Source organism: Mesorhizobium sp. B2-4-13 (assembly GCF_006658535.1).
GTDB lineage: Bacteria > Pseudomonadota > Alphaproteobacteria > Rhizobiales > Rhizobiaceae > Mesorhizobium > Mesorhizobium australicum.
Map to the genome: position 1 here is coordinate 107,480 of NZ_VFVB01000008.1, position 209,200 is coordinate 316,679.

Annotated in this window: 206 protein-coding genes, 1 tRNA gene, 7 pseudogenes and 1 riboswitch; of the genes and pseudogenes, 128 read left to right on the top strand and 86 right to left on the bottom strand. The window is 64.4% G+C overall.

Annotated elements, in window-relative coordinates; genetic code table 11:
- Positions 1-153: 153 nt before the first annotated feature.
- The gene (locus FJ936_RS21660; protein WP_140617946.1) at positions 154-468 is read right to left on the bottom strand and encodes an EthD family reductase; all 315 of its coding nucleotides are present in this window, start codon (positions 466-468) and stop codon (positions 154-156) included.
- Positions 469-743: 275 nt separating this feature from the next.
- On the opposite strand from FJ936_RS21660, the gene FJ936_RS21665 reads away from it, so the two are divergent.
- Positions 744-2,366: an ABC-F family ATP-binding cassette domain-containing protein gene (locus FJ936_RS21665; protein WP_141906965.1), complete on the top strand. Its 1,623-nt coding sequence runs from the start codon at positions 744-746 to the stop codon at positions 2,364-2,366.
- A 68-nt stretch (positions 2,367-2,434) separates the two neighbouring features.
- Here FJ936_RS21665 and FJ936_RS21670 read toward each other — a convergent pair whose 3' ends face one another.
- Positions 2,435-2,875 (bottom strand): hypothetical protein, encoded by a 441-nt coding sequence (locus FJ936_RS21670; protein WP_140725142.1) that lies wholly within the window; start codon positions 2,873-2,875, stop codon positions 2,435-2,437.
- 223 nt (positions 2,876-3,098) lie between these two features.
- On the opposite strand from FJ936_RS21670, the gene FJ936_RS21675 reads away from it, so the two are divergent.
- Positions 3,099-3,464: a hypothetical protein gene (locus FJ936_RS21675; RefSeq protein WP_140876434.1), complete on the top strand. Its 366-nt coding sequence runs from the start codon at positions 3,099-3,101 to the stop codon at positions 3,462-3,464.
- Between the two features lie 56 nt (positions 3,465-3,520).
- Here FJ936_RS21675 and FJ936_RS21680 read toward each other — a convergent pair whose 3' ends face one another.
- Positions 3,521-4,117, bottom strand: a complete 597-nt coding sequence (locus FJ936_RS21680) for a hypothetical protein (RefSeq protein ID WP_041163402.1) — start codon at positions 4,115-4,117, stop codon at positions 3,521-3,523.
- Between the two features lie 285 nt (positions 4,118-4,402).
- The gene (locus tag FJ936_RS31165) at positions 4,403-4,531 is read right to left on the bottom strand and encodes a hypothetical protein (RefSeq protein ID WP_281405757.1); all 129 of its coding nucleotides are present in this window, start codon (positions 4,529-4,531) and stop codon (positions 4,403-4,405) included.
- A 303-nt stretch (positions 4,532-4,834) separates the two neighbouring features.
- Between FJ936_RS31165 and FJ936_RS21685 the strand changes: the two genes are divergently transcribed.
- From FJ936_RS21685 to FJ936_RS21695, 3 genes are all read left to right on the top strand, one after another.
- Positions 4,835-5,809: a GlxA family transcriptional regulator gene (locus FJ936_RS21685; RefSeq protein WP_141906966.1), complete on the top strand. Its 975-nt coding sequence runs from the start codon at positions 4,835-4,837 to the stop codon at positions 5,807-5,809.
- A gap of 131 nt (positions 5,810-5,940) precedes the next feature.
- Positions 5,941-7,341 (top strand): aspartate aminotransferase family protein, encoded by a 1,401-nt coding sequence (locus FJ936_RS21690; protein WP_246680509.1) that lies wholly within the window; start codon positions 5,941-5,943, stop codon positions 7,339-7,341.
- 6 nt (positions 7,342-7,347) lie between these two features.
- Positions 7,348-8,505, top strand: a complete 1,158-nt coding sequence (locus tag FJ936_RS21695; protein ID WP_140788466.1) for an FAD-dependent oxidoreductase — start codon at positions 7,348-7,350, stop codon at positions 8,503-8,505.
- A gap of 172 nt (positions 8,506-8,677) precedes the next feature.
- Here the strand turns inward: FJ936_RS21695 and FJ936_RS21700 are convergent, their stop codons facing one another.
- The 6 genes from FJ936_RS21700 to FJ936_RS21725 form a co-directional block, all read right to left on the bottom strand.
- Positions 8,678-9,841: an ABC transporter ATP-binding protein gene (locus FJ936_RS21700; RefSeq protein WP_140788468.1), complete on the bottom strand. Its 1,164-nt coding sequence runs from the start codon at positions 9,839-9,841 to the stop codon at positions 8,678-8,680.
- A complete protein-coding gene (locus FJ936_RS21705; protein ID WP_140617953.1) occupies positions 9,834-10,976 on the bottom strand; it encodes an ABC transporter substrate-binding protein in 1,143 nt (380 codons plus the stop codon). Before FJ936_RS21705 ends, FJ936_RS21700 begins: the two co-directional genes overlap by 8 nt.
- The gene (locus FJ936_RS21710) at positions 10,973-11,815 is read right to left on the bottom strand and encodes an ABC transporter permease (protein WP_140725153.1); all 843 of its coding nucleotides are present in this window, start codon (positions 11,813-11,815) and stop codon (positions 10,973-10,975) included. The genes FJ936_RS21705 and FJ936_RS21710 overlap by 4 nt, the downstream gene beginning before the upstream one ends.
- Before the next feature lie 13 nt (positions 11,816-11,828).
- Positions 11,829-12,707, bottom strand: a complete 879-nt coding sequence (locus FJ936_RS21715; RefSeq protein WP_140617955.1) for an ABC transporter permease — start codon at positions 12,705-12,707, stop codon at positions 11,829-11,831.
- Positions 12,708-12,912: 205 nt separating this feature from the next.
- Entirely contained in the window at positions 12,913-14,805 is a 1,893-nt protein-coding gene (htpG, locus tag FJ936_RS21720; RefSeq protein ID WP_140788470.1) for a molecular chaperone HtpG, read from the bottom strand.
- 230 nt (positions 14,806-15,035) lie between these two features.
- On the bottom strand, positions 15,036-15,920 hold the full coding sequence (locus FJ936_RS21725) for a hypothetical protein (RefSeq protein WP_140725162.1): 885 nt from the start codon (positions 15,918-15,920) through the stop codon (positions 15,036-15,038).
- Between the two features lie 163 nt (positions 15,921-16,083).
- Between FJ936_RS21725 and FJ936_RS21730 the strand changes: the two genes are divergently transcribed.
- On the top strand, positions 16,084-18,093 hold the full coding sequence (locus FJ936_RS21730) for an ABC transporter ATP-binding protein/permease (RefSeq protein ID WP_041163784.1): 2,010 nt from the start codon (positions 16,084-16,086) through the stop codon (positions 18,091-18,093).
- A 46-nt stretch (positions 18,094-18,139) separates the two neighbouring features.
- Here the strand turns inward: FJ936_RS21730 and FJ936_RS21735 are convergent, their stop codons facing one another.
- Together FJ936_RS21735 and FJ936_RS21740 are read right to left on the bottom strand one after the other, a co-directional pair.
- Positions 18,140-18,862 carry a haloacid dehalogenase type II gene (locus FJ936_RS21735; protein WP_015316887.1) on the bottom strand — a complete coding sequence of 241 codons (723 nt, stop codon included), beginning with the start codon at positions 18,860-18,862 and terminating at the stop codon, positions 18,140-18,142.
- Positions 18,863-18,975: 113 nt separating this feature from the next.
- Complete coding sequence (locus tag FJ936_RS21740) at positions 18,976-19,848, bottom strand: DMT family transporter (RefSeq protein WP_140788472.1); 873 nt, start codon at positions 19,846-19,848, stop codon at positions 18,976-18,978.
- Between the two features lie 203 nt (positions 19,849-20,051).
- Here FJ936_RS21740 and FJ936_RS21745 point away from each other — a divergent pair, with 203 nt between their 5' ends.
- Entirely contained in the window at positions 20,052-20,942 is an 891-nt protein-coding gene (locus tag FJ936_RS21745) for a LysR family transcriptional regulator (RefSeq protein ID WP_140663432.1), read from the top strand.
- Between the two features lie 65 nt (positions 20,943-21,007).
- Here the strand turns inward: FJ936_RS21745 and FJ936_RS21750 are convergent, their stop codons facing one another.
- From FJ936_RS21750 to FJ936_RS21760, 3 genes are all read right to left on the bottom strand, one after another.
- A complete protein-coding gene (locus tag FJ936_RS21750) occupies positions 21,008-21,358 on the bottom strand; it encodes a DUF2200 domain-containing protein (RefSeq protein ID WP_140788474.1) in 351 nt (116 codons plus the stop codon).
- A 104-nt stretch (positions 21,359-21,462) separates the two neighbouring features.
- Positions 21,463-23,121, bottom strand: coding sequence for an acyl-CoA synthetase (locus FJ936_RS21755; protein ID WP_140788476.1), 1,659 nt, complete (start codon positions 23,119-23,121; stop codon positions 21,463-21,465).
- Positions 23,122-23,276: 155 nt separating this feature from the next.
- The gene (locus FJ936_RS21760; protein WP_140788479.1) at positions 23,277-24,170 is read right to left on the bottom strand and encodes a LysR family transcriptional regulator; all 894 of its coding nucleotides are present in this window, start codon (positions 24,168-24,170) and stop codon (positions 23,277-23,279) included.
- A 103-nt stretch (positions 24,171-24,273) separates the two neighbouring features.
- On the opposite strand from FJ936_RS21760, the gene FJ936_RS21765 reads away from it, so the two are divergent.
- Positions 24,274-25,029: an SDR family oxidoreductase gene (locus FJ936_RS21765; protein WP_140788483.1), complete on the top strand. Its 756-nt coding sequence runs from the start codon at positions 24,274-24,276 to the stop codon at positions 25,027-25,029.
- Positions 25,030-25,116: 87 nt separating this feature from the next.
- Entirely contained in the window at positions 25,117-25,329 is a 213-nt protein-coding gene (locus FJ936_RS21770) for a 4-oxalocrotonate tautomerase family protein (protein ID WP_140716390.1), read from the top strand.
- 77 nt (positions 25,330-25,406) lie between these two features.
- Here the strand turns inward: FJ936_RS21770 and FJ936_RS21775 are convergent, their stop codons facing one another.
- Positions 25,407-25,865, bottom strand: a complete 459-nt coding sequence (locus tag FJ936_RS21775) for a DUF6428 family protein (RefSeq protein WP_140788486.1) — start codon at positions 25,863-25,865, stop codon at positions 25,407-25,409.
- A 113-nt stretch (positions 25,866-25,978) separates the two neighbouring features.
- Between FJ936_RS21775 and FJ936_RS21780 the strand changes: the two genes are divergently transcribed.
- From FJ936_RS21780 to arsK, 4 genes and pseudogenes are all read left to right on the top strand, one after another.
- On the top strand, positions 25,979-26,332 hold the full coding sequence (locus FJ936_RS21780) for a metalloregulator ArsR/SmtB family transcription factor (RefSeq protein WP_140663420.1): 354 nt from the start codon (positions 25,979-25,981) through the stop codon (positions 26,330-26,332).
- Complete coding sequence (locus FJ936_RS21785) at positions 26,329-27,066, top strand: MIP/aquaporin family protein (RefSeq protein ID WP_140788489.1); 738 nt, start codon at positions 26,329-26,331, stop codon at positions 27,064-27,066. Before FJ936_RS21780 ends, FJ936_RS21785 begins: the two co-directional genes overlap by 4 nt.
- The gene (gene arsC, locus FJ936_RS21790) at positions 27,063-27,476 is read left to right on the top strand and encodes an arsenate reductase (glutaredoxin) (protein WP_015316898.1); all 414 of its coding nucleotides are present in this window, start codon (positions 27,063-27,065) and stop codon (positions 27,474-27,476) included. Before FJ936_RS21785 ends, arsC begins: the two co-directional genes overlap by 4 nt.
- Positions 27,457-28,679, top strand: a pseudogene (gene arsK / locus FJ936_RS21795) (arsenite efflux MFS transporter ArsK). Before arsC ends, arsK begins: the two are co-directional and overlap by 20 nt.
- Positions 28,680-28,843: 164 nt before the next feature.
- Here arsK and FJ936_RS21800 read toward each other — a convergent pair.
- Complete coding sequence (locus FJ936_RS21800; RefSeq protein WP_140788491.1) at positions 28,844-29,659, bottom strand: oxidoreductase; 816 nt, start codon at positions 29,657-29,659, stop codon at positions 28,844-28,846.
- A gap of 185 nt (positions 29,660-29,844) precedes the next feature.
- Here FJ936_RS21800 and FJ936_RS21805 point away from each other — a divergent pair, with 185 nt between their 5' ends.
- Complete coding sequence (locus tag FJ936_RS21805; protein WP_140788494.1) at positions 29,845-30,297, top strand: helix-turn-helix domain-containing protein; 453 nt, start codon at positions 29,845-29,847, stop codon at positions 30,295-30,297.
- 69 nt (positions 30,298-30,366) lie between these two features.
- On the opposite strand, the gene FJ936_RS21810 is transcribed toward FJ936_RS21805, so the two are convergent.
- A complete protein-coding gene (locus FJ936_RS21810; protein ID WP_015316903.1) occupies positions 30,367-31,278 on the bottom strand; it encodes a transcriptional regulator GcvA in 912 nt (303 codons plus the stop codon).
- 216 nt (positions 31,279-31,494) lie between these two features.
- Here FJ936_RS21810 and FJ936_RS21815 point away from each other — a divergent pair, with 216 nt between their 5' ends.
- The 3 genes from FJ936_RS21815 (at position 31,495) to FJ936_RS21825 (ending at position 33,773) form a co-directional block, all read left to right on the top strand.
- A complete protein-coding gene (locus tag FJ936_RS21815; RefSeq protein ID WP_140788497.1) occupies positions 31,495-31,692 on the top strand; it encodes a DUF1127 domain-containing protein in 198 nt (65 codons plus the stop codon).
- On the top strand, positions 31,689-32,585 hold the full coding sequence (locus tag FJ936_RS21820; protein ID WP_140788499.1) for an NmrA family NAD(P)-binding protein: 897 nt from the start codon (positions 31,689-31,691) through the stop codon (positions 32,583-32,585). Before FJ936_RS21815 ends, FJ936_RS21820 begins: the two co-directional genes overlap by 4 nt.
- An 87-nt stretch (positions 32,586-32,672) precedes the next feature.
- A complete protein-coding gene (locus FJ936_RS21825; RefSeq protein ID WP_140788501.1) occupies positions 32,673-33,773 on the top strand; it encodes a KamA family radical SAM protein in 1,101 nt (366 codons plus the stop codon).
- 8 nt (positions 33,774-33,781) lie between these two features.
- Here the strand turns inward: FJ936_RS21825 and FJ936_RS21830 are convergent, their stop codons facing one another.
- The 3 genes from FJ936_RS21830 to FJ936_RS21840 are packed head-to-tail and all read right to left on the bottom strand — an operon-like array spanning position 33,782 to position 39,048.
- The gene (locus FJ936_RS21830) at positions 33,782-34,426 is read right to left on the bottom strand and encodes a 4'-phosphopantetheinyl transferase superfamily protein (protein ID WP_140663406.1); all 645 of its coding nucleotides are present in this window, start codon (positions 34,424-34,426) and stop codon (positions 33,782-33,784) included.
- The gene (locus FJ936_RS21835) at positions 34,423-34,899 is read right to left on the bottom strand and encodes a GNAT family N-acetyltransferase (protein ID WP_140788503.1); all 477 of its coding nucleotides are present in this window, start codon (positions 34,897-34,899) and stop codon (positions 34,423-34,425) included. Before FJ936_RS21835 ends, FJ936_RS21830 begins: the two co-directional genes overlap by 4 nt.
- A gap of 30 nt (positions 34,900-34,929) precedes the next feature.
- Positions 34,930-39,048 (bottom strand): Pls/PosA family non-ribosomal peptide synthetase, encoded by a 4,119-nt coding sequence (locus FJ936_RS21840; protein ID WP_181171130.1) that lies wholly within the window; start codon positions 39,046-39,048, stop codon positions 34,930-34,932.
- A 657-nt stretch (positions 39,049-39,705) separates the two neighbouring features.
- On the opposite strand from FJ936_RS21840, the gene FJ936_RS21845 reads away from it, so the two are divergent.
- From FJ936_RS21845 to minE, 13 genes are all read left to right on the top strand, one after another.
- On the top strand, positions 39,706-39,951 hold the full coding sequence (locus FJ936_RS21845; protein WP_140788507.1) for a DUF680 domain-containing protein: 246 nt from the start codon (positions 39,706-39,708) through the stop codon (positions 39,949-39,951).
- A 130-nt stretch (positions 39,952-40,081) separates the two neighbouring features.
- The gene (locus FJ936_RS21850) at positions 40,082-41,053 is read left to right on the top strand and encodes an MBL fold metallo-hydrolase (RefSeq protein ID WP_140788509.1); all 972 of its coding nucleotides are present in this window, start codon (positions 40,082-40,084) and stop codon (positions 41,051-41,053) included.
- Positions 41,054-41,084: 31 nt separating this feature from the next.
- On the top strand, positions 41,085-41,564 hold the full coding sequence (locus FJ936_RS21855; protein WP_140617977.1) for a tetratricopeptide repeat protein: 480 nt from the start codon (positions 41,085-41,087) through the stop codon (positions 41,562-41,564).
- Positions 41,565-41,857: 293 nt separating this feature from the next.
- A complete protein-coding gene (locus FJ936_RS21860; protein ID WP_140725199.1) occupies positions 41,858-42,364 on the top strand; it encodes a DoxX family protein in 507 nt (168 codons plus the stop codon).
- 120 nt (positions 42,365-42,484) lie between these two features.
- On the top strand, positions 42,485-43,084 hold the full coding sequence (locus FJ936_RS21865) for a BA14K family protein (protein ID WP_140788511.1): 600 nt from the start codon (positions 42,485-42,487) through the stop codon (positions 43,082-43,084).
- 120 nt (positions 43,085-43,204) lie between these two features.
- Positions 43,205-43,528: a DUF2934 domain-containing protein gene (locus FJ936_RS21870; RefSeq protein ID WP_015316915.1), complete on the top strand. Its 324-nt coding sequence runs from the start codon at positions 43,205-43,207 to the stop codon at positions 43,526-43,528.
- A gap of 194 nt (positions 43,529-43,722) precedes the next feature.
- Positions 43,723-44,010, top strand: coding sequence for a hypothetical protein (locus FJ936_RS21875; RefSeq protein ID WP_015316916.1), 288 nt, complete (start codon positions 43,723-43,725; stop codon positions 44,008-44,010).
- A gap of 56 nt (positions 44,011-44,066) precedes the next feature.
- Entirely contained in the window at positions 44,067-44,216 is a 150-nt protein-coding gene (locus FJ936_RS21880; protein ID WP_127204769.1) for a hypothetical protein, read from the top strand.
- A 181-nt stretch (positions 44,217-44,397) separates the two neighbouring features.
- Complete coding sequence (locus FJ936_RS21885) at positions 44,398-50,136, top strand: HAMP domain-containing protein (RefSeq protein ID WP_246680510.1); 5,739 nt, start codon at positions 44,398-44,400, stop codon at positions 50,134-50,136.
- A gap of 3 nt (positions 50,137-50,139) precedes the next feature.
- Positions 50,140-52,197: a response regulator gene (locus tag FJ936_RS21890; RefSeq protein ID WP_141906968.1), complete on the top strand. Its 2,058-nt coding sequence runs from the start codon at positions 50,140-50,142 to the stop codon at positions 52,195-52,197.
- 158 nt (positions 52,198-52,355) lie between these two features.
- The gene (gene minC / locus FJ936_RS21895; protein WP_141906969.1) at positions 52,356-53,207 is read left to right on the top strand and encodes a septum site-determining protein MinC; all 852 of its coding nucleotides are present in this window, start codon (positions 52,356-52,358) and stop codon (positions 53,205-53,207) included.
- Between the two features lie 170 nt (positions 53,208-53,377).
- Entirely contained in the window at positions 53,378-54,193 is an 816-nt protein-coding gene (gene minD, locus FJ936_RS21900) for a septum site-determining protein MinD (RefSeq protein WP_015316922.1), read from the top strand.
- Positions 54,190-54,462 (top strand): cell division topological specificity factor MinE, encoded by a 273-nt coding sequence (gene minE, locus FJ936_RS21905; protein ID WP_141906970.1) that lies wholly within the window; start codon positions 54,190-54,192, stop codon positions 54,460-54,462. The genes minD and minE overlap by 4 nt, the downstream gene beginning before the upstream one ends.
- Positions 54,463-54,546: 84 nt before the next feature.
- Here the strand turns inward: minE and FJ936_RS21910 are convergent, their stop codons facing one another.
- Complete coding sequence (locus FJ936_RS21910) at positions 54,547-55,194, bottom strand: sulfotransferase family protein (RefSeq protein WP_348643167.1); 648 nt, start codon at positions 55,192-55,194, stop codon at positions 54,547-54,549.
- Positions 55,195-55,420: 226 nt separating this feature from the next.
- Between FJ936_RS21910 and FJ936_RS21915 the strand changes: the two genes are divergently transcribed.
- Positions 55,421-56,881: a hypothetical protein gene (locus tag FJ936_RS21915; RefSeq protein WP_140792455.1), complete on the top strand. Its 1,461-nt coding sequence runs from the start codon at positions 55,421-55,423 to the stop codon at positions 56,879-56,881.
- 75 nt (positions 56,882-56,956) lie between these two features.
- Here the strand turns inward: FJ936_RS21915 and FJ936_RS21920 are convergent, their stop codons facing one another.
- Both FJ936_RS21920 and FJ936_RS21925 read right to left on the bottom strand, forming a co-directional pair.
- On the bottom strand, positions 56,957-58,198 hold the full coding sequence (locus tag FJ936_RS21920) for an ATP-binding protein (RefSeq protein ID WP_141906971.1): 1,242 nt from the start codon (positions 58,196-58,198) through the stop codon (positions 56,957-56,959).
- Entirely contained in the window at positions 58,195-58,923 is a 729-nt protein-coding gene (locus FJ936_RS21925) for a response regulator transcription factor (RefSeq protein ID WP_140617985.1), read from the bottom strand. Before FJ936_RS21925 ends, FJ936_RS21920 begins: the two co-directional genes overlap by 4 nt.
- A gap of 220 nt (positions 58,924-59,143) precedes the next feature.
- On the opposite strand from FJ936_RS21925, the gene FJ936_RS21930 reads away from it, so the two are divergent.
- The 11 genes and pseudogenes from FJ936_RS21930 to FJ936_RS21985 all read left to right on the top strand — a co-directional run bounded on the left by FJ936_RS21930 (position 59,144) and on the right by FJ936_RS21985 (position 75,570).
- Entirely contained in the window at positions 59,144-59,845 is a 702-nt protein-coding gene (locus tag FJ936_RS21930; protein ID WP_141906972.1) for a hypothetical protein, read from the top strand.
- A gap of 103 nt (positions 59,846-59,948) precedes the next feature.
- Positions 59,949-60,179 carry a hypothetical protein gene (locus FJ936_RS21935; protein WP_224527071.1) on the top strand — a complete coding sequence of 77 codons (231 nt, stop codon included), beginning with the start codon at positions 59,949-59,951 and terminating at the stop codon, positions 60,177-60,179.
- Positions 60,180-60,483: 304 nt separating this feature from the next.
- Positions 60,484-61,758 (top strand): efflux RND transporter periplasmic adaptor subunit, encoded by a 1,275-nt coding sequence (locus FJ936_RS21940; RefSeq protein WP_141907005.1) that lies wholly within the window; start codon positions 60,484-60,486, stop codon positions 61,756-61,758.
- 4 nt (positions 61,759-61,762) lie between these two features.
- The gene (locus FJ936_RS21945) at positions 61,763-64,918 is read left to right on the top strand and encodes an efflux RND transporter permease subunit (RefSeq protein WP_141906973.1); all 3,156 of its coding nucleotides are present in this window, start codon (positions 61,763-61,765) and stop codon (positions 64,916-64,918) included.
- Between the two features lie 11 nt (positions 64,919-64,929).
- Positions 64,930-65,601: pseudogene (locus FJ936_RS21950) on the top strand (TolC family protein); the annotation flags it as partial.
- A gap of 1,327 nt (positions 65,602-66,928) precedes the next feature.
- Positions 66,929-69,361, top strand: coding sequence for a hypothetical protein (locus tag FJ936_RS21960; RefSeq protein WP_181171447.1), 2,433 nt, complete (start codon positions 66,929-66,931; stop codon positions 69,359-69,361).
- A gap of 98 nt (positions 69,362-69,459) precedes the next feature.
- Positions 69,460-71,484 (top strand): type I secretion system permease/ATPase, encoded by a 2,025-nt coding sequence (locus tag FJ936_RS21965; RefSeq protein WP_141906974.1) that lies wholly within the window; start codon positions 69,460-69,462, stop codon positions 71,482-71,484.
- A 10-nt stretch (positions 71,485-71,494) separates the two neighbouring features.
- Positions 71,495-72,790: an HlyD family type I secretion periplasmic adaptor subunit gene (locus FJ936_RS21970; protein WP_140792427.1), complete on the top strand. Its 1,296-nt coding sequence runs from the start codon at positions 71,495-71,497 to the stop codon at positions 72,788-72,790.
- Positions 72,791-72,812: 22 nt separating this feature from the next.
- A complete protein-coding gene (locus tag FJ936_RS30570) occupies positions 72,813-73,100 on the top strand; it encodes a hypothetical protein (RefSeq protein ID WP_181171451.1) in 288 nt (95 codons plus the stop codon).
- A 92-nt stretch (positions 73,101-73,192) separates the two neighbouring features.
- Positions 73,193-74,275 (top strand): histidine kinase dimerization/phosphoacceptor domain -containing protein, encoded by a 1,083-nt coding sequence (locus FJ936_RS21975; protein ID WP_140792425.1) that lies wholly within the window; start codon positions 73,193-73,195, stop codon positions 74,273-74,275.
- Between the two features lie 413 nt (positions 74,276-74,688).
- On the top strand, positions 74,689-75,570 hold the full coding sequence (locus tag FJ936_RS21985) for a DMT family transporter (RefSeq protein ID WP_140792465.1): 882 nt from the start codon (positions 74,689-74,691) through the stop codon (positions 75,568-75,570).
- A 61-nt stretch (positions 75,571-75,631) separates the two neighbouring features.
- Here FJ936_RS21985 and FJ936_RS21990 read toward each other — a convergent pair whose 3' ends face one another.
- Entirely contained in the window at positions 75,632-79,441 is a 3,810-nt protein-coding gene (locus FJ936_RS21990) for an autotransporter domain-containing protein (protein ID WP_140792423.1), read from the bottom strand.
- 211 nt (positions 79,442-79,652) lie between these two features.
- Positions 79,653-80,609, bottom strand: coding sequence for an AraC family transcriptional regulator (locus FJ936_RS21995; RefSeq protein ID WP_140792421.1), 957 nt, complete (start codon positions 80,607-80,609; stop codon positions 79,653-79,655).
- Here FJ936_RS21995 and FJ936_RS22000 point away from each other — a divergent pair.
- Positions 80,585-81,958 carry a PAS domain-containing protein gene (locus tag FJ936_RS22000; protein ID WP_224596809.1) on the top strand — a complete coding sequence of 458 codons (1,374 nt, stop codon included), beginning with the start codon at positions 80,585-80,587 and terminating at the stop codon, positions 81,956-81,958. The genes FJ936_RS21995 and FJ936_RS22000 overlap by 25 nt on opposite strands.
- Before the next feature lie 35 nt (positions 81,959-81,993).
- On the opposite strand, the gene FJ936_RS22005 is transcribed toward FJ936_RS22000, so the two are convergent.
- Complete coding sequence (locus FJ936_RS22005; RefSeq protein WP_015316939.1) at positions 81,994-82,923, bottom strand: LysR family transcriptional regulator; 930 nt, start codon at positions 82,921-82,923, stop codon at positions 81,994-81,996.
- 92 nt (positions 82,924-83,015) lie between these two features.
- Here FJ936_RS22005 and FJ936_RS22010 point away from each other — a divergent pair, with 92 nt between their 5' ends.
- Positions 83,016-84,026 carry an NAD(P)-dependent alcohol dehydrogenase gene (locus tag FJ936_RS22010; protein ID WP_141906975.1) on the top strand — a complete coding sequence of 337 codons (1,011 nt, stop codon included), beginning with the start codon at positions 83,016-83,018 and terminating at the stop codon, positions 84,024-84,026.
- Positions 84,027-84,120: 94 nt separating this feature from the next.
- Here FJ936_RS22010 and FJ936_RS22015 read toward each other — a convergent pair whose 3' ends face one another.
- The 6 genes from FJ936_RS22015 to FJ936_RS22040 all read right to left on the bottom strand — a co-directional run bounded on the left by FJ936_RS22015 (position 84,121) and on the right by FJ936_RS22040 (position 91,958).
- Positions 84,121-86,436 carry a xanthine dehydrogenase family protein molybdopterin-binding subunit gene (locus FJ936_RS22015; protein WP_141906976.1) on the bottom strand — a complete coding sequence of 772 codons (2,316 nt, stop codon included), beginning with the start codon at positions 86,434-86,436 and terminating at the stop codon, positions 84,121-84,123.
- Positions 86,433-87,416, bottom strand: a complete 984-nt coding sequence (locus FJ936_RS22020) for a xanthine dehydrogenase family protein subunit M (RefSeq protein ID WP_140792417.1) — start codon at positions 87,414-87,416, stop codon at positions 86,433-86,435. Before FJ936_RS22020 ends, FJ936_RS22015 begins: the two co-directional genes overlap by 4 nt.
- Positions 87,413-87,895: a (2Fe-2S)-binding protein gene (locus FJ936_RS22025; protein ID WP_015316943.1), complete on the bottom strand. Its 483-nt coding sequence runs from the start codon at positions 87,893-87,895 to the stop codon at positions 87,413-87,415. The genes FJ936_RS22020 and FJ936_RS22025 overlap by 4 nt, the downstream gene beginning before the upstream one ends.
- A gap of 229 nt (positions 87,896-88,124) precedes the next feature.
- Complete coding sequence (locus FJ936_RS22030) at positions 88,125-90,383, bottom strand: xanthine dehydrogenase family protein molybdopterin-binding subunit (RefSeq protein ID WP_140792415.1); 2,259 nt, start codon at positions 90,381-90,383, stop codon at positions 88,125-88,127.
- Positions 90,373-91,431, bottom strand: coding sequence for a xanthine dehydrogenase family protein subunit M (locus FJ936_RS22035; RefSeq protein WP_140792413.1), 1,059 nt, complete (start codon positions 91,429-91,431; stop codon positions 90,373-90,375). Before FJ936_RS22035 ends, FJ936_RS22030 begins: the two co-directional genes overlap by 11 nt.
- Positions 91,428-91,958: a (2Fe-2S)-binding protein gene (locus tag FJ936_RS22040; RefSeq protein WP_140663361.1), complete on the bottom strand. Its 531-nt coding sequence runs from the start codon at positions 91,956-91,958 to the stop codon at positions 91,428-91,430. The genes FJ936_RS22035 and FJ936_RS22040 overlap by 4 nt, the downstream gene beginning before the upstream one ends.
- 252 nt (positions 91,959-92,210) lie before the next feature.
- Here FJ936_RS22040 and FJ936_RS22045 point away from each other — a divergent pair, with 252 nt between their 5' ends.
- The gene (locus tag FJ936_RS22045) at positions 92,211-92,828 is read left to right on the top strand and encodes a TetR/AcrR family transcriptional regulator (RefSeq protein ID WP_140791269.1); all 618 of its coding nucleotides are present in this window, start codon (positions 92,211-92,213) and stop codon (positions 92,826-92,828) included.
- Between the two features lie 132 nt (positions 92,829-92,960).
- On the opposite strand, the gene FJ936_RS22050 is transcribed toward FJ936_RS22045, so the two are convergent.
- Complete coding sequence (locus FJ936_RS22050; protein WP_140791272.1) at positions 92,961-93,914, bottom strand: LysR family transcriptional regulator; 954 nt, start codon at positions 93,912-93,914, stop codon at positions 92,961-92,963.
- A gap of 116 nt (positions 93,915-94,030) precedes the next feature.
- On the opposite strand from FJ936_RS22050, the gene FJ936_RS22055 reads away from it, so the two are divergent.
- Together FJ936_RS22055 and FJ936_RS22065 are read left to right on the top strand one after the other, a co-directional pair.
- Positions 94,031-95,404: an MFS transporter gene (locus FJ936_RS22055; protein WP_181171335.1), complete on the top strand. Its 1,374-nt coding sequence runs from the start codon at positions 94,031-94,033 to the stop codon at positions 95,402-95,404.
- Between the two features lie 495 nt (positions 95,405-95,899).
- Positions 95,900-96,898, top strand: a complete 999-nt coding sequence (locus tag FJ936_RS22065) for a bestrophin family ion channel (protein WP_140663355.1) — start codon at positions 95,900-95,902, stop codon at positions 96,896-96,898.
- 42 nt (positions 96,899-96,940) lie between these two features.
- Here the strand turns inward: FJ936_RS22065 and FJ936_RS22070 are convergent, their stop codons facing one another.
- Both FJ936_RS22070 and FJ936_RS22075 read right to left on the bottom strand, forming a co-directional pair.
- Positions 96,941-97,204: a hypothetical protein gene (locus FJ936_RS22070; protein ID WP_140663353.1), complete on the bottom strand. Its 264-nt coding sequence runs from the start codon at positions 97,202-97,204 to the stop codon at positions 96,941-96,943.
- 93 nt (positions 97,205-97,297) lie between these two features.
- The gene (locus FJ936_RS22075; protein WP_140791274.1) at positions 97,298-98,044 is read right to left on the bottom strand and encodes a thioredoxin family protein; all 747 of its coding nucleotides are present in this window, start codon (positions 98,042-98,044) and stop codon (positions 97,298-97,300) included.
- Between the two features lie 289 nt (positions 98,045-98,333).
- Here FJ936_RS22075 and FJ936_RS22080 point away from each other — a divergent pair, with 289 nt between their 5' ends.
- From FJ936_RS22080 to FJ936_RS22090, 3 genes are all read left to right on the top strand, one after another.
- Positions 98,334-99,554, top strand: coding sequence for a helix-turn-helix domain-containing protein (locus tag FJ936_RS22080; protein WP_140791276.1), 1,221 nt, complete (start codon positions 98,334-98,336; stop codon positions 99,552-99,554).
- A gap of 33 nt (positions 99,555-99,587) precedes the next feature.
- Complete coding sequence (locus tag FJ936_RS22085; RefSeq protein WP_140791278.1) at positions 99,588-100,220, top strand: PQQ-binding-like beta-propeller repeat protein; 633 nt, start codon at positions 99,588-99,590, stop codon at positions 100,218-100,220.
- Positions 100,221-100,308: 88 nt separating this feature from the next.
- Complete coding sequence (locus FJ936_RS22090) at positions 100,309-101,139, top strand: aldo/keto reductase (RefSeq protein ID WP_140791280.1); 831 nt, start codon at positions 100,309-100,311, stop codon at positions 101,137-101,139.
- Positions 101,140-101,160: 21 nt separating this feature from the next.
- Here the strand turns inward: FJ936_RS22090 and FJ936_RS22095 are convergent, their stop codons facing one another.
- Entirely contained in the window at positions 101,161-101,469 is a 309-nt protein-coding gene (locus tag FJ936_RS22095; protein ID WP_015316958.1) for a hypothetical protein, read from the bottom strand.
- 198 nt (positions 101,470-101,667) lie between these two features.
- On the opposite strand from FJ936_RS22095, the pseudogene FJ936_RS22100 reads away from it, so the two are divergent.
- The 3 genes and pseudogenes from FJ936_RS22100 to FJ936_RS22110 all read left to right on the top strand — a co-directional run bounded on the left by FJ936_RS22100 (position 101,668) and on the right by FJ936_RS22110 (position 104,419).
- Positions 101,668-102,374: pseudogene (locus FJ936_RS22100) on the top strand (glutathione S-transferase family protein).
- A gap of 337 nt (positions 102,375-102,711) precedes the next feature.
- The gene (locus FJ936_RS22105) at positions 102,712-104,214 is read left to right on the top strand and encodes an ATP-binding protein (RefSeq protein WP_140791283.1); all 1,503 of its coding nucleotides are present in this window, start codon (positions 102,712-102,714) and stop codon (positions 104,212-104,214) included.
- A 64-nt stretch (positions 104,215-104,278) separates the two neighbouring features.
- Positions 104,279-104,419, top strand: coding sequence for a hypothetical protein (locus FJ936_RS22110; protein ID WP_181171339.1), 141 nt, complete (start codon positions 104,279-104,281; stop codon positions 104,417-104,419).
- An 88-nt stretch (positions 104,420-104,507) separates the two neighbouring features.
- Here FJ936_RS22110 and FJ936_RS22115 read toward each other — a convergent pair whose 3' ends face one another.
- Complete coding sequence (locus FJ936_RS22115; RefSeq protein ID WP_015316961.1) at positions 104,508-104,786, bottom strand: usg protein; 279 nt, start codon at positions 104,784-104,786, stop codon at positions 104,508-104,510.
- Positions 104,787-105,176: 390 nt separating this feature from the next.
- Here FJ936_RS22115 and FJ936_RS22120 point away from each other — a divergent pair, with 390 nt between their 5' ends.
- The 7 genes from FJ936_RS22120 to FJ936_RS22155 all read left to right on the top strand — a co-directional run bounded on the left by FJ936_RS22120 (position 105,177) and on the right by FJ936_RS22155 (position 109,978).
- Positions 105,177-105,491, top strand: coding sequence for a co-chaperone GroES (locus FJ936_RS22120; RefSeq protein WP_140791287.1), 315 nt, complete (start codon positions 105,177-105,179; stop codon positions 105,489-105,491).
- Between the two features lie 59 nt (positions 105,492-105,550).
- Positions 105,551-107,182 (top strand): chaperonin GroEL, encoded by a 1,632-nt coding sequence (gene groL, locus FJ936_RS22125; RefSeq protein WP_140791289.1) that lies wholly within the window; start codon positions 105,551-105,553, stop codon positions 107,180-107,182.
- Positions 107,183-107,243: 61 nt separating this feature from the next.
- Entirely contained in the window at positions 107,244-107,468 is a 225-nt protein-coding gene (locus FJ936_RS22130; RefSeq protein ID WP_015316964.1) for a hypothetical protein, read from the top strand.
- 117 nt (positions 107,469-107,585) lie between these two features.
- Positions 107,586-107,894, top strand: coding sequence for a DUF982 domain-containing protein (locus tag FJ936_RS22135; RefSeq protein WP_140663343.1), 309 nt, complete (start codon positions 107,586-107,588; stop codon positions 107,892-107,894).
- A gap of 105 nt (positions 107,895-107,999) precedes the next feature.
- Positions 108,000-108,602: a cupin domain-containing protein gene (locus FJ936_RS22140; protein WP_140791296.1), complete on the top strand. Its 603-nt coding sequence runs from the start codon at positions 108,000-108,002 to the stop codon at positions 108,600-108,602.
- 773 nt (positions 108,603-109,375) lie between these two features.
- The gene (locus FJ936_RS22150) at positions 109,376-109,600 is read left to right on the top strand and encodes a hypothetical protein (RefSeq protein ID WP_023782864.1); all 225 of its coding nucleotides are present in this window, start codon (positions 109,376-109,378) and stop codon (positions 109,598-109,600) included.
- A gap of 69 nt (positions 109,601-109,669) precedes the next feature.
- Positions 109,670-109,978: a DUF1236 domain-containing protein gene (locus FJ936_RS22155; protein WP_015316968.1), complete on the top strand. Its 309-nt coding sequence runs from the start codon at positions 109,670-109,672 to the stop codon at positions 109,976-109,978.
- Between the two features lie 115 nt (positions 109,979-110,093).
- Here the strand turns inward: FJ936_RS22155 and FJ936_RS22160 are convergent, their stop codons facing one another.
- From FJ936_RS22160 to FJ936_RS22200, 9 genes are all read right to left on the bottom strand, one after another.
- Positions 110,094-111,068, bottom strand: a complete 975-nt coding sequence (locus FJ936_RS22160; RefSeq protein WP_140791298.1) for a nucleoside hydrolase — start codon at positions 111,066-111,068, stop codon at positions 110,094-110,096.
- A 60-nt stretch (positions 111,069-111,128) separates the two neighbouring features.
- Positions 111,129-112,127, bottom strand: coding sequence for an ABC transporter permease (locus tag FJ936_RS22165; RefSeq protein ID WP_140791300.1), 999 nt, complete (start codon positions 112,125-112,127; stop codon positions 111,129-111,131).
- A gap of 91 nt (positions 112,128-112,218) precedes the next feature.
- Entirely contained in the window at positions 112,219-113,193 is a 975-nt protein-coding gene (locus FJ936_RS22170; RefSeq protein WP_140716309.1) for an ABC transporter permease, read from the bottom strand.
- Complete coding sequence (locus FJ936_RS22175) at positions 113,190-114,737, bottom strand: sugar ABC transporter ATP-binding protein (protein WP_141906977.1); 1,548 nt, start codon at positions 114,735-114,737, stop codon at positions 113,190-113,192. The genes FJ936_RS22170 and FJ936_RS22175 overlap by 4 nt, the downstream gene beginning before the upstream one ends.
- Positions 114,738-114,945: 208 nt before the next feature.
- Positions 114,946-115,980, bottom strand: a complete 1,035-nt coding sequence (locus FJ936_RS22180; RefSeq protein WP_015316972.1) for an ABC transporter substrate-binding protein — start codon at positions 115,978-115,980, stop codon at positions 114,946-114,948.
- Positions 115,981-116,069: 89 nt separating this feature from the next.
- On the bottom strand, positions 116,070-116,984 hold the full coding sequence (locus FJ936_RS22185) for a sugar phosphate isomerase/epimerase (RefSeq protein WP_140725298.1): 915 nt from the start codon (positions 116,982-116,984) through the stop codon (positions 116,070-116,072).
- A 35-nt stretch (positions 116,985-117,019) separates the two neighbouring features.
- Positions 117,020-118,552 carry a mannitol dehydrogenase family protein gene (locus FJ936_RS22190; RefSeq protein WP_140791304.1) on the bottom strand — a complete coding sequence of 511 codons (1,533 nt, stop codon included), beginning with the start codon at positions 118,550-118,552 and terminating at the stop codon, positions 117,020-117,022.
- Positions 118,549-119,331, bottom strand: coding sequence for an SDR family oxidoreductase (locus FJ936_RS22195; RefSeq protein ID WP_140791306.1), 783 nt, complete (start codon positions 119,329-119,331; stop codon positions 118,549-118,551). Before FJ936_RS22195 ends, FJ936_RS22190 begins: the two co-directional genes overlap by 4 nt.
- 78 nt (positions 119,332-119,409) lie before the next feature.
- The gene (locus tag FJ936_RS22200; protein WP_140725306.1) at positions 119,410-120,303 is read right to left on the bottom strand and encodes a MurR/RpiR family transcriptional regulator; all 894 of its coding nucleotides are present in this window, start codon (positions 120,301-120,303) and stop codon (positions 119,410-119,412) included.
- 198 nt (positions 120,304-120,501) lie between these two features.
- Between FJ936_RS22200 and FJ936_RS22205 the strand changes: the two genes are divergently transcribed.
- A complete protein-coding gene (locus FJ936_RS22205) occupies positions 120,502-121,689 on the top strand; it encodes a Gfo/Idh/MocA family oxidoreductase (RefSeq protein ID WP_140725309.1) in 1,188 nt (395 codons plus the stop codon).
- A gap of 46 nt (positions 121,690-121,735) precedes the next feature.
- On the opposite strand, the gene FJ936_RS22210 is transcribed toward FJ936_RS22205, so the two are convergent.
- Positions 121,736-122,200: an NUDIX domain-containing protein gene (locus FJ936_RS22210; protein WP_141906978.1), complete on the bottom strand. Its 465-nt coding sequence runs from the start codon at positions 122,198-122,200 to the stop codon at positions 121,736-121,738.
- Between the two features lie 184 nt (positions 122,201-122,384).
- Here FJ936_RS22210 and FJ936_RS22215 point away from each other — a divergent pair, with 184 nt between their 5' ends.
- Positions 122,385-122,918, top strand: a complete 534-nt coding sequence (locus tag FJ936_RS22215; protein ID WP_140716295.1) for a sterol desaturase family protein — start codon at positions 122,385-122,387, stop codon at positions 122,916-122,918.
- Between the two features lie 80 nt (positions 122,919-122,998).
- Here the strand turns inward: FJ936_RS22215 and FJ936_RS22220 are convergent, their stop codons facing one another.
- The 3 genes from FJ936_RS22220 to FJ936_RS22230 all read right to left on the bottom strand — a co-directional run bounded on the left by FJ936_RS22220 (position 122,999) and on the right by FJ936_RS22230 (position 125,420).
- Positions 122,999-123,382, bottom strand: a complete 384-nt coding sequence (locus tag FJ936_RS22220; RefSeq protein WP_140791308.1) for a YkvA family protein — start codon at positions 123,380-123,382, stop codon at positions 122,999-123,001.
- Positions 123,383-123,595: 213 nt separating this feature from the next.
- Positions 123,596-124,843, bottom strand: a complete 1,248-nt coding sequence (gene dinB / locus FJ936_RS22225) for a DNA polymerase IV (protein ID WP_140791310.1) — start codon at positions 124,841-124,843, stop codon at positions 123,596-123,598.
- Between the two features lie 160 nt (positions 124,844-125,003).
- Positions 125,004-125,420: a helix-turn-helix domain-containing protein gene (locus FJ936_RS22230; RefSeq protein WP_140663321.1), complete on the bottom strand. Its 417-nt coding sequence runs from the start codon at positions 125,418-125,420 to the stop codon at positions 125,004-125,006.
- Between the two features lie 110 nt (positions 125,421-125,530).
- Here FJ936_RS22230 and FJ936_RS22235 point away from each other — a divergent pair, with 110 nt between their 5' ends.
- From FJ936_RS22235 to FJ936_RS22260, 6 genes are all read left to right on the top strand, one after another.
- Positions 125,531-126,409: an NmrA family NAD(P)-binding protein gene (locus FJ936_RS22235; RefSeq protein WP_140663319.1), complete on the top strand. Its 879-nt coding sequence runs from the start codon at positions 125,531-125,533 to the stop codon at positions 126,407-126,409.
- Between the two features lie 37 nt (positions 126,410-126,446).
- On the top strand, positions 126,447-127,034 hold the full coding sequence (locus FJ936_RS22240; protein WP_140663317.1) for a dihydrofolate reductase family protein: 588 nt from the start codon (positions 126,447-126,449) through the stop codon (positions 127,032-127,034).
- Between the two features lie 123 nt (positions 127,035-127,157).
- Positions 127,158-128,039 carry an SDR family oxidoreductase gene (locus FJ936_RS22245; protein ID WP_140663315.1) on the top strand — a complete coding sequence of 294 codons (882 nt, stop codon included), beginning with the start codon at positions 127,158-127,160 and terminating at the stop codon, positions 128,037-128,039.
- 104 nt (positions 128,040-128,143) lie between these two features.
- Positions 128,144-129,082 carry an alpha/beta hydrolase gene (locus tag FJ936_RS22250; RefSeq protein ID WP_140791314.1) on the top strand — a complete coding sequence of 313 codons (939 nt, stop codon included), beginning with the start codon at positions 128,144-128,146 and terminating at the stop codon, positions 129,080-129,082.
- 2 nt (positions 129,083-129,084) lie between these two features.
- The gene (locus tag FJ936_RS22255; RefSeq protein ID WP_141906979.1) at positions 129,085-129,615 is read left to right on the top strand and encodes a dihydrofolate reductase family protein; all 531 of its coding nucleotides are present in this window, start codon (positions 129,085-129,087) and stop codon (positions 129,613-129,615) included.
- On the top strand, positions 129,612-130,610 hold the full coding sequence (locus FJ936_RS22260; RefSeq protein ID WP_140791316.1) for a sigma-70 family RNA polymerase sigma factor: 999 nt from the start codon (positions 129,612-129,614) through the stop codon (positions 130,608-130,610). Before FJ936_RS22255 ends, FJ936_RS22260 begins: the two co-directional genes overlap by 4 nt.
- On the opposite strand, the gene FJ936_RS22265 is transcribed toward FJ936_RS22260, so the two are convergent.
- Together FJ936_RS22265 and FJ936_RS22270 are read right to left on the bottom strand one after the other, a co-directional pair.
- Positions 130,579-131,340, bottom strand: coding sequence for an alpha/beta hydrolase (locus FJ936_RS22265; protein WP_140791318.1), 762 nt, complete (start codon positions 131,338-131,340; stop codon positions 130,579-130,581). The two genes, FJ936_RS22260 and FJ936_RS22265, sit on opposite strands and share 32 nt — an antisense overlap.
- Before the next feature lie 116 nt (positions 131,341-131,456).
- Positions 131,457-132,371, bottom strand: a complete 915-nt coding sequence (locus FJ936_RS22270) for an alpha/beta hydrolase (RefSeq protein ID WP_141906980.1) — start codon at positions 132,369-132,371, stop codon at positions 131,457-131,459.
- 120 nt (positions 132,372-132,491) lie between these two features.
- Here FJ936_RS22270 and FJ936_RS22275 point away from each other — a divergent pair, with 120 nt between their 5' ends.
- Positions 132,492-133,424, top strand: coding sequence for a LysR family transcriptional regulator (locus FJ936_RS22275; RefSeq protein WP_140725347.1), 933 nt, complete (start codon positions 132,492-132,494; stop codon positions 133,422-133,424).
- On the opposite strand, the gene FJ936_RS22280 is transcribed toward FJ936_RS22275, so the two are convergent.
- From FJ936_RS22280 to FJ936_RS22300, 5 genes are all read right to left on the bottom strand, one after another.
- Complete coding sequence (locus FJ936_RS22280) at positions 133,402-134,145, bottom strand: 2OG-Fe(II) oxygenase (RefSeq protein WP_140791322.1); 744 nt, start codon at positions 134,143-134,145, stop codon at positions 133,402-133,404. The genes FJ936_RS22275 and FJ936_RS22280 overlap by 23 nt on opposite strands.
- Positions 134,142-134,690 carry a methylated-DNA--[protein]-cysteine S-methyltransferase gene (locus FJ936_RS22285; protein WP_140725349.1) on the bottom strand — a complete coding sequence of 183 codons (549 nt, stop codon included), beginning with the start codon at positions 134,688-134,690 and terminating at the stop codon, positions 134,142-134,144. The genes FJ936_RS22280 and FJ936_RS22285 overlap by 4 nt, the downstream gene beginning before the upstream one ends.
- 121 nt (positions 134,691-134,811) lie before the next feature.
- Positions 134,812-135,030: a hypothetical protein gene (locus tag FJ936_RS22290; protein ID WP_224526894.1), complete on the bottom strand. Its 219-nt coding sequence runs from the start codon at positions 135,028-135,030 to the stop codon at positions 134,812-134,814.
- A gap of 14 nt (positions 135,031-135,044) precedes the next feature.
- Positions 135,045-136,163 (bottom strand): bifunctional DNA-binding transcriptional regulator/O6-methylguanine-DNA methyltransferase Ada, encoded by a 1,119-nt coding sequence (ada, locus tag FJ936_RS22295; RefSeq protein WP_140791374.1) that lies wholly within the window; start codon positions 136,161-136,163, stop codon positions 135,045-135,047.
- A gap of 134 nt (positions 136,164-136,297) precedes the next feature.
- The gene (locus tag FJ936_RS22300) at positions 136,298-136,990 is read right to left on the bottom strand and encodes a helix-turn-helix domain-containing protein (protein ID WP_140791324.1); all 693 of its coding nucleotides are present in this window, start codon (positions 136,988-136,990) and stop codon (positions 136,298-136,300) included.
- Between the two features lie 176 nt (positions 136,991-137,166).
- Between FJ936_RS22300 and FJ936_RS22305 the strand changes: the two genes are divergently transcribed.
- Complete coding sequence (locus FJ936_RS22305; protein WP_015316997.1) at positions 137,167-137,493, top strand: DUF1330 domain-containing protein; 327 nt, start codon at positions 137,167-137,169, stop codon at positions 137,491-137,493.
- Positions 137,494-137,620: 127 nt separating this feature from the next.
- Complete coding sequence (locus FJ936_RS22310) at positions 137,621-138,151, top strand: hypothetical protein (protein WP_181171340.1); 531 nt, start codon at positions 137,621-137,623, stop codon at positions 138,149-138,151.
- Positions 138,152-138,212: 61 nt separating this feature from the next.
- Here the strand turns inward: FJ936_RS22310 and FJ936_RS22315 are convergent, their stop codons facing one another.
- On the bottom strand, positions 138,213-138,662 hold the full coding sequence (locus FJ936_RS22315; RefSeq protein WP_140618033.1) for an ester cyclase: 450 nt from the start codon (positions 138,660-138,662) through the stop codon (positions 138,213-138,215).
- A gap of 230 nt (positions 138,663-138,892) precedes the next feature.
- Between FJ936_RS22315 and FJ936_RS22320 the strand changes: the two genes are divergently transcribed.
- Positions 138,893-140,998 carry an EAL domain-containing protein gene (locus tag FJ936_RS22320; protein ID WP_140618034.1) on the top strand — a complete coding sequence of 702 codons (2,106 nt, stop codon included), beginning with the start codon at positions 138,893-138,895 and terminating at the stop codon, positions 140,996-140,998.
- A gap of 97 nt (positions 140,999-141,095) precedes the next feature.
- Here FJ936_RS22320 and FJ936_RS22325 read toward each other — a convergent pair whose 3' ends face one another.
- Positions 141,096-141,290 (bottom strand): hypothetical protein, encoded by a 195-nt coding sequence (locus FJ936_RS22325; RefSeq protein ID WP_023774040.1) that lies wholly within the window; start codon positions 141,288-141,290, stop codon positions 141,096-141,098.
- Positions 141,291-141,492: 202 nt separating this feature from the next.
- Here FJ936_RS22325 and FJ936_RS22330 point away from each other — a divergent pair, with 202 nt between their 5' ends.
- Together FJ936_RS22330 and FJ936_RS22335 are read left to right on the top strand one after the other, a co-directional pair.
- Positions 141,493-142,218 (top strand): 3-keto-5-aminohexanoate cleavage protein, encoded by a 726-nt coding sequence (locus FJ936_RS22330; RefSeq protein WP_141907006.1) that lies wholly within the window; start codon positions 141,493-141,495, stop codon positions 142,216-142,218.
- Positions 142,219-142,344: 126 nt separating this feature from the next.
- The gene (locus FJ936_RS22335; RefSeq protein ID WP_141906981.1) at positions 142,345-142,908 is read left to right on the top strand and encodes a cytochrome b; all 564 of its coding nucleotides are present in this window, start codon (positions 142,345-142,347) and stop codon (positions 142,906-142,908) included.
- Between the two features lie 6 nt (positions 142,909-142,914).
- Here FJ936_RS22335 and FJ936_RS22340 read toward each other — a convergent pair whose 3' ends face one another.
- The 3 genes from FJ936_RS22340 to FJ936_RS22350 form a co-directional block, all read right to left on the bottom strand.
- Positions 142,915-144,015 carry a serine hydrolase domain-containing protein gene (locus FJ936_RS22340; protein WP_140791334.1) on the bottom strand — a complete coding sequence of 367 codons (1,101 nt, stop codon included), beginning with the start codon at positions 144,013-144,015 and terminating at the stop codon, positions 142,915-142,917.
- Positions 144,016-144,102: 87 nt separating this feature from the next.
- Complete coding sequence (locus FJ936_RS22345; protein ID WP_140791336.1) at positions 144,103-145,716, bottom strand: ABC transporter substrate-binding protein; 1,614 nt, start codon at positions 145,714-145,716, stop codon at positions 144,103-144,105.
- Positions 145,717-145,760: 44 nt separating this feature from the next.
- Positions 145,761-146,894, bottom strand: coding sequence for an FAD-binding oxidoreductase (locus FJ936_RS22350; RefSeq protein ID WP_141906982.1), 1,134 nt, complete (start codon positions 146,892-146,894; stop codon positions 145,761-145,763).
- A 131-nt stretch (positions 146,895-147,025) separates the two neighbouring features.
- Here FJ936_RS22350 and FJ936_RS22355 point away from each other — a divergent pair, with 131 nt between their 5' ends.
- The 3 genes and pseudogenes from FJ936_RS22355 to FJ936_RS22365 all read left to right on the top strand — a co-directional run.
- Positions 147,026-147,643: an XRE family transcriptional regulator gene (locus FJ936_RS22355; RefSeq protein WP_141906983.1), complete on the top strand. Its 618-nt coding sequence runs from the start codon at positions 147,026-147,028 to the stop codon at positions 147,641-147,643.
- Between the two features lie 122 nt (positions 147,644-147,765).
- Positions 147,766-148,470: an SDR family oxidoreductase gene (locus FJ936_RS22360; RefSeq protein ID WP_141906984.1), complete on the top strand. Its 705-nt coding sequence runs from the start codon at positions 147,766-147,768 to the stop codon at positions 148,468-148,470.
- 184 nt (positions 148,471-148,654) lie between these two features.
- Positions 148,655-148,939, top strand: a pseudogene (locus tag FJ936_RS22365) (GIY-YIG nuclease family protein); the annotation flags it as partial.
- Between the two features lie 197 nt (positions 148,940-149,136).
- Here FJ936_RS22365 and FJ936_RS22370 read toward each other — a convergent pair.
- Positions 149,137-150,396: a cytochrome-c peroxidase gene (locus FJ936_RS22370; RefSeq protein ID WP_141906985.1), complete on the bottom strand. Its 1,260-nt coding sequence runs from the start codon at positions 150,394-150,396 to the stop codon at positions 149,137-149,139.
- Positions 150,397-150,590: 194 nt separating this feature from the next.
- On the opposite strand from FJ936_RS22370, the gene FJ936_RS22375 reads away from it, so the two are divergent.
- Complete coding sequence (locus tag FJ936_RS22375; RefSeq protein ID WP_141906986.1) at positions 150,591-152,126, top strand: acid phosphatase; 1,536 nt, start codon at positions 150,591-150,593, stop codon at positions 152,124-152,126.
- A gap of 47 nt (positions 152,127-152,173) precedes the next feature.
- Here FJ936_RS22375 and FJ936_RS22380 read toward each other — a convergent pair whose 3' ends face one another.
- Entirely contained in the window at positions 152,174-152,770 is a 597-nt protein-coding gene (locus tag FJ936_RS22380) for a DUF922 domain-containing protein (RefSeq protein ID WP_224622495.1), read from the bottom strand.
- Positions 152,771-152,876: 106 nt separating this feature from the next.
- Between FJ936_RS22380 and FJ936_RS22385 the strand changes: the two genes are divergently transcribed.
- The 3 genes from FJ936_RS22385 to FJ936_RS22395 all read left to right on the top strand — a co-directional run bounded on the left by FJ936_RS22385 (position 152,877) and on the right by FJ936_RS22395 (position 155,274).
- On the top strand, positions 152,877-153,371 hold the full coding sequence (locus FJ936_RS22385; protein ID WP_224719810.1) for a hypothetical protein: 495 nt from the start codon (positions 152,877-152,879) through the stop codon (positions 153,369-153,371).
- Between the two features lie 98 nt (positions 153,372-153,469).
- Positions 153,470-153,928: a GNAT family N-acetyltransferase gene (locus FJ936_RS22390; RefSeq protein ID WP_140618044.1), complete on the top strand. Its 459-nt coding sequence runs from the start codon at positions 153,470-153,472 to the stop codon at positions 153,926-153,928.
- 176 nt (positions 153,929-154,104) lie between these two features.
- Positions 154,105-155,274, top strand: a complete 1,170-nt coding sequence (locus FJ936_RS22395; protein WP_181171347.1) for a PLP-dependent aminotransferase family protein — start codon at positions 154,105-154,107, stop codon at positions 155,272-155,274.
- A 90-nt stretch (positions 155,275-155,364) separates the two neighbouring features.
- Here the strand turns inward: FJ936_RS22395 and FJ936_RS22400 are convergent, their stop codons facing one another.
- The gene (locus FJ936_RS22400; protein WP_224642169.1) at positions 155,365-155,619 is read right to left on the bottom strand and encodes a hypothetical protein; all 255 of its coding nucleotides are present in this window, start codon (positions 155,617-155,619) and stop codon (positions 155,365-155,367) included.
- 155 nt (positions 155,620-155,774) lie between these two features.
- Between FJ936_RS22400 and FJ936_RS22405 the strand changes: the two genes are divergently transcribed.
- The 4 genes from FJ936_RS22405 to FJ936_RS22420 all read left to right on the top strand — a co-directional run bounded on the left by FJ936_RS22405 (position 155,775) and on the right by FJ936_RS22420 (position 158,956).
- The gene (locus tag FJ936_RS22405; RefSeq protein ID WP_015317017.1) at positions 155,775-156,203 is read left to right on the top strand and encodes a VOC family protein; all 429 of its coding nucleotides are present in this window, start codon (positions 155,775-155,777) and stop codon (positions 156,201-156,203) included.
- A gap of 226 nt (positions 156,204-156,429) precedes the next feature.
- Entirely contained in the window at positions 156,430-157,389 is a 960-nt protein-coding gene (locus tag FJ936_RS22410) for an AraC family transcriptional regulator (protein WP_140791350.1), read from the top strand.
- A gap of 293 nt (positions 157,390-157,682) precedes the next feature.
- Positions 157,683-158,378, top strand: a complete 696-nt coding sequence (locus FJ936_RS22415; RefSeq protein WP_140791352.1) for an outer membrane protein — start codon at positions 157,683-157,685, stop codon at positions 158,376-158,378.
- A 59-nt stretch (positions 158,379-158,437) separates the two neighbouring features.
- Positions 158,438-158,956, top strand: coding sequence for a hypothetical protein (locus FJ936_RS22420; protein WP_140791354.1), 519 nt, complete (start codon positions 158,438-158,440; stop codon positions 158,954-158,956).
- On the opposite strand, the gene FJ936_RS30575 is transcribed toward FJ936_RS22420, so the two are convergent.
- The gene (locus FJ936_RS30575; protein WP_181171345.1) at positions 158,957-159,193 is read right to left on the bottom strand and encodes a hypothetical protein; all 237 of its coding nucleotides are present in this window, start codon (positions 159,191-159,193) and stop codon (positions 158,957-158,959) included.
- A gap of 275 nt (positions 159,194-159,468) precedes the next feature.
- On the opposite strand from FJ936_RS30575, the gene FJ936_RS22425 reads away from it, so the two are divergent.
- From FJ936_RS22425 to FJ936_RS22440, 4 genes are all read left to right on the top strand, one after another.
- Positions 159,469-159,927, top strand: a complete 459-nt coding sequence (locus FJ936_RS22425) for a hypothetical protein (RefSeq protein WP_224719955.1) — start codon at positions 159,469-159,471, stop codon at positions 159,925-159,927.
- Between the two features lie 89 nt (positions 159,928-160,016).
- Positions 160,017-160,625, top strand: a complete 609-nt coding sequence (locus FJ936_RS22430; RefSeq protein WP_140791356.1) for a C39 family peptidase — start codon at positions 160,017-160,019, stop codon at positions 160,623-160,625.
- A gap of 22 nt (positions 160,626-160,647) precedes the next feature.
- Positions 160,648-161,727, top strand: a complete 1,080-nt coding sequence (locus tag FJ936_RS22435) for a D-alanine--D-alanine ligase family protein (RefSeq protein ID WP_140665766.1) — start codon at positions 160,648-160,650, stop codon at positions 161,725-161,727.
- 122 nt (positions 161,728-161,849) lie between these two features.
- Positions 161,850-163,832: an AI-2E family transporter gene (locus FJ936_RS22440; protein ID WP_141906988.1), complete on the top strand. Its 1,983-nt coding sequence runs from the start codon at positions 161,850-161,852 to the stop codon at positions 163,830-163,832.
- A 320-nt stretch (positions 163,833-164,152) separates the two neighbouring features.
- On the opposite strand, the gene FJ936_RS22450 is transcribed toward FJ936_RS22440, so the two are convergent.
- Positions 164,153-164,461, bottom strand: coding sequence for a hypothetical protein (locus tag FJ936_RS22450; RefSeq protein ID WP_141906989.1), 309 nt, complete (start codon positions 164,459-164,461; stop codon positions 164,153-164,155).
- A 265-nt stretch (positions 164,462-164,726) separates the two neighbouring features.
- On the opposite strand from FJ936_RS22450, the gene FJ936_RS22455 reads away from it, so the two are divergent.
- Both FJ936_RS22455 and FJ936_RS22460 read left to right on the top strand, forming a co-directional pair.
- Complete coding sequence (locus FJ936_RS22455; RefSeq protein WP_015317026.1) at positions 164,727-164,969, top strand: hypothetical protein; 243 nt, start codon at positions 164,727-164,729, stop codon at positions 164,967-164,969.
- A gap of 75 nt (positions 164,970-165,044) precedes the next feature.
- Positions 165,045-166,139, top strand: coding sequence for a PAS domain S-box protein (locus FJ936_RS22460; protein ID WP_181763159.1), 1,095 nt, complete (start codon positions 165,045-165,047; stop codon positions 166,137-166,139).
- A gap of 27 nt (positions 166,140-166,166) precedes the next feature.
- Here FJ936_RS22460 and FJ936_RS22465 read toward each other — a convergent pair whose 3' ends face one another.
- The 7 genes from FJ936_RS22465 to FJ936_RS22495 form a co-directional block, all read right to left on the bottom strand.
- Complete coding sequence (locus tag FJ936_RS22465) at positions 166,167-166,433, bottom strand: DUF982 domain-containing protein (RefSeq protein WP_015317028.1); 267 nt, start codon at positions 166,431-166,433, stop codon at positions 166,167-166,169.
- 111 nt (positions 166,434-166,544) lie between these two features.
- Positions 166,545-166,751, bottom strand: coding sequence for a hypothetical protein (locus FJ936_RS22470; protein ID WP_015317029.1), 207 nt, complete (start codon positions 166,749-166,751; stop codon positions 166,545-166,547).
- Between the two features lie 142 nt (positions 166,752-166,893).
- A complete protein-coding gene (locus FJ936_RS22475) occupies positions 166,894-167,184 on the bottom strand; it encodes a hypothetical protein (RefSeq protein WP_140791362.1) in 291 nt (96 codons plus the stop codon).
- Between the two features lie 207 nt (positions 167,185-167,391).
- Complete coding sequence (locus FJ936_RS22480; protein WP_140716216.1) at positions 167,392-167,637, bottom strand: hypothetical protein; 246 nt, start codon at positions 167,635-167,637, stop codon at positions 167,392-167,394.
- A gap of 210 nt (positions 167,638-167,847) precedes the next feature.
- Positions 167,848-167,921: transfer RNA gene (locus FJ936_RS22485), tRNA-Gln, on the bottom strand.
- A gap of 35 nt (positions 167,922-167,956) precedes the next feature.
- On the bottom strand, positions 167,957-168,253 hold the full coding sequence (locus tag FJ936_RS22490; protein WP_140618060.1) for a hypothetical protein: 297 nt from the start codon (positions 168,251-168,253) through the stop codon (positions 167,957-167,959).
- Between the two features lie 384 nt (positions 168,254-168,637).
- A complete protein-coding gene (locus tag FJ936_RS22495) occupies positions 168,638-169,546 on the bottom strand; it encodes an alpha/beta hydrolase (protein ID WP_141906990.1) in 909 nt (302 codons plus the stop codon).
- A gap of 271 nt (positions 169,547-169,817) precedes the next feature.
- Here FJ936_RS22495 and FJ936_RS22500 point away from each other — a divergent pair, with 271 nt between their 5' ends.
- Both FJ936_RS22500 and FJ936_RS31170 read left to right on the top strand, forming a co-directional pair.
- Positions 169,818-170,114, top strand: a complete 297-nt coding sequence (locus FJ936_RS22500; protein ID WP_140791366.1) for a hypothetical protein — start codon at positions 169,818-169,820, stop codon at positions 170,112-170,114.
- Between the two features lie 91 nt (positions 170,115-170,205).
- Positions 170,206-170,340 (top strand): hypothetical protein, encoded by a 135-nt coding sequence (locus FJ936_RS31170; RefSeq protein WP_281405467.1) that lies wholly within the window; start codon positions 170,206-170,208, stop codon positions 170,338-170,340.
- Between the two features lie 67 nt (positions 170,341-170,407).
- On the opposite strand, the gene FJ936_RS22505 is transcribed toward FJ936_RS31170, so the two are convergent.
- The 4 genes from FJ936_RS22505 to FJ936_RS22520 all read right to left on the bottom strand — a co-directional run bounded on the left by FJ936_RS22505 (position 170,408) and on the right by FJ936_RS22520 (position 171,896).
- Positions 170,408-170,653 carry a DUF982 domain-containing protein gene (locus tag FJ936_RS22505; RefSeq protein WP_015317036.1) on the bottom strand — a complete coding sequence of 82 codons (246 nt, stop codon included), beginning with the start codon at positions 170,651-170,653 and terminating at the stop codon, positions 170,408-170,410.
- A 23-nt stretch (positions 170,654-170,676) separates the two neighbouring features.
- The gene (locus FJ936_RS22510) at positions 170,677-170,913 is read right to left on the bottom strand and encodes a DUF982 domain-containing protein (RefSeq protein ID WP_015317037.1); all 237 of its coding nucleotides are present in this window, start codon (positions 170,911-170,913) and stop codon (positions 170,677-170,679) included.
- 112 nt (positions 170,914-171,025) lie between these two features.
- A complete protein-coding gene (locus tag FJ936_RS22515; protein ID WP_140791368.1) occupies positions 171,026-171,469 on the bottom strand; it encodes a GFA family protein in 444 nt (147 codons plus the stop codon).
- Between the two features lie 247 nt (positions 171,470-171,716).
- The gene (locus FJ936_RS22520; RefSeq protein ID WP_015317039.1) at positions 171,717-171,896 is read right to left on the bottom strand and encodes a DUF3606 domain-containing protein; all 180 of its coding nucleotides are present in this window, start codon (positions 171,894-171,896) and stop codon (positions 171,717-171,719) included.
- Positions 171,897-172,502: 606 nt separating this feature from the next.
- Here FJ936_RS22520 and FJ936_RS22525 point away from each other — a divergent pair.
- Entirely contained in the window at positions 172,503-172,931 is a 429-nt protein-coding gene (locus FJ936_RS22525; RefSeq protein WP_140790412.1) for a DoxX family protein, read from the top strand.
- 48 nt (positions 172,932-172,979) lie between these two features.
- Here FJ936_RS22525 and FJ936_RS22530 read toward each other — a convergent pair whose 3' ends face one another.
- Entirely contained in the window at positions 172,980-173,285 is a 306-nt protein-coding gene (locus tag FJ936_RS22530; RefSeq protein ID WP_015317041.1) for a hypothetical protein, read from the bottom strand.
- Positions 173,286-173,383: 98 nt separating this feature from the next.
- On the bottom strand, positions 173,384-173,653 hold the full coding sequence (locus tag FJ936_RS22535; RefSeq protein WP_015317042.1) for a hypothetical protein: 270 nt from the start codon (positions 173,651-173,653) through the stop codon (positions 173,384-173,386).
- A 307-nt stretch (positions 173,654-173,960) separates the two neighbouring features.
- Between FJ936_RS22535 and FJ936_RS22540 the strand changes: the two genes are divergently transcribed.
- Both FJ936_RS22540 and FJ936_RS22545 read left to right on the top strand, forming a co-directional pair.
- Complete coding sequence (locus FJ936_RS22540) at positions 173,961-174,335, top strand: hypothetical protein (protein WP_140790410.1); 375 nt, start codon at positions 173,961-173,963, stop codon at positions 174,333-174,335.
- Entirely contained in the window at positions 174,328-174,654 is a 327-nt protein-coding gene (locus tag FJ936_RS22545) for a hypothetical protein (protein ID WP_246680512.1), read from the top strand. The genes FJ936_RS22540 and FJ936_RS22545 overlap by 8 nt, the downstream gene beginning before the upstream one ends.
- A 158-nt stretch (positions 174,655-174,812) precedes the next feature.
- On the opposite strand, the gene FJ936_RS22550 is transcribed toward FJ936_RS22545, so the two are convergent.
- Positions 174,813-175,520, bottom strand: a complete 708-nt coding sequence (locus tag FJ936_RS22550; RefSeq protein ID WP_015317045.1) for a hypothetical protein — start codon at positions 175,518-175,520, stop codon at positions 174,813-174,815.
- A gap of 199 nt (positions 175,521-175,719) precedes the next feature.
- On the opposite strand from FJ936_RS22550, the gene FJ936_RS22555 reads away from it, so the two are divergent.
- From FJ936_RS22555 to FJ936_RS22565, 4 genes are all read left to right on the top strand, one after another.
- A complete protein-coding gene (locus FJ936_RS22555; RefSeq protein WP_246680513.1) occupies positions 175,720-177,267 on the top strand; it encodes a glycosyltransferase family 39 protein in 1,548 nt (515 codons plus the stop codon).
- A gap of 173 nt (positions 177,268-177,440) precedes the next feature.
- The gene (msrA, locus tag FJ936_RS22560; protein ID WP_140665813.1) at positions 177,441-177,959 is read left to right on the top strand and encodes a peptide-methionine (S)-S-oxide reductase MsrA; all 519 of its coding nucleotides are present in this window, start codon (positions 177,441-177,443) and stop codon (positions 177,957-177,959) included.
- Positions 177,960-178,111: 152 nt separating this feature from the next.
- The gene (locus tag FJ936_RS30715) at positions 178,112-178,201 is read left to right on the top strand and encodes a putative RiPP precursor (RefSeq protein WP_210161496.1); all 90 of its coding nucleotides are present in this window, start codon (positions 178,112-178,114) and stop codon (positions 178,199-178,201) included.
- Between the two features lie 96 nt (positions 178,202-178,297).
- Entirely contained in the window at positions 178,298-179,350 is a 1,053-nt protein-coding gene (locus tag FJ936_RS22565) for a formyltransferase family protein (protein WP_140790405.1), read from the top strand.
- Positions 179,351-179,408: 58 nt separating this feature from the next.
- On the opposite strand, the gene FJ936_RS22570 is transcribed toward FJ936_RS22565, so the two are convergent.
- The gene (locus FJ936_RS22570; RefSeq protein WP_140790403.1) at positions 179,409-179,717 is read right to left on the bottom strand and encodes a hypothetical protein; all 309 of its coding nucleotides are present in this window, start codon (positions 179,715-179,717) and stop codon (positions 179,409-179,411) included.
- A gap of 274 nt (positions 179,718-179,991) precedes the next feature.
- Positions 179,992-180,105, top strand: a riboswitch (TPP riboswitch).
- Here FJ936_RS22570 and FJ936_RS22575 point away from each other — a divergent pair.
- From FJ936_RS22575 to FJ936_RS22625, 11 genes and pseudogenes are all read left to right on the top strand, one after another.
- Positions 180,096-180,704, top strand: a complete 609-nt coding sequence (locus FJ936_RS22575; protein WP_140725434.1) for a YkoF family thiamine/hydroxymethylpyrimidine-binding protein — start codon at positions 180,096-180,098, stop codon at positions 180,702-180,704. It overlaps the preceding riboswitch by 10 nt.
- Complete coding sequence (locus tag FJ936_RS22580) at positions 180,667-181,530, top strand: ABC transporter permease (RefSeq protein WP_181171275.1); 864 nt, start codon at positions 180,667-180,669, stop codon at positions 181,528-181,530. Before FJ936_RS22575 ends, FJ936_RS22580 begins: the two co-directional genes overlap by 38 nt.
- Positions 181,527-182,294 carry an ABC transporter ATP-binding protein gene (locus tag FJ936_RS22585; protein WP_141906992.1) on the top strand — a complete coding sequence of 256 codons (768 nt, stop codon included), beginning with the start codon at positions 181,527-181,529 and terminating at the stop codon, positions 182,292-182,294. Before FJ936_RS22580 ends, FJ936_RS22585 begins: the two co-directional genes overlap by 4 nt.
- Positions 182,287-183,304 (top strand): annotated as a pseudogene (locus FJ936_RS22590) (ABC transporter substrate-binding protein). Before FJ936_RS22585 ends, FJ936_RS22590 begins: the two are co-directional and overlap by 8 nt.
- A gap of 204 nt (positions 183,305-183,508) precedes the next feature.
- Entirely contained in the window at positions 183,509-184,195 is a 687-nt protein-coding gene (locus FJ936_RS22595; RefSeq protein WP_224531680.1) for an isoprenylcysteine carboxylmethyltransferase family protein, read from the top strand.
- Between the two features lie 405 nt (positions 184,196-184,600).
- Complete coding sequence (locus tag FJ936_RS22600; protein ID WP_015317055.1) at positions 184,601-185,245, top strand: hypothetical protein; 645 nt, start codon at positions 184,601-184,603, stop codon at positions 185,243-185,245.
- 230 nt (positions 185,246-185,475) lie between these two features.
- Positions 185,476-185,640, top strand: coding sequence for a DUF3309 family protein (locus tag FJ936_RS22605; RefSeq protein ID WP_023769518.1), 165 nt, complete (start codon positions 185,476-185,478; stop codon positions 185,638-185,640).
- A 237-nt stretch (positions 185,641-185,877) separates the two neighbouring features.
- A pseudogene (locus tag FJ936_RS31280) lies at positions 185,878-186,046 on the top strand (ABC transporter permease); the annotation flags it as partial.
- Between the two features lie 57 nt (positions 186,047-186,103).
- A pseudogene (locus tag FJ936_RS31285) lies at positions 186,104-186,220 on the top strand (spermidine/putrescine ABC transporter ATP-binding protein); the annotation flags it as partial.
- A gap of 77 nt (positions 186,221-186,297) precedes the next feature.
- Positions 186,298-187,548, top strand: coding sequence for an aconitase X (locus FJ936_RS22620; RefSeq protein WP_141906993.1), 1,251 nt, complete (start codon positions 186,298-186,300; stop codon positions 187,546-187,548).
- A complete protein-coding gene (locus FJ936_RS22625; RefSeq protein WP_140718374.1) occupies positions 187,545-187,991 on the top strand; it encodes a DUF126 domain-containing protein in 447 nt (148 codons plus the stop codon). Before FJ936_RS22620 ends, FJ936_RS22625 begins: the two co-directional genes overlap by 4 nt.
- A gap of 156 nt (positions 187,992-188,147) precedes the next feature.
- Here FJ936_RS22625 and FJ936_RS22630 read toward each other — a convergent pair whose 3' ends face one another.
- Positions 188,148-189,176, bottom strand: a complete 1,029-nt coding sequence (locus FJ936_RS22630) for a LacI family DNA-binding transcriptional regulator (protein ID WP_141906994.1) — start codon at positions 189,174-189,176, stop codon at positions 188,148-188,150.
- A gap of 355 nt (positions 189,177-189,531) precedes the next feature.
- Between FJ936_RS22630 and FJ936_RS22635 the strand changes: the two genes are divergently transcribed.
- The 15 genes from FJ936_RS22635 (at position 189,532) to FJ936_RS22705 (ending at position 204,064) form a co-directional block, all read left to right on the top strand.
- Positions 189,532-191,145 (top strand): extracellular solute-binding protein, encoded by a 1,614-nt coding sequence (locus tag FJ936_RS22635; RefSeq protein WP_140620628.1) that lies wholly within the window; start codon positions 189,532-189,534, stop codon positions 191,143-191,145.
- A gap of 82 nt (positions 191,146-191,227) precedes the next feature.
- Positions 191,228-192,088 (top strand): carbohydrate ABC transporter permease, encoded by an 861-nt coding sequence (locus FJ936_RS22640; protein ID WP_015317068.1) that lies wholly within the window; start codon positions 191,228-191,230, stop codon positions 192,086-192,088.
- Positions 192,085-193,044, top strand: a complete 960-nt coding sequence (locus FJ936_RS22645) for a sugar ABC transporter permease (RefSeq protein WP_141906995.1) — start codon at positions 192,085-192,087, stop codon at positions 193,042-193,044. Before FJ936_RS22640 ends, FJ936_RS22645 begins: the two co-directional genes overlap by 4 nt.
- Entirely contained in the window at positions 193,041-194,132 is a 1,092-nt protein-coding gene (locus tag FJ936_RS22650) for an ABC transporter ATP-binding protein (protein WP_141906996.1), read from the top strand. Before FJ936_RS22645 ends, FJ936_RS22650 begins: the two co-directional genes overlap by 4 nt.
- Before the next feature lie 3 nt (positions 194,133-194,135).
- A complete protein-coding gene (locus tag FJ936_RS22655) occupies positions 194,136-195,206 on the top strand; it encodes an ABC transporter ATP-binding protein (protein ID WP_141906997.1) in 1,071 nt (356 codons plus the stop codon).
- A 35-nt stretch (positions 195,207-195,241) separates the two neighbouring features.
- Positions 195,242-196,339: a Gfo/Idh/MocA family oxidoreductase gene (locus FJ936_RS22660; protein ID WP_140876233.1), complete on the top strand. Its 1,098-nt coding sequence runs from the start codon at positions 195,242-195,244 to the stop codon at positions 196,337-196,339.
- Positions 196,340-196,382: 43 nt separating this feature from the next.
- Entirely contained in the window at positions 196,383-197,297 is a 915-nt protein-coding gene (locus tag FJ936_RS22665; RefSeq protein ID WP_015317073.1) for a sugar phosphate isomerase/epimerase, read from the top strand.
- A 55-nt stretch (positions 197,298-197,352) separates the two neighbouring features.
- A complete protein-coding gene (locus FJ936_RS22670) occupies positions 197,353-198,297 on the top strand; it encodes a substrate-binding domain-containing protein (RefSeq protein ID WP_141906998.1) in 945 nt (314 codons plus the stop codon).
- 58 nt (positions 198,298-198,355) lie between these two features.
- Positions 198,356-199,360: an ABC transporter permease gene (locus FJ936_RS22675; RefSeq protein WP_224684238.1), complete on the top strand. Its 1,005-nt coding sequence runs from the start codon at positions 198,356-198,358 to the stop codon at positions 199,358-199,360.
- A gap of 2 nt (positions 199,361-199,362) precedes the next feature.
- Positions 199,363-200,145: an ATP-binding cassette domain-containing protein gene (locus tag FJ936_RS22680; RefSeq protein WP_140790374.1), complete on the top strand. Its 783-nt coding sequence runs from the start codon at positions 199,363-199,365 to the stop codon at positions 200,143-200,145.
- 10 nt (positions 200,146-200,155) lie between these two features.
- A complete protein-coding gene (locus FJ936_RS22685) occupies positions 200,156-201,337 on the top strand; it encodes an aldose 1-epimerase family protein (RefSeq protein WP_015317077.1) in 1,182 nt (393 codons plus the stop codon).
- A gap of 85 nt (positions 201,338-201,422) precedes the next feature.
- Complete coding sequence (locus tag FJ936_RS22690) at positions 201,423-202,505, top strand: fatty acid desaturase family protein (protein WP_141907008.1); 1,083 nt, start codon at positions 201,423-201,425, stop codon at positions 202,503-202,505.
- A gap of 28 nt (positions 202,506-202,533) precedes the next feature.
- On the top strand, positions 202,534-202,845 hold the full coding sequence (locus FJ936_RS22695; protein ID WP_140790372.1) for a MocE family 2Fe-2S type ferredoxin: 312 nt from the start codon (positions 202,534-202,536) through the stop codon (positions 202,843-202,845).
- Between the two features lie 61 nt (positions 202,846-202,906).
- Positions 202,907-203,707 carry a 3-methyl-2-oxobutanoate hydroxymethyltransferase gene (locus FJ936_RS22700; protein ID WP_140725489.1) on the top strand — a complete coding sequence of 267 codons (801 nt, stop codon included), beginning with the start codon at positions 202,907-202,909 and terminating at the stop codon, positions 203,705-203,707.
- A 57-nt stretch (positions 203,708-203,764) separates the two neighbouring features.
- The gene (locus FJ936_RS22705; protein ID WP_140725492.1) at positions 203,765-204,064 is read left to right on the top strand and encodes a hypothetical protein; all 300 of its coding nucleotides are present in this window, start codon (positions 203,765-203,767) and stop codon (positions 204,062-204,064) included.
- Between the two features lie 7 nt (positions 204,065-204,071).
- Here FJ936_RS22705 and hutH read toward each other — a convergent pair whose 3' ends face one another.
- On the bottom strand, positions 204,072-205,565 hold the full coding sequence (hutH, locus tag FJ936_RS22710) for a histidine ammonia-lyase (RefSeq protein ID WP_140790370.1): 1,494 nt from the start codon (positions 205,563-205,565) through the stop codon (positions 204,072-204,074).
- The gene (locus FJ936_RS22715) at positions 205,562-206,563 is read right to left on the bottom strand and encodes an ornithine cyclodeaminase family protein (RefSeq protein WP_140790368.1); all 1,002 of its coding nucleotides are present in this window, start codon (positions 206,561-206,563) and stop codon (positions 205,562-205,564) included. The genes hutH and FJ936_RS22715 overlap by 4 nt, the downstream gene beginning before the upstream one ends.
- Before the next feature lie 126 nt (positions 206,564-206,689).
- Here FJ936_RS22715 and FJ936_RS22720 point away from each other — a divergent pair, with 126 nt between their 5' ends.
- Positions 206,690-208,123 (top strand): DHA2 family efflux MFS transporter permease subunit, encoded by a 1,434-nt coding sequence (locus FJ936_RS22720; protein ID WP_140790366.1) that lies wholly within the window; start codon positions 206,690-206,692, stop codon positions 208,121-208,123.
- 271 nt (positions 208,124-208,394) lie between these two features.
- On the top strand, positions 208,395-209,200 hold an 806-nt coding region (locus tag FJ936_RS22725; RefSeq protein ID WP_141906999.1), incomplete at its 3' end, for an ABC transporter permease.

Genomic DNA, 209,200 nt, shown 5'->3' on the forward strand with positions numbered 1-209,200 from the left:
ATCTGGTCGAATGTCGTTGCATTGCAGGCAGCATCCCTTTGCATTGGTGGCGACCGCTGTCCGGTTGCCGCGAGCATGTTATGCCCGACGATGTTTTCCTCAGTTTTTCCCGGATGTTGAATCTTGTTTCTGGAGTGTTTCTGGCGGTCGGGATCACACCTCGTCGGCGTCGAACAACAGCATCGTCAGATCGTCGTTGCCCGGAGCCAGTATCCGCCGGTCGGCGGCGCAGGCGACGCCGACTTCGGAGGCGAAGGCGGCGCGGATGTCTTCGAGGCTGTCGAAATACAATGTTCCGACCAGATAAGGCATCTCGCCCGCCGAGAGCTTGACGATGGGCCGCCTGCTGACATCATAGCGCCGCAGCCCGGGAAGCTTCTTGGCAAGCGGTATGTGAACGTCGAAATAGTGGCGGTCGAAGGCGGCCGGATCGGCCGGGGTTTTGTAGATCACGAGCATCTTTGCCATTGCCATGGTCCTGTCCTGTTGGCGTTTCTGGTCTGGCCGTGCAGGCCACCGCGCCAAAGTCGTTCGACAAGGGCGGATTTCGACCGCCCGCCGATTTTCATGGGCGCCGACAAGCAGGAGCAGCCATGCAAACCGCCGATTTCCCCCGGCTGAGGAGATCGGCGCCTCGTGCTCCGCCAGGCATCTGCGGCGCTTCTGCCTCTTCCCCTGGCATCTTCATTCGCGTAAGGGCGCGGGCAAATCCTCCAATCTCCTTTGAGCCTCCCCGGATCACCATGATCAGACTTGAAAACATCGGCAAACAGAACGGCCGTCAGCTTGTCTTCATCGAGGCGTCGGCCACGCTGCAGAAGGGCGAGAAGATCGGCCTCGTCGGGCCGAACGGCGCCGGCAAGACGACCTTGTTTCGCATGATCACCGGCCAGGAGCAGCCTGACGAGGGCCAGGTGCAGGTCGATCGTGGCGTCACCATCGGCTATTTCAGCCAGGATGTCGGCGACATGGCCGGCCACAGCGCGGTCGCGGAAGTGATGAACGGTGCTGGGCCGGTGAGCGACGTGGCGGCCGAAATGGCGGAACTCGAGGCTGCGATGGCCGACCCCGACCAGGCCGACCGGATGGATGAGATCATCGAAAAGTATGGCGAGGCGCAGCATCGCTTCGAGGAACTCGACGGTTATGCGCTGGACGGGCGTGCCCGCGAGGTGCTGGACGGTCTGGGCTTCAGCCAGGAGATGATGGACGGCGACGTCGGCAAACTCTCGGGCGGCTGGAAGATGCGCGTGGCGCTGGCCCGCATCCTGCTGATGCGGCCCGACGCCATGCTGCTCGACGAACCGTCGAACCATCTCGACCTGGAAAGCCTGATCTGGCTGGAGCAGTTCCTGAAAGGCTATGACGGCGCGCTGCTGATGACCTCGCACGACCGCGAGTTCATGAACCGCATCGTCAACAAGATCGTCGAGATCGATGCGGGATCGCTCACCACCTATTCCGGCAATTACGAATTCTACCAGCAGCAGCGGGCGATCGCCGACAAGCAGCAGCAGGCTCAGTTCGAACGTCAGCAGGCGATGCTGGCCAAGGAGATCGCCTTCATCGAGCGCTTCAAGGCGCGTGCCTCGCATGCCGCGCAGGTGCAGAGCCGGGTGAAGAAGCTAGACAAAATCGACCGGGTCGAGCCGCCAAAGCGCCGCCAGGTGGTGAATTTCGAGTTCCAGCCGGCGCCGCGCTGTGGCGAGGACGTCGTCACCTTGAAGAACGTGCACAAGGCCTATGGCAGCCGCACCATCTATGAAGGGCTCGACTTCCAGGTCCGCCGCCGCGAGCGCTGGTGCATCATGGGCGTCAATGGCGCGGGGAAATCGACGCTGCTGAAGCTGGTGGCCGGTGCTTCCGATCCCGATACCGGTACGGTGGCGCGGGGACCGAGTGTGAAAATGGGCTATTTCGCCCAGCACGCCATGGAGTTGCTCGAAGGCGAGCGCACCGTGTTCCAGACGCTGGAGGATAATTTTCCACAGGCCGGCCAGGCGCCGCTTCGGGCACTTGCCGGCTGTTTCGGCTTTTCCGGCGACGAGATCGAGAAGAAATGCCGGGTGCTGTCGGGCGGCGAGAAGGCAAGGCTGGTGATGGCGCTGATGCTGTTCGACCCGCCCAACCTCCTGGTGCTGGACGAACCGACCAACCATCTGGACATCACCACCAAGCAGATGCTGATCGAGGCGCTGTCGCAGTATGAAGGCACGATGCTGTTCGTCTCGCACGACCGGCATTTCCTGGCCGCGCTGTCGAACCGCGTGCTCGAACTGACGCCGGAAGGCATCCACACCTATGGTGGCGGCTATACGGAATATGTCGAGCGCACTGGACAGGAAGCGCCGGGGTTGAGGAGCTGATTTCCAGTTTCAAAATGTGCGCCGGAGCGCGTCGCACGGTCATGGCGACGCGCTTCACGCCACGAGGCTTATCTCATCGAGATGGCGAGCCCGCTCAGATCGGCGTTGACCTGCAGGCCAACCTGTCGGCCCGTGAGTTCAAGCTGGGCGCCCTTGTCGTTGGTCATCACGATCACCTGGGCGCCTTTGCCGAGCGTGCCGCCGCCGCCGGCGGCGCCGTACACGCCAGTCACGTCCCGGACGCGCTTGATGTGGCGCACGGTGCCCTGGAAATAAGTCTTGGAGACGCCGAAGGCGAGGCCGCCCGAGACGCCGCCGATCGAGATCGGGTATTTGCGGCCATGGAAAGTCAGCGTGCCCTCGCCACCGGAACCTCCGACAAAGAAGGCCGCCTTGTAGACGGAGAAGCGGATTTTACCGCTGTCGGCATGCGCGGCGCTGGCCAGGCTGACGCCCGCAGCGGCGATCGCGGCAATGGCGATTGAACGAAATCCGGACGAAATAGTCATGATGGGAACTCCTGAAGATGTCCGCCTTGCCCGCCGGCAAGAATGTCAGTGTCGTATCAAGTTACAACTGAACAGTCTCGCCCATCATTGGTTCCCAGCTGCGGTCCAAATCTGGTGACGGGCGGGCCCCAGGAAACGAGGCCGGGCTCTCTGGTCGCAACGCTTCCCTTGTGAGATGAAGGCGTCCATGTACTCTCCACCGTGGTTGGCAAAGGGCTTCTGGATGAAAATTGCGGTGGGGCTTGCAATGTCCGCATTGGCCGCGACGATGGCCGGATGCGCGACCTCTCCAGTCGATTACGGAGCCTCTCTTTCGCAGCAGGACCAGAAATGGGCGTCGCCGCAATGCCAGCAAGCTCGAGCGGCGGCTTCGGACTACGCGGTCCGCGAAAAAACGCATCCGGGTTGGGAATTCGTTGCACTTGGCCCGTATGGATTGGGGATCATAGCGGCCACCAAGGAGCACGAGCAGAAGCAGCGAAAGCTGCTCGCCCGCGACGTCCATCTGCAATGTTCGAGCCTTCCCCTGCCCAAGGAATTGCAGGGCGATCTCGGCGCTTCCGGCCCCGGCAAGGCGCAATATCCGTAGACGGGAATGGGGCGCGAGCGCGATCCTCGCCGGAAAATCGTTTTCCTGGGGTTGCTCTACCGCAGCAATCCTTCCGCCTCGAACGTGTCCCAGCCTTCGAGCTTTGGCGCATCGTCTTTTCCCGAATTCCTGGTCTTGCGGGGGTTGCCCGTCCGCTTGCCTGCTCGCGTCAGCGCGGCCTTGCCAGCTCCGCGCCTCCTGTTTTCGGATGTTTCCCGCGCGTCCTCCTCCCGCCAGGCGGTCGCCAGGTCACGATCAAGAACGTCCTCGATGTGGCGTGGATCGAAGACATGGAAGGTCACGGCCTTGGATCGCCCGCGCATCTTCACGGTGCGCGTGCCGATGCTTTTCAGGCGACCATCCCTGAGCCACTTGTGCCGCTCGCGCGACGAGATGGTGAGAATGTCCTCCGCTTCTCGCGGAAGCACGGCCAGCGCTTCGATCCCCTCCAGCATCCTGGAGATGGTTGCCGAGGCGGCCCGGAACGCATCCGCGTCGGCTTGCAGCATGCGCAAGACGATGCGGCCGGTCTCGGCCTTGGCAAATTTCCTCACTGTCCAGGGCAGCCTGGCTCGTACTTCGCGTTCGATCCCTTTCAGGCGCAAGGAGGAGCCAAGCGTCGTCGACGGCGGCAGCGGCCATTCGGCAACCATTGACGCGGTGCTCGCGCCTTGCTCGGCCCTCCGGTCAGGGGTGGTCGCAATCGCCGCTGCGATGCCACCTAGGACCTTCCGCAGGGAACCGCGCCGCTTGGCTGCAGGTTTCATATTTTATCTTCGCTCGTCAGGTGCCTGCCGTGCAACGATCGTTCGCACAACAGACAACCGAAATCAGGCTCGATCAGTTCCCCTAGCATGGGACCCGGCGGGTGTTCGGCTTCATCGGCGGGGCAGTTGGATTCGCCGCCCGATGGACACGCTTCATTCGGGTTCGCCAAATTACCGCGCCGCGGCCTTGGCAATTCCCTCGAGGTCCGGATCAGCGTCGGTGGCCCTGGGGCCGCCACCGCAGCCAATAAGCCAGCGCGCGCGAAGTGTCTCGCCGCCGGCGCGGACGGTCGTGCTCATCCGACTGCTCGAAGTCCTCGACTCCGAGGCCGCGCCTGATTTCGGCGCTGATCGCGCGGCGAGAAGGGTTGCGCTCGCCTTCATGTCGGACGCGACGGGCCCTTGAGCAGCGTCCGATGTTCGTCGCGGGGATCTCGTGCACGAAGCCGAAGACCAGAACTTTCCCGGCGAAAGGAATTCGCTGGCGAAAGGAGTTGGGCTTACCAAACCAACTCTGCCTTTTCCGACACGGGCTATATAAGGGGTGGCGAGTGATGCGCAACAGGGTGCAATCAGAGGGCACGAGGACGGCTCCGAACAACAATGGCCAGGCGTTTTGCGTTTCTCCTCGTTCGCGACTTCACGCTGTCGCCGCTGTCGCTGTTCATCGACACGCTGCGGCTGGCGGGCGATGAGGGCGACCGCAGCCGCAGGATAGAGTTCGACTGGGAGATCGTCGGCGAACGCGGCCTGCCGATCCGGGCCAGTTGCGGCGTCGAATTGCTGCCGACCGGGGGGATCGGCAACCCCGAGGATTTCGATAACGTGGTCGTGGTCGGCGGCCTGCTCGACACAAACCGCAGCCTGAGTTCCGAGAAGGAGGCGTTTCTTTTGCGTGCCGCCGGCAAGGGCGTGCCGCTGACGGCGCTCTGCACGGGAAGCTTCGTGCTGGCGCGCTACGGGTTGCTCGACGGCTACAGCGCCGCCGTCAGCTGGTTCCACATCAAGGATTTCCGCAGCCGGTTCCCGGAGGTCAACGCCCATGCCGACAGCCTTTTTACCGTCGACCGGGACCGCGCGACATGCGCGGGCGGCACGGGTGCCGCCGACCTCGCGGGCCATTTCGTGTCCCAGTTCATCGGCCAGAAGGCGGCCGAGAAGGCCGCCAAGATCCTGGTGCTCGACCGGATCAGGGGCAGCCGCGACGTGCAGCCCGTCGGCGACCTGTTTCCGGCGGCGTCGAGCCGGGCGGTGAAGCGGGCCTTGCTGTTGATGGAGAGCAACCTGCAGGAGACGCTGTCGGTGGCCGAGATCGCAAGCCGCCTGAACTGCTCGCGGCGCCAGCTCGAACGGCTCTTCGGGTTGGAACTGGGCATCGGCCCGATGGCGGCATATCTGACGCTCAGGGTGCATCATGCGAAGTCGCTGCTGGAAGGCAGCGACTTGCAGATCGGCGACATCGCCTACCGCTGCGGCTTCACCAATGCCGGCCATTTCAGCCGTGTGTTCCGCCAGCAGACCGGCATCACGCCAACCCACCTCAGGCATCCGAACCGGGCAGTGGCGGCGGGAGGCTAATGGTCGGTGACGGCCTTGGTCGTGTCGCATACCCCGCCTGGCCGATTGCGTCGGTGCAGAAGCTGGCCATAGCATTGCGACGAGCGGCGGTGCCGCCGCTGCCTTGACGGTCAAATTCGCCAGCGAGAGCCATGCCGCATTATCCCGACGCCATGCCTGGATCAAAGAGCCTCTTCGAGCGCGCCAAGAAGGTGATGCCGGGCGGCAATACGCGCACCACCGTCTTTGTCGATCCGTTTCCGATCTATGCCGCGCGAGGCGAGGGGTGCAGGGTCTGGGATGTCGACGGCAACGTCTACTATGACTGCATCAACAATTTCACCTCGATGATCCATGGCTACACGCATCCCGATGTCGCTGCCGCCGTGGTCGAGCAACTGCCGTTCGGCACGGCCTTCGGCGCCCCGACGCTCAGCGAGATCGAGCTTGCCGAGCTTCTCGTCGACCGGCTGCCCTCCGTCGACCGGATCCGCTTCACCAACTCTGGCACGGAGGGGGTGATGATGGCCATCAAGGCCGCGCGCGCCTTCACCGGGCGGCCGAAGATCGTCAAGATCGAAGGCGCCTACCATGGGTCGTATGATTTCGCCGAGGTGAGCCTGGACAGTTCCCCGTCCAATTGGGGCGACATGCCAAGCTCGACGCCTTACGCAAAGGGAACGCCGCGCGGGGTGCTGGACGATGTGATTGCCGTGCCCTTCAACGATGTCGAGGCGCTTCGCGCCGTCTTCGCCACCCAGGGCGACAGCATAGCAGGCGTGCTGATCGATCCTATACCCAATCGTGCCGGCCTCATCCCGGCACGCCGGGACTATCTGCACGCAATGGTCGAGATCGCCTGGGCGGCCGGGGCCCTGATTGTCTTCGACGAAGTCATCTCGTTTCGCCTTGGCTGGTCGGGCGCGCAGGGGTTGTGGGGCATCGAGCCCGACCTGACCGCGCTCGGAAAGATCATCGGCGGCGGCTTCCCCGTGGGCGCCGTTGGCGGGCGCGCCGATGTCATGGCGGTGTTCGATCCGACCAGGGGCAAGCCCGCTCTTCCCCATGGCGGCACGTTCACCGCCAATCCGGTGACCATGCGGGCCGGGCTCGCCTCGATGCGGGCGCTGACGAAGGAGAGCTTTGCCCATCTCGATACACTGGGCGCATTCCTGCGCGAAGGGGTGTCCGCCTCGTTCGACAGGCATGGCCTTGCCGGCCAATGCGTGGGCCTCGGTTCGCTGTTCAAGGTTCATTTTACCTCGCATCCGGTTACGGACCGTCTATCCGGGCCATGCCGAGCACCGGAGGTTCGATACATTCCACAAGGGCTTGCTCGGCCGCGGCGTCCTGTCTGCCAGCTACGGCCTGTTCGCGCTCTCGACGCCCATGACACAGGCGGACGCGCGCAGCATTCTGCATGCGATCGACGACACCCTGGGCGAGATCGCCGCGCAGCGTGGATCAGGATGACGTTTGGTCGATTCGCCTCCCTATCTCTTTGTCGAAGCATGAGCTCTGGAACATCGGGGATCATGCCTGAAAGCAGGTGACCCTATATGACAGCTTCCTTCCATGTCGTGGTGATCGGTGCGGGCACGCTGGGCCTATGCACGGCGCTCACCCTCCTCGAACAGGGCGCGCGCGTGACGGTGCTGGAAGCGCAGTCGATCGCTTCAGGCTCGAGCGGCAGGTCGGTCGGCGTTGTCGGGTCGCAATTTACCGATCCGTTCGAGATCATGCTTCGCGTTCAATCGTTCCGCCGGTTTCGCCAGTGGGAGGGGCAGGGGCTTCAATTCAACCACATCGGTTATCTTCGGCTCGCGCGCACGCCCGCGCAGATGGAGCTGTTCGCGAAATCAGTCGAGATTCAGGGCGGGGCCGGCCTGAAGTCGCGCCTGATCCGTGCGAACGAACTCAGGGACCTTGTTCCCCACCTTAGCCCCGACGGGCTCGAAGGCGGTTTGTTCGGACCCGACAACGGCTTTCTCGATCCCTATGACATGTGCAATTTCCTGGCGCGGATCGTCCGCGAAAAGGCCGGCGACATCCGCCAGTACCGCAAGGTGCTCGGGGTGGGAAGGCGGCCAGGCGGCTACAGGCTGGAGACCAATGGCGATCCGGTCGAATGCGATGCCGTGGTCAACGCAGGCGGCGCCTGGGCGCCGCGGGTCGCCGAGCTCTTCGGCCAGCGCCTGCACATATGGCCCGAGCGCCATGAGGCGGTCGTCATCCATCTGGACAGGCCGCTCGACTATACGATGCCGATGGTCATGGACCTCGTGGACGGCGAGGGCAGCGGCCTTAATTTCCGCCACGACAAGCCTGGCGCGCTGATTGCCGAGATCCACAAGGTGACGTCCATCGCTCCCGAGGATCCGGACAATTACAACGATCAGTGCGAGGAGCAATCGAAGGTCCACCTGGCCGAACTGCTGCTGGAACGGCTGCCCGATCTGCCGGGCGCGCGGCTTGGCCGTGGCTGGGCCGGCCTTTATCCTGTCACGGCCGATCATCGGCCGCTTGTCGGACCGATCGATGCCTCGGAACCGGCATTGGTCACCGCCGCCGGCGCCGGCGGCTATGGCATCCAGCTGGCGCCGGTGATCGGGCAGATCGCGGCGGATTGGGTTCTTCAAGGCGCGCCGGCTTCAGTGCCCGGAGCCGGGAGCCTTGCACCCACGGCCGAGCGCAACATCCGCAAAGTCGATCACTGACCGGTGCGAGTTGAAACCAGACCGGCGCTGCCGGAATTGCGGAAACAAGCGTTTAGACCCCCGATGGGGATCTGCAGACCCCACGCCTTCAGGCGGCTGGGATCTGGGCTGTTGCGCGAGACGGCACGGGCGCGTCAAATGGTGGCTGAACCGCACCAAGCGCCCGCGACCTTCAGGAAATCCGCTTCCCGGCCCCGTCCAGCAGCACGCAGCCGTCCGGGGCAAAACCCAATTCGATCGTCTCGCCTTCGCGAAGCACGCGGCCAGTGATCGGTGTATTGGCGCGGAGGCTGGTCTTGCCGCCGATGTCGATCTCGTAGATCGCGCTGCCGCCCAGATAGGAGGCCGAGATCACGCGGCCGGACAGCCGATTGGCGCTCGTTCCAGCACCGACCGAAAATTTCTGCGGCCGCACCACGACGGTGACCTTGCTGCCGTCGGCAAGCGGCCTTGGACAAGCCACGCTGACCGTCTGGCTGGTGCCAAGCACCACCGTTGCCGTTCCTTGGCCGGACCGGCTCACGGTCCCTGCAAGCATGTTGGCCTTGCCGAGGAAGTCGGCGACGAAGGCTGTCGCCGGCGCCTCGTAGACCTCCTCCGGAGTGCCGATCTGCTCCACCGCGCCCGCGTTCATCACCACGATGCGATCCGACATGGAAAGGGCTTCTTCCTGGTCGTGCGTGACGAAGATGGCGGTGATGCCGGTTTCCTTCTGGATCTTCTTGATCTCGACGCGCATCTCCTCGCGCATGTTGGCGTCCAGCGCCGACAACGGCTCATCCAGCAGCAGCACCTGCGGCTCGAAGACGATGGCGCGGGCGAGCGCGATGCGCTGCTGCTGCCCGCCCGACAGTTGCGACGGCAGCTTCTTCTCGCTGCCCGGCAGCCGCACCATTTCGAGCGCCTTGCCGACCTTGCGCACGATCTCGGGCTTCGGCACGTTGCGGTACTTCAGGCCGAAGGCGACGTTGTCGAATACGTTCTTGTGCGGGAAGAGCGCGTAGCTCTGGAAGACCAGCCCGATGTTGCGCTTGTAGATCGGGACGTCGTCGACGCGCCGCCCGTCGATCATGATCTGGCCGCCCGAAATATCGACCAGGCCGGCGATGGAGCGCAGGATCGTGGTCTTGCCGCAACCCGAAGGCCCGAGCAAGGTGACGAAGCTGCCCTTGCGGATCGAGAGCGAGAAATCGCGCACCGCGACGAACTTGCCGTAGGCGATGTCGATGTCGCGGAACTCGACCGCCGGGCTGTTCGCCTCGGCGGCCGCGCTCGAGCCGGCTGCCCCGGCCTGGACAGGCCGGGGATGGAGTGTCGTGTCCTGGCTGTCAGGCACCCTTCGAGATCCTGTTCCACTGCTTGGTCCAGGCGTCCTCGTTGGTCGCCCAATAGGTCGGATCGGCGAAGGTCAGCGACTTCATCGTGCCCGTCTTGTCGAATGCCGGCAGCTTCTCGATCTTCTCGGTCAGCTTGACCTTGTTCGGATCGAGCGACGGCGGATAGCTCTGGCCCTCGGCCACCGCGATCGAGGTCGCCGGGTCGAGCATGAAGTTGATGAGCTCCTCGCACTCGGCCATGGGCGAGCCCTTGAGGATCAGCATGTCCTCCATCCAGGCGTAGGAGCCGGCCGGATCGAGATAGCCGATCGGATGGCCCTGGTCCTGCAGCGCGGCGACGCGGCCCGACCAGGCATCGGTCACCACGATCTCACCCTTGGAAAGCAGGTCCATCAGCTCCGCGCCGGAACTCCAGAACTTCTTGGCGAGGTCGCGCGTCTCGCGCACCTTGGCCCAGATGGCGTCCATGTCCTTGAGGTTGTTGGGGTCCTGCCCGGTGGCGAGCGCCGCATACCAGACGCGCGTCGTCATGTCGGAATAGCCGCCGACCTTGCCGGCATATTTCTTGTCGAGCAGGAGCCCGGCGCCCTTTTCCTTGGCTTCCTCCGGCGAGATCACCTTGGTGTTGTAGGCGATGCCGGTGGTGCCGTAGTCGTAGGGCACGGCCGATAGCTTTGGCGTCAGCTTGCGGAACGGCTCGATCATCGGCTGCAGCACGTTCGCCATGTTGGGAATGTTGGCCTCGTTGATTTCCGAGGTCAGGCCGGCGTTCACGTATTTGATGTAGTAGTTGACGCCGGAGGAATGGATGACCTGGTAGTCGCCGGGCTTGGCGGTCTTGATCTTGGTGATGATCTCGTCCTCGTCGCCGAACGTGCCCTGGACCACCTTGATCTTGGTCTTGGTCGTGTAGGGCTGGAAGGCGAACTTGTCGATCGCATCCTGCACCGTGCCGCCCCAGCCGTCGAAGCGAACCTCCTGGACCGCGGCGAGCGCCCGGCCCATCCAGGGCATCGAAAGGCCCGCCGATGCTGCCGCGGCTGCGGTCAGCGTCAGGAACGTGCGGCGGCTCAGGTCGCCATTGGCGTATCGATCGTGCAGCCGTTCCAGCCGCTTGGTGGTGGTGAGTTTCATTGTATTTCCTCCTTTGGTTCGCCACGTCTTCTCAGTTTTGTCAGGCTTTGCAGGATCAGGCCACCGATCAGCGGGATGCCGACGGTCACCAGGATCATCACGGTGCCGAGCGCGTTGATCTCCGGGCTGATCGAAATCTTGAGCATGGAAAGGATCTGGGTCGGCATGGTCTCGACGCCGGCCGGCCGCCAGAACAGGCTGGCCGAGGTGTTGTCGAACGAAATGGTGAAGGCGAGCAGGGCGCCGCCGACAACGGCCGGGATGAGCAGCGGCAGCGTGATCTCGCGGAAGGACGAGAAGCGAGAGGCGCCAAGCGACAGTGCGGCCTCCTCGTAGACGCGCCGGATGCCGATCATGCGCGCCTGGGCGATCAGCACCACATAGGGCACGGCGAGCAGGATATGGCCAAGCACCAGGAGCAGCATGGTCCTCGGCTGGTCGACGGCCTTGATCAGCACCAGCAGGCCGACGCCGAGGATGGTTTCCGGCACCAATGCCGGCAGGATCACCAGCGTGCTCAGCGCCTGCTTGCCGCGAAATTCGAAGCGGACCAAGGCAAACGCCGTGGTGACGCCGATGGCGGTGGTGACGATGGCGGTGACCAATGCGATCCACAAGGATGTTCGAAAGGCAGCCAGCACCGCCTCGTTGGCCATCAGCTTGCCGTACCATTGCAGGCTGAAGCCGGTCATCGGGAAGCCGCCGAACATCGAGGCGTTGAACGACAGGACCACCGTCGCCACGATCGGCGCGAACATGAAGACGTAGACGCAGACCGTGACAAAGCCGGTCAGCCGCCAGGCCCATCTCCCTTCCTGCCTGCGCCGTGTTCCCCTCATCCTGCAAGCCCCGTCATCCGCCAAGCCCTTTGACGATCTGCGACATGCCCATGTAGCGCGTGTAGACGGCGGCGAAGAAGCCGAGCACGATGAACAGCACGATCGAAAGCGTGGCTCCCATCGGCCAGTTCAATTCGCCCATGATGGTGTCGTAGATCAGGTTGCCGAACAGAGCGTCGCGGCCCGAGCCGAGAAGCTGCGGCGTCACATAGCTGCCGGCGGCCAGCACGAAGCAAAGCAGCAGGCCCGCCGCCAGGCCGGGCAGCGACAGCGGCAGCGTGACCTCCCGGAACGCCTGCGCACTCGTGCAGCCCATCGAGCGGGCCGCCGAAATCAACGTGCGATCAATGCTCTCCAGGCTGACATAGACGTTGAGGATCATGTAGGGCAGCAGGAAGTGCAGCATGCCCAGGATGACCGCGCCTTCGTTGTAGAGCATCTGCAGCGGCTCATGGATGATGCCCATTTTGAGCAGCGCGACGTTGATGACGCCCTGTTCCCCCAGGATGTTGATCCAGGAGAAGGTGCGGATGGTGAAGCTGATCCAGAACGGCACGATCAGCAAAAGCAGCAACAGCCATTTGTGCTTGAAGGTTGTGGCCCAGATGAAATAGGCGGGGAAGTAGCCGAGCACGCCGCACAGCAGCGCCGTCATGGCTCCGACCCTCAAGGTCTTCAGGAGGAAGCCGTGATAGTAGCTGTCGGTGAGGAATTCGTGCCAGTTCGCGGTCGTCAGCGCGCTCGTTTCCACGCCGGCGGTGACAAAGGTGAAGAAGGTATAGCCGGCCATCACGGCGATCGGCAGCACCAGGAAAAAGATCAGCAGCAAGAGCACCGGCGCGACCAGCATCCAGGCCAGCCGTGGATCATACAATGTCCATCGTCGTTTCATGAGCACCCGGTGCGCTCTCTTTGAAGCGCCTGTTTTGTTCCCGGGCCAAGATTGAGGGATTGCAGGCGCGATGTCCACAGTCGGCGATTGAGCCAGCGGACTTCAGCGTGTTGCCGGGTACGAGAGATACCGAAATTTGTCGGGAGACGGGGTCGCCACGCAACCCCGTTCGACCACACGTCGGGAACGGCTGGCCGGCGTCTCCTCAGCCCTTCGAAATACCGCGCGCGATCAGCCGGGCGAGGCGCTCCGAAAACGCCCTGGCGTCGGCCGGCTTGTCGCCGTCGAGGACGCGCGCCTCGTCGTAGAGGAGGTGGGCGGCATCCTCCTTGAACGCCTGCTCGTCTTCGCCGAGGCTGGCGAGTGCCAGGACGCGCTCGTGGCGGGGGTTGATCTCGAGGATCGGTTTGGCCGTCTTGTCGAGGCGGCCGGCGGCGTTGAGCAGCCGCTCGAACTGCCGGTCGGGACCGTGTTCGGGCGCCACTAGGCAGACCGCGCTTTCCGTCAGCCGGTCGGAGGCCTTCACGTCCGACACGGCATCGCCAAGCGCCGCCTTGACGAAGGCCAGGAAGCCATCGACCTCGGGCGCCGCCGCCGCATCCGGCTTGTTCGCCTCGTCGAGCAGCGGGATCTCGGAAAGTTCAGCCACGCCCTGCGTCACCGACCTGAACGGCTTGCCGTCGAATTCGGGCGCCATCGACGTCCAGAAACTGTCGACCGGGTCGGTGAGCAGCAGCACCTCGATGCCGCGTGCCTTGAAGCCTTCAAGCTGCGGCGAGGCTTCGAGCCGTGCACGGTCGTCGCCGGCCATGAAGAAGATCGCCTTCTGGCCTTCCTTCATCGCCGAGACGTAGTCGGCGAGGCCGCGCCAGCCTTCGCCGGAGGCGGTTGAGCGGAAGCGGGCGAGCTTCAAGAGCTGCTCGCGCCGCTCATGGTCCTCGTAGAGCCCTTCCTTGAGCACGACGCCGAAGTTTTCCCAGATTTTCGCATAGGCCTCGGTCTCGGTCTCCGCCAGCTTGGCGAGATCGCCAAGCACGCGGTTGGTCAGGCCCTTGCGGATCGCGGCCAGCAGCAGGCTTTCCTGGATCATCTCGCGCGAGACGTTGAGCGGCAGGTCGGCGGAATCGACCAGCCCGCGCATGAAGCGCAGGTAGCGCGGCAACAGATCGGCATCATCGGTGATGAAGACGCGGCGCACATAGAGCTTCATGCGGCCCTTGCGGTCCTGGTCGAACAGATCGAAGGGACGCGAGCCGGGCACGAAGGCCAGCACGCTATATTCCTGCCGGCCCTCGGCGCGGAAATGGATGGTGGCGGCCGGCTCGTCATACTGGCCGGAGACGCCGCGGTAAAAGTCGGTGTATTCCTCGGGCTTGATCTCGCTTTTCGGCCTGACCCAAAGGGCCGTGCCGTCGGCAATGTCGCGCGCCTCGGCACCGGGCTTCTCGATGAGCGTGATCGGCACCGGCACATGGCCCGACTGCGACTTGGCCAGTTGCTCGAGCCGATAGGATCCGGTGTAGGACGCGGCGTCGTCCATCAGATGCAGCACGACGCGGGTGCCGCGCTTGGGGGCGGCTTCGAGCGGGGCGGGCGCGATCTCGTAGGAACCCTTGCCGTCGGACGACCAGCGCCAGGCTTCTTCGCTTCCCGCCAGGCGGCTGATGACGTCGACGCGGGTCGCGACCATGAAGGCGGAGTAGAAGCCGACGCCGAACTGGCCGATCAGCTGCGTGTCCTCGCTCGAATTGCCGGCGCCGACGCGCTCGATGAAAGCGCGCGTGCCCGAGCGCGCGATCGTGCCCAGCGCCTCCGTCATGTCGTCGCGGCTCATGCCGATGCCGTTGTCCTCGACGGTGATCAGCTTGCCGTCGGGATCGGCTGCAATCGAGATGCGGGGCTTCGGATCGTCGGCCAGCAATTCGGGGCGACTGACGGCCTCGAAGCGCAGCTTCTCGCAGGCGTCGGCGGCGTTGGAAATCAGTTCGCGCAGGAAGACGTCCTTATCAGAATAGACCGAATGCACCATCATGTGCAGCAGCCGCGAAACATCCGCCTCGAATGCCTTGGTTTCCGTCGCTTTCGTGTCTGTCGTCATTCCGGGTTTCCCACGCTTTCATCCGCCCGTCGCGCCATGCGCGATCGGGACTTCCTTTCATCAATTTTCAACGGTGCTGGCAACTGCCGTCAGCAAGACCAGCGCGCCGGCAATATCGTGATGGGGTGCGGAGGCCGCAAGGGGTGGAAACGGTGCTGACGACGAAACAGCCAATCTTTCCCCCCGAGGGGGAGATTGGCAGCGTCGGCGCCGCGTCCGCCTTGCGCGCCCTACTTCCCAGCCATCTGGTCGGCAAGCGTCTGCGCCTGGGCAAGCAGCGCGGGGAAGGCCGGGTTGTCGCGCAGGTTCTTGCCCATGCAGGCGCGGAAGTCGCTGTCGCCTTTTGCCCAGGCGGCGTCGGCGGCATCGGATGTATTTTCGTCGCTGTCGTCGGTGGCCTGCTTGACCAGTTTCTGGGCGGCGGCGTCGGCCGCGGTCCAGACCGCCTCGCAGGCCGCGATCCTTGGGACGGGCGGTGTCGCGGGCGCCTCGGCGATCATGACACTGTTGCCCTTGACTAGCGTGACGACGATTTCCTGGTCGTAGTTAGGTCCGACATCCTGTGCCCAGCCGCCAAGGCGGGCGATCGCCATGTCGGCGCCGTCGGGCGTCTTCAGGGTGAAGTCGAGCGTGCCTGTGAAAGCGGCGTCGCTGCCGATCGCCTGGGTGTAGAACGCATCGAGCTTCAGCGCCGCGTCGAAGCTGGTGGGCAGTTTGAGATCGGCGTCCGTCTCCGCCGCACGCGATTGCAGCCAGCGCTCGACCAGCCCGCGTGTCGACGCGACGATGCTGGGGCCGTCCTCGGTGCCGTGACGCAGCCCGTCCAGCATGCCGAAGCCGACATCGGAGGAACTGAGGCTTTCGATATTGATCCTGCCGGCCGCCGGAAAACCCTTGACCGTGAAAGGTCCAAGAAGCGTCGAAAGGCGCTGTTCGAGATCGGCGCGGGCCTTCTCATTGGCGGCGTCGAGCGTTTCCACGGGAGCGTTCGCGCTTTCCATCGCGGCGATGGCCGCGATCGCCTTGTCGCGCGCGGCGATGTAGTCGTCCTCCGGCGAAGCCGCATACGCCGCACCGCTCGCCAGCGCGAACACCAAAGTCCAGACCAGACGCATCGTGAAAACCTCCGTTTTACAAGCTCTTCGCGTGGCTTGGTGGCGATTGTGCGGCGGTGAACTCATGGCGAGACGTGGCGGATATCGGGGCACCAGGACAGCCCTGGCAAGGTCGCAAGCCCTCATGATGAAACCTTCCGATACCCAGGCCGTTATGGCCGTTGTGGCAGACATCAAACCCAAACAGAGGCCGGCCGGCGGCGCCAAGCCAAACGGTGCCAGGAAGCCCCGCCGGGAGAAGGTACCCGATGTCGAGGCCGCATCCGAGGTCGTCGGCGAGGCGGCGCCGCCGCCAGCGGCGGTGGAACCTGATCCGCAGCTGAGCCCCGAACAGGCCGAACAGGCGCGCAAGAAATACCTGCTGAAGCGCTTCTGGATCAGCGCGCGCGGCTATTGGAGCCGGCGGGGCGACAAGCTCGCCTGGCCATGCACGATCGCGCTCCTGATCCTGATCTGCGTCAATGTCGGCTTCCAGTACGGGATCAATGTCTGGAACCGCTCGATCTTCGACGCCATCGAGCAGCGCAATGCGCCGACCGTCTATTTCCTGAGCGCCGTGTTCGTGCCGCTGGTGCTTGGAAGCGTCAGCCTTGTCGTTGCGCAGGTCTATCTGCGCATGACGATCCAGCGCCGCTGGCGCTCCTGGCTCACTACATCCATCATCGGCCGCTGGCTCACCAACGGCCGCTACTACCAGCTCAATCTCGTCAGCGGCGATCACCAGAACCCGGAAGCCCGCATCGCCGACGATTTGCGGATCGCCACCGAATCGCCTGTTGATTTCGTCTCCGGCGTGCTCAACGCGTTCCTGGCGGCCTCGACCTTCATCGTCGTCTTGTGGACCATCGGCGGCGCGCTGACGCTGCCGATCGGCTCCTCGACCGTCACCATTCCGGGCTTTCTCGTCATCACCGCGGTCATCTATGCCGGCATCACCTCCACCTCGATGGTGGTCATCGGCCGGCATTTCGTCGAACTTTCCGAGCAGAAGAACCAGGCGGAAGCGGAATTTCGCTACACGCTGATGCGCGTGCGCGAAAACGGCGAGAGCATCGCCCTGCTCGGCGGCGAGGAGGAGGAGCGCAGCGGCATCGACAGGACCTTCGCCGGCGTGCTGGGGAAGTGGGCGATGCTTGCTGGCCAGCACATGCGCACGGCGCTGGTCTCGCAGGGATCGAGCCTGTTCGCGCCGGTGGTGCCGGTGCTTTTGTGCGCGCCAAAATTCCTCGACGGCTCGATGTCGCTTGGGCAGGTCATGCAGGCGGCATCCGCCTTTGCCATCGTGCAGGGCGCGTTCGGATGGCTGGTCGACAATTACCCGCGCCTGGCCGACTGGAACGCCTCGGCACGGCGCATCGCCTCGCTGATGATGTCGCTGGATGGGCTCGAGCGCGCGGAAGAGAGCGACGCGCTCGGACGCATCAATCGCGGCGAGACCAAGGACGACACGATGCTCAACCTCAACAATCTGTCCGTGTCGCTCGATGACGGCACCGCCGTGGTCAAGGAAACCGAGGTGGTGATCCAGCCGGGCGAGCGGCTGCTGGTGGCCGGCGAATCCGGTTCGGGCAAGAGCACGCTGGTGCGGGCGATAGCGGGCTTGTGGCCGTGGGGCGGCGGCAGCGTCGATTTCCACCCGGGCAAGCGCATGTTCATGCTGCCGCAGCGCCCCTACATCCCCTCGGGCACGCTGCGCCGGGCCGCTGCCTATCCAGGCGCCGCCGAGGATTGGACGATCCCGCAGATCAGGGCTGCCCTCGACAAGGTTGGGCTCGGTCATCTTGGCGACCGGATCGAGGAAGACGCGCCGTGGGACCAGACCCTGTCGGGCGGCGAGAAGCAGCGCCTGGCCTTCGCGCGGCTGCTCCTGCACGCGCCCGATATCATCGTGCTGGACGAGGCGACGGCGGCACTCGACGAGAAGAGCCAGGACAGGATGATGGAGACCATCATCCACGAATTGCCTAATGTGACCATCTTGAGCGTGGCGCACCGCGCCGAGCTGGAGGCCTTCCACAGCCGCAAGATCACGCTCGAGCGGCGCAAGGGTGGCGCCAAGCTGGTCAGCGATATCGACCTCGCCCCGCGCAAACGCAGGGGCTTGCTCGGCCGCGCCCTGTGGGGTTCCGGCACTTCCGCCGAAAAGCGCGGCGCCGCCCGTAAAAAGAGTTGATGGCGCTCAGGCGAGTTCTGGTTTCAGCTCAAGGGATGGCCTTCTATCAGCCGCCCAATTCTTCCTGATGCGCCTTGGCGAGGTCGGCCATGCTGTCGAAGCGGAAGTCCACCTTCGGCATCTCGCCGGGATGCATCGTGGCGCCGAAACCCTGATCGGCATGCCGGCGGTGGATCCAGCACGATTTAAGGCCCAGGCGGTTGGTCACGGCATGGTCATGAAACAGGCTTTCGGCCGTGTGCAGGACTTGCTTGTCGCCGATCCCGAGCGTCGCCAGTTTTTCCAGCATATAGTCGAAATTCCGGGGCGACGGCTTGTAGGAGCCGATGTCCTCCGCCGTGTAGATCGCATCGAAATCGACGCCGAGCTTCCTGTTGCTGAAGGAGAAGCTCGTATTGTCGACGTTGGAGAGGATGACGAGCTTGTAGTGCTGCTTGAGGTATTGCAGGGCGGCGGCGGTATCGGCAAAGGCCGGCCAGTCCTTCACGCTTTGGCCATAGGCGATGCATTCCTCCGGCGTGGTCACGACGCCCCATTCCTCGGCGAGCCGCTTGTAGACGACAGCCAGAAGGTCGCAGTAGCGCTTTTGCGGCGTCCAGTCCTGCTGGCTGGATTCGTGCCTGGCATGCGCCTGCAGGATCTCGTCGCGACCGAGGCCGCGGCCAACCCGCCCGGTCAGCGGCTTCAGGGCGTCGATCATGCCGGATTCCCAATCGATTAGCGTGCCGTAGCAATCGAAGGTCAAGGCCTTGAAATCAGTCAGCTTCATGGTTCACTCCCTTGAGTTGGATAATTGGCTAGCGTTTGCGTGGATCGCGATCAATCGGCCGGCTGCCCGGCTGGGCGCAAACCTGCCTCGCCCTTCGATGTGGTGCCACGCGACTATGTCAGCCAGACGCCGAACAGCGTAACCGCGAGGCCGAGGACCATCGCCGCCGAAAGCGGCTCGCCGAAGAGCAGCCAGGCCCAAAGCATCGTCACCGGCGGGCTGAGATAGATCACGCTGCTGACCCGCGCGGCGCTGTGGAGGCGCAGGCTCGCATAATAGACGCCGTAGCAGAAGAAGGTCGAAAACAGCACCAGCCAGGCGATGCCGAACTCGAACCGGCCATCAAGGGGCGGCATCAGCCCGCCTTTCCATTCGGCGCAAGCGGCAAAAAACAGCGCCGCCGTCAGGCATTGGATGCACAGGCTCTGGTGGATGGGCATGTTGATCGTCCCCATCCGCTTCTGCAGCACGGTCGCCAGCGCGAAGACCATCATGGAAGCGATCGTGACCACGTACGCCCAGGCCGGCGCGGTGCCGAGACTGAGGCTGTTCAGCGAAACGATCAGCACGCCGAGCACGCCGAGAGCCGTTCCGGTCCACTGCCTCGATGGCAGCCGGTGGCCGAGAACGGGCTGCGATAGTGCCGCGATGGCGAGGGGGACGAGGTCCGAGATCAGCGCGACAAGGCCGGTCGGCACGCGCTGGCCGATGGCAAGCGCGAAGCCGCCGAGATAGAGGAACATCATCGCCACGCCGAACGCCATCTGCTGGAGCAGCGCCCGGACGCCGATGCGCGGCCCGACCATGAGCGCGAAGGGCAGAAGGACCAGCCCTGACATCAAGGTTCGCCAGAACAGCACGAGCATGACGTCGGCGCTCTCGCTGGCGTAACGGATGCCGATAAAGCCCGAGCTCCAGCTTACGACCAGGGCTGCCGCCAGAAGCGGCCAGGCCAGGCGACGGTACGGAGGTTTCGGGAGCGTCATGCGGTCTCTTCGTCGAAGCGGGTTCGCCAGCGGATTACGGCCGATCTCGGATGCGGGATTTATGGCGGCGCGCAGGCGCCTTTGCACATGACAAATTTCGATGTATTCATGAAATAGGCGCGAGATGTGGCATATCTGATTGCCTCAAAGCCCGTTCTCTGCCGAGACCCTGGAGCGCTGCTTTCGTTTCAAACGAGATTGTCATGGCTGGAGTGATGAGCCGCCGCCTGGATGTCGATGCCTTGCGGGCGATGGTGGCGATCGAGAAACATGGCGGTGTTACCCGGGCTGCCGAGATGCTCGGCCTGTCGCAATCGGCCGTCAGCCACAAGATCAGGCGGCTGGAAGCAAGTCTCGACTGCGAAATCCTCAGCCGCAAGGCGAATGCGCCGATGTTCACCAGTTCAGGGCAGGATCTGCTGGGCTATGCCAGGCGGATCCTGGGCATCCATGACGAGGCGATCCTGAGCCTGTCGAAGAGCACGCTGCAAGGCAAGATCGCTTTGGGGATGACCGAGGATACGACCTGCACGGACCTTTCGCGCATCCTTGGCCGGTTTCGCCGGCTGTACCCCGAGGTGAGCGTGCGCACGCAGGTGCGCATGAGCCTTGCCTTGCAGAAGCTGTTGGGCGAGGGCGCGCTCGACGCTGCCATCATCCAGGTGTTCCAGCACGACGTCCGCCCCACCGATGTCCTGCTGTTCCGCGAGACCCTGCATTGGGTGAAGTCGCCCGAGCTGACCCTTGGGAAAGGCGACCCGGTGCCGTTCCTGTCCTTCGACGAGAACTGCTTCTATCGCCGTTGGGGCCTCGATCTCGGTCAGGACGAGGGAACGGTGTTCGAGATCGTGTTCGAATGTTCGAGCGCGGCCGGCATCATCGCCGGCGTGACCTCCGGCCTCGGCGTCGCGCTGCTCAGCCAGCGGCATCTGCGGCCCGGCATGGAGATCGTCGACAAGTCGTTCCCCAAGCCTCCGGACCTCGCCTACGTCATTCGCCGCGCCCGCAACGTCCGCAATCCCGCGCTGGAGACACTGGTGCGGGAGATAGAGGCTGAGGTGAAGCGCCACGGGACGCTGCAGATCGCGATGTGAGGGGTGTGATTAGCGCTTGCGCCCACGCGCCCGGTCGATGATATCGCGCGCTCGAGCCTCTCTCCTCATTTCCGGAGTATCTTCTCCATCGCTTTCCCCTTCGCAAGCTCGTCGATCAGCTTATCGAGGTAGCGAATTTCCTTCATCAGTGGATCCTCAATATCTTCCACGCGGACGCCGCAGACCACCCCTGTAATCAAATTCCGCAAAGGATTCAGTCGAGAGGCCTGACCAAAGAAATCCTCGAAGCTGGTTTTTTTCTCCAGTTCGGCGTCGAGTTCCTTCTCGGTGTAGCCCGTCAGCCAGCAGATGATCTCATCGACCTCGGCTCTGGTGCGTCCTTTCCTTTGCGCCTTGGCGACATAGTGCGGATAGACGCTGGCAAAGCTTGTGGAATAGATTCGATGCTCCGTCATGACGTGCCCTTACCGGTGGCGCCTATCGCCCGCACTCAACTTTGCCTCCAATGCGCAGGTCTCAGCAATTGGCGCAGGACCGACTCCAATCTTCCCGCCGCCCTTCACCCGTTCCTTTTCTCCACCTCAGCCTTGCGCAACAAGAACCGTTGGATCTTGCCGCTAGGGGTCTTCGGCAATTCCCCGACGAAGTCGATCTCGCGCGGATAGGCATGGGCCGAGAGGCGTTTGCGGACATGCTGCGCCAATTCTTCGGCGAGTTCCGGGCTGCCCTCGTAGGCGGGCGCCAGGATGACGAAGGCCTTGACGATCTCGGTGCGCTGCGGGTCGGGTACGCCGACCACCGCCGCCTCGTTGACGGCGGGATGTACGATCAGCGCGCTTTCGACGTCGAAGGGGCCGATGCGGTAGCCTGACGAGGTGATGACGTCGTCGGCGCGGCCGATGAAGGAGACCGAGCCGTCCGGCTCGTATTCCACCGTGTCGCCGGTGCGGTAGTAGCCGCCCGATATGGCCGGCGTTTCGGCCTGGTGGTAGCCGTCGAACCAGCGCAACGGCGAGTTGGCGATGTCGACGGCGAGGATGCCGGGCTGGTTGGGGCCGAGCTCGTTGCCGGCCTCGTCCAGCACCACCATGCGATAGCCCGGCATGGCAAAGCCCGCCGAGCCGGCGCGGACAGGGTGCGCCAGGCCGTGATGGTTGTTGACCATCATGCCGTTCTCGGTCTGGCCGTAATGGTCGTGGATGGGCGCGGCGAGATGGGCGTCGAACCAGCGGATCACTTCCGGGTTGAGCGGCTCGCCGGCGCTGCTCACCACACGCAGCCGGCCTTTTGCACGCGCGGCGGCGTCGGGACCTTCGGCGAGCAGCAGGCGGAAGGCGGTGGGCGAGCCGGCAAGGCTGGTGACGCCAAGCCGCTCGATGACATCATAGGTGTTTTTGGCGGTGAAGGCGCCCTCGTTGAAGGTCGTGGCGATGCCGAGCAGCAGGGGTCCCGTGATGGCGTAGTAGAGGCCATAGGCCCAACCCGGATCGGCGATGTTCCAGAAGATGTCGTCTGGGCGCAGGCCGATCGCGTCGCGCATATAGGCGCCGAAGGCGAGCAGCGCGTTGAGCGGCACCGGCACGCCCTTCGGCAGGCCGGTGGTGCCCGAGGTCGACATCATCATGAACAGGTCTTCGCCCTTGCGCATCACCGGGTCGCAGTTGGGTGAGGCGGCGGCAAGCGCGGCACGGAAATCGATGTCGCCCGGGGACAGGGCGTCGCCAGCACCGAGGATGGTGGCGATTTGCGGAGGGTTCGCGACCTCGTCGAGCTTGCCGCGATTGGCCGGATTGGTCACCACCAGCCTGGCGCCGCTGTAGCCGAGCCGGTGTTCGATCGCCTTCGGGCCGAAGGCCGTGAACAGCGGCTGGTAGACCGCGCCGATGCGCCAGGCGCCGAGGATCAGCGCCACCAGTTCGGGGATGCGCGGCAGCATGCCGGCCACGACATCGCCCGGGCCGACGCCCAACTCCTTCAGCAGAGTGCCGACGCGGCCGGACATGTCGGCGAGATCCTCGAAGCTGAATTCGCTGAGTTCGCCGCCGGCAGAGATGGCGCGCAGGGCCAGGCGGTTTCCGCCGGTGTGCCGGCCGCAGCATTCGACATAGGCGTTGATGCCGGTCGCGGGGTCGCCCTGCAGTCTCGCGATCTCATCCTCAATACGAAAGCTTGCAACGGCATCGTCATAGCGCGGCAAGCCGGCTTGCTGCTTGGTCATGAAAATCCTCCCTGGCGGTGCGCCATCTCCCCATGGCGCGCTGTCGCGGCGACATTGACATCAGATGGCGCCGATGGGCAACGGCGAGTGCCTGTTCCTTTGTATTGACGCAATTCCGGACGGAAAACCGCTACACACTTTTCCCGGAATTGCGCTTACAGGTTCGCCTCGGCGAAGATGCGTGCCGCCCAGTCGAGAAAGACGCGCAGGCGCGGGGAAAGCTGCCGGTTCTGCGGATAGAGCGCCGAGAGCGGCGTCGGCGAGGGCGGGTACCCGGCCAGCACCTCGACCAGTGTTCCCTCTGCCAAATCCTTCTCGAAGCGATAGCGCGGCGCCTGGATGAGGCCGAGGCCAAGCCGGGCGAGGTCGGCGGCGGTGTCGGAATTGTTGGCGGCGACGCGGCCGGGCAGCCTGACCTCGCGCGTCTTGCCGCCGACGGTGAATTCGAAGGGCAGCACTTCGCCGGTGCGGGAGGAGACGAAACCGATCGCCTGGTGGCCGTCCAGCGCATCGGGGGAGGCGGGCGTGCCGTGGCGGGAGAGATAGGCGGGGCTGGCGCAGGTCATCTCGCGGATCATGCCAAGGCGGCGCATGATCATGCCGCTGTCCGGCGGCTCGCCGACGCGGATGACGCAGTCGACACCCTCGCGCACCAAGTCGACCAGCCGGTCGCTCTGGCCGATCTGCAGGTCGATCCTGGCATAGCGGGCGAGGAATTCCGGCAGGCGCGGCAACAGGAAGGTGCGTGTGAGCAGCGTGCTGGCGTCGATGCGCAGCAGGCCGAACGGTTCGGCATTGCGGAAGGCGGCCTCGGCATCCTCGATCTCGGCCAGGATGGACAGGCAGCGCCGGTAATAGGCCTCGCCATCCTGCGTGGCGTTCACCTGGCGCGTGGTGCGCTCGAGCAGCCTTGCGCCGAGATGGTCTTCCAGCCGCCGGACCGCTTCCGTCGCGGTCGAGCGCGGCAGGCCGAGATCGGCGGCGGCAGCGGTGAAGCTGCGCCGCTCCAGCACGCGAACGAAGAGGCGCATCGTGTCCAGGCGATCCATAGTCTTTGTTCGCAGTTTCCGAATAGTGATGTCAAGACAAGGCTGATTATCCGGAAGTTGGTTCGGCCTATATCCGTCTCACCAACAAGAAGGAGAGACTTCCATGACTTCAGGCCAAACGAGCACGGGCCAAACTAAAGCGGCGATCGTGACCGGCGCCTCCAAGGGCATCGGCGCGGCGATCGCGCGGCGGCTCGCCCGTGACGGCATCGCCGTCGTCGTCAACTACGCGCGGGGACAGGCCGAGGCCGAGGCGCTGGTGCGCGCCATCGAAGCCGATGGCGGCAAGGCGATCGCCGTGCAAGCCGATATCGCGGTTCCGGCCGGTATCGCCAGCCTCTTCGACGCCGGCGAGAAGGCGTTCGGAGGCATCGATATACTGGTCAACAATGCCGGCATCATGAAGCTTTCGCCGATCGCACAGGCCGATGATGCCTTCTTCGACACCCAGGTCGCGATCAATCTCGGCGGCGTGTTCCGTGGCATGCGCGAAGGCGCAAAACGCATTCGCGATGGCGGCCGCATCGTCAATTTTTCGAGCAGCGTGGTCGGCCTCTACCAGCCGGGTTACGGCGTCTATGCCGCCACCAAGGCGGCGGTCGAGGCGATGACGCACATCTTGGCCAAGGAGCTTGGCGCGCGCGGCATCACCGTCAACGCGGTGGCGCCCGGACCGGTCGAGACGGCGCTGTTCACCGATGGCAAGAGCGCGGCGCAGATCGAGGCCACGGCCAAGATGATCCCGCTCGGCAGGCTCGGCCAGCCCGACGACATTGCCGGTGTGGTCTCGTTCCTGGCAGGGCCGGACAGTGCCTGGGTCAACGGGCAAATCATGCGCGCCAATGGCGGCGTGATCTGAAGGAGGCTGGCCGCTGCTGCTGTGGCGGTCTGCCTCCCGTTTCATTCGAAACCTAGCCCAAATGATTGAGAAGACAAGGAAAACACCATGCCATTCGCCAACATCAAGATGCCGCAGGCGGCGCTCTCCAAGGCACAGAAAGAAGACCTCATCCATCGCACGACCGCCATGTTCGTCGACTTTTTCGGCGAGGGCGTGCGGCCCTACACGATGGTGCTTGTGGAGGAAGTCGCCGATGGCGGCTATGGCCGCGCCGACGAAGTGTTCGTGATGCCGGACGCTTTTCGCGCCAAGGACTAAGGTTGCCGATGTCCGGCCGGCCTGCACATGGCTCACGCCCGCGCTTCCGGTACTCACATGCTCAAAAGCACCCTCCGTTAGCCGCAGCATGGCCCGGCGGAGGGGCCACAGCAGGCCTTAGCCTTCTTTTCCTCCTCCAGCCAGCGGTCGCGCGGCTTGCAACTCGCTGGCCGTGGCGCAAGCGCGACATGCACGGCGCCGTCGGCCAGCCGGGGCAGGGCGGCCCGGTAGAGCTGCATCGGGCGCACGCCGTCGCTGACCTCGAAGGTCAGCTTGGCCGCCTGGTCGAGACCGACATGCTCGGTCACTTTCCGGATGATCGCCGCGAATTTTCCAGCCGGCATATGGGTGCGGTCCTCATTGACGTCCCATAGCTGCACGAAGATCTCCGACCATGATTCCGGATTCCCGCCGCAGTCGAGCGCGTCGAAGCGGCCGGCCTTGACCTCGGTGACATGGTAGCCCGGCAACACTGGCCCGCCTTCATGGAAAAACACCAGCGGCTTTTCCCTGTGATCCGCCAGAAAGCCCAGCAAGCGGCCATGGTGATGTCCCGCGGGTCGGCCGTGATCACGGGATCAAATTCCCGATTGTCAGAGGCGAGCATGTGCGATAATCTTTGCTTCAATATTCATAGGATTGTTGAAATATGAATGAACGTCAAGCCCTGTCGGCCTTCGCGGCGCTGTCGCAGGAAACACGGCTGCGCGTGCTGCGCCATCTGGTGATCGCCGGCCCCGACGGCATCGCCGCCGGGGCGATCGCCGAAAAGGTCGAGGTTTCGGCGTCCAACGTCAGCTTCCACCTTAAGGAGCTTGAACGCGCGGGGCTGGTGAGCGTGCGCCGCGATTCCCGCTCCATGGTCTACAGCGCCGAGTATGACATGCTGAGCGGTCTTATCCGCTTCCTGATGGAGGATTGTTGCTCCGGCCGGCCGGAAATCTGCGCGCCGGCGGTGTTGCCGGGCTGCTGTGCGGCCGACACGCGGGAGCCTGCCCGATGAGTGGCGGCCACACTGTGCCTGGCGCATCCTCCATCAGGGACACGGCCGGTTTTGATTTGCCGCGCCGGCTCACGGCGGAAGCTCTCGGCACCGGCTTGCTGGTGGCCACGGTGGTCGGTTCCGGTATCATGGCGCAGTCGCTGACGCCCGATCGCGCGCTGGCGCTGCTTGGCAACACTTTGCCGACGGGCGCGATCCTCGTGGTGCTCATCACCATACTGGGGCCGGTCTCGGGCGCTCATTTCAATCCGGCCGTTTCAATGGTCCTGGCGCTGTCGCGCCGGCTGCCGGCGAGCGACTGCGCCTGGTATGTGCTCGCCCAACTCTCGGGCGGCGTCGCCGGCACGGTCGGCGCGCACCTGATGTTCGGGCTTTCGCCGCTCGCCTTGTCGACGCATGACCGAACGGGACCCGCGCTCTGGCTTTCGGAAGGGATCGCGACCTTCGGGTTGCTGGCGGTCATTCTCGCCGGCCTGCGTTTCGAGCGCTCGGCCATCCCCTGGCTAGTCGGCCTCTATATCACCGCCGCCTACTGGTTCACCGCATCGACATCGTTCGCCAACCCAGCGGTCGCGGCCGCACGGTCACTGACGGACAGTTTTTCCGGAATCAGTCCGGCAAGCCTGCCGGGCTTCATCGCCGCCGAACTGGCCGGCGCGGGCATTGCCCTGGCGCTGACGACATGGCTGCTGCAGCCGCACGTTCAACCGTTCCCCAACGAGGCCAGCCCATGACGATCACCATCTACCACAATCCGGACTGCGGCACCTCGCGCAACACGCTTGCCATGATCAGGGCGAGCGGCGAGGAGCCGACCATCGTCGAATATCTGAAACATCCGCCGCCACGTGCGCGGCTGGAGCAGTTGATAGCGACGCTCGAAATTCCCGTGCGCGCCCTGCTGCGTGAAAAGGGCACCCCCTACGCCGAACTGGGCCTGGCCGATCCAAAGTGGTCCGACGGCCAACTGCTCGATGCCATGCTCGAGCATCCGATCCTGATTAACCGGCCGATCGTCGAAACGCCGAGAGGGACACGGCTGTGCCGTCCGTCCGAGCTTGTGCTGGATCTGCTCGACCACCCGGTGAGCCGGTTCACCAAGGAAGACGGCGAGGTGGTGAGCCATGACCGCGGTAGGCAATGATGGAAGCCTTGCAAAAGCCGAGACCGCGGAGCGTGCCCCGATAGCGGCTGTCGCCGCGCTCGGGATCACCCAGATTATCGGCTACGGTACGCTTTATTACAGTTTCGGCATCCTTGCCGGCGACATGGCGAAGGATATGGGCTGGCCAACCGAATGGATATTCGGCGCGCTATCGGCCGCGCTGCTGGCCGGCGGGCTGACCGCCCCCTTGCTCGGCGGCTGGATCGACCGTTTTGGCGCGGGACGGATCATGACCGCCGGCTCGGCCGTTGCTGCCGCTGCGCTTGCCGCCTGTGCCTATGCGCCCAACGGTCCAGCCTTCGTCGGCGCGCTGATTGCGCTGGAGGCAGCATCGAACCTTGTCCAATACGGCGCGGCCTTCGCGCTGCTGGTCCAGATCCGGCCGCGTGCCGCGCAGCGCAGCATAACCTATCTCACCCTCGTCGCCGGTTTCGCATCGACAGTCTTCTGGCCGATCACATCGGCCATGCATGCGCATTTGCCTTGGCGAGACGTCTACCTCGTCTTTGCCGGGCTGAACCTGCTGGTCTGCCTGCCGCTGCACGCCTGGCTATCGCAGGGGCTGGCCAGGAGCAGGCGCGCGGCGATCGAGCCGCCACGGCACGTCGCGGGATCGCTGCCGGCCCCGGCGCGGCCGCTCGGCTTTGCTTTGATGGTTGTCGCTTTCTCGCTCCAGAACCTGGTCAGCGCCGCCGTGCTGGTCCATATGGTGCCGCTGCTGTCCGGGCTTGGGGTGCCGCCGCCGCCATCGTTGGAACGCTGTTCGGGCCGTCGCAGGTGCTCAGCCGTTTCATCAATATGGTCTTCGGGATCAACCTGCCGCCGCTGCGGCTCGCCATCATCTCGGCCGTGCTGATGACGGCGGGCGTGGCCATCCTGCTTGGCACCGCGCCTTCGATCGCCGGCGCGATGGCGTTCGCCATCGTCTTCGGAATGGGCAACGGGCTGTTCAGCATCGTCACCGGGGCACTGCCGCTGATGCTGTTCGGCAGCGAAGGCTATGGCCGGCTGCAGGGACGCGCCATGTCCGCCCGCCTGATCGTCTCGGCGGTCGCGCCGTTCGCCCTGGCATTGGCGATGGCCCATATCGGCATTTCCTGGTCGCTGGGCCTGATGGCGCTTGTTGGCTGTCTGGCTCTGCTGGTGCTGGCGGCGATCGCGAAAGTGTCGAGCGCCACCTGAAACCGGGCAGGGATGCCCAGAGGCGGTTTGGCGCCACTCCGCCGGCTCAATTTCCCCTCTCGGAACCGTCGTGGATCGGCTTGTGATGCGTCAAATCGTCGGCCGCAGCAGCGGATGTCTGGCGTCTCAAAACTGGCCCGCCGAACAGTGGCTACGCGCCTTTGTCACGACGGCAGGTTCATCTGTTTTCGGAGGCTTTTGTCGAAGGCATGCGCGGGAACAAACCGTCGCAGCAGGTATAGGCGATGCGCCTGCTTGCTGGTGGGATAGCGCAGCTTCGGCGATGTCGCGGTGGCCGCGGTGACGACCGCCTGGCCGACGACCTCGGGAGCATCGCCGGTTTCGATCGCCCTGTTCCAGACCGCGGTTGCCGTTGCCCGCGCCTGGTCATAGACACTCATCATCCTGTCCGGCTTCGTCGCATTGTGATCGAGAGCCGTACGGGTGAAGGCCGGTTCGACCAGCAGGACGCGAATACCGAAGGGGCGGACCTCATGGTCCAGCGACTCGGAGTAGCCCTCGACGGCATGTTTCGTGGATGTGTAGAGCGCGCTGAACGGGCTGGGGACAAAGCCGACAACCGAGCTGATGTTGACGATCCGGCCGCCGCCCTGACGTCGCATGATCGGCAGCACCTCGTTTGTGACGCGGATGAGACCGAAGACGTTGACGTCGAAAAGGGTCTTTGCCTGTTCAACGGACGATTCTTCCGCACCCGCGATCAGTGCATTGCCAGCATTGTTGACCAGCAGGTCGATGCGCCCGACCTGGCTTATCACTTGCGACACCATGCTTGCGACGGAGTCCGCGTCGGTCACGTCGCAGCTCAGCATCGTGATCCCGGGCGGTGACCCGGTCGCGGCTTTCCGGCTCGTGCCGAAGACGCGGTAGCCGGCCGACTGAAGGGCTTTGGCTGTCGCAAGCCCGATGCCGCCCGCTGCTCCGGTGACGACGGCGACGCCGCGATTTTTGTTGTTCATTTCAATATCCTTCGAGATGCATGATCATGACGGTTTGTGCCGACGGACTTGTCAGCCGTGTACGCTCAGATGAAGCACTCCCAGCGGCGCGATGACCGGCCGTCACCATCATTTTTCGGTGGAACGGCCTCGCGAGATCAGATACTATCAAATCAGTAGTAAGTCACTATCAAAATGGTATCGTCGTGAAGAATCTTTCCAACCAGCCCTGTTTGATCGCCCGCAGCCTCGGCACGATGGGTGACACGTGGAGCATGCTGATCATGCGCGATGCCCATGCGGGGCTCAGCCGTTTCGACGAATTTCGCAAGAACCTCGGCATCGCTCCGACGATGCTGACTAGCCGGTTGGCGACCTTGACGCAGGAAGGGCTGCTGGAGAAACGGCGATATTCGGAGCGGCCGCCACGGGATGAATATGTGCTGACCGAGGCCGGTCGGGATTTGCTTCCGGTGCTGTTCTCGCTCGCCGCCTGGGGCAGCAAGCACCGGGGCGGTGGCAATTTCACTCGGTTCTTCGACGCCGAGACAGGAACCGAAATCGACCCAGTCAGCATCGATCGCGGGACCGGAACGCCGATCGGGAGCCGTCCCATACGGATCGTGACGCCCAAGCTGCCTGACGGCCCGTCGGACTGACTGGATGCGCCGGAGCGAAAGGCGATAGCTGGCCGGCAAGAGAGGGAATTCAGGTGGGCGTTCCTCGGATCAGCCGCTCTTCTTCGCACCAATCCAGTCGGCCGCCACTTCGGCGAACAGCCAGTCGCGGAACGCCCTGATCTTTTTCTGGCGCAGCGCGCCTTCGGGATAGACGACGTAGTAGCTGGCCGCCGATTTCAGCGCGAGATCGAAGGGCCGGACCAGCCGGCCTGCCGCGAGGTCGGCCGAGACCAGCGCGCTGCGGCCGAGCAGCACGCCTTCGCCATGCACGGCGGCCTCGACGGCGAAGGTGGCGGAATCGAAGCGCACGCCGCGTGTGGGGTCGATGCCTTCGACACCGGCCTGCTCAAGCCATGTCGCCCAGTCGATGCGAAAGGCGTCGTGGATCAGTTTGTGGTGCCTGAGGTCCGCTGGCAGATGCAGCGGATGCTCGCCTTGCAGCAGTTCCGGGCTGCAGACGGGGAAAACCTCCTCGTCGGCGAGGAATTCCGCCGTCACCCCGCTATAGCCGCCGCGGCCGTAGCGGATGGATATGTCGATGCCGTCGCTGACGAAATCGGCCAGCACGCCCGAAGTCGCCAGCCGCACGTCGATGTCGGGATTGGCGCGATGGAAACGATGCAGCCTCGGCACCAGCCAGCGGCCGGCGAAACCGTCGGACGTGCTGACATTGAGGATGCGCGTCGAGCGGTCGGGTGTGGCGGCGATGGTGGCGGCGGCGATCTGGTCGAGCGCCTTGCCGACCTCCGCCGCATAGGCCGCGCCCACGCCCGTGAGGCGCACGGAGCGTGTGCCGCGATCGAACAGCTGGATGCCCAGCCTGTCCTCTATGTTGCGGATGGCGCGGCTGACCGCGCCATGGGTGAGGTTGAGCTCCTCGGCGGCCTTGGAGAAACTCAAATGCCTGGCCGCCGCGTCGAAGGCGGGCAAAGCGGTGAGGGGCGGCAGTCTGCGCGGCATCGGATCGACCTGTGAGTGTTGCTCACAAATCGTGCACAAAGAGTCGTTTGTCGTCCAGCCCTCAATGGCCCAATATTCAGGCGTACCAAGCATCCACACCGGCTCTCCGGTTCATCGATGCGCTGAATTGATCAGACAAGTGTGAGCAATCGTCATGCTCGCCCCACTCGGGCGACATCGGCAGGCTTGCGCCCAGTGAAACACAGGAGACGGATTATGACCTTGACCCTTCGACCCATCGGCGCCGCGATGAGCGGCCTTGCCATGCGAAGCGCGGCAGCGTTCGAGCGCCGCCGCACATTGCGCCAGATCTCCCGGCTTTCCGATCGCCGTTTGCATGACATCGGCCTGGAACGCGACTGGGATGGTTCGATCCTTGCTAACGAAATTCTGGGCAATGGGAGGGCGATATGACCAGCACCCTGATCATTGGCGCCACCGGACTGCTCGGCAGCGAGATGGCCAAGGCCAGCGCGCGCAATGGCGACAGCCTCCATGTCTTGGTGCGGCAGGCAACGTCGGCCAATGAAGCGCGGATGCGCCCGCTGAAGGACCTCGGCGCCACCGTGCATGTCGGCGATCTCGACGACTATGACAGCCTCGTGCGCGCCGTCGGCAAGGTCGACCGCGTCGTCAGCTCGGTGCATGTGGGGTCGGCCAGCGAGATGACGCTGGTGCGCGCCATCAGGGATGCCGGTATCTCCCGCTATGTCCCGTCCGCCGGCTTCGGCCTCGACTTTGCCGCCGCCGCACCCGGCTCGATCGAACCGCTCGACATCAAGCGGGCCGTCTTCGACGCGGTCCGTGAGGCCGACCTGCCCTATACGGTGATCTACACCAACGGCTTCTTCTCGACCTGGGTGGCGACGCTGGGCGACCTGACGCGCTTCGGCTCGACGCCGCTGCCACCCGACGAGGTGACGCTCTATGGCGAGGGCAACGTGCCGGCGACCTTCGTCAGCGAGAAGGATATCGCTGCGGTCACCATGCGCGCACTGGAGGATGCCAATGCTGTTCGCAGCGAGATACGGATCGCACAAAACAAGATCACCCAAGGTGAAATGATCGAGCTGTGGCGGCAAGTGAGCGGCCGTTCGCCCCGCGTCAAGCAGATGAGCGCCGAGGAGCTGGAGGCGCTGATCGCGGCGGTTCCCGGCCTTGGATTGCTGCGCGCATTCTGGATCCGCGGCGAGACCGCGCTCGAGACGGCTACGCCTGAAGCGGGCGCGCGTTATCCGGAGCTGAGGTTTGAAAGCATCGAAAGCGCTTTTGTGGCGATGGCTGGCGCGGATGGACATAGGTTGTGAAGGCGGCGGACATGGTTGGCGTTGCGACAGCGGTTGACCGCGCTGTCCATCCGGCCGATAGGTCCGCGCAAACAGCCGAGACGCCCGATGCCCAATCTCAAAGATGCGACCCGCGCCGCCGACAGCGCCTGGCAGGAGGATGTCCGCGCCGGCGTGCGCCATGCGCGTGACCTCGCTTCCCTGCCGCTCTCGCCGGCCGAGCGCGAAGCCGCGCACGCCGCCGCGGCGCTTCACAAGGTGCGGGCGCCAAAGGCCTATCTCGACTTGATCGACTGGAACGATCCCGCCGATCCGATCCGGGCGCAGGTGATCCCGTCGCCTGGGGAATTGGACGAGGCGGAGGGTGAGCTTGGCGACCCGATCGCCGATCACGAATTCAGCCCGGTGCCGCGGCTGACGCATCGCCATGCGGATAGGGTGCTGTTGTTCCCGACCTATCAATGCGCGGTCTATTGCCGATTCTGCTTCCGCAAGGAATCGCTGACGTCGATCGGCCGTGGTTATACGCGCGAGGCGCTGGAGCCGGCGCTGGCCTACATATCGGACCATCCCGAAATCCGCGAAGTGATCCTGACCGGCGGCGATCCGCTGTCGCTGCCCGACAAGGCACTGGCCGAGATCCGGGCGCGCATCGAGGACATTGCCCATGTGCGGTTGCTGCGCCTCCACACGCGCGTGCCGGTGGCACTGCCGTCGCGCATCACGCCAGGGCTGGTCGCGGCGCTGCAGGGTCAGCTGATGGTGACGGTGGTCACCCACTTCAACCACGCGCGCGAGATCACCGACGCCACCGAAGTGGCCTGCCGCGCCTTGCGACAGGCCGGCTTCGTGATGCTCAACCAGAGCGTTCTGCTGAAGGGCGTCAACGATACGGTCGAAGCGCTGGAAGAGCTCTGCCGCGAGCTGATGTACCGGCTGGGGATAAAACCCTACTACCTCCACCATGGCGATCTCGCACGCGGCATGGCACACAGGCGCACCACGATCGCGCAGGGGCAGGCGCTGGTGGAAGCGCTGCGCGCGCGCCTGTCGGGCATCTGCAACCCTGTCTATGTGCTCGACCTGCCCGACGGGGGAGGGAAAGTGCCGCTTGGACCTTGCCATGTCGAGGAACAGGACGGGCAGCGCTGGCGCATACGTGGGCTGGATGGTGCGGTGAGGGCCTATCGAGAGGTGGTTGGCGAATAGGCCAACGCCTATCTGGCAACAAACGCCAGCACGACCACGCGCGGGGCGATACAGTGTGCGAGGCTGACCTTGCGGCCCGTCCTCGTTGTCGCGTGGCCGGTTTCGAGGTCCACGGCGATATCCTCATAGCCCAGCACCTCGCGATCCAGCGGATAGGCGGCCTTGTAGACCGCTTCCTTGGCGGCGAAAAGGATGCGGCCGGCAAGCTGCCGGTCGGCGGCGTCGATCCGGTCTTCGGGAATTGCCACGAGCGAGAAAATCTCATCGGGCAGGGGCAGCGCCGGCTCGACGTCGATGCCGAGCGAGGCGATGCGGCCAACAGGCGCGACCGCCGCCACGGCCATGTCGTCGTCATGCGCGAGCGAGCCCGTTATCCCGTCCGGCCATGCGGGTGCACCGGACGGCGTGCGCAAGAGGGCGAAACCGTCGAAGCCGGCATCCGTCAGCAGTCGGTGCGCGAGCAATCGCGCCGCGCCGCTGGCCCGCCGCATGGACGGCTGGCGAGCGGGGATGGAGCGTGCTTCCGCCGGCAACAGATGGGTCTCGTCGCCTTCGCGGATGATCCGGCAACCGGTGCGGACCCCGGCAGGAGCCATGGCGGCCATGGCGCGCGCCATGGCGATTTCCTCGGACGGATCGGCGGGCGGCGTCATCGGTCGCCGGTGGGCAGAATGAGATCCGCGATCATTTCGCCGTCCTCGTCGAGCCCCTGTTCGACGAAACCGGCACTGCGATAAAGCTGCCGCGCCGCCTCGTTCTCCGGTTCGTAGCAGATCGACACGTGCCTGATGTGGCCGAGCCCGCCGATTTCCTCCAGCACTTCACGCAACGCGGCCTTGCCGTAGCCCCGGCCTTGCCAGGCGCGGTCGATCATGAAGCGGTAGATGCGCGCCTCGTCATCGTCCCGTGGTGCCTCGTACATAAGGAATCCCACGATCTGGTCGCCTGCCATGACGGCGCGTGGCCGCGCGTCCCGATCGGATCTGGCCTCACGCAGGGAGGCTGCATTGCTGGCGACGAAATCCATCTGCTCCGGCGCCAGCTGCAATGCGGTGACCAAAGCGCGATTGGCTGGGGTCACCGGGCCGATCCGGATGTCCGCGGTGCTTCCGGATCGCTCTGCCACGTGGCCCTCCGACGATTTCGGGATCGAGCGTCAGGACGACGCCCTGGAGCCGTCTTCCATGACCGGCTCGACGAACCGGTGCAGCTTGGCCGGATTGCCGCGCCAGATCGAGTTGGGCTCCAACTCCTCGCCCTTCATCACGAAGGAATCGGCATCGACCATCGATCCTTTGCCCATCACCACGCCGTAATGGACAAAGGCGGAAGGTCCGAGCGTGCAGCCATCGCCGATACGGATGAAGTCGGACTTGAACGCACCTTCTTCCAGCGAGTGGGCCTGGATGACGCAGCCTTCATTGAGCGTGACGTCATCGCCGATCACCACGAGGGAACGCTCGGTCAGGTTGGCGCCGCCGTCATAGACGCGCTTGCCCACCTTGACCCCAAGCATGCGCAGGATCATCGGCCGGAACGGGGTGCCGGCGAACAGGCGCACAACAGGCGAATCCGCGAGCTTCCAGTGGCGCTCGTGGCGCCAGAATGTGACGTCGTAGATCGTCGTTATCTGCGGCTTCAGCTTGCGAAAACCGAGGCTTGCCCGCTCGACGAAGATGTAGAACGGAATGGTGATCGCCGAGGTCAAAAGCACCGCCACGAAGAGGGCGATCTCAGCCCATTCGGTGTAGTAGTTCAGTGCCCGGTCCCAGATCGCCAGCGTGGCGAACAGCATGATCCATTGCGTCGCCATGAACAGGAGGATCGTCACCAGGTTGTGACGGTTCTTGAGCGGGATGCGCTGGCGTCGGTCTTGCTCGTCGATGCCGGCGATGAGTTCCTTGTCGCGGTTCACCATGCGCGGGATTTCAAAGGGCGGCGAGCCGAGAAGGCCGACATTCTCGCGCAATGGCCCGTCGATGGGGACCATCACCTTGGTGCCGAGCAGGACGTTGTCGCCCGTGCGTCCATCCGGCGGATAGTAGATGTTGTTGCCGAGATAGTTGCGCTCGCCGATCCGGGTCGACTCGAGCCGGAACGCGGAAGCGGACTTGTGCATGTTGATCATGAAAAGCCCGTCCGACACCATGGTCTGGGTGCCGATCTCGCACAGGAGCGGGTTTTCGTGCTGCTGGTTGGAGCCGAAATTGGAGCCCGTCTGCACCACCTTATTGAGGTTCCAGCCGATGGCGCTCATGTAATGGACGATGGCCGAGCTATCACCGAACAGCAGCCCGAGCACGCGGGAGTTGCTCGAGAACTCGGCAACCGTCTGCAGCCAGTAGCGGAAGCCATAAAGCGTGTAAGTACGGCCGGGTTTCAGGATCAGGCTGAACAGGCGCGGCACCACCGTGGCGGCGAAAAAGGCCGCGGCGATGTAGCCGAACAGCGTGACCGTGGTGCCGATCGCCACAATGCCGATGGTCTCCTGATAGTCGTCGCCGACATTCTCCCAATAGCTGTGGAACAAAAGCGGCAGCGGGGTGACGATGGCAAACAGGCCTATTAGCTGCACGGCCTCATAGAGGAAGCGCCGGATGCGGGGAGGATTGACGTTGCGCACCTTGCAATAGTCCGCCGTGGTCGGCACCGCGGGCGATCCATGCCAGTGTTCGCCGTCGGGGATGCTTTGCCCGTGCTGCAGCGAGGAGGAATGACCGAGCTGGCCGCCGTCGCCGATCGCGGTGTCGATGTCGAGCGTGCAGCCGACGCCGACGAAGGCGTCGCGGCCGATGGTCAGCGGCCCGGTGTGGATATAGCCGGCCTGGGCGCGATAGCCGAGGATCAATGATTCCTTGCGCAGGATCGTTCGGTCGCCAATCGAAATCAGGTCCGTGCACACCGGCACGGCCCGGGATTCGATGACCACGTTCTTGCCGATCCTGGTTCCCAGAAGCTGCAGGTAGAGGCTGTAGAGCGGGCTTCCGCGGAACAGCACGACGGGTGCCGTGCGGATCAAGGTTTTGACCACCCAGAAGCGATAGTAGCGCAGGCCCCAGATCGGGAACGCTTCCGCCTTCCAGCGGCCGACCAGCAGCCATTTGGCGGCAATGGCGAAGCCCGACATGCCGAAGAACACGCCGGCCGAGAGCACCACGCACCTGACATAAAGCTGCAGCGGGTCGTCGAGCGTGTCATAGACCCAGTTGAGGCCGTCATTGATCGCCCACAAGGCCACGTAGCTGTAGAGCGCGTAAAACAGCAACTGCGCCGCGCCGCAGGTCCAGTAGACGAAATTGGACGCCTGGCGGGTGAGAACGGGCTCGTTGGTGGCCGTCGTCATCTCTTCCGCCACGCTCAGGTGCTTGGCCAGGCGCGCCACCGTCGGATAGAGATAGATGTCGCGCATCGACGTCGTCGCCCATTCCTTGCGGGTGCGCACACGCGCGCAAAAATGCGCCATCAGCAACGAGTTGGCGCCGAGATCGTCGAAGAAATTGTCCTCGACGGACACATCGTCGAACTTCAGCACGGCGCATAGCGCGTCGGCCAGGAAACGCTCGTCGTCATTGCCGGGCGGCACCATGGCGCGATCGGCCGAGAGCCGGACGCTGGTTGGTTTGGGCAACTGGCGAAGGTCGACCTTGTTGGAGACCGTCATCGGGATCGCCGGCAGTTCCTCCAGATAGGAGGGCACCATGTAGTCGGGCAGACGTCGCTTCATCGTCTGGGCAATGTCGGCGCGCGAGAGCGCCGGCTGGCCGGCCTTGGGCGCGTAATAGGCAACGAGTTCGACGCGGCCGGGCTCGATCTCCCAGGTGGTGACGGCGGCCTGCGCGATCTCGGGCTGGTCGAGCAGCACGGCCTCGATCTCGCCGAGTTCAATGCGATAGCCGCGGATCTTCACCTGGGTATCGATGCGCCCGGCATACTCGATCTCGCCGGCGTCACTGATCCGGCCAAGGTCGCCGGTGCGGTAGATGCGCTTCGACGGGTTGTTCGGCAGGCCGAGGAAATCGGCGATGAATTTCTGTTCGGTCAGGTCCGGCCGGTTGAGATAGCCGACCGCCAGCCCGATGCCTGCAATGCCGATCTCGCCCAGTTCGCCGGGTTCGGCGAGCCGCGGCAGCGAAGGGTCGAGAATGACGATCGAGTAGGTGGGCAGCGGCGCGCCGATCGTCACCGGCCGGTCCGGCGTCAGTGCACCCATGGTTGCCGTGACGGTCGCCTCGGTCGGGCCATAGGTGTTGAGGATCTGCCGGCCGGGCTTCGACCAGCGCACCACCAGATTGTGCGGGCAGGCCTCGCCGCCGACCAGCAGCGTGCGCAGGCTGGGCACGTCCGATGTCATGGACGACAGAAGCGTCGGGCTGCAGGCCATGCAGGTGATGTCGTGATGGCGCAGGAAATCGGCGAGCTCCTCGCCCACGAGAGGCATCTGGCCTGGTGCCGGCACGACCGTCGCGCCGGCGACGAACGGCACCCAGATCTCCTCGGAGGAAAAGTCGAAGGCGATGGTCATGCCCTGGTACACGCGATCGCCCGGCCGGTAGCCGTAGGATGCGGCGGCGACGCGGATGAAGTTGACGAAGCTCTGGTGGCGGATGGCCACGCCCTTCGGCCTGCCGGTCGTGCCGGACGTATACAGGATGTAGCAGATGTCTTCGACCGCCGTGGGGGCCGGCGCCTTGTGCGGCTTCAGCGGCGCGTCGGACTGGGCTGATATTTCGGCGGCGGCGCTGTCGATCAACAGGTGCGGAACCGGCAGCTGGTCGGCCCGCGAAGCGTAGGTGGCGATGGTGACGACCAGGCTGACGCTGGCGTCTTCGATGATGAGCGCCATGCGCTCTTGCGGAAAGGCGGTGGCCAGCGGCACGAAGGCGGCACCCGCCTTCGCCACGGCGAGCAGGGCCACATAGGTTTCCGCGGACCGGTCGAGGATGAGCCCGACACGGTGACCCGGCCGCACGCCGCGCTTGACCAGCAGGCGAGCAAATTGGTTGGCGCGCTTGTCCAGCTCCCGATAGGTCCAGGTGCGGCCCTCGGAGATCACTGCCGGCAGCGTGGCGAATGTTCCGGCGAGTTGCTCGAAGACTTTGTCGAGCCGCTCGTCCGGTTGGCCTGCCCGGGCAAAATCGGCGCCCGCCAGGACCTGGCCGTGCGCTCCGGAGGCAATTCCCGCAAGTGCATCGACGCTGTCGGAGCTGGTCTCGGGCCCTGCGCCCAATCGTGCCGCTTCCCTGTCCAGTTCGGCGATATCGATACCGTGGTCCATTTCCAAACTTTCTCGTCCTGGCAAGCCGTTACAGGCACATCTCGGTCACGCCGCCGCGCCGGCGGGCATTGCCGGCTGTACCGTCGCTGCAATTTGATCGTTGTTCATGGAGGGGGAATGACTGAAGCTTCCAGAACGGAAGATTCCGGAATTCAGACCGGCGATCGCCGGCCGCACCCTCTTTGGCCGGGCGGTTATCACGGAATCGACCGCCCCGTCTTCACAGTTTCGGGAGCATGGGCGTAGGGCGCAAGCGCGCGCATTGCCTGGGCGCTGCCGGCGGCGAGCGACATGCCGGGCGGGGCACCCATCGATCCGTTCGAACCTCGTTGCATTGCCGTACCCAATTCCGTGCGCCCGTGTCCGTGCGCCTGTGTCCGTGCGCCTGTGTCCGTGCGCTTGTGCGGCGGCCAGATTTCCGGCCGTTGAGGGATGCTTATGCCATCCGATCTTTTCGCCAGTTTTTCCGAACTGTTGAATCTTGTTTCTGAATTGTGTCTGGGCAGCCTTCCGTAGGACCGCTTCCTGCAGTTTCAGCCCTTCCAGAAAAAAATCTCATAGCGCCCAGGAATAAAGCGCGGCCCTTGCGGGTCTTCTCTGCAAGCGGGGCAATCTTGCGGTCCGCGACCCTAGAAAACGAAACAAGGATTTACCGAAATGACCAAGCTCGCTCTCAGCGTGGCTGCGATGTTGCTTGCCTCGACTTCTGCCTTTGCCGGCAGCGACCATTTCGGCGCCAATGCCCCCAACCAGCCTGGCGCCGCCGTCGACACCAATGCCACCGCCTCGATCCCCTACGCGGCACGTCCTCATGGCGTCGATACCAAGGTGACGACCGGGCCGAGCCGGCCGGCGACCAAATCCGATGCGGACGAACCCGGCCAGGGCATCTGGGGCAACTGAGTTCACGGGTCGGCGCCGGATCCCGGCGGCGCCGATCCGATCCGCGACCAGCGACGGAGGGCCAGGGCTTGGCGCTCCGTCATTCCATTCGACCTTTCGCCTTAGCCACCACTCAACAGAGGAGATCACCATGTTCAGCATGTCACGCCGCACAGTGCTTCAATCCGCCGCCGCCGCTGCCGCCCTCGGCCTTGCCGGCAAGCTGGAATTCACCCGTCCCGCTTTCGCGCAGACGCCGGTGGAACCCACCGTCGGTTTCTACAAATACACGGTCGGCGATATCGAGGTGACCGCCGTCTATGACGGCATCTGGAAGAAGCCGCACGACCCGGCCTTCATCAAGGATGTTTCGGTCGACGATACCAAGGCAGCGCTCGCCAAGGCGGGGCTGACGACCGACTTCATGCCCATTCCGCTCACCGTAGCGGTGCTCAAGATGGGCGGCAGGCTGATCATGATGGATGCCGGCTCGGGCGTCGGCCAGTGGCAGGCCAACGCCACGCACCTGCCGGCCAACATGGCCGCCGCCGGAATCGACTACAAGGCGATCGACACCATCATGATCTCGCATTTCCACCCCGACCATGTCTGGGGCCTCATGGAGAAGGGCACCAACACGCCGGTGTTCCCCAATGCCGAGCTCATCGTCAACGCCACCGAATACAATTGGTGGACCGACCCGAGCAGGCTGGCGAAGCTGCCCGAGGGCCGCAAGCCGGCGGGCAAGCGCATCGCCGAAAACTTCCCGAAATGGAAGAACTGGAAGCTGGTCGAGGATGGCGCCGAGGTCGCGCCCGGCATCCAGATCATCGCCGCCCCCGGCCACACGCCCGGCCATTCGGTGTACCTCGCCAATTCCGGCAAGGAACAACTGATGATCTCGGCCGACACCATGTATGTGCCGGCGCTTCTCGCACCGCATCCGGAATGGCAGGGCGCCTATGACCAGGACGGGCCGACGGCGATCGCCACGCGCCACAAGATCATCGACCGGGTGATCGCGGACAACATCCGCATTTCCGGTTCGCACTTCCCGTTCCCGGGCACCGGCGTCTTCGTCAAGGACGGCAATGCCTACGGCTTCACGCCTGTCGAAATCTGAGCGCGAGCTCCCAACCCAAGCGAGACAGACAATGAAACAATCCTTTTTGGGCAAGCACGCCCTGTTCGGCCTGCTCGGCGCCATTGCCGTGCTGACCGTGGTTCCCGTCGCAACCATCATCCCAGCCTATGCGGTCGACGACATCGAGGGCGCCGACGCGCCCGACCTCACCGCCGTCAAGGCCAAGATCGACGCCAAGGATTACAAGGGCGCGCTGGCGGACCTGCGCGACCTCGCGCAGGACAACCAGCAGGCCGACGTCTACAATTTGCTCGGCTTCACGCTGCGCAAGACCGGCGACTTCACCACCGCGCTGACCTACTACAACAAGGCACTGGAGCTGAAACCCGACCACAAGGCCGCCCGCGAATATCTGGGCGAGCTCTATGTCGAAACCGGCGACATGGCCAAGGCCGATGAGCAACTGGCCTCGCTGCAGAAACTGTGCCCGACCGGCTGCGACGAGCTTTCCGACCTGCGGAAAGCCATCGATACCAAGGTGACGAAGTAAGTTCTCCCCCCGGATTGCCCCCACTTGCGAAGGGCAATTCGGGGCAATCCGACCTCCCCCTCGGGGAGAGGAGGCGCCGCCTTTCTCTTCTCCCCGCTGGGGAGAGGTGGCCGCGAAGCGCCCGGATGAGGGGCTTGGCGCTAACCCACCAAAGTTCGGGCGCTCGTGGCTGGCGCCCATTGCCGGAGCCGGCGCCTCTCCCTCGAGCCGGCTCCGGCCCTTTCAAGCATCACATTCGGCAGGCGCCGTCCTCGCGCGGCGCATGCACGGTGTCAAAATATCGGAGGCTGACCATGACCCTGAACGAACGCGCCGAGAAGCTGCACGCCCTCGCCATCAAACTCTATGTCAGGGATCTGACCCTGCTTGTCGGGCGCCTGCTCATGTCCTTCATCTTCCTGCATGAGGGGGTGACACTGGCCACCCATTTCGACGGCGCCGCCAAGGCGATGGCCGCGCAAGGCGTCGGTCTGCCGCTGTTTGTCGCCACCATCGCGTTGCAACTGGGGGCAGGGCTCTCGGTGGCAACGGGCGTGCTGACGCGGCTGGGGGCGATCGGCCTCGGCCTCTTCTGCCTGGCAACGGCCACACTGTTCCACACCAACTTCGCCAGCCAGAGCGAGCTGCTGAATTTCGAAAAGGATCTGGCGATCGCCGGCGGCATGTTCGTTCTGGCCGTAGCCGGCGCCGGCCGGATCTCGCTGGATTGGCTGCTGGCCTGCACTCTGCAGCAGCGCCAGCGCGATCGGGAAACGGTGGCGTCGCTGCTGGCGGTCGAGAACCAGTTTTCCCAGAGGTGAGGCTGCCGGTCTGAGGAGGAGCTGAGCGCGCGCGACCCGTTCAAGCGCCTGCGACACGTACTTTGCTGGAACCAGCCTTGATGCTCCGCATTCTATAAGCAGGGGCTGAAGGAGCGTGACGTGAAAGCGATTTTGGCATTGGTCGGCGGCTTTGTCTTGACCCTTGCGGTCTTCGGCAGCGGGCTGGGCTTTGCCGCCTGGTTGCTCGCCGCCAAGCCCGCGCATGAGGCAAGGCCGACCGTCAGCGTGGCGGAACTGTGGACCAGGGACGCGCGGCCGGTGAACAAGGCGGCGCAAAATCTGCAACGCTTGCCGGCCGACCAGCCCGCGCCGCCCGATATCGCCGTCAAGTCGCGGGCACCCGATCCGGCCGCGACCGGATCGATCGCGCCGGCGGCTGGAGCCGACGCGCTGCCGGCGTCCCATGTCAGTTGGTGCGCGAACCGCTACCGCTCCTACAATCCGGATGACAACAGCTACATGTCCTATAGCGGGCAGCAGCGCCCCTGCGTCTCGCCCTATCTCGACGCCGGCGACGACCAGGGCGCGCAGCCATCGGCAGCCGTCAGCTATGTCGAGGGCGGTGTCGCCCCGGCGGTCGCGACGACGGCGCTTTCCGCCGACCATGTCGATTCCTGCTTCAGCCGCTACCGCTCCTACAGGCCCGACGACAACAGCTATCAGCCATATTCCGGCGGACCCAGGCGCCAGTGCGAGTAGCCGCCGTTGCCGTGCAGGCCTGGCTGAAGGGTTGCATCTTGTCGTCCCGACGATCACGCAGATTTTTTGGATCGTTCGCACCGGCGCGGCGTTCATGCCTCACATGAGTGGAGGAATGACATGAGCGACGACCGCGACGACAAGATCAGGAACCGCGCCTACGAGATCTGGCAACGCGAAGGCGGCGGCCATGGCGACCATGAGCGGCACTGGAGCCGGGCCGAGATGGAGATCGACAGGGAAGCCGCCCTGCCGCTGACGGCGGATGACGCGCTGCCACAAACCGGCGAGATCGCGAGCTCCGACGTTCTGACGGTGGAGGAACTGGCGATCCGCGCGGGCATATCGGGCGAGGAGGCGCAGGAGCTGATCGACCGTCTCGGCACCGACCGCGCCGCGATCGAGCAAGCCGCGCGCAGCCTCAAGCCAAAGCGCGGGCGCTGAACGCGCGAGCCTTTCGAAACAACGCGTTGGTGCAACTCGATGACAAGATGATTCATCGAGCCACCGAGCGCAAAACCATGATCGCCTCGAAGCCGGCGCTCTCTTGGAGCGCTATCCCTGGTCATCTCCGACAATGTCGGAACCCTTGGCCGCCTCGGAGGTTCACCCTGTCCCACCGCAAAGGAGATGCACTCATGGACCACGCCAATCACGTAAGGCTCAGCCGCGCCGAACTGACCCCGGATACGCTTGAAGGCGCGACCATCTACGGCCCCAACGACGAGAAGATCGGCTCCGTCGACCATATGCATGGCAGCAGCCAGGTCGTCATCGACGTCGGCGGCTTCCTCGGCATCGGCGCCAAGCCGGTCGCCGTCGCCGCCAACGAACTCGATTTCATGCGCGACGAGGACGGCGACGTTCACGCCGTGACCAGCTGGACCAAGGACCAGCTGAAAGCCATGCCCGAACACCGCGACTGACAATAGGAAGGGCTCGGCGATCGTCGGGCCCTTCGTCCTTTCCTGAGGAGAGACCGATGATCAGGAAGCTGAAAGACGGAAAATATCGGCTTTATTCAAGGAAAAAGGACGAGAAGACGGGCAAGCGGCGGAATCTGGGCACGTTCGACAGCCGCGAAGCGGCGGAGAAGCACGAAAGGGAAGTGCAGTATTTCAAGCGGCATTGAAGGGATCGCTGTTGCATAGCGGTACACAGAGACCGAGGCCGCTGTAGGCCTGTCGGCCTCCTAGGGGGCCAGCAAAGCGGCGGACCTTTCAGCCGCGCTTGCAAGCCATATGGAACCAAATACGCGGCCACGCGTTAATGGCTTCGGCCTGATCCGGCCGGGGGTTCGCGTGGAGGGGTTTTTGGGCGCATCTCGGTTACCAAAAGAACAACTGGACTCTCGACAAATCCTTAGCGCTCTCAAAGCTTTTCGAAACGGCGATTTCTCCGTCCGCATCGAAAACGTCTATGATGGGCTGAGTGGCGAGATTGCAGACACGTTCAATCAAATCGTCGAACTCAATGACCAGGTGACGCGGGAATTCGCGCGGCTCAGCCGGGTGGTCGGCAAGGACGGGCGCATCAGCGAGCGCGGCCATGTCAGGAACGCCAAAGGTAGCTGGGAATCGAGCGTCCGATCGGTCAACGACCTGATCGAGGACATGGTGCAACCGACCGCCGAGGTGGCCCGGGTCATCGGCGCCGTCGCCAAGGGCGATCTGTCCCAGACCATGATGGTGGAGATCGACGGCAGGCCGCTGCGCGGCGAATTCCTGCGGATCGGCAAGATCGTCAACACAATGGTCGAGCAACTCGCCTCGTTCACTTCGGAGGTGACGCGCGTGGCGCGCGAGGTCGGCACCGAGGGCAAGCTAGGCGGTCAGGCCCGGGTCAAGGGGGTGGCGGGCACCTGGAAGGATCTGACCGACAATGTGAACGCGATGGCGACCAACCTGACGAGCCAAGTGCGCAACATCGCGGAGGTGACCACCGCAGTCGCTTCGGGCGATTTGTCAAAGAAGATCACCGTCGACGTGAAGGGCGAGATCCTGGAGCTGAAGTCGACCATCAACACCATGGTCGACCAGCTCAACTCGTTTGCCGGCGAGGTGACGCGCGTCGCGCGCGAAGTCGGCACCGAGGGAAAGCTCGGCGGCCAAGCCCGCGTCGAGGGCGTCGGTGGCACCTGGAAGGACCTGACGGACAGCGTGAACCTGATGGCCGCCAATTTGACCGGCCAGGTCCGCAATATCGCCGATGTGACGACCGCGGTCGCGCTCGGCGACCTGTCGAAGAAGATCACCGTCGACGTGAAGGGAGAGATTTTGGAGCTGAAGTCCACCATCAATACGATGGTCGACCAGCTCAACTCATTTGCCGGCGAGGTGACGCGCGTTGCACGCGAGGTCGGCACGGAGGGAAAGCTCGGCGGGCAGGCGCAGGTGCGGGGTGTCGCCGGAACCTGGAAGGATTTGACCGATAACGTCAATTCAATGGCGGCCAACCTGACCGGCCAGGTGCGCAACATCGCCGAAGTGACCACCGCGGTGGCTCTTGGCGATCTGTCGAAGAAGATCACGGTCGACGTGAAGGGCGAGATCCTGGAGCTCAAGAACACCATCAACACGATGGTGGACCAGCTGAATTCCTTCGCCTCGGAAGTGACGCGCGTCGCGCGCGAAGTCGGCACCGAGGGAAAGCTCGGCGGTCAGGCGGAAGTCCGTGGCGTCGGAGGCACCTGGAAAGACCTGACCGACAACGTCAATTTGATGGCCGCCAATCTCACCGGCCAGGTGCGCAACATCGCCGATGTGACGACGGCCGTCGCGCGGGGTGATCTCTCCAAGAAGATCACGGTCGACGTGAAGGGCGAAATCCTCGAGCTGAAGAACACCGTCAACACGATGGTGGACCAGCTCAACTCATTCGCCTCCGAAGTCACGCGCGTTGCCCGCGAAGTGGGCTCGGAGGGAAAACTCGGCGGCCAGGCCCATGTCGAGGGGGTCGGCGGCACCTGGAAGGACCTGACCGACAACGTCAACGCCATGGCCGGCAACCTGACCGTGCAGTTGCGCGATGTCTCCAAGGTCGCGACCGCGATCGCGACCGGCGATCTCACCCAGAAAATCACCGTCGATGCGCTGGGAGAGATTCTGCAGATCAAGGACGTCATCAACACGATGGTGGACCAGCTGAACTCCTTCGCATCCGAGGTGACGCGCGTTGCCCGCGAAGTGGGATCGGACGGCAAGCTTGGCGGCCAGGCACAGGTGCGCGGTGTCGCCGGCACGTGGAAGGACCTGACGGATAACGTCAACGCCATGGCCGCTAATCTGACGGGCCAGGTCCGCAACATCGCGGAAGTGACGACCGCCGTTGCGCTGGGCGACCTGTCGAAAAAGATCACGGTCGACGTTCGCGGCGAAATTCTCGAGCTCAAGGACACCATCAACACGATGGTGGATCAGCTCAACTCTTTCGCCTCGGAAGTGACGCGTGTCGCGCGCGAAGTCGGCACCGAGGGGAAGCTTGGCGGCCAGGCACAGGTGCGCGGTGTCGCCGGCACCTGGAAGGACCTGACCGACAACGTCAATTCGATGGCCGAGAATCTGACCGGCCAGGTGCGCAACATCGCCGATGTGACGACCGCTGTGGCGCGAGGCGATCTGTCGAAGAAGATCACCGTCGACGTCAAGGGCGAGATCCTGGAGCTGAAGTCCACCATCAACACCATGGTCGACCAGCTCAACTCATTCGCGGGCGAGGTGACGCGCGTGGCGCGCGAAGTCGGCACGGAGGGAAAGCTCGGCGGCCAGGCACAGGTCGAGGGCGTGGCGGGCACCTGGAAGGACCTGACCGACAACGTCAACCTCATGGCGACCAACCTGACCAACCAGGTGCGCGGCATCGCCGATGTCGTCACCGCCGTGGCGCAGGGCAATCTCAAGCGCAAACTCGCCGTCGATGCCAAGGGCGAGATCGCGTCCTTGGCGGACACCATCAACGGCATGATCGAAACGCTGGCGACCTTCGCCGATCAGGTGACCAACGTCGCCCGCGAGGTCGGCATCGAGGGCAAGCTCGGCGGCCAGGCGAGGGTGCCTGGCGCCGCCGGCCTGTGGCGCGACCTGACCGACAACGTCAATCAGCTGGCGGCGAACCTGACCACCCAGGTGCGGGCCATCGCCGAGGTGTCAACCGCGGTCACCAAGGGCGATCTTACGCGTTCGATCAGCGTCCAGGCTTCCGGGGAGGTCGCGGCGCTCAAGGACAACATCAACGAGATGATCCGCAACCTGAAGGATCAGACGCTCAAGAATGCCGAGCAGGATTGGCTGAAGACCAACCTCGCTCGGTTCTCGCGCATGCTGCAGGGCGAGCGCGATCTGGCCACGGTGTCGCGCATGATCATATCGGAACTGGCGCCGCTGGTGAACGCGCAGTATGGCGTTTTCTACGTAACCAATCGCGACGAGGATGAGTCCTATCTGGAACTGGCAGCGTCCTACGCCGCCGAGGGCAAAGCCAAGATCCGCCAGCGTGTGGACTTCCGGGAAGGCCTGATCGGTCAAAGCGCGGCCGACAAACGGGCGATCATGCTCGACGAGGTTCCCTCGAGCTTCCTGCGCATCAGCTCGGGCCTCGGCGAAGCACCGCCGGCCAGCGCCATCGTTCTGCCGGCATTGTTCGAGGAAGAGGTCAAGGCGGTCATCGAACTCGCTTCGTTTAGCCGCTTCAGCGACACGCATCGCCTGTTCCTCGAGCAATTGATGGAGTCGGTCGGCATCGTGCTCAACACGATCGCCGCGACCATGCGCACGGAAGGGCTTCTCAAGCAGTCCCAGCTTCTGACGTCCGAACTGCAGTCGCGCCAGACCGAGCTCACCAAGAAACAGGAAGAGCTTCACGCCACCAACGAGGAATTGCAAGAGAAGGCGCAGCTTCTCGAGAACGAGAAAAAGCAGGTCGAGAACAAGAATCTCGAGATCGAAATGGCCAGACGCGCACTTGAGGAGAAGGCGGAACAGCTGGCGCTGACGTCCAAGTACAAGTCCGAATTCCTGGCCAATATGAGCCACGAGCTGAGGACGCCGCTGAACTCGCTGCTGATCCTGTCCAACTTGCTCGCGACCAACCAGCAGGGCAACCTGAACGACAAGCAGATTGAGTTCGCTCGCACGATCAACTCGGCGGGCACGGATCTGCTCAGCCTCATCAACGACATACTCGATCTTTCGAAAATCGAATCCGGCACGGTTTCGATCGAGCTCAACGACATGCCGCTCGCACATCTGCGCCAGCATATGGAGCGAACCTTCCGGCAGCTTGCGGCCGACAAGGGGCTTGGGTTTACGATCAAGATCGATCAGATCCTGCCCGAGACGATCCGTACGGACGAAAAACGGCTGCAGCAGATCGTCCTTAATCTTTTGTCCAACGCCTTCAAGTTTACGTCCCAAGGCGACGTGACGCTCAGCATCCATGCAGAGCGGACCGGCCGCGCAAACGGCGCGGCGGCGCTGCCGCAAGCGCTGGCCATCGCCGTCACCGACACGGGCATCGGCATTCCGGAGGACAAGCAAAAGCTGATCTTCGAGGCGTTCCAACAAGCCGACGGCACCACCAGCCGCAAATATGGCGGCACTGGCCTCGGCCTCTCGATCAGCCGGGAAATCGCCCGCCTGCTCGGCGGCGAGTTGCGCGTCGAAAGCCAGCCTGGAACGGGATCGACCTTCACGCTTGTCATTCCCTTCGACGGCCCGCGCAGCAGCAGTCTTGCACCGCAGATCGAGCTTTCGCCGGCCGCCGTTTCCGTTGCGGCCAGCAGCACGACAGGAGCGCCGGAACTCGCCGACGACCGTGATGCGATCGATCCATCGGACAGGGTGGTGCTGATCGTGGAGGACGACCCCACTTTTGGCGGGCTGCTGCTTGGTCTTGCGCGATCGGCCGGATTGAAAGGCGTGCTCTCCACGGCCGGCTCGGGAACGCTGGCGCTTACGCGCAAGCTCATGCCCGATGCGATCACGTTGGATCTCGGCCTTTCGGACATTGATGGCTGGGTGCTTTTCGACCTTTTACGGCACGATCCGAAGACCAGGAACATACCCATCCACGTTATCTCCGGCGCCGAAGACATCGAGCTCCTCACGCGCCGAGGCGCCGCAAGCGTTTCCAGCAAGCCGGTGTCCGCCGGCGAACTTTCGCGTGTCTTCGACGACATTCAGTCGAGGACGCTCAGGACACAACGCAATGTGCTGGTCGCGGATCCGGACCCCGAGCGTCGCCTGGCGCTGGTCGAAGCCATTCGCGACGGCGTCACGTCGGTCACCGCCATCGGCCGTGTCGCGGCCAATGCCGACGGGGGTGGTATTGCCGGATATGATGCCGTCGTGTTCGGTTTTGGCCGTTCGGCCAAGGACAACGCCCAGATGCTCGATGAGATCATGTCGCAGTTCGGCGATTTTGTCCCGCGCCTGCTCTTCTTCACGCCCCATCCGGACGCCTTTCAACAGCAGATCGCCCTGCATCCGCCGCTCAGCGATGTTCCGCGTGCCGACAACTTTGCCCAGCTTGGCTTGTTGATGTCCGCAGCCCTTCCAGGCGACAGGCCCGACAAGGAAATCCTGGCTTCCGAACAACTCGACAACGCCGATCTGGCCGGGGCCAAGGTTCTGATCGTCGACGACGACATTCGCAACATCTATTCGCTGACCAGCGTGCTGGAAACTTACGGTATCGAGGTGCAGCATGCCGAGCGGGGGCGGGACGGCATAGCCATGCTTGAAGAGGCACCGGACGTCGATGTCGCCCTGATCGACATCATGATGCCCGAGATGGACGGGTACGAGACAATGCGCCGGATCCGCTCCCAGCCGGAAATCGCGCACATTCCGCTGATTTCCGTCACGGCCAAGGCGATGAAAGGAGATCGCCAGAAATGTCTGGACGCCGGCGCGTCCGACTACATCGCCAAGCCCGTCGACCTCGACCTGCTCCTCGCCCTGCTGCGGGTTTGGGTCGGCCGCTCGCGCTCGCGAGCGGGGACATCGCGGGCAGACGGCGACGACCGCAATCTGATCGCGCCCCGGCGGATTTAGCCAATGGCGGCGATGGAAGCAGAAAGCAGCGAACCGTTCGAAAAGCTGGGGCCGGTTCGCGTTCTCGCTGTCGACGACGACGCGCGAAATCTCCTTGCCATTGAGGAGGCACTTGACGGGGTCGGGCAGGTGATTTGCGCCCAGTCGGGCGACGAGGCGCTGCGCTTTCTGCTCAAGGACGACTTCGCCGTCATTCTGCTGGATGTGCTGATGCCCGGTCTCGACGGCTACGAAACCGCTTCGCTGATCCGGAGGCGCGAACGTTCGAACGCCACGCCGATCATCTTCCTGACCGCCATCAACAAGGAAGAAGCACATATGTTGCGCGGCTATGACGCCGGCGCGGTGGATTATCTGTTCAAGCCATTCGACCCGTCGATGCTGCGGTCCAAGGTCATGGTCTTCGTCGATCTCTATGAAAAGACGAGGGAAATCGAACGGAATGCGGCCAGGGAGCAACTGCTGCTTGAGCGAGCGCTGAAGGCGACCTCCGACAAGCTCGACGCCGAGCGGGCGCTGCGGCATTCCGAGGCCCGGCAGGAGACGATCCTCGCCTCGCTGCCGATCTGTTTTCACGCTCGCGCGGCCGCGGCGCCATTCGCCGCAAGCTATGTTTCCAAGGGGGTCGAGCGGTTGACGGGATTTTCTCCGGACCGGTTCATGGCGGATCCAGATTTCGGCATCAGCCGGGTCCATCCGGCTGATCGGGACGCGGTGACAAGATCGCTTTCGGCCGCCCACGAGACCGGCTCTTATGCGTGCGAGTTCCGCTGGCGATGCGCCAATGAGGAATACCGGATATTCCTCGACCAGGGAGTGGTCGCCAGGGATGGCGCCGGGCTCGAACTGCTGGGCACCATGCAGGACATCACCGAGCAGCGCCATCTGGAAAGCCAATTGCTGCAATCGCAGCGGCTCGATGCGATCGGCAAGCTGACCGGCGGACTTGCCCACGATTTCAACAATCTGCTTGCGGCGATCCTCTCCGGGCTGAGCCTGCTGGAAAGGCAAGTGAGCCTCGACGGCAAGGCGGCCCAGGTTCTCGACATGACGCGCCGCTCCGCTTCCCAGGGCAAGGACCTCATCCAGCGCATGCTCGCCTTTTCAAGGCGCCAGGATCTGAAACCGGTTGCCGTGCGGATGTCGAGCCTCGGAGACACGATGACCGGCCTTGTGGCACCGATCCTGGGCGGCCTGGTGCGCTTCGACTGGCATGTCGGTGACGACATATGGCCGGTGCATGCGGACCCGGCGCAGCTTGAGCTTGCCTTGATGAACCTGGTCTTCAATGCCCGCGACGCGATGCCTTCCGGCGGGACAATCTGCGTCAAGGCCCACAATCGCAGCGTCGGCCAGACCGGCCAGGGGCTTGCCGCGGGCGACTATGTCAGGCTTGCGGTCGAGGACACCGGGACAGGTATCGCCGCGGATGTCATCAGCAAGGTGATCGAGCCGTTCTTCACGACAAAGCCGATCGGGAAGGGCACGGGTCTGGGCCTCAGCACTGTCTATGGTTTCGCCAAGCAGTCGGGTGGCACGCTCAGGATTGACAGCGAGCTTGGCCACGGCACCACCATGGAGCTCTGGCTGCCCCGTTCACGCGAGGCGCAAGACGTCACCGCCAGGGATGAGCTCGTTTTCGAAGCCAGTGCCGCCAACAATGCCGGCACGGACCTCCCGACGGCGGTTGAGGATCAGTTGCCGACTGTTCTGCTCGTCGACGACAGTCAATCCCTGCGGGAGTTGACGGCGATGTCGCTGCGGCAATCGGGTTTCGACGTGACGGCGTTTTCCGGCGGCGCCCAGGCACTGGCCGCCATCGAAAAGGAACCGGACCGTTTCGACGTTATCGTAACCGACTTCGCCATGCCGCTCATTTCGGGCATCGACGTCATCCGCTTCGCCCGCAGCCTGCGCGCGGATTGGCCGGCACTCATCGTCACGGGCTACGCCGATGCCGAGAAGATCTCGGACCGCCCTCACGACGTGGCGTTGATCAGCAAGCCCTTCGAAGATGCCCATTTGGTAGCAGCCATTCGATCAGCTTCGCGCCGCCGCTGAAGGCCGTGGTTCGGGGGAGCCGCGCTTGTCGTCGGTCTCCGCAGGCGCTTAGCCGACCTCCCAATTTCTCGCACCAGCTGCCGAGTTGCCCCTTGCCGTTAACCATTCGTTAACCATTAACCCCCTAGCGTTTACCTCTCAGTAAGGATTCGCTGGCCGTGACCTTTGCCGCCCCCGTCGAAACAAAATCCATTCGTTTTCGCGCCCGTTCGTTCGTGGCCTTTACGCTCACGCCGGAGGCGCCGATTTCCGCCTGGCTGGAGGGGTTGGATCACTGGATCGGCAATTCGCCGGGGTATTTTGCGGGGCGGCCGGTGGTGCTCGATCTAAACGTGCTGAAGCCCGACGCGGGCGACATCGGGCTGCTGGTTGCTTCGCTCGGTGCACGGGGCATCCGGGTTTATGCGATAGAGCTTGAAGGGGCCTCGCTCGGGCTTGACCTGCCGCCGTTGCTTGGCGGCGCCAAGGAGGCCACCGCGGATGGCCTGCTGTCGCAGCCCGGCCGCAAGGGCAAGGCTGAGGCGGCTGATGAAGCCGGCAAGCTGGAAACGGTGTTTTCGGATCGCGGCAAGGATGCCGGCGAAGTCAAGGGAGGCGAGGGCAAGGCCGGCGAAGCCAGGGCCGAGGTGGGCAAGGGCAAGGCGGCCAAGGCGGAAGCCGGCGCGATCGAAACTGTCCAGGCCGGCACGCTTATGGTCAAGTCGCCGATCCGCTCGGGTCAGTCGATCTTCCATCCACATGGCGATGTCATCGTTTTGGGCTCGGTCGCGTCCGGCTCCGAAATCATCGCGGCGGGCTCTATCCATGTCTATGGCACCTTACGCGGCCGCGCCATCGCCGGCTCGCAGGGCAATCGCTCGGCACGCATCTTCTGCCGCAAGAACGAGGCTGAGCTGATTTCGGTCGACGGCTGGTACACCACCGCCGAAGAGATGGAAGGCGTCTCGCGCGGCAAGGCCGTGCAGGCCTTCCTCGAAGGCGACATGCTCGCCGTCGTGCCGCTGAACTAGGGCGGCGCGATGCTGACGCCCGGCTTCACGGTTCCGGCCCGGACAAGCGCCGAGGCACCATCGCCGCGCGCAAGCCTCGGACCGGTTTGGGATGGCATGATGGCAGGCTCTGACAACAGCCGTGCGGCGCACGGCACAACAAACGACAACAGGCAACGGAGGCTTTTTCCATGGGCAAGGTAGTGGTCGTCACATCGGGCAAGGGGGGCGTCGGCAAGACCACCTCGACGGCCGCGCTGGGTGCCGCGGTCGCCAAGACCGGCAAGAAGGTGGCGCTGGTCGATTTCGATGTCGGCCTGCGCAATCTCGACCTGATCATGGGCGCCGAGCGGCGCGTCGTGTTCGACCTCGTCAACGTCATCCAGGGTCAGGCCAAGCTGTCGCAGGCACTGATCCGCGACAAGCGCGTCGACACGCTGTTCCTGCTGCCGGCGTCGCAGACGCGGGACAAGGACGCGCTGACCGAGGACGGCGTCGGCGAGGTGATCGACAAGCTGCGTTCGGTCTTCGACTATGTCTTCTGCGACAGCCCGGCCGGCATCGAGCGCGGCGCGCAGCTCGCCATGCGCTTTGCCGACGAGGCCGTCATCGTCACCAATCCGGAAGTGTCGTCGGTGCGCGATTCCGACCGCATCATCGGTCTGCTCGACGCCCGCACCATGCGCGCCGAACAGGGCGAGCAGATCGCCAAGCATGTGCTGGTCACGCGCTATGACGCGGCGCGCGCCGCGCGGGGAGAAATGCTCTCGATCGACGACGTGCTGGAAATCCTGTCGGTGCCGCTGCTCGGCATCATCCCGGAAAGCCAGGATGTGCTGCGCGCCTCCAACCTCGGTTCGCCGGTGACGCTGTCGGAACCGCTCAACAACGCCGCCAAGGCCTATCTCGAAGCGGCACGGCGGCTTGAAGGCGAAGACTTGCCGGTGGTGGTGCCCTTCGAACGCAAGGGTTTCCTCGACCGTCTGCTCGGAAGGAGGGCCGCATGAGCATCCTCGACCTCTTCAAGCGGCGCACCAGCGCGCCGGTGGCGCGCGAGCGGCTGCAGGTGCTGCTCGCCTATGAGCGCTGCAGCCGTGGCCAGCCCGACCTCGTCTCCATTCTGCGCGAGGAAATCATGGCTGTGATCGCCAAGCATGTGCAGATCGACCAGGACTATCTCCAGGTGTCGATGGATCGGGGCGAGACCATGTCGACGCTGGAAATCGACATCCAGATCCCCAACAAGAGCGCCGTGCCGCTGGCCATGGCGGGGTAAAAACGGTGCGCCTTTTCCTCGCCCCGCTCCACAGGGGGCGAGGAACCCGGATTGCCGGGCCGGCACCGCCGGTTTTCGTCCAAGTCAGTTCAGCGAAAATCTCGACCTGAAGCCCGCGGCGCTGTTGCGATTGGGATAGTCCTGATCCGGTATCGCAACGTCCAGATGGGTGCACAGCGGTTCCCAACCGTCGCCAAGAGCGTGGACCAGCAGCCGCTCCGGTGGCACTTCGGCGTACACCGCACGGACATTGGCCTCGTAGCAGGCAATGGCATGCGCTCGATCGCCGGGCCGGCCGCCGAACACCTGCCTGGCGATCAGGGCGAGGCCCAGCGATTCTTGATCGACGCTTTGCTCAAGTCCCATCGCGATCGTTTTTTCAAAACTTTCCCACCAGCTTTCGGCCGAGCGGTAGGTCAGGATCACCCTGGCATTCGGATAGAATTCGATCAGTTCGCGCCAGTAGTACGCCGAAGGCCAGTCCAGGCAGGAGACATAGCCCGACAGTAGCTGGTTCCAGTCCGGCGCGGCACCTTGGGCCAGCGCACGCCATATCCGCTTCTGCTCCTCGTTGCCGATCACTTCATGCATGTGGTGACAGGGGCCGTAGCCGAGAATGGCCAGCGCCTCGCGCATCGAATCCGTGCCCGTTCGGCCAAAGCCGGTTCCGATCACCTTGATCGACATCTCCATCCCCTCCCGTTCGACCTGCAAGCCGTTTGCTGGCAGCATATCAGGCTGCACACCGAATATGCACGAGAAGCGTTGACATCGCCGCGAACGCTACGGTCTGTGCCAGCCCGGGACCCGGCACTGGCTGTCGCGGCGGTGCAAATCCCCAAATGTCTGAAATTTACATTTCCCTAGGGGGGCTTCCCCTGCGGAATAAGCGGATGTAAGGATACATATTAGCAGTTTGTTAAATATCTGGTTTTGATTGCGTAAGAGGGAGTTCCGTATGAACTTCAAGAGCCTGATCAAGCGTGCTGAAGACGTAGACGACGCACTCCAGGAATTGCAGGACGATCTGGCAGACGCCCTGGATGCCAGCCTCGACAGCGAATTCGAGGCACCGCCACAGGGCGACGATGTCCCCGATAACGCGTCAACCGTCTCGCCACCCCAGGCCGATGCGGCGCAAGCGGAGGGCGCGGACAATCCCGACGATGCGGGCAACACCGACACCGCCGAAACCACGCCACGACTGACGCCCCATGCCCAGACCCGGCTCGCGGCGTTGAACGCCTTCGAAGGAATGTTCCACGACGCCAGGGATTATCTGGATGAGATCAACGGCAAATTGTCGGAAATCTCGACCTCGCATCATCTGACGCGCGAATTCCTCAACATCCTCCACACCGACATTCTTCGCGCCAATGAGCTGGAGCTCGCAAACGCCGGCCTGATCGCCGAGCAAAGAGCGCTGTCGGAAAAGCTGCACGACACGGCGGCCAAGCTGCGCGAGCGTGACAGCACGTGCGAAGTGCTGCAGCAGCGCGAGACAGACCTGGTCCAGGACCGGGACGCGCTTCGCACAGCGCTCGCGGCGGCAAGGCTCGAGCTCGCCGAGATGGGCAATGCCAGCGCCAAACGCGACGCGGAATTCGGCGACATCGCCAACCGGCTGACCGCCAGGACGGTCGAGGCCAACAGGCGCTTGCGCGAGAGCAAGATGCTGCGGGAAAAACATGTCAGCCTGTCGGTCGAACTCGACAAGGTGCTGAAGCGGGAGAGCCAGGCGCGCCACAGGCTGGACGAGCTTTCGGCAGTCCACGCCAGCGAAGCGGCGCGCCTTGCCGAACTGATGGCGGCGCTCGGCAAGAGCGAGAAAGAGGAGATCCGGCTGCAGAAGGCGCTCGAGGCCACACAGGCGAAGCTGGCGGAAAAGACCGAAACGGCCAGCCTGATGGAAGGCGACTGGGAAGCCGAACGGGCTCGCGGCCAGACGGAGATGCGCGGATTGCGGTCCGAGATCCAAGACCTGGAATCGCGGCTGGAGCGGGCCTCGAACGAGAACAGTGCGGCCGCCGCCGAAATCGCCAGGCTCAAGACCGACCTGGACGACGCAGTGGCCGAAAAGAAAATCGCCGATGAAAGATTGTCCGCGCTCACCGACGAGAACGAAGCCGACAAGCTGAGCCTTTCGAAAGCGAACGCCAATCTTTCGCAACTTGCGCTGCAACAGGCATCGGAGGACATACAACGGGATGTCCAGCGGCAGGAATGCGAGGATCTGCGGGCCGAAATCGCGTCGCTCAATGCCCGGATCAAGGAACTGCTGCCCTACGAGCGGCTCCACAAGGCCACTAACGGCAAATCGCGCGAGGGCGAGGTGGTGGAGATCGCTGCCGTGGTGGCCGAGAAAGCCCGTGCAACGGGCAGGCGTCCCATCCGCAGGAATCTGCGCGCCACGTCGTAGCGCGCTTCGCAGACCTCGTTGCTTGGCAGTCCCAGCATTGGGCTGCCTTTCGCGATGTGGACGGGCCTGACCCAATCACACCGCCGCGAACACCACCGTCTGCGCCAGCCCGCCGCCCTGGCGGTTCTCCAGCGTCACGGTGCCGCCGTAGCGCTCGATGATCTCCTTGGCGATGGCGAGGCCGAGGCCGGCGCCTGGAATGGATTGCTGGCGGCCGGGGTCGACGCGGAAGAAGGGCTCGAAGGCCTTGTTGATGAGGTCGGGCGGAATGCCCGGGCCGACGTCCCATATGGAGAGCACGGCGCGCCTGTCGGCGAGGTCGAGCGCGATCGTGCAGGCCTTGCCGTGGGTGGCGGCGTTGACGACCAGATTGCGCAGGGCGCGGCGCAGGCCGAGCGCGCCGGCGCGGACCGCAACCCTGTCCAGATGCCCGATCGAGACGGAATGGCCGAGCGTGACCATCTCGGCAGATATGTCGCGCACCATCTTTTCCAGGTCGAGCGGCTCGACGGCATCCTGGTTCACCTCCTCGCGCACCAGGCGGATGGCGCTGTCGGCGATGCGGTCGAGCTCGTCGAGGTCGTGCAGCCACTTGTCGCGCTCCTCGTCGAGAAATTCGGCGCGCAGCCGCATGCGCGTCATCGGCGTGCGCAGGTCGTGGCCGGCGGCGGCCACCAGCCGCATGCGGCTTTCCATGGCGGTCTTCAGCCTGGACGAGAGCTGGTTCAGTGCGTGCGCCGTGGCCTTGACCTCGGCCGAGCCCACCTCCGGCACCGGCGCCAGCACGCCGTCGCTGCCGATCTTGGAGACGGTGGCCTCCAGCATTTCGAGCGGCCGGATCAGCACCGAGGTGAAATAGACAGAGACGGCGGTGGCGCCGGCCACGATCAGCGAGATCCAGCCGGCAAGAACCAGCCATTCGCGCCTGGGCGGGTCGATATGTGCTATTTCGAGGATCGCCCACCGGCTGTCGGGCAGGCGCATCGAGGCACGTTGGCTGGGTTCACCCGGTTTGTCGCTGACGATGGCCAGCACGTCGAAGCCGCGGCGGCGCAGCAGATCATTGAGCATCGCCGTCTCCTGCCGGTCCACCTTGCCATCCGCCGGCCGGTCGCTGAATTGCACTCGCAGCACATCCGGTATCGGCCCCGGCAGCAGCCGCACCACGAGTTCCATCTGCTGGGCAACCCATGGCACGACGAGTTCCGGCGGCGGCCCGCCGCCGCGCACGCTGAGGACCGCCGCCGTCGCCAAGCCGACGACACCGACGATAGAGGCGACCAGCAAAAGGATGAGGCGGCGGCGCAGCGAGTTCACGCCTGCGCCTCCACCGTCTCGACGCGCGCGGTCAGCTGGTAGCCGCCATTGCGCACCGTCTTGAACAGCGGCCCGTCGCCGGTGTCGGTGAATTTGCGGCGCAGCCGGCTCATCAGCACGTCGACCGAGCGTTCGAGCGGGTCGCGCTCGCGGCCTTGCGTGAGATCAAGCAGCTGGTCGCGCGACAGCAGCCGGCCGGGGCGGTCGAGGAACACCTGCAACAGGTCGAATTCGGCGCCGGTGAGATCGACGGCCGCGCCCTGCGCATCCGTCACCTTGCGGGTGTCCGGCTCCAGCCTGTAGCTGGCGAAGCGGTAGGCGCGGGGCGGAGGCGCGGGCGCCGCTTCTTCCGGCGTCGAGCGCCTGAGCACGGCGCGGATGCGGGCGGTGAGCTCGCGCGGGTTGAACGGCTTGCCGAGATAGTCGTCGGCGCCGAGTTCCAGCCCGATGATGCGGTCGACATCCTCCTTCAGCGCCGTCAGCAGGATGACGGGAATATGCGGCTTGCGATCGCGCAAGCCCCGGCAGATGTCGAGCCCCGAACCATCCGGCAGCATGACGTCGAGCACGGCCAGGTCGAACTGGCCAGTGGCCAGCTTCTGCTCGCATTCGCGCCTGTCGGCCGCCACCGAGACGCGAAAACCCTGGCCGTCGAGATAGCGTCCGAGCAGCGTGCGGATTTCGCGGTCGTCGTCGACGACGAGGATATGGGGTTGTGACTGCATTATCGTGCCCTTGCCCATGATCCCGGGCTTGTCCTGATTATAGGGAGCGCGCGCGCAAGCGGCATGGAAAATTGCAACCCAATGTTTCTGGCCGGGGGATGGAAACATTCGGAAACAAATTGCCCTTTTGCGGAAACCTTCGGCAACATGCCGACGCGAAGCAGACAAACACGCTTCCTATCCTCCTGACGTCCAAAGCATGGATGAAAGGAATACCGTCATGCGAAGCAGACTTCTTGCGCTCGGCCTGTTTTCCGCCGCCGCCATCTACCCCGCGCTGGCGGCGCAGCCCGACCCGGGCGCGGCGCCAGGCGGGCCGCCGCCTGCCATGGCAATGCAGGATGGAACGGACCATGGCTCGATGCCGCATCCTCCGCAAGGATGGGATCCGCAGGGTTTTGGCCCGCACAGTTTCGGCCCGCAAGGCTTCGGCCCCCACCGCATGGGGCCGCCGCCGGAATTCATGCTGGCCGCCCGGCTCGCCGCGCTCGAAACACGCGTTGGCATCCGCAGCGAACAGCTCGACGCCTGGCGCGACTACACCAGCGCGCTGCAGGCGGTGCTTTCGCCACCGCGGCCGGACCGTGGTCCGGGTGGCACTGGCGGGCCTGGAGGGCCGGATGGCGGGCCGCAGGCGAAAGGCCCCGATGCAGGGCCGGCCGGCAAGCCCGATCCGTTCGCCTTCCAGGAAAGGCTGGCAGACGACGTCACGGCGCGTGCGGCTTCGGCCGCCAAGCTGAAGGACGCGATCGCCGCGCTGCGCGCCAAGCTCACCCCTGAACAGCTCGAAATCCTCGTTTCGGCGGAACGCCCCCATGGACCACCCCCCGGTCCATGGGGCGGCCCGCCGAATGACGCAGTCGGTCCGGCAGGCCCGCCCAATGATGGCCCGATGCCGCCGCCCCAGCCCGGGAACGGCTGACAACCGACCGGCTGCGCCGGCCGGCCCCGGTACCCAACCCGTTCCCGGGCCGGCCGGGTTTCCTTCTCCGGGATGGTGGATCGCGCCTTCCCGGATTCACCCCATGCAACAAGGCACGACAATGTGGGAAGCCCTGATGCTGCTGCGGCTGATCGCATCGGCCAGCCCGAAATATTCGTTCGGCCGGCGCATCGATCATGCCGCAACGCCGCCGGCCTTGCCGGTCGACACGCTGCAAGGCGCGATCCGGCTGGAATTCGCCGCCTGGCGCCTGTCGCTGCCGATCTCGCGGCACGCCGATGGCCACGGAAATCATGACCGCAAGATCGCGTGAGACCTGGCAAGGCGCTTGGCATGTCGGTGCTGATCGGCATAATGGCGCGGAGGGCATCGCGGCCAGCCATCCGATCCTCGGGTGCGCTCCAGCCAGGAAGAAGGAGCGCGACATGAGCCGCTTCGAAGCACCGCTCGACGCCGCCCGCAAGTGGGCGCGACCCCTCGTCACGACATCGTCCGCCTCAAGCCTCACCTGCGACCGCCGGCGTTCGGCCTCGCTTTGCATTGGCCAAAGCCCAGGCGGTCACCGCCTGGCCAAAGCCCAGGCGGTCACCGCACCCCCAGCGAAAGATCATTCAGCCATGTCCATGCAGTCTAGCCAGTCCTCCCCGCCGGTTCGCCGGCTCGCGTCCTGGACGGCGCTTGCCGCAGCCCTTCTCCTGGCGGCCTGCTCACAGGAGGGCGGCAAGGCTCCCGCAGGCATGGGCGGCGTCGGCAAACCGGAAGTCGGCGTCGTCACGCTGCATCCGCAATCGGTGGCGATCACAGCCGAACTGTCGGGGCGCACGGCGGCCTCGCTGATCGCCGAGGTGCGTCCACAAGTGAACGGCATCATCCAGCAACGGCTGTTCAAGGAAGGCAGCGAGGTGGCGGCGGGACAGCCGCTCTACCTCATCGACCCGGCGAGCTACAAGGCGGCTTATGACAGCGCGGTCGCGGCGCAGCAGAAGGCGGCGGCGGCGGTCCCTACCGCGCAGGCCAAGTTCGACAGATACGCCGGCCTGTTGAAGCAGAACGTTGTTTCCAAACAGGATTATGATGACGCTGCCGCCACGCTTGCGCAGGCGCAGGCGGATGTGGCTTCCGCCAAGGCGAGCGCCGAAACCGCGCGCATCAGCCTCGACCGCACCTCGATCACCGCGCCGATCGCAGGCCGCATCGACAAGTCCACGCTGACACCGGGCGCGCTGGTCACCGCCAACCAGGAGACGGTGCTGACCACGATCCGTTCGCTCGACCCGATCAATGTCGACGTCACGCAGTCGAGCACCAATTTGCTCAACCTGCGCCAGGCGATCTCGGAAGGGCGGCTGAAGTTCAGCGGCCCTAATGTCAGCGTCAAGCTGAAGCTCGAGAACGGCACCATCTACGCGCAGACCGGCAAGCTGGAATTCGCCGGCGCCAATGTCGACCAGACCACCGGCACGTTCGCGCTCAGGGCCGAGTTCCCCAACCCCGACCGCCTGCTTCTGCCGGGCATGTATGTGCGGGCGCTGGTCGAGGAGGGCGTTGCCCAGAGCAGTTTTCTCGTGCCGCAGCGCGCCGTCACCCGCAACACGAAGGGTGAGGCGACGGCCATGGTCATCAATGCGCAGGGCAAGGTCGAGACGCGCGTGCTCGCCGTGCGCAACACCGTCGGCAACAGCTGGCTGGTCGACAGCGGCGTGGGCGATGGTGACCGTGTCGTCGTCGAGGGCCTGCAGCTCGTGCGCCCCGGCGGCGATGCGACCGGCGTCGAAGTGACGATCGACGAGGCGACCGGTGAGATCAAGGATCGCGGCCAGACCTCCGCCTTGCCGGCCCCATCCAAGGTGGCCAGCACCGGCCGGCAACCCGCCGCGTCGACCGGGAACTGAGACGATGTCAGCTTTTTTCATCAACCGGCCGATCTTCGCCTGGGTGATCGCCATCGTGATCATGCTGGGCGGTCTGCTCGCGCTCACCACGCTGCCGATCTCGCAATATCCGCAGATCGCGCCGACCACGGTCAATATCAGCGCCACCTATCCGGGCGCGGACGCCCAGACGGTCGAGAACTCGGTGACCAAGGTCATCGAACAAGGCATGACCGGCATCGACAATCTCGACTACATGACGGCGACGTCGACCTCGACGGGTTCTGCGTCGATCACGCTGACCTTCACCAGTTCGGCCGACCCCGACACCGCCCAGGTGCAGACGCAGAACAAGCTGCAGCTGGTGCAGTCGCAACTGCCGCAGGTAGTGCAGAGCAACGGCATCACCGTCTCCAAATCCTCGACCGGCTTCCTGATGGTCATCGGCTTCGTCTCCAGCGACGGCAAGATGAACTCGACCGACCTCGCGGACTATGTCGACGCCACCGTCAACGACACGCTGAAGCGCGTCGAAGGCGTGGGCTCGACGCAGCTCTTCGGCTCGGGCTATGCGATGCGCATCTGGCTCGACCCCGACAAGCTGGCCAAATACGCGCTGATGCCAAGCGACGTGGCGAGTGCCATCGAGGCGCAGAACACGCAGGTTTCGGCCGGCCAGCTCGGCGGCCTGCCGGCGCGCAAGGGCCAGCAGCTCAACGCCACGGTGACCGCCAAGAGCCGGCTGCAAACCGCCGAACAGTTCCGCAACATCATCCTGAAGAGCCAGACGGACGGCTCGCTGGTCCGGCTGAACGACGTCGCCACCGTCCAACTCGGCGCCCAAAGCTATACGACGCAAGCCAACTACAATGGCAAGCCGGCGGCGGGCGTCGCCGTCAACCTGGCGACCGGTGCCAACGCGATCAGCACCGCCGAAGCGGTGCGCTCGACGATAAACCGGCTGAGCTCGACCTTCCCGCAAGGCGTCGAGGTCGTCTATCCCTACGACACCTCGCCCTTCGTGCGGCTGTCGATCGAGGAGGTGGTCAAGACGCTGGCCGAGGCGATCGTGCTGGTGTTCCTGGTGATGTTCATCTTCCTGCAGAACTTGCGGGCGACGATCATCCCGACCATCGCGGTGCCGGTGGTGCTGCTGGGCACGTTCGGCGTGCTGTCGCTGTTCGGCTATTCGGTCAACACGCTGACCATGTTCGCCATGGTGCTGGCCATCGGCCTGCTCGTCGACGACGCCATCGTCGTGGTCGAGAATGTCGAACGCGTCATGCAGGAGGAAGATCTGTCGCCGAAAGAAGCGACGCGAAAATCGATGAACGAGATCACCGGCGCGCTGGTCGGCATCGCCACCGTGCTGTCGGCGGTGTTCGTGCCGATGGCCTTCTTCGGCGGCTCGACCGGCATCATCTACCGGCAGTTCTCGGTGACCATCGTCTCGGCCATGGTGCTGTCCGTGCTGGTGGCTCTGGTGCTGACGCCGGCATTGTGCGCCACGATCCTGCGGCGGCCGAAGGACCATGCCACGCAGACCGGTCCGTTCGGCTGGTTCAACAGGATGTTCGATCGCGGCACGACGGCCTATCGCGACGGCTCGCATGGCATCATCAACCGGTCGTGGCGATTTCTTGCCATCTTCCTCGCCATCGTCGTCGCCATGGGCTGGATGTTTGCGCGGTTGCCGAGCTCGTTCCTGCCGGAAGAGGACCAGGGCATCCTGATCACCAGCGTGCAATTGCCGGTCGGCGCCACGCAGGACCGCACGGAGCGCGTGCTGAAGCAAGTCACCGACCACTATCTCAACGACGAAAAAGACGCCGTCGACGGGGTCTTCACCGCGTCGGGCTTCGGCTTCGGCGGAGCCGGGCAGAATGTCGGCATCGGCTTCGTGCGGCTGAAGGATTTCGCCCAGCGCAAGTCGGCCGCAATGGCCGCGCAGGCGATCGCCGGCCGCGCCATGGGCGCGTTCTCCAAGATCAGGGATGCGCAGGTCTTCGCGCTGGCGCCCCCGGCCATCCAGGGTTTCGGCAACACCAACGGCTTCGATTTCTACCTGCAGGACGTCAACGGCGCCGGCCATGACGCGCTGATCCAGACGCGCAACCAGCTTCTGGCCTTGGCTGGGCAGAGCAAGGTGCTCGCAAACACGCGTCCCAACGGCCAGGAGGACCAGCCGCAATTCTCGGTCGACATCGACCAGGAGAAGGCGAGCGCGCTGGGCGTCAGCCTTGCCGCCATCAACAACACGTTGTCCAGCGCCTGGGGCAGCGATTACGTCAACGACTTCATCGATCGCGGACGGGTGAAGCCGGTCTACATGCAATCGGACGCGAATTTCCGCATGCAGCCGGAGGATCTCGACAAATGGCAGGTCCGCAATTCAAGCGGCGCCATGGTGCCGTTCTCGGCCTTTGCCTCCAGCCACTGGACATTCGGTTCGCCCCGGCTCGAACGCTATAATGGTTCGGCCGCGGTCGAGATCCAGGGCGCGGCGGCAGCGGGCGTGAGCTCGGGTGCGGCGATGGACGAGATCGACAAACTCGTCGCGCAACTGCCGGCCGGCTATTCGCATGAATGGACCGGGCTGTCGCATCAGGAGCGGCTTTCGGGCAACCAGGCGATGTCGCTCTATGCGATCTCGGCCTTGGTCGTATTCCTGTGCCTGGCCGCGCTCTATGAGAGCTGGTCGATCCCGTTCGCGGTGATGCTGTCGGTACCGATCGGCATCTTCGGCGCGCTGCTGGCGGCAAGCCTGTTCGGCCAGACCAACGACGTCTATTTCAAGGTCGGCCTGCTGACCACGATCGGCCTCGCCGCCAAGAACGCCATCCTGATCGTCGAGTTCGCCATTGAACGGCAGGCGGCCGGCATGGGGCTGGTGGAGGCAACGCTCGAGGCGGCGCGACAGCGGTTGCGGCCGATCCTGATGACGTCGCTGGCCTTCATCCTCGGCGTCACGCCGCTTGCGATCGCCAGCGGCGCCGGCTCGGGCGCGCAGAACTCCGTCGGCATCGGCGTGATGGGCGGCATGATCGCCGCGACCGTGATCGGTGTGTTCCTGGTGCCGCTGCTGTTCGTCACGGTGCGGCGCATCTTCAAGGGCAGGGTGGCCAAACCAGATCCCGGGCAGGATACGGGCGAAACGCCGGTGACGGCCAACCAGCAGTAAGGGTTCTTCACATGACAGGTTTTGAACGTGGCTCGGTGGCCGCGGGGCGGCTCCTTGCGCCTATTGTCGGCGCGGCCTTGCTCGCGGGATGCGTCGTCGGTCCGGATTACCGCACGCCCGACCTGCCGATACCGGCAAACTGGAGCGGTGAGAAGCCGACCAAGTCCGTCCAGCCGGCGCAGCTGTCGCAATGGTGGCAACGCCTGCGCGACCCGCAGCTCGACACGCTTGTCGAGGAAGCAATCGCCGGCAACCTCGATGTCGCCACGGCGAAGGCCAAGATCCGCGAAGCGCGCGCCGACTACCGCCAGAGCGCCGGCACGCTGTTCCCGTCAGCCGACGGCTCGGCATCGGCGACGCGCAACAGGACTGCCGCCGCCGCGGCCGACGGCACCGCCAGCGATGCCTACAGCCAGTATCAATCGGGCTTCGACGCCAGTTGGGAACTCGACCTGTTCGGCGCCAACCGCCGGGGCGTCGAGGCCGCACGCTATGGTGTGGACGCCTCGCAGGAGGAACTGCGCTCGACGCTGCTGACGCTGGTCGGCGATGTCGCGTCCACTTACACGCAGGCCCGCGGCTACCAGGCGCGCATCGCGCTCGCCCGGCGTTCGGCCGTCTCGCAGCGGCAGACCGCTGAGCTCACCCGCACCATGGCGCAGGCGGGGTCGGCGATGGCGGCCTCATTCGCCTCCGATGCGGGCGTTCAGTCCAGTCTGGCCGGCGGCCAGTTGCAAAAGCTGAGCACGCGAGGCGATCTCCAACTTGCGGTAGATGTTGTTCATATGGATTTTCAGCGTGCCTTTCGAGATGCCGATATCGAGCGCGATCCGCCCGTATGGCTTGTCCGTGGCAACGAGCCGGGCAATCTCCATTTCCCGTCTGGTCAGCCGTGACGACAGCTTCTGCCATTTGATCCGGCGGGACGCCTCAATCTCGAGGGCTTCGCCGACAATTTCGGCAGGCAACCAGTGACCGCCGGAGGCAACCTGGTCAATGCATCTCAGCAGCGTGCCGACGGCGGACTCCTTCAGCACGATCCCGGCGACGCCAGCCATGACCACATCGTAAAGCTGGCCTTGTGACGCGCCAGCCGTCAGCATCACACAGCGTGTGGCCGGCGTTTCCTTGCCGAGTTCGACGGCAACGTCGAGCCCGCTGAACCCCGGCATGTTCAGATCGATCACCGCAATGTCGGGCAAGTCCTGCCTAATCCTGGTCACAGCGCTCCTGCCGTCCAGCGCCGAACCGACAACCCTATAGCCGGGCTCGCGGGCAATCAGGTCTCCCAGGCCGTGCAGGAGCAGCGGATGGTCGTCGACAATGAACACAGTGGTGACCATCTTCAGTCACGCTCCAACCCGATCAGGCTCGCACACCCTATGCGATAATCCATCCCGGCAGCAGCATCGTGCTTCCGATAAGAATTAGCAATTACTAATTAATGTCGATACGCTTCCGGCACCAAGGTGCGTGGTGCCGGATTGAAACAGGGCAGTTCCGAGGCGTCATTGCCAGTCCGCGATTTGATGAGATCATGGACCTGACCCAGCGATCCTCGTCTTTGAGAGTAAAACGCGGAAAGAATTTCACACAACTCGGCTAACGTTGTGAGTTTTTACTGAAATGACGATTACATTTAATGATGTCGGATTTTCATTTGCGCCTATAACCGCAGTTATATGGACGTGGCCATTGCAACCTGCAAAATATGGTTAGGGGATTGTAAGACTCTGGCGGTCGATGTCGACCGCGTGAGTTTGAGGTATGGGGCTTGAGCGTGGCAGGCAGTTCGACGGCACCTGTGTTCCGTCATCCAGCAACAGCTGGCGAAGCGAGTCCAGACTTCGCCGCCGCTCCCGGGCTTTCGTTCCAATTTCCCCTCTTCTTTTTACGAGACGATCGCTCGTCGGCATGCCGCGGGAGCCGGCGCTCGGAGCATGCAGTCAACCCTGGGGTGAACGGTGGCGGCTTGATCGCTGACCGGACGACAATGTGGAGGAAATGGTAATGGCGACAGATATCGGCGGCGGCGTCCTTCTCGAGGCGACGACGGAAGGTTCGGGAACCGGCAATTATGATTCGTTCCTGCGGCTGCAGGCGACAGGTGTCGAAGAGGGCTTCAACACCGATCAGAACGGCAACGTCGTCGACAACAAGGCGTCCTTCACCCACGACCTGCAATACAGCAACTTGCAGGCGATCACTGTCGACGGCGTCCAGTATATCGAGTTTCGGCTGGACCTGAACGAAAGCAACAATGATGTAAACGGTAACATCACGCTGACCGGGCTGGATATCTACATCTCCAATGCCGGAGCGACGCTTGCCGACTATAATGCTGACTTTGCAGGGTTCACCACCGTCTTCCACCTGACCGCCGACCAGTTGCTGATCGATTCCAATCATGGCTCGGGGACGGACGACTACCGCGTGCTCGTCCCGGTCAGCGATTTTACGGCGGCCGGTGTCTCGCCCGATTCCTATGTCACGCTGTCTTCGGGCTTCTCCGGAGCCAATGGCGGCTTCGAGGAGTGGCGCACCCTCACGACCCCCGGCACCGGCACTGATACGCCTGGAATAGGCATCGACAAGGTAACGGTCGACGGCACGGCGATCGGCGACGGGCTGAGCGTGCTCGCCGGCGATACGATCACCTGGCAATACACGGTCAGCAACACCGGCAATGTCGCCCTGTCGAACATTGTCGTCACCGACGACCACAATGACGTGGTCGTGACGGCGGTTCTCAGCGGCGGCTTCAACGTCGGCGACACCAACCATGACGGCAAGCTCGACACCACCGAGCACTGGAGCTTCATCGGCACGAGCACCGGCACGGCTGTCGTCGGCGATTACACCAATGTTGGCACGGTCACGGGCTCGGCCGGGGCAGTCAATGTCACCGACAGCGACGGCTCCAGCTATTTCGGCGCCGATCCCGAGATCAAGATCGACAAGGTGACGGTCGACGACGGGACCAAGGGCGACACTCTGACGATCCTGACCGGCGAGCCGATCTCGTGGGAATACACGGTGACCAATGTCGGCAACGTTGCCCTGTCGGGCGTCACGGTAACCGACAGCGACGCCGGCGTGACGCCGGGCGCGGTGCTTGGCGGTGGCCATGTCACCAACATCGGTGACGTCAACGACAACAACAAGCTCGACATCGGTGAAGTCTGGAAGTTCTCGGCAACCGGCACCGCCGTGACAGGCGCCTACAGCAACACCGGCACCGCCTCCGGCTCCTTCACCGATGATGCCAATCATACCGGCACCGACACGGCCACCGACGACTCCGGCTATTTCGGCGCCAATCCGCACATCACGCTCGACAAGAAGACCAACGCCGTCGACCACGGCCTCAACATCTTCCAGGGCCAAGCCGTGACCTGGACCTACGATGTCAAGAACGACGGCAATGTCGCGCTCGCCCATGTGGTCGTGACCGACGACAACGGCACCGCCGGCACCGGCGACGATTTCCATCCGACGGCGATCCTCAGCGGCGGCTTCAACAGCGGCGACACCAACCACGACAATCTGCTCGATATAAATGAGACCTGGCACTACCAGGCGACGGGCATCGCGCAGCTCGGCAGCTACGTCAACAATGCAACAGCCACCACCGACGCCTATGTCGACACGGCCGGACATTCGCGCACGCCGCTCGCCGCCGACAACAGCGACTACGAAGGTTTCTCGAACAAGGCGCTGACACAAGGGTTCTGGGGCAGCCATTCCGATGCCTGGGACAATGTCGCCGGCAATGAGGGCAATCCCACTAAGAGCGCGGTGGCCAGCGGCGTCTTGTCCAGCCTTGACGTCAATCCGCGTAGCGACGGCTATCTGCTGCTCGGCGACAGCAACGGCGACGGCATTGCCAACGATGCGCACGACCTCCTGATTTCGACCTCGCTGGCCAAGGCCATCGAATCGAGTTCGGCGGGTGGCGATGCGCGCGTGATCATGCTGCAGCAGGCAATCGCCACCCAGCTCAACATCGACAACCATGTCGCTCAGCCCAACGACCTGATCGACGAGGCGGTGATGTGGCTGAAGGGTCAGGGGACCTGGGCCGGGCTCGGCGTCAATGTCGACGCCGACAACGATGGCGTCGTCGATCAGGTCGGCACCGCGCTGAAGGGGCCTGCGGTCAAGACAAACACGGTTGCCTGGACCAAATATGTCGACGTCACCGACGCGAGCTCCGGCATCGTCGACTGGAACGGCGGCAAGGAGGCCGACGGCGAGGGCCTGAAGAACGCGCTGATGTGGTTCAACCAGGGGCAACTGGTGACATCCGGGCCGGACGGGCATGTCGCTTGGTTCGACGGGACCCACATCATCGACGAGCATCCCAACACGCTCGATCAATTCTGGCTCACGCTGCATGAGGTGGCGCAGACTCAAGTGGGGGGCCTGACGGGGATCGCCTGAGGCAGGCTCCCGGCCTTCCGGTCGGGTGTCTTGCCGCAGCGCTGCTCGCATGAATTGGCATGGGAAGGGCCTCCACCATCTTCAAATCGGCGCAGGCCATGATCAGGTCCTTGGGTCTGGTTTTGATAGCCTGCGCCCTTTTTCTCGGGCTCGGCGGCGTGCTGACGGCATCGCAGGGCGTCTGGTTGCTGTGCCTGGCGCTGGCGATATCCGGCGCACTTCTGCTGTTTCGGGAACGCAATCCCTTTCGCGCTGAAGCCGGTCCGGACGCAGCCCCCGGCGTCACGGCGACGGCGCGAGATGCTGCCGGGCCCAGTACCCGGCAGCCCAACAACGCCCGGCAGCCCAACGTCCGACAACAGCAGGGATCGGAACTCGCGGCGGCGATCAGATCCTGCCGCTCGGCCTTCATCGCGATCGCGCTGTTCAGCGGCGTCCTCAACGTGCTGATGCTGTCCAGTTCGATCTACATGCTCGAGGTCTACGATCGCGTGCTGCCGAGCCGCAGCGTGCCGACGCTGATCGGCCTCAGCCTGCTTGTCGCCATCCTCTATGCCGGGCAAGGCGGGCTCGATTTCATCCGCGGCCGCATCCTGGTGCGCATCGGCGGTGCCCTCGACGAGGTGCTCGGCGCCCGCGTCTATTCCAGCGTCCTCAAGCTGCCGCTCAAGGTCGGCCGCAACGGCGACAGCATGCAGCCGGTGCGCGATCTCGACAGCGTGCGGACTTTCCTGTCGGGCACCGGCCCGACCGCGTTGTTCGATCTGCCGTGGCTGCCGCTCTATCTGGCCATCATTTTCATGTTCCACGTGCTTCTCGGCGTGACCGCCCTGATCGGCGCGATCGTGCTGGTGCTGTTGACCGTCTTTGCCGAGCGGCTGACGCGCAAGCCGGTCACATCAGGCACCCAGACCGGCATCATCCGCAACGGCCTGACCACGACCGGCAATCGCAATGCGGAAGTCATCGCGGCGCTCGGCATGGGCGGCCGGATGGCGAAACGATGGGAAGAGGCCAACCGCGACTATCTCGCCGAGCAGCGCAGCGTCAGCGACATCGCCGGCGGCTTCGGCGCCGTGTCCAAGGTGCTGCGCATGCTCCTGCAATCGGCCATGCTCGGCATTGGCGCCTGGCTGGTCATCGAGCAGCAGGCGACCGCGGGCATCATCATCACCGCATCGATCCTGAGCGGCCGCGCGCTGGCGCCCGTCGATCTGGTCATCGCCAACTGGAAGGGTTTCGTGACCGCGCGGCAGGGCTGGCAGCGGCTGACCAGGATTCTCGCCGCTTTGCCGGCCGACGCCGAGCCGATGGCCATGCCGGCGCCGAGCCGCCATGTCTTCATGCAGGGTGTCAGTGTTGCCGCACCCGGCACGCAGCGCCTTCTGGTGCAGGATGCCAGCTTTGCGCTGGAAGCGGGACACGCCGTCGGCATCATCGGCCAGAGTGGCTCAGGCAAGTCGACGTTGGTCAGGGCGCTTGTCGGCGCTTGGGCGTCCGCCGCCGGCAGGGTGAGGCTCGACGGCGCCGACCTCGATCAGTGGTCGCCGGAGGATCGTGGCCGGTTCATCGGCTATCTGCCGCAGGACGTCGAGCTGTTTGCTGGCTCGATCGCCGAGAACATCGCGCGTTTCGAGCCCGGCGCCGATCCCGCATTGGTGATTGCCGCCGCCAGGGCCGCCGGCGCGCATGACCTCATCGTCGGTTTCCGTGATGGCTACGAAACACAGATCGGCGAACTCGGCGAAGCCGTCTCGGCGGGCCAGCGCCAGCGCATCGCGCTGGCCCGCGCGCTCTATCGCGACCCTTTCCTGGTGGTGCTCGACGAACCGAATTCCAACCTCGACGCCGAAGGCGAGCAGGCGCTGTTCCAGGCGATCTTTTCGGTGCGGCAGCGTGGCGGCATCGTCGTACTCGTGGCGCACCGGCCAAGCGCGCTCAGCACAGTCGATTTCATCCTCGCCATGAGCCAGGGCCGCGTCCAGGCGTTCGGCCTCAAGGACGATGTTCTGGCCAAGCTGTTTCCGCGGCCGCAACCGGCAGTGGCCGCCGTGCCGCACCTCAGGCTCGCCACCGAAGGGCCGGCGCCATCGCCTGGCGTGGCGGCGGCGGCGGGCGAATGACGGGGGAACGATGTCGAACGCTTCCCACCAATCCATCCGGCGCTACATGCATATGGGCCTCATCGCGGTCGCGATGCTGGTCGGCGGCGTCGGCGGCTGGGCCTCGCTGACGCGGATTTCGGGAGCGGTCATCGCGTCTGGGGTTCTCGTCGTCGATTCCCACGTCAAGGATGTGCAGCATTCGACCGGCGGCATCGTCGGCGAGATCTCGGCGCGTGACGGCGACCGCGTCAAGCGCGGGGCGCTGCTGGTGCGCCTCGACCCTACCGTGCCGGCGGCCAACCTCGCCGTCGTCACCAAGGCGCTCGATCAGCTGTCGGCACGCAAGGCGCGCCTCGAAGCCGAACGCCAGGGCTCCGACACCATCGTCTTTCCGCAAGATCTTTTCGATCGCCGCGCCAGTCCGGGGATCGCCGCGATGATGGCCGGCGAGCAACAGGTTTTCAAAACAAGGCGTGCGGGTCGTTCCGGCCAGAAGAGCCAGCTGCAGGAGCGCATCCTGCAGCTGCAGAAGGAGATTGGCGGCGACACGGCGCAGGTCGAAGCCAAGTCGCAGGAAATCACGCTCGTCGAGGAGGAACTGGCCAGCATACGCGCACTGTGGAAGAAGCGGCTGATCTCAATCGATCGCCTGACCGCCATGGAGCGCGAGTCGGCGCGGCTCGACGGCGAGCGCGGCCAGCTGACGGCGGCCCTGGCACAGGCCCAGGGCAAGATCGCCGAGATCAATTTGCAGGTCCTCCAGATCGACCTCGAACTCGGCACCGACGTCAACAAGGATTTGCGCGAGATCGACGGCAAGATCGGCGAGCTGACGGAACGAAAGATTGCCGCGGAGGACCAGCTCAGGCGCATCGACATCCGCGCGCCGCAGGACGGCGTCGTGCAGCAGTCCATCGCTCACACCATCGGCGGCGTGATAACCCCTGGCCAAACGATCATGCAGATCGTGCCCGATAGCGACAGCCTGACGGTCGAGGCCAAGATCGCGCCGAGCGACATCGACCAGCTCTGGGTCGGCCAGTCGGCGGCGCTGCGCTTCTCGGCCTTCAACCAGCGCACCACGCCGCAAATCAACGGCACGGTCGAACGGACCTCACCGGACACGACGACCGACCAGCGCACCGGCATTAGCTACTACACCGTTCGCATCGCAACCACGCATGCCGAGGTGGCACGCCTCGGCGAGGTCAAGCTGGTTCCCGGCATGCCGGTCGAATCCTTCATCAAGACCGCGGACCGGACCGTGATCTCCTATCTCGTCAAACCGCTGCAGGATCAGATCAGCCGCGCTTTCAGGGAATGAGCGGGATGTTCGGCATTCGCTGTTGCAGAGCCGCGTCCTTCTGGCGACCGACTACATCGCCCTCAACAAGGCGCTCGGCGGCGGCTGGACGGCGCGGTCGACAGCGCCAGGCCCGAGATCGTCGACGGCAAGACCGGTCCGCGGCTGGCGAAGGTGGCCGGCCAGAGTTGACCGGTTCGGGTTCCTGCAGGGGTTCCAGGCTGGGGAACGCTTGCAATGCGATGCCATCATCAAGCTGAATTATCTTGGCGACGGGCTGGATTTCACCATGGCGCTGCCGTTGCGCGGGACCAGGCCGGCGCGGGCCTAGTCCTGATGCCGGTGAAAGTGGCACTTTTGGCGATAGCTCGCGCATCGCTTCGCTGATATTGGTGGCGTCCAGAAAATTCCTGGATGCAAGAGATGACATCGAATTCAGATAAGGCGGAAACGGTCGAGCAGTTGCTGGAAACGCCCGACCTTGCCAGCGCGCTGGAAAGCGAACAGTTCAAGAAGTTCCTCGACCAGGTGCCGATTGCCATCGCCGTTTCGGACCTCGGCGGGCAGGAACGTGTCGTCTATGCCAATCCGGAGTTCGAGAAACTGTCGGGCTTGAAGGCGGCCAGCCTCGCCCAGAAGCATTGGGCGGCACTTTCCGGCATTGGCCTGCACCAGCAGAAGGACAGCGCGCTGTCCGATGCGGTGGTCGACGGGACCGATTTCGTCGGCACGTTCCGGCTCGAGCGGGCCGAGGACAAGCCTGCGATCGTCGACGTCTATTCCAACGTCATCGAGGATGACAACGGCAAGGCCTGCTTCCGGCTGGTGGCACTGGTCGACGTCTCGGCCCATGGCGAGACCGAAGATGCGCGCTCGATCGAGGAGCGCGTCCGCGAGAAAGACACGCTGCTGCGGGAATTGCAGCACCGGGTGAAGAACAATCTGCAGATGATCACCGCCCTGATCCGCCTCGAAACGCGCAATGCGACCGAGCCGGACCGGAAACGCTTCGAAAGACTGGCCGGCCGCGTCGACGCCTTGGCCATCCTCTATCAAACGCTATCGGGCGAGGAGCACAAGGAGGAGGTCGATCTCGGCGTCTATCTGAGCCAGATCGCGTCAGCCGTGATGAGTTCGCATGCTGTCGAGGGCATTCGCCTCGACATGAAGGTGGACACCTACCCGGTTTCGATCAACGTTGCCATGCCCACCGGCCTGGTGGTCAACGAATTGCTGACCAACGCGCTCAAGCATGCATTTCGCGGGCGTGACAGCGGGACGATCACGCTGCACAGCGTCGTGAACGGGGATGGCTGCCGCGTCGTCGTCGCCGATGACGGGATCGGGTTGCCGGAAGGCGAGAGCTGGCCCAAGCAAGGCAAGCTCGGCGCGCTCATCGCACAATCGCTGACAGAGAACGCCAAGGCTGAGTTCGACGTGACTTCCAGCGCCGACGAAGGCACCCGGGTCACGATCGTGTTCAAGCGCTCCGCCGCCGCGGCCTAGGGCAATTCCAGGAAACCAACTGGTTAGGGCGGGTTCGGCGTTCTGCCAAATCCAGTCTGGAGCGGCGATCCTGCGCATGCTGCGCGACGACGGTCCGCAGTCGTGCCGAACTGAAGCGGCGCACGGCGCTTTCGCCCACCACGCTGACCGACTACGGCGCATCTGCTCAGGGCAGGGACCGTCGTCGAACTCAACCAGGCCGCCGCCAGCGACGCGTCCGTGGGCCGGCGGCCATCGGTGTCGCGCCGGTGCCCGATGCCCTGTCGGTGGCGGAATCGCCTTACGGCATCGACCGTTTCTGGCCGTGCCCCCATCGAGGCATTCGCGCTGTCTCACGACAGCCAGGCCGGTTCATCCTATTGCATTGCTGCCGGGCAGGTTTTCGCCTCGGGGCATGGAGGGATGAAGCACAAGTGACATCAATGCCGCTTGCCAGCCGCGAAGCCGCACCCTTGCCGGTCGCGGCGCTGATGGGGGCCATGGTGTCGATCCAGATCGGCGCCACCTTCGCCAAGACGCTGTTTCCGGTGATCGGCGCGCAAGGCACGACAACGCTCAGGCTGGTCATCGGCGCGCTGATGCTGATCGCGGTGCTGCGGCCCTGGCAGGTACGGCCCTCGCGCGCCACCATGCCGTGGCTCGTCGCCTATGGGGTGACGCTGTGCGCGCTCAACCTTCTGTTCTACGCGGCACTTGCCAGGATCCCGCTCGGCGTCGCGGTGGCGCTGGAGTTTTCCGGTCCGCTGCTGGTGGCGACACTGACCTCCCGGCGGGCCAGCGACTTCGCCTGGATCACGCTTGCCGTCGCCGGCATCGTGCTGTTGTCGCCCTTCATCCACTCGCTAGAGCCGCTCGACCCGATCGGCGTGATGCTGGCGCTGGCGGCCGGCGGGTTCTGGGCGCTCTATATCGTTCTGGCGCAGAAGGCGGGCGCGGAACTCGGCACCCGCACCACCGCCTATGGCATGGCGATCGCCGCTGTGCTGGTGCTGCCCTTTGGCATTGCCGAGGCGGGAAGCGGCCTGCTCGCGCCGTCGATCCTGGTCAGCGCGCTGCTCGTCGGCCTGTTCTCGAGCGCGCTGCCGTTCTTCCTGGAGATGGTGGCGCTGACCCGCATGCCGGCGCGCATCTATGGCACGCTGACCTGCCTCGAGCCGGGGCTTGGCGCGCTGGCCGGGTTCCTGTTCCTGCGGGAAAGCCTGACCACGCCGCAATTGGCCGGCATCGCCGCCGTGATCGTGGCCGCTGCCGGCACCGCGCTGACCTCGAAGCCGCCGGTGCCGTCGCCGGAGTAGGGGGCGGACGCCAGGACCGCCCGGCGACGTCAATTTGGCGCGAGCCGGCGGCCTGTTGTCGTCAGAACTTGACGCTGAGGTTTGCCTTGGCGCCGTTGTCGAAGGCGCCACCACCGAACTGCCCGGAATAGGACAGGCCGAGCGTGGCATTGGGCGACACTTTCATGTCGATGCCAGCTTCGATAACCGCCGCGTCCCTGGCGATCGGCACGCCGGCGATGGTGAAGGCGTCGCCGCCGGCGAAGGCGAAACTTGAGGTCGGCGTGACGTCGCCGAAAGCGTGGCGCCAGCCAAGCATGCCGCGCGCGGTGGCATTCACGCCGCCAAGCCCAAAATCGGTCGAGCTGCGCAAGCCGAGCGTGGCGAAGGTGACGTTGCTGCTCGCGCCGGCGCTGGTCAAGGCCGCCGCACCGCCGGTTTCGCTGAAGCCGTCAGTGTGCAGGCTGACATAAGCGAGGTTAGCGAAGGGTTCGAACTTGAAGCTCCCGCCGGTCTCGGCCTTGTAGGCGAGATCGCCGAACATCTGCGCGGTGCCCGCATCGTAGTTGGCCGAGAGCTGATCGGCAAAACCGGTGAAGGCGACGGAGCGCTTGGTCGAGAGGCTGCTCCAGCTGTAGGCCGCACCGGTGCGGAAGGCGATGGCGCCCCAATTGGTGCCGCCATAGAGGCCGAGATGGTAGCTGTCGCTCTTGCCGGAGGAATTGCGATCGTCGGCGTTGAAGGAGGAATGGCTGTAGCCGCCGAGAACACCGACGCGCCAGCCGCCGACCAAAGTGTCGGCGCCGGCCAGCAGGCCGCCGGTCGAGCGGTCGAAGGCGGCGGCGTTGCCGTCGCTGTCGCTACTGCCCGTGGAACCGAACGCCTGGCCCCAGACGGCGAAGCGGTCGGTATCGGCGGCGACCATTTCCGGGCCGCCCTCGCCATAGGCTATGACCGGAAGCGCCGCCGCGCCGGCATCACCGAAGGCGGCAGCGATGCGGCTGTTGGCGGCGTCGCGGATGAAGCCGGAGTCCTCGATCAGCAGCCCCTTGGCCGAGGCGTGGATTTCGCCGGAAAGCTGGTCGAAGGCGTCTTGGGCGGCTGCCTCGCTCGGCAAGGCAAAGATGGCATCGAAGAGCGGATTGCCGGCGCCAAGGCTTTCGGCGCCGCCGCCGGTGGCGATCTGGTTAGGCGTCAGGCCTACACTGGCAAAGCTTGCCTTGGCCAGGTTGAGATAGACATTGTTCGCGTCATAGGTGAGCGTCGGCGCAATGAAGATCGAGCCGCCTTCGAGACTGGCCTTGTCGAAGGTGCCGGTGACACCGCCTGCCGCCGTGACGATCGTATAGGTCGTGCCGGTCGCATAATCCGGATAGGGGATGACGTCGACCGTGCCGCCGCCGATCGTCACCGTACCGGTGGCGCTGATCCGATCGGATGTGCCGCCGATTTCGACTTCAACTGCATAAGTCGAACCGGCCGAGAAGGCTGTGTTGCTGACATTGATCGTGCCGATCGAATTGCCCGGTGCAAAGGTGCCGCCCGAAGCAATGGTCACGTTGCCTACCGTGCCCGACCCGCCAAGCAGGCCGCCGGTGACGTTGATCGCGCCACCGAGCGAGCCGTTGACATAGAGGCCGCCGCCGAGAACGTTCGTCGTCCCGGTGAAGCCGGAGGAATTACTGGTCAACTTGGTGTTGCCGGCGATCTGGTTGATCGTTCCCAGTCCGCTGATCGCCGAAGCGAAGCCATTGTTCGCGCTGGTATGGTTGAAATTGAGCGTGCCGGTGCCGGAGCCGAACTGCAACGTTGCCGAATCGAGGACGCCGGCGCCCGCCGCCGCGGAGCCCGCCGCGCCGCCGATGTTAAGCGCGCCGACAGAGCCGGCCTGGCTGGCGATCACGGTAGAGCCGTCCACCAGAGCGGTGCCGCCGTTGGAGAGCGTCACCGAAGCAGTGCCGCCGAACCCGATATCCAGGTCGCCGTGCATCTCCCACAGTGAGGCCGGGCCATCAACGGTTGCCTGGCCGGTGGCACCGGCGGCGAACGCCATGTAGGTGCCGCCGCCGGATGCGACGCCGCCATTGGTGACGGCAAGAGTGCCGATTCCCAGACCGCCAAGGTACATGCCGTTCTTGTTGGTCCATTTCGAGCCCACGCCGTCGACGGTAACCGCACCGGTGGCTGTCGCCGCCTGGCCGACAAAGACGGAATCTGCATCCGCTGAACCGCCGCTGGAGATGGAAAGTGCCGCGTGACCGGCGCTTCCCAGGATAAGATTGTCATCGGTGCTCCAGGAGGATCCCGCCCCGTCCACCGTCACGGTGGCGGTTGCGGTTTCAAACACTGCGAGGAGCGCGGCCTGGTTGAGGACATGGCCGCCATCTGCCACCTGGAGCGTGCCGGCGCCCTTGAAACCGAGGAACAGGTCGCCGGAATTCGTCCAGCTCGAACCCGGTCCATCGACCGTGACGGTGCCCATGGACCCGACGTCGTAGCCCGCAGAGCCAGTCTGGTTGCTAACGGCGCCGCCATTGGTGATGTCGAGCGTGCCGGTTCCTGATTGGCCGACAATGAGTTCGCCCGTATTCGCCCAGGTCGAGCCGGTGCCGTCGACGAACGCCATGCCGATGGAGCCCGTCTTCGCGCCGACAGCGGCCCAGGTGTTGCTGACCACGCCGCCGTGAGTGATCCCCAGTGCGCCGTTACCCAAATTGCCCACAATCAGGTTGGAGCTGTTTGTCCAGATCGAGCCGGCGCCATCGACGAACGCGATGCCGGTCGAGCCCGTCTGCGCGCCGATCATACCGATGGTGTTGCTGACCGCGCCGCCATTCGAGACCGTCAGCGTACCCTGGCCCTGGAAGCCGATGAAGAGGTCCGAAGTGTTGGTCCAGGCCGAGCCGACGCCGTCGACCGCCACCAGGCCCTTGGAGCCTGCGGCATAGCCGGCATAGCCCACCGAACTGGTGACCGCGCCGCCATTCGTGACCGTCAGCGCGCCGAAGCCCGCGTTCCCAACCGCAAGGGCCGCGTTCGCCCAGGTCGAGCCAGCACCGTCGACAGTTGCCGTGCCACTGGAGCCCGCCAGGTTGCCCAGGATACCGCTCAGATTGCTGACCTTGCCGCCGTTCGAGATTTTCAGCGCACCGGTGCCCTGATCGCCGACGTATAGGTGGGAGGAGTTTGTCCAGGTCGAACCCGCTCCGTCGACCGTCACCGTGCCGGTGGAGCCTACATGCCAACCGATGGTGCCCATGGCATTGCTGACCACGCCGCCATTGGTGATGTCCAGCGTGCCTGTGCCAAATTCGGCGATATAAAGATCTCCGCTGTTGGTCCATGTCGAGCCCGGGCCGTCCACCGTTACGGTGCCGGTGCCCGGGCCGTAGCCGACATGACCCACTTTGTCGCTCACAGCGCCGCCGCTGGAGATCGTCAAGGTGCCGTTGCTGTTCGTACCCAAGGCAAGGAAAAGGTCCGAACTGTTGCTCCAGACGGAGCCCGCTCCAGTGACGCTCACGGTGCCGCTCGCGTCCGAAGCGTAGCCGAGATAGCCGGCAGTGTCGGAGAGGGTGCCGCCATTGGTGATCGTCAGCGAGCCCGAGTAACTCGAAATGGTGCCGACAAACAGATAATGAGCGGCCGCATTCGCCGCATTGACCACGGTCGGGTGCGGGAACACCGGATCGAGCATAACATCGTCGCTCGATGTCGGAACAGCGGCGGGGTTCCAGTTTCCGGCGGTAAACCAATCCGTGGAGGCGGCGCCGGTCCAGATCTCGGCTGCCGATGCGGGGATCGGCAGGCCAAGGCAGACCAGTGCCGTCGACGCCAGCGCCAGGTTTTTCAATGCGTTGGCCTTACGGCCTCCAAATGCATTCCGCGGCATTCGATCCCCTGACATGACAGTCGTTTCACCCTGAGGCTGACATGTCATTGGAGCCCGGCCTTGTCTTGGGCAGGGCCGCACCGGAATTGGACTGGAGTGAAAAGCAGCGTGTTTTGCGCGCATTGTGGCAGTTCGGCGTCATCGGTGGCGCAAGCCGCTGCGGAACGGCCTCGCACGGGCGGTACCGGACTGCTGGCGAAGGCTGCAAAACTTATCTGGCGCTTGTCGGCGTATAGCCGAAACGGCGACGAAAGCAGCGGTTGAAGTACGATACGTCGCTGAATCCGCTTGTCAGGGCGATGTCACTGACCCGCATGTCGCTGTGTTTGTGCGAGAGCATCCTGTGGGCGCTCTGCAGACGCAGTTCGAGAACGCGTTCGGAGAAGCTCATTCCCGTCTCCTGAAGGAGGTCGTGGACGTAGCGCACCGACAGGCCGAGTTGTAGAGCGACACTTTGGGCGGAGATGCCGGGGTCGATAAAATCCTCGGCGATCCTTGCGAGGACGGCCTCCAGCCTGGCAGCGCGCAGGCCCCGAAGCCCGGCCAGTTCGGCAGCCCGACCTTTTGCGCCGGTCGCCAGGCCGATCAGATCCACGATCGTGTCCGTCGCGTGCGTGATCAGATCCGCGGAGGCAAGCGGGCTGCCGCTTTCAAGAAGCAGGCAATAGCGTTTGAGAAGCTCGAGGGCTTCGCTGTCGGCGCCGATCTTCAGCCCCAGCCTGTCATCGATCTGCGGGAAGGCGCGCAGGAGGATCGCGCGTGGGACCACCACATTCGTCCAGACATTGCTGTCGGCACCGTTGATTTTCAGAGCTTCCGATGCGGTGACAAGCACGGCCTCTCCCCGGCCGACGGCATATTCGCGGCCGGCATGTACCCCTGACAGCATGGTGTCGGCCTTGTTGATCATCAGCAGATAGCCGTCCTTGTCGTCATTGGCGATGTTGCTCGCTTTGCGTGTGGCATGCTTGACGGGTCCGGACATCTGGCCGAGAACCGCTGAACCGACGGCCGTGGCTTCGATGGCTTCGAAGTGCAGGTTTTCCGGACTGTCGTATTCGGCCGACCGTATTTCCGCGACAGGGATGTCTTGCCACGGGGAAAATCGTTCTCGTTCATCAAGATGCGGTGGCAACCGAGCCGATGAAAGCACCGTCTTTCGCGACAATGGGGAACCTCGACAACTGTCCACGGCTTAAAAAAATATCGAACGCGATGCTTTCCATTGCGACAATAACCGGCAACAGTGGCGGCCCGGCGTTCAAGCGACCAAGTTCAACCCATAGTCGAGAGCGGCCGCGACTTGCGTCATCCAAAAGTATGATGTCACAAATTCCTCCGAGGCGAGATCGGGGCGTGCCTGGAGGTGTGATGGAAAGGCTGAGCAGCGAAGTCCTGAGTTCGATTATCGGCGATATCTACGATTGCGTTTTGAACCCGGAAGGCTGGGCCGGAGTCATGACCCGCGTCACGAAAGCTGTCGACGCGGCCTATACCACCATCGCGCTTGCCGGCACCGCCCATAATAGTGGCCGTTTCGCGGCTCAGTCGCCCTGGGATCCCGTACGGATGCGGGCCCTCGAGGAAGACTATGACTTTGATGGAATTCCCGGGCTGAAGGCAGCGGTCGTCGGCGATGTCGACCGGCCCGTTGCGACGCTGTCGCTCATGAGCGAAAGCGAACTCCAACTGACGCCGTTTTTTCAGAACTGGGCCAAACCGCAGGGACTGCGCGAGGCTTGCATCACCAAATTCGTTCATACGCCGGACCGAATCGGGCTTCTGGGCTGCACCACGCGAGCCAGCAGGGGAGGCATCTCGATCGAAGAGCAGCATTTCCTGGCATTGCTCTCGCCGCATCTGCGCCGTGCTTCGCTGATCGGCGATCTGCTCGACCAGGGCCGCATCACCATCGATCTTTATCGTCAGGCGCTCGATCATTTGGCTGTGCCTGTCGTGCTTACCCACGCCAATGGAGCAATCCTCCATGCGAATGCGGCCGCCGAACAGATGTTTTCGGTGCAGGGGCCCATTCTCTCCAGGAACGGCCTGCTCCAGGCACAGAATCGGGTCGTGGCCCGCGCCCTGCTCGACGCGATCGCCAGCACGGCGAGCGCGGATGCCTCGCTTGGCGCGCGCGGCATAGGGCTGCCGGTTTCGGCCCAAGGCCAGCCGCCCGCCGTTGCCTATGTGTTGCCGTTGACTGAAGGAACGGCGCGCGCGGTTTTCCGGCCGGCATGCGCGGCTGTGTTCATATCGACGACGACATCGGCTTCTCCCCTCCCGGAGGCCGTTCTGACCACGCTGTTCGATCTTACGCCCTCGGAGGCGCGGGTGCTGCTGCGGATCGGCAGCGGATTGTCAGCGTCCAAGAGCGCGTTGGCGCTCGGCATTGGCGAAAACACCTTGAAGACCCACCTCAACCGAATCTTTGCCAAAACCGGCACGAGACGCCAAGCCGACCTCGTCAAACTCGTGTCGGACATCGGCATGCCGCTGGCGGCTCATGGGCCCTGAAGCGCGCAGTCTCTACCGCGAGCGGGTCAGCGGCTTTACCGCCAGGGCGGTTCCGGCGCGAAGCGCTTGCCGATCCAGTCGGTGAAGGCGCGGGTCTTGGCGGCTTTTCCCTTGGCCGAGGGCGTGACGACATAGACGGCGCCTTCATCCGCCAAGGTCCACTCCTCCAGCACAGGCACCAGCCGTCCATCGGCAAGCTCGCGCCCGACCAGCCAGTCGGTGCTCATCATCAGGCCGAGCCCCTGCACGGCGGCCTCGACCAGCACCTCGGCATCGTCGCTGACCAACGGCCCGGAAACCTCGACGCGCGCGCGCCGGCCCTCGCGGTCGGTCATCTCCCAGGCCGGAAAGGTCTGGAAGCCCGAGAAGCCCAAGCAGGAATGATCGAGCAGCGCCTGCGGCGTCTCCGGCGTGCCCCTGCGGGCGAGATAGGAGGGAGCCGCGCAGAGCAGCCTGCGTCGCGTCGCCACCTTGCGTGCCACCAGGCGCGAATCCTCCAGGCTGCCCAGCCGCACGGCGACGTCGAAATTCTCGGCGACCAGATCGGTGAAGCGGTTGGAGAATTCGGCCTCGATGCGGACATCGGGAAATTCGGCAAGGAATTGAGGCAGCAGCGGCCCGATCCACATGCGCCCGAACGTGCCGGGCAGCGCCAGCCTGAGCACGCCGCGCGGGCGGCCTCCGGCATGCGCGGACGCGACGGCCTCGGCCTCGTCGACGGATGCAAGGATGGCGCGCACGCGCATCAGGAATTCGGCGCCCGCTTCGGTCAGCGAGACGCTGCGCGTCGTGCGCGAGAGCAATCTCACCCCCAGCCGCGTTTCCAGCGATTGCAGGCGCCGCGACAGAATGGTCGCGTCGCGCCCGACCCGCGCCGCCGCTTTGGTGAAGGAGCGCGCCTCGGCGATGGCCGCGAACGCAGCCATCTCGGCAAGGGCAGCGGGTTCGTGAGATTGCTGCATCATTCACAGTTCTCAATTTCGCGAAACGAGGATTATCCAGAGATAACGCAGCAAATAGGTTCACTCAACCACCAATCGTCCACCGGAGTGAAACCATGAAAGCCATCGAACTCAGCCAGCCCAGGCTGGACGCCTTCCGCGCCGCCACCGTTGCAACCCCCGAACCGCAGCGCGGAGAGGTGCTGATCCGCCAGCGTGCGGCGAGCCTCAATTTCGTCGATGTGGCGGTGGCAAGCGGCAAGTATCCCGGACCGAGCTTTCCGCTCATCCCCGTAGCCGACGGCGCCGGCGAGATCGTCGCGCTGGGCGAGGGCGTTGCGAGATTCGCCATCGGCGATCGCGTCATCGCCCATGCCAAGCCGCGCTGGATCGGTGGGCCGCCGCGGCCTTACGAGATGACGCAGATGCGCGGCATTTCGCTGCCGGGGTCACTGGCCGAATATGTCGCATTGCCGGCCAATTCGCTGGTGCCGGTGCCGGCGCATCTTTCCTTCGAGGCGGCGTCGACGCTGCCCATCGCCGGCACCACCGCGTGGAACGCCATTTGCGCCGCCGATGTCGGGCCGGGCTCGGTCGTCGTGCTGCTTGGCACTGGCGGCGTCTCCATCTTCACCCTGCAGCTCGCCAAAGCCGCCGGCGCGACCGTCATCATCACCTCGTCGTCGGACGAAAAGCTGGAGCGGGCGAAGGCGCTCGGCGCCGATCATCTCATCAACTACCGCGCGACGCCCGAGTGGGATGGCAAGGTGCTGGAGCTGACCGGCGGCCTCGGCGCCGACCTTGTCGTCGAGACCGGGGGCAGCGCCACCTTCGCCCGCGCCGTCAACGCCACCGCGCCCGGCGGTACGCTGTTCACCATCGGCTTCGTCACCGGTGCCGAAGCCACGATCAATCTGCTGCCGATCATCATCAAGGCGCTGAAGGTGGTCGGCAACAACACCGGATCGGTGTCCGATCTCAGCGACGCCGCCCGCGCCGTCGGCGCGGCCCGGATCGAGCCGGTGGTCGACAAGGTGTTTTCGCCCGACGAAGCGGCCGAAGCCTACGCCCACATGGCCGCCGGCGGCCTGCACTTCGGCAAGCTGGTGTTCGGGCTGGAGTGGTGATCGGCGCAGGCGCTTTTTTTTCAATGTTGAAAATTGGCGGAACCGCCGCGACATCCAATCTCCCCCACGAGGGGGAAGATTGGCAGCCTCACCGTCAGATCAGCTTCTCCAGCGTGATCGGCAGATCCCGCACGCGCTTGCCTGTGGCATGGAACACCGCGTTGGCAATGGCCGGCGCCATGCCGACGATCGCCAGCTCGCCGACGCCCTTGCCGCCGAGCACCGAGGAGTGCGGGTCGGGAATCCCCACCGAGATCACCTCGATGTCGGGGATGTCGGCATTGGTGGGGATGAGATAGTCGGCGAGGTTGTTGTTGACGATGCGGCCGTGGCGGCGATCGACGATGCCTTCTTCGAGCAGCGCCTGGCCGATACCCATGATGATGCCGCCCTTCCACTGGCTCTCGGCGAGTTTCGGATTGTAGAGGCGGCCCGAATCCAGCGCCGACACGACGCGCGACACACGCACCGTGCCGAAATCCTCGTCGACGCGCACCTCGACGAAATGCGCGCACCAGGAATGGCGCGAATAGTCACCCTCCGTGTGTGGCAGCGCCATGGCGATGGTGGTGTAGTTCTTGTAGCGATCCTCGACGCTCGAATTGGCCGGCATGGTGTCGCCCGTCGCCTCGATGCGGTCGCGGCCGACGCTTTTGAGCAGTTCGGCGATCGAGACGTCGGGGCCGTCGCCCCGCGGCGCGGTGATGCGGCCATTGACGACGACCAGCGTGTTGGCCTGCAGCGCATGGAAGGGCGAGCGCGGATCGCTGATCGCCAGGCCGACCAGCTGGTCGAGCGCCGAGGTCGCGGCCTTGTGGACGGCGCCCGTCATCACGCCGGCCAGCCGCGAGCCGCCGGCGACGCCGGCGCGGGGGAAGCGCGAATCGCCGAGCTTCACCACCACGTCGTCGGCCGCAACGCCGACCGTTTCGGCGGCCGTCTGCGCCAGGATGGTGTAGGTGCCCTGGCCCATGTCGATGGAGGAGCTTTCGACCTCGACCGAGCCGTCGGCCAGGATGCGCACGATCGCCTCGCCATAGGCGCGCCGCACCGGATAGGTGCCGGCGGCCACGCCCCAGCCGACCAGATGGTTGCCGTCGCGCATCGAGCGTGGCTCAGGCGTGCGCCTGGCCCAGCCGAAGCGTTCGGCACCCGCTGCGAAAGCCTCGCGCAACTGCCTGGTCGACCAGGCTTTTTTCGCGTGCGGATCCTGTTCGGCGTAGTTGCGCAGCCGGATTTCCAGCGGATCGATGCCGACCTCGTAGGCGAGCTCGTCGATGGCGCTTTCGATGCCGAAGGCCGACGGGTTTTCACCCGGTGCGCGCATGGCGCCCGGCACCACCGAATTCACCCGCACGACATTCTGTTTCGAGGAGAAGTTCGGCGTCGCGTACATGATCGAGGTGACCGAGCCCAGCGGCTCGACCCACATGCCGTCGATGGAGGTTTCGTTGACGCCGCGATGCACGATCGACTGGATTCTTCCGTCATGGTCGGCGCCGATCGTCACCGTCTGCCGCGTCGCGGCGCGGCCGCCATAGCCGGTGAAGGTCTGCGGCCGCGTCATGACCAGCCGCACCGGCCGGCCGAGCATTTTCGCGGCACTTGCGGCGATCGCGCCATGGCTGAGCGCCAGCGCCTTGGAGCCGAAGCCGCCGCCGACATAGGGCGACACCAGCCGCACATTCTCGAACGGCACGCCGAACCATTCGGCATAGGTGCGCGCCATGCCGTCCAGCCATTGGCTCGGCTCCCACACGGTGAGATGGTCACCCTCCCAGCGAGCGATCAGGCCATGCGGTTCCATCGGCGCCTGGTATTCGCGCGGTGTGTTGTAAGCGGCGCAGATGCGCACCGGGGCGGAGGCGAAGGCGGCGGCCGCGTCGCCCCATTCCTTGGTCATGGCGTCGACCGGGATGCCGTCGCCGGCCTTGCCGTCGCTGAGGTCGACGATGGCCGGAGCCTCATCATAGCTGACCCTGACCATCGTCGCGGCGGCCACGGCCTGCTCGAAGGTCTCGGCGATGACGGCGGCGACGTGCTGGCCCGAGAAGGTGACGTCGTGCGCCAGCGGACAATAGGGTTTGTCCGGCGGTGGCGTGCCGAACCAGTCCGAGGCGGTTTTCAGGCTGATGATCGTGTCTGGTGTCAACACCTTGAGGACGCCCGGCGCAGTCTCGGCCTCCGCCGTCTCGATGGCGCGCACCTTGCCGGATGCGATGGTGCTTTCGACCAGCACGGCATGGGCGAGCCCTTCGAGCTGCTGCTCGACGGCGTATTTCGCCGCACCCGTGATCTTGGCCGGGCCGTCGACGCGCGACAGCCGGCCGCCGACGGCCTCCACCTGCGCGCCGTCGGACGCGTCGCCATGTCTTCCGACGTAAACAGTGCTTGCGATGTGAACGGTCATGCCGCTTCTCCCAATTTGAGGATGGCGCGTGCGACGACGCGCGGCGCGAGTTCGATCTTGTAGCGGTTGGCGCCGTGGTCGACGGCGCCTTCGACGGCGAGCAGGCTGGCCGTGCGAACAGCGTCCGGCTCCAGCACCTTGCCTTTCAGCGCGGCTTCCACGGCTCGCGCCCGCCAGGGTTTGGTCGCGACGCCACCGAGCGCCACGCGCAGGTCGCGGATGGTGCGCCCGTCGGCCTCCAGTTCGAGCCCGACAGCGGCACTGGCCGCGGCGAACTCATAGGACTGCCGGTCGCGGATCTTCAGATAGGTCGAACGGCGGGCGACGGCGGAAGAAGGGATTTCGATGGCGGTGATCATCTCGCCCGGTCCGATCGCGTGTTCCCTGTCGGGCGTCGTGCCTGGCAGCAGGAAAAAGTCCTCCACCGGCACGCGCCGTTCGCCGAGATGGACCGTTGCGTCGAAGGCGGCGAGCGCGGTGGCGAGGTCGCCGGGATACATGGCGATGCAAGCCTCGCTGGTGCCAAGCACGGCATGGCCCCTGGTAACGCCGCCGATCGCCGAACAGCCGCTGCCTGGTTCGCGCTTGTTGCAGGCGGCAAAGTTCGAGGGATCGCGGAAATAGGGGCAGCGCGTGCGCTGCATCAGATTGCCGCCGATCGTCGCCATGTTGCGGATCTGCGCCGAGGCTGCCTGCCAGAGCGCTTCGGAGATGGCGGGGAAGCGGCTCTTGATGTCGTCATGGTCGGCGACATGGCCCATCCTGGCGAGCGCGCCGATGACGGCGCCGCGCTCGTCGATCTCGATCTGGTCGAACCCCTTGAGATGGGTGATATCGACCAGCGTGTCGGGCTCGGCGACACCGCATTTGGCGAGGTCGATCAGCGTGGTGCCGCCTGCCAGAAGCATGGCGCCGGGGAGCGCGGCCGCCTGGCGGGCGGCATCAGCCGAGGTGGCGCGAAAATAGGAAAAATCCCTCATGACGCGGCCTCCAGCGCCGCCTGGCGCACGGCGGCGACAATGTGCGGATAGGCGCCGCAGCGGCAGAGATTGCCGGCCATGTATTCGCGGATTTCCTCGTCCGAGCCGGCATGGCCCTCGCGGATGCAGGCCACCGCCGACATGATCTGGCCTGGCGTGCAGTAGCCGCACTGGAAGGCGTCCTGCTCGAGGAAAGCAGCCTGCACGGGATGCAGTTCGCCCTCCCGTGCAAGCCCCTCTATGGTGGTGATGGCGCGGCCCTCGGCCTGTGCGGCCAGCGTCAGGCAGGCCAGCACGCGCTCGCCGTCGACATGGACGGTGCAGGCGCCGCACTGGCCGTGGTCGCAGCCCTTCTTGGTGCCGGTCAGGCCGAGCCTGTCACGCAAGGCGTCGAGCAGCGTGACACGCGGCTCGAGTTCCAGCGTGTGATGCTGGCCGTTGATATCGAGATGGACGGGAATCGTGGTCTTGCTCGTCATGGGCGTCTGGCTCCAGTTGCTTGACGCTGGGGGAATGAATTGAAACTGGGCAGGGCGCTCCAACCGACCGCTTGCCTGCCCTAGAGCCGGATGATTTCAGGTCCGTTCGACCTGAAATCTGAATCCGCGTCTAAATCAAAGAGATAGAGCATGATGTCGTCCGAAAACCGGTTCCCACTTTTCGGCATCATGCTCTGGCGCAGGCCTGTCGTTTCGGGCGGACCGCTCGTCACCCCAGCAGGTCCTCGATCCGGATCGGAAAGCGCCGTGGGCGCACGCCGGTCGCGTGCCAGACCGCATTGGCGATGGCGCCGGCAGTGCCGGTGATGCCGATTTCGCCAACGCCCTTGATGCCGAGGGCGTTCACGTAAGGGTCGTCCTCGTGAACCAGCAGCGCCTCGACCGAGGGCACGTCGGCATTCACCGGGACATGATAGTCCGCCAGGTTGGCATTCTGGATGCGGCCGGAACGCCGGTCCGTGACGGCTTCCTCATGCAGCGCGAAGGAAACGCCCCAGATCATCCCGCCATAATACTGGCTGCGCACCAGCCGCGGATTGATGACCCGTCCGGCGGCGAATGCGCCGACCAGCCGGGTGACGCGGATCTGGCCGAGATCCGGGTCGACCTTCACCTCGGCGAAGACGGCCCCATGCGCGTGCTTGGCGTACGTCTCCTGGGAGGCCGGGTCCGGAGCGCCTTTGCCCCGGCCCTCGATTTCGGTCAGGCCCGCGCGGACGAGGATCTCGGTATAGCTTTCGCCGCGGCTTTCGTCATCGCGCCGGTAAAGGCGTCCGCCGCGTGCAACAACGCCTTCATTGCCGGCGCCGAACAGCGGCGAGGCTTCGTCGCCGGTGGCGAGACCGGCAAGGTTGGCGATGACGGCCGCACCCGCATTGTGGATGGCCATGCCGGCCGTCGCCGTGTGACCCGAACCGCCGGCGATGCCCGCATTGGGCAGGTCGGAACTGCCGGCCCTGAAATCGACCTGGTCGATGTCGAGCCCCAGCCCGTCTGCTGCAATCTGGGCAAAAGCCGTCCAGGCGCCTTGGCCCATGTCCTGGGCGCCGGTCTCCATCAAGCCGGTGCCGTCGGCCCTCAGCACCGCGCGTGCCTCTGCCTGGAACATGAGTGCAGGGAACGTCGCCGTGCCCATGCCCCAGCCGGTGAGGAAACCGTCGGCGTCGCGCATCCGCCGCGGCTGCAGCGGGCGACTCGCCCAGCCGAACGCCTCGGCGGCCTGTTCGTAACATTCGCGCAGCGCCTTGGAGGAGAACGGCTTGCCGGTCATCGGTTCGACCTCGGCGTAATTCCTGAGCCGGAATTCCAGCGGGTCCATGCCGCAGGCATGGGCCGCCTCGTCGATGGCGCTCTCAAGCGCGATCGATCCGGTGGCCTCGCCTGGCGCCCGCATGAACAGCGGCGTGCCGGTGTCGAGCCGCACGGCATCGTGCGAGGTGGCGATGGCCGGGCTGGCATAGAGCGTGTGCGAGGCATCGGCCGCCGGTTCGAAGAAATCGTCGAACGTGCTCGACGTGGTCCTGGCGTGATGGGAGATCGCGGTCAGCAGCCCTTCGCCATCCATGCCCATGCGCAATGTCTGGCGGGTCGGGGCGCGGTGACCGACCGGGCCGTACATCTGCTCGCGCCGGAGCACCAGCTTGACCGGGCGGCCGACGAGACGCGCCGCCAGGATGCCGAGCACTTGCGGTCCGGAAATCATGCCCTTGGAGCCGAAGCCGCCGCCCAGGAATGGGCTGCGGATATGGACGTTTTGCGGCGCGATGCCGAACAGGCCGGCGATGCGGCCCTGCGCCATGGCCAGGCCCTGGCTCGGCGTGTCGATCGACAGCCGGTCGCCATCCCAGGCAGCGACGATCGCGTGGGGCTCCATGGCGTTGTGGTACTGGGCCGGCGTCTCGTAGGTCGCCTCGATCCGCGTCCTTGCCGATTTGAGGCCGGCCTCGACATCGCCCTTCTCCTGCACAGCCGGATTGCCGACGCCAACGCCGCGCGGCACGAAGCTTTTGGCGCCGTCCAGACCAACGCGCGCCGGCAACTCCTCATAGCGCGGCGACAACAGCGCCGCCCCTTCGGTCGCCGCTTCCAGCGTCCGCGCGATCACCACGGCAATGCTCTGGTTGGGATAGCGAACCCCATCGTTCTGCAGCAGGTCGAGCCGGAACATGAAGGGATGGTCCTTGGCATCCGGATCGACGGCGAGCGCCGGCCGGTTCAGTGGCGTCATCACCTCGACCACGCCGGCATGCGCCTTGGCCGCCTCGACATCCAGCGAGACAACCCGGCCGCGCGCTATACTGGAGACGGCAAGCACGGCATAGAGCATGCCGGGCGGATTGTTATCGGCGGCAAAGCGCGCGGCCCCGGTGACTTTCAAAAATCCGTCGCGACGCGTCAGCGGCTGGCCGATGCTGGAGCCCTGGCGCGTATGGGCAGGCTGTTGGTTGAGGCCGAGTTCAAGCGTCATGACGCACTCCGGGAAGGGAGGAAAAAGGGGAAGCAGGCAAAGCGGGCATCAGAGCGGGCGTTCCCGCCTGTGCGGACATCAGCGCCCTGACGACAATGCGGCGGGCAAGCTCGATCTTGAACGCATTGTCGCCGGAGGGGCTGGCGTCGGCCAGAGCCGCATCCGCGGCCCGAACGAAGCTCGCTTCATTGGCATCGGCGCCGAGCAGCACCGCTTCCGCCGAGCGCGCCCGCCATGGCTTGGCCGCGACACCGCCGAGCGCCAGCCGCGCGGCGCGGATCTTGCCGTCGGCAACGGTCAGGGCCGCGGCAGCCGAAACGACGGCGAAGGCATAGGAGGTGCGTTCGCGTAGCTTCAGGTAGCGGGCGTGGGCGGCGAAGGACGCTGCTTCCGCCGGCAGGCGCACCGCAACGATCAGGTCGCCTGGCTGCAGCACGGTTTCGCGCTGCGGCGTGTCGCCTGGAAGCCGGTGGAATTCCTCCAAGGTCACGTGGCGCCGGCCTCCCTTGCCCTCGATCTCGACGACGGCGTCCAGCGCCACCAGCGGCACACAGAAATCGGAGGGATGGGTGGCGATGCAGGCATCGCTCCAGCCCAGCACCGCATGCAGGCGGTTCTCGCCGCCAAGCGCCGAGCAGCCGGAACCGGGTTCGCGCCTGTTGCAGGCGCTGGCGGTGTCGTAGAAGTAACTGCACCGCGTGCGCTGCAACAGATTGCCGCCGACAGTGGCGGCGTTGCGAAGCTGCGCAGAGGCGCCCGAAAGCAGCGCTTCGGCCACCGCCGGATAGGCTCTGGCGAAGGCCGGATCATATGCGAGATCGGCATTGCGGACCAGCGCGCCGATGCGCAGGCCGCCATCATCGAGCGTTTCGATGCGATTGAGTTCCGGCAGGCGGGTAATGTCGACGATCCGTTCAGGGCTGGTGATGCCGCCCTTCATCAGATCGAGCAGATTGGTGCCGCCGGCGAGATAGGCCGAACCCGGTTCGGCCGCCGCCGCTATGGCGTCGGAGACGGTGGCCGGCCTGATGAAATCGAAGTCTCTCATGCCGCGGTCCTCCTGCGTGCCTCGGTGGTGGCGGTGTCGGCCATGTTTTTCTGGGCTTCCATGTTTTTTTGGGCTTCCAGGACGGCCTCGACGATGCCGCCATAGGCCGCGCAGCGGCAGATGTTGCCGCTCAGCCCCTCGCGGATGCGCTCGGGATCATCGCCAGCCTGTCCTTCGGCGATCAGGCCGAGCGTGCTCATGATCTGCCCGGGCGTGCAGAAACCGCACTGGAAACCGTCATGGGCGATGAAGGCGGCCTGCACAGGGTGCAGTTCGTCACCGTGAGCGATACCTTCGATGGTCAGCACTTCGGCGCCGTCATGGCTGACCGCCAGCGCCAGGCAGGAGTTTATGCGCTTGCCGTCGACCAGCACCGTGCAGGCGCCACACTGGCCGCGGTCGCAGCCCTTCTTCGTGCCGGTGAACTCAAGCCGCTCGCGCAGCAGGTCAAGCAAGGTGACGCGTGGGTCGACCTCCAGTTCGTGTCGATGTCCGTTGACGGTAAGCGAGATGGGAAGGCTGGTCATGGGCGTCTGGCTCCAGTTGCTTGACGCTGAGGGGAATGAAGTGGGGTAGGGGCGGGGAAGGGCAAGGTCAGGCGACGGCCAATCTCCTGCGGGTTGGGAAAGTGGCGGGTTGCGGCTTCGAAAGACGTGACATACCGGTTCCCCTGATTATATGATGAGGGTTCTCCACTAAAAGCGGAGGTGCCTCCGTTTATTTACGTGGGGGCTGGCCAGGCGTGGTTCAAGCCCCCATATCCCTGGTGGAGAAAAAAATTGGCTTTTGAGCCCGTCACAACCGCTGACCAAAAAACCGCCGCCGCCGACAAGCCGTTGCGTGCCGATGCACGGCGCAATCGCGACCGGCTGGTCGAGGCGGCGGCTGTGGTCTTTGCCGAGCGCGGCATCGACGGCTCGCTGGAGGAGATCGCTCGGCGCGCCGGCGTCGGCATCGGCACGCTCTACCGGCATTTTCCGACACGCGAGCACCTGGTCGAGGTGGTCTACCGCCGCGAAGCGGAGGGGTTGTGCGCGGCGGCCGGCGAGCTCGCTGCAAGATATCCCTCCGATGTGGCGCTGGAAGAATGGATGCGCCGCTTCGTCGACTACATCGCCACCAAGCGCGGCCTAGCGACCAGCCTGCGCATCCTGTTCACCACCAATTCGACGCTGTTTTCCGACACGTCGGGGCGGGTGTCGCAGGCGCTGCGGCAACTGGTCGAGGCGGCGGTGGCCGACGGCACCATCCGCGGCGATGTCGATGCCTCCGACGTGCTGCATGCGCTGGGCGGCATCTACTCGGCACCAGATACGCCCGAGTGGCGCGACCGCTCGCGCCGCCTGGTCAAGCTCCTGATGGACGGGTTGCGGTTCGGGGCGACGAAGGCTGGATGAGAGGGCGAACGCCGCTTGCCCTCCGGCATGAGGCGAGCGACGACAAACGATGGTCGTGCGATCGTGTTTGGGGGCGGCTGAATTTGGCTCCGGCATGGCAGCTCGGCGACTGCTCCCGGTCCGGGAACAGGATCAGTCGGTCCGCCGTCGATCCGTAACCAGACTCCCTGCCTTCGCCGGCTGCTCGAGCCGGCGAACCGCGCCTGGAAACTCCTTGAAGATCAACGATCGCAGCCAGCGATGCACGGGATCGGCATCCATGCGGGGGTGCCATGCCTGGGTGATGGTGAAGCCTGGGATTGCCACCGGCAGATCAAACATCTGGGTACGGCCTGTCGCACCCAGATGGTACGATCGCGGCACCAGCCCGACAAGATCGGATGCGGCCGCGACCGCGACAACCGCCGGATAGCTGGGCACCACCAGATCGACCTTTCGCGAAAGGCCGAGTTCGGCGAGTGCTTCATCGACCGGTTCGATGAAATGGCCTCGCCGGGATGAGACCACGTGCCGGCACGCGGCGTAACGCTCAGCGGTTATTTCGGTCTCCAGAAGCGGATGCCCCGTTCTCGCCACACCGACAAAACGGTCATCGAACAACGCCTGACCGCGCAATTCGGCACCATCACCCGAAAGCACGCCAATATCGAGGTCGATCGTGGCTTCTCTCAGCAGTTCGATGCGCTTGTCCGGCCGGGGCGCGAAGCGCAGCCTTATGCCGGGCGCGGCACTGGTGACAAGGGCATGGAGACGCGCGGCGTAGAGCAGCACGAAGGCTTCATTGGCCCGGATGGTGAAATCGCGCCGCACCTGGCTGATGTCGATCTCCGGCGAGGGGCTGAGCACGGACCGGACCGCCGACGTCAGCGTGTGCACCTGTTCGGCAATCGCTTCGGCATGAGGCGTCGCCACCATGGCGCGTCCCGCCGACACCAGGATGGGATCGCCCAGCGCCAGCCGCAATCTCGACAGTGTGCGGCTCATCGCGGACGTGCTGAGGCCAAGTTTCTTGGCGGCGCCCGAGACGCTGCGCTCCCGCAGCAAGGCGTCAAGCGCCACCAGAAGGTTCAGGTCAAGATTGAGCATGAGAGAGCCTAACGAGATGAGGCGTTTGACGCAACGGTCAATTTACTCCGTTGCGCCTGGTGCAATCATGGGGTGAGCGGTATCGATGCGGCGACACCAACGAAGCGGAGCCTCCGATGTCCATAGCCGCAACGATCAATCCCGCCCATGACGGCCTGCCGTCGCCACGCCGCTACCTGGCCATCGCCGTCCTGCTGATGACGCTGGTGCTCGTCGTGCTGGACGGCGCCATCGCCAATGTCGCGCTGCCATCCATCGCGGCCTCGCTCAATGCGAGTGCCAGCAGCACCGTTTGGGTGGTGTCGAGCTACCAGCTTGCGGTCCTTGTGGCTCTTTTGCCTTGCGGCGCGCTGGGCGAGATCCACGGCCCCCGGCGTGTCTTTCTTCTGGGTGTCGCGCTGTTCACGGTGGCTTCGGCGGCCTGTGCCTTCGCCGGCAGCCTGCCTGTTCTTGTGGCTGCCCGGTCCATCCAGGGGCTGGGGGCGGGCGCCATCATGGCGACCGGGCCGATGAACCTGCGCGTTTCGGTGCCGCAGCGGCTGCTCGGAACCGTCATCGGCTTCAACGCGATGACGATCGCGATTTCGGCGGCCGCCGGCCCTGGTGTCGCCGGCGCGATCCTCTCCGTTTCCAGCTGGCCGTGGCTGTTCGCCGTCAACATCCCGATCGGCATCATCGTCCTGTTGTCTGGCGGGTTGCTTGCGCATCTGGATGGCGTGAAGCGTCACCTCAACCTCGTGGCATTGCTGGCCAACACACTGATGTTCATCCTGTTCTTCACGGGCGCCGACCGCATCGCCGGTGCGCCGGTCAGCGGGTCGATCCTGATCGGTTGTTCCGTCCTGTGCCTCGTTATCTTGTTGTCTCTCGAACGCAGGAGTGCCGCACCGATCGTGCCGACCGACCTCTTGGCCGATCCAGCCTTCCGGGTAGCCGTCATCGCTTCGATCTCGTGCTTCACCGGGCAGATGCTCAGCTACGTCGCGCTGCCATTCTACCTGCAGCACACCTTGCACATGAGCCCGGTCCAGGCGGGCCTCTACATGATGCCATGGCCCATCGCGACGATCATCATCGCTCCGATTTCGGGGCGGCTGGCCGATCGTTTCAAGACAGCGTGGCTGTGCGCCGCCGGCGGCGGGTTGCTGGCGATCGGCCTTCTGATCGCGGGCCTGACACCGCCCGGTCCAAGGGCGATTGCCTTCCTGGTCGGAACCGTCGTCGCGGGCACGGGTTTTGGTCTTTTCCAGACGCCGAACAACCGCATCCTGCTTCTCTCCGCACCCAAGGCGCGCAGCGGTGCGGCGGGAGCCATGCAGGGCACGGCACGGCTGTTGGGACAAACGCTTGGCGCCATTTCGATGTCGATCATTTTCGCGACCGTGCCGCTGACAGGCGCACCCAGCCTCGCGCTGGTCCTGGCCGGCGTCTGCGCGGCCATCGCCTGCCTGGTCAGCCTGAGCCGCGCCCGCTACGAGACGGTGGGATGAGACCAGCTGGCGCTCGACACGCTGTCCTCGATGCGCGCGCAAGGCATCGACATTCCAATCACCACGGTCGATCTCGGCCTGCGGCCGGCAATCGAGATCGCCAAGGCGTTCCGCTCAAGGCTACCGGCTCGTGGCGTCCCGATGACAAGGGCGTCGCCGAGGCGCTTGCCATGATCAAGGCGCTTATTGGTGAACCCACGCCGGCGTCGATCGGGGTCCAGGCCTTGCCGACGGTGCAGTCCGGTGCTGCTGGAATCCTTCAAGACGGTCTTCCACAAGGACCCGCCGGGCGGAGCTGGCGGACGCCTGCAACTCGCCAAGCCGAAGTGCAATTGAGATAGGGGGAACGATCACGGGCGCGGGCGAGATCCCGTGCCCATGGCGGCGTCCTGCGCACACCGCGGTCGACGGCTCTTCGCCCTGTGCAAACGATATGATAGGCGTCAGGCTACCGGTGGTCCGATTGCCGCCCGTTCGTGATGGAGGGGCATTTCAATGTATGTAGGCCGTTCCTACAAGGTGGTCGATTTCGCACTGTGGTCACGGCGCAGCGTCCTCTACATGGTGGTGGTGAGTGGGCTGGCCGTGGCTGCCTACCGCTTTCCGGGCATTGCCGGGTTCTCCGTGCCATGGTCGGTGGTGCTGGTGCTCGGCACCACGGTGTCGCTGGTCGCCGGCTTCAAGAACTCGCAGGTGTTCACCCGCAGCAGTGAGGCGCTGCAGGCCTTCACGCAGATCACGGCCAGCAGCCGCGTATGGTCGAATTTCTGTCGGGATTTCCTCGATGCGCCGACGGCCAGGCAGCTCATCTACCGCCATATCGCCTGGATGACTGCGCTGCGATACGCGCTGCGGCGGCCGATGCCGTGGGAATCCATGGGGAAGGCCGCCAATATCGAATACCGGCGGCGTTACCACATTCAGGAGGACAAGGGTTCGATCGCCGACGAATTACGCCCGCTGCTGGGCGACCAGACCGCGGATGTCCTGAAATCGCCTCGTCCGGCGATAGCCCTGCTCGAATTGCAGTCTGTCCAGGTCAATGCACTGTTCAAGGACGCCAAGGTCCCGCCGCAGATCCATGGCGAACTGACGAAGCTGATCCGCGACTTCCACGACCAGCAGGCGCGCTGCGACCGCATCAAGAACAATCCCTATCCCCGGCAATACGCCATCGTCAGTTCCATGTTCGTCATGATCTTCTGCACGCTGCTGCCGTTCGGCGTGGTTCCGGTGTTCGCCGACATGGGCAAGCTGGGGGGCATGCTCGGCTCGATCGGCATCTGGCTGACGATCCCGTTCAGCACGCTGCTGGGCTGGGCCTACATGTCCCTCGACCAGGTCGGCGAGAGCAGCGCCAACCCTTTCGAGGGCAACGCCAACGACGTGCCGATCTCGCAAATCTGCCGCGACATCGAGATCGAGATGCGCGCCGGGCTCGGCGAGAGCGATCTTCCCAAGCCATTGCTGCCGGTCAATGACATCGCGACGTGAGGTCGGGCGCCGGAGTCGGGCAGAGCCATGCCTTCTCAGCGCCTAGCGGCGGGACATCACCCTCAGCCACGGCGCCAGATGGAAAGCGCTCATCAGCAGATACATGGCCGGCATGCCGGTCAGGATCGAGCCGGCCAGCGGCGAGGCGCCCATGCACAGCATGGTCCCGTCGCCGCCGTGAAGACGGGAAAGCAGCGCCATCACCGCAAAGGTCGGCGCCGCGGCGAGGCATAGCCAGTCGGCTATGCCATGGGGGACGACATTTTCGGGGGTCACGCTGCCGATGCCGGAAGGGATATCGCTCATGATCTTATTCCCTTGATGGTTGCGGCCCGTCATGACCTGGGTCCTCGGCCCTGCCGGAGGAGAGGAACCCAGGCTGGACGGGCTTGCGCCAGCTTACTGGTTGCCCTTGTCGCGGAACGCGGCCTCGCCGGCAGCTGACACTTCGGCCCATTTCTTGTCGGCCCCGGCATCGTAATTGTCGTGCCAGTTCCACCAGCTGTAGAGTGGCGTCTGCGGGTAGCCTTCGGGCGAGTCTTCCCACACCTCCTGGCGGCCGAGCGGCGTGATGTCGAGATAGCTCCAGACGGTGCCCAAAGCCTCGTCGCCGCGGTTGTTGATGAAATAGGTGCGGAAGATGCGGTTCCCGTCATGGATGAACACGTTGTGGCCGTGCCATTCGTCAACGCCGAAGTCTTTGTCGAAGCTGTCGGTGATCGTATACCAGGGGATTTCCCAGCCCATCCGTGTCTTCAGCCGCTCGATGTCTTCCTGCGGGGCGCGAGAGGCGTAGGCGAGGGTGGTGTCGCGGGCGTTGAGATGGGCGAGGTGGCCGACCTGGTCGGCGCCGAGCGAGCAGCCGCGGCAGGCATGATCGGGCCAGCCATAGACGCCGGGCTCGAAGAAGGCGCGGTAGACGATGAGCTGGCGGCGGCCTTCGAACAGGTCCAGCAGGCTCACCTTGCCGTCAGGGCCCTCGAAGACATAGGCCTTGTCCACTTCCGTCCACGGCATGCGCCGGCGTTCGGCCGACAGCGCGTCCCTGGCGCGCATCGTCGCCTTCTCCTTCACCAGCATCTTTTCGTGCGCGGCGTTCCAATCCTGCTGTGAGACGATCGGTGGGGTGTTCATGGTCATGGTCATTGGTCTTCTCCTTTGCCAGTCGTGGCGTCGTTGCGATGTGGTGTTGCCTGGGCGTGTGGGGGAGCCGCAGGCGCGGCGAAATCCGAAAGATCCGGCCCGGCGCAGCAGGGGTGGCGTGCGGCGTGCTTGGCCGTATCACTGGCCGCGTCGAGGTCGAGGTCGGTGGAGGCAGGCATTTCTGGTTCTCCCTTGCTGCCGTCATTGCCGGCACGTCTTGCTGGTTGACGGTACTGACGTAAGTTAGGCGGCGCTGCGCCGAGGTGGGAGTTACAAGTGTGACGGGATTTGAATGGACTCGCTGATCACCGCGGCAGCGCTGGCGCTGGCGGCCGGCGATCCGCTCGGCGCGCTCGACCGCGTTGCCCTGCGCGAGGATGCGCCGGCGCTGGCGCTGCGCGGCATTGCCATGGCGCAGCTCGGCGACTTCGATCGCGCCAAGCTCTTGTTGCGGCGGGCCGCGCGTGCCTTCAGTCCGAAAGAGGCGGTGGCGCGCGCCAGATGCGTCGTCGCCGAGGCCGAGATCGCGCTGGTTTCGCGCGATTTGGGCTGGCCGGCCAAGGCGCTCGACGCGGCCCGCACGGCGCTGGAAAAGCATGGCGACCGGTTGAACGCAGCGCATGCCGGTCACCTCAAGGTACGGCGCCTGCTCTTGATCGGCCGCCTCGACGAGGCCGAGCAGGTGCTCGCCGGGCTCGACCCGGCGCCGCTGCCGCCGGCGGCAAGAGCCGCGCACGAACTCGCCGTCGCCGGCATCGCCATGCGGCGCCTGCGGACCAGGCCGGCGCGCGCGGCGCTGGAGTGGGCGCGCCATGCCGCTCGCAAGGCCGGCATTCCCGGCCTCATCGCGGAGGTCGACAGCGCGTGGCTGGCACTGGAGACACCCGCGGCGCGGCTGATCGCGCAGGGCAGGGAGCAGCCGCTGCTGCTCGAAGAGGTCGAGGCATTGCAGGGATCGCCGGCGCTGGTCGTCGATGCTTTCCGCTACGCCGTGCGCGTTGGGCGGACCACGGTTTCGCTGGCGAGCCGGCCTGTGCTGTTCGCCTTGGCGCGGACGCTCGCCGAAGCCTGGCCCGGTGATGTTTCGCGGGGGGAACTCGTGGCGCGGGCCTTCGGCGGCAAGCATGCCGATGAATCGCATCGCGCGCGCCTGCGCGTCGAGATCGGGCGGCTGCGTGCCGAGCTTCGCGCATTGGCCGGCATCAGCGCCACCAGGCATGGCTTCACGCTGGTGCCGCGCCAGGCCCATGCGGTGGTGGTGCTGGCGCGGCCGATCGAGGAACGGCACGCGGCCGTGCTTGCCTTGCTGGCCGACGGCGAGGCCTGGTCGAGCTCGGCCCTGGCGCTGGCACTTGGAACCGGCCAGCGCAGCGTGCAGCGGGCGCTTGAGCCGCTTGCCGAGGCCGGCAAGGTACAATCCTTCGGCCATGGCCGGGCGCGCCGCTGGATGACGCCGCCGGTGGCGGGTTTCACGACCACCTTGTTACTCCCCGCGCCGCTTCCCAATGGCTAGAAAGTGACGACGACCACCATCGAGGGACAGGACATGAAACATTCGGCAGCCGAAATCTTGAGGGAATACGGGCCCTTTCCCGGTGCCAATACAGTGGCCGGGGTAAGCTTTGACGGCAAGAATGTCTGGTTCGCCTCGGGCGACAGGCTGAACGCCTTCGATCCGGAGAGTGGGCAGGCCTTGCGCTCGATCGATGTCGCGGCACATGCCGGCACCGCCTATGACGGCCGGCATTTCTTCCAACTCGCCAAGGACCGCATCCAGAAGATCGATCCCGACACGGGCGAGGTGCTTTCCACCATTCCAGCCCCCGGCAATGGCGGCGATTCCGGGCTGACCTGGGCCGAAGGCACGCTATGGGTCGGCCAGCACCGGGAGCGCAAGATCCACCAGATCGACCCCGAGACCGGCGCGATCCTGCGCACCATCGAATCCAACCGGTTCGTCACCGGGGTGACCTGGGTCGACGGCGAATTGTGGCACGCCACCTGGGAGGGCGACGAAAGCGATCTGCGCCGCGTCGACCCGCGGACGGGCAAGGTTCTGGAGAAGCTCGACATGCCTGCCGGCATAGGCGTCTCGGGGCTGGAATCCGATGGCGCCGACCGACTGTTCTGCGGCAGCGGAAACGCCGGCGTGGTGAGGGCGGTGCGCCGGCCGAAATAAGGGTCCGCGAATTTTCCCCAATCGACTGGCCGTTGTGCGATGCCAAACCTAGATAGGCTGGACCATCCCCCCACAAAAGGATTCTCCCATGCGCGAACAGATCACGTTGAACGACGGCACCGCCATTCCCCAGCTTGGCCTTGGCGTCTGGCAGGTCGATCACGACATCACGGCGCAGGTGGTGGGCTGGGCGATCCAGGCCGGTTACCGGCTGATCGACACCGCCGAGGGCTACCGGAACGAGGAAGGGGTCGGCGAGGCGATCCGCGCCGCCGGCGTGCCGGCGGCAGAGCTGTTCATCACCTCGAAGCTGCGCAACGGCGCGCACCAGCGCGATGCGGCGCTTCGGGCCTTCGACGACACGATGAAGAAGCTCGGCGTCGAGCAGCTCGACCTGTTCCTGATCCATTGGCCGGTGCCCAGCCAGGACAAATATGTCGAGGCGTGGAAGACGCTCGTCGAGCTGCAGCAGGCCGGCCGCATCAAGTCGATCGGCGTTTCGAATTTCAACAGGGATCATCTGGAGCGCATCATCGGCGAGACGGGCGTGACGCCCGTCGTCAACCAGATCGAGCTGCACCCGCGCTTCCAGCAGCGCGATCTGAGGGAATTTCACGCCCGGCACGACATCCATACGGAAAGCTGGAGTCCGCTGGGCAGCGGCCGGTTGCTGAGCGACCCGACCATATCAGGCATTGCCCGCAAACACGGCAAGTCCACCGCGCAGACAATGATCCGCTGGCATCTCCAGCAAGGGCTGATCGTCATCCCGAAGTCGGTGCGCCAGGACCGCATCGCGGCCAATTTCGATGTCTTCGATTTCGAACTGGACGCACAGGACCTGGAGACGATCGCCGGCATGGATTCGGCTGACGGCCGTAACGGTCCGAATCCGGTGACGGCGGCGTTTCTGTTCTGACAGGACGAAGCGGTCGGCGCGCTAAATCCCCGAGCCGTCCAGCTGTTGCGCGTCGTCGCCTTCCCACGGCGCTGGCATCGAGGCGCCCCGGCTGAGATTGGCCGAGGGCATCGGCATCCAGCACTTCAGCTCCGGCTCGGCATATTCGACGACGCGGCCGGGCGAGGAATCGGAGGCGCGCCAGCCCTCGTCACCGAACTGATCGGCGCGTGACCAGTAGGCGAGGTCGACTTCCGCCGGCCCCTGCTCGGATGGGCGGACCGTCACGAGGATCCGGCTGCCGTCTTTTGGCGCGCTCGACATGTGGCGCCAGCGGTCGGGCTCGTCCATCGTATTTCCTCCTGCCTTGCTGTGGGATGAAGTGTCGCCTCGTCGTCGGAGACGGTCAACCCAAACTTTGCGCAACCCATCCTGTTTCGATAGGCTGCTCGTTCCGCCCGGCGCACGGGGAGTGGATGATTTGTCGGATTGCACCAGCCGCATCCGTCCTTGATCTGGCGACGGTCGCCGACACAAGGAGAGGCATTCATGAGTGACGAAGTCGAGCCGATGCCGGCTGGGGTGGAAACAAAACTGTACTTCAGCCGCAACCCCAATCCGCGCCTGGGGGTCGCGGTGGCGCGTCATCTCGGGGCGAGGGTGACCTTCGAATTCGCGTCGCCGTTCGCGCCGGGGCAAGCGGAGCGATTCCGGCCGCTCAATCCCAACCTTTCCCTGCCCATACTGGCCTGGCCCGGCGGAAGCCTGTGGGAGGCCGACGCCATAGCCTGCCGGTTGTCGCGCGACATGGGTCCGATTTCTGGCGCAGCGGCGACGATGAGCCCGAGATGATCCGCTGGCTGAGTTGGGGCAAGGAGAATTTCATGCGGGCCTGCGACATGGTGCATTTCGAGCGCGGCACCAAGCAGCGTTATCACATCGGGCCGATCGATCACCAACTGGTCGAGGATGGACTGAAACTGTTTCACACGACGGCGGCGATCCTGGAGACCGCGCTTGCGGGCCGGCAATGGCTGGTCGGAGACGAAGTTTCTTATGCCGACTTCCGCATGGCGACCTTCCTGCCTTTCAACGATGTCGCGGGCCTGCCGCTCGGCGACTATCGACTGGTCGATCGCTGGCGTCGGCGGCTTGAAGCGATCGACGCCTGGCGTGATCCCTTCGAGGGTCTGGACGCGCCGCGATTGCCGCCAGTCCCAGGACAGGTCGAGCCGCATGAGGCGCCGAGGCTGTAGTCGAAAGGGGTGGCGACCGGCGTATACGTTTGGAGAGAAACTTGAAAACGCCGGCCGCCATTTGGGGGCGTTGGGGTGCAGCGCTTTGGGGGGCGATGCAGAGGCCAGGCTAAGCGGATGGCCGGCCGCCGCAATCGAAACGCCGGCCCATGGTGAACAGGCGGTTACTATCCACAGGTCAGGGCCGTAAACGGCAGGCCCGCCGGATTGCGGCCGTCCATCGCGGCCAGGTCGTCATTGTCTCGGCTGTGCGCAACGCGAATCGCCGGCCATGCCACGCTCGACGGGCCGCGATCGGATTGCTAAGCCCGTCCGCGAAGGAGCTGATGAGTCCGGCATGACCGTTGCGATCGAGATGGGACACACGACAGCGGGCGCGCCGGCGAAACTCGATCTCGAGGAGTTGCTGGCGACCCGCCTTCTGGTGCAGGGCAATTCGGGGTCCGGCAAGTCGCACCTCTTGCGGCGTCTCCTGGAACAGAGCGCGCCTTGGGTGCAGCAGACCATCATTGATCCGGAAGGCGACTTCGTATCCCTGGGCGAACGCTACGGCCATCTGGTGATCGATGCCGAGGAGCACACCGAGCGCGGCCTGCAGGCGGCCGGCGAGCGGGCGCGCATCCACCGGGTCTCGACCGTGCTCAACCTCGAAGGCCTCGATGCCGAGAACCAGATGCGGCGCGCCGCCGCTTTTCTCGGCGGGCTGTTCGAGGTCGCGCGCGACCACTGGTACCCGATGCTGGTGGTGGTCGACGAAGCTCAGCTTTTCGCGCCGGCGGTGGCCGGCGAGGTGTCGGACGAGGCGCGCAAGCTTTCGCTCGGCGCCATGACCAACCTGATGTGCCGGGGCCGCAAGCGCGGGCTTGCCGGCATCATCGCCACGCAGCGGCTGGCCAAGCTCGCCAAGAACGTCGCGGCGGAAGCCTCCAATTTCCTGATGGGCCGCACCTTCCTCGATATCGACATGGCGCGCGCGGCCGATCTCCTAGGCATGGAGCGGCGGCAGGCGGAGGCGTTCCGCGATCTGGAGCGCGGCCAGTTCATGGCGCTGGGGCCGGCACTGTCGCGCCGGCCGCTCGGCCTGCGCATCGGCCCGACCGACACCAGCCCGCGCAACGGCACGCCCAAGCTGATGCCGCTGCCGGAGGCGGCGCTCGAGGATGCCCGCGCCATCATCCTGGCCGCCCCGCCGCCCGAGACGATGCGTGCGCCGCGCCGGGTGGCGTCGCCGGACCTGCTCGACCAGTTGATGGCGGCGAAGTCGGCTGCGCTGGAAATCCGCCCCGAACCGGCGGAGCCGCAAGTCAGCGCCGAGGATCTGGCGGAGCGGCGCGAGCGGGTGGACCGCGTGCTGCGCGCCATTCTTGCACAACCTGACGCGGGCTTCCGCGTGATCGGGGTGCTCTACCAGGAGTTTGTCGTGCGCTGCCGCATCGAGGGCCTCGCCTCGGTCGTGCCTGACCTGCCCACCTTCCGCCGCATGTTGACGCGCGCTCGTGCCGGACTGGGGGCCGAAGCCAGCGAGGACGATGTGTGGCGCGACGTCTCGGTGCGCGCTTCGCTGCTGCCCGAGGACATGCAAGGCGTGTTCATGATGATCGCGCGCGCGGCGAAGGAGGGCTGGCCGTGCCCGAGCGATGGCGCGATCGCCCGCGCCTACGGCTCGCACTCCATGCGCCGCGCCCGGCGGCTGCTCACCTATATCGAGGAGCAGGGCCTCATCGTCTGCCAGGTCGACGGCACGGGGAAGCGCACCGTGACGCTGGTCGAACTCGCCTGGGCAACGGCGCCCGGCGATCCCAATGCCGAGGGGGCGGAGCAGGGGAGTTTGGCGCTGTGAGGGCGGCAATGGCGGCCGTGGCGCATCGCGATCTCATCGACAAACGCTGATCCGCTGGTTCTCGATGGCGGACCTGGCGGCGGCCGGCATCGCCTCGCTGGCGCTTGCGCGGTCCCCGGCAAGCGGCGCCGGGTGGCTGGTGCCGGGAACCTGCGGCTCGATCCTTGCCGGGCTCGGCGTGGCGCTGGTCAATCATCGTATCTGAAGCTTGCTTGCAGACGGCGGGTGCGAAGGCGATGCTGAGGTCGCTGGTCGGCTTCTGGTAAGGTCAGCACCGCGCGATGACGCCGCCCTTACTGGACCGTGATGACACCGTCGACCGCCCGCCATTCCGATGGGGTGATGAGCCGGTGGTGGGCGATGTGGACGGAGTGAAGCGGCCCGTCCAATTCGCGCTCCCAATAGGAGAGAAAGCCCTTGAGTTCGGGGAACTCCGGCGCCAGGTCGTAGTCCTGCCAGACATAAAGCTGCAGCAGGCTCCGATGGTCAGGCAGACGGTAATGGATTTGTGCGGTGGTCAGGCCATAGCCTTCCATCTGGAGGCGGAACTCCTTGCTGACGCTTGCGATCATTCGTGTCTCCTTTCGGCGGCAGCGGTGGCCGTAACGGCGAAAAAGTCTCTCGGCCCATCAATGTGCGCCGTCGGTAAACAACTCCTTCAGAGGGTGAGCGGTTCCGGCGCCGGCGATGGTACCGGCTCGGATAATTTTGCCGGATCTAGGCGTAAATTCAAGGGGCGGCTCCCGACGCAGAGCGAATAAGACCGCTATAACAGTGAGTTGGCACTCCACCGGCGTGAGTGCTAAAATTTTCTGGCGGCCTCTTGAAACCGAAAAAAGGGAAAACTAGCTCGATATGCGCGCGCGATGCCTGACAAAGGGTCGCCGCATTCCGCATCGGCCCGAATTGCCGGTCCGGTGTGGAGGAAGCTGAAAACCTGTTTGTCCCAAGAGGAGAACGACATGGCGTTCCGTCCATTGCATGACCGTATCCTGGTCCGCCGCATCGAGGCCGAGGAAAAGACCTCCGGCGGCATCATCATTCCCGATACCGCCAAGGAAAAACCGCAGGAAGGCGAAGTCATCGCCGTCGGTCCCGGCGCGCGCGACGACAGCGGCAAACTGACCGAGCTGGATGTCAGGGTGGGTGACCGTATCCTTTTCGGCAAATGGTCCGGCACCGAGATCAAGCTCAATGGCGAGGACCTGCTCATCGTGAAGGAAAGTGACGTGATGGGCGTGATCGAACAGACCGCGCAAGTGAAGAAGGCCGCCTGACGGCTTCTTAGAAAATCCACCAGTCAACGAATGCTGCCTAGAGATAGAGGAGTGATCCAATGGCTGCCAAAGAGGTAAAATTCCATACCGAAGCGCGCGAGAAGATGCTGCGCGGCGTCGATATCCTGGCCAATGCGGTGAAGGTGACGCTCGGCCCCAAGGGGCGCAATGTCGTCATTGAAAAGTCGTTCGGTGCGCCGCGCATTACCAAGGATGGCGTCACCGTCGCCAAGGAAATCGAGCTTGAGGACAAGTTCGAGAACATGGGCGCGCAGATGGTGCGCGAAGTCGCCTCCAAGACCAATGACCTTGCCGGCGACGGCACCACCACCGCGACCGTGCTGGCCCAGGCCATCGTCAAGGAGGGCGCCAAGGCCGTTGCCTCGGGCATGAACCCGATGGACCTGAAGCGCGGCATCGACAAGGCGGTGGACGCCGTCGTCGCCGAGCTGAAGGCCAACGCCCGCAAGGTGACCCGCAACGACGAGATCGCGCAGGTCGGCACCATCTCTGCCAATGGCGACGCCGAGATCGGCCGCTTCCTCGCCGAAGCGATGGAGAAGGTCGGCAATGAAGGCGTCATTACGGTGGAGGAAGCCAAGACCGCCGAGACCGAGTTGGAAGTCGTCGAAGGCATGCAGTTCGACCGTGGCTATCTCTCGCCCTATTTCGTCACCAACCAGGACAAGATGCGCGTCGAACTTGACGAGCCCTACGTGCTGATCCACGAAAAGAAGCTCGCCAACCTGCAGGCGCTGCTTCCGGTGCTGGAAGCGGTGGTCCAGTCGGGCAAGCCGCTGCTGATCATCGCCGAGGATGTCGAGGGCGAGGCGCTGGCGACGCTGGTCGTCAACAAGCTTCGCGGCGGCCTCAAGGTCGCGGCCGTCAAGGCGCCGGGCTTCGGCGACCGCCGCAAGGCCATGCTGGAAGACATCGCCATCCTCACCGGCGGCACCGCGATCTCCGAGGATCTCGGCATCAAGCTCGAGAATGTGACGCTGGAGATGCTGGGCCGCGCCAAGAAGGTGGTGATCGAAAAGGAAAACACCACCATCGTCGACGGCGTCGGGCGCAAGGAAGAAATCCAGGGCCGCGTCGCGCAGATCAAGGCCCAGATCGAGGAGACCACCTCCGACTATGACCGCGAGAAGCTGCAGGAGCGGCTGGCCAAGCTTGCCGGCGGTGTCGCGGTGATTCGCGTCGGCGGCTCGACCGAGGTTGAGGTCAAGGAGCGCAAGGACCGCGTCGACGATGCCTTGCACGCGACCCGCGCGGCTGTCGAGGAAGGCGTGCTGCCCGGCGGCGGCGTCGCGCTGCTTCGGGCCGCCAAGGCGCTCGATGCTGTCCAGACGGACAATGCCGACCAGAAGACCGGTGTCGAGATCGTGCGCCGCGCCATCGAGACGCCGGTCCGCCAGATCGCGGAAAATGCCGGTGCTGAAGGCTCGATCATCGTCGGCAAGCTGCGCGAGAAGGGCGAATTCGGCTGGGGCTGGAACGCTCAGACCAACGAGTTCGGCGATCTCTATGGCCAGGGCGTGATCGACCCGGCCAAGGTGGTGCGCACCGCGCTGCAGGATGCGGCGTCGGTCGCCGGCCTGCTGGTGACCACCGAGGCAATGGTGGCCGAGAAGCCGAAGAAGGAAGCCGCCAGCCCGGCAATGCCGGCCGGCGCCGGCATGGACTTCTGAGGTCCGACCAGTCCGCCCGCTCCCTCGACAGGGAGCGGGCATCGGTTGAAGGGAGAGAGATATGGATGCGCTTGCTGACCTTGGGCCCGTGCCCGCGCCGACACATCAGGCAAAGGAGTTCCTGGCCTATGAAAGCGAATGCCGCGGTGCGTTGAAGCCGCTGCTGGCGGAACTGCTCGACAGGGCCGAAGCCGCCGGCTGGAAGCGGCGGACCGTTGCCGCGACGCTGATGTTCCTGGCCGCGCAACAGGTGTCGGAGGCGTCCGAGGCCTCGGCCGGCGGCTGAGCGCTGACATTCAGTCCCATGAACCTTACGGGCAGTCCCATGAACCTTACGCGGCGGGCCGCGCCTTCCGGTGTTCGGCCCGCCGCGGGTCCGCACAATCGAGAGGAGGCACAAGCCATGAATCGCTGGCAGTTTGAAGAACCGGTGACCATTCTGGTCGGAATGGGCTTTCCGAGGAAGATCGAAAGCGTGATGGAAGCCTACGCGCTGTTGCAGGACTGGCCGGCCGCCAGCCGCAACGGCGCTCATGCCGTCGCCCTCAATGCCTGCAAGGCGGGCATCGCCGGTGAGATCGACCCGGAGACGGTGCGCGCGACGCTGGTCACCTTCGCACGCCGCAACGACATATTGCTGCCGGATATGGTTTCGCCGGCCGCTGCGATGGACAATGCGCTGCAGGCGGGGCGAGGCGGCAGGTCCGTCTGATCTTCAGCGATCCGCCTCGCGGCGGTGGCGGGCGCGAGCCCGCGGGGAACCAAGCGATGGCCATCGGGTTGAATCAGCGTTGGTTCCCCGAGGCGAGGCGACGTCATGAGCATCCTGCAAAGCATCAAGAAAGTGGCCGAACAGGTGACCGGTGCCGCAAGACCGGACAGCCGTCAGGCGGCCGACCTTGTCAGGCCGCGAAAAGCGAACGAGTTCAGGTTTGGCGATGATGGCCTGGTGCCCAATCATCCGTCCTGGCCGCTGGTCGTCTATCACGGCGCAGTGAGATTGCCGGAAGACTTCGATCCCGCGGCCGTGTTAGAGGCGCTTTTCTCGGCCAATGGCTGGGGAGACAGCTGGCGCAACGGCATCTACGATTATGTTCACTACCATTCGCGCATCCACGAAGTGCTCGGCGTGGCGCGTGGCACGGCGAAGGTCCGGTTTGGCGGCAAGAAGGGCCGAACGCTGGCGCTGAAGGCCGGCGATGTCGCGGTTCTTCCGGCCGGCACGGGGCACCAGCGCATCTCCGCTTCGGACGACTTTCTCGTCGTTGGCGCCTATCCGCCGGCCGGTACCTATGACGAATGCACGACCACCGCCGACCACGCCAAGGCGGTGGTGACGATCCCCAAGGTCGGCCGTCCGCGCAAGGATCCCGTCTATGGAAGCAAGGGCCCGCTGCTGGCGGCGTGGAAGAAAGATTGAGTTCGCCGAAGGCGAAAGAGAGCAGGCCCTGCCTCGGAACGATCGACGGGCAGATCGAAGCATAGTTCATCACTCCGGTGGAACGCTCTCGGGCATTGGAGGTTGATAGCCGTCGAATGCTTTATCAACGGACTGGAAAACGGAGAGAGCCCGCCTTCGGTTGACGCCGGGGCGGGTTCTTTTTTGTCTGAGATTCTCGGGATTGATGGCGCGCGGGAACATGTCCGGCATGCCAGGCGCAATGGGAGCAAGCCTGGAGAAAGCAGGTGGTGAAGAGATTGCGCCTGCCTCGGAGCGGACAGACGACTGATATACCGTCTACATTCCGTAGGTGAGGGCAACATAGATCGCCGGGATAAGCGTCAGGCAGATCGCCATTCCCACGACAACGGCGATGGCCAAGCGCTCGGTTCGCCTGACAAGATCGACCATGTTGGCGTCCTCACTCAGACAGACGGGCGGGCCCGACGGGATTTCCGGGGCCTGAACATCATTGTCATTTGCGGGGCGATTGTCGTCGTGGATGCTCGGTCTCTGGGCTGATGTCACTGCTTGCCTCGCTCTCAGAATATCCGGCGGTCGAGCTGGATTCCGCGATGATGGATGATTGGCTGCGTTGCTCCGGCGCGAAACCCAACGTATCGGCAAGAAATGGGTTGCCGCATACGACTTCAGTCTTGCCAATTCTTAGACCTAAGCCTTGCCCGGGAACGCAATGCAGCGGGAGCCGTTGGTGACCGGTGACAACTCAAAGAATAGGAGAGGAGAAAGTCATGGCTGACGGTCCAACTGTTGTTAATTCTGGAGGTGGTGGCGGCACTGCGGTCGCTATTGTTCTTGCGATAATCGCCATCGTTGTCCTGCTGATATTTACCGGTGTCATCAACATTGGTGGCGGCGGCGGGAAGGACATCAACGTGAAGGTTGAGGCGCCAAAGGTGGAAGCTCCGGCCACTTCAGCGCCCGCGAAGCCCGCGGCACCTGCCAATGGTGGCTGATTGGCTGCGGCAGAGGCCAGAATAATTCTGGCCTCTGAAAATGTTTCTTAGTTCACAAAAGGACTTGTCATGAAAAGATATCTTGTCGGCGCTGTCGCGGCCCTCGCGCTTATGGCTGGAATTGGTGCTTCCTTCGCGGGAGACGTCGTAATTCTCAAGCCTGAGCAGCAGACGGTCGTCCGCGAATACATCCATAAGCAAAAACTCGCGTCAGTCAGCCTGCTCGGCGTCGAACTCAACGTCGGCTCCGCTCTCCCTGACACCGTCGAGCTTCATACAATCGACGTCCCCGACGTCAGATACAAATACACTGTTGTCGGCGATCATGCGGTTCTGGTTGACCCCGATACACGCAGGGTCGTGCAGATCATCGAGTGATGCCGGTAGTTCGCCCTGGCCAACGGGGGCGGCCCGCCGTGCCGCAAAAATGGCGCGGCGGGCTTTCTATACGGAGCCACTTAATCCCTGTGAACATCGCCGAAACCTTCACCCGTCAGGCCTTGGCCTGGGTTAACCGCTCCAGCGCATCGACGATCAGGCCGCAGAATTTCGGATGGTCAAGTTTCATCGCCACGGTATGGCGGAAGTCGACCTGCTCGCTCGCAGTGCCGCCAAAATGGTGCATCCCGCCCATCTTCTCGAAATTGCACACCGTCATGCCCTTGGTCCACCGCCCGGCGATTTCGACGCGGATATCGGCCTTCTCGGTGGTGAAGACGGTCGGGTCGATCATGGCCGCGACGCAGCACGCGTCGTGGACGGCTGGATACTCGATCTGCAGGAGGCCGCCATGCGTGGTCGCTATGAACTCCCAGATATCCAGGATGAACTTGGCGATCGGGCCGCCGACGGCGCGCACCCTGTTTTGCAGGTCCGGAGTGGCCAGCGCCTGGTGCGTGAGGTCGAGGCCGACCATGGTGACATCCCAATCGGCGCGGAACACCACGTCGGCGGCCTCCGGGTCGCCATAGACATTGAACTCCGCCGCTGGCGTGATGTTGCCGCGCGTGTAGGCTCCGCCCATCGCGACGACGCCCTTCACCCGCCCGATGATGCGTGGGTCCTTGCGAATGGCGAGCGCGATGTTGGTGTAGGGACCGACCGGCACCAGCGTAATGGTTTTCGGCTCGTGTGCCATGACCGTGTCGATGATGAAGTCGACGGCATGCCGCTTGTCGAGTTCGAACGAGGCGGGCGGCAGGACGGGGCCGTCGAGCCCGGTATCGCCATGGATTTCGATGGCCAGCACCTGCTCGCCGATGAGCGGGCCGGGTGAGCCCTTCGCCACCGGCACCTTGATGCCGTAGGCCGTGCATACGGCCAGAGCATTGCGCGTGGTGTTCTCGACATTGTGGTTTCCCGAAACCGTCGTGATGCCGAGAAGGTCGATATTCGGGTTTCCCGCCGCAAGCAGGATGGCGATGGCGTCGTCGTGCCCAGGATCGCAGTCCAGGATGATTTTTTCCATGATTTCGTCTCCCTTGTCGGCGGAGCCTGTGGCTGCCCCGTGCCAATAGTCGGCCCGCGCCTACTTGTCCTCGACAATGCGCAGATAAGCCGCCGTCACGAACAGGACGATCAACCCGAACAGGATCCGCCTCGCACCCTCCGGCATCTGCAAAATAGTCAGCAGCGTCGTCAGCACCGTCAGGATCAGGGCGCCGATGATGGTGCCGGTGTAGCCGCCGCGACCGCCGAAGATGGAAGTGCCGCCGATGACGGCGGCGGCGACCGATGGCAGCACCAGCGGTTCGGCGAGCGACAGCGATGGCGCCTTGATCAGGCCGATATAGAGCAAGCCGGTGATGCCGGCGAGCACGCTGGAGGTGACGTAGAGCGCCGTGATGACCTGCCAGTATTGCACGCCCGACAGGCGCGTCGCGCGCTCATTATCGCCGACGGCGTAGAGCAGGCGGCCGAAGCCGGTGCGGGCGAGCGTGAAGACGATGAGAGCCGCCAACGGAACGAACAGCAGCAGCGCGTTGGGGAAGGCAAAGCCGAGTACGGGGGTGACGCCGGTCCCCAGCCAGGCGAGAAAGTCGGGGATCTTGGCACCGGACGCGATCACCGTGCGCTGGTAGACCTGCAGGCAGCCGGTGCCGATCAGGCTGGTGCCCAGCGTCATGATCAGCGGGTGGACGCGGAAGACACCGACGCCGATGCCATTGACGAGCCCGATCAGCACCGCCGGCATCATCGCCAGGAGGAAGGCCACCGCCGGGTCCTGGCTGACGATCTGCGTTGCCATGATGAAGGCGCTCATCGTCGCCACCGTGCCGACCGAAAGGTCGATGCCGCCGGTCAGCATGGTCATGGTCTGGCAGCCGGCGAGGATCGCCAGCGGAATGGCGAATTTGATGGTGTTGGCGATCCAGCGCTCGTTGACGATGCCGGGGCGCAGGATCTGCAGGATCACCACCAGGATGACCAGCAGGATGATCAGCGGGATGAGAGGCCGGTCGGCCATGAAGCGTTTTATGCGGCGGCCGAAGGGGACCGGCGCGGGCGTGATCGCGGTGGTGCTCATGGGGTGGCTCCTGCTCGCGAGGAGGGGGGCTTGGTGGTGGTGTTCTGGAAGGATGGTGCTCTACGGCGCCGTACAGCGCTGCGGGTGAATTTCATGATTGCCGCCCTCGCATCGTGATGAAGGCGCCGAACATCACCACGGCGACCATGATCAAGCCTTCGATGATGGCGGTGACGTTGGGGTCGATGGCGAGCAAGGTGAGATCCGTGCGCACCAGCCGCAGCACGAAGACGGCGACGATGGGGCCGAGCAGGCCGCCCTTGCCGCCGCCGAGCGCCACGCCGCCCAGCACGACCGCGGCGACGCTGGCCAGGAGATAGGGGCCGGGGATCGGCGCGCCGATGCCTGTGCTCATGGTCAGCGCCAACCCGCCCATGGCCGCGAACAGGCCTGACAGCGCGTAGGCGATGACCCTGGTGCGGGCGACAGGCACGCCGCTGCGGAACGCCGCCAGTTCGCTGGAGCCGATGGCGTAGATGGAAAGGCCGAGGCGCGACCGCCGAAGCGGTATCCAGATGATGCAGAGGCAGACGATCAGCACCAGCAGCGCCTTGGGCAGCCACGCGTCGACGGCGTCGGGCAGGCCCGGTATCGGCACAGTGCCCGAGATCAGCGCCTTCAGCCATTCGGCCGCCGCGCCGCCCGGGGCGCCGAGCACCAGAAGGGCCGCGCCTTGCAGCACGAACAGCATGGCGAGCGTGACGACGATGTCCGGCACGCGGGTAACGACGATGAGCAGGCCGTTGAGCGCGCCGAGCACGAACCCCATGGCGAGCACGAAAGGCACCACGAACAGCGCGTATTCCTCGCTCGCGCCCGCCATCATCGAGGCGGCGGTGACGCTGGTCAACGCCATCATGGCTGCGACCGAGAGATCGATGCCGCCGGCGATGACGACGACCGTCTGCGCGGCGACGGCAAAGGCGTAGGGCAGTACGGCCCGCGCCAGCGAGCCGAAATCGCCGCTGCCATAGCCTGGCTGGATGATCTTGGTGGCGATGAACAGGATGACGAGGAGGGCGAACAGGCCTGTTACCCAGCCTTGCCGGCGCAGGAAATGGCTCATGGCGTTGCCTCCGGCGCATCGGAAGCATTCGCCGTGGGTGCGGCCAAAATACCGATATCCGCCTTGACGCCGCGCGGCAGGCCGTAGGCGGCGCGCATCAGTGTCGGCTCGTCGGCCTCCTCGACCGGGAAAATATCGACCAGGCGGCCGCCGAAGATGACGATGACGCGGTCGCAGACGCGCTGCACTTCTTCCAGTTCGGAGGTGTAGAACAGAACCGACTTGCCGTTGCCGGCGAGCTCGCGCAGCAGACGATAGATCTCCTGCTTGGTGCCCACATCGATGCCGCGCGTCGGGTCGAAACACAGGATGGTGCGCGCGTCGGCCGCGATCCAGCGGGCGATGGTGACCTTTTGCTGGTTGCCGCCGGACAGGCGCTGCACCTCGCCTTGAGCGCGGGTGTCGATCTGCAGGCGCTGGATGGCGCTCGCCACGGTGGCGCGCTCCTTGCGCATACGAATAGGCCCCCAGTTGCGCAAGGCGGCACTGAAGGGGAGCGCAATGTTCTCGCGGACCGAGCGCTGCATGGCGAGCGCCTCGGAACGGTCGCCCGGCACATAGGCGATCCCCGATCGGATGGCATCGATCGGGTGGGCGAATTTCACCGGGCTGCCGTCGACCTCGATCGTGCCGCCCGATGGTTTGATCGAGCCGGCAAGGGCGGCGAACAGTTCGTCCTGGCCCTGGCCTTCCAGCGCCACGACGCCGGCCACCTCGCCATCGCGGAGATCGAAGGAGACATCGCTGAGCTTGGTCCCGACGCGCAGGTTTCGCACGGCGATGCGCGGGCGAGCAGGGGGGCGGGCCTCTTCGCTGGCGCCGCGGGCGGCGACATGGGTCTTGACAATGCGAGTGCCGAGCATCAGCTCGACGATCTTTTCCTCGACGCCCGGCACGATGTCGACGACGCCGACAGTCGCGCCGTCGCGCAGCACCGTGGCGCGGTCGCAAAGGGCCGAGATTTCGACGAAGCGGTGGGAGATGAAGATCACGGCGCGGCCGGCGTCGCCCTGCCGGCGCACCACTTCCAGCACCTTTTCGGCAAGGTTGGCGGGGAGTGCGGCCGTCATCTCGTCGAGCAGCAGCACGTCGGGCTCGACGGCCAGCGCGCGGGCCAGGTCGAGCACGCGCAGGATGGCGAGCGGGATGTCGCGCGCGGTGTCGCGCAGGTCGAGGTCAGGTATGCCGAGTTCGCGTACCCAGGCGCGGAACGGCTCGACCGGCGTGCCGGTCAGCCGCAGATTGGACAGCACATCGAGATCGGGGATCAGCAACGGCTCCTGGTAGACAGGCAGCAGCCCGGCCCGGCGCGCGGCGGCCGGCGAGCGTATGTCGCGCGCCTCGCCACGGATCAGGATGCGTCCGGCATTGGCTGATATCGCGCCGGTCAGGATCTTCACCAGCGTCGACTTGCCGGCGCCATTGGCACCCATCAGCGCATGCACCTCGCCCGGCAGCACGGAGAGCGACGCATCGCGGAGAGCCGCGACCGCGCCGTAGTTCTTGGCGACGCCTGACGCGTCGAGGAGGGGGGCGGTGGTCAAATGATTTGGGTCTCGATTTATATGCCTAATAACCGCGAATGTCAGCGCCGCCCCTCACCTGCCTGCCGGCATCCTCTCCCCGTACAGAGACGGGGAGAGGGGGCTTGCCTCCGGCGTTGCGGCCAGCTTCTCTCGCCCCGTTTTACGGGGAGAGATGTGCGGCAGGACAGTGAGGGGCGGCGCCGACCATGGTCAGCAAAGCCGCTGCTTACTCGCCCGGGCCCTTGCAGGCCACGATCTGGTCCTTGGTATACGTCGTCCAGTCGGGGATCATGATCGAGACCGGCCATTCGGGGCTCAGCGACGGGTCGGCGGCGGCTTTCAGCTTGGCCTTGCCTTCCTCGGTGGCATTCTCCCACAGCTGCGGGTCGACCAGCACGGTCTGCTGTGCCGGCTTCTTGCCGTCGAGGATCTGCAGCGCCAGCGTCACGCCGGCACCACCGATCGAGCCGGGGTTGGTGACGGCGGCACCCACGAGGCCCTTGACCGAGCTCAGCTGGCCGACGAAGCCGGCATTATCGGCGCCGACCACGGGCACCAGCGGCGCCTGCGATTCGACCAGCGCGTCGACGATGACGTTATCGATGCCCGACGTCCACACGCCGTTGAACGGCGTGCCGGTGGCCAGGAACGACAGCATCTGCTGCTTGGCCTGGTCCTGCTGCCAGCCGGTGAAGACCTCCTGCGCCACCTTCACGTCGGGGAATTCGGCCAGTGCCTTCTTGAAGCCTTTGTCGCGATCGCTATCGGCCGAAGCGCCTGCCGCGCCGCGCATGTAAAACACCTCGCCCTTGCCGCCCATCTGCTGGAACAGCCATTTGGCGCCGAGATACGCATACTGCTCCTGATTGTTGGAAATGATGTAGGCCGACGGCTCGGTGACCGCCTGGTCGACGGCGACGACGACGATGCCGGCCTTGGTGGCTTCTTCCAGGCCGGCCTTGATGCCGGCAGGGTCGGCGGGGTTGACGACGATGGCGTCGACCTTGGCACTGATCAGGTTGCGGATGTCTTCCAGCTGGCCGGCGGCATCGGTGTTGCGGTGGGCGATGTTGAGCTTGGTCACTTCGCCGGAGGCGAGCGCCTGCGCCTTCATGGCGCAAACCATTTCCTCGCGCCAGCCATTGCCCTGCACGGTGTTGGAAATGCCGATCGTGTATTTGCCGGCAGCGGACGACACGCCCACCGAGGCCAGCAGCGCCGCGCTGGCAAGCAGCGGGACCATGGTCAGATAGTTCTTCATTTCAGTCTTCCTCCACATTGTTTTTCAGTTCAGTTTTAACCTGTTAGGCCGCGCCACTCACAATCAGAGTCAAGTGGCTCGCTTTGCCGTTACTTGACGAAAGGACGCAGCACGTCGCGGGCGAGCAGAAAACCCCGCTTCACCTGCTCGTCGCTGCCTTCAAATCGCCTGTCCTCGTGCTCGATGATGACCGATCCGTCATAACCGGCGCGGTAGAGGCCCGAGAAGAAGCCGCTCCAGTCGACATCGCCGAGCCCCGGCATGCGCGGCACCTGCCAGCCTATGCCCGCCGATAGAATTCCGCGCTCGTACAAACCATCATGATCAATCATCAGGTCCTTGGCGTGGACATGCAGCATATAGGGGCCGAATTCCCGGATGAAGCGGGCCTGGTCGATCATCTGCCAGACCAGATGCGAGGGGTCGAAATTCATGCCGACATCGCCGCCCCAGGCTTCGAGAATGCGACGCCAGACCTGCGGCGAATAGGCGATGTTGTGCCCGCCCGGCCATTCATCATGGCTGAAGATCATTGGGCAGTTTTCGAAGGCGAGTTTTACCCCGTGGCCGCGCGCATGGGCAACGATTTCCGGCCAGACTTTCAGCGCGTCCTGCCAGTTGACGTCGACTGTCTTGGAGGCATCGCCGCCGCAGAAGGTGTTGACCAGGGGAACGCCCATGTTGGCGGCCAGGACGATGACCTTCTTCAGGTGGCCGATGACCGCCTCGCGATGGGCGGTATCCGGGTGCAGCGGGTTGGGGTAATAACCGAGACCGGAGACCGTGAGGTTCTTTTCCGCCAGCGATGCAACGATTTCTTTCGCCCGCGAGGCCGAAGTGCCATCGACATCGATATGGCTGGTGCCGGCATAGCGGCGGGTCGCGCCGGAGGTTTTCGGCCAGCAGGCGATTTCCAGTGCCTCGAAGCCGACAGAGCTTGCCCAGCCGGCGACCTCGCCAAGCAGCGTGTCCGCGAACGGTGCGGTGAGCAGTCCAAGTTTCATCATGCCTCCCCTGGCCGCGAACCCGCGATCGATTCCTATAATGCCGATTGTTTGGATCGCTTCAACCTCGCGACCTCATCTTGTTCGAGACTGTGACGGACTGCCGCCATCGGATCGCCCGAAAGCAGTTCGCCAAGCGCTGACGTGACGGCCTGCCGGAACGTCTCGTCCGCGGCAAGGCCCGGGTCGAATATCGTGTCGATGGCCAGGATGGCGGAAGCCAGCGCCCGCGCATCGTGGCCGGTTTCGTCCGCAATCGCGGCGACCTTGCCGGCATAGGGATCCGACACCGGCCAGCGCTTGCCGAAGCGCGCCGAGGCCAGGATCAGATAAGCCATCCAGCCGGCGACCGGCGCCGACAGCAGGCCGATGCTGGCCCCCAGGTTCAGGCGGTCGCGGATCGGGTTGAGCAGGCGCTGCACGATTTTTTGCGAGCCATCGGTGGCGATCTGGTGGTTGCGATGGTGGATCGCGGTGTTCTTCAACCGGCCAAGGCTCTGCTCGACATAAGCAGATGGATTCATGCCAGCCACCGGCATCAGTGTCGGCAGGGTTTGCTCGACCAGCATGCGCCTGACGAAGACCGAAAGCAGCGGGTCGGCGATGGCATCCGACGTGTGTTCGAGGCCGGCCAGTACGCCGAGCGTGGCGAGTGTCGTCTGGGCGCCGTTGAGCACCCGCATCTTGAGATGCTCGAACGGGGTGACGTCGTCGACAAAGGTCGCGCCGGCCAGGTCCCAGCGCGGCATGCGGCCGGCGAACTTTTTCTCGATCACCCATTGCCGGAAGGGTTCGCCGACAGCGACGGCGGCGTCGCGATAGCCGAACCGTCGCTCGACGCCGTCGAGATCGTCCTGTGTCACCGCCGGAGCGATGCGGTCGACCATGGCCGAGGGGAAGGCGGCATTGGCCGCGATCCAGTCGGCCAGGCCATTGCCGCGCCGTTCGGCAAAGCTCCGCACGACATTTTCCAGGATGACGCCGTTGGTCGGAATGTTGTCGCAGGAGAGCAGCGTCAGCTTCCGGCCATGCGTGGCCCTGCGTTGCTCCAGCGCCCGCGTGAGGATGCCGGGCACGCTGCGGGGCGCTTCCGGGTTGGCGAGGTCGTGGACGATGTCGGGATGATCGAGGTCGAGCGCGCCAGTCGAGGGCACATGGCAATAGCCTTTTTCGGTCACCGTCATCGTCACCAGCTCGATGTCGGCGGAGACGAGCACCTCGAGCGCCGGTGCGGCGCTGTCCTGGCTGTCGACCACCTTCACGATGCTGCCGATGACGCGTGCCTCGACATCATCGTTCTCGCGGATCAGCCTTGTGTAGAGGCCGTCTTGCCGGCCAAGCGTCTCGGCCAGGGCGGGCGGGCGAATGTTGATGCCGACGATGCCCCAGCGGTCGAACCGTCGCGAAAGCAGGTCGTCGGTGTATTCGGCCTGGTGACAGCGATGGAAGGCTCCGACGCCCAGATGCGCCATGCCTGGTGAGAGCGCCGCGCGGTCGTATGACGGCTTTTGCACGGCCGCGGGGAGCCGCTCCAGCAGTCTGGGCCCGAGCCTTTCGATGGCGTTCACCGGTTCGCCCCGATCACCGACTGTTCCTGATCGATCACCGCGCCGGTCATCGGCCCGGCCGCGTCGGAAAGCAGGAACACGGCGAGATTGGCGATATCGTCCGGCTTGAGCAGCCGACCGAAGGGCTGCGCGGCATTGGCGGCGTCGAGCCATCCCGGGCCATTGCCCAGCGTCTGCGCCTGCATGATGCGTTCGGCCGGCGTGTCGGTCCAGCCGACATTGATGCCGTTGACGCGGATGCGGTCGAAGCGGTGGGCGTTGGCGGCGTTCTTGGTCAGCGTCGCCAGCGCACCCTTGGTGGCGGAATAGACGGCGAGTTCCGGCGAGCCGCAATGGGCGTTGATCGACAGGATGTTGACGATCGCGCCGCCCTGGCCACGCTTCTTCATGTCGGCGATCGCGGCCTGCATCAGGAAGAAGGGCGCACGGGCGTTGACGGCAAACAGCGCCGACCAGTCGTCCGGCGTGGCGTCGAGGAAGGAGGCACGGTCGGTCAGGCCGGCGGCGTTGACGAGGCCGTCGATGCGGCCGAAACGCCCGATGCAGGCCTGCGCCAAGAGGGCGGGAGTTTCCGGGTCTCCAAGGTCGGCGGCGACGAAGAGCGTCGGCGTACCGATGGCCGACAGTTCCGCAGCCACGGCCTCGCCGCGCTTGCTGTCGCGCCCGGTGATCAGCAGGCCGGCAGCGCCGGAGCGCGCCAGCGTCTCGGCGATGGCACGGCCGATGCCTTGCGTCGACCCGGTGACCAGCGCCACCTTGCCTTCGAGCCTGATCTCCATTCCTCCTCCCGGAACAAAGTTTCTATTTCCTGAAATATGGAATGCCAATTCCCGATAGTCAATTGTACCAGCGGCGCCTCATGTGCCGCGGCGCGCCGCGACGCCTTGGACCAGCGCCATGCCCACCGCCAGCGACGCCGCCAGCGAGCGGAAGCCGGCGAAGTCGGATTCCACCACTTCCAGCCAGCTGTCCGACAGCCGGATCAGCGGCGAGAAGGTGCTGTCGGTGATGGTGACGATGCGCGCCTTGCGCTCATGCGCGACGGCCACCAGGTCCGGCGTGATCGAATTGTAGGGGCTGAAGGACACCGCCAGCACGGCGTCGCGTGCGCCAATGCAGCCGACCTGATCGAGCGCAGTCGAGCCGACATTGTCGACCAGCACATTGCGCACGCCTTGCTGCGAAAGCGTCAGCGACAGATAGGTGGTGACGGGGAAGGCGCGCTTGGAGCCGATGACGTAGATCAGGTCCGCCTTGGCCAGCGTCGCCACCATCTTCTCGAAGCTTTCGATATCGAGGCCGCTTTCGATGCGGCCGAGCGAGGCCTGCGAGGCGCCAACCATGCCGCGCAGGAAATGCGTGGCGGCATTGGGCTCGGCCTCGGCGCGCTGCTCGCCGCGGCCTTCCGGCCACGATCCCTTGACGTGGTCCTTGAACAGGCCCTGGAAATCGGAAAAGCCGGAATAGCCGAAGATCTGGGCGAAGCGAACCAGCGTCGAGGGCTGCACGCCGGCCTGTGCCGCCACCTGGGCAATGGTGCCGAGCGCCACCTCGCTCGGGTGCTGCCACAGGAAGATCGCCACCTGGCGCAGGCGCTTGGGAAAATGCACGGTGCCGGAAGACAGCACCGCGCGCAGCTCCTCATAGGTTCGCGGCTGTATATAGCCAAGTGCCGCCAGCGAACGGCCGCGTTTGCGCGTCGCTGCCTCGTCGGCACTGGATCGTCCGGATGGTTTTCTCGCCCCGCTCATGAATTCAGGCTAGCGCGATACGATCGTTTTACAATATGGATTTTGGAAATGGTGTTCGATGAGGATAGGGCGAGGCTCGGCGATTTCGTCATCCCATGGCGAAGCAGCCGCGCAGATCCTGGGTCTACGCGCGTCGCTTCGCTCCTTGCTACGCCCTGGGATGACGACCCCGCTATTGATCAGCCCCGAGGAGAAAACATGGTCTATGCAACATCGGATGGATCGACGCGCCAGCGTCTGTGCGTCGGCATGGTCGGCGGCGGCCGCAATGCCTTCATCGGCGCCGTGCACCGGCTGGCCATGCGCCTCGACGACCAGATCGCGCTGGTTGCTGGCGCGCTGTCGTCCGACCCGGACAATGCCGCCGCCTCGGCCGCCGAGATCGGCATCGCGCCGGAGCGCAGCTATGCCGATTACCGCGCCATGGCCAAAGCGGAGGCCGCGCGGCCGGATGGCATAGAGGCGGTCGTCATCGTCACGCCCAACCATCTGCACGCGCCGATCGCCACCGCCTTCCTCGAGGCCGGCATCGACGTGATCTGCGACAAGCCGCTGTCGACGACGCTGGCCGACGCCGAGGCACTGGTTGCACTCGCGAGGGCGAAAAACCGCCGCTTCGTCGTCACGCTCAACAACACCGGCTACGCGATGGTGCGCCAGGCGCGCGAGATGGTGATGGCGGGCGAGCTTGGCCGGATCGTGTCGGTGCATGGCGCCTACATCCAGGACTGGCTGACCAGGCCGATCGACGCCGACGGCCAGAAGCAGGCGGAATGGCGCACCGATCCGGCGAGGGCGGGGCAGTCGGCGGTGCTGGCCGATATCGGCGTGCATGCCTTCAACCTGGCAGGCTTCATTTCGGGCCGCGAGGCCGAGACGGTGTCGGCCGACCTCTTCACCGCGGTGCCCGGACGCCGGCTCGACGACAATGCCCATGTGCTGGTGCGCTGGACCGATGGGGCACGCGGCACGATCCTGGCCAGCCAGACATCGCCCGGCCACTACAACGACCTCTCCGTGCGCATCTATGGCGACAGGGCCGGGCTCGAATGGTCGGGCGGCCGGCCGGAGGAACTGCGCTTTTCCAGATATGGCGAGGAAACCCGCACGCTGGTGCGCGGCGGCCATGGCTCGACGGAGGAATCCCGCCGCGTGTCGCGCATGCCGGCGGCGCATCCGGAGGGCTATATCGAGGCCTTCGCCAATTTCTACCGCGACGCCGCCGACATCATCCGCGCCCACCGCTCGGGCGGCGCGGTGGATCCGGCCCGCGCGGCGCAAGTGCCCGACGTGATCGACGGGGCGCGCGGCGTGAAGTTCGTCGCCGCCGCGGTGGAGTCGAATGCTGCAGGCGGGGCTTGGACCGCGGCCAGGTTTGCGGGATGAACAGCCGACCTCCGAGGGGGAGATCGGCAGCTTTTGCCGTCGGCAATTATTCGATACCCAACTGTTCTGCCAAATCCGACAGCATCGGGCGCTGACCCTGCAGAATCTTCACCCCGGCTTCGGCCGAGGTGAACCAGCCGGCCCTGTCGACCTCCGGGAATTCCTTCATCGATCCCGACCGCGGCGGCCATTCCATGGTGAAGGTGTTGCTCTTGATGGCGGCCACATCGATGTCGGTCTCGACGGACCAGGCCATGACGATCTTGCCGCCCGGCTGCCTGTAGTCGCCGAGGCGCGCGAAAGGGCCGCCGACCTTGATGCCGAGCTCTTCCTCGGTCTCGCGTCGTGCCGCCGTCAATTCGTCCTCACCCCCGTCGACGAGGCCCTTCGGGATCGACCAGGCGCCATCGTCCTTCTTTGCCCAGAACGGGCCGCCGGGATGAACCAGAAGCACCTCGATACCGTCATCGCTCCGGCGATAGATCAGCAGACCCGCGCTGCGTTTTGCCATGTTTGCATGTCCGTTTGCGGCACCGGTGCGAAGCCGGCCGATTCTGAGCGATCATGGCTGCCGATCTTGCACCTGAAAATTGCGACGCTATGTCAGATGCATCCGCATTGCACCTCATACGCGAGTCCGGCAAACTGATAGCATCGTTTCTGGGGCGGCGTCGAAAATCAGGTGAGGCGTCCGAATGCAGCTGGGTCTGATCGGCTACTACAGCGACTTCGTGGTCTATCCCCTAGTGATCGCCATATTGGGGGTGGCCGGACTGATCGAGGCCGGAGAAGAAAGCGCGCCGGACTGGGTCGGCACGATGCTGATCTGCCTTGGCCTGTGGACGCTGATCGAATATGTGCTGCACCGCTTCGTGCTGCACCACGTCCCGTGGATCCGGGACCTGCACGACCGTCACCATGTCGAGGAGCGCAGTCCGGTGGGCACGCCCACCTGGCTCAGCCTGGGCGTGCACGCGCTGGTGGCGTTCCTGCCCGTCTGGATGGTCTCCGACTTCGCGACCGCCAGCGCCGTGAGTTGCGGGTTGATGCTGGGCTATCTCTGGTACATCAGCGTCCACCACATGATCCATCACTGGCATCCGGCCCATCCGAGCTATCTCTACACGCTCAAGCGCCGCCACGCGGTGCACCACCATATCGACGACAACGCCAATTTCGGCGTGACGTCGATATTCTGGGACCGGATTTTCGGCACCGCTAGGCTTTGACGTGGGGAACCTTTCGACCAGGCGACCAACTTCATTCGTGGTCTGCCGGGCGACGGGAAACGCCCAGCCTGAAATCCATATCAGGCCGAGCGATCTGGCCAGAATAACCAGATGAGCGCGGCGGCCATCAGAACCCAAATTCCGACGATGAATGCGAGGCCGCCGCGGCTGGTCGGCCTCGATCGGCGAATGGCCTCCGCGCGAAACTCCGCCATCAGATCGGCGGGGATCAACTTCACCGCGAGCAGGATGCCAAGCGGTACGATGATCAGATCGTCTAAATATCCGAGTACGGGAATGAAATCGGGTATCAGATCGATAGGACTGAGCGCGTAGGCGGCGACCATGCCGGCGGCAAGTTTGGCGTACCAGGGAACGCGAGGATCGCGGGCGGCCAGCCATAGGGCCGTCACATCGCGCTTGATGGCTCTCGCCCATTGCTTTGCCTTGTCGAGGACAGTCACCCGGCAACTCTCTTTAGAAGGCCCCGAACATCGGCGTCTCCGCTCCTTCCCTCGATCATTGCAGCGATGTCGACGATCTGCAAACTGACCCCGCCGCGCAACGGGCGTGCCGTGAAGAAGACCCATTGAAAGCCGGCGCTGGTGACGACCACCGCGCCGCCTGGTTCGGGACATCGATCCGCAAAGCGTGAGCGACGGGGAGGGCTCCTCCGCTCACAATTCCTTCTCCGCCAGTTCCCTGAATGCGTCGGGCACCGAGCGGGCCGCTTCCAGGGCCACCGTACCGTAGCCGACCGCCTGTTTGCCGAAACGCTGGCGGATCTTGTCGATGGCGCGGTCGGCGCCAAAGCGCGCGAGGCCTTTTTGGCTGCCCGGGCGGCGCTTCTCGTCGGCGAGGCCGAGCGGCAGGTCGAGCTGCAGTTCGGTGCTCTCCTCCAGGTGCGAGACCGAGATCGCCAGCAGCGAGATCGTTTTCTCCCGGGGATGCTCGGCGAGCACGCCGCGCACCAAATCCCCTGCGATCTCGGCCAGCATGGCGGTCGCCGAGATCGGCTGTTCCAGCGTGATCGAGCGCGTGACGGCGCTGAGATCGGCAAAGCGCACGCGCACGGTTACCGTGCGGCCGGGGCGGTTCTTGGCGCGCAGCCGGCTGGCGACGCGATCGGCCAGATGCAGCAGTGTGGGCACGATCACTCGCGCCACGGCCGGCTTTTGCCCGAGAGCCGATTGCGCGCCGGCCGAGTGCGCCCGGCGCTTCGTCTCCAGCTTGCGCGGATCGCGGTTCCACGACAGCGCCGCGAGCTTTTCGCCGGCCGCGGGGCCTAGCAGCCGGGTCAGGGCGCCGCTGTGGGTCCGGGCCAGCTCGCCGATGGTCTCGACGCCGATCTCGGCCAAGCGCGCCCTGGTGGCCGGCCCGACGCCCCACATCAGCGAGACCGGCAAATCGTGCAGGAAGGCAAGCTCGGTGCCGGGCTCGACCACCACCAGCCCGTCGGGCTTGGCGACTTGCGAGGCGATCTTGGCCAGATGCTTGGTGCGCGCCACGCCGATCGAGATCGGCAGGCCGAGTTCGGCCCGCACACGGCCCCGGATCGCCGTCGCGATTTCCCGCGGGGAGCCGAACAGATGCGTGCAGCCGGCGACATCGGCGAAGGCCTCGTCGATGGAGATGCGTTCGACCACCGGCGTGAAATCGTCGAGCACCTTGATCGCCGCGTCGCCCAGCCGCTGGTAGTGGCTGAAATTGCCGCCGACGAAGATCAATTGCGGGCAAAGCTCGCGCGCCTTGCGTCCCGGCATGCCGCCGCGCACGCCAAAGGCGCGCGCTTCGTAAGAGGCGGCGAGCACCACGCCGCCGCCAACCGCGATCGGCTTGCCGCGCAGCGACGGGTCGAGCAGTTGCTCGACCGAGGCATAGAAGGCGTCGAGATCGGCATGCAGGATGGTGGCCGTCGTTTCCATCCTGTTCCGCTCATCCGCGATTGCTGATAGACAGGAACCTATAGTGAACAAACAGAGATCGTTGTCAATTGGGTCTTTGCTGCATCGGTGTCCTTTGGGCGTAACCGAGGCGCGTAAAGTGCCTCCTTTTCCACAGGGCGGAAGGAGGCAGCGCCACTTCCTAGACAACATGCTCCGCCCGCAGTGCCGCCTTCATCCGTTCCAGCGCCGGCTCGCCGCCGGCCGCCAGTTCGTCGGCGATACGGGCGAGTTTGTCGTCGGATTTGCGGTGCTTGCTGCCCCAAGCGCCGAGCGTGGCCAGCACCGGCAGGAGATCGATGCCGGCTTCGGTCAGCCGGTAGATCGCCTTCAGCCCGTGGCTAGGGTCGTCGCAGCGGGTGAGGATGCCTTCGTCCTGCAGCGTCTGCAGCCGCTCGGCCAATGTGCGCGAGGAGATGCCTTCATCGGATTGCAGGAACTCGCGAAAATGCTTTTTGCCGGCGAAGACCAGGTCGCGGATGATGAGCAGCGTCCAGCGGTCGCCGAGCAATTCCAGCGACAGGCTGATCGGGCAGCCGGATCTTTCACGCGTCGACATCTCTACGGTTCCATTTTTAAATCACTTTACTATTGACATCGTTCTTTCCATCAGTCAAATGCTTCCAAAAGTAAATCGTTGGGCCGCAACTTGGCCAGCAGGAGGACGTCATGAGTCAGGCCGTCGGGAAAATCAGCTCACCAAGAACCGTCGTGGTCATCGGGGCCACCAACGAGGTTGGCAAGGCGGTCGCCCAGGTCCTGACCAGGCAGGGGCATATTGTGCGCGGCGTGGCGCGCAGCCTGGGTGTCGCGCTTGACGATAGCGACGCGCTCGCCTCCGCCTTTTCCGGTGCCAACAGCGCCTATGTAATGATTCCGTTCGACGTCACGGCGCCAGATCTTCATGGCTTCGAGGATGAAGTCGGCGCGCGGCTGGCGGCGGCGATCGCGAAGTCAGGCGTGCGCCGCGTCGTGCTGCTCAGCGGCCTCAACGCCCATCTCAGGATGGGAACTTCGCTCGGCGCCGCCTTGATGGAGGACCGGCTGGCGGCGCTCGGCCTCGACGAACTGGTGTTTTTGCGCGCCTCATTCTTCATGGAGAACTTCGCCAAGGGCATGGGCTTTGTCCAGCAGGCCGCTTCCGGCATCTTCATGACGCCGTTCCGTGGCGATCTGCCGATGCCTTTGATTGCCGCCAGCGATGTCGGCCAGCGCGCCGCCGCGCTGCTGGACGCCACGCGCTTTCCAAGCGAGCGGATTATCGAATTGCATGGCGGCGGCTATTATACCTTCGAGCAGGCCACCGCGATCCTGGGCAGCGCGATGGGGAGGCAGGTCACTTACAAGGCGGCTCCATTCACTGAGGCGCGCGCCGGGATGATCGCCAACGGCCTGTCACCGAGCTTTGCCGATGCGCTCGGCGAAACGGCGGCGAGTTTCAACAAGGGTGAACGCTGGGCACTTGAGACACCGTCAATCCGCAACGCCACGCCGACCACTTTCGAGAGCTGGGCACAAGCCTTTGCCCGTGCGCAAAGCGCGGCGTGATCCTTCCTGCCTGGAATCCGGAAACGAGGAGAACCCCATGAAAAAGCTGATCCTTCAGATGCAGATGTCGGTCGACGGCTTTGTCGGTGCCAATGAGAACCACCCCTGGCAACTTTGGGGATGGGGCGACGACATCGGCTGGGACGAGGAACTGAAGCGTGATTTCAACGCGGTGTTTGCCGGCATCGACACCATCCTGCTCAGCCGCAAGATGGCTGAGGAAGGTTACCTCACCCATTGGGGCAACGCGGCGCGGAAATATCCGGCCGATCCGTTCTATGCCTTCGCCCAGCGTATCGTCGAAGCGCGCAAGGTGGTGCCGAGCGACAGGCTCGAGACCTCGCGATGGGAGCGCACGACGGTGGTAAGCGGCGACCTGCCGCGCGAGGTCAACGCATTGAAGGCGGGTGAGGGCGGCGACATGGCCGTCTTCGGCGGGGCGGGCTTTGCGTCGGCGCTGATCGCGGCCGGGGTGGTCGACGAGTTCCAGCTGTTCGTCAATCCGGCCGTGCTGGGCGCCGGCCGCCGCATCTTCGACCAAGGCGGGTTCCGAAACCTGCTTCTGCTCGGCTCGAAGTCTTATGCCTGCGGCATGGTGGTCAGCCGCTACGCGCCAGCGGGCTGATTACCGGCGTGCAGGCCGCACGCCGGTAAAAAGACGTTTGGCCGGAATCCTTTGCCCGCTTCTCTTCGTCTTCAAAGTGGGTCGCCGGAAGGGCGGCTGCATCAATGCTGAATGGAGAGACAGATGATCCTGGTGACAGGCGCCACCGGCCTGAACGGCAAGGCAATCGTGCGCGAGTTCGCGCGGCAGAAGCATCAAGTGAGGGCGCTGGTTCGCGATCTCAACCGGGCATCCGGGGCAGGGCTCGGCGGACTTGCCGGCGTCGAGCTGGTCGACGGCGACATGCGCCGGGCGGAGACGCTCGGCGCGGCCCTCGATGGTGTCGATCGCGTGCTGATGATTTCGACCGCCGCGCAAGACATGGTAGAGACGCAGTGCCGTTTTATCGATGCCTGCAGGCAGGCCGGCGTCGCGCATGTGGTGAAGTTTTCCGGTGCCGAATCCAACATCGGCTATGACGCGATGAAGTTCCGCTTCACGCGCATGCATGAGCAGGTCGAGCGCTATCTCGAAGGAGCCGGCATGGCGTGGACGCATCTGCGCCCCAGCCAGTTCATGCAGGCCTATCTGCGCGACGCGCCGACCATCGCCGCCGAGGGCGCCTTCTATCTGGCGCTTGGCGGCACGGAACTGTCGCCGGTCGATGTCGAGGACATCGCCAAGGTCGCCGTCCGGCTGCTGCGCGATGGCGGCCATGAAGGCGAGAGCCTCGACATGACCGGACCCGAGGCGCTGACGATGAGCGACATCGCGGCGCGGATTTCGCAGGCGATCGGCAAGCCGGTCCGCTACGTCGACATCAGCCCGCAGGACCGCCGGCGCAACCTGCTGGCCGCCGGCGTCCCCGCCGACTTCGCCGATGCGCTGGACGAGCAGTTGACCGAGCGCCTGCGGCGGCCGAAATCGCGGGTGCATCTGGCCACCCACGAGATGTTCGGCGTGCGCGCAACGCCGTTCGTCGAATTCGCCCAACGCCACGCGGCAATGTTGCGGGGCGGGGCGTAGGCCGCCGAAAAAACGCGGGCCGGCACGTATCCTTTTTGCCTGCCCGTCCGTCTCTTACCTGAAGGTCGCGCCGGACCGCGATCGGCCACCACGGAGAAACGGTCATGGCGAGCATGCAAAGTCAGGCAAACAGGAACCACTACGCCGCGCTCGCGGCCAATGCGGGCAAGTTGACCAGCCCTCAGGCGGTCATCGACTACAACGACGTCAATTGGACGGCGCTGACCGGCGAACCGGGCGGCGTCGATTATATCGAGGTCGATGCCGGCGGCGTGCCGGCGATGTGGATCGTGCCGAAGGGCGCCGACGAGCAGCGGGTGCTGTTTTACGCGCATGGCGGCGGCTTCATCGGCGGCTCGATCTACACGCACCGCAAGCTGGTCGGTCATCTCGCCAAGGCCATCGGCTGCCGGGCGCTGCTCTACGACTATCCGCTGGCGCACCAAGCGAAGCATCCGGCCCAGATCGAGGCCGCGACATCGGGCTGGGACTGGCTCGTCGACCAAGGCTTCGACCCCAAGCGGATCGTGATCGCCGGCGACTCCTGCGGCGCGGTGCCGACCTATGGCGTCCTGCAGCGGCTGCGCGCGCAAAGGCGGCCACTGCCGGTCGCCACGCTGATCATCTCCGGCTGGTTCGACATGGCATTGACCGGCGCCAGCTACGAGACCAACCGCGACAAGGACCCGGCCTTCGCCAGGGAAGCCGTCGACTGGCTGGCGGCCAATTTCATCGGCGATGCCGATCGGCGCGATCCCGAAGTCAGCCCGCTCTACGCCGACCTCTCCGGCTTTCCACCCGTCTTCCTGCAGGCCGGCGCCGACGAGACGCTGGTCGACGAAAGCCGCATGTTCGCCGAGCGGGCGAGGCAGGCGGGGGTCGAGACGCGGCTCGACGTCTTTGACGGCATGCTCCACTCCTTCCAGATGATGGCAGGGCGGGCGCCGGAGGCCGATGACGCCATTGCCCGCTTCGCCGCCTGGGTGCGGCCGAGACTGGGGCTGCCGGCTCCCGGTGAGAAGACCAGCGAAAAGGCGGCGTGAGCATGCGGCGGCTGATCGTGTCGAGTTTCGTCTCGCTGGATGGCGTCATCGAGGCGCCGATGACGTGGGCGTCGCCATTTTTCGTCGGAGAGAATGTGGACCATGCCTTGCGGGCGATTTCGAACGTCGAGTTCTTCCTGCTTGGCCGCGCCACCTACGAGATGTTCTTCGCGCGCTGGCTCGGGACCAAGGGTCCGTACATGGACCGCATCAACGGCCTGAAGAAGCTGGTCGCCTCGACGACGCTGAAGACGGTGTCGTGGAATGCCGCGCTGATCGAGGGCGACGTCGCCGAGGCGCTCGCGGCGCTGAAACGCCAGCCGGGGGGCGACATCCTGAAATATGGCGTGTCGCAGCTCGACCGCACCTTGCTTTCCACTGGGCTGGTGGACGAGTATCATCTGTCGATCGTGCCGACATGGGTCGGGCAGGGCAAGCGCGCCTTCGACGACGTCGGGCCGATCGATCTCGAACTGGTCGACATCAACCGTTTTGCCAATGGCGTGGTGACCCTGACCTATGTGCCGCGATGAACCAGCAGATCCGCAAATCCCCCGACACGGCACGAGGCATGCGGGCCTGGCCTGAGCCCGACCGCGTGTTCGACCTGCGCTATGCCGCGTTCCTGGAGACGGTTTCGCATCTGCGCGCCAGGCTGCATCGCTATTGCGCCCGCATGACCGGCTCGGCGCTGGATGGCGAGGACATCATGCAGGAGGCGCTGTTCGAGGCCTATCGCAAGATCGAGCTGCTCGACGATGCGCAGGCGCTGCGGCCGTGGCTTTTCCGCATCGCGCATAACAGGTGCATCGATTTCATCCGCAATCGCCGCACGCGGCACGCGGCAGAGGCCTTCTATGCCGACGACGACGTGGTGCAGCCGGTCGAGCCGGCCGGTCCGGGCGCCGGCCGCGCCATCGAGCGGTTGGTGGTGCATCTGCCACCGAAGGAGCGCGCCTGCGTGCTGCTCAAGGATGTCTTCGACCATTCGCTGGAGGAGATCGCCGAGCTGGTCGGCTCGACACCGGGCGGCGTCAAATCGGCGCTCAATCGCGGCCGCGCCAAGCTCGCCGCTCTACCCGCGCAACCGGCCGCGGCGCCGCCACACGATCCCGAACTGAAGCGGCTGCTTGATCGCTATGTCGCGCTCTTCAACGCCAGGGACTGGGACGGCGTGCGGGCACTGACCAGCGCCGATGCACGCCTCCAGGTGTCGGACTGCTACAGCGGCTTGCTGTCGGGTTCGCCCTACTTCGTCGAATATGAGCGCAGCGAACTGCCCTGGCGCGTGCGGCCAGGCGCGTTCGAAGGGGAGATGGTGCTGGTCGTCGACAGGCAATATGGCGAGGTCTGGCGGCAGGCATATCTGGTCCGGATCGGCGCCACGGGCGGGGTGATCGACAGCATCAGCGACTATTATGCCTGCCCGTGGATCCTGGAGATGGCAAACGTGGAGGGGATCTATCCTGGCCTCCTCGCCGGTATCGTTTCCCTGCCTACTTCACCGAGTCCACCGCCGCCAGGATAACATCGGCGACTTCGCGGGGCTTGGCGAGCATGGCGACGTGGCTGGTCGGCAACTCGGTGACCTTGGCGCCGATCGCCTTCGCCATCGCGGCCTCGGCCGCCGGCGGGATCATTCCGTCGTGCCTGGCGACGATGTACCAGCTCGGCTTTGTCTCATACGCGGCCGCGGTGAGCTTTTCGTCGAAGATACCGGAGAAGGCTGGTCCCTGGGTGGCGGCGATCACCCCGATTTCCGCCGGCGGCAGGTCTTGCGCGAAATATTTGGCGACACCCTCGGCGCTCAACCTGAGATAGCCGCCGCTGTCGGGTTGCAGCGCGCTTGCCCAGGGCGGCGGCGGCTGACCCTTGCCAAGCTCGTTGATCGACACGCCCTTTGGCGGCGCGAATGCGGCGACGTAGACCAGCGCCTTGACCTTGTCGTTCACGCCGGCCTGGCTGATGACGACGCCGGCCCAGGAGTGACCGACGAGAATGACCGGACCCGGCTGGGCATCAATGACGCGCATGGTTGCGTCGACATCGGCGGCAAGCGAGCTCAAAGGATTTTGCACGGCCACCACATTGAGCCCCTTGGCCTGCAGCAAGGGAATGACCTTGCTCCAGCTCGATCCGTCGGCGAACGCGCCGTGCACCAGGACGACCGTTTTCTTCGGGACATCGGCGGCTGACGCCGGTGCTGTCGCCGTCAGGAGAACGGCGGTTCCCAGAGTCAGGAAATGCGTTAACGGCATAGAATGTCTCCCATTGTCGCGACGGGCCGCACCATTGCTGGGCGCGATCCCGTTCGGCTTCATCGTTACAAAGGTCGGCCCTGGCAGAGCCCGCGGTGGTCGCTGAAGCCGTGCTGTTACTTGGCGAGGAAATCTGTAATCAGCGTGACGGTGGCGTCCGGGTTTTCCTCCATGATCCAATGGCCCGATGCAGGCACGATGGCTCCGGTCACGTCACTGGCGACCAACCGCAAGATGTCGGCCTGCGTCGTGCCGGCCGATTTTTCCGCACCCGCCGCGAGCACTGGCATGGTCAGCTTGCCGCCCGTGGTGAGCATCGCCTGATTGTCGATCGCATCCTGGTCGAATGCCTTGAACTGCTCGAAGGCGTCGTGCATGGCATGTGGCCGGGCGTAAAGCTTGGCGTAGTGGACGCGCGTCGCCTCGTCGATCTTCTTGGGGTCGGCCGACAGTTCGTTGTAGAAGCGATCGAGGTAGATGCGCTCGCGGCCCGCCACCAGCCGTTCCATGTCGGGGCCGCGGAAGTTGAAATGCCATAGCAGCGGGCTCTGCTTGATCTTGTCCCAGTCGCCTATGCCCGGCAGCGGCGCGTCGATGACAACCCATTTGGTGATGCGCTTCGGATACTGCGCGGCCAGCGCATAGCCGACCATGTTGCCGATGTCATGGGTGACCAGGTCGGCCTTGTCGATCTTCAGCGCGTCCATCACGCCGGCGATGTCGACGGCTTGGTTCTTCTTCGTGTAGCCGCCGTCGGGATGCGCCGAAAGGCCCATGCCGCGCAGGTCCGGCACGATCACGGTGTGGTCCATCATCAACGCTATCGCAGCCGGCGCCCACATGTCGCCGGTGTCGGCGAAACCATGCAGCAGCACGACCGCCGGCCCTTGCCCGCCGACACGGACGTTCAGGCTGGTGCCGTTGGTCTCGATCGTCTGCGTCTTGAAGCCGGCCGGAAACGCGACAACGCGCGCAGAGGCCGGAACACTCATGGCCAGCAGACCAAGGACGACAACCAACGGACGAAACATGCTGCACTCTCCGAGCTTTTGTTCTGTGATCGCGGTATCGCGACCTGCACAATTATGGCACCATGTCCTTGATTTCGTTAGGTGGCTGTCGCCTGACGGTGAATTCGGGAAAGCCGAACAATGCTGAAGCTCGAATCGGCCGCCGCGTTTGTCGCCGTAGCGGAATCCGGTTCGATCAGCGAAGCGGCCAGGCGCATGAGCCTGTCGAAATCCGTCATCAGCGAGCGACTGTCGGAACTGGAGCGCGGCCTCGGCACAAAGCTGCTGGACCGCACTACCCGCAAACTCTCCATCACCGAGGCGGGACGAGGTTTTTACGAGCGCGCCAAGCGCATCATGCAGGAGGTGGCCGATGCCCGCGCCGAAATCGCCGAGCGCCGCGGCGAACTCGCCGGGCCGCTCAGGATATCGGCGCCGACCAGTTTCGGCATCCTCCATCTCGGCCCGGCGCTATATGGCTTCCTGGCCAAGCACCCTGGAATCGAACTGACGCTCGATCTCGAGGATCGTTTCGTCAGCATGGTGGCCGATGGCTACGATGCCGTTGTGCGTCATGGGCCGGTCGTCGAAGATGGACCTGTCATCGTCAAGAAGCTGGCTTCCAGCCGTCGCTTCCTGGTGGCCTCGCCGGATTATACCGAGCAATTCGGGTTGCCCGTGACCACCGATGACTTGAAGCGCCACAAGGGCATCATCTATTCCATCCGAGGTGCCGCCGACTGGCGGTTCAAGATTTCGCGGCGGCTGGTGACGATCCGCCCGGAAACCGCGCTGCGCGTCAACAATGGGATTTTGATGCGCGACGCCGCGCTTGCCGGCTTGGGGCTGGCGTTGCTCCCCGCCTACTTCATCCGCACCGAGATCGCCGACAAGCGATTGACGGTCGTCGACGTGGGTGCTGAGCCTGAAGGAGCCACCATCTATATCGCCTGTCCCGAGGATCGGCGCGGATCCGCCAAACTGCGCGCGCTTACCGCATGGCTGCGCAACGCTTTCGGCGATCCGCCCTATTGGGAGCATGAGCCGGCGCTCACCTCGCATCGTGAAAAATGATGCCGACCGTGTGGCGCATGCCGGAGCGCAGGCGGCTGACGCCGTGGCGCAGGTTGACGCGGTAATTGCCCTTCGTGCCCTGCACCGGCCGGTTGTGGACCGCGAAAGCCACCGCATCGCCCTGGCGCAAGGGCACCACTTCGACCCGGCTCTGCATGCGCGGCCGCTGTTCGGTCAGGGCGAATTCGCCGCCGGTGAAATCTTCGCCTGGCTCGGAAAGCAGGATCGCCACCTGGAGCGGGAAGGCGAGGTCGCCATAGAGGTCCTGGTGCAGGCAGTTGAAGTCGCCGGGCACATATTGCAGCAAAAGCGGCGTCGGCCTGACCTGACCGGCGGCATGGCACTGGTCGAGAAACGCGCCATGTGTGGCGGGATAGCGCATGGCGATCCCCATGCGCTCGTTCCAGCGGTTGGCGACCGCGGCCAGCCTGGGATAGAGCGCGCCGCGCAGGCCGCCGACCAGATCAGGCAAGGGATAGCGGAAATAACGGTATTCGCCCTTGCCGAAACCGTGCCTGGCCATGTGGATGTGGCTGCGGAAATGCTGCTCCTGGGGATAGAGGCCGGCGAGTTGCCGGCACTCATCGGCTGAGAGCAGCTTCTCCATCACCGCGCAGCCGAAGCCGTCGAGCTCGGTGGCGAGCGCCGGCCAGTCATAGGCGGCGATGCGTGTCTCGGCGGCTGCGACCAGCGATGGCGCGACCCTGGCGTCGGCGTTCATATCGCGGCCTCCCTTTCCAGCAAGGCGCGCTTGCGCTCGATGCCCCAGCGGTAGCCGGACAGCGAGCCGTCGGCGCGCAACACCCGGTGGCAAGGAATGCCTAGCGCGACGGCGTTGGCGGCACAGGCCGTCGCCACGGCGCGGGCGCCATCCGGCATGCCGAGGCGCCGGGCAAGGGCGGTGTAAGTGACGGTGGCACCGCATGGGATGGCGCGCAGCGCCTCCCACACGCGCTGCTGGAAGGGCGTGCCGTGGCGCATGTCGAGCGGCAGGTCGAGACCGGCGCCGGGCGTTTCGATGAAGCGCGCTATCGCCGCGAGATCATCGCGCAGGCCGGCCGCGTCTTCGAGCAGCACCCTGCCGGGGAAGCGGTTGGCGAGGTCCTGCCGCAACGTGCCGGCGTCGGAGCCGATGAGGATGGCGCAGACGCCGATGGGGCTGCGCGCCGCCAGGATGTTTCCAAGCGCGGACTGGCCGATGGCGTAGCTGATGGTGTCAAGGACGCTGGTGGTTGTCGCCTGCATATCGGTTTGAATGTGGTTCATTGCCTTCACTCCTGTCTATGCCTTGACCCTAACGAACTGGCCGGTGCCGCTCACTCCGATGCTTGCTTTCAAATTCAATCCAGGGGGCTGAACGGCGAAAGCAAGTGCGGTTTGGACCGCCTCAAGCGACACGGGTGACGCCGACCTCGTCCAGCAAAAAAACTTCGCCTGATATCAGCCGCAGCTCGAACTCGCCGGTCGTCGTGCGGCTCCACTCGGCTTTGCCATCCTCGACAAGCGTGCCGATGACGGCCAACACCAGCGCCTTCGCGTCCTCCAGGCTGACGGCAGCGCCGTTGGCGACCTGACCGTTCGCACCGGTGGTGGAAGAACTGGCCATCGCGCGCATTGCCGTCAGGCCCGCGAGGACCGCGAGGCATTCTCCGCAGCATCGCCGGCCTCGCGGTCGAGCAGCGCGCGTTTGCGCTGGGCGCCCCAGGCATAGCCCGACAGGGCGCCATCCTTCCTGATCACACGGTGGCAAGGGATGGCGACCGCAAGGGCGTTGGCGGCACAGGCGGCGGCGACGGCGCGGGTTGCGTTCGGCGCGCCGATACGGCCGGCGATCTCGGCATAGGAAACCGTGCGGCCAGCCGGGATGTCCCGCAAGGCCTGCCAGACGCGCTGCTGGAACGCGGTGCCGCGCACGTCGAGCGGCAGGTCGAGACCGAGCGCCGGCGCCTCGACGAAGCCAACGACGCGGGCCACCAGCGCCTCGTAGTCGCTGTCGCCACCGACCAGCCGTGCCTTGGGGAAACGGTCCTGCAGGTCGCGCACCAGCGCGTCGGGGTCCTGGCCGAGCAGGATCGAGGCAACGCCTTTCCGGCTCGATGCGACCAGGATGGTGCCGAGCGAGGTTTCGCCGACGGCGAAGCGGATCTCTTCGTTGGCGCCGCCGGCGCGATAGCGCGTCGGCGTCATGCCGAGTATGCCGGTCGATTTCTCGTAGAAGCGCCCGCTCGAATTGAAGCCCGCATCGTAGATCGCCGATGTCACGCTGACGCCGTCTTCCAGGCCCTGGCGGACCCGGGCGGCACGCCGGGCCGCCGCATAATCCTTCGGCGTCAGCCCGGTCACCGCCTTGAAGACGCGGTGGAAATAGCCGGGGCTGCGGCCGGCGGCATCAGCCAGTTCGGCGAGCGACGGTTCCGCCTCGCTCGCCTCGATCCTGCGGCAGGCATCGGCGACCATCACGGCGTTGGCGGCCTCGAGCGAAGGGCCGTCCGGATTGCACCGCCGGCATGGGCGAAAGCCTGTCGCCTTCGCCGCCTGTAAAGTGTCGTGCAACTGGACATTGGCGGGGTTGGCGCGCCGCGACGGACAGGAGGGCCGGCAATAGACGCCGGTCGTCGCCACCGAATACCAGAATGCGCCGTCGGCCGACTTGTCACGCGCGACAATGCGCGCCCAGCGTGGATCGTCGGCCACCGGCAGCGGCGCGGGTTGCAGATGTTTGGCCAGGGTGATGAACATGGCCGGCATTGAAGCCGCCAAAAGCCGGCCTCGCCACCCGTTTCCTGACAACCGTCAGGAGGCGCACGCGTGATTGGAACCGGGATGTTGCATGTGAGCGCAGCCGAGAATGCCTGCACAGACAGGACCGGCTCCTACGCCGCGCGTTTGGGCTCCACCGCGAACGGGCTCAGCCCCAGCCAGGCCTGCATCTTCCTGCCGATGGCCTGGTCGCCGGTCAGGCTAACCTTCGCGCCGGCCTTCTCGACGGTGAGCACTCCCATCCAGATCGCCGTCATCGTGTGCAGGTCGGTCGAGACATAGAGGTCGACGTCGAAGCCCGGATCGTACCAGCACAGGTCGACTTCACCGTGCTTTTCGACGATCAGCCACCAGGAGCGTTTGGAGGCGGGGAGCTCCTGATACAGAAATTGTATCACCGTTCGTCCTTCCGGCAGCGGCGATGGGTTCAAATTGCGCCGCATGTCCCACATCAGCAACGACGGATCGAGGTTCTTGAGCGACAGCCGGGACTCGACCCATTTCTGGCCCCAGAAGCCCATCGCCTCGACGACCGGACGCAGATCGCGACCGGCCTCGGTCAGCCGGTAGTCGAAGATCCCTTTTTCTCCCTGGACCTCCTTGCGCTCGACGATCCCCGCCAGCTCGAGCTCCTTCAGCCGTTGCGACAGAAGGGTTGGCGACATTTTCGGCACGCCGCGGCGCAGGTCGTTGAAGCGGGTCGAACCGGCCACAAGCTCACGCATCAGCACCATCGTCCAGCGGGTGCACAGCACCTCGGCGGCCATCGATAGCGGGCAGAACTGTTTGTATCCGTGCTGGGTCATGACCGTGCCTCTCCCTAGAACCTGCGGGCAACATTAGTCCTTCGTGATTGAAGCGGCGAGTACAGAAACTGTACCGGCCCAGTACAGATCGCGGACTGGTCGGCTCGGGTCCCGCCATGCGAGCCCTCTGGACGGTTGCACGGGATATCCCTGTGCGCCGCAACCAGGAGACGACAATGACTGCTTACGTTATCGCCGACATCAAGATGAAGGACCCGAAATGGGTGCCGGCCTATGCCGCCTCGGTGCACGACCTCGTCCACAAGCATGGCGGCAAATATCTGTCGCGCAGCGGCAATGTGAAGACGCTCGAAGGCAAGCCGCTCGACACCACGCTGATCGCCCTGATGGCGTTCCCGTCGGAAGCAGCGGCGCGCGCCTTCACCACCGATCCGGCCTACGCGCCCTTCGTTTCGGCCCGCCAGGGCGGCAGCGACAGCCGTTTCCAGCTGATCGACGACACCGATCTGGCCGGAACGATCCCGTATCTGCCGAAGGGATGATCTCTCCCGGCATTCCTTGCACGGTATCCGGGATCACCAAGCAACAACAGCCACGGCGCTTGCCTGCCGGGCCTCCGTATTTTCGGCGGCCGGCCCGCTGTGCTTTTTCAAGAAGAATGGAACAAACATGATACGCGATTTTCGCAACGGGCTTTTCGTGGCAGGGGCCATTCTGGCCGCCTGCACCACCTTTGCCCAGGCGCATCAGGAGGCGGCTGAAACCACGTCCGGTGCCAATCCGCTGGCCGAAAAGGTGCGGGCCGCCAACAGCCGGTTTCTCGATGTCAACGCCGCGACGGCGGAAGGCTATGCGCCCATTCCCTGCGCCAGCGGCATCACCGGCGGCGCCATGGGCATCCACTATGTCAATGGCGGGTACCTGAAGGACGACAAGATCGACATCGCCCGTCCCGAAGCGGTGATGTACGAGCCGATGGCCGACGGCACGCTGAAGCTGGTGGCGGTCGAATACATCACCTCGAAGGGGCCGGCGTCGCTCGAGGGACAGCTGTTCAACTTCAACAGCGCGCCCAACCGCTATGGCCTGGGTGAGTTCTACGAACTGCATGTCTGGGCCTGGAAAGGCAACCCGACCGGCACGTTCGCCGACATGAACCCGAAAGTGTCGTGCGAACACGCGATGGCGCCGAGCCAGTAAGCGGCATAGCCAGGCGGCGGCAATGCCGCCTGGCCCCCACCTCGGTTCTGCGTGAGATTTCTCAGGCGGGCTTGATGAGGCCGAGCTGGGTAAGGGCGGTGACGCCGTCGTCGAGACCGATTTCCTCGACGATCCTGCCGTCGATCACCTTGAGCACCGTGGTGCCGGTGAAGCGCATCGTGCGGCCGGTGGCGGCGGGCAGCGAACCGATGAGAAAATCGCCGAAGGCCGGGCCGGTATGCGTGCCGCCGCCCTCCCATTGGCCGACGACATAGTCGCCCTCGGCGATGAGATCGGCGGTGGCCCAGAAGTTGAGATCCGGGAAGGCTGCGCGAAAATCGGTCATGAAGGCCTTGATGTCGTCGCGCCCGCGGCGCGGCTCGTGCAGCGAGTATTTGAGCAGCATATCGGGGGCCGCGACGGCGTCGACGACGGAGAGGTCGCAGGTTTCACCCCAGAAGTCGGTGAACCATCTGATGACGACGGCCTTGTTGTCTTCCTGCTTGGTCATTGGGAGGTCCTTTTCCTGTCTTGCTTCGTGATCACCGGACTGGCTGGTGAACACGCCCATTCCTATGACCAATCGAGCCGGGCCAAACTCCGGTTCTTGCCGGCCAATCGAAAGGCTGATGCCAAGACTGTCGCTGGGAGCGTGGACATCCCCCCTCCGCGGCCCGGTAACGGTTTCTTTTCTGGTTTTGCCGCAGATTGCCGCGCGGGTGGAGCGGGCAAAACGGACGAATGGCGGGTCAGGATAAGAAAAGTCGCAGCGGAGCGTTCTGGGCCAAGGCCTTGGAGCGCGCCCATCTTGGCGTCTGGGACTGGGATCTCAGCACGGGGGACTGCTTCTATTCGGCGACCTGGGCCCGGATGCTGGGTTACGAGGACGGCGAACTCGCCAATACCAGTGACCTGTGGCTGCAGCTTACCCATCCCGACGACCGGGAACGGGCGCAGGCCAGCGGCGACCGCCACATTGCCGGGCTGACCGACGCCATCGAGACCGAACTCAGGCTCAAGCACAAGCAGGGCCACTGGGTTTGGGTGCTCGACCGAGGCGGCATCGTCGAGAGCGACGCCGACGGGAAGCCGCTCAGGCTGATGGGCGTGCAGACCGACATCTCCAAGCAGAAGGCGGCCGAAGCCGCGCTCGAACAGGTCAATATCCGCTTTCGCCTGGCGCTCGCCGCCAGCGGCACCGGCATCTGGCACTACGACATCGCTACCAACAAGAGCTATTGGGATGCGCGCACAAGAGAGATATTCGGCCTCGTCGCAGTGACCGACGAGGTGACGGCCGATCTCTGGCACAGCTACCTGCATCCCGACGATAAGGACGCCGCCGAACGCGCCCACAGGGTGCCATTGGGAACCGACGGCGTCATCGCCGCGCAGTACCGCATTATCAAGCGCGACGGCCAGATCCGGCATGTCGAATCGCTGCTGCGCTTCATCGCCGCCGCCGGTGCCACCGGCCAGGTGCTGGGGACCGTGCGCGACATCACCGAGGACAAGCTGCGCGAACAGGAGCTTGCCTTCGCCGCCCGCCACGACGCGCTGACCGGCCTTTGGAACCGCGCCGCCTTCGACCGTCTGCTCGCCCACCATATCGCCACGGCCGTGCCGCTGGCGGTGTTCTATGTCGACCTCGACTACTTCAAGGCCCTCAACGATTTCGCCGGCCATGCCGCGGGCGATCTGGCGCTGAAGAGCGTCGCGGCGGGTATCGGCCGCTGCCTGCCGCCATCGGCGCATGCGGCGCGGCTCGGCGGCGACGAGTTCGCCCTGATGGTTCCCGATTGCGACGCCGTGCAAGCCGAAGGTCTGGCCGGCGCCATCCTGGCGGCCGTGCGCGACGCCGATCTCGGCCTTGCCGCGACGTCGCGCCGGCTGGCGGCCAGCATCGGCATCACCGTCGTCCGCGACCGTGCCACCACGGTTGCCGACGCGCTGGCCTGCGCCGACGATGCCTGCTACGCGGCCAAGGCCGCCGGGCGCGATCGCTTCGCGCTGTTTTCGACCGATGCCGTCTCCGGTTCGGCCGGCCTCAATGCGGCGCGGCTCGCCGCCGACACGGTCGACGCCATGGATGACGGCAGGCTGAAATTGTTCGGCCAGCAGATCCACCGGCTGGGCAGGCCCTGGGAAGAGAGCCGCCATGTCGAGGTGCTGGCGCGGCTTGCCGGACAGGGCGGCCGGCTGATCCCGCCCGGCGAGTTCATTCCGGCGGCGGAGCGCTTCGGCGTTGCCGCGCGGCTCGACCGCTGGATCATCCGCACCGCCCTGTCTCGGCACGGCGCGGCGATGAAGTCCGGCGCGATCACGCTCGGCTTCAACCTGTCGGCGCAGACGCTGAGCGACCCAGGACTATGGGACTTTGTCGACCGGGTCATCGAGGAGACCGGGGCGCCGCATTCCGGCATCGGCTTCGAGATCACCGAAACCGCCGCCGTCACCAATTTCGACGCCGCCGAGGCGTTCGTGCGCAAGGCGCGCGAGCGGCGCTGCCGGGTCAGTCTCGACGATTTCGGCGCCGGCATGAGTTCGTTCGAATATCTCAGGCGCTTTCCGGTCGATGCCATCAAGATCGACGGCTCCTTCATCGAGCACGTCACCGAAAGCCGCTTCGACCGCGAGATCGTGCTGGCCATCACCAGCATTGCCCGCAGCCTCGGCTGCGCCGTGGTGGGCGAGAAGATCGAGCGGCAGGACACGGTAGCCATGCTGGCCGATATGGGCGTCGAGTTCGGTCAGGGTTTTCTGCTGCACCGGCCCGAACCGCTGGAGCGGGTCGTGGCGCAATCGGCGCGAATGGCCGGTGCCGCGTCGAGACGCAAGGCGTCCTGAGAGATCAAATGCGTGTCGCTCCAAAAGCGGCCCGGAGCGACATGCGTGAAGACGAAGATTTGATCCGCGCGGGCTGAACAAACGCCACGCGTGCTGTTCAGCCGAGTCGGCGTGCCGACGCTCGCGGAAATTCCAGCACCCCGGGTTCCGGCTTCCTGTGTTGTGCTTCCGCTACCATCTCGATCAACAGGTCGAGGGCCTCGCATGTGGCGCGGCTCGTCTCGTCATTGCCGCGCAGATAATGGTAGGCGCGTTCGAGATGGAGACGGGCGGCTGAAAAATCGCTGGTCAATGGTTCCCTCCATGATCCCGCCCTGATGGATATTGGCCTGCCTGGCGCAAGGTGGGGTAAATATCCACAGGCGCCTTTTATTCAAATGCCGGCGAACGCCGTGCTGCTGGCGGCCGCCATCGTGTCAGGAGTGACGGCCTTGCCGGCTTTGCGCGGTTTGGCGGCTTGTCTAGACTGCGCTCTTTTGCCCGAGGTGAAATCGATGATCGTCCAAGCCTGCATCAACGGCGCGCGTTCGCGCGATTTCCATCCCAGGCTGCCGCTGACGGCACAGGCAATGGCCGGCGATGCGGCTTCCTGCGTCGCCGCGGGTGCCGCCGAACTGCATATCCATCCGCGCGGCGCCGACGGGCGCGAAAGCCTGGCGGCGGCGGATGCGACGGTCCTTGCCGTGCGCCAGGCCTGTCCGGGCACATTGATCGGCGTGTCGACCGGCGCCTGGATCGAGAACGATGTGGCGCGCACCCGCGCGGCGATCGCCGCCTGGCGGGAACTGCCCGACTATGCCTCGGTCAATCTTTCAGAAACCGACGCGCCCGCCGTGATGGAGTTGTTGCGCAAGCAGGGCATCGGCATCGAGGCGGGGCTGGCCACGACGGAAGATGCCGAGCGCTTCGTGGCGCTCGCCGATCACGGCCGCGTACTGCGCATCCTGATCGAGATCGACATACCGGACCTGCCTGCAGCCCTCGACGAGGCGCACGGCATCGCCGCCATTCTCGAACGCGCAGGCGTGCGGCGGCAGATCCTGCTGCACGGCGTCGACGGCACGGTCTGGCCGTTCGTGGACCTTGCGCGGCAAAAGCGCTGGTCGACACGGGTCGGGCTGGAGGACGGCAAGACACTCGCCGATGGAACGGTGGCGAGGGACAATGCCGAGATCGTGGCCGCGGCCGCCGCGAACTTCCGCTCCACGAGTATGAGCTGAACCTTGTCGGGCTGCGCCGTCGGCGAACTCGGCGATGCCATTCGCGCAGCAAGGCGATTGAGGAACAGCTGAAATAAGGCCACATTCGCGGGCAAGGAGAGATGTCCAACGTTTCGGAGCTCTCGCATGTCATTTTCCGGCACGACAACCCGCTATGGGCGCCTCGCCCAGGCATTTCATTGGCTGACGGCACTGCTGGTGCTCATTGCCTTCCTGGTCTCGGCGGGCGGTCCGCCGGAGCGGGTCTATTCAGCGGCCAGGGCGTCGACGCTGCTGCTGCACGAGTCGCTCGGCTTCACCGTTTTCTGCTTGCTGGTCGTTCGCCTGATCTGGCGCCGGTTCGACCGCATTCCCGATGCCCCGGCCATGCCATCCTGGATGGAGGTCGCCTCGAAGGCAACGCATTGGGCGCTTTATGCGCTGCTGTTCGCCGTTCCGGCGACAGCCATGGTCGGCGCCTTGTTCGGCGGCCACCCGGTCACTGTCTATGGGCTGGGAGCCATCGGTCCGTTTTCCGGCAGCTGGGGCGCGCCGCTGGCGGAGATTCACGGCACGCTCGGCGACGTCATGATGTGGATCGCCGGCCTGCACGCGGCCGCCGCCATCTTCCACCATTTCTTCCTTCGCGACCGGGTGCTGAGCCAGATGCTGCCGGGCCTGCCCGATCCATCGTCGCGGCAGGGCGGCTGAACGCGGTCAGTCGAGAATGATGCGGATCGCCCGATCGACGACCGGGTGCAGGCCGCTCGCCTGGAAGGAGAGGCGATTGCCGGAGCCGACATTGCTGGTCATGGCGATGGTGAGGTCCGTCTCGGGATCGTGCAGCATGACGGCGACATAGCCCGGAATGCTGCCCTGGTGCCCGTAGAAGGCGCGGTCCGCATAGGTGCTCTGGAACATGCCCGCGCCCGTCTCGCGCATGCGGGTGCCGGGGAAACTCGCCGGCACGCGGTGTTCGAACATCTCGGCGAAGAACGGCGGCGACAACAGTCCGCCGGAGAACAGGCCGCGCATGAAGCCCACCATGTCTGACGGCGTCGACACCATGTCGCCGCAGCCATAGGCGGCGCCGAAGGGGAAGGAGTCGGAGGAATCCTGCAGTTCATTGGAGTAGGGCAGCACGCCGTCCATTTGCCACATCTCGCCGCCCGAGGCGATGTCGGTGGGCGCGTTCGGCGCCCGCGGCGGCCGGTGGTAATAGCCGCGCACCATCGATTTATCGGGGAAGGCCTCGGTCGCCGGCGACCAGGTGTTGTTCAGGCCGAGTGGCTCAAGGACCGCGCTTCTGACATAGGCGCCCAGCTTCTGGCCGGTGACGGCCTCGATCACCATGCCGGCCAGGACATAGCCGGTGTTGTTGTAGACGGCCGGTCCGCCCGGTGGCTTCTGTTTGTCGGAGGCAAAGGCGATGTCGACCAGCTGTTGCGGCGTCCATTGCCGGCTCGGGTCCATTGGAATGTTATATTCGAATTCCGGCAGGCCGCTGCGATGGTTGACCAGCTGGCGTACCGAAATGGTTTTGGCGCCAGGCAGGTCCGGGAACCAGGAGGCGATCGGCGCGCCGAGGTCGAGCTTGCCGGTCTCGGCGAGCTTGACCAGGGCCGCGGCGACGAAGGTCTTGGTGCAGCTGCCGATCTTGAACAGCTGGTCCGACGTGACGGGCGTGCCCGGCGCGCGATCGGCGAGGCCTGATGTGAGGGCGGTTGGTGTGGTGTCACCCCTGGCATAGGCGAGCGACGCACCCACCGCGCCATCGGCGATGTAGGTGGCGAGAAGAGCGTTCAGGTCTTTTGGCATGGTGGTCTCGCTTTTTGTGGATCGCGGGATCTTCGCAAAATCGGCCGCGTAGGGGCCGGATTAGGGGGACACCCAGCGTGACAAGCCTCACTCCGCAATATCGACGGCGGCGAAATTCTGCCGGCCGAAGGGGTCGAGCACGTAATTCAGCACGCTCTTGCGGATCGGGATCGCCACCATCGAATGGGCGATCGGCGCCACCGGCACCTCGGCCTTCAGGATGGCCTGCGCCTTTCCATAGATCGCGGCGCGTTCCTTCGGCTCGGCGGCAGCGCGGCCCTCGTCGAGCAGCTTCTCGAAATCCTTGTCGCACCAGCGCGAGCGGTTGGAGCCGCCCTTCACGCCGTCGCAGGAGAGCAGATAGCTCAGCATGTTGTCGGGATCGCCATTGTCGCTGCTGCCGCCGAGCAGGAAGGCGTCCTGTTCGCCCGCCGCGGTGCGCTTGAGGTATTCGCCCCATTCGAAGCTGACGATCTCCGTGTGCACGCCGATCTTCGCCCAGTCGGCCTGGATCATCTCGGCCATGCGCTTGGCGTTGGGATTGTAGGGGCGCGACACCGGCATCGCCCACAGGCTGATCTTGAGGCCGCTTTCATGGCCCGCTTCCTTGAGCAGTTTCTTGGCGCCATCGGGATCGTACTCGATGCCGGCATCGGTGACGGCGCCGAGCTGCGCCGGCGGCACGACGCTGCCGGCCACCGTGCCGGCGCCGGCATAGACCGCATCGACGATCGCCTTGCGGTCGACGGCCTTGGCCAGTGCCGTGCGCACGCGCACGTCGCCCAGCGGCTGGTGCTCGACATTGAAGCCGAGAATGCCGATGTTCTGGCCCTTGAGATCGAGAACCGTGATGTCCGGATCGCTGCGCAGGTCGGCGACGGCACTTGGCGGCGGCGGGGCGGCGACCTGGCATTCATTGGCCTTGATGCGCTCGACGCGGGTAGTCGGCTCGGGCGTGACGGCGAAGACCAGCGTGTCGATCTTCGGCGCGCCGCGCCAGTAATCCTTGTTGGCGGCGTAGCGGACCTGGCTGTCGGGCACATAGGCCTCAAGCATGAACGGGCCGGTGCCGACCGGCATGCTGTCGATCAGCTCCGGCGTGCCGGCCGCGACCATCTTTTCGGTCTGCTCCAGCGACAGGATGGAGAGATAGTCGAGTGCCAGCCCGGCCAGGAATGTGACGTTGGGAGCCGTCAGCGTGAAGCGCACGGTGTAGTCGTCGACCTTGTCTATTCTGTCGATCAGCGTGCCCATGCCCAGCGCGTTGAAGTACTCGTAAGAGCCGCCGCCAAGCTTGTGATAGGGATTGTTGGCGTCGCGCTGGCGGTTGAAGGTGTAGAGCACGTCGTCCGCGTCGAAGTCGCGCGTGGGCGAAAAATGCTCGTTCGACTGAAACTTCACGCCGTGCCTGAGATGGAAAGTGTAGGTCTTGCCATCAGGCGAAACCTCCCAGCTTTCTGCCAGCGCCGGGCCGACCTCGGTGGTGCCCGGCTTGAACTCGACCAGCCGATTGAAGATCGTCTTGGCGGCGGCGTCCATGGTGGAATCGGCGATGCCGATCGCCGGGTTGAAGGTCTCGGGATTGGCTTCCGAACAATAGACCAGCGTCTTGGCGTAGGCCTGTCCGCCGAGAAGGACGGATGAGGCCAGAAGGGACGTGGCCAGAAGGGACGGGGCAAGCACCGCGCGCAGAGATTTCATCGCAAACGCTCCTGATGACACATTCGGGGTTGAGGGAAGGAACTTCATGGCGTCGCCGCCGGGGAAAGGAAGCGATCGGGCGCCAGCGCCCCAGCGGTGACGCCGAGCGCGGTGACATCGTCGGGCAGCGGCTCGCCGCGCATCAGCGCCGCGCTCAACCTGGCCAGCGTCAGCGACACCTGAAAACCGTAGCCACCTTGGCCGCCGAGCCAGAAGAAGCCGGGCAGGCGCGGGTCGAAGCCGGCGACCGGCGTGCGGTCGGGAGCGAAGGTACGCAGGCCCGCCCATGGCGTCGACGGGCGGCCGATGCGCATAGACGTCGCCTGTTCAATGCGGTCGACGGCGATGGCGACGTCGATATCCTCGGGATACGCATCGCAAGGCTCGGAGTCCGTCTCGTCGGCAAGCGAACCGATCAATCTGCCGGCATCGGGCTTGAAGTAGAACTGCTCGTGCAGGTCGACCACCAGCGGCCAGCCGGCGATGTCCAACCCGGCGGGCGGATCGAACAGGAAGGCGGTGCGCCGTTTCGGCTGGAAGCCGAGGCCCGGGAGCCCCACCATGCCGGCGACGACATCGACCCAGGCGCCGGCGGCGTTGACGATGATGTCAGCCGAGTAGACGCCGGCGCTTGTTTCAACCCGAAAAGCGCTGCCGTCGCGTGAGATGGCGCGGACCTCCTCGCCGGTGCGGATGGTGCCGCCGCCGGCTTTGAGCTTGGACGCGCAGGTCGCAAGCATCTTGTCCGTGTCGACATCCACCGCGTCCGGCTCATAGACGCCGCCGCATGTGGCTTGCTGGGCAATGACCGGAACCAGCGCGTGGAGCTCGGCCGCCGAGAGGCGGCGCACTGATGGCACCAGCGCCTGCAAATCACGAGCCAGCTTGTCGATGGCGGCATCGTCACCGGTCCATCCGACATGCAGCGCGCCACGCCGGTGGGCGACGAAACCGCCCTCGACGATTGCCTGCCGGCTGGCCAGCGTCAGCCCGCGCACGAGGCGGTTGCCATAGGTCTCGGTGAACAGAGCGGCGGAGCGTCCGCTGGCGTGGTAGCCGAGATGCGGTTCGCGCTCGATGACGGTGACTTCGGCCGAGGCCGCCACCTCGGCGGCAAGTGAGAGGCCGGCAATGCCGCCGCCGATGACGACAATCTTTTGGAAGGACTTTGACTGCATTCATCAGTCGTAAAAATAATTTCGTATCCAGTCAATATTTAGCGTATAAGAAAATTTCGATGTTGTTGATGGCTGCGGGGAGTTCGACTACCTAGGGTGGAGCGGCGCGATCCCGCGCCTTGGAGCTGGCAATGTCGGAGCAACCCAATCTCGGTGATTGTCTGCGGGCTTTGAGAAAAACCCATGGCTGGACCTTGCAGGAGGTCAGCGCGCTCACCGGCGTCGCGGTGTCGACGCTGTCCAAGGTCGAGAACGACCAGATGTCGCTGACCTACGACAAGCTGCTGCAGATCTGCGAGGGGCTCGGCATCCATGTGACGGAACTGCTCAGCGGCGACCGCAAGCAGCCGGCAGCGCGCACCCGCCGCTCGGTCACCTCGCAGTCCAACACGCTGCGCCAGCTGACCCGAAATTATGACTACCGGTATCTCGCCACCGACCTGGTGCGCAAGCGCATGGTGCCGATCCACGCCTGTGCGCGCGCCCGCACGCCGCAAGAATTCGGCCCGCTGACCAGGCATGCCGGCGAGGAATTCCTGATCGTGCTCAAGGGCGAGATCGAACTGCATACCGACCAGTACGCGCCGGTGCGGCTGAAAGCGGGCGAGAGCGTCTACATCGATTCCACCATGGGCCACGCCTATCTATCGGTGGGCGAGGGCGACGCCGAGATGCTGTGCGTCTGCTCCGGCGACGAGCCCGACATGGAAGGCACGCTGCTGAGCGAGCTGGAGACGGTTGAAGGATAGGGCGCAGCTCACCGCGCAAGTTTTCTGCAGCTCGATTCAGGCTTTCTCGTTCGAACTGCGCGGCGAAACCGGCTATAGGACCGCTGAAACCGTAGCTCCCGCCAATCTGAAAAGGAAATCCGATGAGTGTAGAAAAGACAGCCGTCATCGTGGCCGGCGGCAGCGGCATGGGGGCGGCGGCGGCCAAACGGCTGGCGGCGGATGGTTTCAAGGTCGCCATCCTGTCCTCGTCCGGCAAGGGCGAGGCGCTGGCCAAGGAGCTTGGCGGGCTCGGCGTCACCGGCTCCAACCAGTCGAACGACGATCTGCAGCGGCTCGCCGACCTGACCCTGGAGCGCTATGGCCGCATCGACGTGCTGGTCAACAGCGGCGGCCATGGACCGCGCGCGCCGATCCTGGAGATCACGGACGAGCAGTGGCACACCGGCATGGACGTCTACCTGATGAACGTCATCCGGCCGGTGCGCATCGTGGCGCCGCAGATGGTCAAGCAGAAGGGCGGCGCCATCATCAACATCTCGACGGCCTGGGTAGCAGAACCGAACGCGATGTTCCCGACGTCGGCCGTGTTCCGCGCCGGCCTTGCCGCCTACACCAAGATTTTCGCCAACACCTACGCGGCCGACAATGTGCGCATGAACAACGTGCTGCCCGGCTGGATCGACAGCCTGCCCGCCACCGAAGAGCGCCGCGACAACGTGCCGATGCAGCGCTATGGCACATCAGAGGAGATCGCCGCGACGATCGCGTTTTTGGCGTCGGACGGGGCAGGGTATATTACCGGGCAGAATATCCGCGTGGATGGGGGTGTGATCCGGGCGCTGTGAGAGGCGGCTGGCGGCGATCCCATACCTCTCAGATTAGCCGAAGCCCTCCCTCCCTTCGTCATCCTAGGCGTAGCAAGGAGCGAAGCGACGCCGCGCAGACCCTAGGATCCATGCCGCGACGTGGGCCGAAAAAATACGGCGAACGAGGATAGTCCCCGGACGGGTTGGCGGTTACCGTCAACGCATGACCGGCTATGTTTACATGACCGCGAGCCAGAAGGGCGGCACCATCTACATCGGTGTCACCAACGATCTCGGTCGCCGCATGCCGGAGCACAAATCCGGCGAAGGTTCGCGCTTCACCAGGCGCTACGGTGTGCAGCGGTTGGTCTGGTACGAGGAACATTTCGACATTCGTGACGCCATTCAACGCGAGAAATCGCTGAAGCGCTGGTCGCGACAATGGAAGATCGAACTGATCGAGAAGACCAAACCGGAATGGTTCGAGCTGTTTCGCGGAACAGGTTGGTCGCGGTTTGATGGCGTTTCGTCGGAGGTTGGAGCCAGGTTCGGCACAGTTTTTACCCGTCGCAAGCGTCGCGGCATGGATCCTAGGGTCTGCGCCGCGTCGCTTCGCTCCTTGCTCCGCCCTAGGATGACGAAGCGAGGGAGGGCTTCGGCTAATCCCCACGTCAACTAGCGACCCTTACGACGTGGCTTCCCAGTTCACTGCGACCGCTTCGCCGCCTGATCCGCATCCGTCAGCGTCTGCAGAAACGCCACGATGTCGTCGATCTCGGCATCGTCGAGCGCCGGCTTGTCGCCGGGTTTCTTGCCGTCGAAGGGCGGGTCTTGATTCAGGTTCGGCCAGTAAGCCTTTGGTAAATCGTCATATTTGTCGACCGTACCGTAAGCGTTTTTCGGGTACCAGCGGCCGGGATCGGTGTCGCGGCTGGCGTAGAAGGCCACCGCTTCGCGCAGCGTGTGGAAATATCCGTTGTGGAAGAAGCTCTTGCGCAGCGCCACGTTGCGCAGGCTCGGTGTCTTGAACAGGCCGCAATAGTCGGTGCGGCCACGGAAATCGGTACGCAGGGGACCGCACAGGCCGAGATCGACATAGGCCGGGTCGGCGTTGGCCGGGATGGCCGGATTGCGCGGCACGGCGATGGCGATGAGGCCGAAATCGGTGAATTGCGGCGGCTCACCGTCATTGGCCGGTTCGCTGAGGTGGCAGGAGGCGCAATTGCCTTTCGCCTCGTCCTCGAACAGGGCGCGGCCATGCAGTTCCCGCGCCGATAGCGTCGCCTTGCCGGCGAGGAAGGCGTCGTAGCGGCTGGAATAGGGGTAGAAGTCGACCGCGCTCTGCTCGAACGTGCCAAGCGCCTCGGCGGCGGCGTCGAAGGCATCGTCCGGGCGGTCGAAGACATCGTTGCCGAAGGTTGCCTTGAAGTCATCGGCATAGGCTGACTTGCGCAAGGCGGCGGAGACCGCCACGGCATCCTTGTTTGCCATCTCGAACGGCGAGAGCAGGGGGATTTTCGCCTGGTCCACACCGTGATCGGCGCGGCCGTCCCAGGTCAGACCGCCGGTCGGGCCATTGTCGACGCTCTCGTCGCCCTCGTCCTCGGAATCGTGGAAATGCTCGGTGAAGGCGGGCGCCGCCTCGAGGTAGCGCAGCGACGGCACCGCGCGCACGCCGGACTGGTCGAGGTTCGGGCCGCCCATCTCGACGGGAGATGCCGAGGCCGGACCGAAGGCATGGCGCGGATCGTGGCAGGAGGAACAGGCCTGTTTTCCCGAAGCCGAGAGCGCCGGGTCGAAGAACATCTTTCGCCCCAAGGCAGTCAGCGCCTCGGCGCGTGCGAAGGCTTGCGCACGCGACAGCGGACCGGGATCCGGCCCCGCCGTATTCGCAGGCGCGGCAAAGCCAAAGGTCGAGATCGCGGCACTCGCGATCACCAGGCTTTTCCATCGTCTCGTCATCATGGGGCACGGTCCGCTTTGGCCCGGAAATAAGAACGCAGTGCAACGGATTGATGACCGGTCCCAGTGCTCACGAAACCGTGTTCGCCGCGGCGGCGGATGTCACAAAGGTGACAAGGCATCCACGTTAGCTGCCCATGGTTCCCGCGCCATAGCCCCATAGCCCCATAGCCACAGTCAAGCCACGAGGTCTTCCCATGACGAGGCTCAAGTTCCTTACTTCCTTCTGTCTGGCCGGTTCGGCCTTGTTTCCCCTTGCGGCCGCCAATGCCGCCCCTCCCGGCTTCGACAAGATCGACACCGTCGTCGTCATCTATGCGGAGAACCGTAGCTTCGATAATCTTTATGGCGGCTTCCCCGGCGCCAATGGGCTGGCCAATGTCTCGGCCGACCAGGCGCGCCAGCTCGACCGCGACGGCAAGCCGCTGACCGAACTGCCGCCGGCCTGGGGCGGGCTGACCGGAAAGGGCGTCACGCCCGTGGTGACGGAGGCGCAGACCGCGCATCTCGCCAACGCGGCCTTCGCCATCGACGATCCCAAGGGCTTCAACGAAGGCACCAATGTCATCACCCACGATTTGTGGCACCGTTTCTACCAGGAGCAGATGCAGATCGACGGCGGCAAGAACGATAAATTCGTCGCCTGGGCCGATTCCGGCGGGCTGGTCATGGGCCATTATGACGGCTCGAGCCTGCCGATGTGGCAGGTGGCGAAGAAATATGTGCTGGCCGACAATTTCTTCCAGGGCGCCTTCGGCGGCTCCTTCCTCAACCATTTCCAGCTCGCCTGCGCCTGTACGCCGGTCTATCCGCATGCCGACACGAGTCCGATCAAGGGCCAGATCGCCGTGGTCGAGGCCGACGGAACGACCTTGAAGGTGGCCGACAATTCGCCGCCGTCGGCGCTGGGCGGCGTGCCGAAATTCGTCAATGACGGCGCCATCACGCCCGATTTTTACGCCGTCAACACCATGCAGCCGCCCTATCAGCCGAGCGCCAACAAGCCTGCCGAGGGCGGCGACAAGGCGCTGGCCGATCCGGCCGCGCCCACCACGCTGCCGCCGCAGCACGACATCACCATCGGCGATCTCCTGTCGCTGAAGGGGGTCGACTGGGCCTGGTACGCCGGCGCCTGGCAGACGACGCTCGACGGCAAGAACGCCACGCCGGTGCCGAACTTCCAGTTCCACCACCAGCCGTTCAACTATTTCGCCGCCTACGCGCCCGGCACGGCAGCGCGCACCGAGCATCTCAGGGATGGCGGCCTGGATGGCGCCGAGTTCATCAAGGCGATCGACGACGGCAAGCTGCCGCAGGTCGCCTTCTACAAGCCGCAGGGCAATCTCAACGAGCACTCAGGCTATGCCGACGTGACATCGGGCGACCGGCATCTGGCCGACCTCGTCGCGCATCTGGAGAAGAGCCCGCAATGGAGCCACATGCTGGTCGTCGTCACCTATGACGAGAATGGCGGCTTCTGGGATCACGTCGCGCCGCCCAAGGCCGACCGCTGGGGCCCGGGCAACCGCATCCCGGCCTTCATCGTCTCGCCCTATGCCAGGATGGGCACGGTCGACCACACGCAATACGATACGACATCGATCCTGCGCTTCATCACCGCGCGCTACGATCTGCCGGTGCTGACGGGCATCGTCGCCCGCGACAAGGCGCTGGCCGCCAATGGCGAGCCGCCGATGGGGGATCTGTCAGCCGCGCTTGATCTCAGCCGCTAGGGCGGAGCGAACCGCGAATACGCCGCCGCGCCGCGAGGCGCGGTGGCTCAGCCGCCATTGACCAGGGCAAGAATGAGCTTTTGCAGATTGCCGCCCTGGCCGAGTTCGATGCGGTCGAAATCGCGGCTTGCCTGCCGCTGCGCCTGCGAAAGGGCGGACAGGCGTTTGGTCATCTCGACCCGGATCTTGCTGCATTTGGGATCGTCGGGAACGGTGAGGCCGACCGTCGCCGCCTCGATCTTGCGCGCCATGTCGACAATGGTCGCGCCATGCACCTTTTCGTGGGCGCTGACGCCTGCAAGGAAAACCTCCCAGTTCTTCTGGATGGCGGACGGCAGCGGCGAGGAGGGGCTGGGCAAGGTGTAGGTGATGATGAGCTTTGGCTTGGCCGAGACCAGCACGCAGGCTCCGGCACGCGGCTGATAATCCCTGGTCCAGGTCAGCTTGAAATTGGTGTGAGCAATGGCGCGGGTAATGCCGACATTCGGCCCGTTCTCGCCAATCGACCGGTAGAGCTCGAGCCCGGACTGGCCTGAAATGGCGTAGGTCTCGACCTTCTCGACAGGCTTCCACTCGGCATGCGCCGCAAGCGGCAAGGCCACCAGGGCGGCGGTCGGAAGATACAGGCGAACACAGGCTCTCAACACTGCTCTCTCCGAGGCGCGCGGCCTTGCCATTCAGGCAACGCTATTCAACGGCTTTTCCTATATGCTGCCGGCGGGCGCTGCAAATGGCCCGGAGGGGGAAGTCATGAGAAGAAATCTCGTTGCCGCCGGTGCCTTGGCGGCGGTGCTTGGCTCGCAATCGGCCTTCGCGGCATCCTGCGGCGGCTGGAGCGCCAAGATGGAGGAAGACGAGGGCGGCAGCGTGCTGACCGCTTCGGTCTGCGGCGGGCCGAAGGGCGACGCCTATCTGATGCTCAATTGCTACGACAAACCGGTGCTGAGCTACGATCTGGGCGCCAGCGGCCAACAACTGGAGCCGGGCATCAGCGGCGCTTTCGACTTCAAGGCCGACGGCAAGACGGTGACGAAAACCCTGCAGCTGGAGGCGATGTACAATTATTTCGTGGTCGATCTGGAGAAGGGGGACCCGCTGCTCGACCTGTTGCGGTCCAAGGGGGACGTGTCGGTCAGCGCTGCCAAATATGGTTCGATCAGTTTTGCGCTGAAGGGTTCCAGTGGGGCAATCGGCAAGGTGCTGGCGCAGTGCGGCAAGGCGAAGCCCGCGGGCGACGGGGATTGAACCTCGAGAGGTTGCGCCCCCCTCGTTGTCCTGCCGCCCATTGATCTCCATTCCATCAGCGGCTTGCCGCCGGCGCCGGGCGGCCGTATCTCACGTCCATGACCGACATCCAATTCCGCAAGGCGCAAGCCTCCGACTTGGCAGCCATCGTCGCCATGCTCGCCGACGATCCGCTGGGTGCCGCCCGCGAAGACGCCTCGTTGCCGTTGGCGCGGGGTTATATCGATGCCTTCGACGCCATCGATGCCGATCCCAATCAGCTGCTTGCCGTGGCCGTGGATGGCGCGGAGGTAATCGGCACCTTGCAGATCAGCTTCCTTGCCGGTATTTCGCGCAAGGGCGGCTGGCGCGGGCAGATCGAGGCGGTTCGCGTTGTCAGCGGCAGGCGCTCCGACGGCGTCGGCAAGAAGATGTTCGAATGGGCGATCGACGAGTGCCGGGCGCGGGGCTGCGGCCTTGTGCAGCTCACCACCGACAAGGGGCGAGCGGATGCGCACCGCTTCTATGAAGGGCTCGGCTTCAGTGCCAGCCATATTGGTTACAAGAAGAGCCTTTAGCGGAAACCCGTGCCGGTTCGGGCCTGGCGGTGACTGGCGTATAGCGGAAGCCCTTCAGGCACTATTCAAATCGCCTGGCAAAGCGGATATAGGTCAGTCAGGTTGACCTATTGTAAAAACGTCCGGGGAGGCGTGTCGTGACCCTTTTGAAGCTTCTGGCCTCGCGCTCATCGCGCATGAAGGCCTCCGAAATCCGCGAGCTGTTGAAGCTGCTCGACCAGCCCGACATCATCTCCTTCGCCGGCGGCATTCCCGATCCGTCGCTGTTTCCGGCGGACGCCATCCGCGATGCCTATGCCGACGTGCTCGGCGGCCCGGAAGCGGGGGCAGCACTCCAATACCAGGTTTCGGAAGGCTATCTGCCGCTGCGGCGCTGGCTCGCCGGGCAAATGGGCAAGCTCGGCGTGGCCTGCGACGAGGCCAACATCTTCATCACCTCCGGCTCGCAGCAGGCGCTGGATTATCTCGGCAAGCTGTTCCTGTCGCCAGGCGATACCGCGCTGGTGACATGGCCGACCTATCTCGGCGCGCTGCAGGCCTTCAACGCCTACGAGCCCCGCTATGACCGGCTGCGGCCCGAGGGCGGCAACATGACGCCCGAAGCCTACCACACTGCCGCCGCCGCCAATGGCGGCAAGGTGAAATTCGCCTATCTGGTGCCCGATTTCGCCAACCCGACCGGCAACACGCTGGACCGAAAGCAGCGCGAAGCGGTGCTCGACCTTGCCGGCGAGCTCGACATCGCCGTCATCGAGGATGCCGCCTACCGGGCGCTGCGCTATGACGGCGAGGGTGTGCCGCCGATCCTGGCGCTCGACTGCATCAGGTCCGGCGGCATCGACAAGGCGCGCACGCTCTATTGCGGCTCGTTCTCGAAAATTCTGTCGCCGGGCATGCGTGTCGGCTGGGTTTGTGCGCCGCGCCGCGTGGTGGAAATGCTGGTGCTGATGAAGCAGGCTTCGGACCTGCACAGCCCGTCCGTCAACCAGATGGTGATGCACCGCGTCGCCGAAGCCGTGTTCGACGGCCAGGTGGAAAAACTCATCGGCGCCTACCGCGAGCGCCGAGACGGCCTGCTCGGCGCGCTTGAAGCCAACATGCCAGAGGGGGTGACCTGGAGCCGTCCGGAAGGCGGCATGTTCGTCTGGGTGACGCTGCCGGAAGGCACCGACGCCACGGACCTCCTGGCACGGTCGGTGAAGGAGGCGCGGGTCGCCTTCGTGCCGGGCAACGCCTTTTACGCCGACGGCACCGGGCGCAACACGCTGCGGCTGTCGTTCACGCTGGCCACCCGCAGCGCGGTGAGCGAGGGCATTCCCCGGCTGGCGGCGCTGCTCAAGGGTTAGAGCAAATTCCACGAAAGTCTCAAATGGTTTTCCCGGGAGAGCGCCCAGCGCTTTCCCCGGAATTGCGTAATAGCAAAGAGCGGCATGCGCCTAAGCCGGCACGTTCACCAGCTGCTTGAGCTTCGCAAGCCTGGCGCGGGCGAGCTTGCGGATCGGCCTTTGGAAACCCTCTTCGCCGGCTTCGACGACGAAGACCAATGTCTTGAAGTCCAGCATGAACTCGTCGATGGCCCGCGTCGTCTGTTCGGACCTGTCCTTGAACCGGCGCAGCAATGCGTTCGCTTCCTCGATGGCATCGGCATTGGCGCCGTCGACCAGCGCTTCAAGCTTCTGAAAACAATCCAACCGAAAATTCTCCCGCCGCGCCTCCAAACTTGCCATCGGTGCAAAAGTTCCATCGGGCTCGAAAAATTGTCGCTGGTTGTCAGCAGAGGCTCGCGCCCCGCGTTGACGCCCTGCCAACCGCGCCTAAATTCGAGGCCTTGCGAGGAGGCGCTTTCATGGAAACCCAGGAATTGCATCGCGGCCGGCTCATCGACCACCTCCAGCTCGTGGTCCGGGATCTCCCCGCCAGCCGGCGTTTCTACGAGGCGGTTTTCCAAGTCCTTGGTGTCCCGATCGGCGGCACCGGCGAGGATTATTTCTGGGCCGACGAATTGTTCATTTCCAGCGCCGACAGCCGGGCCGCGCTGGGAAAGCTGACCGGACGTCATCATCTGGCCTTCCAGGCCAGGGATCACGCCATGGTCGATGCCTTCTACAAGGCCGGGCTCGAAGCCGGCGGCACGGACAATGGCGCGCCTGGCGAGCGGTCCTATCATCCCGGCTATTATGCCGCCTTCCTGCTCGACCCGGACGGCAACAACATCGAGGCCGTCCACCACGGCCCGGCCAACCGCAGCGCCGCGTCGGTGAAGATCACGTTCTAGGAGCAATCGGTCGACCGCGTCGAGGCGAGGTGATTCCGATGCCGCATTTCCGGGGTATTTCGGAGACTCGGACGCCACACCGGCGAATCCGATCGGATTCTTGACCTGGGCGGCACTGAAATTGTCCTGCGGAGCATGGATGGCGCCGTCTCTGGACAAGAGGCAAATCGGTCCCATACGGTGCGGCTTCAGGGAAGACGCGTGCGCGGGAAAGGCCGGTTGCTCGTTGAAAAAGAACGTCTTCTCTTCGCTCGATCTGCCGTCGCATCTCGACGACCGCGCGCGCTTCTCGCTCTGGCAGGACATTCATGTCGCCGAGATCTGGTCGGTCGAATATGCCATCTCCGGCAATGTGCCGTTCCAGGCGGATATCGAAGCCACCGCCATCGGGCCGCTGGTGCTCGGGCGGATGGCCGGGACGATCAAGCATGCGAGCCGCAAGACGCACAACATCGCCGATGACGGCCGCGACGGCTATCTGCTGCTGGTCAACGATGGCGACACCAGGCTGAGCGGTGTGCAGACCGGCCGCGACTACAGCATCGGCAGGGGCGAAGGCGCGCTGGTCTCGGCTTCGGAAGCGCTGGAAATGACCGGCGGCGACCGCAATGTCTGGACCAATGTCGTGGTGCCCCGCGAAATCATGGAAAATGCCTTCGCCCATGTCGAGGACCGCCTGGCGCTGACCATCGGCGTCGACAATGAAGCGCTCGACATGCTCAAGCGCTATTGCGGCTTCCTGGAAGCGGGGCCGGCATTGCTCTTGCCCGATCTTGTCGCCCATGCCACCGAAACGATCGTCGACCTGATCGGATTGGCGACGGGCGCCAAGGGCGAGATCGCCGAGCTGGCGGGCGTGCGAGGCCTGCGCGCGGCAAGGCTGCAAGCCATCCTGCAGACGATGCGGGACAATTTCGCCGATCCCGGCATCTCGGCCCAGCACATCGCCCAGCGTTTGCGGCTTTCCGCGCGCTACGTCCATGATCTCCTTCAGGAAACGGGCTCGAGTTTCGCCGAGCATATTCTCGAACTGCGCCTGCAGAGGGCCCACCGCATGCTGCGTGACCGGCGCAACGACCGCATGCGGGTCAGCGAGATCGCGCTGTTGAGCGGCTTTTCCGACGTCTCCTATTTCAATCGCTGTTTCCGCCGCCGCTTCGGCTCGACGCCGAACGCCGCCCGTTAGAGCGAATCGTCGCTTCACGGAATCGATGGCCGCTCTAACTCCTTGTTTTCCGCAATTCCGGGCGGAAGCGCGATACCAAAGACAAGGACTCGAAGCGATCAGTCGTCTTCGAACCGATCGACTGATGCCGAACGGCCACACCGATCGCCCGAATGCCGCAGCGCTCTCCACGACAATTCCAATGCGGCTCAGCCCAAGACGCCGCCCGTGAACAATGCAAAACCTCGACGATACCCGGTCGCCGCGGAGTATTTCCACGGCCGGGGGAAGCAACATCATTGGGGTAGCAAACAGTGAAAACGATTCTTCTCGCCACCATCCTCGCGCTTGCGCCGGTCGGCATGGCGTCCGCGGCGGACGTCAATGAAACCTTGCCGGTTGCTGCCGGCTATGACTGGTCCGGCCTCTATGCCGGCGTTCACTTCGGTTACGTAGCCGGGAAATCCAATCTCTTCATCGGCGGCGCCGGCATTGGCGGCACCGACGTCAATGCTGCCTTCGATCCGGACGGTTTTATTGGTGGCATCCATATCGGCGTCAATCAGGAATTGGCGAACCATTTCGTGCTCGGCGCCGAGGCTGACCTTGCCTACAGCAATGTCGATGCGGTGGGGACCTTCGCCGGTGCCGGCGCGTTGTTGTCGAGCGAACTCAAGTGGTCGGGTTCGGCCCGGCTGCGGGCCGGCTATGCGTTCGATCGGACCTTGCCTTATATCAGTGCCGGCGTGGCAGCGGCCAAGTATGAAATGAGTGTGGTCAGCAGTGGTCCCCTCGGTACAGTAACAATCCACGACGAAACCCATCTTGGCTGGACGGTTGGGGCCGGCGTCGAGCACGCTTTCACCGACAAATGGATCGCCCGCGTCGAATATCGCTATTCCGACTTTGGCAAAGAGGATCTCTCGGTGCCGATTTTTGGTCTTGGCACGGTTTCGAACATCGATCTCAAGACGCACGATTTACGCGTCGGCCTCAGCTACAAGTTCTGACACGCCGGTTCGAACAAAACCCTGGCGTCCGCGCCGGGGTTTTGCCTGCGCCGCGGCTGATGCTGAACGGCCACACCGGCCGGGCGGGGTGCGGCGGCGCGGTCCAGGGCAATTCCGATGCTGTCCAGCCCAAGACGCAGCCGACGATCAATGCAGCACCGGTCGGCCCGGAAGCACAACTCTATTTCGGCAATCTGATCCTCTATGGCCAGGCCAGTGTCGGCCAGCTCACCATCAGCGACTTTCATGGCGACCAATGGGGCGTACGCGCGGTGGCGCGCTACTTCGTCCGGAAGAACCTTCGCCTCGATGCGGAGCTCGACTTCAGCCGAACCGACTATAACGGCACCAACGAGGACGTGGTCGGTGCCGCCGTGCAGGCCATGTACCGGTTCGACGAAACGCCATGGGCAGTGTTCGGCGCTATGAATTCGAGCGGAGGAAATTCGAAACGTCTACGCAGGACACCAGGGCCAACAAGGTCGCCATCGGCCTGCGCGCCAGCTTCGGCAGCGATACGCTGTTCGACGAGGACCGCAACGGCGCGACCATGGACACCTATCGGGCCGCTTCGGTGATCAATACGAAGTGAGCCGGCGGCACGACTGGAAAGGCGCGGCCTGGCTTTCGCCTTCGACCTGCATGCCGAGCGGGTTATCTGACTGGTCGCACGGCCGATGCGCGTCCTGGAAAAACACGTTTTTCGCTTCGAAGGCGAGGTGACGCCGCACGGTGCGCCGACCGACCTCTTCGCTCTCGAAAGAAGGCGGGAAACAACCGGCACATCCGGTCAATGACAGGGCTGCCAGCCGCAAGCGGGCTTTTCTCGCGCCGGCACCTTCGCAAGCGGCACGAGACGGTGGAGACTGGCGCCAATCAGTTTTGTTGAGCTGTGCCTTGCGTTGCCAGATTGGTGGCTGCGGTGCTAACCGGGAAATGGCGGACGGGAATCGACCTCAAAGCAATGCGCGAGGTCTTTCCCAATAACATCCCGAACAGACCATCTCTTGCCCACCGTGGAGAAACAATTTTTATGCAAAAATCAGCCAGGGCGATCCGTGTCGCCGCGCCGTTGCTTACGATTTTGGGCATGGCCACACCATTCATATTAACAATTTCTCATATATCTTCGGCGCAGGCTCAGGAGGAATATCTTCCGACCCAGAAGGACTTTGTCGGCAAATGGCAACTCAGCGGCGCGACCACCCGGCCGCCGCGCGACATGAAGGATGCGGCAACGCCGGAACAGGAAGCGGCCGCCAATGACTTCCAGCAGACGGTGACCGCGTTCTACGGCGCGTTCGATTATCTGGAGATCACGGCGGACGGCCGCTACAATTTCCATCAGCCCGGTGACCCGGCATCGGGTTCCTGCGTCTGGTGCGGAACCTGGTCCTTCAACAAGAGTTCGCTATGGCTGGAACTGGACACGGCACCCCGGCTTGATATCTACGCCAAGGGCGGCGACATCCAGATGACCTATACCGCCGAACCCGACGAAAAATCGAAATACGCCTGGCTGGTTTTTGGCTGGACGAAGGTCGAGTAGACGCCGCGGCCCTCGACAGGTCCGAGCGGCTTTTCTCCAATCTTGTATGCTCGTATACGAGTTGAAGACCCGGGAGTTCGCATGAGTCCATGCCTGAAACCGTGCCGTTTTTCAGTCAGTGGGAGACGCCTGAGATGACGCTGGCGGTGCTCGCCGACGGCGCCGAAGCCGCGTTGCGGCGGGATCCGCTATGGCAGGGATCAGGCGCTGCCACGCTCGATGAATACACGGCCTGGGCCGCCAATGTCTGCGGCATGGCGTGTCTCAAGATGATCCTGGCGACGCGCGGCGAGATCGTGCCGACGATCGAACTGGCCAGGCGATGCACTCCGTATGGCGGCTATGTCGTCAATGAAGGCTCGATCAAGGGGCTGATCTATGCGCCCTTCGTCACCTTCGTGAAGGCGGAATTCGGCCTCGATGCCGAGGTGATGACCGATGTCGCGACGGCTGACATTCCGTCGATCCTCGGCCGGTCGCGGTTCTTCATCGCTTCGGTCAGCAGTTCGATCCGCTGGCCCGAGCGCGAGCCGCCGTCGAAGGGCGGACATTTGGTTCTGGTCACCGCCGCCTCGGATGAAGGGTTCCGCTTTCACAACCCATCCGGCCATACCAGTGCCACACAGGCCAACGCAGTGTTGGCGCCAGCCGCTTTCGACCGCTTCTTTGCCAATCGCGGCATTGCCGTCGCCATTTGATTTTGACAGATGAGGGATTTCGATGACCGGAAAGATCAGGGTTGCGATCCTCTATGGCGGGCGCTCGGCCGAGCATGACGTGTCGCGGCTTTCGGCCGCCAATGTGCTGAAGGCGATCGACCGGACGCGCTACGAGGTGGTGCCGATCGCCATTTCCAGGGAGGGCAGATGGCTGCTGCAGCCGGCGTCCGAGGCCATCGGCGAAGGGGCGGGAGCTCCAGTGTCGCAGGATGGCATGGAGATAGCCCTGCTGCCCGGCGGCAAGGGCCGGCTGATCTCAGCGTCGCCTATGGGAACGCGGGCTGACCTGGCGCCGGTCGATGTCGTCTTCCCCGTGCTGCACGGTCCTTTCGGGGAGGACGGCTCGGTGCAGGGCTATGCGGAGGTTGCCGACGTCGCCTATGTCGGCTGCGGCATCCTGGCCTCGGCCGCCGCCATGGACAAGGATGTCGCCAAGCGGCTCATGCACGGAGCCGGGCTTGCCGTCGCCCGCTCGGTCACCGTCCATCGTAACGACGTCGGTTCCTTCCAGGAGATCGCCGGGGCGCTGGGGCTGCCATTCTTCGCCAAGCCGGCGCGCCAGGGCTCGTCGTTCGGAGTGAGCAAGGTGAACGACAGGGATGGTTTCGATCAGGCCGTCGAAACGGCTTTCCGCTATGACGGCAAGGCGTTGATCGAGGAATTCGTCGAAGGCCGCGAGATCGAGTGCTCGGTGCTGCAACGGGCCGACGGCTCGCTCACGGTGTCGCTGCCCGGCGAGATCATCCCGGCCGGCAAGCACGGCTTCTACACCTATGAGGCCAAATATCTCGACGCCGACGGCGCGGTGGTCAAAGTGCCCGCCGATGTGCCGGCAGCGGTGATCGACCGGGCGAGGGAAATGGCTGGGCAAGCCTTCAAGGCACTCGGCTGCGAGGCGATGGCGCGCGTCGACTTCTTCCTGCGCGCCGACGGCTCCCTGCTGGTCAACGAGGTCAACACGCTGCCCGGTTTCACCGACATATCGATGTACGCCAAGGCGCTGGCCGCGATCGGCATCGGCTACAGCGAGGTCATCGATATCTTGATCGAGCATGCGCTGGCGCGGCACGGCGCGCGCTGATCCGAGTCAGCGGCCGCCGTATCGGATAAACCGCCCTTTGGACGGCGTGTCTTTCCACCTCTGGCTAATGTTGCTGGCCGGCTCTATATGCCCGATCATGGGACTGGCAGGGGAGGCATGGAATGGCGGCCAATCGTCGAAACGGGATGGCGTCGCCCGCGCATGGCTTGGAGGATATTCTTTCGCCCGCCGCCCCGCACCCCCGAACGTCGTTGCCCAATGTAGCCACCATCGTCACCACGGTGGCGGCGTTGTATTTCGGGCGTGAGGTTTTCCTGCCGATAGCGATCGCGCTGTTGCTGACTTTCGCGCTCGCCCCTCTTGTGTCCGCGCTCAAACGGGCCGGCATTCCCCGGATTGCCGCCGTCATCGTCAGCGTATTGGGGGCTTTCGCCGCACTTGCCCTCTTCAGCTTCATCGTCGCCACGCAGGTCAGCGAACTGGCGCAAAACATCCCGGTCTACCAGGCCAACATCCTGACCAAGGTCCGCTCGCTCAAGGAGACTGGCGTTGGGGGAGGGATCATTGCCAGGTTGAGCAAGGTGGTCGAACGTGTCGGCCAGGAGATCGACAGGCAGGAGACGTCGCCGCCGGCCGCCACCCTGGAAAAGCCGCGTGAACCGGTGCCGGTCGAGATCGTCTCGCGCGAAAGACCCTTGGAGGTTCTGCAGAACATAGTCGGGCCGCTGATCAGCCCGCTCGGATCGGCCGGGCTGATCATCGTCGTCGTCATCTTCATGCTGCTGGAGCGGGAGGATTTGCGCGACCGCTTCATCCGCCTTGTCGGGTATGGCGACCTTCACCGTACCACCGAGGCGCTTCAGGATGCCGGCAAGCGTGTTGGCCGGTACCTGCTGATGCAATTGGTCGTCAACATCGTGTACGCCGTACCAATCGCGGCCGGCCTGTGGATCCTGGGCATTCCGAATGCCTTGCTGTGGGGGCTGCTGGCCCTTGGCCTGCGTTTCGTTCCCTATATCGGCCCGGCGATCGGCATGCTGCTGCCGCTGTTCCTGGCGCTGGCCGTGGCGCCAGGCTGGTCGCTCGTGCTGTGGACAGCCGCCCTGTTCGTGGTGATGGAACTGATCACCGGCAATGTCGTGGAACCTTGGCTTTATGGCTCGCGAACCGGGCTGTCGTCCCTGGCCATCATCGTTGCGGCCATCTTCTGGACGTGGCTGTGGGGCCCGCTCGGGCTGGTTTTGTCAACACCGCTCACCGTGTGCCTGGTGGTGCTGGGCAGGCACGTGCCGCAGTTTGAATTCCTCGATGTCCTGTTTGGCAACGAGCCCGTGCTCGAACCTCATGCACGCCTCTACCAGCGTCTGCTGGCCGGTGACCCTGACGAAGCCACGGACCACGCCGAGGAGATGCTGGAAGAGAAATATCTGGTCGAGTTCTACGACAAGGTGGCCATTCCCGCCCTCCTGCTGGGCGAGCAGGACCGTGCGCGCGGTGTCATGGGCGACCAGCAAAGGCGTCAGGTGGCCGAGAGCGCCCTGGTGATGGTGGCAAACCTCGACGACAGCGCGCATGAGGAAGCAGAGGAAGAGGATGCCCCGACGGCGGCCGAAGAGGAGCCGGATGACAAGGATCCTTCCCGCGAAGACGAAACCGAACTGCCCGACGGCACGGATCTGTCGGTGCTTTGCACAGGCGGGCGCGGTGAACTGGACGATGCCGCCGCCGCGATGCTGGCACAGGTGCTGGAAGTCCAGGGCACGACGGTGTCGAAGGCCGGCTTTGCCGATATGGAACCCGCCAACATCCGCCGTCTCGAGCTCGAAACCATCGATACCGTGGTGGTCGGCTTCCTGAACCGGGATTCCATCAAGCACGCCCGGTTTCTGGTTCGCCGGCTGAAGCGGGCAAAAGCGGCGTTGAGGGTGGGAATCGTATTCTGGTCGCAAGCCGCCAATGAGGACAAGGAAGCGGCCGAAAAGCTCGCCCGTGACATCAACGCGGATTTCGTGGCGCATGGCATGGTGGACGCAGTGGTGGGCGCGCTGTCGAACGAGCCGCCAATTGCCCTCAAGCTCGTCGCCAAACGCCGGATGCGGCGACAGCGCGCCACCTCCCAAAAGGCCTCGGCGGCCTCGACCTAGCCGTGGGTGCCGGTTGATCTCCGAGACTGGGCCGATCTCGGTCGTTCACATATTGGAAGCGACATCGCGGGAGGAGGGCGACCTTGGCTTGTGTACCGGCCTCACCGTCGCGGCCTGGCGGGGGACGCGGGACACGGGTTTGACTGGATTTCCAGCGAGTGATTTCTGCGCCTTGCGGCATTGGAGCCAACTCGACGACAGTTCGACAAGCAGACTGCGCAGGGCCTTCACGACATCCTCCTCTGCTGGACGATGCGGTAATCTCCGAAGGCCGGACTGGTTCCATGGCGCATGGAGCCGGCGCACCTTGGCGCTTCTGGTTATTGCATCGAGCCTGATCGATGCAGACCGAGAGGGATCATCGAGCTCTCATCACGGTTCTCGACGAATCTGGTTCCAGGCGGGGCCAATCCGTTGCCCAAAGCGTCGAATTCGATCGCAGCGCCAACCAGTTGGGCAGCCTGCAGGACCAGATGTTCAATGTCCTCGAGGGCGACGTTCTCGGCCAGGTTCCTGATCCTGATCCTTTCCGCCACCACCGACACGTTGATGATGCCCGCGGTCTTGAACGCTGCGCGGACGCTCGCATAGACGTCTTCACGCAGTCGCGTGGAATAATCGTATCGCATTGAAACCTCCCAAAGCGAGTTGGTTTCCTCAAGCTGGCAGGATGCGCCCCATGGCGGCGCATGGCAAGTTAAAAGTGAAAAAAGTGTGAACAAAATCAGCTAGTTAGCATAGTTACACGAATGGGCAACCTGCGTTGGATGATCATCATTGGTACGACGCTGCATTCACCCACTGACCGCGCTTGACGCAGGATGCCGAAATTCCTAACTGTAAGTAGAATGAGACGGTTACTAACTCGCCTGATCTTTGCGCTTGGAGGCGCACATGGCTGACCTGGAACGCCCGGAACGACTGCAGATCATGTTGACCCAGGATGAACTGGCCGCACTGGAAAACTGGCGTTTCGACAAACGCATGCCCAGCCGCTCGGCGGCGGTACGCGAATTGCTGCGCCGTGGCCTTGCCTCCGATGGCTTCCTGACGGCCGAGGTGGGCGCCAAGTCGCAGGAATTCGGCGTGCTCCTGCCCAATGGCGACGGCAAGGCCCCGCCGGAACAGGCAGAGTAAAACTTTCGCGGTAAGCCTTCCATTCTCGCGCCGGCGATTGCCTTGATCCGTTTGCGCCTTATCTGATCGGGAAAGATGCAATTGCGGGTGGCGATGAACGACATCGACGGCAGCGACAGACAGGGGGCGACCGCCGACGCCCGGCTCGCGGCAATTGTCGATTCCTCCTTCGATGCCATCATCAGCAAGGACCTGAACAGCGTCATCCAAAGCTGGAACCAGGCGGCGGAGCGCATGTTCGGCTACACCGCCGAGGAGGCGATCGGCCAATCCGTCCTCATGCTCATTCCCGATCCCCTCAAGAGCGAGGAGACCGAGATTATCAGCAAGATTCGCAGCGGCGACCGCGTGGCGAGCTATGAGACGACGCGCAAGCGCAAGGACGGAGCGCTGATTTCGGTCTCACTGACGATTTCGCCGATCAAGAACGGCGATGGCGAAATCATCGGCGCCTCGAAAATCGCCCGCGATATCTCCGCCGCCAAGGAAAGCGAGCGCCGGATCAGGCTGCTGATGCGGGAGGTCAACCATCGGGTCAAGAACCAGTTCGCGGTCATCCTGTCGATGGTCAGGGAGACCAGCAAGCGTTCGAATGGTCCAGGCGAGTTCGAGGAATTGATCCGCGCCCGCATCATGGCACTGTCGCGGTCGCACGATCTGCTCGTCACCTCCGAGTGGGCGGGGGCGAGCCTGTTCGACCTTATCCAGGAACATCTCAAGCCCTTCGGCCTCGAGGAGCAGATCCTGCTCTCCGGCCCGGTCCTGACGCTGCAGTCGAACGCGGTGCAGAACCTCGGCATGGCCTTTCACGAACTGGGCACCAACTCATCAAAGTATGGCGCGCTGGGCAGCGAAGGCGGCCGGGTCGAGATTACCTGGACCATCGGCTCGGGAGCGCATGCTCCCGGCTCCGCTGGCGAACGGGAATTCCAGCTGACCTGGGAGGAAAACTGCGAACCGCATCCCGGCGACCGGCGCGATCAGACCACGCGCAAGGGGTTCGGCACTGTCGTGCTGCAGCGTGTGGCGCCGCAGTCGCTCGGTGGCTCCGCCATTCTGGAGCGGTCGCCCGGCCATCTCAAATGGCAGCTGAGCGCGCCGCTGGCCTCCATCATCGTGGCGCAGGCCGGCAGCGAGGCCGATGGTGTTTCGCCGGGTTTCGGCATCTAGGGCGATCCGCCGGTCTGGACGCCGCCCTTATTCCCTGTCGGGCTGCACCTGCTCGACCAGGATATGCGCCTCGCGCGCGGCCTCGACAAAGGCCTCCCTGGCGATTTCGGGGGGCAAGTCGCCGCTCATTGCCCTGCGGCAGGCGCGCAGCGCGGACTGATGTTTCAGGCTCCCGGCATCGCGCCAATGTGTCGTCAGGAGTTCGATCGCCTGTTGTGTGTTGGACAGGTTGCGGATGCCTCCGGCAACGCCTACGGAAACGACGACGGGCTTGGAGAACCATGCAGTTTGCATTGGAACCTAGACCATGTTTAGCCCGTGGAACGCGTTGGGCCGGCATGAGGTTTCATCGCCGCCGATCACTGTAGCGTGAGGCTTTCCGGGCATCTCCGCGCGAACCAATCCCTAGAGGATGCTGGTCGTCACTTCGACGATGATCGCGGCGCCTTCCAGTCCACCGTTGGGAACGTGCACGACGCGCGAGACCCGCAGATCCTGTGGGTTTCCGTCGACCGACAAGGACACGCTCTCGCCAATGCGCGGCACCGCCTGGAAAGTAACATTGGTGGCGTCGGGCCTGTTGTCGATGGATATGCGGCAATTGACGGTCATGGACTCTCTCCGGTGTCTGGGCGATGCCCCGGTCGTCAACGCGGGGTCCATGAAATGGTTTCAGGAGGTTCGCTTCAAACACTGCCGATGTCCGCGGGCGAAATCATCAACCGCCCGGTAGCCCCGGCGTCCGGCCTCTGATTCAGTCGTCGGCTCTCGGAACGAAATAGTTGGTGGTGATCGCATCGCCGCCGATTCCACGCGTGACTTGAACCGAGGCATAGCCTTCCGGGGCAATCGAGCCGGTCGCCATCCGGTCGACCTGCTTGCACCGGCCGACCATTTCGCCGCTCGGCCAGGGTGCCAATCTGATTTCAAGCGCCGCTTGGCACTGCGCCATCGATGAATAGACGACCGGGCGCGACTCCGTGGGCCGACAAAGCGATGCGTTGCACGACAGCATGATCATCACCGCCGCGGTTGCCGGATCCATGAAACTCTCCTGTTGGCCGACAATGAACGTCCAACAGGCCGCAAGGTTTCATGCTGACGGAAGCGACCCCAATCGGTTGGTCCGATTGTCGAGAAGCTCAGGACGTGCGGGAAAAGGCCAGGGACGAGATCTGAAAGCACTCACGCCTTATCAAGAGCCCGGCGGCTTCGGTCTCCGCGCCTCTGGACAGCCAGAATTCCGGGAACATCAAAGGCCAAACGAGGACATGGTCCAAGGGTTTTGGTACCCAAGGCGCGGCTTGGCATTCGCTGCGTCGGTCGGGGTCGATGTTGCTGTTCCGGTTGCTGTGCAGTCCAATTTTGCTGCCACCGCCGCCTTGATCGACAGACCAGCGCATGCCTTCGAGGCGGTGACGGTCGCCTTCTTTTCGTGTGCCGCAGCGACATTTGAGCCGGCGAGGACAAGCGCCAGGCAAATGAAAACCATCTTCATTAGATCCCCCTAGTTTAGCTTAAGCTAAATTAAAGTTAACGTAACGTTACCTGGCCGTCAATCGCGACGGAGGTCCAGGGAGGAAGCCACCTTCCTCCTGCCCGGGTACCGGCCGGTTTTTTACCTGTCCCCGGACTACGGCATGATTGATCGGAGAGGATCGGGAGCTACCCGACTTGGTGCCGGTTACATTATTGGCTTGCAACTGCCTGGTTCCCGCTCATGGGCTCGAACCACGATTCACGCCTTCAAAGGGCGCTGTCCTACCATTAGACGAAGCGGGAAAGCCGGCACGTTATGGCGCCCAGGCAGCTTGCGGTCAATTCGGGAAATTGTTGACCGGCTCTTCGCAGCGATAGACCGGGCAGTCCCCGTCGCGGGACGGGACATAGGCCGACATCGGCACTTCAGGCCAGTCGCACTCGTTGCCGAACTGCCTGACATAGCGATCGTAGGTGTTGGGGCCAGTGGTCAGCACCACGGCGCGGTGGTTCTGGATCATGGCCCGGATCTGAGCGCAGCCCATGGAGCGGCTGTCGGGCCGGGCGTCGGCCAGACCGGTCGCCGCGAGCACGACGGCCATGGCCATCAACAGGGTCGGAACGCGAGCGGACATGATGGTTTCTCTTCGGTTTGACGGAATTGCGAACGCGGCTGGTCCGGATTCGCCGGGGAATGGCCGCATGCATTGTCGCACATAACCCCCTATCGTGTCCGTTGGTTCCGCGGCGGGGTTTGCCGGGCGCGCGTTGGCGCGCCGCGCAACCAAATCAGGCGTCGCGCATTGCTGGGCATGGACGGCAGGAAACCTTACGAAACACCGCAATGGCGGCCCGGAAACGAGGGCCGCGAGGCGATGTGCTGCTCCTTCTGCGGCGGCCGCGACCATCGGTTCGAGGAATGTCCGCGAATGCCCGATCCTTTCCGGCCCGGCGAGCCCGAGGGCGAGGATATAGCGGAGGAACCAGCCGGCTGATCCGAGGTGCCCGGTGGCGAGTGGCTAACCGGCATCCGACTTGAGCCCGCCGAAGAAATCGATCAGCGCACCTGCCGTTTGCGCGGGCGCCTCCTCCGGGAAGAAATGTCCGCCCGAGATCGCGCGGCCGCGCACGTCGTCGGCCCAGTTCCGCCAGAGCGCCAACGGCCCACCTTCGCCGGCATACCATTGGGCGAGCGCGCCTTGCCCGCTCCACAAGGCCAGCACCGGGCAGGCGATGCGCCGGCCGGCGGCTTTGTCCGCCCGGTCGTGATCGCGGTCCAGCGTTGCCGCGGCCCGGTATTCCTCGCAGATCGCGTGGAGGTGGGCGGGGTCGCGCAAGGCTTCGACATAGGCCTGGCGGATGCCGGCCGGAAAGACATCGGGCGACGACCCCCAGCCACCCAACGCATTGTCGACGATGGCGTCGGCGGCGCCCGCCAGGATCTTTTCCGGCAAGGGTTCGGGCTGTGCCAGCAAGGACCACGGCCAGAAGCCGAGGGCCAGCCGGGCGTCGGCCCGATCCCAGGCGTCGGCCGTGGGGACGATGTCGAGCACGGCGAGTTTTTCGATACGGCCGGGATGGTCGAGCGCCATGCGGTAGGCGACGCGCCCGCCGCGATCATGGCCGGCGACCATGAAGCTGGTAAAGCCGAGCCTGGCCATCATCGCCACCATCTCCGATGCCATGGCCCGCTTGGCATAGGGAGCATGATCGGCGCTCGAGGCCGGGCAGGCGCTGCGCCCATAGCCACGCAGGTCGGCGCAGATGACGGTGAAACGATCGGCAAGCAGCGGCGCAATATCGCGCCACATCAGATGGGTTTGCGGAAAGCCGTGCAGCAAAAGCACCGCCGGTCCGGCACCGGCGCGGCGCACGAAGATGCCGGCGTCCTCGATGTCGACGTCGATAGGCTGGAAATGCTCGAACATGGCTGGCCTCCGGCACAGGCAACGGCTGGAGAACGGGATTGGTTGCGGCGCGTTCGCAAGCGCCGGCTTTTGCGCCGACCACGGCGATCCCGGAGGAACCACGGTCCGCCGCCCCACGGGGGAGGGCGGCGGAAAAGCCGCTCCGGCCGCGACGGACCGGTCCCGCGCATAAGCCTCTTGCCCAATCCTTTGGGCCAACCTTTTGGGCCGGCGGACGTTGTCCCCGTGAACGGAAGGCCGCCGTGAGGCGGCTTCAACGAAGGAGGCCGAGATGAAATCCCTCGTCATTGCGTCATGCGCCGCGATGCTGGCCCTGGCATTGCCGGCAGCGGCACAGACGGCCCAGCAGTCGCCGAACCAGCAGGCCGACAAATGCCGGGCACAAACGGATCAGGGCGGCAAGCAGCAGCCCGGCAGCGGCGATCTGAGCGAGAAGCTCAATGATTGCGGTGGCGTGCTGAAACCGCCGCCTACTGGCGATCAGGGCATGGCCGCGCCGGCGCCCGACGAAGGCAAGACGCCGGTCATCAAGCCGGGCGAAGTGCCGCCCCAGCCGCCAAAGCAGTAGAGATCGTTCGGCAGCATTGTCATGACGGCGAAGGAACTTCGCGGATCAGGAAACGTTTCTGTGACAAAACCGGATCTGGAAAGGATGGAGCGTGAGAGATTTTGCCAGTACCGCCGCGTTGCTTGCCTCTATTGCCATCGTCATCGTCCTGATGCTGACGGCGCCGAAGAGCTTCGGCTTCGAGGCCACCCACCCGATCGTGGACGGCGATCTGCCAGTGGAATGACCCGAAAGCGGTTCCGCACAAGAAAGCAGGCGAGTTCGCCTGCTTTTCGCTTGCATGGTGCCTTGGCTTACCTGACCAGAAGGCCGGCGTGATCGCAGAGTGCGGTGAAGGCTTCCTGCGCCTGTGCCGCGCCCTCATTGTTGGCCAGCGCCGACTCGATCTTTTCGCGCGCGGTCTGGTAGAAGGGGCCGCGCCTGGCTTGTGGCCAGTCGATCAGGATTTCACTGGCGTCCTGAAGCGTGGCCACCTCGCGGATCGTGTCCGAGCCATGAGGCTTGACCCGCAGCGGTGTCGACAGCATCAAACCGGCCATTGGTTTCTCCTGCTACTGAATCCTCATTGCAGGATGCGCGCCTCGCGCGCGGCGTCGATCATCGCCCGCATCGCCTTTTCCGCCGGCGTCCAGCCGTCCAGCGCATCGCGGCAGCTTCGCAGTGCCGCGCGGTATTGACGGCCTTGTCCGGCCGGCCAGTCGCCAAGGCATTCCAGCCCCTCCCAGGCGCTGCGCACCACGCGCTCCCGCTCGGGAGCGAATTTCAGGCGGATCGGTCGGGGAAACATCTTGTCGTTCAACGGTCGTCTCCATGAATCATGCACATCGGCCGACATGCACCGAGGAAGCGCCGGATAACGTCGGCGTCAGGGGAGGGTTCCGAGCCCGGACAATCAATTTTTAACCATGCTTTCAGTCGCGCGCGACGGCGTCCGACAAGGGCCTGGGCGCCGGCAGATCGACATCCTGTGCTTGCGGCCGATCATGTTCGAACTGCTCGGCGTCGGGCAAGGCATGCAGCCAGGTTTCGCGCCGGCCGGTCCACAATTCATATTGCGGTGCCAGATCCGTCGGTGCGACGTCGAGGCTGCCGAGCATCACCTCGGCCTCGTTGTCGTCGACCCAGGCGACGCGGCTGCCGCAGGTCGGGCAAAAGCTGCGTGTGCCGTAGCTGGCGACCTCGCCCGATGTCTCGAACGCATCGCGCGGCCAGATGGCAAAGGCCGAATAGACCGAACCACCCGCCTTGCGGCAATCCTTGCAATGGCAAAGGCCAACCCGCGACGGCTGGCCGTTGACGACGAAATGCACGCCACCGCACAGGCAACTGCCGGTCCTGCGTGTTGTGTCGGACATGGTTGCGCTCTCCGTTTCGCCAGCCTGGCTTTGCCTGCCATAGGGCTGCTCCAGCCGTGGCCGGCTCCGTCAGTTTGGCATGCCGCGGGCCGGGCGGGACAGATGCTCGTCCGCCACTTCGTTGGCCAGGATGAGAAACCGGGAAAAAGACATCCTGTTCACCGTACCGCCGAGCCCGGTTGACGCGGCCCGCAGCATTCTTCAACGCCATGCCGGCGAATTGGTTGCCGCCTTTCGGCCGCTCCTTCTATCCGCGGGCGGCCATGTGGTTGTCGAGCTTCTTGCGCGAGGGTCCGTAGCGCTTGATGATGGTCTGGGCCTCGCTCTGCGGAATGCCATATTTGCGCGCGAAGGCCGCGACCTCGTAAGTTTCCTCGCTCGAGACCAGCTTGCGGTCCTGTTTGGTCTTGGATTTGTCGTCAGGCATGTCGGGCCTCACTTTCTGTAAGCCGCATGGTCGCGCGGACGCCTATATGTCGCGGTCACACATAACACGGATCGGCGATGCTGGTTCCATCGCGGAGCAACGCCAGTTCAGCCTAGGCCGATGAAGAGGTCGGGCCGGTGCTGTCGGTGTCGCTGCATTGGGCGCAGCGCGCGCTGGCGCCGGGACAGCCGCGGCGATGCGTGCCGGCGGGGCAGCAAAGGCCGCTGGAACTCGTCCAGCGCGGGCATTGGAAAACCTGTCCAGTGCCGCCGCAGCCTTCGCACTCCAGAACCGGTGTCCGGACCAGATAGGACTTCGTCCCCAGCCTGACGCTTGCGCCCAAAACCCACCCACCCATATCGTGCACCAGACATAGCTGTGCATTAGCCCCGGCTAACAATATCACGATCAGGGTTACGGACAAGTTTCAGGATCATTAAGAATTTCTAAAGCTGTGCCTGCCGGTAAGCGGTCTTGCTTCTTCCTTCGAGCGGTGCGCTGCCATAGCATCGGGCGTCAAACCGGAACCGGTGAAAATTTTTGCCCGGCATGTCGGATCGGCACATGGCGGTGCGTCCTTGGGGCTGATGAAGCTGGAGAACAACCATGTCGCCCCAAATCGCACAATCGCCGTGGCAGACCGCGGCCCTTCTCGTCGCCCGCCTGATCTTCGCCGCCGTCTTCCTGTTGGCGGTGACCTTCAAGTTCCTGGGCATGGAGGCCACGGCGGGCTATATCGCGGCCGCGGGCTTTCCGTTCCCGCTCTTCCTGGCATGGTGCGCGGCAATCCTGGAGGTGGCCCTGGTGCTGTGTTTCCTCAGCGGCGCCTTCTTCACCCAAGCCGCCCTGGTCGCCGCCGCCTATGTGCTGTTCCTTGCCTTTGCCTTCCACGGACCCAGCCACTGGGCCGGCAACCAGGCCGAGTTCGGTTTCTTCGTCGACCATTTTTCGTTCCTGGCCGGACTGCTGTTCGCGGCGGTCCATGGACCGGGAAGAATTCTGGCGCTGAACCTGGGATGGCCGGGCAGGGCGTAATGAGCATGCCGGGGGCAGGGCACGAGGAGTCCGCCAGGGGCAGGGATCTCACATCTGATCGTTGTAGGGCTCCTTCATCTGGCCGACCATGCGGGCCAGCTTCGAGAAAGACGGCATGTCGGCCTCCGGCTGGCACTGGTTGGCGAGTTCCAGCAGCCGGATCGGAAAATTGACGGCGTCGCGGTTCGACGCCGACATGCCGTCCGATCGCTCCTCGCCGGTTTCCGACGCCTCGGCCTTGCGGAGCGCGATGTCGATCTCCTCCGACGTCAGCACCCCCTTTTTGACCAGGACGTGGTTGATCGAGGCGACGGCCATCAGCAGGCCTTCGAGTTGCAGGTTGGCGACGTTCATGGATTTCTCCCTCCGTTGATCGCAGTGGAACGCATCAGCGGCGTTTCCGATCCGGCCGGCGTGCGGGAACCAGCGCGCCGATCGTGAGCGGTCGGGCGCTACTCCTGCGTCAGGCGCTCGCCATACTCGCGCCAAAGCGCCCTGACTTCCAGGCTGCCGAGGCGCGGGATCGAAGGGTCGCCGCAATCTATGGCGACGGTCCCGATGTCGTAATTGGGGTAAGCGTTGGCGACGAAGCGGATCGCTTCGCCAAGCGAGTGCACCCGGATGACCGGATCCGCCTGGCCCTGGCCGGTGCTGCGCACACCGGAAACCGTGGCCGGAGCGTGCCGCATCCGGAAGACGGATGCCATGGCTGGTCTGTCCATCGTCCTCTCCCACAAGGCCGTGCGACGGGAATCATTCCATGAGCTGGCGCTGATGATTTCACAGGTGCCGGTTCATGAACAGCCGGATAAATGTCAGCCGCCGGGATCATGCCCTCTCGGAAAATGTGAATTTTTTCCTATTTGGCATTGACCGGTGAGGGCAGCGATGCTATAAATCCATCCATGGTGCTGATTTGCGCCACCGACCCGCCGGCGAGGCGGGTTTTGTATTTCTGGTCCTTGGTTGGACTGCCTACTGGTGCGGTGGCGCCGTAGAGCGCTGCGTCCGCGAGATGCGAGAAATCCCATGCCCCGCTATGCCAGCATCATCACCGGCGATGACGGCCGCGAGATCGTCAGCGCCATCGGCGAATTCGAGGGCGCCGGCCCGGTGGCGCGCCTCGGCCGCGTCGAGGCGGTTGCGCCCGGCGTGCTGATCGGCATGGTGCGCGATGCGGCCGGTGGCTTCTGCTTTCCGCAGGCCGGTATCGGCGCACAGCTCGTAGGTCTCGCCATGGCGCGGCTCAAGGCTGCAAGGCCTGTGGCGAGGCCCGCACAGGCCGCGAAGCCGAAGCGCGGAAAGGCCAGGAAGAAATCCGCCCGCTTGAAAAAGCGGGCCAGGCAGGCGCCGCCGAAGGCCGCCGCCGATGATGTCAATGTCGGGGCGCGGACCCATGACTGATGAAACCGGGCCGGCGCGCCGCAAGGCCAGGGCGGCAAGGCGCAAGCCCGCTGCCAGTCCGGTAGCCGCCAAGACGCCCCGGCCGAAGCGGACCAAGAAAACATTGGGCGACGATTTCCTGGCCGCCGTGCGGGCCGATTTTCTGGCGCATGGCGCCGGTGTCCTCGCCGAGGTGCGGACCGACAAGCCGGACCAGTATCTGAAGATCGTGCTGTCGGTGCTGCCCAGGGATTTTGATGTCGCCGTAAACCAACTGGACGCCCTCTCGGATATTCTGTTCGAGGTGATCGTGCGGAAGTTCGGGCCAGCCCCGGACTGACCGCCGGCCTTGCTTTGGGACCGGCACCTGAGGCCTCGATCGAACCAAAAGCCCGCCTTGGCTCACGCCGGGGCGGGCTTTCTTGCGTTTTCGGGCCGCTCATCGTTTCACGGATACGAGGCCCGGCTCCTCTTCGGCGCAAGGTCGGAAAACCGTACTCAGGCCAGGATGTTGACGGCGCGGGCCGCGACCAGCGCGATCGTGAGCAGCGAGATCATCGCCTCCGCCATCATCAAAAGCTTGGCGCGCTGAGAAAGGGGCAAGGTGTCGGTTGGTGAAAACGCCGTCGCATTGGTGAAGGCGAGGAAGAAATAATCAACGAAGCCAGGCAGCCAGTCGCGGACCTCGCGATCGTCCAGGGTCATTTGCGGAAACAGAAAATCGGCATGGGCGCGTTTGACCAGTCCGCAGGTCGGCGGCCCGCCGCGGTCGGTGCTCCAGAACCACAAGGCGAAAACGATGATGTTGGTGAGCCAGATATTGAGCGCGTCGACCAGCAGTGTCTGGCCGCTGCTGCCGGCATGTCCCGCCAGCAAAGCGCGCACCAGCAGCACCAGCGAGCCGCAGTTCATGACACTGACGACGCCGGTCATTACCAGGGCCGTTCTGCGGATCATGACGCGAAAACGGCCGACGAGATACCAGTGCTCTTCCTCGACCGCTTTCTGGGTGGCGACCTGCGTCCAGGCGGTGGCCACGGACAGGGGCACCAGCAGGGCGGCCTCCAGCGCCGGCGCCAGCCAGCGAGGGCCGAACGAAAGATCGTTGATGACCAGAAGCTGCAGGCAGATGATGACGAGGACAGCCGCGCGCGCCAGCCAGAAGTCGAGCGCGCGGTGGTGAATGACGGCATGCTGGTGACGCATCGAATGTCCGGGATGCTGAAGTGGGATCGGGTGTGCGGGCTGTTTTTGCCCGGGGAGGGCAATAGAATGCCGAGATTCCCGCTCAATCTTGGTATTGCAATGGCACCCAAGTATACTTTTTTGTAAGCTTTGACCTTGGGGCTATTCGGCAAACCGGGCGATGTGATTTAAGCGCGGCATGGCGGGAATTGACGACTCCATGGATCGTTGGGTGCCGGCAGCACTGCCTGCCGTGGGCCTGGACTCGTCATTGGTCTGGTCCGCGCTGCTTCGGCACCCTTGGGGTTTGCTGGCACTTTTGTGCCTGGTGCAGATCCTGTGCTGGACCCTGGTGCCAACACTCATCGATCCCGCACCGCCCGGCGACGTCGTGGAAGGCTTCATGTGGGGCCGCGAATGGGTGCTTTTGACCTACAAGCATCCGCAACTCCCCGGCTGGCTGCTCGAGACCAGTCATCTCCTGACCGGATCGTTCCGCTGGCCGCAATATCTGCTGGCCCAGCTGACGATCTCGGCCACTTTCGTCCTGGTCTACCTGCTGGCTCGCGACACGCTCGGCCGCGACAAAGCGCTGGCCGCCGTGCTTTTGATGCCGTCGGTCTATTTCTTCGGCTGGCCGACGCCGCAATTCAATCACGACTATGCGCAGATGCCGTTCTGGGCGGCGATCTGCTGGCTGCTGTGGCGCGCCAGCCGCGGCGGCGGGCCGGGCTGGTGGCTGGCGCTCGGATTGGTGTCGGGCGTTGGGCTCTACGCCAAGTTTTCCACCGGCTTGCTGCTTGCCTTCGGCGGCCTCTGGCTGCTGTGCGATCCACGTGCGCGCAGCCGGCTGGCGACACCCTGGCCATGGCTTGGCCTGGCTGTGTTTCTCGCCGCCGCCGCGCCGCTTGCCATCGCACTCTACCGCATCGATTTCCTGCCTTTGACCTATTTCGCCGGCCGCGATGCATGGGTGAGCGAGCACCGGGCGCGGCTCTATTATATCGGCGTCCAGATGGCCGGCCTTTCCGGCTTTCTCCTGGTGTTGGCGCTATCAGGGCTATTGCGGCGCTCACCAGCACCGCAAGTGCCGGTCGAGCGCGACACGCTCGTCTATCTCTGCTGGATGGGGCTTGGGCCGGCGGCGCTGATCATGGTGGTCTCGCTGTTCACCGGCACCGGCGAAGCCTGGGGCGCACCGATGTACAATCTTGTCGGCGTCGTCGCGCTCGCCTTTCTCGGTCACCGGCTCGGTGCCGTCGAGATGAGGAGGTTGGCGATCTGCGCCTTCATCTGCATCGTCGCCATGTCGGGCGCCTATGGGGCGATCCGATGGACGGACTGCAATGTGCGGGGACGCATGGACGCCGTCTGCTGGCCGGCGCGGCCGATCTCGGACGAGGCCGAGGCAATCTGGCACGCGGCGGCGCCGGGCAGGCTCGACATCGTCGGTGGCGACACCAATCTTGCCATGCTGGCTGGCCTCAACGCCTATGACAAGCCGTCTATCTTCACCGATCTCGATATGCGGTTCGCACCCTGGATCACGAGGCAGCGGTTGCGCGATCACGGCATGCTGATGGTCTGGTCGGGTCGTCACGTGCCGCCAAGGTTGCTGGCGTGGGTGGACAATATCCCGGTCAAGACCGTTCTTTTCAACTGGTCGCGCGAGGCACCGCCGGTGGCGATCAGCTTTGCCGTCATTCCGCCCGGCACGAGATATCTGCCGGCTGCCGCCAGCAGCCGGACCCGGCATCCGCGCAGCTAGGGTGAGCGGCGTCGTGCGATCCCATTCCCTATAATACAAGCGGACGGCCGCTCGTCTGACTGGACGAACCAGGCAACAATGCCCATTTATGGCGCTATCCAAGTTTGTTGCCGCGCAATTCCCGACGGAGAGCCGCTACACTTCCCCGGAATTGCCTTTTGAGGAGACGTGACATGGCGACTTCGAGCGAACGTGCAGTGCTTGCCGGCGGCTGCTTCTGGGGCATGCAGGATTTGATCCGGCGCTTTCCGGGCGTCCTTGCCACGCGTGTCGGCTACAGTGGCGGCGACGTGCCGAACGCTACCTATCGCAATCATGGCACGCATGCCGAAGCCATCGAGATCACCTTCGACCCGGCGAGAATCAGCTTTCGCCAGCTTCTGGAATTCTTCTTCCAGATACATGATCCGACGACGCGCAATCGCCAGGGAAACGATGTCGGCATGAGCTATCGCTCCGCAATCTACTACACCGATGAGGAGCAGAAGCGTGTGGCGGAGGACACCATCGCCGATGTCGACGCCTCCGGCCTGTGGCCCGGCAAGGTCGTCACCGAACTTGCGCCGGCCGGAGCGTTCTGGGAGGCCGAACCCGAGCACCAGGACTATCTCGAGAAATATCCCAACGGCTACACCTGCCATTTCGTCAGACCAGGCTGGAAGCTGCCGGTTCGTGAAAAGGCGGTTTCATAAGGCTCACCAGCCGTTTTGGCAGCAGGTTGGGTGTAAACGCTCGTCGATTGCCAAGGATCATACGCATTGGGGCTGTTAGCCGCCGTCCGGCGGTTGACAGTTCGCTGCGTTGCTGGCCAACTGCGCAGGTTGATTGATCATCGGGGATGAGCATGAAGAAGATCTACGAAAAGCCGGTGTTGGTGAAGCGGGAAAGACTCTCAAGTGTTGCGGCGGGACCGCTTTCTTCCAAGGCAGCCTGACCGGCTAGGCTGGCTTTCGGGCGGCTGGCCGAGTTCTAGCGGTGATCGAATTGCTGGCGCGGGCAGGCTACGTCTTGCCCCGCTGGGCTTGAAAAGATGATTTCTTCCGAACCCGCGGCACGCGCCGGGCAACTCACTGCAATTTTCATCCTGGATGTTTCTGCTTATACCGGGCCGCTGCTTTCCGGATGGATCGACGCGGGAAACCGTGTTGGTGCGATCATCGTGCCTGGTTTTCAACGCCCATCCAGAGGCTTCAGCCTTGGCAATTTTCGGCGCAGGCTGAGGCGCCGGCTTCTGCTCAGGCGCTATCTCGGCAACACGCCGGTAAAGCTGATCGAATTCCGCCGGCCTTACGACTGGAACGAGCTTGCCCGCCAATTGCCTGACATCGCCGCGGATGTGCTGATCTGCTTCGCTTTCCCGACCTTGATCCCGCAGCAGCTGCTCGACCTCTTTCCCAAGGGCGGGCTTAATTTTCATCCGGCGCTGCTGCCCAACTACCGGGGGCCGCATCCTCTCCATCGTCTTGTCGCGGATGGCCAGCATGCCGTCCATGGCGGCGTGACACTGCATAGGATGTCGGCCAATTTCGACGACGGCGACATCCTCGGACAAGTGCCGTTCACCGAAGCAGACTGGGCATCGCGGCGGGATATGGTGGACAGCGTGGCGAGCGCTATGCGCCGGTTGGTGCGCGAGGTGGCGCCAGCCTATTGCAAGAATCTGGTGTCGGGGATGCGGCAGCCAGCCGGTGATTTCGTCTGGGCTCGACTTGAGCGGGACCACATGGCGATTTCGTCCGACATGTCGATCGGGCACGTTGCCCGGATGTGGCACGTATTGGGCGCTAAACCCGGTATCTATCTGGATGTCGCCGACCGCCAGGTCAGGCTGGCCTTCCAGGTCAGGCGACTGGGTCCGCCAACCGGAAAGGGTCCGGTAAGGCGATGTGGGACGGTGGAGTTCGATCTTGACAACGGCCGGGTTCGGCACCTCACCTACGGGCGCCTGCTCAAACGGCTGATGAAAATATACGCCTCGTTCCCACGCCCCCGGGCCGGCAAACCGTACGCTGAATTAAGGGTCTTTGGCCGGGTGGGCAGTGAAGCGGCACCACAGCCGCCAGCGAGTAGTCGCGGACACTGAATCCCAATAGTGGGAACCGCGGAAACTGCGTCCGCGGTTCCCATATCGCGATGGTAAACTACTTTCCGCAGTTGTTGTCATTCACGGTCGGCGCTGTGGCGTTGCCGTTGGCGTCCGTCTGTGCACCCTGCGGGTTGGTCGGGCAATTCTTGTCCGCATTGGAATTCATGTCGCCCGGCGTGGTGGTCGTGCTGTTGGTCGCGCCCGGATCGATCGTACTGGGTGAAGCCGGGGTGCTTGGGTCCACAGTGACGGACTTGCCGCTACCGCCGGACCCATCCGCGCCCGCTGCGCTATTGCTTTGCGCCATGGCGGATGTTGCAACGGCAACGGTGAAGGCGGAAGCCGCGAGGATTTTCATGAACATGATTTGTCTCCATTTTCTGTGAACTCGTCGCCGGGAACGGTGCATGGTTTCGCGGAAATCATGAACCGCTCTATCTCTTGTTTTGACACAATCCCGAACGGAAAATTGGTCCTGGAATCGCGTCCAGCGACTGGTGGGACAACCCCTCGGAATGGCGAAGGTTCCAGACAAATTTCCGCGCCGGCGATGTCCAATTGCCCTGGAGCTCGGGCAATGCTTTAGCGCGGCTTGCCAAAAAACAGCTTTCCCAACCGTCCGAATGATGCTTTAACGCGCCTATCCACAGGGGTGCTCCGTACGGTCGGGGCTGAGACGGGGGCGGCAAGCCCACAGACCCTAGAAGCTGATCTGGGTAATACCAGCGGAGCGAGGCGGGCGATGTTTTCAGGCGCACAGGTTTCCCTATATCCAATGGCCGACGATTTCGTCGGCATCATTCTGGGCGCGCTCGGCGCGCTCGATCCGTACCGCGATAAGCTCAGGATCGAGACCGACGACATTTCGACCTTGCTGGTCGGGGCGCCCGAGGTGTTATTCCCGGCGCTGCGCGATCTTTTCGTGGCCGCGTCTGGCAGCGGCAGGCATTGCGTGCTGTCAGCCACCATTTCGCGTGGCTGCCCAGGCGAGCCGGACGATCCGATCTGCCGCTCCGACACGTTCGGCGGACCTGCCGGGCCACTCGGCCCGCGCAAGCAAGCCGCCATCACCGCAGTGCGCGGCGCGCCGGCCACTGGCCAGCCGGCGGCGGCGCAGTTCTCGCTCTATGTGATGGGCACTGACGACCACATGGACGAAATCTATGGCTGCATAGATTTCCTGAAGCAGTCCGGCGTCTACGATCGCTCCAAGAATTTCTGCACCAAGCTGCGCGGCGATGCCGGCGCGATCTTCTCGGCCCTCGATGAAGCTTTCTGCCGCTTCGGGCCCGGCGCCGGCCATGTAACCCTCGATGTCACGGTCTCGGCCAACAGTCCCACCGCCGTCTGAACCGCTCGTGGTCTCATCGTCATTCAACCCGCGTAACGTCGCGGGCTTCTTCGCAAAAACAGCGCCGGCCGTGATATCGATCGGTTTGGTGCTCGTGGCCTGGGAACTGTACGCAAACATTTCCGGCATCAAGCCGACGGTTCTGCCGGCGCCCTCGCGCGTCTTCGAACAGGCGATGCTCAATCGGGAAGCCTTGGTCGACAACGCCATTCCCACGGTCCGCGCCACGCTGATCGGTTTTGCCTGTTCGCTCAGTGCCGCCTTCGCGCTGTCGATGCTGGTCGACTTCTTCCAGCCTTTGCGGCGAGCGCTGTTTCCCATCTTCATAGTCAGCCAGACTTTGCCGCTGGTCGCCATCGCGCCATTGGTGGTGCTGTGGTTCGGCTTCGGGCTGACGCCCAAGATCATGCTGGTGGCGCTGGTCACCTTCTTCCCGATGCTGGTCGCGCTGGTACAGGGCTACGAGGCTACCGAGGTGGAGATCGGTCAGATGCTGCGTGCCATGGGAGCAGGGCGTTGGCGTGTCTTCATGCTGGCACGATTACCTTCGGCGCTGCCTTATTTCTTCGCTGGCCTCAGGATATCCATCACCTATGCCGTCGTCGGCGCCATTTTCGCCGAATATGCGGGCGCGGCCAAAGGGCTGGGCATCTACATGCTCAACGCCAAGAACAATTTCCGTCCCGACCTGGTGCTCGCCGCTGTCTGCGTCAGCGCAGCGCTCACCCTTGTCCTGTTCGGGCTGACGATGCTGCTGCAGCGTCTTGCCATGCCCTGGGAACGAGCCGCTGGCAGGCAAGGCCCTGGAAAAGGTCCAGAAGCATGAGCCGGCTCGAATTGCGGCATGTTCGCAAGGCGTTTGGCGGGCTCGATGTGCTCGCCGACATTTCGCTTCGTGTGGATGCCGGCGAATTCGTCTCGATCCTTGGACCTTCGCGAGCCGGCAAGTCGACGCTGTTCCAGCTTCTGACCGGCGCCGAGCATGGCGAGGGTGAGATGTTCTTCAACGGCGTGCCGCTCGACGATCACGGCAGGCATTACGCCTTCATGCCGCAGCGCGACGCGCTGATGCCGTGGCGGCGCATCCTCGACAACACCACGCTCGGACTCGAGGTGCAAGGCGTCAGCCGCAAGGCGGCACGGAAGCGTGTGGCTCCGCTGTTTGCCGAATTCGGCCTTGCCGGCTTCGAGTGGCACTTTCCAGCGCAGATCTCGGGCGGCATGCGCCAGCGCACGGCGCTTTTACGTACCGTGGTGCAGGAACGCGATATGTTGCTGCTCGACGAGCCGTTCGGCGCGCTCGACGCACTGACCCGTGCGGCCCTGCAGCGCTGGCTCGAACAGATGTGGCGGCACCACCACTGGACGGCGTTGCTGATCACTCATGACGTGCGCGAAGCCCTGTTCCTGTCCGACCGCATCTATGTGCTGTCCGCGCGGCCTGCCCGGGTCGTGCGTGAGATCAAGGTGCCGCTGCCGCGCCCGCGCGATTCCGCCAGCGCGGCCACGCGGCAGGCCGGGGCACTCGAGGCCGAGATTCTCGACATTTTGCTCAACCCCCAGCCACCCAAAGGACATGACCATGATTGACTTGACGCGCAGGCAAGCCCTGCTGCTCACCCTTGCCGGCAGCGTACCGCTGATCACCGGATCGAGCCGTTCCTTCGCGGCAACGCGGACGGTCACAGTCGCCCTCGACTGGACGGTCAACACCAACCACATCGGCCTGTTCGTCGCCCGCGATAAGGGATTTTATCGGGAAGCCGGCATCGAGGTCGACATCCTGCCCTACAGCGATACCGGTGCCGGCACGCTTGTCGCCAACCATGTCGCCGATTTCGGGATCAACGGCACCATCAGCCTGTTCACCCAGAAGACCGCGGGGGCCGATCTGAAAGGGCGTCTATGCCGTCGTGCAGTCCGAGACAGGCCGGCTGGTGTTCAATGCCGCGCGCAGCGAAATCAAAAGCCCGAAAGATCTGGATGGCCTGACCTATGGCGGTTTCGGCAGCGCCTGGGAGACCGCGCTGATCTCGACCATCATCCGTCACGACGGCGGCAAGGGCGATTTCGAGACGGTGACGCTGGGCACTTCCGCCTACGAGGCGCTGGCCAACGGTTCGGTCGACTTCACGCTGGAAGTGTCGACCTGGGAGGGCGTCGAAGCCGAACTCAGGGGCGTTAAGCAGCGCAGTTTCGTCTATGCCGACCATGGCGTCCCCGATGAGCACACCACGCTTATCTCTTCGAGCGAAGCGTATCTCCAGGCGAACCCCGAATTGTCGTCATCCTTCATCCAGGCAACGCGGCGCGGTTACCAATTCGCCGTCGATCATCCAGGGGAGGCCGCCACGCTGCTGATAGCCGCCAACAAGGATGCCCTGACGAATCCGGCCTTGGTCCACGCCTCGCTGAAGGCACTGCTCGAGGGCAATTATCTACGCGGGCAAAATGGTGCCATCGGGACGTTGGACCCTGCCAAGATGGAAGCGATCGGCAACTACCTCTTCGCCGCCGGCATTCTGCGCGACGCCGACGGTAAGGTTCTGCCGCAGAGCCCGGATTTCGCCAGGTATTTCAGCAACGCATTTCTGGGGTAGCTGGCCAATCCCTTAAGGAGAGGATCAACTCGGGCGAAACCCATTCCTGGCGATCCTCGAAGCGGAGACAATCTGCACGGCCGTGCCTTGTGTCTCTTTCGGCGGCGCCGTCGCCGTTTCTGATGCCGATATGATCTTCTCGGTTAACCGCACAGCAATGGTTGCGTGCAAAGGTCCCTCCGAGGGATGATCGGGGTTCTTGCCTTGCTTGCACCAAAAAGCGAAACGCTTCCGCGCGTCAACCAGGGCGGGATGATATCCGAAGCGCGCAAGCGCGAGATCCTGGCCGACTTGCGCGAAGGCTTCTTTCGCATTTGTGCGCTCGCATGCGCCGCGCTGTTTGTGTACCGGGGCGTGTATCACTTCGTGCAGGATCCCACCCGGTTCAATATCGCGCTCGTGGCGGTCTCCGAGACGCTCACCTTTACCTGGCTGCTGCTATCGCGGCGGCCGGTGACGCGTGACTGGAGCCCGCTTGCGGTAGTCGCTTCGGTGACCGCCAGTTTTGGTGTCGCCTTGATCACCATGGAACCGGGCATCCCCATCATCCCCATCTATGTCGCCGCGCCGCTGCAGTTCCTGGCACTGTGGTTCGTCATCTGGGGAAAGCTGTCGCTGGGTCGTTCCTTTGCCATCCTGCCCGCCAATCGCGGCGTGATGACCGGCGGCGCCTACCGCCTGGTGCGGCATCCGATCTATGCCGGTTACCTTACCGGCCATGTCCTTTACCTGCTGTCGGCCTTTTCCTTCTACAATCTCGCCGTCTATGCGGTTATCACCTATCTGCAGGTGTACCGCATTCTGCGCGAGGAGGCCTTGCTTGCCGCGGAACCGGAGTACCGCTCTTATATGGAGCGCGTGCGCTATAGGCTGTTTTACCGGATATTCTGAAGGCCAGACTGTCACGCGAGAGTGGCCGGTCCTGTTTGATCCAGAGTTGGCCAACAGGGCTCCTTAGCGGCTAGTGGTCCGGAACTGCTCCGCAGGTGAGGTGCTGTATCCTGGCTGTTCGGTAGCAAGCAGCCTGGCACCAAATCATCGGCTCTCCAACAGCTGGATCTAAATCGTTTTTTCTCGTAAACTTCTCAAAATATAGACATTGCAAACGTCTGCCATTAGATATTTTCTACAAGTATATTATATTTTTATTATCATTACCGCTTTCTTGTTTCGACAGTTAATACCATGCCGCTCACATGTATAGCGTGAATTGAAACTCAAAACTCTCTTCGACGTAGTTGCCATCGCAATCGGCTGCATGCCGACTGCCTAGCGCAACGACAACAGGAGAGTGTTATGGCCTTTACCATCAAGACAGTCGCCAGTGTGTTGGCGGGTAGTGCAATAGTCTTGGTTCTGTCCGTGCCAGCAAACGCAGCAGGTCTTGGCGTCGGTGTCGGCGCCTCGGTTGGCGGTAGCGGCGGTGTCAATGCCGGTGTCGGCGCCTCGGTCGGCGGCGGTGGCGGCATCAATGCCGGCGTCGGTGCCTCGGTCGGCGGCAGCGGTGGCGTCAATGCCGGAGCCGGCGCCAATGTCGGCGGCTCGAGGGGCGTCAGCGCCGGGCTCGGCGCGTCGGTCGGCGGCAGCAATGGCGTCAATGCAGGAGCCGGCGCCAATATCGGTGGTTCGGGCGGCATCAACGCCGGGCTCGGTGCCAATGTTGGCGGAACGGGTGGCATCAATGCGGGGCTTGGCGCCAGTGTTGGCGGCGCCGGTGGCATTGGTGTCGGCGCGGGCATCGGCAACGGCACCAATCCCAGCAATCCGTCCAACCCGAACAACCCATCCAATCCCAATCACCCCAACGTTCCTGGTGTCGTGGCCCAGATGTCAAGCTCGCAGGTGACGCGCATGAAGAAGCGCTGCGTCGATGTCCTCAGCAGCGAAGGGACCTATGACCGCGACTTGCGGCAGCTCTGCCTGCTGATCGCACGCCGCTGAGGCTGAGGGAGGTTGCGGAACCAGCCGTAGGCCTGACCGCACTCTCCTGGCCTCCGGCCGGTTGGAAAGCCCGCCGTCCAGGCGGGCTTTCTGCGTTGCGGGCTGTGTGTTCCGTAGCCGCAATAGTCCAGCGGAACGCCAGCCCCTCTAAAACGTTCATACCTTGCGACATCCGAAATGGCGCGATGTTGAACCAGCGCGAAAGCGCGCATTCAGGAGCAGGGAAGGCCATGGGTCTCGGAACGATACTTATCATTATTCTAATCCTCGCGCTGCTCGGCGGCTTCAGCGGTCTGGGCGGTGGCCCGTTCTACGGAACCGGTTACTATGGCGGTGGCGGTCTCGGACTTGTGTTGATCATCGTCATCATCCTTGTCGTCCTGGGACGCATCTAGCCGGCTCCTCTTGTGTCGCCGGCGTCGCGGTCCCGTGAGCGAACCCGCGCCGGCGTGCACTGGAATGTGATGGAAGCAGGCCGGCTTGTGATCATGCGCCCCGCAGGACGGCTGTATGGTGATTGCGGTCCACACCCCCCGTGGAAACAAGAGGAGAGGGTCCCACCCCTTCATCCTCCTCCAAGGCCCGCCCCGGTTCCCGGAGCGGGCTTTCGTTCTTCTGCAAAGCGATTGCCTTCGGTCTTTCTGCCGCTCTCGGCCACGGTCTTTTTTCTCCGTCATGACCGACCTGCCGCTGACGGGAAAGCCGTGGGCGTTCACGCTGGGCAATTACGCCGCCTTCTTCTCGCAGAATCTCTATCTGACGCTGCTGCCGGCTTCACTCCGCCTCGGCCTCGAGGTGACGGGCTATCGACGACTCGCTGATCGAAGCCGGGCGCTCGCTCGGCCTCGCGGCTGCGCCGGCCAGACGTTGAAAGTCATCGTCCAAAATACTGGCGCCGACAGGCTGGTGGAAGGTCAGGATGTGGTGCTGCGCTGGTCGCCGGAGAGCACAGTGCTGATTGCGGCGGCGGGCTGATCGTCGTTTCGGCTCTTGCCAGACCGCTGACAATGAGGAACGCATAGCCGGGCCCAAGTTAAGCCCGGAGCACCTTGATGACGCTTGACCTGACGGCCCGCGACCAATCCATGCTCGATGGCGAGCAAGGCCCAGCCGCGGCCGCCGCCATGAAAATCCTCGTCGCCTTCTCGAACGCGGTTGGGGCCGGCAGCCTGCTCGACATCTCAGGCGCCCATATCGATGGCTGTCTCTATCACGGCAAGGCAGGGCTCGATTTCGTCGAGCGGCTGGTCGAGGGAAGCGGACGTGTCCGGGTGCCGACGACGCTCAATGTCGGGTCGTTCGACCTTATTCATCCCGGCATGGTCAAGATGCCGGCGGCTGAAGAAATGCCGGCGCGGCGGTTGATGACGGCGCATCTGGAACTTGGCTGCCAGGCCACATTCACCTGTGCCCCCTACCAGACGCGGTTCCGGCCTGAATTCAGCCAGCAGATCGCCTGGGGCGAGTCCAATGCCATCGTTTTCGCCAATTCGGTGATCGGCGCTCGCACCAACCGCTATGGCGATTTCATCGACCTGTGCTGTGCCATGACGGGTCGCGCACCGGGCTGGGGCCTGCATCTCAGCGAGAACCGGCGCGGCCGCATCCTGTTCGAGCTGGATGTTGCCGACGGGGAGCCGAGCGACAGCCTGTTCGTCGGCGTCGGGCTGATCATCGGGCAAGCCAGTGGGGACCGCATTCCTGTGATCGTCGGTCTGCCGCAACCGCGCGACGAGGACCAGTTGAAGGCGCTGGGCGCGGCGGCGGCAACGACCGGCGCGGTGGCGCTGTTCCATGCGGTCGCGATCACGCCGGAAGCGCGGACGCTCGACGAGGCGTTCCATGGCCATGCGCCGGAAGAGACGATCCGCATCAGCCGCGCCGATATCGACCATGCGCTGGCCAGACTGTCTGGAGTGCCCGACGGCGCGCTGCTTTCAGCCGTGTCACTGGGCACGCCGCACTTTTCCCACCAGGAATGGATGCGCCTGTTGCCGCTGCTGCGTGCGGTGGCGCCGGGCAGGGGCATCCCGATCTATGTCAACACCGGCCGCGCGACGCTGACACAATTGCAGGAGGAGGGGGCATTGGCTGGCATGGAGGCGTTCGGCCTGGTCCCGGTCGCTGACACCTGCACCTATGTCACCTCGATTCTCGAGCGTCTCGACGGCGTGGTGATGACCAATTCCGGCAAATGGGCGCATTATGCGCCGGGCAATATCGGCGTGACCGTCGCCTTCGCCGAAATGAAGGATTGCATCCGCTCCGCCGCCGCAGGGCACGTCGTGCGGAGCGGCTCATGACGCGGTCGATTGAAGTGAAGGTCGTTGAAAGAGCCGGCACATTCCAACTGGCCGGTGCCGCCGAGGGCGAGGCGCTGGTGTTCTCGCAACCGCTCAGCTTCTGGGGCGGCATAGACGCCGAGACCGGCGACATAACGGATCATTCGCACCCAGGCCTTGGCCAGAATGTCTCCGGCAAGATACTGGTCATGCCGAGCGGGCGAGGGTCCTCGTCTTCTTCCTCTGTCTTGGCCGAGGCAATCCGCAGGGGCACGGCGCCGGCCGGCATTCTTCTGGAACGGCCGGACCCGATCCTTGCCGTTGGCGCCATCGTCGCCGAGTTCCTCTACGCGATCAGCATGCCGCTGGTGGTTTGCGACATTGGGGGCATTGTTTCCGGCGAGCGGATCGCGATCGATGTGGGCGGTGATGGCGGGGCGATTGTCCGCAAGGTCAGGAAATGAGCACGCGCTGATAGGGTGAGCGCTGCATCCGGCTGCCGCCTGCCTCTAGGACGCGCCAACCTACCGGCCGATCAGGCCTGTCATTACTCCAAATGATCTAACCGACACCGCCTAAATCCTTGTTTTGTGCGTGCCGAGCCAAGTGCTGCGCGCGCCTCAAATCTCCGGGATGTTCTCCTTGAAGATCACCTGCAGCCTCGGCTGGTGCAATTCATAGGGGAGGCCCCGGACGGCGTGGGTCAGGATGTTGAGCGCCTCACGGGCTTCGACGCGCGGGTTCTGGTCGATGACGGCGTCGAGCGTGCCGTCGAGCAGCAGTTCCTTGGTGCCGTCCGTCGCCTCGTGGCCGAGGAAAACCATGGATTGCGCACGGCCGCGTTCCTTCAGCGCACGCGCTATGCCGGTGTTGCCGGCGCCGACATTGTAGATCGCGGCAAGGTCGGGGTGGCGTTCCAGAAGGGCTGACGCCTCCGAATAGGCCTTTTCGCGGTCGTCGAGCATTTCGCGCATCTCGACGATCTCCAGATTGGGGGATTCCTCGGTCAATATGTGCCGGAAGCCCATCTCGCGTTCCTCGTGGCCACGATAGGACAACGAGCCTGCAAACAGCGCCACCTTGCCGGGGCGCCCCGGTCCCATGAAACGGTTGAGCAGATAGCCGGCCAGCCGCCCGGCGGCGCGGTTGTCGATGCCGATATAGGCAACCCTTGGCACATGCAGGATGTCGGAGGCGATGGTCACCACCTTGACGTCGTTGGCCGATAGCGAGCGGATCGCCTCGCGCACCGTCGGATGGTCGAGCGCGATGACGCCGACGCCTTGTGTCTGGCCGCGCAAATCCTGCAGCAGGCGGGCGAGCCGGTCGGGATTGAAGCCCTCTATGGTGGCGATATGGACGTCGAGATCGGGGCGCGCCAGGGCTTGTGCCTCGATGTGGCGGTGCAGCATCTTGATGAAGGAATTAGTGCCGGCCGGCAGCGCGAAGTCGAGCCGGATGACCTCGCCGGGCACCGGCCTGGGCGGCGCCCCGTTCGGGCCTTCGGCGATGTAGCCGAGGCGCTGCGCCATTTCGAGCACGATCTCGCGTGTGCGCGCCCGCACGCCGGGGCGATTGTTGAGCACGCGGTCGACGGTGGCGGCGGAGACGCCGGCTTCCCGGGCTATGTCGGTCAGGGTGGAACGCACCGTCTCATCTCCTCAATGCATCAGGGATGACGCAGTGCCGGCTGGCGGCTGATTGCGCCCAACGCCCCGCGATCCGCGATTCTGATGGGAAATGATGTATCCGGCCTTGGCCGATGCGCAAGCCGCCAAGCTAAATCAACTCGTCCGGCACGATCGTGTCGGAAAGGGAGATCACATTTCCCATCAAATCGACGCATTCGGAGGGGTCTATGAACCTTGGTATGACGCATTTCCTCACTCTATGCGATGTTGTGATGTGTTTTGATTATTAATGATGTTGACAGTCTTCCGATCCTGCCGTCAATATCCCTCATGGGCTCGTGGAGGAAACATTGGGCCTGAGGGAGGAATTCCAATGTCTGATTTGATCCGCATCTCGCGGCGCCGGTTGCTGGCGTCCGGAGGAAAGGCGGCGGTGTTCGTGGCCGCCGCAGGTATCGCTCCGCAATTCATTCGTCCCGGCCGCGCCTTCGCGGCCGATGCGCTCGCACCTGGCATGATCGGCGGTCCGACGGGCTTCGATGGCGCCGAACGCTATCAATACGGTCCCGACACACCGGAGGGCCGCGCGATTGAGGCCGCCAAGGCTTTGAAGGGCGCCGGCAAGGCGCCGGCCAAGATCGTGCTTGGCCTGTCGGACGGCTCGATTGGCCAGCTCACCCAGCCTTTTCCGGCCGGGGCGCCGTCGATCAAGGAGCTGTGGGAAAAGGAAACCGGGATCCCGATCGAGATCGTCGGTCTGCCGAACGGCCAGGAATTCACCAAAACCATGCAGGACATCTCCACCAAGGGTGGGGCCTACGACATCTATTCGACCGAGTGGAATCGCCTTGGCGATCTCGCCGAGACCGGCGGCATCGCCAAGCTCGACGACTTCGTCGCCCAGTACAAACCCGAATGGGACGATCCCAAGACCGGCTATGTCGACGGCGCCAAGGGTGTATCGCTGCTCAACAAATATCGCGGCTCCAACTATGGCGTGTCGTTGGACGGCGACTTCCAAACCTGGGTCTATCGGACCGATCTGTTTGGTGACGAAGCCGAGAAGAAGGCCTTCAAGGACAAATACGGCTACGATCTGGCGCCGCCGAAAACCTGGAAGCAGCACGGCGATATCGCCGCCTTCTTCCAGCGTCCGGACAAGGGCCTGTTCGGCTCCACCGACCTGCGCAACCAGGGCTGGGGTTATACCAACTGGTACCAGCGCTATGTGTCGATGGCCTCGCCCAACCAGTTCCTGTTCGGCGACGACGGCAAGCCGCTGATCAATTCCGAGCATGGCATCGCCGCCACCAACGAATATGTCGAATCGCTGGTCCATCATTCGCCGGACGCGATCTCGTGGGGCTGGCCGGAGCAGTACGGCAATTTCGCCAAGGGCGGCGCGGCGATGACCTGTGCGTTCTCCAACCTGCCGAAATTCCTCGACAATGCCGGCAACAAGGACTCCAAGGTCACCGGCAAGATCGGCACGATGCTGCCGCCCGGCCGCGAGATCGACGGCAAACTGATCAGCCGCTCCGTATTGTGGTTCTCGCTGACCGGCATGGTCTCGTCGCAGTCGAAAAACCAGGAGGTCGCCTATCTCCTGCTGCAATGGCTTGGCTCGGCCCGCATCTACGCCTGGATGAGCGCCAACCCCGGCGGCTATCTCGATCCGTTCCGGCTTTCGGATTTTTCCGATCCGCTGGTGCGCCAGACCTACCACGCCTACCACATGGACGTGGTGCGCGAGACGGTCGCCCGTACGGTGCCGACCATCAACTATCCCGGCGCCACCGCCTTCCACAATGCGCTGGACGAAAACCTGATGGCCTCGCTGACCAAGGCCAAGACATCGGAGCAGGCGATGGCCGACACGGAAGCCGAGTGGAAGAAGATCGCCCGGCGCATTGGCGAGGACAAATTGCTCGAAGCCATCAGGACCAACAAGGAGGCATGGCCGACCGTTCTCGATCCGATCAGCTGATCCATCTCCCTGGATCAAAGCCGGAGGGGAGGAGCATCAGCTCTTCCCCTCCGCAACCGACGCCACCAGCAAAAGCAGCCAGATGAAGCGTTCCGTCCCCTTCGAGATATTCCGCTACGCCGCGATCCTCGCGGCGATGGCCGTCACGCTGGTGCCGATCCTGTGGATGGTGTCGATGGCCTTCAAGCCGATCGCCGAATGGTCGGCGACGGGAGCGGACCTGACATGGTGGCCGAAGAACCCGACGCTCAGCAATTTCCAGTTCGTGTTCGGCGAGTCCACCAACAATTTGATCGTCGCGCTCGACCGCACCGCGCTGAAGCCGATCCTATCGTCGCTTCTGTCGGCGGTATTCGGCACCGCGATCGCCATGTCGGCGGGCACCGCCGCCGCCTATGGCCTGTCGCGCTTCGGCTCCGGCCAGAACCTGCCGCTGGCGCTGATCCAGCTCAGGCTGTTTCCGCCGATGGCCGTCATGATCCCTGTGATGATCATGTGGGCCTTCCTGAATTTCACAGACAGCTGGTGGGGGCTGGCGCTGATCTACGGCATCGTCACGCTGCCGTTCGCTTTCTGGCTGATGAAGACCTTCTTCGACGACATGCCGCGCGAGATCGAGGAAGCCGCTTTGGTCGAGGGCTGCTCGCGGCTGCGCGTCTTCACCCGCATCACGCTGCCGATGATGCGCGCGCCGTTGGCGAGTGCTGCGCTCTTCGTCTTCATCCTCAACTGGTCGGACTATCTGATCGCGCTGCTTCTGACGACGCGCGAATGGGTGACGATCCCCGTCTACATGGCCTCGCTGTCCTCGTCGATGACCGGCCAGCTCTATGGCGCCAAGGCCGCACTCGGGCTGATCGCGGCGGTGCCGCCGGTCATCATGGGCATCGCCATCCAGCGCCATCTGGTGCGCGGGCTGACTTTCGGAGCGCTCAAGCAATGAGCGCGGTGGTTGCGACGATTTCGGAGGGTGAGATGGACGCGGCCCGCGCAAAGCCGGCGCTGCGCGACGAAGGCATGCGGTTGGGCTTTCGCCTGACCTTGCCGGCGCAGATCCTGGTGCTGTTCATCTCGGCCTTTCCACTCTTGATGCAGCTCTACATCAGCGTCACCGACTGGTCGCCACTCTCGGGCCTTGGCTGGTGGAACGCCTGGGAGATGTGGAACAGCTTCGCCAACTACACCGACCTTGCCGCCGACGCGCGCTTCTGGAGTGCGCTGAAGCGCACGGTCATCGTGATGGTCGTCTGCGTGCCGGCCGAATTCCTGTTAGGCTTGGCGCTGGCGACGCTGTTCGCCGACGATTTTCCGGGCAAGCGCATCTTCTATTCGGTCCTCCTGATGCCGATGATGGTGGTGCCGGCGGTGGCCGGCTACATGTTCTTCATGCTGTTCCAGTCCGGCGGCCCGGTGAACGACATCCTGTCGGCAATCACGGGCACGCAAGTCACCATTGCCTGGCTGTCGGACCCGAAGCTGGCGCTGATCGCGGTGATGATCGCCGACATCTGGCAGTGGACGCCGCTGATGTTCCTGATCCTGCTCGCCGGCCTGGTCGGAGTGCCGGAGGACCAGATCAAGGCGGCAACGCTGCTCGGCGCCAATCCCTGGCAACGCTTTACCACCATCGTGCTGCCGAAGATGAAGACGATCATCATCATCGCGCTGGCGATAAGGGTGATCGAGAACTTCAAGATCTTCGACACGCTGTACATCATGACCGGCGGCGGCCCCGGTGTCGCCACCGAGACGATCTCCGTCTACATCTACAAGGTCACCACGCAGGATCTGATCTGGGGCTATGTGGCGGCGATCGCGCTCGCCGTTCTGGTCGTGCTCTCCATCGTCGCCGTGTTCGCCATGAAGCGCATGGCCCGGGCAAGGCAGGTGGCGGCATGAGCACGATCGAGCTCAAGCACCTCACCAAGATATTCGGCGACTTCACGGCGCTGAAGACCATGGACCTCGATATCGCAGATGGCGAGTTCATGGCTCTGCTGGGGCCTTCAGGCTGCGGCAAGTCGACGACGATGAACATGATTGCCGGAATGGAAGAGCCGACCAGCGGCAAGATCCTGTTTGGCGAGCGCGACATGGCCGGCGTGCCGATGGGCCGGCGCGGGGTTGGCTTCGTGTTCCAGAACTACGCGATCTTCACCCATATGACGGTGCGCCAGAACCTTGCCTACGGGCCAAGGATGCGTGGCGCCGCCACGGTCGAGATCGATCGTCGCGTCGGCACGATTGCCGAGCTGCTGCAACTGACGCCGCTGCTCGACCGCAAGGCCGACCGGCTGTCGGTCAACATACTGCAGCGCGTGGCGATCGGCCGCTCGGCAATCATGGAGCCGGCGATCTTCCTGCTCGACGAGCCGCTGTCCAATGTCGACGCCGCCTTCCGCGCGGTGATGCGCACCGAGCTGAAACAGCTGCAGCGCCAGTTCAAGCAGACCATGGTCTACGTCACGCACGACCAGCTGGAAGCCATGACCATGGCCGACCGTATCGCGGTCATGGACCACGGCGTGCTGCAGCAGGTCGGCACGCCGCTCGAGGTCTACAACAATCCGGCCAATGTCTTCGTCGCCCGCTTCATCGGCGCGCCGGGCATGAACCTGCTCAAGGGCCGACCTGCGGAGAGCGACCGGGGTCTGGTCGTCGATCTCGGGGCGCTGGGCATCACGCCGCCATTACCCGACGAGCTGGCGGCGGCCATGCGTGGCGCACGCGACGAGGTGCTCTACGGCTTTCGGCCGGAACAGGTGGCCCTGGCGGAGAATGGACGCGGGCTTGCCATGCCTGTCACTTTCGTCGAGCGCATCGGCGCGCGCACCATCGTTCACCTCGGCCAGGGCGACGGCGCCGTGAAAGCGGTCTTCGACAATGATGTCGGGCTGTCGATAGGGCAAACCGCGGTCGTCGCACCCGCGGCGTCGTCAGTGCGGGTCTTTGACGCCGTTAGCGGCCTTGCGATGAGAGCGGGTTGAGCCATGGCCGACATCGTCTTCCGCAATGTCACGAAACGCTACAGCACGATGCTCGCCGTCGACGACGCCTCGTTCACTGTCAACGACAACGAGTTCTTCTGCTTCTTCGGGCCGCCGCTGTCGGGCAAGTCGACAATCCTGCGCCTGGTGCTCGGGCTGGAGACGCCGGATGCCGGCGAAATCCTCATCGGCGGCAAGCCCGTCAACACGGTGTCGCCAGCAGAGCGCAATGTCGCCATGGTGTTCCAGAACTTGGCGCTGTTCCCGCATATGAGCGCGCTCGACAATGTCCGTTTCCCGCTGGTCGAGCGCCGGGTCGCCGAGGTCGATATCAAACGGCGCGTCGCCGATGTCGCGGCCAAGCTGCATATCGGCCATATCCTGCACAAGCCGCCGGCACTGCTTTCGGGCGGCGAGCGGCAGCGGGTGGCGATCGCCCGCGCCCTGGTGCGCGACCCCAACGCCTATCTGATGGACGATCCGATCTCGGCGCTCGACGCGCGGCTGCGCGAGGAAACGCGCGTCGAACTGAAGCGCATCCAGCGTGAGCTCGGCAAGACGCTGATCTATGTCACGCACGACCAGGAAGAGGCGATGTCGATCGCCGACCGCATGGCCATACTGGAAAGCGGAAGGATCCGGCAGATCGGCGCGCCGGCCGAGATCTATGATCGCCCGGCCAGCACCTACGTGGCGCGGCTGCTGGGGTCGCCTGTCATGAACATCCTCAAATCCGTTCAAGGCGAGGGCGGCATCGAGGCCGCCGAAGGCGCGATCAGCATCGCCGATCGCACGGCTCCGGCCGACGCCGTCGAGATCGGGCTGAGGCCGGAGAATATCAAGGTCAGGCCCTGGAGCGACACCGAGAAGGAGAGCCCCGGCCGCCCGGCGCGGGTGTTCGAGGTCGAGCCGCTTGGCGGCTATACCGTGGTGACACTCGCCGCCGGGCAAGCGCGGCTGAAGGCTTTGCTGCGCGGCCAGCCTGACATCAGGCCCGACGCGATGGTGGCGATATCCTGCGAGCCGGCGCGCGTGCATTATTTCGGACAGGGCGGAGGCGCGTTGGCAAGATGAACGCGGCCGCAAGGACAGGATTTCGGGAGGAAGGCATGACAGGCAAGGGCTTCGAGCCGGATGTGAAGGTCCGCACGAAGGAATATCGGATCGGCTGCGTCGGCGCCGGCATGATCATGGCCGAATGCCATCTGGCCGCCTATAAGGACGCTGGCTTTCCGGTCGTGGCGATCGCCTCGCGTACCAAGGCGAATGCGCAAAAGGTCGCCGACCGTTGGGGTATCCCGACCGTCCACGACACCCCGGAACAGCTGATCGAGGATGCAGATGTCGAGATCATCGACCTCGCGTTTCCGCCGGACCAGCAGCCGGCGCTGATCCGCCATGCGCTGAAGCAGAACCACATCAAGGCGATCCTGGCTCAGAAGCCGCTGGCGCTGTCGGTCGAGGAAGCCGTCAAGTTGCGCGACGAGGCGGCGAAGGCCGGCAAGATACTCTCGGTCAACCAGAACATGCGCTACGACCAGTCGATGCGCGTGTTGAAGCAACTCATCGACAGTGGCGCGCTCGGAGACATCGTCTTCGCGCAGATCGACATGCACGCCATTCCGCACTGGCAGACCTTCCTTCAGGGTTACGACCGGCTGACGCTTGCCAATATGAGCGTGCATCATCTTGACGTGCTGCGCTTCCTGTTCGGCGATCCCGATGAGATCACGACGCTGACGCGCAAGGATCCGCGCACGACATTCGACCATTCCGACGGCATCACCGTCTCGACGCTGCGCTTCCCGTCGGGTGTGCTCGCCGTCTCGCTGGAGGATGTGTGGTCTGGCCCGCGCCAGGACGGCTACAAGGACGACCAGCACATCAACTGGCGCGTCGACGGCACCAAGGGGGTCGCCAAGGGCACGATCGGCTGGCCGACTGGTGCTGCTTCGACGCTGACCTATGCTTCGGCCGAAACGACCGGCGGCGAGTGGGTAACTCCAAGCTGGGAGACGATGTGGTTCCCGCATGCCTTCATCGGCGTCATGGAGCAGCTGCAGCACGCCGTGAAGACCGGTACGCCGCCGGCGCTCACCGTTGCCGACAACGTCAAGACCATGGCGCTGGTCGAAGCGGGCTATCGCTCGATGGCATCGGGCCGCACGGTCAAGCTTTCCGAAATCTCCACAAACGCAACTAACTGAAATCGCAGACAACTGAATCGCTTACAGGGAGGAATTCAAGATCATGATGCAGGCAGGTATTTTCACGGGCTATTTCCCGTACGGCCTCGAAGAGACGGCAAAGAAGATCCGCGGGCTCGGTTTCAACACGGTGCAGCTCGACCTGCACTTCAGGGATGTCGACCTGTCGGCTGGGCAGATCACCAAGGACAAGGCCAGGAAGGTGCGCGACGTCTTCCGCGACCACAACCTGCCGGTCTGCTGCGTGTCGGGCTACACCAACATCATCCATCCCGACAAGGCGGAGCGCGACAAGCGCGTCGGTTATCTCAAGGAGATCATCCGCAATGCGCGCGAGTTCGGCAGCCCTTACGTGATCTCGGAGACCGGCACCTACAACACCGAATCCGACTGGGTGCATCACCCCAAGAACAAGACCGAGGAAGGTTTTGAGGAATGCCGCAAGGTCATCGCCGATCTTGCCCAGACGGCTTACGACCATGGCGCGGTCTTCCTGCTCGAAACCTATGTCAACAACGTCGTCGGCTCGGTCGAGGAGACGGTGAAGATGTTCGCGCAGGTCGACCATCCAGGCCTTGGCCTGCTGATGGACCCGACCAATTATTTCGAGACGCACAACATCGACCGGATGGACCAGATCCTGAACCAGGTGTTCGACACGCTGACCGACAAGATCAGAATAGCGCATGCCAAGGACGTCAAGCGCTCAGGCGATGACAAGTCGGAGAAGCACGCCGACATCGGCGATGCCGACGCGATGGAAAGCCATACGTTCCGCGGGGTTGGCGAAATCGAACTGCCGGCGCCCGGCCTTGGCTCGCTGAACTACGACCTCTACCTCCAGCGGCTGGCCGAAAAGCATCCGAACATACCGGTGATCATCGAGCATCTGTCGGAAGACGACGTGCCGCGCGCCAAGACATTCCTCGACGGGAAATTCCGCGCCAACGGCCTGTGACGGCTAGCCGCGCCACCAGTGCACGGCGGCGCGGCTTCAAACAAGGGAGGAAAGAATGTTGAAATTCGCATTGAAATTGGCGGCCGCCGCGACAGTGCTCGCCGGCGTCGCCCTTGGCACGGCGGCGCAGGCGCAGGACGGCCAGAAGACCTTCTATCTCTTGTCGCATGGCGGTCCGTCGGATGCGTTCTGGATCGACTGGAACGCCGGTGCGACCAAGGCCTGCGACCAGCTCAAGGTAACCTGCAAGATTTCCTTCAGCGGCGGCGACATGGCGGCGCAGAAGGAAGCCTTCAACTCGGCGCTTGCCGCCAAGCCCGACGGCATCGCCACCACGTCCGCGCAGCCGGGCCTGTGGACGGAGGAGGTGAAAGCAGCCAAGGCGGCTGGCATCCCGATCGTGTTCTTCAACACCGACGATCCGGCGACAGGGCGGCAGGCCTATGTCGGAGCGGACCTGAAAGAAGCGGGTGTCATCTGGGCCAAATATCTGGTCGACCACAAGATGGTGAAGCAGGGCGACAAGGTTTTCCTGCCGGTCGAGGTTCCCGGCGCCAGTTACCAGCAGCTCGAGACCGAGGGCATCGCCAGCGTTTTCGATCCCTTGGGGATCAAATATGACGTGGTCGATTGCGGCACCGATCCGGCTGGCATCATCGCCAAGATGACCGACTACATGGTCGCCAACAATCCGCCGGCGATCATCGCGCTCGGCGATTCCGTTGCCGCCAGCGTCAAGCGCGTGTTCGATGGCGCCGGCGTGCCGGCGGGCAAGATCCCCGTCGTCGGCTGGGGCAATTCGAAGGAGACGGCACAAGCCGTCAAGGACGGCTTCGTCAACGCCGCCGCCTGGCAGTACCCGTCGGCGCAAGGTTTCATGCCGGTGGCGCTGCTCGGGCTTGCCGCCTCTGGCGAGCCGATCGGCTACGACGTCCACACTTTCGGTCTCTACGATGCCTCCAGCGTCGAGCCGATCCTGAAACTCTACGACAAGAAATGAGAAAAGCAGCGCCCGTCTGAAAGCGGCGGGCGTCTTTTCAAGCATGGTTCAAGCAGTCATGACAATTGCCGCAGAAGACGAAGTGCCGGGGGTGAAAGGCAGATCGCGCCTGCTGCGCTCGCCGCAATTCTCCTCCTTCGTCATCCTCCTCATTTTGCTGGCGGTATTCGCGGTCGCCGACGCCAATTTCCTGTCGCCGCTCAACATCTCCAACATGATGGCGTTCCTGCCCGAGCTCGGCATCATCGCACTCGGCATGACGCTGCTTTTGACGGCAGGCGAATTCGATCTTTCCGTCGGCGCGGTGTTTGGGCTGGCGCCGGTGGTGGTGATGCTGCTGGTGCAAAATGGCGGGGTGGATATAGGTGTCGCGCTTCTGGCCGGGCTGCTGCTTTGTATCGCGATCGGCGCGATCAACGGGCTGATCGTCACCAAGATCGGCATCTCCTCCTTCCTGGTGACGCTGTCGATGTTGCTCGTCGTGCGCGGGGCAGCGCTTTACATTACGCAAGGCTTTCCGCTGAAATCCTGGGACCAGCCGGGCTTCTTCGTGACGCTGCTCGCCGGCAGCTTCAACATCGGCTCGTTCCGCTTCTACACCTCGCTGTGGTGGTTCATCGGCCTGTCGCTGTTTGCCATCTACATCCTGCGCTACGCCAAGCTCGGCAACTGGATCAGTGCCATCGGCTCCAATCGCAACGCGGCGGTGGCGCGCGGCGTGCCGGCCGATACGGTCAAGATCTGGCTGTTCATCGCGACTTCGGTGCTGGCCGGCCTTGCTGGCATGATCAGTGCCTTCCGCATCTCGGCCGCCTCACCGGTGGCCGGCACCGGCTACGAGCTGGAAGTGATCGCCATGGTGGTGGTGGGCGGCACGGCGCTGACCGGCGGACGCGGCACCATCCTCGGCACCATCGTCGGCGCGCTGATGCTGCGCGCCATCCGCAACGGCATCGTACTGATCGGCGTGCCGGGGCTCGCCTACAACATCTTTGTCGGCCTCATCATCCTCGCCATGCTCATCCTGCACGCTTTGCTGCAGAAGAACGCCGCAAGGGGCTGACGATGGTGCAAGAAGTACTTCGGCTGCAGAACCTGCAAAAGTCCTTCGGCAGCGTGCGCGCGCTGAAGAACGCCTCGCTGATACTGCGGGAAGGCGAGGTGGTGGCGCTGCTGGGCGACAATGGCGCCGGAAAATCGACGCTGATCAAGGCGATCTCGGGTGTCTTCCCGGTCGATCGTGGCGACATCTTTGTGCGCGGCGAAAAGGTTTCGATCCGCTCGACCCGGGATGCGATGGACCTCGGCATCGAGACCATCCACCAGGATACCTCACTGGCGCCCGATCTCAGCATCGCTCGTAATCTTTTCCTCGGCCGCGAGCCGGTCAATTTCGGCTGGCTCGGCGTGTTCGCGCCGCTCGATCTCGCGAAGCTGCGCAAAGCCGCTTCCGAACTCCTCAAGCGCGTCGGCATCTCGAAGAAACTCGACGCTGATGCGCTGGTCTCGACGCTGTCGGGCGGCGAGCGGCAGTCGATCGCCATCTCGCGCGCCATGCAGTTCGCCGCCAAGGTGATCATTCTCGACGAGCCGACCAACAATCTCGGCGTCGAGGAAACCCACGGTGTGCTGCGTTTCGTCAAGGAGGTACGCGACGCCGGCCATTCGGTGCTGCTCATCACCCACAACATCCACCATGTCTTCCAGGTCGCCGACCGCATCGTCGTGATGCGGCGCGGCGAGATCGTCGCCGAACAGACGGTCGCCGACACCGACCTCCTGACCGTGGAAAGCATCATCACCGGCGCCGACATGTCGGCCTTGCTCAAGGAGGCGAGGGCAAAGTGAAGGGCGTCGCATGGTAGAGCTTTACGGCAAGACGCTGTCGCGCCGGCAAGTGGCCGAGCGGTCAGGCCAGCTGTCGCAATTCGCGGGCGTGCGGCTGATGACGCTCGGCGACGGGTTGGAGCGCGGCATCCGCATGCTCGAATTCCGCACCGGCTCGGGCCTGCGCTTCACCGCGCTCGTCGACCGGGCGCTCGACATCGCCGATTGCGACTTCAAGGGCCAGGCGATCGGCTGGCATTCGCCGAGCGGCTTTCGCCATCCGGGCTTGCACGACTATGAAGGGGAAGCGGGGCTGGCCTGGGCGCGGTCCTTCTCGGGCCTGCTCGTCACCTGCGGCCTCGACCACATTCTGGGGCGGGAAGAAGTGCCGGCCGAGAGCTACAACTATCCGGGGAAGAAGACGGTGCTTCATTCGCTGCATGGTCGTGTCGGTACCATCCCGGCGCGGCTGACCGGCTATGGCGAGCGCTGGGAGGGTGACCGCTGCGTGCTGTGGGCAGAAGGCATCGTCCAGCAATCGGCTGTATTCGGCGAGGATCTGCATCTCACTCGCCGCATCGAGGCCGATGTCGGCGGCAACGAGATCCGGCTTTCGGACCGTGTCGTCAACCACGGCTTCAACCGCACCCCTCATATGTATTTCTACCATGTCAATGTCAGCCATCCCTTGCTGGACGAAGGCTCCCGTTATCTGGCGCCGATCCGCGACGTCGTCTGGGCCAGCCATGCCGGCGAGCGCTACGAGGCGCAGAGTGTCGGCTATCGCACGGCGCCGGCACCGCAACGGCACTTCAGGGAGCAGGTCTGGCAGCACGAAATGGCCGCCGACGCCCATGGCGAGGTTCCGGTGGCCGTCGTCAACGACCGGCTCGGTCTCGGCTTCGAAGTGGCGACCCGCAAGGACCAGTTGCCGTGTGCCTACCAATGGCAGAATTTCCAGGCCGGGCAGTACGCGCTGGGGATAGAGCCATCGACCCACCATGTGCTCGGCGATCTCGCTGCCCGCGAGCGCGGTGAGATGATCTGGCTGGAGCATGGCGAAAGCCGGGCCTACGACGCGGTGTTCCGCGTCCTCGACGGCAAGGAGGAAATCGCTGGCGCCGAAGCCAGGATAGCGGATATCGCCCGGCAGCCCGAGCAGGATTATCCTCAGCCTTCAGAAAATTTTCCAAGACTGGCCGGCAGGACATGAGCGCGACATTTATTCAAAGCAAGCCCTCCGGCCGGCGGACCGGATTGCCAGCGCTGCGCGACGATTGGAGGCCAATTTGACGACGATGGCGAAAAAGCGCGACTACAGCCTGGTCGGCGAAAGCACCAGGGCAGCGATCGAGACCGGGCTTGCCTCGGCCGAGTGGTACCACACCGACGTGCCGCGCAAGGCGATGAAGGAGTTGATGCAGCGTTCCGACGGCCCGGCGATCCGCGACACCATCATCTGGATTGTCGCGATCCTGGGCTCGGCCGTGGGTATCGTCCTGTTCTGGGGTTCGTGGTGGGTGGTGCCGTTCCTGTTCGTCTATGGCGTGCTCTACGGCTCGTCGAGCGACTCGCGCTGGCACGAATGCGGCCATGGCACGGCTTTTCGCACGCGCTGGATGAATGATGTCGTCTACCACATCGCCTCGTTCATGCTGATGCGCAATCCCGTGCAATGGCGCTGGAGCCATGCCCGCCACCACACCGACACCATCATCGTCGGCCGCGACGCCGAGATCGCGGTCATGCGTCCGCCGGACCTGTTGAAGGCGGCGCTCGCCTTCACCGGCATTCTCGACTTTCGCTATTCGCTGCCGACGCTGGTGCGGCAGGCATTCGGCACGCTATCCGACGAAGAGAAGAGCTATATCCCCGAGATGGAACAGCATAAGGCCGTGGTCGCGGCCCGGTGGCATGTCGCGATCTATGTGGCGACGATCGCCCTCGCGATCGCGCTGAGGTCATGGATACCGCTGGTGCTGATCGGCCTGCCGCGCCTCTACGGCACCTGGCACATGGTCACGACCGGCCTGCTGCAGCATATCGGGCTCGCCGACAATGTCGTCGACCATCGGCTGAACACGCGCACCGTCTACATGAACCCGATCAGCCGGTTCATCTACTGGAACATGAATTACCATGTGGAGCACCACATGTTCCCGATGGTGCCGTATCACGCGCTGCCCAGGCTGCATGAACTGATCAAGCACGATCTGCCGAAGCCCAATCCGTCGATGTGGCACGCCTACCGCGAGGTCTGGCCGGTCCTGCTCAGGCAGCTGAAATACGAGGATCATTACCTCAAGCGCGAACTGCCGCCGACGGCCAGGCCCTATCGCGGTGAGTTCCACGAGGTCGATATGTCGGCGGCGGCCGAGTAGCGATCGCGAATGTCCGCAGGAGATAGAGATGGCCGATTGGGTTGAAGCGTGCGCGGTGGACGATGTCGAGGAAGAGGATGTCATCCGCTTCGACCATGGTGGGCGGACCTTCGCGATCTATCGCTCTCCGGATGACGAGTTCTTCGCCACCGATGGTTTTTGCACGCATGAGAAGGCGCATCTGGCCGACGGGCTTGTCATGGAGGACATCATCGAATGCCCCAAGCACAATGGCCGCTTCAACTACAAGACCGGCCAGGCCAAGGGCGCGCCGGTCTGCGTCAATCTCGCGACCTATCCGGTGAAGATCGAAGCCGGCAAGGTGATGATCCAGATATGAAGCGGGGGTATGATCAATCGATCCGGCACCGCGACGGCAAACAACAGAGGGGAACGCTTTAATGAGCCGAAAGAGACCGACCGTCGCCGATTTGCGCGCCATGAAGGGCAAGCGTCAACTGACCATGCTGCGCGTGCTGACGCTGGACGAGGCCGAGGCCGCCGAACGGGCAGGGGTCGACATCGTCTCGGTGCCGCCCGAACTGGTGCTCAACCCGCGCTACCGCGATGCCGCGCCCAGCCTGTTCACCATGCCGGGCGACAATTTCTTCGAGATCGGCACCGCGGATGATTTCGTGCGCTGGGCCTTCCGGCTCTACAAGGCCGGCGCCGACGCGGTCTATTGCAGCGCGGGCTACGCCACCATCAAGAGGATGGCGGACGATGCCATTCCCGTCATAGGCCATGTCGGCCTCATTCCTTCCCGCGCGACCTGGACCGGCGGCTTCAAGGCGGTTGGCAAGTCCGCCGATACGGCGATGCAGGTGTTCGAAGCGGTCAAGCAACTGGAGGCTGCCGGTGCGATCGGCGCTGAGATCGAGGTGGTACCAGTCGAGGTGGCGAAGGCGATCTCGGAGCGCACCTCGCTGATCATGCTGTCGATGGGCGCGGGTACCGGCTGCGACGCGCAATATCTGTTCGCCGACGACATTCTTGGCCAGAACCGTGGCCACATGCCGCGCCACTCGAAGATCTACCGCAATTTCGCCGCCGAATACGATCGGCTTCAGGCGGAGCGGGTGGCGGCATTTTCCGAGTATGTCGCCGACGTCAACAGCGGCGCCTATCCTGAGGACAGGCACATCGTGCATATGGACCCAGCCGAGCTAAAGCTGTTTCTGGACAAGGTAGGCCAGTCGTAAGGTCGCTTGCTGGTATCCTGTGGCCGAGCCACACGATTTTTCGGGAGCAATGCGTCAATGAAAAATGTTCAATTGATCGATGGAGCCATCAATTCGGCGTATAATATCTATGCAGTGTCGGATGAGGACTTTGAATTGATGTTTCCGAACGGCCAGGATATAGAATTCATTGAAGATTTCTTTAAGCGCGTTGGAAGTAAGAGAGGAAGACGATTTCAGGATTCCTTAAATAAGGGTCGACAAAAGAAAACTGAAGTCAACGGAATACATGGAACACTGTTTTATGGGCTGAAGTGGCAGAAGAAGCATCTCTACCCAAATAAAAAATTTTCTGATGACCCTTCGTCGGCATATTGATGGCATGTCAGAAACGGCATAAGGCCTGCCATGTGCCGCCGGTCAGCGCGGCGTAGAGTGCTTCGGCGTAGATGCCGAGAGGCCTGTCTTCCTTCAGGGTTGGGACGAGCCCGCGCACGGCTGTTTGAACCGCTGCGGTGCGTGGCGCCGGCGTCAACCCTTGACGCATATCCACGGCCTGGGCGGCGGCCATCAGTTCGAAGGCGATCAGCCGCCGCCACAGCGCGATCATGTCGGCGCATTTCGAAACCACCAGCGGCGTCTGCGTGGCGTGATCCTCCACGCCTTCCGAAACCGGCAGGAAATCGAGCATCACCGGATTGGCCTTGTGGCGGATGGCAGCCAGGATCGACGTCACCGTTTTTTGCAGCGGCACCAAACCGGCCGAGGCGCCAGCGACCGGCGACAGGTATTTGGGCAGGCCGTTGCGGCCCGGGCCGGTGAGCTGGATGAAGCGGGCGGCACTGGCGGCCGCACATTGAGCGATTGCCAGGCTTAGCGTCTCGAAGGCGAGCGCCAGCGAAGCGGTGTGAAAGTTGCCGGTCGACAGCACCAGCTCGTCGTCGCTCAGAACCAGCGGGTTGTCGGCGGCGGCATTGAGTTCGGTCTCGACGGCGCGTCTTGCCTGGCCGATCGCCTCGATCAGCGCGCCATGGATCGAGGGCATGCAGCGGATCGACAGCGGGTCCTGTATGGTGGTGGGCGCGGGCGCTTCGTCGCGGGCGAGAAGATCATGCAGCGCCTTGGCGGCTGCCTGCTGGCCGGCGGCGGGCCGCGCCATGTGCAGGCGGGGGTCGAGGATGGTGCGGTTGGCGCCGAAACCTTCCATGGTCAGCGCGCCGGCCTGGTGCTGCTGGGCAAGAGCCGACAGCGCGTCCGTGACCGCAAGCGCGCCGCCGCCGGCGGAGACGGCGGAAGCGTTGATCAGCGACAGTCCATCCTTGGGCGCCAGGCCGATCGGGCCGAGGCGGGCCATCATCAGTGCCTTGACCGCTGGCATGCGCCTTCCCTGATAATCGGCTTCACCTTCGCCGATCAGCAGGCGGGCGATCGCGGTCATCAACACCAGGTCGCCGGCGCCAATCGAGCCGAGCGACGGCATCACTGGATGGACGCCGGCGTTGAGGACTTCGATCAAGGCAACGAACACGGCGGGCGACAGGCCGGAGCCACCGGCCGACAACATTGTCAGACGGGCAAGCATGGTGGCGCGCACGGCCTCGACGGGCAGCGCTTCGCCGACCGCCCCGCTGCGGCCCTCGAGTAGCTGGCGCTGGAAGGCGCTGGCGTCACCCTCGACCGATGTGCGAAGATTGGCGCCGAGCCCGGTGTTCAGGCCGTAGATCTGCTGGCCGGAGGCCGCCGCCTGGTCGAGCACTTTTCGCGCCTTCTCCAGCCTGCCGATGACATTGGCTCCGATCTCCACCTTGCGTGCCTCGCGGGCGACGGCGGCGACATCGCCGACACTGACGCCGGCCCCGGTGAGGACGAGCGCGCTCATGCGAAGCGCAGCCTTTGGCCGATGCCTTGCGCCTGCGCCTTGGCCAGCATCGCCTTGCCGAGCGCAATGTCGGAGAGCGACAGGCCGCGATGCCAGAAGAGGATGGTTTCGTCGTCACTCTGCCGTCCCGGCCTGAGGCCAGCGGCGATCTGGCCGAGTTCGGCATGCAGCGTCTTTTCGCTCAACCGCCCGGTCTCGACATGCGCGCGCAGCGAGCCGAATTTGCCGCCCTTGCACTGGCCCCAGTCGTCGACGACCAACTTCTGCATGATGTCGGTCAGCGACAGCTCCACCGCGCTCATCGTGCCATAGGGAACGACAAGCGCGCCCGGCTTGATCCATTCGGTCTTGAGAAGGGGCTGCGGCTCGGGCAGGCGTGAGGCTTCGACGACGATGTCGGCGCCTTTGACGCAGCTCTCCCAGTCGGCGACCGCGGTGACGGGCTTGCCGAGGTCGGCGGAGAGTTTTGCGGCAAAGCCATCGCGACTTTCTGGGCGACGCGAATGGACGCGGATCTCATCGAAATCGAAGAGATGGTCGAGCAGGCGCACATTCCAGTACGCAGTGCCGCGCGCGCCGATATGGGCGAGCACCTTCGCGTTCTTGCGTGCCAAGTGCTTGGCGCCGATGGCGGTGACGGCGCCGGTGCGCATGTCGGTGATGACCGTGGCGTCGAGAATGGCGCGCGGCGTGCCGGTGCGTGGATCGAACAAATTGAGGATGCCGAATTCCGACGGCAGGCCGTGAAGATAATTGTCGACATAGTCGCCGACGATTTTCACGCCGGCCGTATCGAGCGGCGCGACGTAGCCGCGCAAGACATTGAAATGGCCGTGGAAGGATGGGTCGGGTTCGAGGTGGACGCGCGGCTCGATCACCGTCTGGCCCTTGCCTTGCGCAACGAGCCCGGCCTCGACGGCGTCGATGATCTCGCCATCGGCCATGGCAAGCGCTTCGATGTCGAGGGCGTTGAGGTAGTCGATATAGATAGGCTTCATGCGCGCACGGTTCCTGTTGTTTAAGACCGAGGCCCATTCATTCCATAACAGGCGGCGATACGACACGAAAGTTTGTTGGTCCATCTCTGGACGCAGTTGGCTAAATGTTGTTGAAACCGACCCGACATGACGGCCATTCCCGAAAATGAAGCCTTGCCCGAGACAGCCACGAATTCGCGGCGCGTGGCGCTGATCGTCGCCATCGCCTTCTTCATGCAACTGCTGGATTCGACGATCATCTCGACGTCGCTGCCGCAGATGGGCGCTTCCTTCGGCGTGCCGGCGGTGGCGATGAGCATCGGCATCACCGTCTACATGCTGACCATGGCCGTGTTCGTGCCGCTGTCGGGGTGGCTCGCCGACCGGTTCGGCGCGCGTAACATCTTCCTCGCAGCCATCGCGCTGTTCACGCTGGCGTCGCTCGCCTGCGGCTTCTCTGGAAATTTGACCGAATTCGTCGTTGCCCGTGCCGTGCAGGGCCTGGGCAGCGCCTTGATGACGCCGGTCGGCCGCATCCTGGTCCTGCGCAACGCGTCGAAATCCGAATTGCTCAACGCCACGGCGCTTATCACCTGGCCGGCGCTCTTCGCGCCCGTGGTCGGCCCGGTGCTTGGCGGTTTCATCACCACCTATCTGTCCTGGCACTGGAATTTCTTCATCAACATCCCGCTCGGCGCGATCGGGCTGGTGTTGGTCGCCCGCTTCATACCGGGTGATCGTGAAGCCGATCCCAAGCCGCTCGACTGGCCGGGGTTTTTCCTGACGTCGCTGGGGCTCGCCTGCCTGCTCTATGGCCTTGAGCGCATCGCGCATCCGGAGGATGGGGCCTTGCCGACGGTGGGGCTGATCGCGGCGGGGATCGTCGTCGGCTGGCTAGCGGTGCGGCATCTGCGCCGCGCGCCGCATCCGCTGCTCGACCTCTCCTCGTTCAAGGTGCAGACCTTCGCCATCTCGACGCTTGCGGCCGGCACCATCTTCCGGGTGGCGATCAACGCCACGCCGTTCCTTTTGCCGCTGCTGTTCCAGGTCGGCTTCGGCCTATCGCCCGTCGATGCCGGCATGATGATCCTGGCCTATTTCCTCGGCAATCTCGGCATGAAAACGATGACGACGCCGACGCTGCGTCGCTTCGGCTTCCGCTCGGTGATGGTCGTCAACGGCATCATCGCCTCGGTGTCGATCATGGCCTGCGCGGCGATCTCGCCGCAGACGCCGCAGCGGCTGGTGATGGCGCTGATGCTGATCGCCGGCCTGTCGCGCTCGATGCAGTTCACCGCGCTCAACACGCTGGCCTTCGCTGATATCGCCGCCGCGCAGCGTAGCTCCGCGGCGACCTTGTCCTCGATGCTGCAGCAGGTGGCGATGCTGTTCGGCGTCGCGGTGGCGGCGGCGATCCTCAACCTGTCGCAGATCGCGCGAGACCGGCCGGCGCTCGACCTCGTCGACTTTCGAGCAGCCTTCCTGCTGATCGGCATCATCGGGCTGGTGGCGTCGTTCCGTTTCCTGGTGCTGCCGAGAGGTGCCGGCGCCGAGGTCTCCGGCCATGTTGCCGGGAACTGAAATCGAATTTTCCGCCAGATCGCAGGGTTAAATTCCGTCTTCGCCTTTCGCCTTGGTGTTGTGCTTTCGCCAAGCGCCGAGACGGTGCAAACAATTGCCAAAAGTGCAGGAGTTTCCGGGCATTGCGCCAGATTCGGCAATCAATGCGTCCACTTTGCGAATCTCATCGCCAGCCTACGTTTTGAACGCGGATTCATTTGACGAAGCGGCGTTGAGCCGATTAGCTTTCTCTCCAGGGGTGGCAGCGCTGCCACCGGGGTGAAAGCAGACGATGAACATGGCCGGCTGGCTGAACTTCAGAAGCCTGAATCAGGAAGGCATTGTCTTTGCCATAGCGGTGGTGCTGTTCGTTGCCGCGGCTATAGGCCTGCCAGGCTTCATCGATGCCAACAATCTGGTCGCCATTATCCGCTCCGTCTCGGTGCTGGGTATACTGGCGCTGGGCATGGCAGTCGTCATCATCGGCCGCGGCATCGACCTGTCGGCGGTTGCGATCATGGCCATGTCGGTCGCCTGGTACCTGCAACTGCTCAACAGCGGAACACCGGACGGGCTCGCCTTCGCCTATGTGCTGGCCGGCGTGCTCGCCATCGGCCTGCTCAACGGCTTTCTCGTCGCCTACGCCGATGTACCGGCGATCTTCGTCACGTTGGCGACCGGCTCCTTCGTCTTCGGCTATGTCCGTTCGCAATTGATCACGCAGGACGCCGTGCCGGTGCCGCAGGGCCATTGGGTGGAACTGCTCGGCGGTCTGCGCTTTCTCGACGTCCCGATCGAGGTGTTCGTCTTCGCCGGGCTCGCCTTCCTGTTCTTCCTGTTCCTGCGCTACACCAAATGGGGCCGCTACATCTATTTCGCCGGCGACAACCCGGTCGCGGCGCGCAATATCGGCATTCCGGTGCGGCCGATGCTGGTCCTGCGTTACGTGCTCTCGGCATTCGTCGCCCTGATCGCCGGCCTGTTGACCGCGGCCAGCCTGCATTCGATCAACACCCGTGTCGTCAATTCGACGCTGCTTTACGACATCGTGCTGGTGGCGGTGATTGGCGGCATCGGGCTGTCGGGCGGGCGGGGCGG

What these genes read in the sequence shown, in the direction of transcription:
- FJ936_RS21660 (WP_140617946.1), bottom strand. Translation starts at nt 468, where the DNA reads ATGGCAAAGATGCTCGTGATCTACAAAACCCCGGCCGATCCGGCCGCC.
- FJ936_RS21665 (WP_141906965.1), top strand. Translation starts at nt 744, where the DNA reads ATGATCAGACTTGAAAACATCGGCAAACAGAACGGCCGTCAGCTTGTC.
- FJ936_RS21670 (WP_140725142.1), bottom strand. Translation starts at nt 2,875, where the DNA reads ATGACTATTTCGTCCGGATTTCGTTCAATCGCCATTGCCGCGATCGCC.
- FJ936_RS21675 (WP_140876434.1), top strand. Translation starts at nt 3,099, where the DNA reads ATGAAAATTGCGGTGGGGCTTGCAATGTCCGCATTGGCCGCGACGATG.
- FJ936_RS21680 (WP_041163402.1), bottom strand. Translation starts at nt 4,117, where the DNA reads ATGGTTGCCGAATGGCCGCTGCCGCCGTCGACGACGCTTGGCTCCTCC.
- FJ936_RS31165 (WP_281405757.1), bottom strand. Translation starts at nt 4,531, where the DNA reads ATGAGCACGACCGTCCGCGCCGGCGGCGAGACACTTCGCGCGCGCTGG.
- FJ936_RS21685 (WP_141906966.1), top strand. Translation starts at nt 4,835, where the DNA reads ATGGCCAGGCGTTTTGCGTTTCTCCTCGTTCGCGACTTCACGCTGTCG.
- FJ936_RS21690 (WP_246680509.1), top strand. Translation starts at nt 5,941, where the DNA reads ATGCCGCATTATCCCGACGCCATGCCTGGATCAAAGAGCCTCTTCGAG.
- FJ936_RS21695 (WP_140788466.1), top strand. Translation starts at nt 7,348, where the DNA reads ATGACAGCTTCCTTCCATGTCGTGGTGATCGGTGCGGGCACGCTGGGC.
- FJ936_RS21705 (WP_140617953.1), bottom strand. Translation starts at nt 10,976, where the DNA reads ATGAAACTCACCACCACCAAGCGGCTGGAACGGCTGCACGATCGATAC.
- FJ936_RS21710 (WP_140725153.1), bottom strand. Translation starts at nt 11,815, where the DNA reads ATGAGGGGAACACGGCGCAGGCAGGAAGGGAGATGGGCCTGGCGGCTG.
- FJ936_RS21715 (WP_140617955.1), bottom strand. Translation starts at nt 12,707, where the DNA reads ATGAAACGACGATGGACATTGTATGATCCACGGCTGGCCTGGATGCTG.
- htpG (WP_140788470.1), bottom strand. Translation starts at nt 14,805, where the DNA reads ATGACGACAGACACGAAAGCGACGGAAACCAAGGCATTCGAGGCGGAT.
- FJ936_RS21725 (WP_140725162.1), bottom strand. Translation starts at nt 15,920, where the DNA reads ATGCGTCTGGTCTGGACTTTGGTGTTCGCGCTGGCGAGCGGTGCGGCG.
- FJ936_RS21735 (WP_015316887.1), bottom strand. Translation starts at nt 18,862, where the DNA reads ATGAAGCTGACTGATTTCAAGGCCTTGACCTTCGATTGCTACGGCACG.
- FJ936_RS21740 (WP_140788472.1), bottom strand. Translation starts at nt 19,848, where the DNA reads ATGACGCTCCCGAAACCTCCGTACCGTCGCCTGGCCTGGCCGCTTCTG.
- FJ936_RS21745 (WP_140663432.1), top strand. Translation starts at nt 20,052, where the DNA reads ATGGCTGGAGTGATGAGCCGCCGCCTGGATGTCGATGCCTTGCGGGCG.
- FJ936_RS21750 (WP_140788474.1), bottom strand. Translation starts at nt 21,358, where the DNA reads ATGACGGAGCATCGAATCTATTCCACAAGCTTTGCCAGCGTCTATCCG.
- FJ936_RS21755 (WP_140788476.1), bottom strand. Translation starts at nt 23,121, where the DNA reads ATGACCAAGCAGCAAGCCGGCTTGCCGCGCTATGACGATGCCGTTGCA.
- FJ936_RS21760 (WP_140788479.1), bottom strand. Translation starts at nt 24,170, where the DNA reads ATGGATCGCCTGGACACGATGCGCCTCTTCGTTCGCGTGCTGGAGCGG.
- FJ936_RS21765 (WP_140788483.1), top strand. Translation starts at nt 24,274, where the DNA reads ATGACTTCAGGCCAAACGAGCACGGGCCAAACTAAAGCGGCGATCGTG.
- FJ936_RS21770 (WP_140716390.1), top strand. Translation starts at nt 25,117, where the DNA reads ATGCCATTCGCCAACATCAAGATGCCGCAGGCGGCGCTCTCCAAGGCA.
- FJ936_RS21780 (WP_140663420.1), top strand. Translation starts at nt 25,979, where the DNA reads ATGAATGAACGTCAAGCCCTGTCGGCCTTCGCGGCGCTGTCGCAGGAA.
- FJ936_RS21785 (WP_140788489.1), top strand. Translation starts at nt 26,329, where the DNA reads ATGAGTGGCGGCCACACTGTGCCTGGCGCATCCTCCATCAGGGACACG.
- arsC (WP_015316898.1), top strand. Translation starts at nt 27,063, where the DNA reads ATGACGATCACCATCTACCACAATCCGGACTGCGGCACCTCGCGCAAC.
- FJ936_RS21800 (WP_140788491.1), bottom strand. Translation starts at nt 29,659, where the DNA reads ATGAACAACAAAAATCGCGGCGTCGCCGTCGTCACCGGAGCAGCGGGC.
- FJ936_RS21810 (WP_015316903.1), bottom strand. Translation starts at nt 31,278, where the DNA reads ATGCCGCGCAGACTGCCGCCCCTCACCGCTTTGCCCGCCTTCGACGCG.
- FJ936_RS21815 (WP_140788497.1), top strand. Translation starts at nt 31,495, where the DNA reads ATGACCTTGACCCTTCGACCCATCGGCGCCGCGATGAGCGGCCTTGCC.
- FJ936_RS21820 (WP_140788499.1), top strand. Translation starts at nt 31,689, where the DNA reads ATGACCAGCACCCTGATCATTGGCGCCACCGGACTGCTCGGCAGCGAG.
- FJ936_RS21825 (WP_140788501.1), top strand. Translation starts at nt 32,673, where the DNA reads ATGCCCAATCTCAAAGATGCGACCCGCGCCGCCGACAGCGCCTGGCAG.
- FJ936_RS21830 (WP_140663406.1), bottom strand. Translation starts at nt 34,426, where the DNA reads ATGACGCCGCCCGCCGATCCGTCCGAGGAAATCGCCATGGCGCGCGCC.
- FJ936_RS21840 (WP_181171130.1), bottom strand. Translation starts at nt 39,048, where the DNA reads ATGGACCACGGTATCGATATCGCCGAACTGGACAGGGAAGCGGCACGA.
- FJ936_RS21845 (WP_140788507.1), top strand. Translation starts at nt 39,706, where the DNA reads ATGACCAAGCTCGCTCTCAGCGTGGCTGCGATGTTGCTTGCCTCGACT.
- FJ936_RS21850 (WP_140788509.1), top strand. Translation starts at nt 40,082, where the DNA reads ATGTTCAGCATGTCACGCCGCACAGTGCTTCAATCCGCCGCCGCCGCT.
- FJ936_RS21855 (WP_140617977.1), top strand. Translation starts at nt 41,085, where the DNA reads ATGAAACAATCCTTTTTGGGCAAGCACGCCCTGTTCGGCCTGCTCGGC.
- FJ936_RS21860 (WP_140725199.1), top strand. Translation starts at nt 41,858, where the DNA reads ATGACCCTGAACGAACGCGCCGAGAAGCTGCACGCCCTCGCCATCAAA.
- FJ936_RS21870 (WP_015316915.1), top strand. Translation starts at nt 43,205, where the DNA reads ATGAGCGACGACCGCGACGACAAGATCAGGAACCGCGCCTACGAGATC.
- FJ936_RS21875 (WP_015316916.1), top strand. Translation starts at nt 43,723, where the DNA reads ATGGACCACGCCAATCACGTAAGGCTCAGCCGCGCCGAACTGACCCCG.
- FJ936_RS21880 (WP_127204769.1), top strand. Translation starts at nt 44,067, where the DNA reads ATGATCAGGAAGCTGAAAGACGGAAAATATCGGCTTTATTCAAGGAAA.
- FJ936_RS21890 (WP_141906968.1), top strand. Translation starts at nt 50,140, where the DNA reads ATGGCGGCGATGGAAGCAGAAAGCAGCGAACCGTTCGAAAAGCTGGGG.
- minD (WP_015316922.1), top strand. Translation starts at nt 53,378, where the DNA reads ATGGGCAAGGTAGTGGTCGTCACATCGGGCAAGGGGGGCGTCGGCAAG.
- minE (WP_141906970.1), top strand. Translation starts at nt 54,190, where the DNA reads ATGAGCATCCTCGACCTCTTCAAGCGGCGCACCAGCGCGCCGGTGGCG.
- FJ936_RS21910 (WP_348643167.1), bottom strand. Translation starts at nt 55,194, where the DNA reads ATGCTGCCAGCAAACGGCTTGCAGGTCGAACGGGAGGGGATGGAGATG.
- FJ936_RS21915 (WP_140792455.1), top strand. Translation starts at nt 55,421, where the DNA reads ATGAACTTCAAGAGCCTGATCAAGCGTGCTGAAGACGTAGACGACGCA.
- FJ936_RS21925 (WP_140617985.1), bottom strand. Translation starts at nt 58,923, where the DNA reads ATGCAGTCACAACCCCATATCCTCGTCGTCGACGACGACCGCGAAATC.
- FJ936_RS21930 (WP_141906972.1), top strand. Translation starts at nt 59,144, where the DNA reads ATGCGAAGCAGACTTCTTGCGCTCGGCCTGTTTTCCGCCGCCGCCATC.
- FJ936_RS21935 (WP_224527071.1), top strand. Translation starts at nt 59,949, where the DNA reads ATGCAACAAGGCACGACAATGTGGGAAGCCCTGATGCTGCTGCGGCTG.
- FJ936_RS21940 (WP_141907005.1), top strand. Translation starts at nt 60,484, where the DNA reads ATGTCCATGCAGTCTAGCCAGTCCTCCCCGCCGGTTCGCCGGCTCGCG.
- FJ936_RS21945 (WP_141906973.1), top strand. Translation starts at nt 61,763, where the DNA reads ATGTCAGCTTTTTTCATCAACCGGCCGATCTTCGCCTGGGTGATCGCC.
- FJ936_RS21960 (WP_181171447.1), top strand. Translation starts at nt 66,929, where the DNA reads ATGGCGACAGATATCGGCGGCGGCGTCCTTCTCGAGGCGACGACGGAA.
- FJ936_RS21965 (WP_141906974.1), top strand. Translation starts at nt 69,460, where the DNA reads ATGATCAGGTCCTTGGGTCTGGTTTTGATAGCCTGCGCCCTTTTTCTC.
- FJ936_RS21970 (WP_140792427.1), top strand. Translation starts at nt 71,495, where the DNA reads ATGTCGAACGCTTCCCACCAATCCATCCGGCGCTACATGCATATGGGC.
- FJ936_RS21975 (WP_140792425.1), top strand. Translation starts at nt 73,193, where the DNA reads ATGACATCGAATTCAGATAAGGCGGAAACGGTCGAGCAGTTGCTGGAA.
- FJ936_RS21990 (WP_140792423.1), bottom strand. Translation starts at nt 79,441, where the DNA reads ATGCCGCGGAATGCATTTGGAGGCCGTAAGGCCAACGCATTGAAAAAC.
- FJ936_RS22000 (WP_224596809.1), top strand. Translation starts at nt 80,585, where the DNA reads ATGAAAGCACCGTCTTTCGCGACAATGGGGAACCTCGACAACTGTCCA.
- FJ936_RS22005 (WP_015316939.1), bottom strand. Translation starts at nt 82,923, where the DNA reads ATGATGCAGCAATCTCACGAACCCGCTGCCCTTGCCGAGATGGCTGCG.
- FJ936_RS22010 (WP_141906975.1), top strand. Translation starts at nt 83,016, where the DNA reads ATGAAAGCCATCGAACTCAGCCAGCCCAGGCTGGACGCCTTCCGCGCC.
- FJ936_RS22015 (WP_141906976.1), bottom strand. Translation starts at nt 86,436, where the DNA reads ATGACCGTTCACATCGCAAGCACTGTTTACGTCGGAAGACATGGCGAC.
- FJ936_RS22020 (WP_140792417.1), bottom strand. Translation starts at nt 87,416, where the DNA reads ATGAGGGATTTTTCCTATTTTCGCGCCACCTCGGCTGATGCCGCCCGC.
- FJ936_RS22025 (WP_015316943.1), bottom strand. Translation starts at nt 87,895, where the DNA reads ATGACGAGCAAGACCACGATTCCCGTCCATCTCGATATCAACGGCCAG.
- FJ936_RS22030 (WP_140792415.1), bottom strand. Translation starts at nt 90,383, where the DNA reads ATGACGCTTGAACTCGGCCTCAACCAACAGCCTGCCCATACGCGCCAG.
- FJ936_RS22035 (WP_140792413.1), bottom strand. Translation starts at nt 91,431, where the DNA reads ATGAGAGACTTCGATTTCATCAGGCCGGCCACCGTCTCCGACGCCATA.
- FJ936_RS22040 (WP_140663361.1), bottom strand. Translation starts at nt 91,958, where the DNA reads ATGACCAGCCTTCCCATCTCGCTTACCGTCAACGGACATCGACACGAA.
- FJ936_RS22050 (WP_140791272.1), bottom strand. Translation starts at nt 93,914, where the DNA reads ATGCTCAATCTTGACCTGAACCTTCTGGTGGCGCTTGACGCCTTGCTG.
- FJ936_RS22055 (WP_181171335.1), top strand. Translation starts at nt 94,031, where the DNA reads ATGTCCATAGCCGCAACGATCAATCCCGCCCATGACGGCCTGCCGTCG.
- FJ936_RS22065 (WP_140663355.1), top strand. Translation starts at nt 95,900, where the DNA reads ATGTATGTAGGCCGTTCCTACAAGGTGGTCGATTTCGCACTGTGGTCA.
- FJ936_RS22070 (WP_140663353.1), bottom strand. Translation starts at nt 97,204, where the DNA reads ATGAGCGATATCCCTTCCGGCATCGGCAGCGTGACCCCCGAAAATGTC.
- FJ936_RS22075 (WP_140791274.1), bottom strand. Translation starts at nt 98,044, where the DNA reads ATGACCATGACCATGAACACCCCACCGATCGTCTCACAGCAGGATTGG.
- FJ936_RS22080 (WP_140791276.1), top strand. Translation starts at nt 98,334, where the DNA reads ATGGACTCGCTGATCACCGCGGCAGCGCTGGCGCTGGCGGCCGGCGAT.
- FJ936_RS22085 (WP_140791278.1), top strand. Translation starts at nt 99,588, where the DNA reads ATGAAACATTCGGCAGCCGAAATCTTGAGGGAATACGGGCCCTTTCCC.
- FJ936_RS22090 (WP_140791280.1), top strand. Translation starts at nt 100,309, where the DNA reads ATGCGCGAACAGATCACGTTGAACGACGGCACCGCCATTCCCCAGCTT.
- FJ936_RS22095 (WP_015316958.1), bottom strand. Translation starts at nt 101,469, where the DNA reads ATGGACGAGCCCGACCGCTGGCGCCACATGTCGAGCGCGCCAAAAGAC.
- FJ936_RS22105 (WP_140791283.1), top strand. Translation starts at nt 102,712, where the DNA reads ATGACCGTTGCGATCGAGATGGGACACACGACAGCGGGCGCGCCGGCG.
- FJ936_RS22110 (WP_181171339.1), top strand. Translation starts at nt 104,279, where the DNA reads ATGGCGGACCTGGCGGCGGCCGGCATCGCCTCGCTGGCGCTTGCGCGG.
- FJ936_RS22115 (WP_015316961.1), bottom strand. Translation starts at nt 104,786, where the DNA reads ATGATCGCAAGCGTCAGCAAGGAGTTCCGCCTCCAGATGGAAGGCTAT.
- FJ936_RS22120 (WP_140791287.1), top strand. Translation starts at nt 105,177, where the DNA reads ATGGCGTTCCGTCCATTGCATGACCGTATCCTGGTCCGCCGCATCGAG.
- groL (WP_140791289.1), top strand. Translation starts at nt 105,551, where the DNA reads ATGGCTGCCAAAGAGGTAAAATTCCATACCGAAGCGCGCGAGAAGATG.
- FJ936_RS22130 (WP_015316964.1), top strand. Translation starts at nt 107,244, where the DNA reads ATGGATGCGCTTGCTGACCTTGGGCCCGTGCCCGCGCCGACACATCAG.
- FJ936_RS22135 (WP_140663343.1), top strand. Translation starts at nt 107,586, where the DNA reads ATGAATCGCTGGCAGTTTGAAGAACCGGTGACCATTCTGGTCGGAATG.
- FJ936_RS22140 (WP_140791296.1), top strand. Translation starts at nt 108,000, where the DNA reads ATGAGCATCCTGCAAAGCATCAAGAAAGTGGCCGAACAGGTGACCGGT.
- FJ936_RS22150 (WP_023782864.1), top strand. Translation starts at nt 109,376, where the DNA reads ATGGCTGACGGTCCAACTGTTGTTAATTCTGGAGGTGGTGGCGGCACT.
- FJ936_RS22155 (WP_015316968.1), top strand. Translation starts at nt 109,670, where the DNA reads ATGAAAAGATATCTTGTCGGCGCTGTCGCGGCCCTCGCGCTTATGGCT.
- FJ936_RS22160 (WP_140791298.1), bottom strand. Translation starts at nt 111,068, where the DNA reads ATGGAAAAAATCATCCTGGACTGCGATCCTGGGCACGACGACGCCATC.
- FJ936_RS22165 (WP_140791300.1), bottom strand. Translation starts at nt 112,127, where the DNA reads ATGAGCACCACCGCGATCACGCCCGCGCCGGTCCCCTTCGGCCGCCGC.
- FJ936_RS22170 (WP_140716309.1), bottom strand. Translation starts at nt 113,193, where the DNA reads ATGAGCCATTTCCTGCGCCGGCAAGGCTGGGTAACAGGCCTGTTCGCC.
- FJ936_RS22180 (WP_015316972.1), bottom strand. Translation starts at nt 115,980, where the DNA reads ATGAAGAACTATCTGACCATGGTCCCGCTGCTTGCCAGCGCGGCGCTG.
- FJ936_RS22185 (WP_140725298.1), bottom strand. Translation starts at nt 116,984, where the DNA reads ATGAAACTTGGACTGCTCACCGCACCGTTCGCGGACACGCTGCTTGGC.
- FJ936_RS22195 (WP_140791306.1), bottom strand. Translation starts at nt 119,331, where the DNA reads ATGGAGATCAGGCTCGAAGGCAAGGTGGCGCTGGTCACCGGGTCGACG.
- FJ936_RS22200 (WP_140725306.1), bottom strand. Translation starts at nt 120,303, where the DNA reads ATGAGCGGGGCGAGAAAACCATCCGGACGATCCAGTGCCGACGAGGCA.
- FJ936_RS22205 (WP_140725309.1), top strand. Translation starts at nt 120,502, where the DNA reads ATGGTCTATGCAACATCGGATGGATCGACGCGCCAGCGTCTGTGCGTC.
- FJ936_RS22210 (WP_141906978.1), bottom strand. Translation starts at nt 122,200, where the DNA reads ATGGCAAAACGCAGCGCGGGTCTGCTGATCTATCGCCGGAGCGATGAC.
- FJ936_RS22215 (WP_140716295.1), top strand. Translation starts at nt 122,385, where the DNA reads ATGCAGCTGGGTCTGATCGGCTACTACAGCGACTTCGTGGTCTATCCC.
- dinB (WP_140791310.1), bottom strand. Translation starts at nt 124,843, where the DNA reads ATGGAAACGACGGCCACCATCCTGCATGCCGATCTCGACGCCTTCTAT.
- FJ936_RS22230 (WP_140663321.1), bottom strand. Translation starts at nt 125,420, where the DNA reads ATGTCGACGCGTGAAAGATCCGGCTGCCCGATCAGCCTGTCGCTGGAA.
- FJ936_RS22235 (WP_140663319.1), top strand. Translation starts at nt 125,531, where the DNA reads ATGAGTCAGGCCGTCGGGAAAATCAGCTCACCAAGAACCGTCGTGGTC.
- FJ936_RS22240 (WP_140663317.1), top strand. Translation starts at nt 126,447, where the DNA reads ATGAAAAAGCTGATCCTTCAGATGCAGATGTCGGTCGACGGCTTTGTC.
- FJ936_RS22245 (WP_140663315.1), top strand. Translation starts at nt 127,158, where the DNA reads ATGATCCTGGTGACAGGCGCCACCGGCCTGAACGGCAAGGCAATCGTG.
- FJ936_RS22250 (WP_140791314.1), top strand. Translation starts at nt 128,144, where the DNA reads ATGGCGAGCATGCAAAGTCAGGCAAACAGGAACCACTACGCCGCGCTC.
- FJ936_RS22255 (WP_141906979.1), top strand. Translation starts at nt 129,085, where the DNA reads ATGCGGCGGCTGATCGTGTCGAGTTTCGTCTCGCTGGATGGCGTCATC.
- FJ936_RS22260 (WP_140791316.1), top strand. Translation starts at nt 129,612, where the DNA reads ATGAACCAGCAGATCCGCAAATCCCCCGACACGGCACGAGGCATGCGG.
- FJ936_RS22265 (WP_140791318.1), bottom strand. Translation starts at nt 131,340, where the DNA reads ATGCCGTTAACGCATTTCCTGACTCTGGGAACCGCCGTTCTCCTGACG.
- FJ936_RS22270 (WP_141906980.1), bottom strand. Translation starts at nt 132,371, where the DNA reads ATGTTTCGTCCGTTGGTTGTCGTCCTTGGTCTGCTGGCCATGAGTGTT.
- FJ936_RS22275 (WP_140725347.1), top strand. Translation starts at nt 132,492, where the DNA reads ATGCTGAAGCTCGAATCGGCCGCCGCGTTTGTCGCCGTAGCGGAATCC.
- FJ936_RS22280 (WP_140791322.1), bottom strand. Translation starts at nt 134,145, where the DNA reads ATGAACGCCGACGCCAGGGTCGCGCCATCGCTGGTCGCAGCCGCCGAG.
- FJ936_RS22285 (WP_140725349.1), bottom strand. Translation starts at nt 134,690, where the DNA reads ATGAACCACATTCAAACCGATATGCAGGCGACAACCACCAGCGTCCTT.
- FJ936_RS22290 (WP_224526894.1), bottom strand. Translation starts at nt 135,030, where the DNA reads ATGGCCAGTTCTTCCACCACCGGTGCGAACGGTCAGGTCGCCAACGGC.
- ada (WP_140791374.1), bottom strand. Translation starts at nt 136,163, where the DNA reads ATGTTCATCACCCTGGCCAAACATCTGCAACCCGCGCCGCTGCCGGTG.
- FJ936_RS22300 (WP_140791324.1), bottom strand. Translation starts at nt 136,990, where the DNA reads ATGACCCAGCACGGATACAAACAGTTCTGCCCGCTATCGATGGCCGCC.
- FJ936_RS22305 (WP_015316997.1), top strand. Translation starts at nt 137,167, where the DNA reads ATGACTGCTTACGTTATCGCCGACATCAAGATGAAGGACCCGAAATGG.
- FJ936_RS22310 (WP_181171340.1), top strand. Translation starts at nt 137,621, where the DNA reads ATGATACGCGATTTTCGCAACGGGCTTTTCGTGGCAGGGGCCATTCTG.
- FJ936_RS22315 (WP_140618033.1), bottom strand. Translation starts at nt 138,662, where the DNA reads ATGACCAAGCAGGAAGACAACAAGGCCGTCGTCATCAGATGGTTCACC.
- FJ936_RS22320 (WP_140618034.1), top strand. Translation starts at nt 138,893, where the DNA reads ATGGCGGGTCAGGATAAGAAAAGTCGCAGCGGAGCGTTCTGGGCCAAG.
- FJ936_RS22330 (WP_141907006.1), top strand. Translation starts at nt 141,493, where the DNA reads ATGATCGTCCAAGCCTGCATCAACGGCGCGCGTTCGCGCGATTTCCAT.
- FJ936_RS22335 (WP_141906981.1), top strand. Translation starts at nt 142,345, where the DNA reads ATGTCATTTTCCGGCACGACAACCCGCTATGGGCGCCTCGCCCAGGCA.
- FJ936_RS22340 (WP_140791334.1), bottom strand. Translation starts at nt 144,015, where the DNA reads ATGCCAAAAGACCTGAACGCTCTTCTCGCCACCTACATCGCCGATGGC.
- FJ936_RS22345 (WP_140791336.1), bottom strand. Translation starts at nt 145,716, where the DNA reads ATGAAATCTCTGCGCGCGGTGCTTGCCCCGTCCCTTCTGGCCACGTCC.
- FJ936_RS22350 (WP_141906982.1), bottom strand. Translation starts at nt 146,894, where the DNA reads ATGCAGTCAAAGTCCTTCCAAAAGATTGTCGTCATCGGCGGCGGCATT.
- FJ936_RS22355 (WP_141906983.1), top strand. Translation starts at nt 147,026, where the DNA reads ATGTCGGAGCAACCCAATCTCGGTGATTGTCTGCGGGCTTTGAGAAAA.
- FJ936_RS22360 (WP_141906984.1), top strand. Translation starts at nt 147,766, where the DNA reads ATGAGTGTAGAAAAGACAGCCGTCATCGTGGCCGGCGGCAGCGGCATG.
- FJ936_RS22370 (WP_141906985.1), bottom strand. Translation starts at nt 150,396, where the DNA reads ATGATGACGAGACGATGGAAAAGCCTGGTGATCGCGAGTGCCGCGATC.
- FJ936_RS22375 (WP_141906986.1), top strand. Translation starts at nt 150,591, where the DNA reads ATGACGAGGCTCAAGTTCCTTACTTCCTTCTGTCTGGCCGGTTCGGCC.
- FJ936_RS22385 (WP_224719810.1), top strand. Translation starts at nt 152,877, where the DNA reads ATGAGAAGAAATCTCGTTGCCGCCGGTGCCTTGGCGGCGGTGCTTGGC.
- FJ936_RS22390 (WP_140618044.1), top strand. Translation starts at nt 153,470, where the DNA reads ATGACCGACATCCAATTCCGCAAGGCGCAAGCCTCCGACTTGGCAGCC.
- FJ936_RS22395 (WP_181171347.1), top strand. Translation starts at nt 154,105, where the DNA reads ATGAAGGCCTCCGAAATCCGCGAGCTGTTGAAGCTGCTCGACCAGCCC.
- FJ936_RS22405 (WP_015317017.1), top strand. Translation starts at nt 155,775, where the DNA reads ATGGAAACCCAGGAATTGCATCGCGGCCGGCTCATCGACCACCTCCAG.
- FJ936_RS22420 (WP_140791354.1), top strand. Translation starts at nt 158,438, where the DNA reads ATGCTGAACGGCCACACCGGCCGGGCGGGGTGCGGCGGCGCGGTCCAG.
- FJ936_RS22425 (WP_224719955.1), top strand. Translation starts at nt 159,469, where the DNA reads ATGGCCACACCATTCATATTAACAATTTCTCATATATCTTCGGCGCAG.
- FJ936_RS22430 (WP_140791356.1), top strand. Translation starts at nt 160,017, where the DNA reads ATGCCTGAAACCGTGCCGTTTTTCAGTCAGTGGGAGACGCCTGAGATG.
- FJ936_RS22435 (WP_140665766.1), top strand. Translation starts at nt 160,648, where the DNA reads ATGACCGGAAAGATCAGGGTTGCGATCCTCTATGGCGGGCGCTCGGCC.
- FJ936_RS22440 (WP_141906988.1), top strand. Translation starts at nt 161,850, where the DNA reads ATGGCGGCCAATCGTCGAAACGGGATGGCGTCGCCCGCGCATGGCTTG.
- FJ936_RS22450 (WP_141906989.1), bottom strand. Translation starts at nt 164,461, where the DNA reads ATGCGATACGATTATTCCACGCGACTGCGTGAAGACGTCTATGCGAGC.
- FJ936_RS22455 (WP_015317026.1), top strand. Translation starts at nt 164,727, where the DNA reads ATGGCTGACCTGGAACGCCCGGAACGACTGCAGATCATGTTGACCCAG.
- FJ936_RS22460 (WP_181763159.1), top strand. Translation starts at nt 165,045, where the DNA reads ATGCAATTGCGGGTGGCGATGAACGACATCGACGGCAGCGACAGACAG.
- FJ936_RS22465 (WP_015317028.1), bottom strand. Translation starts at nt 166,433, where the DNA reads ATGCAAACTGCATGGTTCTCCAAGCCCGTCGTCGTTTCCGTAGGCGTT.
- FJ936_RS22470 (WP_015317029.1), bottom strand. Translation starts at nt 166,751, where the DNA reads ATGACCGTCAATTGCCGCATATCCATCGACAACAGGCCCGACGCCACC.
- FJ936_RS22475 (WP_140791362.1), bottom strand. Translation starts at nt 167,184, where the DNA reads ATGGATCCGGCAACCGCGGCGGTGATGATCATGCTGTCGTGCAACGCA.
- FJ936_RS22480 (WP_140716216.1), bottom strand. Translation starts at nt 167,637, where the DNA reads ATGAAGATGGTTTTCATTTGCCTGGCGCTTGTCCTCGCCGGCTCAAAT.
- FJ936_RS22490 (WP_140618060.1), bottom strand. Translation starts at nt 168,253, where the DNA reads ATGTCCGCTCGCGTTCCGACCCTGTTGATGGCCATGGCCGTCGTGCTC.
- FJ936_RS22495 (WP_141906990.1), bottom strand. Translation starts at nt 169,546, where the DNA reads ATGTTCGAGCATTTCCAGCCTATCGACGTCGACATCGAGGACGCCGGC.
- FJ936_RS22500 (WP_140791366.1), top strand. Translation starts at nt 169,818, where the DNA reads ATGAAATCCCTCGTCATTGCGTCATGCGCCGCGATGCTGGCCCTGGCA.
- FJ936_RS22505 (WP_015317036.1), bottom strand. Translation starts at nt 170,653, where the DNA reads ATGGCCGGTTTGATGCTGTCGACACCGCTGCGGGTCAAGCCTCATGGC.
- FJ936_RS22515 (WP_140791368.1), bottom strand. Translation starts at nt 171,469, where the DNA reads ATGTCCGACACAACACGCAGGACCGGCAGTTGCCTGTGCGGTGGCGTG.
- FJ936_RS22520 (WP_015317039.1), bottom strand. Translation starts at nt 171,896, where the DNA reads ATGCCTGACGACAAATCCAAGACCAAACAGGACCGCAAGCTGGTCTCG.
- FJ936_RS22525 (WP_140790412.1), top strand. Translation starts at nt 172,503, where the DNA reads ATGTCGCCCCAAATCGCACAATCGCCGTGGCAGACCGCGGCCCTTCTC.
- FJ936_RS22530 (WP_015317041.1), bottom strand. Translation starts at nt 173,285, where the DNA reads ATGAACGTCGCCAACCTGCAACTCGAAGGCCTGCTGATGGCCGTCGCC.
- FJ936_RS22535 (WP_015317042.1), bottom strand. Translation starts at nt 173,653, where the DNA reads ATGGACAGACCAGCCATGGCATCCGTCTTCCGGATGCGGCACGCTCCG.
- FJ936_RS22540 (WP_140790410.1), top strand. Translation starts at nt 173,961, where the DNA reads ATGCCCCGCTATGCCAGCATCATCACCGGCGATGACGGCCGCGAGATC.
- FJ936_RS22545 (WP_246680512.1), top strand. Translation starts at nt 174,328, where the DNA reads ATGACTGATGAAACCGGGCCGGCGCGCCGCAAGGCCAGGGCGGCAAGG.
- FJ936_RS22550 (WP_015317045.1), bottom strand. Translation starts at nt 175,520, where the DNA reads ATGCGTCACCAGCATGCCGTCATTCACCACCGCGCGCTCGACTTCTGG.
- FJ936_RS22555 (WP_246680513.1), top strand. Translation starts at nt 175,720, where the DNA reads ATGGATCGTTGGGTGCCGGCAGCACTGCCTGCCGTGGGCCTGGACTCG.
- msrA (WP_140665813.1), top strand. Translation starts at nt 177,441, where the DNA reads ATGGCGACTTCGAGCGAACGTGCAGTGCTTGCCGGCGGCTGCTTCTGG.
- FJ936_RS30715 (WP_210161496.1), top strand. Translation starts at nt 178,112, where the DNA reads ATGAAGAAGATCTACGAAAAGCCGGTGTTGGTGAAGCGGGAAAGACTC.
- FJ936_RS22565 (WP_140790405.1), top strand. Translation starts at nt 178,298, where the DNA reads ATGATTTCTTCCGAACCCGCGGCACGCGCCGGGCAACTCACTGCAATT.
- FJ936_RS22570 (WP_140790403.1), bottom strand. Translation starts at nt 179,717, where the DNA reads ATGTTCATGAAAATCCTCGCGGCTTCCGCCTTCACCGTTGCCGTTGCA.
- FJ936_RS22575 (WP_140725434.1), top strand. Translation starts at nt 180,096, where the DNA reads ATGTTTTCAGGCGCACAGGTTTCCCTATATCCAATGGCCGACGATTTC.
- FJ936_RS22580 (WP_181171275.1), top strand. Translation starts at nt 180,667, where the DNA reads ATGTCACGGTCTCGGCCAACAGTCCCACCGCCGTCTGAACCGCTCGTG.
- FJ936_RS22585 (WP_141906992.1), top strand. Translation starts at nt 181,527, where the DNA reads ATGAGCCGGCTCGAATTGCGGCATGTTCGCAAGGCGTTTGGCGGGCTC.
- FJ936_RS22600 (WP_015317055.1), top strand. Translation starts at nt 184,601, where the DNA reads ATGGCCTTTACCATCAAGACAGTCGCCAGTGTGTTGGCGGGTAGTGCA.
- FJ936_RS22605 (WP_023769518.1), top strand. Translation starts at nt 185,476, where the DNA reads ATGGGTCTCGGAACGATACTTATCATTATTCTAATCCTCGCGCTGCTC.
- FJ936_RS22620 (WP_141906993.1), top strand. Translation starts at nt 186,298, where the DNA reads ATGACGCTTGACCTGACGGCCCGCGACCAATCCATGCTCGATGGCGAG.
- FJ936_RS22625 (WP_140718374.1), top strand. Translation starts at nt 187,545, where the DNA reads ATGACGCGGTCGATTGAAGTGAAGGTCGTTGAAAGAGCCGGCACATTC.
- FJ936_RS22635 (WP_140620628.1), top strand. Translation starts at nt 189,532, where the DNA reads ATGTCTGATTTGATCCGCATCTCGCGGCGCCGGTTGCTGGCGTCCGGA.
- FJ936_RS22640 (WP_015317068.1), top strand. Translation starts at nt 191,228, where the DNA reads ATGAAGCGTTCCGTCCCCTTCGAGATATTCCGCTACGCCGCGATCCTC.
- FJ936_RS22645 (WP_141906995.1), top strand. Translation starts at nt 192,085, where the DNA reads ATGAGCGCGGTGGTTGCGACGATTTCGGAGGGTGAGATGGACGCGGCC.
- FJ936_RS22650 (WP_141906996.1), top strand. Translation starts at nt 193,041, where the DNA reads ATGAGCACGATCGAGCTCAAGCACCTCACCAAGATATTCGGCGACTTC.
- FJ936_RS22655 (WP_141906997.1), top strand. Translation starts at nt 194,136, where the DNA reads ATGGCCGACATCGTCTTCCGCAATGTCACGAAACGCTACAGCACGATG.
- FJ936_RS22660 (WP_140876233.1), top strand. Translation starts at nt 195,242, where the DNA reads ATGACAGGCAAGGGCTTCGAGCCGGATGTGAAGGTCCGCACGAAGGAA.
- FJ936_RS22665 (WP_015317073.1), top strand. Translation starts at nt 196,383, where the DNA reads ATGATGCAGGCAGGTATTTTCACGGGCTATTTCCCGTACGGCCTCGAA.
- FJ936_RS22670 (WP_141906998.1), top strand. Translation starts at nt 197,353, where the DNA reads ATGTTGAAATTCGCATTGAAATTGGCGGCCGCCGCGACAGTGCTCGCC.
- FJ936_RS22675 (WP_224684238.1), top strand. Translation starts at nt 198,356, where the DNA reads ATGACAATTGCCGCAGAAGACGAAGTGCCGGGGGTGAAAGGCAGATCG.
- FJ936_RS22680 (WP_140790374.1), top strand. Translation starts at nt 199,363, where the DNA reads ATGGTGCAAGAAGTACTTCGGCTGCAGAACCTGCAAAAGTCCTTCGGC.
- FJ936_RS22685 (WP_015317077.1), top strand. Translation starts at nt 200,156, where the DNA reads ATGGTAGAGCTTTACGGCAAGACGCTGTCGCGCCGGCAAGTGGCCGAG.
- FJ936_RS22690 (WP_141907008.1), top strand. Translation starts at nt 201,423, where the DNA reads ATGGCGAAAAAGCGCGACTACAGCCTGGTCGGCGAAAGCACCAGGGCA.
- FJ936_RS22695 (WP_140790372.1), top strand. Translation starts at nt 202,534, where the DNA reads ATGGCCGATTGGGTTGAAGCGTGCGCGGTGGACGATGTCGAGGAAGAG.
- FJ936_RS22700 (WP_140725489.1), top strand. Translation starts at nt 202,907, where the DNA reads ATGAGCCGAAAGAGACCGACCGTCGCCGATTTGCGCGCCATGAAGGGC.
- FJ936_RS22705 (WP_140725492.1), top strand. Translation starts at nt 203,765, where the DNA reads ATGAAAAATGTTCAATTGATCGATGGAGCCATCAATTCGGCGTATAAT.
- hutH (WP_140790370.1), bottom strand. Translation starts at nt 205,565, where the DNA reads ATGAGCGCGCTCGTCCTCACCGGGGCCGGCGTCAGTGTCGGCGATGTC.
- FJ936_RS22715 (WP_140790368.1), bottom strand. Translation starts at nt 206,563, where the DNA reads ATGAAGCCTATCTATATCGACTACCTCAACGCCCTCGACATCGAAGCG.
- FJ936_RS22720 (WP_140790366.1), top strand. Translation starts at nt 206,690, where the DNA reads ATGACGGCCATTCCCGAAAATGAAGCCTTGCCCGAGACAGCCACGAAT.